The following is a 230,686-nucleotide window of genomic DNA, read 5'->3' on the forward strand; positions in this document are numbered from 1 at the left end:
CTATGGCAAAGCCAGCGGCGCGGCGGTGCATATCTGGCGGCTGCCCAATGTTTTCGGCAAGTGGTGCCGGCCCAACTACAATTCCGTTGTCGCAACCTTTTGCAACAATATCGCCAAGGGCCTGCCGATCAAGATCAACGACCCCGATGCATTGCTTCGCCTCGTCTATGTAGACGACGTGATCGAGGCGTTGCTCGCTCTCATCGCCAATGGGGGCGGCACACCGGTTGCGGTCGAGCCAGTCTACCAGACGACGCTGGGAGCCCTCGTGACCGAGATCGAGGCCCTGCGCGACAGCCGGAAAACCCTGGTCACCGGCGCCGTCGGCACCGGCTTCAGGCGAGCCCTGCACGCCACCTATCTCAGCTATCTCGAGCCCAAGGATTTCGTCTATCCGCTCGTCGCGCATACCGATCCGCGCGGCATGTTCGCCGAAATGCTGCGAACGCCGGATGCGGGCCAATTTTCCTTCTTCACCGCACATCCGGGCATTACCCGGGGCGGACACTATCACCACAGCAAGACCGAGAAGTTCCTGGTCGTCCAGGGCAAGGCCCGCTTCGGCTTCCGCCACGTCCTGACGGACGAGACCTTCGTGCTGGAGACCAATGCGAACCAGCCCCAGGTAGTCGAAACTGTGCCGGGTTGGTCCCATGACATCACCAATATCGGCGACGACACCATGGTCGTCATGCTCTGGGCCAATGAAGTGTTCGACCGAAACAAACCTGACACGATAGCCTCGAGGGTGCTGCCGCAATGAAACGTCTCAAAGTTGCGACCGTTGTCGGCACTCGGCCGGAGATCATCCGCCTGTCCCGCGTGCTCGCCAGGCTTGACGAACACTGCGACCACCTGCTGATCCATACCGGCCAGAACTATGACTATGAGCTGAACGAGATTTTCTTCAGCGACCTCGGTGTGCGCCGCCCGGACATATTTTTGGAGGCGGCTGGCGACACGGCGGCGCAGACTATCGGCAACATTATCGCCAAGATCGATGCCGTGCTTGCCGAGCAAAAGCCCGAAGCTTTGCTAGTATTGGGTGACACCAATTCCTGCCTCGCGGTCATTCCCGCCAAACGCCGTAAGGTGCCAATCTTCCACATGGAAGCTGGCAATCGCTGCTTCGACATGCGCGTCCCAGAAGAAATTAATCGTCGCATCGTCGATCATACTGCAGACGTCAACTTGACCTATTCCGATATTGCCCGCGAATACCTCCTGCGCGAGGGTCTCCCCCCCGATCGCACGATTAAGACCGGCTCCCCAATGTTTGAGGTATTGACGCACTACCGCAGCCAGATCGATGCCTCCGATGCGCGCCAGCGCCTGGGCCTCACAGAGAACAAATATGTTGTGGTGAGCGCTCATCGCGAAGAAAACGTCGATTCGGACATTAACTTTGGCAAGCTCGTCAACCTTCTCAATGGTGTCGCGGAGCAGTTTGACGAACCCGTGATTGTTTCGACCCATCCACGGACAAAAAAACGTATCGACGCGATGGGCGCCACCTTCCACCGCAATGTGCAATTGCTGAAACCCTTGGGTTTCCATGACTACGTCAACCTGCAAATGGGTGCGCGCGTGGTGATGTCCGATAGCGGCACCATCACTGAGGAATCCTCCATCCTCAATTTCCCGGCCGTGAACCTGCGCGAGGCCCACGAGCGGCCCGAAGGCATGGAAGAAGCTTCGGTTATGATGACCGGTCTCGACCTCGATCGCGTATTACAGGCCATGGCAATTTTGAGCACGCAGGGACGCGGCGTTGATCGGACATTGCGACAGGTCGCCGATTACTCGATGCCCAATGTCTCTGACAAGGTCGTGCGCATCATCCACTCATATCGAGATTACGTCATGCGCACGGTGTGGAAGCAAACCATCTGAATATGCGCATCCTCGTCGTCAGTCAGTATTTCTGGCCCGAAAATTTCCGCGTTAACGACCTCGTCGCGGAGCTGGTTCACCGTGGCCACAAGGTCACTGTCCTGACCGGCGAGCCGAACTATCCCGGCGGGGTGATTTTCCCCGAGTTCAAGGCTGACCCCAACGCCTACAGTCGCTACGAAGGCGCTGACATCGTTCGCGTTGGTCTTCTGCCACGTGGACAGGGCGGATTGCGCCTCGTGTTCAACTACTTCTCCTTCGTCCTTTCAGCCAGCATTTGCGGCCCATGGAGATTGCGGGGTCGGCCTTTTGACGCGATTTTTGTGTTCGAACCGTCACCGATCACCGTCGGCATTCCTGCCATCGTCCTAAAGTGGACGAAACGGGCACCGATTGCATTCTGGGTTCTCGATCTCTGGCCCCAATCATTAGAGGCGGTTGGCGCGGTTCGCTCAAAATTCGTGCTTTCGCTTGTCGATCGTCTAGTGCGCTTCGTTTATTGGCAATGCGACGCGATCCTGGCGCAGTCGAAGAGCTTCATGGAGGTCATCGGCCGGCAGATCGATGACGCGTCCCGAATCGTCTATTTTCCGAGCTGGGCCGAGGAGGCTCCTGTCGGTTCTGCCCCCCTCGCACCCGAGGTCCCTGAGCGCCCAGATCTTTTCAATATCGTATTTACCGGCAACGTCGGCGAGGCACAGGATTTCGGTTCGGTGCTTGACGCAGCCCATGAGCTCCGCAGCGAACCGGTCCGATGGATCATCGTCGGCGACGGCCGAAAATCAGCATGGCTCACCGAAGAGGTTGAACGTCGAAGACTTAGCGATCAAGTGATCATGCCCGGGCGTTTCGGCCTCGATCGCATGCCCTCATTCTTCCGGCATGCAGATGCCTTATTGGTCACACTGCGTGACGAACCCATCTTCGCCCTGACCATTCCGGGAAAGGTACAAACCTATCTCGCCGCCGGCATTCCGATACTCGCAATGCTCAATGGCGAGGGCGCCCGGGTTGTTGCTGATGCCGGTGCCGGGCTGTCGGTGCCCGCCGGTGACAGTGCGGGATTGGTCGCAGCCATACGTAGCATGATGGCCATGAACGACGATGAGAAGCAGGCCATGGGACGACGTGGCCTCGCCTGCCTTCAAAGAGATTTTGACCGGAACACGCTAATTGAGCAGCTTGAAAAACTGCTGACAGACCTCGCATTTCGAATTTCGTCGCGCAATCATTGAGATCTCGGCGGTTAACCGAGTAAGCATTCAAGGACTATAGCGCCCAGCTATGGCACTGTTCCATTTTCACCTGCCGATCAGTGGCTGATATCAGACATCAAGGACGACAATCATCAACAGTGAGAAGTAGTCTTGTGAGTGACCTACTTCCAAACGTCGAGATCTACATTCTCGATATAGCGAGCCACAACATTCACCGATTTCCACCCTCCAGCGCGCATGATCTGGGGCAAACCAAAACCGTTGATCGTCAGTTGTTGAGCCGCACCGACCCTCAGAGAGTGGCCAGACACCCTTTCGGTCGTGAGGGCTTCGAGACCGGCGCGGTCGCAGAGCTTTTTGAGAACCCGTCCTACTGTCAGCGGTTCGAGATAGAGCGCTCGAACGCGATTGCCATAGACCGGACGGAGTAGAGGCCCCCGATAAATTCCCGCTTCCTTTAGCCATTGGCGAAAAACGTCGCTGGAAGCTTTGGACAGTTTTGCAGTGCGTCCGGCGCCCTCAGGATCATTCTTGGCTCGGCGGACCAGCACCGTGTGACGGCCGTCGGATGTTGGGCTGAAGTCCTCGATGGAAAGGGCGACGAGTTCGCCGCGCCGGCAAAGCGTGTCGAAACCGACGCTGACTAGGACCTTGTCCCTGATGCCAATGAGATCATCGCCACAGACGGCGAGCAATTGATCGCGCAGACTTGCCGTTACGCCATGGGCCTGTTTGGGGCGGGATGGTTGCGCCCGGCGCACGCGCCGCATGGCAAGTTGGACTTCCTCGCTTTGCGTCGGATCGCCGAGGTCGCTGAGATGGTGGATGCGACGCAAGGCGCAGAGCCGGCGTTTCACCGTACTCGGCTTGAGACGCATGCCTTCGGCGTCGATATAGGCAACGATGGTGGTCGATGCCGCTGGTAGCGCTTTGAGGCGCTTCTTACGGCACCAGCGGAGAAATGCTCCGAAATCGCTGCGGTAGGACCGCAGCGTGTGTTCGGAATAAGCGCCATCGAGGCGGCGCAGGGTCTTACGCCAGGGAACCATCGGTATCCTCCGCCTCGACGTCTTGCTCTAATGGCCTTTGCAGCAGGACATGGCTTGCCGCTTCGAGGTGGAACCTGTCGGCCTCGCCGCCTACCCTCTTCGCCCTTGGTAGCTGTGGAGGCTCTTCTTGAACCCGTCCCATGGGTGCGGAACCGCTGCGGGCGATGTCGAGGGCGGCGTCCGCCAAAGCTTCCAGCCATTGCTGGGCCGAGAACACCTTCTCGCTGATCAGACGTTCAGCAAGGATGAGGACCAGATCGCGATCCTGCCGCACGATGGCGCGGGCCCGGTCGAGCGCCTGCCATAGCTTCTTGCCGATATCGCGGCGCAGATCCGCATGCCCGGCAATGGTGCCAAGCACATGCCGCGAAGCGAGCCCCTCGTAAAGCCCCTGGGTCTCATAGGCAGAGAGGAGGAGCTGGGTGGCTTCGGCGAGATCGCTTTCGGCCCCCGAATTGGCCCCCTGTCCCACGACCATGTCGGCGGCGCGGCCCCCGAGTGCCAGGGTGACATAGTCCATCACCTGGTCCCAGGTCGCCATCATGGTTGTCTTGCGAGCCACGGTATGGCCTGAGGATGCACCCGAGGGAATGATCGATACCGATTCCACCACAAGGCCCAATCGATGGGCGACGAGGGCATGCCCGATTTCGTGAATGGCGACGGTCCGAATGTCGGCGGCGGTGCGATTTTCCCGCGGCACCACCTGGGCAAGAATGTCGCCGAGTAGAAGCGAACGCTTTTCGGCGCGTGCCAGTCCCCGAGCCTCCTTGACCCAGCCTTCGATGCGCGCCGGCGTTGCTCCCCGTCCCAACCGGCCAATGCGACCGAGATCGGCCTCGGCGAGATCATCGCCAAGGTAATGGCGCAGCACGGCGATGACCTCGTCCTCGTTCTCCGGCGGCAGCACGGAAATACGTTCCTGCAGACGGCCGGGCCGGACAAGCGCATCATCGAGGCGGTTGTAGTAATTGGTGGCGCCGAGGAGGAGGATGGGTCGGCCCGATTTTCGCATCGTGTCGATCTCGGTCAGGATCAGGGTCACGACCGGCGTCCACCAGTCCCGGCCGCGATTGTCGATACTGGCCCGGTTCGGGATGGCATCCAATTCATCGAGCAGCCCAACCGCCGGAGCGCGCGACACGAGCGTTTCGAAGAATTTGCGCGCATTGCGCGATACCCCGCCCAATGCCCCATCGCCCGTTGCAAACCACGAGCCCACACTGGTCGGCACGAAGGCCCAGCCGCTCGACTGCGCAAGGCTCTCGGCGATCAGGGTCTTGCCGGTACCGGGAGGACCTTCGAGCACGGCGGGGATCAGACGATCCGCGCCGAGATCGCCGGCGCTGACGGCCCTAAGATCGGCCAGAACCTGATCTGCCCAGGTGCGCACATTGGCCGTCAGCGGCAGGTCGCTGAGGATTGGGGCGGCATAGGTTTGCGATGGTGGGGCATTCCGATCGATCCGGACCGCGCGGCGGAGATTGCGTACGCATTGCTTTGCGCTCATGCCGGGGCGCAGCAGCGTTGCAATGAGGTCGATGTCGAGATCGGCCATTGGAGAGGTGACACCGCGGGCGATGGACCCTGTCATCTTTCGGATGGCTCGGCGCAGCAAGGCCGTTGTCAGCGCCGGAATGACGATAGTGACATCGACGCCTGCGAGCACATCTTCATCGAGGAGATCGCCGGGATTCTGGGTGATATAGAGCACGCTCCGGCCCGTTTGCAGCCATTGCAGCTCGTCCTTGCCGACCCGCTGCGACCCCTTGCTCGATCTGTAGCGCTCGGCAACACCGCGTACGGCCGGGGCATCGGCCATGGTCTTGATGGCTCGGCTCATGAGCGGGATCCATTCGGCATTGGGCACGGCAAGCACGATGACCGAGGGATGGCGCTTGACGAGGGCCTGCATCTTCTTGGTGAAAGCCGCCTCGAGGACGGTCTTGGCAAGGACGATGCCGGCGTCCTTGTCCGAACGGGGTTTGAAGTTGTCGGGAATGTCGTCTTCCCGCTCATTGGTGTCATTGCTGTCATTGCTGTCGTCGATACCAAACATGGCATGGCTCCGCTGGCGGATCGGCACGAAGCACGATCCGCGTGAAATGAGAAAAAGGTGGAAAGAGTTGGTGGGCCTCAGGCCGCGAGGGGCCCGTGGTCGCCGGCATCGAACTCGCTGTCGATCGGCTGCCAGCCGCCGCGCCCCTGGCCTTTGGAACCGAGCACGAAATGCATGGCCCCGCTGCCCGAGCGGAAGGCAATGTCGCGCGTCAGCACATAGTGCTCACAGGTTTCGGAGAGTTCGAGAACGCCCGAGGACAGCCAGGCCGCCCGCAGGTAGCTCGCCGAGGCATTGGCGCTGGCCACCGTGTCGAGCCGGATGTCGGAGCCGGCCAGCAGCAGCCAGTCGTCATCGGCCTTACGCGCCGCAAGAGCGATGAGATTGTGTCCGAAGGAGAGTTCGAACACTTCGCCCTCGGGCGGGTTGTCGAAGGGCCGGAGGGAGCCAAGCTGGCCGCGCTCGGCCCGGGGCCCGGCCAGCGCCAGACGCCGGCTCATATTGACAAAGAGATGCCCGTCCCGCGCCAGAGCGTCGCAGGCAAGCCCCGCCATGACATTGAGCTGGTCATAGCGCTCGGGCGTGACCACCGCGCCACCCGGTGTGCCATTGACGAGCCGGACTTCCTTGGCGGACGAGACGCGCATGTGGAGGAGCCGTTCGAGTGCGGCGGCATCCGCATCGTCGAGCCCGTCATTTTCGTCGGTAATGGTGATGATGGTGTCGACGTTTTCGATGGGTTGGGCGCCGCTCGCGACGCGCCGCCCAACGATCGACCCCACGCCCACATAAGCGCTGGTGTCGGAGAGGAGGATATAGACCCCTGCCCTTTGCAGGTCGTTGAGACTTGCAAAGGATCGACGAGCCTCCCCGCTTCCCACATGGATACGGGGGCGCAGGGGACTGACTGGCAAAAGCGCAAGGCCTTCGGGCAGCGGGTCGTCACCATGGTCTGAGGGGACCAGCACCACGGCGTGATGTTCGATTGTGCCCGGGGTCTGGCCGTCATGCTGTTCCGGCCATTCGATGGCGCCTTGGCCGGCATCGAGCGGGCCTTGGGGCTTGTGCGGCACGAGCGCGCCGCTCGGCGCTGCAGGATCGGGATCGTCGGGAGAGGGATTGCCGGCCCGCGTCAGCAGCGCATTTTCGTCGAGAATGCCGGCCTGGAGTTGGGCGGCGATGATTCCGGCTTTGATAAGGCTCAGAATGGCCCCGACGGGATCGGCGTGCCCATCGAGCGCGTCCATGACCTCACCGATCGTTACACTGCCGCTGAGGTCGATTTCGCGCAGGATCAGAACCTGGTCGGTCGCCGAAACCAGTGGATGCCGGACGAGCCCGGCTTCAAGAGCGAGGGCACTGATCTGGGCTTCGATGAAAAGGGACTTGTTCGACGCGCTGGCGCCGTTAGAAGACGTATAGGTCATGTTGCCTCTGTGTCTGCAGAAGTGATGTGGCTCAGGCTGACGGGGTGGTTTGCGAGACCCCTCGTCGGCCGCCCGTTGCGAGCAAGCAGCCTTTCCCGAGATCGGGCCTTTTAGGCGCCGACGCTTTCAAAATCAGGATCCGTTTTAAAAAGGCAAGGGGCGTCGGGCCGACTTGCTTATTCTTCATTAACGGTTTCCTGGGCGCCGGATAATTTGCATTGAATTTTAGGGACTTTTCAGGGCTTGGAGCCCTGTCTCCGGGGGCCGGGTCCGGGTTCTTTTTTGAGCCAGTTTGGGGCGCTGTGAGGCCCGGCTTTATTGGGGATGAACGATAATATCGGCTCTGTTGCAAGCCTAGCCAAACCTCCCCATCGAAAAGGCCCGGCAACCTCCCAGAATCCGGACGCAAGTGCCATAGTTCCAAAGATCGATTAGGCTTGATCCAATTTCAGGGCAGTCACGGACAGTTTTTTGATCGCCTTACGGCGATGCGCGTCTTCACTCCCGATCTGCTCGTCCCACGATCAATCCCAAGCAGTCAGCGCCATTCTTCCGGTGATGACTGGCTTGGATCACTGCGCTTGGCGTTGCCGAAAGTAACAACCGGCGAGAGACGACCCTAGCGAAGCTGAGGTTGTCGTTCTGCTTTCGGGAGAGTGCAGCTTTGGGAAGATCGCCAATGTTTGGAAACGATCATAGCGATCGCGTGAGGGACGAGGCCGGAGGCAACCTCGTTGACCGTGCCGCTCACCGGGGAGCGGATGACTGTGCGGGCCTGCCTGGCATCGACCTCGGTGAGGCGATCACGCAGTTCGGCGAGGCGGGCGTCGACGGTCCGCAGCTCGCGCAGTGCCTCCTTGCCACCGGTCTGATCGATGGCGAGGACCTGCAGCTCGATTTCGCTGATGCGCGCCTGGGCGCGGGCAATGCTGGCAGCGATCTCGCCTTCCGAACCCATCATGCGCGCGAGTTCGCGGTCAGCGGAATTGAGCTTCGTGGTCTCGATCAGGCCCTTGCCAGCGAGTTCGCCCATGCGGGCGCGCTCTTCGCGCACGAGGACCAGTTCGTCCTTGAGGGCCGCGTTCTGGTAGTCGAGGCCAGCAATTTCTTCGCGCAACTGGGCGACCTGTAGCTCCAGCTGCGAGCGAAGCGACTGCTGGTTGAGCTTGGTGCTGTCGAATAATTGCTGCTCGCCGGAGAGGATCGAGTCGAAGCCGAGATATTGGGACAGATACCGTTCGGGGAATGCGATCTCGCTCGCCTGTCCCGCCTGGGCCTGCAGGCGACCCTGCCGCGCGACCAGTTCGGCGAGCTGACCGACAAGGATCGATTGCTAGGTGCCGATCTGAATGTCCAGGTGGAGCAGCATGGAGTCTTTCGACCCCGGTACCCAGATCCACCACGGCATTCGTGGTGAGGAAGGCCATGTCGAGCGTGTCATTGCCCGCGTCGCCCGAGAGCTCGCCACCATAATAGGTGTCGTTGTCATCATTGAGCGAGCCGACGAACAGGTCGTTGCCGGCACCGCCGAAGACGGTGTCATTGCCGTCTCCGCCATCCACGAGGTCATTGCCCGAGCCGCCGAAGAGACGATCATGGCCACCTTCGCCATAGATCAGATCGTCGTCGTCATCGCCGCCAAAGACATCGTCATCGCCATCATCGGCAAAGATGATATCGCGACCCGCCCCTCCGTCGACAAAATCGTCACCGGCACCGGCCCGGATTACGTCCACCCCGGCATTGGCGATGATGTAGTCGGTCCCGGCAAACCCGAACACCAGGTCGCCGCCAGAGGTGCCGAGCAACACGTCATCCTGTGGTGTGCCAAGAACCGGACCACCCACAACAGGCGCATCATCATCGTCGCCTTCATCATCTTCATCTTCATCGTCGTCATCGTCGTAGTCATCGCCGCCACCAATCTGCGGGCCTTCGCCGGCAGCGGTGTAGGAGATGCTGTGGCCATAAGGGCGAGACCTACCTCTCGACGAGATCGATGCCCGGTTGGCTGGCAGCGCTCAGCAACACGTCCAAGGCAGAAGCCGACCGCTCTTCGGTCGCCGCGCTCTCAGAGCAGGAGCGCGCCGTTTTGCGCTCGATAGCCAAGGGCAGCAGCAATGGCGAGACCGCCGAGCAACTCGGCATCAGCACGGCGACAGTAAAATACCATCTCGCCCGCCTCTTCGTTAAACTCGGCGTCCGCAACCGCGTGGAAGCGTCTTTGCGCGCGCCATGTTCGAGCGGGATGGTTGAGCGTTTCCTGTCACGGCATTCCGCCGTGGCCACCCAATGCCGGGTATGCCGCGTGTGATCCGGGTGTCCATAAGGCGGCGATAGCGAGCCGCCCTCTTGAGATCAGCCACAGTCTTCAAGTGCTGTACGCGCAGAATGGCATAAAGCGTTGCGGTCAACCTTATGCCTCCGAAGGTGGCATGAAACTCTAGACCATCAAACGATTTGGGATCAGAGAAATTACCGTCGCAGCGCCCAAGCTGCCGCTCGGCTTGCACCATTTGGCACCAACGGAGCCTTGCCACAAACGGGCGTCGGATAAGCATTTTGAAAATGATAGGATTTTGGCGCACCCGGCGAGATTCGAACTCACGACCTCTGCCTTCGGAGGGCAGCGCTCTATCCAGCTGAGCTACGGGTGCAGGCCGGATTCGGGTTCTGGACCCGAAGAATGGGCGCAAACTAGTCGATGGGCGCGTCGTGTGCAACGGGGCATTTGAGGCTGTGTATTGTTAGCAGACTGTTGGCGTTGAGAACGTCATTGGGCACAATTGGTGCCTGTTTGGGAAAGATGCGTCAATGAGTGGAACACTGCCGGGTCCGGATGGCCAGGAACGCTGCCGATGGTGCATGTCGGCGCCGGAATTTTTGCCCTATCACGATCATGAATGGGGCTTTCCGGTCAGCGACGACAGAAGGCTCTTTGAAAAACTTTGCCTCGAAGGATTTCAATCGGGACTGAGCTGGCGGACGATCCTGAACAAGCGCGAAGCGTTCCGGGCCGGGTTTGCCGGCTTCGATATCGACAGGGTCGCGGCCTTCACCGAGGCGGATGTCGAGCGGCTCCTCGCCGACAAAGGGATTGTGCGGCATCGCGGCAAGATCGAGGCGGCGATCAACAATGCAAAACGGGCGCAGGAGCTGATCCGGGAGGCGGGGTCGCTGGCGGCCTTTGTCTGGCGCTATGAAACGCCCGATGACGAAACGCCGCCGCAAACGGTCACCACGACGCCTGCGGCAATTGCCTTGTCAAAAGACCTCAAGAAGCGTGGCTGGAAATTCGTTGGCCCCACGACGGTCTTTGCCTTCATGCAGGCCATGGGCCTCGTCAATGACCATGCCGCGGGCTGTATCAGCCGGCAAAAGGCCGCAGCGGACCGGGCGAGGTTCGAGGTTCCCGGCCGCTGACGGAAAGAGCCGGCCCTGCCGCAAGCAGCAGGGCCGGATAGATCATTTGCTTTCGGCGACAATGGCGGCCTGTGCCGCTGCGTAGAGAGCCTTGCCGTCGATGCCGGCGGCCTGCATATCGGCAAACCACTTGTCGATCGTCGGCTGGGCGGCTTCTTTCCAGCGGGCCGTCTCGGCTTCGTCGAGGGTCACGATATTATTGCCCGCATCCTGCGCGATTTTGAGACCGATAGCGTCGCCCTCGTCCATCACCTTGCCGAACTGGCGCGAGGTCTCGAGCCCGGAATTGGCATCGATGACCGCCTTCAGATCGTCAGGCAGATTGTTGTAGCTGTCCATGTTCATGACAAAGCCGAAGGTCTGCGAATAAAGACCGTGATCGCCCGAAAAGCCGGTGTGGTTCCTGACGAGTTCGGCCACGCGCAGGGATGGGGTCACTTCCCATGGAATGGTCGTGCCGTCGATCACGCCCTTGGACAGAGCCTCGGTCACCTGCGGCACAGGCATGCCGACGGGCTCGGCACCGAGATTGGCCAGCATGTCGGAAATGATGCGCGAGCCACCGCGCACCTTCATGCCCTTGAGGTCTTCGAGCGAGGTGATCGGGTTCTTGGAGTGAAAGAGCCCCGGGCCGTGGGTGTGGAGGGCAATGACCTTGACGCCGGCAAACTCGTCGGCCGAATTGGCCATGACATAATTATAGAAGGCGGCCGAAGAGTCTTCGCCATTGGTGATGAGGAAGGGCAGCTCGAAAACTTCCGATTTGGGGAAGCGGCCGGGGGTATAGCCCAGGACGGTCCAGATCAGATCGACGACGCCATCCTTGGCCTGGTCGTAAAGCTCCGGCGGAGCGCCGCCGAGCTGCATGGCGGGATAAAGCTCCACCTTGATGCGGCCGCCGGATTCTTCCTGCACCTTGGCCGCCCATGGCTCGATGGCCTTGGCCGGGATGGTCGCCTGCGCGGGCAACATCTGGTGAATGCGCAGGGTCACTTCCTGTGCGAGAGCTGTGGTCGACAAGGCGAGAGCCGCCAAGGCGCCGAGCAAGAATTGTTTGGTCTTCATAGATATCCTCCCATGGTGTGGCCGAAGCCACTTTGCTTGACCCTGCCGGCTCATCCTCCAAATGATCCGGCAGGGCGATTTCGAATAGTCAGTACAGCATCCACACCAGCCACAAGGTGATCGGCGGGAAGGCTACCAGAATGGCGGTCCGGACGATGTCGCTTGCGACAAACGGCAGGACGCCACGATAGGTCTCGGAAAGCCGCGTTTCGGGCGACATCGAATTGATGATGAAAAGGTTCATCCCCACCGGTGGCGTAATCAGCCCCACCTCGACGACGATCAGGACGATGATACCGAACCAGATGCCGAACTCGTCCGGCGTCAGGCCGAAATCGAGCACCGACATCATCGGATAGACGATGGGAACGGTCAGCAGGATCATCGACAGCGAATCCATGACGCAGCCCATGATCAGATAAAAGATCAGCACGATGACCATGACGACCCATGGATTGAACCCCTGCTCGGCCACCCAGGCCGCCGAGACCTGCGGCAGCTGCGACATGGCGAGAAAGCCATTGAGCGAGGCCGCGCCGAGAACGATGAGGAAGATCATGGCAGTCGAGAGGGCAGTCGAAAGGCACGCTTCGATAAGGCCGGCACGATTGAGGCTGCGAGAGGCAAAGGCGATAAGCCCGGTGCCGGCCGCGCCGACGGCCGCCGCCTCGGTCGGGGTGAAAATGCCGGCATATATGCCGCCGATCACCAACAGGAACACCGCCAGCACCGGCCAGGTTTTTGCCAGCTCGCGAAACCGCTCGCCATAGGACATCCGCTCGCGCAGCCCGCCCGCATCGGGACGAACCCGCACATAGATGGCGATGACGATGATATAGCCGATGGCGGCCAGGAAGCCGGGAATGAAGGCGCCCATGAACAGCTTGGCGATATTCTGCTCGGTCAGGACCGCGAAGATAACGAGGATGACCGAGGGCGGAATGAGAATGCCGAGCGTGCCGCCGGCCGCCACCGTGCCGGTGGCCAGGGCGCCGGAATAGCCGTATTTCTTGAGTTCGGGCAGCGCCACCTGCCCCATGGTTGCGGCGGTCGCGAGCGACGAACCGCAAATGGCGCCGAAACCGGCGCTGGCCCCGATTGCCGCCATGGCGACGCCGCCGCGCTTGTGGCCGAGCCAGGCCGCCGCGGCGTTAAAAAGCTTTGCCGACAGACCGCCAAGCGTGGCGAACTGACCCATCAGCAGGAAGAGCGGCACGACCGAAAGCGAATAGGATGCAAAGGTCGAGTAGGAGATGTTCTTGAACTGCCCCATCATTGGGTTGAAGCTGCCGGTTATCAGCCAGCTGCCGAAAATGCCGACGCCGAGCATGGCAAGGCCGATCGGAACGCGCAGGAAAATCAGGACCAGAACGACAGGAATGCCAAAGAGGCCAAGAATAAGCGGCGTCATGTATGTGCCCCTGCGCTCGGCGCTTCCGTCCGTCCGCTGATAAGATTGCTGATCGACCGGCCCAAGACATAGACCGAGACGATCACCCAGATGACCGCGCCCACAAGCCCGGCCGCATAGGCCCAGCCGAGCGGCATGCGCAGCAGGAGCGTCGTTTCGCCATAGACGAACTTGTCCATGGTGCCGAAATAAAGCCGCCAGGCGATGAACCCGGAGGCAACAAGCATCATCAGGTCGGTGATCACGAGGATCCAGCCATTGGCCCGGGCCCCGAAATTGTCGGTGACCAAGGCCACCAGCGCATGTCCGCGCATCAGATGTGCCCATGGCATGAAGGCGAAGACGGCAAACCCCATGCCGGCGGAGACCAGTTCATAATCCCCGATGATGGGCCGTAGCCCGGCCCAAAGCAGGGCCCGGCCGCCGATGCTGACGACGACCATGATCACGGTGGCAATCATGACGATGCCGCCGGCAACCGCCGTCCATTTGGCCAGCGTATGCACAAAGCGACCAAGAGGCGCGCTATCCTGAAACACGGTGCCCATGCCTCAAGAAAAACGGGGCACCAGGGCCCGATAGTGTCTCTTCAAATTCATGCCGTTCTCCCCCGAATGGCAGTAAATGACCTTCACCGACGGCTGTAAAATGACAAATCGCGCGCCGGTGATAACTTCCGAATTATCGATCGGCCTGAAAATCGGCAGATCGACCGTCCGTTTTGACCGAAATGATTATGCGGTGACATAGGCAATGAGGCCGTCCTCCACGACCATCATCCGTCCAGCGTCCATGGTTATGGAGCGCAGCCGAACTGGCGAAAAGCGCCTCCCCGAGCTCCTCTCTCAGGGAATATAGTTATGTAACATATCTAAATTATGTGCAAGCCACAGACACTCGTGCTAGTGAAAGCCAAACGCTGCTCAAGGGCGGAACAAGCATGTTGGAGGAACAATGACTGATCTAGCCAAGCCCCCCTATCACGCCGATGTCGTCGGCAGCTTCCTGCGGCCCGAAAAGGTCAAGGCGGCGCGCAAGGCGCACTTCCAGGACAAGACAATGTCCGCAGGGGACCTGCATGCCATCGAGGATCAGGCGATCATCGACGTCATCAAGATGCAGGAAGATGCGGGCCTCAAAGCGGTGACCGATGGCGAATTCCGCCGCGCCTGGTGGCACTTCGACTTCATGGGCATGCTTAATGGCCTCGACATCATCCAGCGCGAAGGCGGCGGCATCCAGTTCCACGGCGTCCATACAAAGCAGGACGTGCCGGTGATCACAGACAAGCTCAGCTTTCCGGCCGATCATCCGATGCTCGAGCACTACAAATTCGTCGCCGCCAATACCAAGGTGACGCCAAAGATTTCCATTCCCGGCCCCAGCGCCATCCACTTCCGCATCGCCGACGACGATATTGCCGTTGCCGAATACAAGCACGATGCCGAAGCCTATTTCGAGGCGATCACCGCCACCTATAAGGACGCGGTGAACGCCTTTTACGCTGCCGGCTGCCGCTATCTGCAGATGGACGATATCTTCTTCGCTTATCTCTGCGATCCGAAAATCCGGGCCGAGCGCAAGGCGCGCGGCGAAGATGCCGATTGGCTGATTGGCCGCTATGCCAAGATGATGCATGACGCCATCGTCGATCGCCCGGCCGACATGCTGATCGGCATGCATATGTGCCGCGGCAATTTCAAATCGACCTGGGTGGCCGACGGCGCCTATGACCCGGCTGCCGATGCGATTTTCAACCAGACCGACGTCGATATCTATTTCATGGAATATGACGACGAGCGCTCCGGCGGGCTCGAGCCGTTGCGGCTTCTGCCCAAGGGCAAGAAGCGCGTGCTGCCCGGCTTCATCACCACCAAGACCGCCGAGCTTGAAGACCTCGACGATCTCAAGCGCAAGTTCGAGGCAGCGAGCAAATATGCCGATATCGACCAGCTCGGGATCGCGCCACAGTGCGGTTTTGCCTCCACCGAAGAGGGCAATTCCCTGACCGACGACGATCAGCGCCGCAAACTCGATCTGGTGGTCAAGACCGCCGAGACGATCTGGGGCGGGGTGTAAGAAGGTCCTCAGGCAGCTTTCGCCCATCCACCGGCTGTCATCCCGGCCTTGAGCCGGGATCCATCTCGAGATCTCAGGATGGGCCCCGGCCTTCGCCGGGGTGACAACCGAGTTTGGGGCAAGTTTAGATGCCCAACTCAAAACCAAAACCGCGCCGCCCTTTCGGACGGCGCGGTTTTTTTATTCCGCGGGCTTGGCTGGCACCGTCTCGGCCAGTTCGTGCTCGTGGTCATCCGGCGCCTTGGGCAGGAAGCGGCGGGTGAAGGCGCTGAAACTGTCGATATAGGTCAGGAGGACCGGCACGACGAGGAGCGTCAGTGCCGTCGAACTGACAAGACCCCCGATCACGGCATGGGCCATCGGCGCGTTTTGTCCCGAGCCTTCGTGTAGGCTCAAGGCCAGCGGCAGCATGCCGAAGATCATGGCGAGCGTCGTCATGATGATCGGGCGGAAACGCGTCACCCCGGCCTCGACCAGCGCCTCATAAAGGTTCGCCCCGGCCTTCACGTGCTGGTTGGCATTGTCGACGAGCAGAATGGCGTTCTTCACCACAAGGCCCATCAGCATGATGAAGCCGATGGCGGAGAACATGTTGAGCGTCGATCCGCCGATCAGCAGACCCACCATGACGCCGATCAGCGCCAGAGGCAGCGAGCCCATGATGGCGATCGGTTGCAGGAAGCTGCCGAACTGGCTGGCGAGAACGAGGTAGATGAACACCACGGCCAGCAGCAGCGCCGAACCGACCGCTCCCATCGTATCGCCGATCTGCTCGACATCGCCGCCGAACGAACTGCGGTAGCCCGTGGGAAAATCGATCCGGTCGACCGCCTGCTGCAATTGCGGTGTGATCGTGCCCAGTTCGACGCCTTCGATATTGGCCTCGATGGTCACGCCGCGTTGCAGGTCCTTGCGGTTGATCGTCGCCGGGCCCCGGCTTTCGACCACGTCGGCAACCTGCGAGAGCGTGATCATCCCGCTCGAACCGGTGGCGATCGGCAGGTTGCCGATGGCGTCGATATCGTTGCGGAGATAATCGGGGAGGCGCACCACCACCGAAAACACCTGCCCATTGGCCGCGGTCCAGTCGGACACGTCGTCCCCGCTGATCAATGGCGCCATGGTCGAAGCGATCTGCGAGATCGACACCCCGAGACTATCGGCAAGGTCGCGATTGATGGTGATGCCGACAACCGGCTGCGCCTCGTCGAGACTCGACTTGATGTCGATGAGCCCATCGATCTTGGCCATATCCGCCATCAGCCCATGGGCCAGCCGGCCGAGCACCTCGAAGCTGTCGCCATAAAGCGTGACCGATACCGGTGCCGAGGAGCCGCCGAGCCCGGAGGCTGCCGCCACCTGGAAGGTCGCTCCCGGCACGGCTTCAAGCGCCCGGCGCACTTCGGGCATGAACTCGATGGGCGTAATATCGCGCTGCGATTTTGGAACCAGCGTTACCGTCATGGTGCCCGAATTGGCGCCCGATGACTGCAAGCCGCCGGCAATGGTCGAATAGGTCGTTTCGACCACCGGGAAGGCACGGATGACCTTTTCGGCCTGCCGAACCTTGGAGGCGGTATATTCCTTGCTCGAGCCGGCCGGCGTTTCCACCGTGATGCTGAAATTGCCATTGTCGGTCGCGGGCATGAATTCGACGCCCACCAGCGGAAAGAGGAAGAAGGTGCCGACAAAGGACAGGAGGGCGATGCCCAGAACCGTCTTGCGGAATTTCAGCCCCCAGCGGATCAGGTGCTCATAGCCCCCGGTGATCCATTCGAACAAGCGGTCGAACTGCTGCACCGCCCTGCCGATCGGCCCGCGCTTGGCATTGGGATTGGCCGCCGGATCGTACCAGACGCTCGACATCATGGGATCGAGCGTGAAGGCGATAAAGAGCGAGATCAGCACCGCCACCGAAACGGTCACGCCGAACTGCAGGAAGAACCGGCCCATGATCCCGTCCATGAAGGCGACGGGCAGGAACACCGCGACGATGGAGAGCGTCGTCGCCATCACGGCGAGGCCGATTTCATTGGTACCATCGAACGCCGCCTGCCTGTGGCTCTTGCCCATATGCAGGTGTCGCGTGATGTTTTCACGCACGACGATAGCGTCGTCGATGAGAATACCCACCGCCAGCGACAGGGCCAGCAGCGTCATCATGTTGAGCGTGAAGCCGAGGAAATTGAGCGCCACCATGGTGCCGATGATCGAGATCGGCAAGGTGAGGCCGGTAATGACGGTCGAACGCCAGGAGTTGAGGAACAGGAAGACGATGACGACGGCGAGCAAGGCGCCTTCGACCAACATGTTCTGCACCGCGTGGAAGGAGTCTTCCACCGGCTTGGCATTATCGACCACCACCTCGATCTTCACCGCACCATTGGGCAGTTCTTTGGTGAGGAGATCATCGATCGTCCGGCGAATGCTGTGGGCGACGCCCACCGTATTGGCGCCCTGGGTCTTCAAAATATCGACCGCGAGCGCCCGCTGACCATTGAGAATGGCAAGGCTCGTCGCCTCGCCCGTACCGTCCTCGATGGTCGCCACGTCACGCAGGGTGACCGGCTGGCCGCCGAGATTGCCGACGACGATGTCGTAAAAATCCTGCTCGTCTTCGAGGCGCCCGAGCACCTGAATGGACTGCACGATGCTGCCCTGGGTGATCGAGCCGGCAGCAAGATCCTTGTTCGCCGCCTGCAGCGCCTGCGTGACCGCACTCGGGGTCACGTTGAAGGCGGTCAGGCGATCAGGGTCGATATTGATATTGAGCTGGCGCGGCACGCCGCCGACGACGCTGGCACTGCCGACGCCGCTGATATTGGAGAGGCGCTTGACGATGATGTCTTCGGTCAGCGCGGTCAGATCGCGGTCCGACAGCGTATCCGAACTCACCGCCAGCGACAGGATCGGCAGGGCGGACGGATCGAAGCGCAGGACGCGCGGATCCCCTGCCCCATCGGGCAGCGAGGCTTTGACCGGATCGATCTTGTCGCGAACGTCCTGCGCCTTTTGCTGGGAGTTTTCTTCGAGGTCGAAGATCATCAGCACCATGGCCTGCCCGGATTGGGCAGTGGACTGGATCGTGTCGAGCCCGGCGATCGTATTGACCGCTTCTTCGATGGGTTTGACGATATCGGCTTCCACCGCCTCGGGCGAGGCGCCGGGATAGCTGACGACCACGGCGACGACCGGAAAGTCGACGTCCGGCATCTGCTCGATGGGCAGGCGTTGATAGGAGTAAAAGCCGAAGACCACGATCGCCACCATGATCATGGTGGCAAAGACCGGATGATTGACGCTGATACGGGTCAGGAACATGGGATCAGTCCTCGATCAGCTCATAGGCATCGCCGGCCGAAAGCTCGGTCAACGGTGCAGTAATGACCATATCGCCCGTATTGAGGCCCGAGACCTCGACGACGGCGCCGCGATCCCAGGTCGTGCCGGGCTCGACCGCCTGACGCACGAGGGTTCCATTATCGAGCTTGAGCACGAATTGTCCCTCGGCATCCTCGCGCAGGGCCACGGCAGGCACGGCGATGGCATCGGCGTGTTCGAGGACGGTAATCTGGCCGGTTGCGAACATGCCGCCGCGCAGACGCCCTGAATCATTGTCGAGCGAGATATAGATCGGCACGGCACGGGTGCCGGTCGGCGCCACCGGATTGACGCGCGTCACCCGGCCTTCAAATGTCTGGTTGTCGAGCCCGGTTGCGGTCACCTCCACGGCCTGGCCGGGGGAGACCAACGCGCTCGAATTGACCGAGGCGGAAGCCTGAAAATCCATTTCGGTGAGATTGACAAGCGTGAACAGCGCCGTACCGGTGCCAATGGTCTGGCCCGCTTCCACCGAACGGTCCGAAACGATGCCGTCGATCGGCGCGCGGACAGTGGCATTGCTGAGCGCCAGTTCGGCTACCGACACGGCGCTTTCGAGCGCCGTCATATTGGCTTCGAGCGCCGCTGCGGCCGAGCGTGCCTGTTCGAGCGCCGAGGGGCTGGTCAGCCCCTGCCGCGCCAGTTCTTCGGTGCGCTCCAATTGCTGGCGCGAAGAGAACAACTGTGCGCGCGTGGCATCGGCCGTGGCGCGCTGCTGGGCCAGCTGCAGGGCAAGATTGGCCTGGTCGATTTCAACCAGAACCTGACCCTCCTTAACGCTGTCGCCGGGACGAACGGCAACGCTCAACACCCGGCCGGCCGCCTGCGCGGCCACCACGGCTTGCTTGGCCGGCACCAGCGTGCCCGTCACCTTGACGCGCTGACGCAAGGTCGCCGGCGCGATCTCGGTGACTTCCGAACTCAGCAATTGCCGGGCGACCGGAGCGGCATCGGCCACGACCTCAGGCACCGGCTCCGCCGGCCGCAACGCAAAGAAGGCAACGCCGCCAACGACGATCAGCCCGAGCACGATCCAGGGTCCGATCCGGCGTTTGGGCTTGAGACCCTCCGCGACCCGGCGGGCGTTTTCTTTTTCCCGCTTGCTTTGTGCCCATTCGGGCTTTTCATGGGCTGTGGTCATGGAGAGTGTCCTGATGAAGAGGGGGTCGATTGATAGTCTATCGGCCTGGGGGCACTGGCCTATCGGGAGACATAGAAACGGTGGAAAAGCGAGGGCGGCATCGTCCTGCGCTGGTGTCGCACACTATCGGCCAAGGCTGTATCCAGTCCAGGATTGGCGCAAGGTCCGGAAAGCCGGCCACCGCGGGGTCAAAATGCTCGCATTGGGCTCCTTTTCCATTGTCCATATTGCCGCAACATTGCGAAACTGCAAAGTCCGCGCAATGCAATGGCAATCATTGTCAGACATAACCCCATCCATGATGAGGTAACCATGCGTATACTTTTAGTGGAGGACGAGCTCGATCTGGCTCGGGCGTTGATCAGTGCTCTCGAGCGCCACGACATTCTGGTCGATCATGTTTCGACCCTGGAAATGGCGCTCGAAGCGGTCGAAAACGCCGTTCATTCGATCGCGGTTCTCGATCGCAAATTGCCCGACGGCGACAGCCTGACGATCATTCCGCAATTGCGCCGGGCCCAGGCCGGGCTTCCGATCATCGTGCTATCCGCCCTCGGCTCGCCCGAACATCGCATCGAGGGCCTTGAAACCGGCGCCGACGATTACCTCGCCAAACCCTTCGTCGTCGATGAACTCGTCGCCCGTATCCGCGCCCTGATGCGCCGCCCGGCCATGATCGCGGACATGGGCATTACCGTTGGCAAGCTCACCTTCAATCTCGGCGATGGCACCGCGACCGCCGCGGGCGAGCCGATGACGCTGACCCGCCGCGAAGTGCTGGCCCTCGAAGTTCTGGTGCGCCGCGCCGGCCGCACCGTCGCCCGCTCCGCGCTCGAAGAAGCCGTCTATGGTTTTGACGACGAAATCGCCTCCAACACGCTCGACGCCCATATTTCGCGCCTGCGGCGCAAACTGGCGCCTGCCAATGTCGAGATTCACAGCATCAGGGGGATCGGCTATCTCCTGCGGGCCACATCATGAAGCATCGGCCGCTCTCGCTGCGCCGGGTTCTCTCGCGCGGCCTCATTACCATCCAGATCATGGTGCTTGTCGGCTTCACGCTGCTCGCCGTCGTGCCTTTTGTTCTCGTCATCAGTGCCCAGCAGGGGCTCGATGAAGGCGTCGTCGATGACATCATCGCCTCGGCCGAGCGCATGGACGACGGCAGTTTTTCCCTCAAACCCAGTTCCGATCTAGAGGAGATCATCGAGGCCTATCCCGACTTCTGGTTCATCATGGTCGATGCGCAAAGCAATATCCTCAGACGCGGCAATGTGCCGGCCCCGGTCAATCTCTTCCCGCAAAACCTCGTCCATGTCTCCTCGGCCAACTTCACCGATTTCGGCGATTCCAAAAGCCCCTATGCCATCGTCCGGACCCGCAATTCCAACATGGGTCGCTTATGGGTGATGACGGGTGGTGGCCCGGCCGTCAATTTCAGCGTGGTCGGCAAGGCTTTTGGCAATCCGATGTTCATCGGCCTGATCATCCTCCTGTCCGCGACAACGCTGCTGACCATTCCGCCGCTTATCCGCCGCTCCCTGCTCGGCGTCGAGCAGGTGGCGCGGGACGCCGAACAGATCGATATCGGCCAGAGCGATGTGCGCCTGTCCTACGAGAATGTGCCAGTCGAGCTTATCCCCCTGGTGCGCGCCTTCAATGAAGCGCTCGATCGCCTCGATAGCGGCATCGCCCGCCAGCGGCGCTTTCTTGCCGACGCGGCACACGAACTGCGCACACCCATCGCCATCCTCCAGACCCGGCTTGAATCGCTGCCCGACGGCCCCGACAAGCGCCAGCTGCAGCGCGACTCCGCGCGGCTCGGCGGCATGGCCAACGAATTGCTCGATCTCCATCGCCTGGCGCTCTCGCCCGACAGTTTTGAGACCGTCGACCTCGTCGATATCTCGGCCCAGGTCACTGCCGATCTCGCCCCGCTCGCCATCGATGCCGGCTGCGATATCGAATTCGTCGCCCCCAAAAAACCGGTCGAGGTGAAGGGCGATGCCTCCGCGCTTTCCCGCGCCCTCGCCAATCTCGTCCTCAACGCCATGTCGCATGGCGGCCCGGCGGTGAATATCCGCGTCGAGGTCAATACCGATGGCCGCGTCTGCGTTTCGGACAATGGGCCGGGCGTGGACCCCGAGCACCGCGAAGAAATCTTCTGGCCCTTCCACCGCCTGTCGCAATCGCCCAACGGCGCCGGCCTCGGCCTGAGTCTCGTCTACGACATCATCAAGCGCCACGGCGGCAAGGTGAGCGTCGCGACGGCGCCGCAAGGGGGCGCGCTTTTCGAGATCAGCCTGCCGGTCATAAAGGCCTAGCGCCGGAGACGATCCCTAAGCAGCCAATAGAGCGCAAAGAGCGAGAGCAGCGTCAGGCCGAACCAGGTCAGCGCATAAACGAGGTGATTGTTCGAGAAGGTGAGCACGGTGAGCCCGCCGATCGGATAGGCGGCATCACCGGCGTCGGCATCGACAAAGAACGGCGCGAGATTGTCGAGGCCACTGGCTGCGCCGATTTCGGCGACATCGCGCGAATACCAGCGGCCCGCCTCCGGATCGTTGCTGCGCAAGAACCCACCATCCGGCTCGCTCGCCCGCAGGAGCCCGCTGACCCTCACCACCGCGCCGGGCCGCTCGATCCCCGCGTCGCGCTGCGCTGCCGTGACAAACCCGCGGTTGATAAGCACCGCCCGGCCATCGGCAAGCGCTAGCGGCGTCATCACCCAGAAACCGCCGCCATAGACCGTGACAGCCTGGCTCAGTGTATCGCCGCCCGCGAACCGGCCGCTGGCCGAAACCCGTTGATATTCGCTCGCTTCGGGATCGATCCCGTCCCAATCGGCCTCGTTGAGATCGAGCGGGGTGGCGGTGCTGCGGGCTTCTACCGCCGCGACAAGCCCGTTCTTCCAGGCGAGCCGCTCGACCTGCCACACGCCGAGCCCGCCAAAACCGAGGGCACAGACCGCAGCGAAAGCGGCAAAGGCAATAAGCCCGAAGGAACGCCCCTGCCCTTCCCGCTTCGTCACGGCGTCAGATCAGGTCTGCCGGGTTCATGATATGGCCCGGCATCATATTGGTATTGAGGTGGAACATCACCCAGAGCGAGCCCGACAGGGCAATGACGATGACGATGATGGTGAAAATCGCCGCCATCATCGTCCAGCCGCCCTCGGACTTGGTATTCATATGGAGGAAGTAGACCATGTGCACAAAGATCTGCACCACGCCGAAAGCCATGATCACCAGCGTCGCGATCGTGGTGTCGGCAATGACATTGTTCATCACCAGCCAGAACGGAATGGCGGTCAGGATGACTGAGAGCGCAAAGCCGATCAGATAGGTGCGGCGCGTGCCGTGATCGTGTCCGTCGCCATGCACCTCGGGATTGGGATGGGCATGAGCCATCTGCGAGGGTGTCAACGTGTCGTTGGAGGTCGAAGCGCTCATCGCAGCATCCCCATGAGATAGACCACAGTGAAGACGCCGATCCAGATGACGTCGAGGAAGTGCCAGAACATCGACAGGCACTGCACGCGGATCTTGTTGGCCGGGATCAGGCCCTTGGCCCCGATCTGCACCAGAAGGGTCACGAGCCAGAGAATGCCGAAGGTGACGTGGAGAGCATGGGTGCCCACCAGCACGAAAAAGGCGGAGAGGAAGGCCGAACGCTGCGGCACCGCGCCTTCGTGGATCATGTGGTAGAATTCATAGAGCGTCAGCCCCAGAAACACCGCACCCAGAAGGCCGGTGATCACCAGCCAGACCAGCGTGCCGGTCTTCTTTCCTTCGTCCATGTCGAGCATGGCAAAGCCATAGGTGATCGAGCTGAGCAGCAGCGCGCCGGTGCTGACCGCCACCAGTTGCAGGTTGAACAGGTGCACCGGCGACGGGCCGGCGGCAAAATTGCCGCCGAGCACGCCATAGATGGCAAAGAGCGAGGCGAAGATGAGACAATCGCTCATCAGGTAGATCCAGAAGCCGATCTGGGTCGAGCCATGCGGCGCGTGGTGATGCGGCACCAGCTCGTAGAACTGCGGGGCGTCGCCCTCAGCGGTCGTTGCGTTCGAACTCATCTTAGCGGGCTCCGCTCAAAAGGCGCGTACGGGTGTCTTCGACCTCGGCAACGGCCTCGACCGGGATGTAGTAGTCGCGGTCATAGTTGAATGTGTGGATGATGGCCGCGCCGATCAGCGCCACGAAGCTCAGGATGGCGAGCCACCACATGTACCAGATCAGGGCAAAGCCGAGCACGACGCTGAGACCGGCAAGGACGATCCCCGTAGCGGTATTGCGCGGCATATGGATTTCCATAAAACCCTTGGTCGGCCGCTGCGCGTGCCTGTTCTTCATGTCCGCCCAGGCGTCATTGTCATGAATGACCGGGGTGAAGGCGAAGTTGTACTGCGGCGGCGGCGAGGAGGTCGCCCATTCGAGCGTACGCCCATTCCACGGATCGCCCGTCGTGTCCCATTCCTTGTTCTTGCCAAGGATCGACACGGCGAACTGGATCAGCATGGCGCCGATGCCGCCCGCGATCACCAGTGCGCCGATGCCCGCGATGATGAACCAGATTTGCAGCGATGGATCGTCGAACGTGCGCAGACGCCGTGTGACGCCCATGAGGCCAAGCACATAGAGCGGGCCGAAAGCCAGCCAGAAGCCGACATTCCAGAGCCAGAACGAAATCTTGCCCCAGAATTCGTTGAGCTTGTAGCCGAACGCCTTGGGCCACCAGTAGTTGATGCCGGCAAAAATGCCGAACAGCACGCCGCCGATGATGACGTTGTGGAAGTGCGCGACGAGGAACAGCGAATTGTGCAGCACGAAATCGGCCGGCGGCACGGCGAGCAGCACGCCGGTCATGCCACCGATGGTGAAGGTGAGCATGAAGGCAATGAGCCACATCATCGGCAGCTCGAAGCGTATCTGACCCTTATACATCGTGAAGAGCCAGTTGAAGATTTTCGCCCCCGTCGGGATCGAGATGATCATCGTGGTGATGCCGAAGAACGAATTGACGCTCGCGCCCGACCCCATGGTGAAGAAGTGGTGCAGCCAGACGAGATAGGACAGCACCGTGATCACGACGGTCGCATAGACCATGGACGTGTAGCCAAAGAGCCGCTTGCTCGAAAACGTCGAGGCGACTTCCGAGAAGATGCCGAAGCACGGCAGGATCAGGATGTAGACCTCCGGATGGCCCCAGATCCAGATGAGGTTGATATACATCATCGGGCTGCCGCCGAAGTCGGACGTAAAGAAGTTGGTGCCGACATAGCGGTCGAGCGCCAGGAGCGTCAGAACGGCGGTCAGGATCGGGAAGGACGCAACGATCAGCACGTTGGTGCAGAGCGAGGTCCAGGTGAAGACCGGCATCTTCATCAGGCTCATGCCCGGCGCGCGCATCTTGATGATGGTCGCGATCAGGTTGACGCCTGATAAGGTCGTCCCCACGCCCGCCACCTGTAGCGCCCATATATAATAATCGACGCCCGAGGCCGGTGAATGCTCGATCCCCGACAGTGGCGGGAAGGCGAGCCAGCCGGTCTGTGCAAATTCGCCGACGAAAAGGCTCATCATGACGAGCACAGCGCCGCCGGCCGTCATCCAGAACGAGAAATTGTTGAGGAACGGGAAGCTGACATCGCGCGCCCCGATCTGTAGCGGCACCACATAGTTCATGAAGCCGGTAATCAGCGGCATGGCCACGAAGAAGATCATGATCACGCCGTGTACGGAAAACAGCTGATCATAGTGGTGGGCGTTGAGATAACCCTCCGAGCCGTTGAAGGCGATGGCCTGTTGGAGGCGCATCATCAACGCATCGGCAAAGCCGCGCAGCAGCATGACAATGCCGAGCACCATATACATGATGCCGACCTTCTTGTGATCGACGCTGGTGAACCACTCTTTCCAGAGATAACCCCAGAGCTTGAAATAGGTCAGCGCGCCGAGGACAGCGAGGCCGCCGATAGCCACGACGACGAAGGTGATGACCACGATCGGCTCATGCAGCGGCAGGACGTCCCAGGTGAGGCGCCCGAAGATGAAGGACCAGAATTCGTTTGTCATAGCGCGTCAGCCGGGGTGTTTTGGTTGAAGGCGAGCTTGCCGGCGAGCCAGTCAAGCGCGGGCGCATTGCTCTGCGCGACCATTTCGGGACGGGTCAGACCCTTGCCGACCAGCGGCGCAGCGTTCGGCGCCTTGAGGGCCGGAAGCTTCGCGGTCATGGCAATGGCTTCGTCCGTCGAGCAGATGGCCGCGACATAGGTCTTTTGCGGACCAAAGGGCGAGCGATTACGTTCACCGCCGCCGTAAAGCTCGGGCGCCAGATTGTTGACACCGGCATGGCCGAGCCCGCCCTGCTGGTCGATCGACATCATCTCGCTCACGCACATCTTGTCGCGCTCGACGCACATGTTGAGGATGGCGGTATAGAGACCGCTTTCGACGCCGGCAAAATGCATCACCGGCACATTCTCGGTCGGCTTTTCGACTTCGAGATAGCGCTGGCGGTTGAGCATATCGGGCGAAGTGCGAACATCGGCAAGCCAGGTATCGAATTCGGCATTGCTGACGCCCTTGAAGGCGAAATGCATGCCCGAGAAACCATGGCCGCTATAATGGGCCGCAATGCCCTTATAGGTGCCCGGCTCGTTGACCACGGCATGAAGCCGCGTCTGCATGCCCGGCATGGCATAGATCTGGCCGGCAAGCGCGGGGATATAGAACGAGTTCATCACGCTCGAGGCGGTCAGCTTGAACTCGATCGGCCGATCGACCGGCGCCACCAACTCGTTGACCGTCGCAATGTCATATTGGGGGTAGATGAACATCCACTTCCAGTCGAGCGCCACGACCTCCACTTCGAGCGGCTCGACTTCGGCGACCACCGGCCGGTCCGGACCGAGGCGCCCGAGCTGGCGATAGGGATCGAGCAGGTGCGTCGAAACCCAGGTCACCGCGCCAAGGCAGATGATGATCGCGAGGGGCGCCGACCAGATGACCAGTTCGAGCTGGGTCGAATGATCCCAGTTCGGCTCATATTGGGCATTGTTGCCCTTCCGGTATTTGCGCGCAAACAGCACGACCAGCACCATTACCGGAATGATGATGAGCAGCATGAGCACCGTTGCGATGATGATGAGATCACGCTGCTGCACGGCGATATCGCCCGCCGGCGCCAGCACCACGGCATTGCAACCGGCCAGAAGTGGCGCCACGAGAGGCACGAAAAGAAGTTTGGCAAAACGAGACATTGCGGCCCTTGGGAGGAAGACTGCGCTGGTTTGCGGACTACTCTTCTGGCACCCTCTGCGCCATCGGACATTTTGTCCACTCGTAAGCGCACTCTCTTTGATGCAAGACAGGTTCAAACCGGTCCGCTGCGGACCACTGGCCGCCTTCACTCACTTCCCCAGGCGCGGCACAGAACGTCAATAATGCCAGGAGCTTAGCGACATGGCCGCCTCCACTCCCCACGTCCCTGAGACCTCAGCCGAACACGATGCGCGCCAGCTGCATTCCGGGCACCGGCCGGTCGATGCCGGCGAGATCGCCATCGGTGTGATTATTGGTCGCACCTCCGAGTTCTTCGATTTCTTCGTCTATGCCATCGCTTCGGTGCTGGTTTTCCCGAGTCTCATCTTCTCTTTCGCCGATCCGCTGACCGGCACGCTCCTCTCCTTTGCGGTCTTTGCTCTGGCCTTCGTCGCCCGCCCCATCGGCACGGCGATCTTCCTCGCCGTCGATCGCCGCTATGGCCGCGGCGTCAAGTTGACTATCGCGCTGATGCTGCTCGGCGTCTCGACCGTCGCCACCGCGTTCCTGCCCAGTTACGATCAGGTCGGCTGGCTCGCCGTGGCTATTCTCGTGATCTTCCGCATCGGCCAGGGCCTCGCCCTCGCCGGCACCTGGGATGGTCTGGCTTCGCTCCTTGCGCTCAATGCGCCGCAACAAAAGCGCGGCTGGTTCGCCATGGTGCCCCAACTCGGCGCCCCCATCGGCCTTATCGTTGCATCAGCGCTCTTTGCCTATCTCTCCTGGGCTCTTTCGGCTGAAGATTTCCTCGGCTGGGGCTGGCGCTATCCCTTCTTCGTCGCCTTCGCCATCAACATCGTGGCGCTCTTCGCGCGCCTCCGCATCGTGGTCACGCCCGAATACACCCATCTCTTCGAAAGCGGCGAACTCGAGCCCTCGTCGCTGCGCGAAACCATCAGCAATGACTGGCGCAATATCGTCATCGGTGCTTTCGCGCCCTTGGCGAGCTTCGCCCTCTTCCACATGGTGACCGTGTTCCCGCTCTCCTATGTGTTCCTTTACACTCAGGAAGTGCCGGCCAATTTCCTCGTCATCGAGATTGCGGCCGCCTGCGTCGGCCTCGTCGCCGTAGTGCTCTCGGGCTATCTCGCCGACAGCATCGGCCGTCGCCGGTTGCTCGGCTATTCCGCCGCCGCCATCGGCGTCTTCAGCATCTTCGCTCCGCTCCTGCTTGGCGCGGGCCAGACCGGCGAAACCATCTACATGATCATCGGCTTTGCGCTCCTCGGCGTCTCCTTTGGTCAGTCGTCAGGTGTCGTCGCCGCCAACTTTACCCGCCTTTATCGCTATACCGGCTCGGCGCTCACCTCCGACCTCGCCTGGCTCTTCGGCGCCGGCTTCGCGCCGCTCGTGGCGCTGCTGCTGTCGAGCAATTTTGGCCTCATTTCCTCGGGCGCCTATCTGCTCTCGGGCGCCGTCTGCACGCTGGTGGCGCTCTATTTCAACCGCCACCTCGCCCGCACCAACTAATTGTTCGTGCAGAGCTAATCAGGCGCGCGACCACCCCCATGGTCGCGCGCTTCGTCTTTTTTGCACCTCGACAAAAGAACCAGTGCACGCCGTCAATCTTGTATGGTACATGTAACCGCGCGGCGAAAAGATGAGTCATCACGCCGTGGTTTTGCTGGCATGCGAGGAGCGGAAATGGCCAAGACTTATGCAATCGTGGGCACGGGCGGACGGGCCAGGATGTTCTACGAGGCCATCCTCGGACCCCACAAGGACAATTCGCGCGTCGTCGCCCTTTGCGACACCAACCAGACCCGCATGGACTATACCAATCGCCTCTTCGTCGAAGAGCTGGGCGGCCAGGCCGTGCCGACCTATAAGGCCAACGACTTCGAAAAGATGATCGCGGCCGAAAAGCCCGATTTCGTCATCGTCACCTCGGTTGACCGCACCCATCATCGCTACATCATTCGCGCCATGGAACTGGGCTGCGACGTGATCACCGAAAAGCCGATGACGGTGGACAAGGAAAAGTGCCAGGAAATCCTCGACGCCGTCGAGCGCACCGGCCGGAATGTCCGCGTCACCTTCAACTATCGCTATGCCCCGCACAATTCGGCCCTGCGCGAACTGATCGCCGAAGGCGCCATCGGCACCCCGACCTCGATCCACTTCGAATGGCTGCTCGACACCCGCCACGGCGCCGACTATTTCCGCCGCTGGCACCGCGACAAGCGCAATTCCGGCGGCCTGATGGTCCACAAGTCCACCCACCATTTCGACCTCGTCAATTTCTGGCTCGGCAGCCAGCCCGATACGGTTTTTGCCATGGGCGACCTCAAATTCTACGGTCGCGCCAATGCCGAGGAACGCGGCGTCTTCACGCCCTATACCCGCACAACCGGCGTCGAAGCGGCGAAGAACGACCCCTTTGCCATCGACCTCACGTCCACCCCGACGCAGAAGGCGCTCTATTGGGACGCCGAGAAGGAAGACGGCTATCAGCGCGACCAGAACGTCTTTGGTGACGGCATCTCCATCGAAGACACGATGAATGTCATGGTCCGCTACCGCAACAAGGCGGTGATGACCTATTCGCTCTATGCCTATGCCCCCTGGGAAGGTTTTAACGTCGCCATCAACGGCACCGGCGGGCGCCTGGAACTGATGGTGCGCGAAACCTCCTATATCAATGCCGGCTCGACCTCGACCGCAGAGGGCGCGGCCAAGGGCGTCGATCTCTACCACTTCCCGCTGCACGGCGAATCTCGCGTGGTTCACGTTCCAGCTGGCGAAGGCGGCCATGGCGGCGGCGACAAGATCATGCTTGAGGAAATCTTCGGCAATGCCACGCCACGCCCGGGCTATGGCGCCAACCATCGCGATGGTGCGCTCTCGATCCTGACCGGCATCGCCGCGAACCAGTCTTTTGCGACTGGCCTGCCGGTCGACGTGCGGACGCTGGTCAAACTCTGACCTCAAAGGGACGATTTGGTTAGCAGACTGCCAGCATTGAGTGTGCCCATAGGGAGAATGGGTGAAAATGCTGGCGGTCAGGCCCCGAGGAGGAGAAGGCCATGCGCAAGACTGCTGGTGAGCTGCGTTCGGCGCGCTGGTTCGCGCCGGATGATCTCAGGAGCTTTGGGCACCGCTCGCGGCTGATGCAGCTGGGCTATTCGGAAGCCGATTTCATGGGCAAGCCGATCATTGGCATTCTCAACACCTGGTCCGAACTCAACGCCTGCCACAGCCATTTTCCCGAACGCGTCGAGGCGGTGAAGCGCGGCGTGTTGGCAGCCGGCGGTTTCCCCGTCGAACTGCCGACGCTCTCGGTGGACGAGAGTTTCACCAAACCCACCTCCATGCTCTACCGCAACCTCTTGGCGATGGAAGCGGAGGAAAACATCCGCTCGCACCCGCTCGATGGCGTGGTGCTGATGGGCGGCTGCGACAAGACCACCCCCGGCCTCGTCATGGGCGGCATATCAGCCAATGTGCCGATGATCTACCTGCCCGCCGGCCCGATGCTGCGCGGCAATTATGCGGGAAAATCGCTGGGCTCAGGCTCCGACGCCTGGAAATATTGGGACGAACGCCGCGCCGGCAATGTCACCGATGAGCAATGGCAAGGCCTGCAAGGCGGCATCGCGCGCTCGGCCGGCGTCTGCATGACCATGGGCACGGCGTCCACGATGACCGCCATCGTCGATGCCATGGGGCTCACCCTGCCCGGCGCCTCCTCGATCCCCGCCGTCGATTCCGCCCATCAGCGCATGTCCGCCGATTGCGGCCGGCGCATCGTCGACATGGCCTGGGAAGATTGTACCCCCGCCCACATCGTCACCGAAGCTGCGGTGCGCAATGGCGCTATCGTCGCCATGGCCACGGGCTGCTCGACCAATGCCGTGGTGCACCTGATCGCCATGGCCCGCCGCGCGGGCGTCGAACTCTCGCTCGACGATCTCGATGCGCTCGGCCGCAGCACCCCGCTCCTCGCCAATGTCCGGCCCAATGGCCAAAGCTATCTGATGGAGGACTTTTATTTTGCCGGTGGCCTCCGCGCGCTGATGACCCAGATTACGGATCGGCTGCATTTGGGCGCCGTTACGGTGAACGGCAAGACGCTGGGCGAAAACCTCGAAGGCGCCGTGGTCTATAATGACGACGTGATCCGCCCGCTCTCGAACCCGGTCTATCACGAGGGTTCATTAGCGGTGCTGCGTGGCAATCTCTGCCCCGATGGCGCGGTGATCAAACCGGCAGCCTGCGACCCGAAATATTATTCGCACCAGGGCCCGGCGCTGGTCTACGATTCCTATGCCGAGATGAAAGCCGCCATCGACGACGAAGATCTTGATGTGACGCCCGACCACGTGCTGGTCCTCCGCAATGCCGGCCCCCTCGGCGGCCCCGGCATGCCGGAATGGGGCATGCTGCCCATCCCGAAAGCGCTCATTAAGAGGGGCTTCCGCGACATGTTGCGCATCTCGGATGCCCGCATGTCCGGCACCTCTTATGGCGCCTGTGTGCTCCATGTTGCGCCGGAATCCTATATCGGCGGCCCGCTGGCGCTGCTGCGTACGGGCGACATCATAAAACTCGACCTCGACAATCGCCGTCTCGACATGCTGGTCGCCGAGGATGAACTCGAACGCCGCCGCGCCACCTGGACGCCCCCTGCGCCGCGCTTCGAGCGCGGCTGGGGCTGGATGTATTCCAAACACGTCACTCAGGCCGACAAGGGCTGCGACTTCGACTTTTTGGAACGCGGGTTTGGGGCGGCGGCGGGTGAGCCGGATATTTATTAGGCAGGCAACACACCTCGCCAAACACCAGCTGTCATCCCGGCGAAGGCCGGGACCCATCTCGAGATCTCAGGATGGGCCCCGGCCTTCGCCGGGGTGACAATTGAGTTTAGGGAAACCGAAAAGGACCAAAAAATGACCCGCACGCTCGACAGGGCCCTGACCGGCATTTCCGGCATTCTCGTCACGCCCTATGACGAGAACGGCGATGTGGCTCCGCAAAAGCTGGTGCCCGTGCTGGACCGCGCGCTCGGCGCCGGCCTCCACATGCCGGTGGTCAATGGCAATACCGGCGAGTTCTATGCGCTGACGACCGAGGAAGCTTCCACCATGGTGCGGGAGGTGGTCCATCTCGTTGCCGGTCGCGCCCCGGTGCTGGCCGGTGTCGGCCGCGGCATCCGCGATGCTCAGGCCCTCGCAAAAACCTCGGCCAATGCCGGTGCCACCGCGCTCATGGTGCACCAGCCGCCCGACCCCTTCGTCGCCCCGCGCGGCGTGGTCGACTATCTGAAGGCCATCGCTGACGCCTCGGGCGGATTGCCGATGATGCTATACCTGCGCAACGACGCCATCGGCACCAAAGCCATTGCCGACCTCTGCGCCGTGCCGGGCGTAAAAGGCGTGAAATGGGCGACGCCCAATCCGCTGAAATTGGCCGAGGCGAAAGCTGCATGTAATCCCGAAATCGTCTGGGTCGGCGGCCTCGCCGAAGTCTGGGCCCCTGCGCTCTACGCCGTCGGCGCGCGGGGCTTTACCTCCGGCCTCATCAACGTCTGGCCCGAGCGCTCCCTCGCCATTCACGCCGCCCTTGATAACGGCGATTATGTCAGCGCGAATAAGCTCATCGCCGGCATGAAGGCGTTTGAGGACATCCGCGCCGAGGAGATGAACGGCACCAATGTGACCGGGGTGAAAGCGGCATTGCAGGCGCTGGGTCGGGATTGCGGGCCAACAAGAGCGCCATCCGCCTGGCCGCTGACCAAGGCGCAGCAGGATAAGCTCGAGGCGTTTATTGCGGAGAATGGGTTGCACTGAGGGAGACCGACCGAGTCTCCACCTATTGCCGATCACCCCCTCCCATCCTCCCCCATCAAGGGGGAGGTGCCGGGCCGGTGATTTTGACACGGATCTAGCCCCACACTCGATGGGACACCTCCCCCTAGATGGGGGAGGAGGGAGGGGGTGGAGTCACAAGCGCTGAGTTCTTGTCAGTCCCCCACCAACCGCAACAACGCCACCAGCGCCGCCTCATACCCATACGCTCCAAGCCCCGCGATGACCGCATCGGCGCGCATCGACACATAGGACTTGTGATAGATCTGCTCGCGCTTGTGGATGTTGGAAATATGCAGCTCGATCACCGGCCCCTCGAACATTTTGAGCGCATCGAGCAGCGCCAGCGAGGTGAAGGTGAAGGCAGCGGGGTTGATGACAATCCCGGCGCCCTCGTCGATCGCCTCGTGCACGAGGTTGATCAGCGCTTCCTCGCTGTTCGTCTGCCGGAAGATCAGCGGGCGGTCGCCAACGATCTTCCGGCAATTCTCCTCGATCTCGGCGAGCGTGGTGGTCCCGTAAATATGCGGCTCACGCTTGCCCAAGCGATTGAGGTTGGGCCCGTTCAGAACATAAATCGGCTTCATGGCGCCACGCCCACATAGCCGAACATACGCGGCAGCCACAGCACCGTTTCGGGCACGAAGGTGAAGACGATGAGCGCGCCGATCAGCGTCCAGAGGAAGGGCATGACATCGCCGATGATGGCGCGCATGGGCGAGCCCGATATTCGCGTCATGATGAACAGCAGCAATCCATAGGGCGGGGTAATCAGCCCCAGCATGATATTGACCACCGCCACGACGCCAAAGTGCACGAGATCGATACCCAGCGCCTGCGCCGTCGGGATCAGAACCGGCACGATGACCAGCAGAATCGTCGTCCCCTCCAGCACGCAGCCGAGGATAAGGAGGATGATGTTGACGATGATGAGGAAGGTGACCGGGTTGAGGTCCCACGAGAGCAGGATGGCGCTGATGGTGCGCGGAATGTTCTCGACGGTGACGACATAGTTGAACACCAGCGCCCCCGCGATCAGCATGCCGATCGAAGCCGTGGTCTTGGCGCTGGTGAGCACCGATTGATAGAGTTCCGGCGCCTTGACTGCGCGGTAGATGAAGGCCGAAACCAGCAGCGCATAGGCGGCGGCGACGGCGGCGGCTTCGGTCGGCGTGGTGATGCCGCCATAGATGCCATACATCAGCACCACCGGCATGAAGAGCACCGGCAGCGCTTCCCAGGTCATGCGGGGGAGTTTGCGGAACGGCACCGGCTCCTCGACCGGAAAATCCTTCACCCGCGCGGTGATGGCGATCTGCACCATCATCACCCCGGCCATAAGAAGGCCCGGCACGACGCCAGCGAGGAACAGGTAACCGATGGACGTATCGGCGACGAGCGCATAGAGCACCATGGGAATTGAGGGCGGAATGATCGGCCCGATCACGGCCGTCACGGCGGTGAGCGCGGCCGCATAGGAGGGGGTATATTTCCCGTCCTTGGTCATCATATGCTGCATCATTTTGCCCGAGCCGGCAGCGTCAGCCACGGCCGAGCCGGACATGCCGGCAAAGACGATCGATTGCAGCACATTGACCTGCGCCAGCCCGCCACGGAAGCGGCCGACGAGAGCGTCGCACCACTTCAGCAACCGGTCGGACAGCGTGCCCGAATTCATGATCTCGGCCGCGAGAATGAACAGCGGCACGGCCAGCATGATGTAGTTGGAATACATGCCATTGAGGAACTGCTCGGCGATGATGCCGGGATCCTGTCCGCGCATGAAAAGATAGAGCACGGACCCGCAGATCATGGCGAGGCCCATGGGCAGGCCGAGAAAGGCCAGAACTGTGAGCAGCCCCAGCGACAGCCCGAAGGCGAGGGAAATCGTCATATGCCGGAACTCGCCTTGGTGTGGTCGAACTCATCCGCGTTCCGGCCCCAGACCGCCTGCCAGGCGAGGTAAAGCTGGCGCACGATCATGGCGACCGCGAAGATGCCGTAGATGGAATAGAGGTAGTCGAAGCGGATTTTCAGATACGCCGTCTTCTCGACCTTCATGAAGGCGATGTAGTCGATGACCGCCGGCAGCGAGATCGTGAACAGCACGACCAAAGACAGGGAACTCGCCAGCACCATGGCGCGGCGCAGGCGCGGCCCGGCGGCGCTGTAGAGAATATCGAAGCGGATTTCCTCGCTGTCGCGCACGACAAAGGCAGTGCCGAACAGCACCATCCAGAGCCACATCATGACGCTGATTTCATGCGTCCAGCCAATCGGCAGGTTCAGCAGATAGCGGAAGACGATCTGGATGATGAAGACCACGAACATGGTCGCCAGCATGGCCGCAAGCAGGTTCTCGGCGCGGGCGTAAAGCCACCGGCCAATTGGTTTTAATGAGGAGGGCATGGTGGGCTCCCGCAGCCGATCTTGGCGACCAGCGCATGTCAGGTGAGGCGGCGCCGTAAAGCGCCGCCCCTGCGGAGGACAGTTTTAGAGCGCGTTGATGCGATCGACGACACCTTCCGGCCAATCCTTGGCCAGATCGCTATCGAGATAGACTTTTTGCGCATGGGCACGGAAAGCATCGACATCGGGCGTGTTGATGGCAAGGCCAGCGCCCTTGAACTGTTCCACCAGCGCGGCTTCACGATCGAGGTGTGCCTTCTGGCTGAAGTCGATGGCCTGGGTAGCGGCGGCGGCGAAAGCCGTCTGCTGTTCCGGCGTCATCGCATCCCAGGCCGTCTTGGAAATCACCAGAAGATCAAAACCCACGAGGTGCGAGGTGAGGACGATCTGGTCCATCACTTCATAAAACTTCATGTTTTCAACGTTGGGCAGCGGATTGTCCTGGCCGTCGATGGCGCCGGTCTGGAGGCCGGTATAAACCTCGGCATAGGCCATGGGCGTCGGATTGGCGCCGAGCGAAGAACCGAGGAACTGCCAGGCATCGCCCCCGGGCATGCGCAGCTTGATGCCCGCCATATCGGCCGGCGTCTTGATTTCCTTGTCGGTGGTCAGGCCCACCTGGCGCGCGCCAAAGTAGGTCGGCCCGAGAATGTGGATGCCAAGCTGCTCTTCGGCCATGGCCTTGAACTCGGCGCCGACATCGCTGTCGAAGAACGTGCGCAGGTGATCCGCGTCACGGAAGAGATAGGCCGAGGTCAGCACCGACCAGGCCGGGATCTGGTTGGAAATATCCTGCGGGGCGATATTGCCCATTTCGAGATTGCCGCGCTGCAGCGCGACGAGCTCGGTGCCTTGCTTGAACAGGTTGCCGCCATAATAGGGTTCGAGCGTGGCGATATCGGCGATCTGCGAGGCCAATAGCTGGGTCATCTCAGCGCGGATATCCTGCTCGGAAAACACGGCGGAAAAGCGCAGCACGGGCTTGTCCTGGGCCATGGCCGGCATGGCGGCAGCCAGCAGAAGCCCGCCGACCATAAGGGCGCGGCGCGAAAGCGAAAGGTTCATGTCTTATTCCTCCCTTGGGGAACACCCCCGTTCCGGATTGTCCGGGACGGCCAATGGTCCTCTCCATCGGCTTGCCGTCACTTTGTACGAACTAGTACGTTCATGTCAACCACGACTGAGACTCTTTGTTCAGGTCTCTTTCATTTCGTCATTGGATTTTGTATATATCAGATATTCCTAATTTTACCAGACGCGTGATGATGGCCGGACCAGAAGTCGAAAACGAGCAGACAATCGGCGAAGCCACCTATCTGCGCCTCCGCGCCGATATCATCGCCTGCCGCCTGGCGCCGGGGCAAAAACTCAAACTCGAGCCGCTGCGCGAGACGTATGGCGTGGGCGTCAGCACGCTGCGCGAAATCCTCAACCGGCTGGCAAGCGAAGACCTGGTGATTGCCGAGGGGCAGAAGGGGTTCGTGGTCGCCCCAGCCACCGCAGCCGACCTGCGGGAAATCGCCGACCTTCGCCTGCTGCTCGAAAGCCATGCGCTGCAACTCTCGTTTGGCCGGGGCGATCTCGAATGGGAAGGGCGCGTCGTTGCCGCGCATTACAAGCTCGCCACCATCGAAAAGCAGCTGCTGGCCGGCGAATCCCGGAGCACCAGCGATTGGGTGCGCTACGATTTCGCCTTCCACAATGCGCTGATCTCGGCCTGCGGCTCAAAGGCCCTGCTCGATCTCCACGCCGCGATCTTTGACCGGTTCCTCCGCTACCACATGCTGGCCGTCAGCTTTCGCGGGGCCGGCGTAGTGAACGATCACAGGGCCATGTTCGAGCTGGCGTTATCGCGCGATATCGATGGCGCGCTCGCCATGCTGGCCAGCCACGTCAATCGCGGCGTCGAACATGTGCTGGGAACCGGCCGCCTCAGCGCTCAGGCGTAAGCGGCGAAGGTCTTGGCCATTTCCAAAGGGTCCGGCTCGCGCCCGGAAAACAGCTGAAACGCCCGCACCGCCTGATAAACCGCCATACCGCCGCCCGGCAGCACCCGGCAGCCAATGTCCCGCGCCTGGCGAACAAGCGCGGTCTCGCGCGGAAAATAGATGATATCGGCCACCCATTGATGGGGTTGCAGCAGGCCGGGATCGAACGGCAGGCCCGGCAGCTTTTCCATACCGACCGGGGTGGCATTGACGACCCCTGACGCCTCTTCGATCACCTCGGCCAGCCGCTCCGGCGTCATCGCCCGCGTAAGCGTGCCATTGGCCGATGCCACCTGCGCCGCCAGCGCTTGTGCCCGCGAAGTATCGACATCGACGATATCGATCTCCATCGCCCCCAGCTCCGCCAGCGCCTGAGCCACCGCCGCCCCGGCCCCGCCGGCACCAATCTGCACCACGCGCGAAACGGGCACGACGCCGAGCCCCTGCCGCAGGCTTTGGGCAAAGCCATAGCAATCGGTATTGTGCCCCTCGGTCCCGCGCTCGGAAAAGACAACGGTATTCACCGCCCCGATGGCCGAGGCCTCGCCCGAGAGAGTGTCGAGCAGCGGAATGATCGCCTGCTTGAAGGGATAGGTGACATTGACCCCGCGAAACCCGCGCTCGCGCACCGCTTCGAGCATGGCGCCGAGATCTGCGTCCTCAAGGCCCAGCTTATCGAAATCAATGGGATCATAGCGATAATCGAGACCCAGCCGCCGGCCTTCGGCCTCGTGCATGATCGGGGTTAGCGAGGCGCCGATACCGCGCCCCAGCAGCCCGATTCGCACGCCCGCCCCGGCATTGGCTGTAGCGGCACGTTCGCCCTCGACACGCGCCAGGGCTTCGCGCACGCGATCATTGTGACTGGGCAAAGGTCCTGCTCCCTCAAGCGCGGGTTTTCAAAACCCTTCCGCTCTTGTTTTCGTGCTCGCCTCGCCGCTACAAACGATCTCAGGCGATTTGCCCCACAATGTACGAACTGGTTAGTTTAGTCAATTCTGGGGAGCGAGCAGAAAGGCGTGCGTCCATGTCAGATTCCGAGGCCCCGATCGCCAAGGCCGGACGCAAGGTACCCACGCGCCAGCAGGACCCCGAAGGGACGCGCCAGAACATCATCGAAGTGGCGAGCCAGGAATTTGCGCTCAACGGCCTCTCCGGCGCTCGCATCGACGAAATCGCCGCGAAGACGCGCTCGAGTAAGCGCATGATCTACTACTACTTTGGCGACAAAGAAGGGCTCTACCTCTCCGCCCTAGAAAACGCCTATGCCGAAGTGCGCGAAGGCGAAGCCAAGCTCGACATTGCCGGTCTCTCGCCCGTGGAAGGCCTCAAACGCCTCGTCGAATTCACCTTCGAGCACCATCACCAGCATGAGGATTTCATCCGCATGGTGATGATCGAAAACATCCATCACGGCACCTTCCTGGCGCGCTCGAGTCTCGTGCGCGACCTCAATGTGACCGCCATCGCCCATATTGGCGACCTCTACGAACGCGGCCTTAGGGAAGGCCAATTCCGCGAAGGCCTAGACCCCCTCGAAATCCACTGGCAAATTTCCGCCCTCTGCTTTTTCAACGTCTCCAACCGCGCGACCTTTTCGCAGCTCTTCGGCCGCGATTTCGGCGCCGACGACGCGCAGGTGCGGTTGAAAGCCAACACGGTTGAAATGGTCCTGCGCTTTGTGGCGAAGCCTGAGGCGGTGGCTTAGGCGCCCCTTTCGCGACCGCCCAAGTAGTCCTCATGGCGAGGTGCGAAGCGCAGCGTAGCCTCGAACCACGAGGACGTGGCATTGAGGCACCGGGGCACGCCCCCGTGGTTCGAGGCTTTGCTCTGCAAAGCACCTCACCATGAGGGCTACTCGCTGGCCCTCTTCCTTCTTCTTCCCTGCCTTCCTTCCCTGCCTTCCTTCCCTGCCTTCCCAGCTTCCCAGCTTCCCAGCCTCCCAGCCTCCCAGCCTCCCAGCCTCCCGACCTCTTCCCATCTCCCCTAACGCCCAATTGACCGATGCCCCTCGCGCCTTTATTTTGTACGAACTAGTTCGTTCAGGAATTTGCCCATGAAGACCTCGATTGCGACTGTCTCGATCAGCGGCGATCTGCGGGAAAAACTGGAGGCCATTGCCGCCGCGGGCTTCGACGGCGTCGAAATCTTTGAGAACGACTTTTTGGCCTATGACCGCAGCCCCGCCGAAGTGCGGAAGATGGTCGCCGACCTGGGCCTCGACATCACCCTCTTCCAGCCATTCCGCGATTTTGAGGGCCTGCCCGAACCGCAGCGCCAACAGGCATTCGAACGCGCCGAACGCAAATTCGACCTGATGGAAGAGCTCGGCGCCCCACTCATGCTCGTCTGTTCCAGCATCGCCCCCGCTGCCCTCGGCGGCATCGACCGCGCCGCCGCCGATTTTCGCGAGCTGGGCGAACGGGCCGCCAAGCGCGGCTTAAAGGTCGGCTACGAGGCCCTCGCCTGGGGCCGCCACGTTTGCGACCATCGCGACGCCTGGGAGATCGTGCGTCGTGCCGACCACCCCAATGTCGGCCTGATCCTCGACAGCTTTCATTCCCTCTCGCGAAAAATCGACCCCGATACCATCCGCTCCATTCCCGGCGACAAGATTTTCATCGTCCAGCTCGCCGATGCCCCGGCGCTCGATATGGACCTCCTTTATTGGAGCCGACACTTCCGCAATATGCCGGGCGAAGGCGACCTGCCCGTTGTCGATTTCGCCCGCGCCGTCGCCGCGACCGGCTACAATGGCCCGCTTTCGCTCGAGATTTTTAACGACCAGTTCCGATCAGGCTCGCCGCGGACCATTGCCCTCGATGGCCATCGCTCGCTCGTGTTCCTGATGGATCAGGTGCGCGAGGCCGAGCCAGCCGTGGTGCCCGCAGCCGATGTACTGCCGCCGCGCGTAAAGGTGAAAGGGGTCAGCTTCGTCGAATTCACCGCCGACGAAACCGAAGCCGAAACCCTGCGCACCATGCTCGGCCGATTGGGCTTTGCCCGCACCGGAAAACATCGCAGCAAAAGCGTCGAGCGCTTCAGCCAGGGCGACATCAACATCATCGTCAACACCGAGCGCGAAGGCCTCGCCCACGCCGCCTATCTCACCCACGGCATGTCAGCCTATGCCATGGGCCTCAAAGTGGACAACGCCGCCGCGACGCTCGCCCGCGCCAAGGCGCTCGACGCGCAGCCCTTCGCCCAGCGCGTCAATCCCGGCGAACTGACCATCCCCGCCATTCGTGGCATCGGCGGGGGCGTCCTCTATTTCCTCGACGATCAGCCCGATCTCGCCAAAGTCTGGGACGTGGAATTCAAGCCCGACGCCACGACCACCGCAGGCGCCAGCCTCACTCATTTCGATCACATCGCCCAGACGATGAACTACGAAGAGATGCTCACCTGGATCCTCTTCTACCGCTCCATTTTCGTCGTCGACAAAGGCCCCATGGTCGACGTCGTCGATCCCTCGGGCCTCGTCCGCAGCCAGGTCATCGAAAGCCCCGAGGGCGAATTGCGGCTGACGCTCAACGGCGCGGAAAGCCATCGGACGCTCGCCGGCCACTTCATCGCCGAAACTTTTGGCTCCAGCGTCCAGCACATCGCCTTTGCCTCGAGTGACATCTTTGCGACCGCCGCAGCGCTCAAGGCGAGTGGACTGCCGGTGCTCGAAATTTCGAAGAACTACTATTCCGATCTCGAAGCCCGGCTTGGGCTGGATGCCGAAACGATCGCCCGCCTCGCCGCCAACAACCTGCTTTATGATCGCGACGCTGGCGGCGAATATTTCCAGATTTACGCCCAGAGTTTTGGCGAAGGCTTCTTTTTCGAGATCGTCGAACGCCGCGGCAATTATGCCGGCTATGGCGCCGTCAACGCGCCATTCCGCATCGCCGCACAAAAGCGGGCAATCCGGCCAGCGGAGATGCCGCGGGTTAGCTACGTCATCCCCCAGTAGCCCTCATCGTGAGGTGCCCTCGGGCTTGCCCGAGGGCCTCGAACCACGAGGGCGTGGCACCACGCTACAATGCCACGACCCCGTCCTTCGAGGCTCCGCTACGCTTCGCACCTCAGGATGAGGTCTACTGGAGGATGGCGCAAACCTAAGTCAGCACCACATGCTGCGTCAGTTCCTCGATCGTCGTATCCGCTTTCGCCACATCGAACACTTTCGTGCCATGGCTCATGATCACGAAGCGGTCGCAGACCTGGTAGGCGTGATAGAGATTGTGCGTCACCAGCACACTCGATACGCCCTCGGCTTTTAGCTTCAGCACCTGATTGAGTAGCGCCTCCGTCTCCCGCACCGATAGCGCCGAGGTCGGCTCGTCGAGCAGCAACACCCGCCGCTTGAAAAACACCGCACGGGCAATCGCCACGGCCTGTTTTTGGCCGCCCGAAAGGTCGCCCACCATTTTGTCGGGGCTATCGATGCCCGAAATATGCACGGCGCTTTCCAGCACTTCCATGGCAATGTCGCGCATTTTCTTCAGGTCCAAAAACCCGAAACGATCCGTCAGTTCGCGGCCAAGAAAGATGTTCCGCGAAATGGACAGGCAATCGACCAGCGCCGTGTTCTGGTAGATCGTCTCGATCCCCGCCTCGGCGCTGGCACGGCGATTGGCAAAGGTCTGGCGCTGCCCATCGACCGAAATATAGCCCGAACTCGGCTGGTGAATGCCCGAGAGCATGTTGACCGTAGTCGACTTCCCCGCGCCATTGTCCCCGAGGAGACCGACAACCTCGCTGTGCCCGACCGCGAACGACAGGTCGGTCAGCGCCTTCAGCGGCCCAAAGGTCTTGGTGATATTATGCAGTTCCAAGAGGCTCATGACTCGGCTCCCCGGCGATCAAGACCGTGATTGAAGATCGAGGCGGCAACGATCAGCGTGGCGATGAACATGTCGAGATAGAAGCCCGGCGCCCGCATCAGCAGCAACACGTCGGTGATGGTGAAAATCAGCATCACCCCGAGGAACACGCCGAGGATCGAGCCGCGGCCACCCCGCAGCGACAGCCCACCGATGACGCAGGCAGCGATAGCTTGCAGTTCCAGCCCGGCACCCTGCCCCGGCTGCACCGAACCGACGCGGGTGGTGGCCAGAATACCGGCAAAGGCCGCCATGAACCCGGCAATCGCAAAGGCGATCATCTTGATCCGCCCGGTGTTGACGCCAATGGCGGTCGCCGCCGCACGATTGCCGCCCGTTGCAAAGATGTGGTTGCCGAGACGATGGCGATGCAGCACGGCCCAGAAAACAAGGCACAGCACAATGAACCAGATGAAGGCGGCGTTGATGCCCAAAACGGTGCCGGAAAACAGCCCATTGAACACCGGATTGGGATCGAACCGCACCTGCACCGCGCCATTAATAAGAAGCACCGCGCCGCGCCAGAACAGCAGGCCACCGAGCGTAACGATAAAACTCGGCAGGTTGAATCTCAGCGTCAGAAACCCGTTGCCGAGGCCAATGACCGCTCCGACCAGTAGCCCGACGGGCGCAGCGATAAAGGCATCGACGCCATTGCTCACGAGGATCGCCATGATGATGGCGGTGAGCGTATAGACCGAGCCGATGGAGAGATCGAACTCCCCCGCGATCATCAACACGCCGGCCCCAAGCGCGAGGCAACCGAGCACCGGCACCGAGCGCATCATGATGCCCATATTGGCCGCTGAGAGATAACGGAAATCGTCGGGGAACAGCAGCCCCGCGATAATGCAGGCAAGCTGCACGACGATGAAAACCAGCAGAATGGCGCCTGCCGGCATGCTGAGAAGGCTGTGGAGCCACTCTCCCGCCGAGCGCCGGGGCGCAACGGCCCGGTCATGGGTCATATCGGTCACGTTTTTGTCCAGTGTTTAAGCGGTCAACGTCCTCACCTTCCACCTACGGCGTCATTCCCGCGAAAGCGGGAATCTCCCCTTGGGATCACTGAGATTCCCGCTTTCGCGGGAATGACGCCGTGGAAAATTGAAGGCTCGGCTGTGGGAGGGGGTGGGGCGGCGAGACCAAGTCCCGTCGCCCCACCCCGAACGATCAGCGATAGGTGCCGATGAAAGGCTTTACGACGCCGATGCGGGCCTGGTCGAGGAAAGCGCCCTGGCCGGTGTCGACATCGGTCGGCGTCAGACCATAGCGCGCGGCCATGGCGATCTGGGCGATCGGATAGTAACCCTGCAAGTAGGGCTGCTGGTCCATGGTGGCGAACATGGCGCCCGATTCCACCGCATTGACGATCTCGACGGCGAGGTCGAACCCGCCGAAGGGCACATCGACGCCCGCATCCCTAATGGCACCCGCGCCAACGGTGGAGGTCACCGAACCGGTGCCGAACACGGCCTTGATATTGGGGTTGGCGATCAGGGCCTGGGCCATGATGTTCTGCGCTTCTGCCGGATCGAGACCGGCACGGACGGTTTCAACCTTGATGCCATGCTCGGTCATGGCACGCTCGATGCCGCCGCCACGGGCCACGGCAAAGCTGGCCTCGGGGATTTCGCGGGGGTTGAAGACGGTGTCGCCCTCCTTGAGATCGAAGGCTTCGATCATGCGAATGCCCAGTTCATAGCCCGAGGCTTCTTCGTTCATGCCGACATAGGCCTGACGGCAATTGCCGGCGGAGCCTTCGAGGTCGTCATTGTTGAAGCCGATAACGATGAGCCCGGCATCGACCGCTGCACAAATGCTGGCGTCGAACGCGTCAGACGACGAGATGGCGACGGCAATGCCATCGACGCCCGTGGCGACGGCCGTATCGATCAGGTCGTTCTGGCGCACCGGGTCATTGTTGGCATATTGCACGTCGAGATCGACGTTGAAGGCGGCAGCGGCGTCTTGCGCGCCTTTGACCACCGGATTGAAGAACTGCACGCTGGGGTCGAGATAGATGATCATGGTCGTTTTGACCGGCACCTGATCCTGCGCCATGACGCCGCCGGCGGTTGCAAACAGCGCGCAACCAGCCAGTAGAGCTGCCTTCTTCTTTGTCAGTTTCATTTGGGTTCTCCTCCCTTTCGAATAAAGCGGGCCTCCTCAGGTCCCACTGTCTTGGCCTGGATCAGTGACTGAACCAGGGTTCACCGCGCCCAAGGGTCATGTGCAGACCCTTGAACTGCGAATATTCATCAAAGCCGTAGCGGCCGAGTTCCCGGCCGACGCCGCTCATCTTGTAGCCACCGATGGGCATTTCCGGCGTGCCGTCGATCACCGAATTGATCCAGCACCGCCCCGCCCGCAGTTTTCGCGTCGTCTGGATTGCGGTTTCGAGATCACGTGACCAGACGCCGGCCGAAAGCCCGAACGGGGTCCCATTGGCGAGCGCGACAGCCTCCTCCGGCGTGTCGAAACCAATGGTCGCCAGCACCGGTCCGAAGATTTCCTCCTGCGCGATCCGCATATCGGGCCGCACCCCGTTGAAAACCGTGGGGGCAAAGAAATTACCCGAGCCCTCGTCGATCGTCTCGCCGCCCAGCAGCAGTTCGGCGCCATCTTCCAGACCAGCCGCCACGTAGCCCGCCACCTTGTGGAGATGCGGCACGGACACCATTGCGCCATAGCGGGTCGTGGCGGCCAGCGGATCGCCAAACGGCAGGCGACGGGAAAGATCGAGCAACCGCTCCAACAGCGCCGGACGGATGGAATTGGCGACGATCAACCGGCTGCCCGAAATGCAGCACTGGCCGGCATTGTGAAAAACGCCATAGGCGATGCCATCGGCAGCGGCCTCAAGATCGGCATCGCCAAAAACGATCTGCGGCCCCTTGCCACCCAGTTCAAGCCCGACGCGCTTCACATTGCGCGCGGCAATCCCGGCCAACTGGGTGCCAACGCGCACCGAGCCGGTAAAGGCAATCATATCGACGCGCGGATCTTCAGCAAGGATCTGCCCGACATCCGGGCCATAGCCGGTGATGACATTGAACACGCCAGCCGGTAGCCCTGCCTCCAGCGCGATTTCGGCCAGCCGGATCGTCGTGCCCGAAGTAAATTCGCTCGGCTTGACGACAACCGTGCAACCCGCCCCCAGCGCCCACGGAACCCGCTCGGACACGATGATAAACGGAAAATTCCACGGCGTGATGATGCCGACCACCCCTGCCGGTTCGCGCAATACAAGGCCCAGCCGATTGGTGCCGATGGCATTGTGGGTGTCGCCCTCAAGCCCGCGGCACTGGCCGGCGGCATAGGTCCAGAGATCGGCGCAATAGCCGATTTCGCCCTTGGCCTGATTAATCGGCTTGCCCGTCTCAAGGCACTCGATCAGCGCCAGCTCGTCCTGATGGGCCAGAATGCCCCGGGCGATGGCATGCAAAATGGTCGAGCGTTCTGCCCCGCTCATCCGCCCCCAAGGGCCATCATCAAAGGCAACGCGCGCCGCGCCAATAGCGCGGGACGCATCTTCCGTCGAGCCGGCTGGCCAAGTCGCGATAACCTTGCCGCGATGGCCCGGGCTTTCGCGCTCCACGACCTTGCCCGAAGCCGCATCTACCGATTTCCCGTCAATAACCATGCGATGCGAGCGTTTACTCTGAACCCGCGGATCACTAAGATTCGGAACGGCAAAATTGCCCTGAAAGCTGGATTGACGTGTTATGGCCATGGCGGACTGACCACCTCCCCGAAGATGCTGGACCCGTTTTAACGCGTCCTGTATGGAATTGTATGGTACCGTATGGCGCATTGACCCAAGCTGTCAATGGCATGGGCGAGATGTAGTATGACTCTGGAAATGCAGACTTCGACCGAGAGCGGCGAAAGCGCGGCAGCATCAATCGAAAAGGACCTGCGCCGCTCGATCATCGAGCTCGACCTGCTCCCCGGCACGCGCCTGTCCGAGCAGGATATCGCGACCAAACTCGGGGTTTCCCGCCAGCCGGTGCGCGAAGCGCTGATCCGCCTCGCCAATTCGCGGTTGATCGAAATCCGCCCCCATCGCGGCACCGTCGTCGCGCGCATCTCGGCCAAGGAAATGATCGAAGCGCTCTTCGTGCGCCAATCGGTCGAGATCGCCGTCGTCGCCAAGGCGGCCCAAAATTTCGACGCCTGGCAGCGCAAGCGCATCGCCAGCCTCTTGGTGAAACAGGCCGAGGCGGCCGAAAAACTCGACCACGCCGCCTTCCGCGAGCATGACGAAGCCTTCCACATCGCCATCGCCACCGGCGCCGGGGTCGGTATCGCCTGGATCGCCATTGCCGATATGAAGACCCACATGGACCGGGTCTGCAACATGACGCTGCAAAGCGAGGCCGACATGGCCCGCCGCGTCCGCGAACACACCGCCATCATGGACGCCATCGATAACAACGATGCCGAAGCCGCAAAAGCGGCCATGGCCACGCATTTGGGCAGTATTCTCGACGAGCTTCCCGAGCTAGAAACCCGTCACGCCAATCTCTTTATCTAGCCCGCCCGGAGTTCACCAATGACGCAATCCGCCCGCTATCCGAGCCTTGCCGGCATGCCCGTGGTCATTTCCGGCGGCGCCTCCGGTATTGGCGAAGCATTGGTGCGCAATTTTGCCGCCCAGGGCGCCAAGGTGGGCTTTGTCGATATCCAGGACGAGCGCGGAAAAACCCTCGCGACTGAGCTGACCTCTGCCGGCCAAACCGCACTGTTCACCCGCTGCGACATCACCGACACATCAGCGTATCAAGCCGCCATCGCCGGCTTCGCCGCCGCCCATGGTGATGCCCGCGCTCTCGTCAACAACGCCGCCCACGACCAGCGCCACGAATGGCAGGAGGTCACCTCCACCTATTGGGACGAGCGCATGGCGGTCAATTTGAAGCACGCCTTTTTCGCCATTCAGGCCGTCGCGCCGGGCATGGTGAAAGCCGGTCGCGGTTCGATCATCAATACCGGCTCGATCAGCTGGATGATCATGTCGCCAAAAATTCCGATCTATGAAACCGCCAAGGCGGCAACCCATGGCCTGACGCGCGCCATGGCCCGCGAACTCGGCAAGTCAGGCATTCGCGTCAATACGCTGGTGCCCGGCTGGGTGATGACCGAGCGGCAGCTGACCCACTGGATCGACGAAGCGGCCGAAGCCCAGATCGACGCCACTCAGGCCCTCGCCGGCCGCGTCCAGCCCGACGACATCGCGCGCATGGCCCTCTTCCTCGCCGCCGACGACAGCGCCATGATCTCGGCGCAGCAGTTCATCGTCGATGGCGGCTGGGCCCATAGCTGAGCCCTCCTCCACCACAACGTCATTCCCGCGAAAGCGGGAATCCCTGTTCCAAACACAGATCCCCGCTTTCGCGGGGATGACATGCTGAGAGTGTGGAAAACCCTAAACGAACAGTGCCGCCGGCTCCACGTCCAGCGCCTGGGCGAGATTGTCGATATCATCGAGCGCCAGGTTGAACTTGTCCGAGGTTTCGAGCGCCCGCACTTCGGCAAGGCTCCAGCCGAGCCGCGTCGCGAACGTTTCGAGACTGAGATTACGGATGCGGCGCAGGCGCACGACATTGCCGGCGATCAGCATGGCGCCGGTCATTTCGGGAGGAGTGGCAAAAGCGGTAACGGCCATGGCGTTCAACCCACCAGCTTGAGCTTGGCCCGGGTCTCGGTCAGCTCGGGATTGGAGAGACACTTCAGCAGCTTGATGGCCTTATAAGTCGCGCCATTCATCAGCATGCCATTGACCTCGGCGACGAGCCCGGAATGCTGCGGCGCCTCGGCGAGCAGGGCCTGCACCGCTTCGAAATAGGCAATGTGGTGCCCCGAAACATCGCCGGTCAGATACATCTGCTGCACCGCATGGCGCAGGCGAAAGGCGGGCGAAGTCAGATCGGCTTCAGCAAGATAGTCCTCGGAACGCAAAACGGGGGCCTTACCCCCCACGAGAACATTGACGATGCTGTCGCATTGAACGGTGATTTCCGCAGTACCCACGAAAAAGCTTTCGCCGGGTTTGACAGTCAGTTTGAGAGCCATCGTCTTTCCTTCTGGGCAAGACCGGGGGCGGCGTTGCCGCCGCCCCCGAAATTTGGCGATTAACGCAGGAGCTGCAGAACAGCCTGGTCCTGCTGGGAAGCCATCGACAGAGCCGACGAGGAGAGCTGCTGGCGGGTCTGGAGAGCCAGGAGGTTCGCAGCTTCTTCGTTGGTGTCAGCCAAGGTCAGGTTCGCCGCGCCGGTTTCGAGCGTGTTGATCATGTTCTTGGTGAAGGTCTGGCGGTTTTCGACCGACGACAGGTTCGAACCGAAGGTCGAAGCCTGCGAGCGAAGTTCCGACAGAGCGGTCGAAAGCTTGCCGAGCAGGGCATCGATATCGGTGTCCTTGTCGAGGTCCTGACCGACGAGGCTTTCCAGGTTCAAGTTGGCAGCGGTGATTGCCCGCTCATTGCCGTTCTTGTCCTTGGCCTGAATCTGGATCGAGGAGGAACCGGATTCATTGAAGGTGATCGTCAGCTTGTCGCCGCGGAGCAGGTTGATGCCGTTGAACGAAGAGTCGTCGGCAAACTTGTCCAGCTGGTCGCGCAGTTCGTTGAACTGCTTGGCCAGGTTGTCACGGATGACGTTGCCAGCGATCTTGTGCTGGGTCGGTGCACCAACGCCGGCGCCGTCCTTGTCGAACTCGACGTCGAGCTCCTGGGTCGAGAGATTCTCGATACGCAGCTTGCCGTTGTCGTTCGAGGCGCGAACCTTGCCGACCGTGCCAGCGTTGCGGTTGATCTCTTCCACGAACTGATCGACCGTGTTGGACGACTTGTAGGCAGAAACGGCCGGCGAACCGGTCGAAACCGTGGCGCCACCGAACAGAGCGTTGGCGTCAGCACCCGAGATTGCCAAGGTCTTGGCTTCGGCGCTGGTCGAGGTGAAAACCAGCTTGTCGGAACTATCGAGCGAGGCAGTGACATCGTTGATGCCGGCAGCCTTGAGCTGATCGTTGATATCCTTGAGCTGATTTTCCTTGGCGTAGGGCGAAGCGTCGCGGCTGACGATGTCGAGCTTGGCGGTCTTGTCGCCATAGGTCACATCGATCTTGAACGAACGAGCTGCGACGTCCTGGGTATAAACGCCGGTGGAACCGGCGGTGCTGGTGGTGCCACCGGTGATACCGGCAATAACCGGGCCTGCGCCGCTGTAAGCGGTGCTGACGAGCTTGATCTTCTTGGCAGCGGCATCGACTTCGACGGTGTAGCTACCGGCAGTGGCCTTGTCCTGAAGACCCTTGACGAGCTCGTCGAACGAACCGCCGATATTGATACCCTGGCCACCAGCGGTCACGCCGCCCATGGAGGTGATCGCAGCGTAGTCGATCTCGGTGACGCCCTGGGTTGCCTTGGCAACCGAACCGGCGAATTCGACCTTCGGCGAAACGCCGGTCGGTTCGCGCAGCTGGATCGACACCTTGGTGGCGTCAACGGTGTCAGCAGCAACGATATATTTGCTGGTGGCGCCGGTGGTGCCGGTAGCGGTGTCAAGCTGAGCCTGCAGGTCGGTCATGAAGGCCGCCTGGGTAGCACCAGCAGCCGTGGTCGAGGTTACGGTGAGACCGTCAACCTTGATCGCAGTGCCGTTGAGCGTATCGTCGAACTTGACGAGAACCTGCGGACCAGCGGTCTGACCGGCAACGCCGGCCGGATCAGCCCAGACAGCAGCGGTCGTGACATTGGCAGACTGGCCGCCGGAAGCAGCCTGAAGCTTGACGTCGAAACCTTCGCCGAACTGACCACCCGAGAGCTTCAGGGTGCTGTCAGCCGTCACTTCATAGGTGTCGGTCTGGAACGACTTGTCCTGACGAGCCTGGCGCAGGGTCGACTGCATGGACTCGATATTCTTGGTGATCGCGCTGATGCCCTTGTCGGCGGCTTCGATGACCTTGATGCCCGAAGCCATCGAGTCGAGCAGGTTGCTCATATCGGCAGCGCGGCTGTTGAGTGCCGAGGCGGTGAAGAAGTTGGACGGGTTGTCCAGAGCAGAGTTCACCTTGTTGCCGGTGGCAAGACGGTTCTGCGTCTTGTTCATCATTTCGGCGGTGTTCTGCAGGCTCAGAAGGTTCGTGCGAACGGCCTTCGAGAGAGAGATATCGGAACCCATGTGTGGTGCTTTCCTTCTGGAAAATTGAGCCGCTTCATGCAGCCCTTCACAAATCAGAGGATTGTACGCATCACATTAAAAGCGCGTTAATGATGCAAATAGACCTACAATTAATCAAGGAAATTTTGCACTCATAAACCGTCGGCGCTGATCTGGGGCCGCAAGGCCACACCCGCGGCAACGGAAACTCCAGGGAATGCCGGGAAAGAGGGGACCAGAGGACGATGGCGCCGCCCAAAATGGAAAATTGGACCGCCCACCGGCTGTCATCCTGAGATCGTTGGATGGGCCCCGGCGCAGGTGTAGGGATTCGCCGGGGTCAGACCAAAACCGCTTCAGGCGCCGCGATAACGCAGGGCGAATTGCGTGCGGTTGGCAGCGTCGAATTTGCGCAGGAGGCTTTTGACATGCACCTTGACGGTGCCAACCTGCAGCGACAGTTGCTCGGCGATCTCCTTGTCCGAAAGACCGCGTGCCAAAAGCGCGGCCACGTCCTGCTCGCGTGGCGTCAGGGGACTGGCCTGCTGCCGCAGCAGGAGATCGGCCGGCACGAAGCGCTCGCCGGCCAGCACCAGGTTGAGGGCATTGATCAGTGCTTCGCCTGGCATGGATTTGGACAGCCAGCCGACGGCGCCACGCTGCAGCGCCTCTCCGGCCACCTGCGGATCGTCGAGTCCGGAAAGAAAGGCGATGCGCAGACCCGGCCGCCTTGTTGCCGCCATTTCCACCGCTTCAATGCCGCTGGTGCCGGGCATGGAATAGTCCAGCAGCAACAGGTCTACCGGCGCATCGGTGGACAAAAAGTCCAGCACGCTTGCGAGCGAGGAAAAAACCTGCGCTTCCATGTCGGCGCCGCTAGAGTCCAGCAAGAATTTAACGGCATCTGCAAAAAGCAAATGATCGTCGACAATCAGCAACTTTCTAGACAAATTCCAACCAACTCAGAGCTTTGAGAGATTTTATGCAAATTTTACGGACCATGTCAGCGGCCATTCTTCTTGCCGCGATTTGGCTCGTTTCATTCCGCATCGCCGATCTATTTACCGTTTTCCCGACTTATTCAAGTGTGTGGTTCCTGCCCTCCGGCGTCACCATGGCCATTGTCATGGCAGCTCCCGGATGGCTGAAACTGGTGCCGCTGCTGGCCCATCTGTCGATCGCATCGCCGCCCATGCGGCAGATTTTCGATATCCACATCACCAGCGATTTTGATCTGGTTCTCCACAGCATCAGAATCTATCTGATCTATGGCGGCGCCGGATTTTTCCTCACCAAAGTCATGCGCATAACCCTGCCCTTCCGCACCTGGCACGAAGTGCAGTGGTTTATCGGCACCGCCATCGGCGCGGCATCCGTCGCCTCCGCCGCCGGCATCGCACAAAGCGTGTTGCTCGGCGAACTCGATCCCGCGCACGCCCTGCCTTTGGCAGAGCCCTGGTTCCTTGGCGACGCCTTGGGCGCCATAATGGTTCCGCCCATGCTCATACCGGCTATTCTGCTGGCGCTGGGCCGCCCCCTCGGCGCCTGGCGATGGCCCAGCGCCCGCGCTTTTGCCATGCAGGCAGCCACCCTCTCGCTCGCCGCGCTGATTGGCGCTCTGGGGCCCACGCTCGATATCAACCTCTGGTATCTCGTGCTCCCGTCGGTGCTGGTCTTTGCCCTCCGCGGCGGCTTCGAGCACGCCGCCGCCGCAGCCTTCCTGACCTGCGTCCTCACCCCGCCCGTCGCCATGATTTTCACTGGTGCCGTGGCGGTTGCCGATTTGCCTGCCCTCCTTCTCACCACCGCCATCGCCGCTCTGCTCGTCGGCGCCGCCACCACCGAACGTCAGCAGACCGCCGAACGGCTCGAAGCCCTCGTCGCCCAGCGCACCGAGGAACTGGAAAAGGCCTATGAACTGCAGCGCCATCTGGTGCGTTCGCTCGGCCACGACCTGCGCCAGCCGGTGGAAGCCATCAACCTGACGGTCGCCGCCGTTGACGCGTCCAGCGACATAAAGGTCCGCAACACGGCCCTCGCCCGCGTGCGCCAGCTCGGCACGGTGACCTCGGACCTCCTCACCCGCATTCTGGCCTATGCAAGGCTCGACACCGGCGACATCAGCGCCGAACTCGCGCCGCTGCACTTGGCGCAACTGATGGACCGCTTGCGCGCCACCTATACCCCCAGGGCCCAGCACCGCGCGCAGCGCCTCATCTGGCCCGACACCGACCTCACCGTGATCTCCGATCGCGACCTGCTGTTCCAGATCCTCTCCAACCATCTCGACAATGCCATTCGCCTCACCCCCGAAGGCGGCACGGTCGAAGTGCGGATCGAGCCCGGACCGGCCGGCGTCGGCATCTTCGTTATCGACGGCTTCGAGCCTTCGGTCCCGCACCAGTCGAGCCGCGGCGGTCTTGGCCTCCGCATCGTCACGCAGGCGGCAGGCCTCTTGGGCGCCGAAATGGTCGACGAACAAAACCGCAAGGGCATCATCCTACCCCCAAAGAGGTAGGCGCACCGGTCTTAATACCCCCGGCCCACGCGCCCATCGCCGATACATTGCAACGGCTCAAGCACACGAATCGGAATGCCATGACTCGCCTGCCGGCCGCCACTCTCCTCGGACAAAACGTCCAGCGGCTCTGCGAAATGCAGGGCACGAGCCTTGACGCGCTTGCTCAAAAACTCGGCTGGCCGAACGAAGCGGTTGCCGATCTCGTCGCGTCCTCGCTCGAAATCGCGCTCGACCAATTGGACGAGCTTTCCGCCGCGCTCGGTGTCGCCCCCCATGAGCTCTTTGACGAAGTAACCACAGCCGAAAATCAAGTCCAGCAACAACGCTACGGCTGATTGCGGCGCGGCCATGCTTTGTGTAGCGTTCCCCTGGGGAGCGCTGAAACTGTCATGGATAGCCGAGAACTTGTAGCCTGGAACATGCGGCGTCTGCGCGTCGAACGAAAACTGTCCCAGGAAAAGCTCGCCGAACGCGCAGGGGTCGATCGCACCTATGTCAGCCGGCTCGAGCGCGGCATGGAAAACCCCTCAATCGGCATTCTCGACAAGGTGGCCACGGCCCTCTCCGTCTCGATCGCCGAGCTCTTCATCCCCCCGGCGCTCGATGAAGCCCGCCCAAAACCCCTCAAAGCCGGCCGGCGCCCTGCGATCCGGTCCGACGCCAGCTAATCCAGAAACACCGTAACCGTATCGCCCCGCCCTTCGGCATCGACCACCGAGAGCGTCACATAACCCGGCCCATCCGGCGTCCAGCTATCCTGCCGCGCGAACTGCGACCGCCCGAACGGCGCCCCATTGGCAAAGAAGGTGAAGGGCGGCACCCCATTTCGCACTTTTACGACAAGCGGCGATAGCGCCCCCGCACCGAGCCCGAGATCGACGTCCACCCCATCGGCAGGAAACGCGATCTCGGGCGCCGAGATACGCGCGACGAGATCCTCATCAGGGTGCCTAAACCGCCGCAACGGCACCGGCAATTGCGTATTGGACGCAAACAGCACCCCCGGCGGCGCCTTGGGCAAAGCCGCCTTGCGGCTCCCCAGCCGGTCAAACGCCTCAAAGAGAATCGGCGCCGCCCCCAAAATCCCCGATAATCCCGGCACCGGCGCGCCATCCGGCCGCCCCACCCAGACCCCCACCACCGTCTTGCCATCAAATCCGATGGCCCAGGCATCGCGATAGCCATAGGACGTGCCGGTCTTATAGGCGACGCGCCCCGGCGACCCATTCAGCGGCGGCGGCACATCGGCCAGAATATCGGCGACATACCAGGCCGAAACCGGATCGAGCACCGGCGCCGAAATCTGCGGCACCGGCCTCTCGCCAAGCCCATCATAAAGCGCCACCGGCTTGCCCCCATGCCCCAGCGCCGCATAGACGGACACGAGATCGCGCAGCGTAATCCCGACACCACCCAGCCCCACGGCAAGGCTCGGCGCCGTATCGACCGGCAGGCGCGGATTGGCATAGGCGCGCTTCAGCCGCGACACCAGCCGCGCCGGCCCCACCGCATCGAGCACCACCACCGCCGGAATATTCAGCGATTCCGTCAGCGCATCATGGATAGTGACCGTGCCGCGATTGAACCCGTCGAAATTGACCGGCACATAGCCGCCAAAAGCCGTTGGCCGGTCCTCGATCAAGCTCTGCGGATGCGCCAGCCCCAGCTCGAACGCCAGCCCATAAATCAGCGGCTTCAGCGTCGATCCGGGCGAGCGCACCGCCTTGGTCATATCGACAAAGCCCGCGCTCTCGGTTGCCAAAAGCCCCGCCGACCCCACCGAGGCCAGAATTTCCCCCGTATCGATATCCGCCGCCAGGATCGCTACCGACACGCGCGGATCGATCAACCGGGCCCGCGCCGAGGCCAGCCGCTCCAGCGCATCCTGCAACCTTTTATCGAGCGTCAGTTCCACCGTTCGCGCCCCCGGCTGCGCCTTCACCGCCGCCTGCGCCATATGCGCCGCCAGCATCGGAAACGGTTTTCGCGCCGTCGGAACCGGTTCGAGCTTTGCCGCCCGCGCCTCTTCCGCGGCAATGGTCCCAAGCGACACCAGCCTGTCGAGCACCATGTTCCGGCTCGCCAAAGCCGCCGCAGCATCGCGATCAGGCCGCCGCGCCTCGGGCGATTGTGGCAACGCCACCAGCAGCGCCGCCTCCGCCGTCGTCAACCGCGCCGGCTCCTTGCCGAAATAGGCGAGGCTCGCGGCGCGAATGCCTTCAATGTTCCCGCCATAAGGCGCCAGCGTCAGATAGAGGTCGAGAATTTCATCCTTGCTGAGCCGGGCTTCCAGTTGCTGGGCATGGATCATCTGCCGGAGCTTGCCAAAAGCGTTGCGCGTCGGTTGCCCTTCGACCAGCCGCGCCACCTGCATGGTCAGCGTCGAGCCGCCCGAAACGACCCTCCCCCCGGCCAAGACGAACTGCCCCGCCGCCCGCAACATCGAGTTCCAGGCAATGCCCTCGTGGCTCGCAAACCCGCGATCCTCATAGGCAATCAGCATGTCGATAAAACGCTTGTCGACATCCGCCCGCGTCACCGGCAGGCGCCAGTGCCCCCCCGATGTCGTAAACGGCCGCAACAACAGCCCATCGCGATCCGTCACCTCCGCCGAAACCGGCATTGTTTCGAGATCGGGCACCGGTGGCAGCGAAGCCGAAATGGTTGTCGTCCACGACACCAGCTGGATAACCCCAGCCAGCACCAGCACAAAAACCGAAAAGCCAAAAAGCGTCAGCCGCGCCACCCAAGGGCGCGGCTGTTTTTGTTGTGACTCTCTACCCTCGTCCGTCATTGGCCCTGAGCGGTGATCTCGATCGAGTATGCCGCCGTATTGCCACGGGATTCAGGACGATACATGTCTTCCACCGTCGCGCCCGGCAGCACGAATGTGCCCGGGGTCACCGCACGAACCATATAGGCCGTCGTGAAGGTGCCGGGATCCGAGCCATAGCGGAAGGCGGCGACATATTGGTCGGTCCGCGATTCCATATGCACCGGGATATTGAGCGACAGCCAGTTGAAATCAGACACGCCCTCGCCATCCGACAGGTTCGGGTTCTCGATTTCAAAGCCTGCCGGCAACGGATCGGCAACGACATATTGTCCCGAGCCCAGATCATGCGGCCGCACGCGCAGCACCACGATCAGGCGGTCATTCTGCGCCAGCGTGCCTTCGGTCGGATCGACCTCCGTGCCATCGGGCAAGTAGTAGGCCCGCGAGATGGCAAAGCCATCATCGGAAGCATCCGGCGGCACTGCCGGATAACCCGTCACCGTCACCTTGGCCTCGGTATCGGCCGAACCGCCATTGCCGATTTCGACCGTCTCAAAGCCCGCCTCTTCGACGCGGCGATAGACTTGCCCCGTCAGCGCCTCGCCATTGAGGGTGATCGACCCATCCGTGCTGCCCGCGCCGAGCGCCGAAGCGGCCAGCAGCGTCCAGGTATCCTCCTGCGTCGAGGTATAGCGCGCCCGATCCCGCATCTTCGCCAACTGATTGGCGAGCGAAGTCAGGTCGACCCCTGCCGGCTTGAATTCGGCCGACAGCGCCAAAACCCCGGCAAGATCACGCAACCGGCTACCATAGTCGCTGCGATAGCGATTGGTGTTCCGTGCCGTACCGACGCTTTCGACCGCAGCAACGAACGCCTCATTGGCGCGCGTCGTATCGCCATAAAGAGCCAAAGCCGCGCCAAGCTGCGCCTGTGCCAGCGGCGAACCGAAGGCGGCAAGACGCGCCTCGAAATAGTAGCGGAGGTCGCCCATCGCTACCCGACCGGCGCGCGCCAGGTCGTAAAGCGCATAGGCAATGTCTTCGCCGCCATTGTCGAAGTCGCTGGCATAGGAGAGTTGGTTGGAGAGGTTGTCGAGCGCCATGCTCATCGCCTGTTCGGGCACGGCATAGCCGGCCGCCTTGGCGCGCAGCAGGAAGTCGGTGACAAACCCGTCGAGCCAGAAATCCCCGCCATCGAACGGCCCCCAGAGCCCGAACCCACCAGCCGAAGTCTGCTTCGCCAGCGTGCTGGCAATGGCGTCGATCACCGTCTGGTTGAGCTTATCGTCCTTGGCCACCCCGATCATCTGCGCCACCTCGTTGAGATAGAGCAGCGGCAGGGCGCGGCTGGACGTCTGTTCGGCACAGCCATAGGGATAGCGGTCGAGCGAGAGCAACAGACCCGGCACATCGAGCCGTGCAATCGGCCCAATGGCGAGGGTCATCGACCCCGTATCGGCAAGCAGCCCGTCGAAATAACTCGCATCAATACTGGCGCTGCCACCCGCCTTGATTGCCACCAAACGGCTGGTGGTCACCGGCGCACTGGTCGGACGCACCCCAAGCAACAGCTCCTTGGTCTGCGTCGTTCCATCCGGCCCGGTCACCGTCAGCTGCACCGGCCAATCGCCGATTTGCATGCCATTGAGTTTGAGATCGAGCGCCGTCCGCTCGCCCTCGCCGAGTTCCACATCGGTTGTCTCCGCCGAGGTGGAAATGCCTTCCCCGGTCGAAAGCGCGACTTGATAGGAGCCAGCAGCCCCGCCGACATTGTTGACCTCGACCAGCAGCCGCGCCTCGTCGCCGACACGCAGGAAGCGCGGCGGGCTGAGGGTAACAACCACTGGATCCCGAACGATCACATCGACCGAAGCATGCCCCACCGCCGAGGCGGTCCAGGCCATGGCCATGACGCGCACCGTGCCGGTGAAATCAGGCATGTCGAAAGTTACAGTGGCTTTGCCATCCGCATCGACTTCCACAATGCCCGTATGCAGCGCCACCAGCACCGAGATCGGCGGCGGCGTGCCCAAACGCGAGCCCCCGCCATCGCCGCCCGAGCGCATCGCCCCGGCAAGACCCTGCGTCGGATCGATCAGCGAGCCATAGAGGTCGCGGATTTCCATGCCGAGCTGGCGCTGCCCAAAGTAATAGTCATCCGGCGCCGGCACCTTGAAATTGGTGACATTGAGAATGCCTAGGTCCACCGCCGCCACAGCCACATAGGCCTTTTCGCCCGCTGCAACGTTGGCGAGATCAACGCTGACCTCAAAGCTCTGCCGCGGCAGCGTCACATCAGGCGCACCAAGCTTCACGTCGAGCTTGCGATCACCCGGCTCCACATCGGCAAAGGCCAGACCCAGCGCCCGCGACGGCATGCGCTTTTCCGCCGTATCGGACGGACGATAAAGCACCGCCGTCACATATGCACCCGGCCCCCATTCCTCGGTCACGTCGAGCGGCACGGTCGTGCCGCCTTCCGGCACCTCAACCGCTTCCATGGCGATGACGCGATTGTCGATCACCATGACCAAAGCCGTGCCGGCAAATTGCGGGTCGAGCTTCAGGTTGGCCGTCTCGCCGACCTTATAGGCCACCTTGTCGAGCGCCACCTGTAGCGTGTCCGGCGTGTCAGAACCCGCATCGGCATAATAATAGCCGGCATAGAACTCATAGCTCGACGAGGTACCCTGCCCCTCGACTTCGAGGCGATAGAGCCCCCAATCGACATTGGCACCCACCGTCACCGAACCGCCATCCGGCGTATCGGCCGAACCATTGGCAATCTCGCGCGTGGTGGTGATCCCCTCCCACTTCCAGGTGCTGCCGTCGCGATACCACTGATAATTGGTCTCGACCCGCGACAGCGTCCAGCCAAGTCCCGTCGCCGCGACCTTCTCGCCCTCGGGCGACACGGTGATCAGCTCGAACTGCGCTTCGCTGCCCTCTTCGAGCCCCGTCGCATCGGCAAAAACCGGCTTGATGCCGATCCGGTCGCCATCCGCCAGCACCGGCCGCGTAATGCTGCGCTCAACCGTGCGCCCGCTGGTATCGACCAGCCGCAACAACACCTGCGCTTCGAGCGGCCGCGTCGTCGCCTGGCCCTCGGGCAAGGTCACCTCGGCCACCGCATTACCCTCGTCATCGGTCACCCCGACAACGCCCAGCGGCTCGCGCGAGGTTTCGATAGTGTCGTCCAGCCGGCCGAAGGTGAACCCCGGAAATTCCGGCAGGCTCGTCCGCGGCCGCACGATGGCATCGGCTTCAACCGACAGCCCCGGCGCCGTCGCGCCATAGAGATATTTCGCCGCAATATCGATCAGGTTGACGCCATCGGCGATAAACGCCCCATCGCCCTGCGGCTTGATTTCAAAGGCCAGACGCTCCGGCTCGAAATCTTCGACGAGGAAGGTCGTGCTCGAGAGCGATGCCGCATTGGGATCGGAATAAAGCCGCAGCGTCCACGAGCCACGCATGGCTTCGCTTGCCATCGGCAGCGCCGCATAATAGCCGCCCGCCCCCGCGTCATCCATCACCTGGCTGGATGCCACGACGCCATCGGGCCGCTCCACTTCGAGCGTGAGCTTGATGTTCTCCACCGCATCGGCCCGCGCATCGCGCAGGAGAGCGGTCAGATGCACCACCTCGCCCGGCCGATAAACGCCGCGCTCCGTGGTCATGAAGAGATCAAGCGGCCCCGGCGACGGACGCCCCTCAACCCCGCGATCCGTCAGATCGAATGCAGGTTTGGACAGATCGAGGAAGGCATAATCCCCCTCCGTCTCGGCCACCAACAATTGCGGCGCCCTGCCGCCCGTGCCGCGCGCCAGCCCCGGCGCAAACACCGCGCGGCCATCCGCATCGGTCTTGGCCTCGCCCAGAATTTCATTATTGACCGCCACGAGCCGCACATCGGCCCCGGCCACCGGCTGCGCCGTCGCAAGGCTACGCACAAAGGCATGGACGCCATCGTCGCCCGCAATCGTCGTCACCCCAAGATCGGTGACGATGAACCACTGCGTCGCCAGGTCAGACCAATAATCGGCCTCCGGCTCGCCCTTGATCCGCGCCGTGATCACATAGGCCCCAGCTTCCAACGTCCCCAGCGCCTCAGCCACCGGAATGGCCGTCGTCGTCAGCGCATTATTCGCACCCTGCGCCAGATCGACCTCGCCGGTCCACACCTGTTGACCCACGCGATCGGCAATATCCTCGGCATTATATTGCGTGAGACTCCCCTGGAACACGCCATCGCGCACCGCCGTCGCAATCCCGCGATCGCCAATGCGATAGATCATCACCTCGGCCGTCTCGGCATTGACCGAGGTAATCGGCAGCCCGCCGCCGAGCCCTGCCGGCATCACATAGGCCGTATTGGCAAAACCGACGAAAGGCGCGCGATCGGGCACATAGACGCTAAGATCGACGTCCTTGGCCAGTTCCTCGCCGCTGGCGGCTTCAAGCCCGGCGCGCAGCTTGATCGTATAGCGGCTGCCATGCTGCACGCCTTCGACGCAAACCTGCTCGCTTTCGGTCTCGACCGAAACCTGCGGCGCATTGGCAACAGACACATAGGCGGACACATCGGTGCTCGCGAGCGGCTCGGAAAACACCACGCAGATGCGCGGCGAGGCCGCTTCCGCATCCACCACATGGTCCGTCACCCGGAACCCATGCTGGGCCACGACGCTATCGAGATGCGCCTCGACATCGGCATCCGGCACCAGCGCCAAAGCCGCACGATAGGTCGCGATCACCTCGCGCCACATCTCGCGATATTCCATGGCATTGGCCAGCGCCCGAAGGCTCGCCGCCCGCTCGTCTTCGCTCGTCGAGCGCAAAAAGGCATTCATTGCCGCATTGGAGCCGACATAGGAGAGGTCATAGCTATTGTCCCCCTCGCTTTGCCCCGCCACCACATCGGCGCGCCGCAAAGCGGCCTCGGCCAGCGCCTGCCACACGGCCCGATCATTGGCATTGATCGCCAGGGCCTGCCGGTAGGCAACCATCGCGGCCGGATAATTCTCGTTGCCCACTTCCTCGTCGCCCGAAGCCACAAGATCGGCATAAACCGACCTCGGCGCCGGCGCATCGGTCTGGGGCAGATCGCGCGCAAAGCTCTTCGCGGAATCGACCAGCGATTGCGCCGGGAACGGCAATTCAGCCTGCCGCACCGCCTCGGTCACCGCCGGCGTGGGCGACCGGCTGACGCGGCCCGACGTCGCGCCCGAAAACTCGGCGCGCTCGCCGATATCGCCCTTGAGGAAGCACCATTGGCTGCGCGAATTGAAGGTGAAAGCGCGACAGATATTGTCCGCGCTACACGCCGCCTGGCAGCTCTCGAGGTCTGTGTCTTTGACGATGGAATAGTCGAACCCGGGCAGGTCCGTGTTTTCAAAGAGCGTTATCTTCGTCTCGGCCGCGACCGGCATAAGCCCAGCCAAAGCCAGAACCAACACGCCAAACACAGCACGGATCACACGGCGTCCACCCAGCATCCCACCCTCCCAAACACGGCCCCGCATAAGGAAGCCAACCCCAGTCAGAATGCAAGAGGCAGGCAAATTATGACATTTTCAAAGCAGTTTAGCGGCCCCATGCACATCCGCACAAAACATCCCCAGCGATCCTCATCCGCGGCGATAGATCCTCGAAAATCGCCCCGTCCTGCCATCGCGGCGGGCCCCTCCCCGGCGCCTTGCAGAAGCGACAGGCCATCGGGCTTAATCCCTTCTTAACCAAGAAAATGCAGAGTCAAACAAATGATATGACGAGTATTTCTCCAATTTCTCCGTTTCTATACTGCTAGGATCTTGCCGGAACAGCCCAGCGACACCGCGCAGCTCGAAACAGGAATTTGAACTTATACCCGGCAACCCCGAGTGCAGAAAAATGACAAGGTGCGAAACGGTCGATCTGACCAACTGCCATCGCATTTGGAAGACCTCGCGGAGATCGGCCCTTCTGCCGGCGATGCGCGCGGCATTGCTCGGTTGCGCCATGGCCAGCGCTGCCGGCCCGGCCCTGGCACAGGCCTATGTCTGGACCGGCGGCGCCGGGAACAATAACTGGTTCGACCCCGCCAACTGGGACGCCGGCCTGACACCGGACGCCTCCATCGAGGCCAGCTTGGGAGCCGGCGATGTCGTGGTCATCTCCGGCGGCAACGCCGAGGCCGACCGGGTCGGCATCCAGTCCGCGGGCACGGCGACGGTGACCGGGACGGGCGCGTCCCTCACTGCAACGGAACTGGGCATTTTCGCTGGAACGTTCAATATCGAAGATGGGGGCCTCGTCACCACCACCGACGGCCGTCTCGGCGGCCTGATTACCGTCACCGGCACCGATGCGGGCGGCACCGCATCGACCTGGATCAACAACGGCCATTTTGCCGTTGGAGACGGGGCCGCCGGCACGCTGCAGATTCTCGACGGCGGCAAGGTTATCGTCAATGCCGATGCCTTTCTTGGCTACGATTACCACGGCGAAGCCCTGGTCTCGGGGTCAGGCTCTTCCTGGGAAAACACCGGAAGGCTGACAATCGACGATGGCCGTTTGCGCATCTTAAACGCCGGCAGCGTGTCGAACACACTGGGCATAATCGGCGAGTCCGCCAGCAGCGAAGTGATCGTGTCCGGGCCGAACTCCCTATGGACCAATTCCGATCAATTGGTCGTCGGTAATTACGCTACCGGAACCCTCCTCGTTGACGGCGGCGCCACCGTTCTCAGCACCCAGGGTTATGTCGGCGCTGCCACCGGCGTCAGCGGCACCGCCGTCGTAACCGGGCTCGGCTCGAGCTGGCAGATGACCGACTTCTCCCTCACCCTGGGCAACTATGGCCTCGGCACCCTGACCATCGAAGATGGAGGACGGGTTTTCGCCAAGGACGGCGTATTGCTGGGCATGTCGGACGTCAGCGCCAATGGCACATTGATCATCAATGGCACCCCCGGCCGCATCGGCGTTCTGGAAACCAGCTCCTTCCGCGGTGGCCTCGGCACGGCCGACATCACCGTGGACGGCGGCACCGTGCGGGCCCTCCGGCACAATGCCTCTTTCTTCTCCAATTTTGGCAGCCAGCAGGTAACGCTCGGCGCTGCGGGCGGCACCTTCGATACGGCCGGCTACAATATCGCCATCTCTCCCGTACTGAACGGGGCAGGCAGCCTGATCAAGGCCGGCGCCGGCACCCTGACCCTGACTGGCGAGAACACCTATCTCGGCGGCACCACGATCACGGCCGGCATCTTGCAGCTCGGCAATGGCGGCACGTCGGGACGAATTTTGGGCAATGTGGCCAATGATGGCGTCCTGGCCTTCAACCGGTCCGATGCGGTGACGTTTAGCGGCACGAACACGGGAACCGGCGGCATAAGCCAGATCGGCACCGGCATGACCACGCTGACCGCCGACAGCTCCGGTCTCTCCGGCGCTTCGGAAGTGCGTAACGGCATTCTGTCGGTCAATGGCATTCTGGGCGGCACGATGGGGGTCCATGGCGGCCGGCTGCAGGGCGTGGGCCAGGTGGGCGGCACCACCAATTTTGCCGGCGGCACTATCGCGCCCGGCAATTCGATCGGCACGCTGATCATCGCCGGCAATTACGTGGGCAATGGCGGCACCCTCGAAATCGAAACCGTATTGGGCGATGACAGTTCGCCAACCGACCTCCTGGCGGTAACGGGCGACACCTCCGGCACCACCAATGTGCAGGTGATCAATCTCGGCGGCGCCGGCGCGCAGACCATCCAGGGCATCAAGATCATCGATATCGCCGGGCTGTCCGGCGGCACTTTCAAGCTTCTGGGTAGTTACACATTCGAGGGCGATCCAGCCGTGGTCGGGGGCGCCTATGCCTATCGCCTCTATCGGGGCGGCGTGACGACGCCGGCAGACGGAGACTGGTATCTGCGCTCTTCCCTCATCGATCCCGGCACGCCGCTCTATCAGGCGGGCGCGCCGGTCTACGAGGCCTACGCATCCGTCTTGCAGAGCTTCAACACGCTCGAAACCCTTCAGCAACGCGTCGGCAATCGGCATTGGACCAGTGGCGTGGTGGACATAGGCGCCCTGCCCGAAGCGGCCCAGGCCAATAGCGGCATCTGGGGCCGGATCATTGCCGCCCACAACCGGGAAAACCCCAAATCCAGCACCACCGGCTCCAGCTATGACAGCAGCATCTGGCAATTGCAGGCCGGTGCCGATGGCGAACTGCATGCCGACGAAAACGGCAGGCTGATCGGCGGTCTTTCCGCCCGCTATGGCACGGTCTCTGCCGATATATCCTCGATCTTCGGCCAGGGCACGATCGGCAGCACGGGCTATGGCCTTGGCGGATCGCTGACCTGGTACGGCCAATCGGGCTTTTATCTCGACGCCCAGGCCAACCTCACCTGGTACGACAGCAATCTTTCCTCCACCACGGCCAACAGGAGCCTCGTCGCCGGCAATAATGGTTTCGGCTATGCGCTGGGGCTCGAACTGGGGCAGCAGATCGCGCTCGGCCCCAACTGGTCGGTGACCCCGCAAGCGCAGCTGATCTATTCGGCCCTCAAATATGACGATTTCACCGACACCTTCGGCGCCGCCGTATCCCTGACCGATGGGAGTGACCTCAAGGCCCGGCTCGGTCTTTCAGCCGACTATCAGACCTCCTGGACCGACCAGACCGGCCAAACCAACCGCCTCCACGCCTATGGCATCGCCAATCTTTATTACGACCTTCTGCCGGAGACAGCGGCCAACCTCGCCGGCACCCGGCTTGCCCGCGAAGAAGAGGCTCTCTGGGGTGGCCTCGGCCTTGGCGGAACCTATAGCTGGAACGAGGGCAAATATGCCCTCCACGGCGAAGCCACCGCCGGCACCACCCTCGCCAATTTCGGCAACAGCTACCACCTGTCCGGAACCGTGGGACTGAACGTCAAGTTCTAACAGTAGCTCTTCTGACAGCAGCCCTTCAGTAGCCCTCATGGTGAGGTGCTTTGCAGAGCAAAGCCTCGAACCACGAGGGCGTGCCCCAATGCCTCACCGCCCTCCTGGTTCAAAGCTACACTACGCTTCGGCCCCTACCCCTTCACCCCCGCCGAAAGCATGATCGCCTGCGTCACGCGCCGCTGGAAGATCAGATAAACCACCGCCACCGGCAGACCCGCCACCACGGCCGAGGCCATCAGCTTGCCATAGACAATGCCATAAGCGTCCTTCACCTGGGTAATGCCCACCGGCACGGTCATCGTCGCCTCTCCCGTCGCGGCGAGGAACGGCCAAAGGAAGGCATTCCAGGCCCCGATAAAGGTGATGATGGCGAGCGACGCCGTCACCCCCCAGTTCATCGGCAGATAGATCCGGAACAGGATTTTGAGATGCCCCGCAGAATCCATCTGCGCCGCCTCGCGAAACTCCTTCGGCACCGAGTCAAAGAACTGCTTGTAGACGATGATGACAACCGGAACGATCAACTGCGGCAGAATGATACCGGCCCAGGTATTGAGCAGCTTGAACTGCGCCATCAGCACAAAATGGTTCACGATCAGCGCCTGCATCGGCACCATGAAACACGCAAGAATAAGAACATAGATCACCCGCCGCCCGGGAAAGTCGAGCTGGCTCAGCGCATAGGCGCAGCCGGCCGAGGAGACAATCACCAGCGCCGTAATGATCAGCGAGGTCACCATCGAGTTGATGTACCAGATGCCGATATTGGTGTTGTTCCAGATATGGATATAGCTGTCGAACACCATGCGATTGGGCCAGAGCGAATTGCTCCCCGAAATCACCTCGCCATCGGGTTTGATCGAAGTAATGACAGCCCAATAGATCGGAAAGAACGACGCAAGCGCCACGAGGATAGTGATAACCGTCAGCACCAGCCCGATCATGTCGATGGGACCATCGCCCCGGCTGCGCGTGGTCGCTAAAACCTCGCGATTGGGAATTGCTTCGGCGCTCATTTCTCACCTCGTGCACGCAGCAGCTGATATTGCAGCACCGACAGAATGATGATCATCCCGAACAGCAGCATGGCTGCCGTCGCGGCCTCGCCGCCCTTGTTCTGCTGGAAAGCCAGCTTGTAGACATATTGAACCAGCGTAATCGTCGCGTCCTGCCGCCCGCCGATCGAGAAGAGATAAACCTGATCGAAGATTTTGAGCTGCGCGATCAACTGGATCGTCAGCACCAGCGCCGTGACCGGCCAGATCAGCGGCCAGGTAATCCGCTGGAACTGCCGCCAGCGCCCGGCGCTATCAAGCGAAGCGGCCTCGTAGATCTCAGGCGAGATATTCCGCAGCCCCGCGATGAACAGCAAAATATTAAAACCCATCGTCCACCAGATGGTGACGAAGGCCACCGTGGGCATAAAGAGCGGAATGGTGCGCGTCAGCGAGATCGGCTGGCCGCCATTGAACAGCGCCACCAGACCCTGCACGAGCCCATATTGCACGTCGATGATCCAGTTCCAGGTGAGGAACACCACCGAGACCGGCAGAATATAGGGCAGGAAGAAACAGGCGAGCACAAAGCCCTGCACCGGCCCCTTCAACCGGTTCACCGCCAAGGCAATGACCAGCGAAATCAGCGTATTGGGAATGACCGTCAGCAGCACGAAATAGGCGGTGTTCCAAAAGGCTTGATGAAACAGCTTGTGGCTCAGGATTTTTGCATAATTGTCCCAGCCGACCCAGTCCCCCGCCCCGATCAGCGGCGCCTTAGTGAAGCTGAGCATGGCCATCTGGATCGTCGGCCAGTCAAACAGCGCCCCATAGATGAGCACAAACGGGCCCACCAGCAGCAACGCCACGAGATATTCCTGCCGTTTGTCCCTCAGCATCTTGGCCTCCCATCCAACCACAATCACCGGCGGGCACCTCCCCCTTGATGGGGGAGGTTGGGAGGGGGTGACGGGAGCCACGATGTTGTGGCTCTCACCCCCACCCTTGATCCCTCCCCACAAGGGGGAGGGTGTCGACTGCGGCGCCGGTTACAGCTGCCCGTTCAAATCATCCCGCATCTGCGCGGCGGCATCAGCCGGCTCGATCTCACCAGTCGTCGCAGGATTGATGAAGTTGCTCCACGCATCGCCAAGCGGCGCCGCAGGTCCCGCCAGAATAGTGCGCGGATCGAACACGGCCGTGTCGGCAAACCCTGCATAGTCAGACTGCGGCTTCAGCGCCTGGAATTCGGCGCTTTCACGCACGGCATTGAAGGCCGGGATATGGCCCGCGCCAGCCCAGTCGAGCGAGTGCTGGTCCATCCAGGCGATGACCTTCATCACCGCCGCGCGCTTGTCGGCATCCACGTCCTTGCCGGCATTGGCCGGAACGACGAAGGCATGCGAGTCAGACCACGCGGCCTTGTTCTCGAACAGCGTCGGCAGCTCCACCGCACCCCATTCGAACAGTTCGCCCTTGGCATGAAGGTCGACCATGGTCGGCACTTCCCAATTGCCCATGATGAAGAACGGCGACTGGCCCGAGGTAAAGAGCGCCAGCGCCGCCGGGCTTTCAACCTGCACCGGCGTATAGCCGCTATCGACCCAGCCCTTCACCACCTCGATGGCATTGGTCAGCTTGGTGACATCCTCGTCCGTCGGGAAGAAGCCGCCCGCGGCTTCGTCGAACATGGTACCGCCCTGCTGGCCAAAAAGGCTATAGATGGTGCGGTAGCGATCGCCCGTCGGGGTCGATATGCCGTATTTACCGTCCTTGGTGAAATCGGCGAGGATCTTGTTGAAGTTTTCGAGCCCATCGAGGCCCTTAGGCAGCCCATCGTCGCCGATCAGACCGGCTTCTGCGAGCATGTCCTTGTTGTAATAAAGAATGAGCCCATGCTGATCGAACGGCACGGCATAGCGCGTCCCATCGACCTTGCCCGCGTCCGACGCCGCCTGGGTGAAATCGGCATCGGAAATACCGGCGCCCGCCATATCTTCATCGGTGATTTCGCTCAGCGTGCCGCTATCGACCGCCAGCGGAATGCGGCTGAGGTGATAGGTCGCGATATCGGGACCTTCCCCGATGGCAGCCGAAGTCTGCAGCTTGGTATAAAACGGCGTGCCCCATTCGAGCGTCGTGTTCTCGATCGAGATCTCGCCTTGATGCTCGGTGTTGAATTCGCTGATCAGCGCCTTCATGCGCACGCCGTCGCCGCCGGCGAGAAAATCCCACCAGACCACATTCTGCTGCGCCGCAGCGGCACTCGTCAGCGCCATCAGCGCCGTCGACACCAGAGCCAATCGCTTCAAAGACAGTCTCATAACATCTTCCTCCCAAAACATGCCCAATGCATGCGTTCATCCGGCCAAGGCGGCGCAGTTATCGTCTTCCGCCCAGCAGAAATTCTTGCGGTCTATTCCGCGTGATAGGCTGTTCCCTCAGCGTCAAAGAGATGCACCGCTGTGCCATCGACTTTCAGCGAAACCGGCGCCCCCGCTTCGAGCGTTGATTTGCCGATATCGTCGCCGACCACCACCGTGCCGTCGCCGAGCCGCGTATGGATCAGCGTCCGGTCCCCCAGCCGCTCGACCAGCGCAATCGTGCCCTGGATTTCGCCGTGCTCGGCGACCCGCAGCGCGTCCGGCCGCACCCCAAACGTCAGCCCCTGCCCCACAACCGGAGCGCCCGCCGTCGGGATCGTCGTCGCAATTGTTGCGCCGGCGACACTGACGACAACCCGCCCGCCGGCATCGGCCAGCGCCGTCACCGGCAAAAAGTTCATCGAGGGCGACCCGACAAAAGCCGCCACAAACCGGCTCGCGGGCTTCGAATAAACCTCCATGGGCGTGCCGATCTGCTCCACCTTGCGATTGTTCATGACGACGATCCGGCTCGCCAGCGTCATCGCCTCGGTCTGGTCATGGGTCACGAAAACCATGGTCGTGCCGATGCGCTGGTGCAGTTGCGCCAGCTCCACCCGCGTCCGCACGCGCAGCCCCGCATCGAGATTGCTCAGCGGCTCATCGAGCAAAAACGCATCCGGCTCGCGCACAATGGCGCGGCCAATGGCAACGCGCTGCCGCTGCCCGCCAGAAAGCTGCGCCGGCCGCCGATCCAGCAATTGCCCGATCTCCAGCACCCGTGCCGCCTCGTCGACACGCCTGCTTATTTCCGCCTTGTCGGTGCCGACGTTTTCGAGGCCAAAGCTCATGTTCTGGCGCACCGTCATATGCGGATAGAGCGCATAGTTCTGAAACACCATGGCGACGCCACGCTGATTGGGCGGCAACTGGTCCACCCGGCGCTCCCCGATATGGATTTCCCCGCCATTGACCGCCTCAAGCCCGGCAATCATCCGTAGCAGTGTCGATTTCCCGCAGCCCGAAGGCCCAAGGAAAACGATGAACTCGCCCGAGCGAATATGCATGCTGACGCTGTCCAGCACCTGCACGGCGCCATAGGACTTGCTGACATCCCGAAGGACGATATCGGCCATCTCTTTCCTCCTCATGGGACCAGCGCAGCTTTGCTGTCTTCTGGTCTTGAATCTCGCCCCACCCACGGAGCCCCCCTCGCCCCTTGAGGGAGAGGGACAGGAATTTCTTCGTTCAGAAGAAATTCCAGGGTGAGGGGTCTGCGATCTCTCCTCCGCAGAGGAGCCAGTCATGACACCGAATACCCCTCATCCGCCCCTACGATGCCCCCTTCTCCCTCAAGGGGAGAAGGGGGCATCGTGGCTCACATACTTCCCCCATCCACCTTCAATTCCCCCGCCGTCGTCACCAGCCCATCAAAAATCGCCGCCGCCACCGGATCGGCCCCCGGCGCCTCCCGCAGCAGCCTGAACGTCGTCGCCACAACGCCACCCCGCCCAACCCGCTTCTCGCCAATGATCGCCGCCGGCTTGTGCACCCAGCCGCAAACCATCCCGGCGATAACATTGTTGCCAAATTCCCAGGGCCTGAACCCGGTAAGCAGGTGATGCGGCACCACGTCGGAAAAACTCAGATCAAAGATCGGCCCGCCCGGAATGCTTGCAAAAGCCCCCTCGCGCCGCACCCATGAAAAGCCCGCGATCCAATCACCCCGCCAAATCGTCCCGTCACGCTCAACCAGACTGATCCCCGGCAAATGCTGATCAAGGCTCGGCCGGAATTTCTTCCCATCGGCCACGATCGATCGATGCGGCAATTCCCCATCCGGCATATCGGTCCGCAAATTGCGATTGGTCTCAACCGTCCCATCCGCCAGGATCAGATACCGCGCCCCGGCCTTGATGGCTTCCACATCGTCGCCATCCACCGCATGCACCAGCACCACATCGGCCTCGGCAGCCGGTACCACACGGTAGCCGAGGCCGCTGGCATAGCTTGCGAGGGAGGAATCGGCAGCGGCGATGGAGGGGCGCCCGGCCGTCTCGCGCTTTTGGTAAAGCGCGATCTCGCAAGTGTTGCGCGAGAGAACCGATCCACCGGCCTCCAGCGCAAATTCTATGGACAGCACACGATTGTCGCCGCCCTGCGGCAGGGCAAAACCAATCTTGCCGAGATCAGCCGTCGAAACCTTGCCCGTCGCCGGCACGGCAACCGAACCCGAAACTTCCCCGCTCCAGCGCAACACCGCGCCAGCCGGAATGGTCTCGCCGCCCGTACCGATTTTCAGCTCGATATCAAGCGTTTCCCCGAGATAAGCCGAATAGCGCCCCGGACGCGGCACGATCACCACGTCGGCATTGATCGTCCCAAACACATCGTGGAACACGCGCGGATTGCGCTCGATATCGAGAAGGCCATTGGCCTCCCAATGCACGTCCGTCAGTTCGGTGATCACATAGCCCATGATCGAGGAATAGCGGCGCATTTCCTCGATTTCGTAGCGCAGGTTCATGAACTGATACCACTGCACGTTTTCGATAAAGGCATCGAAGGAGCCGAAGGTTTTGGAGAGATCGAGCGCCCCAAACCGGTCCTCGATGCCATGCGGCAGCGCCACCCCATCGCCCCAGAGCGACCCGGTTTCGAACCAATCCGGCTCCGACCCATCCTCGCGCCGCAGCTTCTTCGGGTCCGGCAGACCCCAGACACCAAATTCGGAAACGATCAGCGGCTCATCACCCCTGCGTTCGGCATCGCCGAGGCTCGAAAAAGTCCAGTCGGCGCCCGCCGCAAACTGCGCGGTGATGTCGTCCCACTCCTGCCGCCGCTCCGGCACCGAACGATAATAGTGGTAGTCGTTGAGATCAGTCTTGACGTGGAAGTTCGGGAAACAAGCGGAGTTGTCGACCACCAGCCGCGTCGTATCCTCGGCCTTCAGCCAGTCATATGTATCCTTCACCCACTGCCGATGCTCCGCATTTTCGAGCATGCGGGTGCCCCAGTCCTCATTGATGATGGTCCAGGCGATGATCGAGGGGTGGTTGCGATCGCGCTTCAAAATGCCAGTCATCGTGTCGCGCATGCGCTGCGCCGATTTCGAGGTGAAATTCGCGACGTTCGGAATTTCGGTCCAGACGAGCAGGCCAAAGCGGTCGGCCACGTCATAATAGCGCGGGTCCGGCACCTTGATGTGGCAGCGGAGAGTGTTGAGGCCAAGCTCCTTGGCCTTCTTCGCCTGGTCTTCCAGAAATTCCAGCGAAGGCGGCGTATAGATGCCGTCGGGATAATAGTCCTGATCGAGCGCGCCGCGCATATAGATCGGCTCGCCATTGAGCAGGATTTTGCCGTCGCGCGTTTCGACGCTGCGGAAGCCAAAACGCTCTTCGACCACATCGACATCATCGCCGAGCGACACGGTCAGCGTATAAAGATTGGGTTGGTCGATACCCCACAGCTTTGGTGCCGTCACCGCTAGTTCGACCGACAGCGAAGCCGCAGCAGTCACCTGGCTTTCAGCCACCACATTGCCACCGGCATCACGCACAGCCAGCTTGACCGGTAGGCCCGCAGCCGCGCCCGAGAAATCAAGCTCGGCCTTCACAATGCCATCGGTACCAGCGGTAATGACCACCGCCTCAAGCCGCCGTGTATCGCGCGCTTCCAGCGACACCGACTGCCAGAGGCCACCAATCCGCCCATACCAGGAAATCTTGCCATGCGGCACTTCGCCAAACGGGAAGTCCGGGAAGGCGCGATGATCGGCCGAGGGCATGGTCACTCGCACCTCGACCTCGTTCGTCCCGCGCAGCAGTTTGCTATCGAGCACAAATTCAAACGGCAGGAAGGCACCCTCATGGCTGCCGAGTTTCTGCCCGTTGAGAAACACCTCGCAAAAGTAGCTCACCGCGCCAAAGTGCAACACCAGTTCCTGCCGGTCCCATCCGGCCGGCACGGCAAAACTGCGCTTGTAGACGGCGTGCCCAAAAGTATCGACGAGATCGGAAAACTCGGCCTGCCAGGGCTGGGGCACATGCGCTTCGCGCCAGGCACCATCCTCGTGCTTGAACTGCCAGACACCATCCAGCGACAAGCTCTTGCGCGGCGCGTCGATGGCCTCCGTAGCGACAGCACGACCCAGATTCATAATCTCTTCCTCAAGCGTATTAGTTATATTATTATCACCATAGGGTCGAAACGACACGCTTGGCAAGAGGGTGAAAACGACAGCATCACTGATGTAAAAAGAGCCTCGCGCGGGCTGTAACCAATTCGCTGAAACGCTGATCTCGATGCTAACAGTCTGCTAGCAATTGGCTTACACAGAGGGGAATCTATCCCCGCACCCGGGAGCTCAGGTGGACAAGCGCTCAACCATGCATGACGTGGCCGAACTGGCCGGGGTTTCCCAGGCCACGGTCTCGCTGGTTCTCAACGGCGTTCCCAATGCCCGCGTCTCCAAAGCCACCCGCCGCCGCGTGCAGGAAGCCGCCGACCAATTGGGCTATCGCCGCGGCAAGGCCCACGCCGTCCCCGCCGGCCGCCAGCGCGTCATTGGCCTTTTCATCGACGAGGTGTCCACCACGCCCTTCGCCGCCCAGTTCCTCGAAGGCGCCCGCGACGAAGCCGCCTTGCAGGACGTCACCGTCGCCACTTTTTGCACCGGCAACAACCCGGCATTGGAACAGGCCGGTCTCGATATGCTGGTCGCCCAAAACGCCATCGGCGCTATTTACACGACGCTGATGACGCGCGAAGTCATTGTTCCCAATGCCTTTTCCACCCTGCCTCTGGTGCTGCTCAACTGCTACGAAAAGCGCCTGCGCCACCCCTCCGCCGTCCCCGGCGACATCGTCGGTGGCTATGCGGCAGCCGACGCGCTCATCAAGGCCGGCCACACCCGCATCGCCCATCTCGCCGGCGAGCACCACACCGCCGAAGCCGCCGTGGACCGCGAAAAAGGCTTTAGGCAAGCCATGGAAAAATCAGGCATTCCGGTCGATGAAAGCCTCGTCACCCTCGGCGGCTGGTCCATCCGCGCCGGCCGCGAACGCGCTCTGGCCCTGCTCTCGCGCCCCGATCGCCCCACCGCCATCTTCTGCTTCAACGATCGCATGGCCATCGGCTGCTATGAAGCCGCCCGCATCCTCGGCCTCAAAATCCCCGAAGACCTCTCCATCGTCGGCTTCGACAACGAAGACATTTCCGCCAGCATGGACCCGCCCCTCTCGACCATGATCCTCCCCCACGACGAAATGGCCCGCTGGGCCGTCGGCCAATTGCTCGACGGTTTCGGCGACGTAGACGCCGATGAAGGCATGCAAAAACTCAAGATCGAATGCGAGTTCGTGGAGCGAAATTCGATAGCACCGCCAAGAGGTTGAGAGAGCAAAAAGGCCCCCTCACCCGCCGCTTCGCAGCGACCTCTCCCCCAAGGGCGAGGTGTCGCTCCGCGACAAGGAGCCACCTCTTCACCTCTCCCTCTGGGGGAGAGGTCGGCCCGCAGGGCCGGGTGAGGGGGCCTTCTCTTCTTGCCCCTACCCCCGCGGCTTATCCACCGAAGCCCGCTCCACCAGCGGGCACTCCAGCTTCGTCAACGGATACCTGCTATCCACTTCCCCGTCAGCCAACTGCTCCGCGATCCATTGCCCCATCGCCCGATGAGGCAGCACCGACGTCGTCAATTGCGGATGCAGATGCCGCGCAATTTCCTCGTCGTCATACCCCACCACCGACATATCCCGCGGGATCTCATACCCCGCCTCCTTCAGCGCCTCGTAGCAGCCGATCGCCATACGATCGTTCTGGCAAAAGATCGCCGTCGGAACCTCCGGCAGATCGAGGATTTTTCGCGTCGCCTCATACCCAGCGCTGGCCGACCAGTCGCCCGAAAACACCAGCTCCGCATCGAACGGAATATCCGCCGTCGCCAGCGCCCGCCGATAGCCTTTTAAGCGATCCTGCGCCGCCTCCATCCAGATTTCGCCCGTAACCGTTGCGATCCGCCGATGTCCGCGCGTGATCAGATGATGCGTCGCCCGCTGCCCGCCGGCAATTTCGCTCGGCACCACCGCAGGATAGGACTGGCCCGTCGTATAGCAATTGAGCAAAAGCACCGGCACATCGAGATTTCTGAGCGCCAGCGGCAGCTCCACCTCGCGGGTAAAAATCGTCATATAGACCAGCGCCGAAACCCCCTGCTCGACAAAGGTCTCGATCAGCTCCGCCTCGACCTCGGGATCGTTCCGGCTCTGCGCCACAAACACCAGATCCTGCGCTGCCTGGCTCAACCCTTCAATGGCCTGCACCGCCTCCGGGCTCGTCGCCAACTGATCGACCACAAACCCGATCCGCCCAACCCTTCGCCCCCGCTTCGCCTCCACCCTGACCTGCGGCAACCCATACCCCAGCCGCCGCGCCACCTCGAGCACCCGCAGCCGCGTCTCGCTCGACAACCTGATCCCCGGCGCATCATTTATGACAAACGACACCGTCGCCTGAGAGCAGCCGGCCTCCCGCGCGATGTCGGTCATCGTAACCCGGCGCGAATTTGACCCGGTTTCTCTCCCGGAGCGGCTCGGTTTCGTCAATGTGCGGCTTGGAGGAGGCATGACACTCGGAAGCTGGACGCTAAAAAGCTAATACACGATCAGCTAATATTAGCAAGTTACCGAACATCCGAGTTTCTGGGCGAGGGCGCGTGCCAGAGCCGCCTGTGCCGTCAGGGGCCGATATAGATGGGATTGCTCAGTGCTCGGCGGATAGGCTGGCCGGCGACATCGACATTCTTGAGCTGCCAGGGCAATTCGCGGCCTTCAATCAGGCTCGCATATTCGCCCAGCAGCCGTTCGCGGCTGGCCACCGCAATGATCTCTGCCCGAACGAATTTTTGTGCCTGTTCAACGGCGATGGTCGCCGAATGGTCGTCACCAACTATATCCACCGCAGCGATCTCGCCCGTCGCATCAATGAGCACAAGCCGATCACCTGCAGCCCCGCGCACCACGACGTCCAGCCGCGTCAAACTCTCGACCGTACCGCCCATTACCGCGTCGCCGGCACGGATCTCAAGATGCGGTCCACCCGGATTTTCAGTGACATAGCCATAGCCGGACTTCATCGCTGCCAGCACGGCATCCTCGCTGAGCTCGGGCAGCCAGAATACCGTCGCCGGTCGCGCCAGAACCAGCGGGCCCTCGGGCATGAGCCGATCCGGCTGATGAAAATCCGAGCCACCAATGGCAGAAAGCTTCAGGCCCGAAGCCAGCCGCTGCTGGTACCGATCAAGCGCAATCCAGTTCCACGCAAGCCAGGTCGATTGCCACACTTCCTGGCAGTCAGCCTCGGGCATTTCGTAGTCCCAGGCAATGGGTGGCTTGTCATGATTGATCGACAGCAGCCCACCCTTCTCGTGCACCAGCTCCGCCAGCACATGCGCATCGGAAGGTTTGGTCATGCGGAAGTCGATCCACTCATCGACACCGTAGACATTGGCATGTCCTTCGGCCGTCGTGACCTCCATGCCACGCACAAAAACCAGGTCGGGCGACGAGTTGGGATGAAAATAGCGCCGCTGCGTAGTGGTGTTGTGGTCGGCAATGGCCAGAAAATCGAGCCCGGCCTGCTTGGCTGCCGCATGCAACAATTCCGGCGCGCCGCGCGCATCCGAGTGAAATGTGTGGCAATGGAGGTCGCCCCTATACCAACCAGCCCCTTTGCGCACCGGAAAGATCCGAGCCGGCTGCGGTTCAAGCTTTCGCGGCGATGCATCAAGGCTGATGGTCACCGTAATATCGGTGCCGGCTTCAGGAACCTTGTAGAGCCCCAGAATGACGTTCCACGTCCCCGGCTGGATTTCGCCATGGATATAGCCCGGTGTGGCGTCGTCGGTGGCAAGAAAAAAGCGATCGCGCGCCCCACCGCTCCAGCCGCGAAAACCTTCCATTGTAGGATAGCCAGTATCGCGCGGGTCAAAGGCGCCGAGATCCACGATGCAATCTTCAGCCTTGGGATAGGCCAGCACCACCTCGATCCGCGTCGTGCCGTCAGGCACCTCGAACGGAACATAGAAATAGGGATTCCGCGCCTGATCGGCGCGGGTGACATGGGCGGTGATAGTCTTGGACAAGACCTATTCTCCCAAGGCCGGGATACGCATGCCAGCGCTGTCAAAGAGATGCACATGCTCATGCGAGAAACTGAGGGTGACCACTTTCGAGAGATCAAGATGATCGTCGGTAAAGATGCGTGCCGTAACGCGGGCGCTGTCGCCACGGTCCACGGTCACCAGGCTTTCCGGCCCCATATTCTCATTGGCAAAGAGTGGCGCCGTGATGGTGTTGATGGCCCCCACTTCCGCAATGCCCAGATGCTCCGGCCGCACGCCCAGCGTTAGCTTGCCGCTCGTCGCCAGAGCCTTGCCGATGGCATCGGTCATGGCGAGACCATCAATGGTCAGGCCCTCGGCCTTCAGCGCCAACTTGCCGTCGATCTGGGCGCCCTCCACCTCGACCAGATTCATCGGCGGATTGCCGACGAAATTGGCTACAAACGTCGTCGATGGCCGGCGATAGATCTCGATGGGCGAGGCAAATTGCACGATATGCCCCTGATCCATCACGGCGATACGCGTCGCCAGTGCCATGGCCTCGGCCTGATCGTGGGTCACGTAAACAGCCGTCATGCCCATGTCGCGCTGCAGGTGATTGAGGAAGCCCCGTGCCTCAAGCCGCAGTTTGGCGTCGAGATTGGAAAGCGGCTCATCAAAGAGATAGACTTTTGCCGGATAAACCAGCGCGCGGGCCAGCGAAGTGCGCTGCTGCTGGCCGCCGGAAATCTGGCTTGGCAGCCGATCCATCAGGTGCCCGATCTTGAGCACATCGGCGACCTCTTTGGCCCGCCCATGGCGCTGCGCCACGGGCTCGCCGCGCACCTTGAGCGGATAGGCAATGTTATCGGCGAGGTTCATATGCGGATAGAGCGCATAATCCTGGAACACCATGGCGATGTTGCGGTCCTTGGGGTGGAGGTGGGTCACCTCATCCCCGCCGATGAAGATCTGCCCGGCAGTCGGCGTTTCGAGCCCCGCCATCATGCGCAGCGACGTAGTTTTGCCGCAGCCCGAGGGGCCGAGGAGGCAGACGAACTCCCCGTCGCCGATATCGAAGCTGACGTCCGAGACTGCCCTAAACTCGCCAAAGCTCTTGGTGACGTTTTTGAATTCAACAGATGCCATGGATGTTTAAGCCTTGATGCCGCCGAAGAACCGGAAGCCGAACTTCCAGCTGACGAAGAGATAGAGAGCGATGACCGGCAGCGAATAGATCAGCGAATAGGCTGCCAGGAGCGTGACGATGGGGGTGCCCGCTTCCGAATAGAACGAGTAGATGGCGACCGAAGCCGGCATGTTGCTATCGCTGCGAAGGAGGATGAAGGGGATCAGGAACGAGCCCCAGATATTCACAAAGCTCCATACGACGATGACCACGATGCCCGGCCGGATGACCGGCAGCGCCACATCGAAAAAGGCCTGCACCGGCGAGGCCCCCGCCACCATGGCGCTTTCCTCGTAGGACTTTGGGATCGAGTCGATGAAATCGCGCAGGATGAACATGGCGGTCGGCAAGAGCCCACCGGCGAAGGTCAGAATCACGGCCAGATGTGTGTCCATCAGCCCGGCCGCCGAGACGATCAGAAAGATCGGCACCATGGCCGCCGAACCCGACACGACCGAGGAAAACAGCAGCAGAATATAGGTGACGGCGCCCTTGCCGGGGATAGACGAGCGGGAAAGCGCATAAGCAGCCAGCGTCGCCGCCGCGCCCACCAGAATGACACCGCCGACAGCCTGGATAAAGCTGTTCCAGAGCGCCTGCACGGCATAGGAATTGCCGAAGACCGTCACAAAATTATTCAGCGTCCATGGATCCGGTAGCGCGAGGCCCAGTTCAGCCCGCGCGTTGAACGGCGCGAACAGGAACCACAGCAGCGGCAGGGCGAAGATGGCGCCGATCAGCGCGGCGAGCGCGGAAAAGGCGATGCGGCCGACAAAGGCGGGAATGGTCAGCTTCATGTCTCAGCGCACCTTCTTCTTGCGGCCGATGCTGAGATAGATCAGCGCGAAAGCGAGATTGATCAGCATCATGATCACGCCCACTGCCGCGCCCTTGCCGAACTGGAAGTCCTGAAAGGCGACGCGATAATTGTAGATGGACACCAGTTCCGTCCGGTAGCTCGGCCCGCCATTCGTCAGCAGGAACGGCGTGAAGGTATTAAAAGTCCACATGGTGATGAGGATGAGATCGGTGACGATATGCCCGCGAATAAGCGGCAGGCCGATATCCCGGAACTTTTGCCACGATGATGCGCCGGCCACGTCCGCCGCCTGAAAATAGCTCGGCGGAATTGACGAAAAGGCCGAGTTGAACAGCATCATCGAGAAGGCCGCGCCGCGCCAGGTATTGAACACGACGATGACCCAGAAGGGTTGATCCAACAGGAAATCGCCGGGCGGCAGGCCGAACCCTTCGAGCAGCATGTTGAGAGTACCAGAATCGCGATCGAGGAAGGCAAACCAGGCAAAGCCAATAACCACTTCGGGCAATATCCAGGCGGCGATGACGAAGGTTTCGGTGATGCGTTTGACCCAGGGCGGCACGGTCTGGATCAGCCAGGCGAGCAGCAGACCCAGCAGCGCCTGACCGAGCAGCGCCGAAGCCAGCACGAATTGCGTCGTCAGGATCAGCGAAAAGCCGAACTGGCCACGCTGGAAGAACGTCGCCGGATCAAACAGCGAGAGATAGTTGGCCAACCCGACAAATTCGGGATTGAGCGCCGTGCGCCCGAGCAGCGTCCGATTGGTGAAAGAGACAAAAATCACCCAGAAGAAGGGTACGATGACGAAGACCGAGACCAACAGGCCGGCAGGCGTCAGGAACGCGGCGCCGGCGCGGTTGGAGAGCAGCGCAAAATTGCGCACTTTCTTCGGCTTGGCCTCGATGGGTTCGGTGGTCATGGGATGATCACTCTTGGTTTTCTCTCCGCTGGGCGGCGAGGAGGCGCTTCTAGGCAATGGAAAACACTATCCATCACCCCGATTGTCACCCCGGCGAAGGCCGGGGCCCATCTCGAGATCTCAGGATGGGTCCCGGCCTTCGCCGGGATGACATCTTGTGATTGCTTAGGCCCGGCGACCAATTTTGCGAGCTTCAGTCTCCCGCAAACCCGGCACCCCGAAGGGCACCGGGCCGAGGTGGGAGGACTAGAGCAGGCTGACAGTGTTATCTTCGCCGACTATGGCTGTTACCGCGGCCTTATACTGAGCCATGGCCTCTTCCGGCGAGAGTTCGCCCGAAACCACCGCTTCGGTCATGCGCTGGATTTCTGAGGACACGGCATTGTAGTTCGGATCGTTCGGACGCGCCGTGGTCAGCGGCAGCAGCGTCTGGCTGGCTTCCGTCAGGAACGGGCTGTTCGGGATTTCAATGTCCGTGCGGGCCGTGATGCGCGGCTGGATCGCCTGGAAGGCGTTCTGCATGTCCGGCTCGTTCATGAACGAGAGGAAAGCCCAGGCTTCCTTGGGCGCGTCGGTCGCGGGGTTGATCACAAAACCCGTGCCGCCCGAAATGGTCACGAAATCCTGGCCATTGATACCGGCACCCGGCTCCTTGGCCGGAACCTTGGCCCAACCCATAACCTCGTCGCGGTTCGGCACGGCGAATTCCGAACCTTCCGGGGTGACCGAACGGTAGAAATAGTCGCCTTCGAACAGCAGCGCCGTCACGCCATCGCGGAAATTGGCAAAGGAGCGGTTGCGGCCATCGGCCAGAAGCTGGGCGCGCTGGTCGCCAAGCTGCTCATCGACATAGATGGTCTTGTAGAGATTGAGCGTGTCGAGAATGCCCTGGCTCGAAACGACGAATTTGCCATTCTCGTCCGTCACCTTTTCGCCCGTACCGAGCAGCGCCAGCCAATAGCCCTGCATGGTCGTGGCTTCGCCCATGGCGACGCCCGCGTTGAGCTGGATGGGGAAGCTGTCGGGCTTGATCTTCTTGATGGCGCGGGCGGCGTCGAGCACCTCTTCCCACGATGTCGGCTGCCAGGTGTCACCGTCGATACCGGCTTCGGTGAGAATGTCCTTGCGCGTATGGATCATGCGCACGTCGGTCCCCAGCGGGATACCGTAGAACTTGCCCTGATATTCCATCAAGGCACGCGAACCGTCGGACAGCGCCGCCCAGCCGGACCAATCGTTGACTTCCGGGCCAGCCACCTCATCGAGAGACTTGAGTAGACCGCCTTCCACAAAGGATGGGATGAGGAAGCCATCAAAGGCGGAAACGTCGGGGCCGGCGCCGGTCGAAAAATCGAGCGCCAGTTGCTGGGTGAGCTGCGCGTCTTCGCCGCCAAATTGGTTGAGCGTCACATTGACGTCCGGGTGGGCCGCTTCGAACGCCGGAATGACGCTTTCTTCGATCCACTGGGCCGTGCCGCTGTTCACGCCGCCGATCACACAGCGACACGTGACATTGAGATCCACGGCAAAGGCAGGAATGGCGACCGAGGTGGCGCCGATAAGGCCGAGCGCAAGCGCGCGCATACGATTGTTCATCGTAGAAATCCTCCCGAAATGGTGGCTCCGAATTCTCCGGTAGCCGATATTGGCCAGGCCGCTCCCCGCGTCCGGCCGTTAAAGGATGAACACGTTTTCATTTCTCGTCAATGCGGAGAATTCGCAGAACTGAAAACGGACGCGACAGGCGCATCTGCTGCATGGCAGGTTTCCAAGACATTGCGGTGACAATCCGCGCATCGATTGCGAGTCACCCGCTTCACAGCTAACTTGACGAGAGGCTCCCTTACAGCCATTGAATTGAACACGTTTTCATCCCGAATGGGTGAACGGGAGGTTTTTTGTGACCGACAGCGACCAGCTTCCGCGTGGGCGGGCGACTGCCGAAATGGTTGCCGCGCGGGCCCAGGTTTCGCGCGTCGCCGTGTCACGCGCCTTCAATCCACACACCTCGCTCAAGCCCGAAAAGCGTGAGCTGATCCTGAAAATCGCGCAGGAGTTGAACTATACGCCCGACCGCGCCGCGCGGGCCTTGGTCAGTGGCCGGTCGCATCTGGTCGGGGTCATCGTGCCCGATGTGTGCAGCCATTGGGAAAGCCAGGAAATCGACGCATTGACCACGGCCCTCCAGGCCGAGGGCTTTGCCACCCTGCTGTTCAAGACGCGCACCGACTATTCCATGGACGAGCAATTGCTCGCCTATATGCGCGGCTTCAATCCTGACTCGGTCATCGCCTTCGTCGAAAACGTCAAGCCGCATACCCTGGCGCGTTTCCTTGATCGCGCCGTACCCATCTATGTGCACTACCCCCTGCCCGGCGCCAGCGTGGAGCCCGAAGGCGAACCGCTGCATGATCGGCTGAATGTGCTGCAACGCGATGGTATCGATCAGGCCATCGCCCTGCTTCAAGGCTTTGGCGCCAGGCGCATCGCTTACCTCTCCGGCGCAGAAAAATCCCGCGCCAACGGTTCGCGCGAACGCACTCTGCGTCAAGTCATGGCCGATCGCGGCCTTGCCCCCCCTGTCGTGGCGCGGGGCGACTTCGGCTATGATGCAGCCTATCAGGCGACCATAGACCTCTTCCGCGTCGGCGATGGCGCCGATGCCATTTTCGCCGCCAATGACGTCGGCGCTTTCGGCGTCATCGATGCACTGCGCCATGAGTTGAAACTGCGCGTCCCCGAGGACGTAAAAGTCGTCGGCTTCGACGACATCGCCCAGTCGCACTGGAAAAGCTACAATCTCACCACCGTGAAATTCGATCTCGATGAGCGCGTGCGCGCCCTTGTCCGCCTCATCCTCCGCCGCCTCAACAACCCCGATGCTCCGGGTTTTCAGGAAACCCTCAACACCAGGCTCGTCGTGCGCGGCACGGTCGGCTGAAACCCTTTGCCATGACCAAACAGATCCACCTCGTTTTCAAGACCCATCTCGATATCGGCTTCACCGACCACGCCACGCGCGTCCGGGCGCAGTACCACAACCAGTTCATTCCGCAGGCCATCGCCACCGGCGAACATTTTTACGCCGAGAACCCCGAGCAGCCCGAATTCATCTGGACCACAGGCGCCTGGCTGATCTGGGATCATCTCCATTCCCAAGACGCCAAACGGGTAAAGCGACTCGAACGCGCCATCGAGCGCGGCTTGATCACCTGGCACGCTCTGCCCTTCACCACCCATACCGAACTGATGTCGCCCGCCCTCTTCCGCGCCGGGCTCTCCTTCTCGCAGGAGCTCGACCAGCGCTTCGGCCGCAAGACCACAGCAGCAAAAATGACCGACGTGCCAGGACACACCTTGGGCATGGTGCCGATCCTTGCCGAAGCCGGCGTCAATTTCCTGCATCTGGGCGTCAACACCGCCAGTCCCGTTCCCGACGTGCCGCCCATCTTCCGCTGGCGCGCCCCCGGCGGCGAAGAGATCGTCGTCATGTATCAGGCCTCCTATGGCGCGACGGACTTTCCCGCCGGCCCGGAAATCGGCCTCAGTTTCGCCCATACCAGCGACAATATCGGCCCGCAAAGCGTTGCCCAGACAGTCGAAACCGTCCGCCACATCCGCCACGAAAGCCCGGATGTGATGGTCACGGCATCGACCCTCGACGCCTTCGGCGCCGAAATGTGGAAGCGCCGCGAAACCTTCCCGGTCGTCACCGACGAGATCGGCGATAGCTGGATCCACGGCACAGCCACCGATCCACAAAAGCTCGCCCGTTTTCGTGCCCTGCAGCGCCTCTATGACGGCTGGGAACCCACCGAAACCCGCCGCGCCTTCGGTCGCGGCCTGACCCAGGTTGCCGAGCACACCTGGGGCATCGATATCAAAACCTATCTCCGCGACGATAAAGCCTGGGACCGCGAGGACTTCGACACGGCGCGTCAGGCCGACTACCGCTTCGCCTATTCCGAGCAGTCCTGGGCCGAACAACGCGCCTATATCGACGTAGCGCTGGCCGAACTTGCCCCCGCCGACCGGCAGGCGGCGGACCGCGTTCTCAGCGAGACGACGGTTACGCCGGCCGCCGAACCCACTGGCTCAAGCGCCACCCTAAGCAATGGCGGCTGGACCGCCGAACTGGACCCGGCGACAGGCAGCATCGCCGCTCTCACCGCCCCCGATGGCGCGTGCATCGAGGGCAAGGACCGCTTACTCTTCGGCTACACGCACGAAAGCTACGACTGGAACGAGCTGCAAAAGCACCTCGACTCCTACCTGCAGCATCGGCAGGAATGGGCCATTCTCGACCACGACAAACCCGGCCTCGGCAAGGCCCGCACGGCCCGAACAGAAGCCGTATCGCCGATCTCGCAAGGCACTACGGGCGCGACCAGCACCGCCACCTTGCCGCCCACCGCCCACGCCGAAATCGGCGCTCCCGCCCGCTGCGATATCACCCTGCGCGGTCTAAACGACCGCCAGGTCGAAATTACCCTCACCCTGCGCGAAAAGCCCGCCAACCGAATGCCCGAAGCCGGCTTCTTCCGCTTCACCCCGCAAGGCGGAGAAGCTTGGCGCCTGAAAAAACTAGGCCTCTGGCATGACAGCAAGGCCATAACCCCTCGGGGCGGCGGCCAATTGCAGGCCGTCGAAGCGGTCGAGACCACTTCTGGCGGGCAGGCCCTCAACCTGACCCTCCTCGATGCTGCACTCGTCGCCCCCGCCGCCGCGCCCTTCATCCCCTTCCAGCCCGAACGCCCGGATTTCTCCGGCGGCCTGCGCGTCAATCTCTACAACAACAAATGGGGCACCAATTTCCCCATGTGGTGGGAAGGCGACGCAAAATTCCGGTTCGTGCTGACGCTCCAGTAATCATCGACGTTCCAGCAATCCTCATTGCCCCCAGTAGTCCTCATGGTGAGGTGCGCAGCGAAGCGCAGCCTCGAACCACGAGGACGTGGCACTTAGGCATTGGGAGAACGCCCTCGTGGTTCGAGGCTTTGCTGGCGCAAAGCACCTCACCATGAGGGCTATCCCCTTACCCCGCCACCCCATCCTCAATCGGGATCAGATCAGCCAGCCCACGGTCTTCCAGAAGCCCCCGCACATCGGGATCGCGTCCGCGGAACAGGCGATAGGCCTCCGCATAATCACGCGAGCCGCCAGCCGAATAGACATACTTGTAAAGCCGATCCGCCGTCGCCTTGTCGAATGGATCGCCAGCGTCCTCGAACGCCCCATAGCCATCGGCGTCGAGCACTTCCGACCACAGATAGCTATAATAGCCCGCCGCATAGCCATCGCCCGAGAAGAGATGCAGGAAATGCGTGCTGGCATGGCGCAGCGCGATTTCCTCCGGCATGCCGATATCGTCGAGCGTCTTGCGCTCCAGCGTCGGAATATCCTCGTTCTCGGCGATCTGCGCCGCGTGATAGTCCATATCCAGCAGTGCCGAAGACACGAACTCGACCGTCTCAAAGCCCTTATTGGCCTTGCCCGCTGCCGTCATCTTGTCGAGCAGTGCCTGCGAAACGGGCTCGCCGGTACGATAATGCACGAGACGCGCCAGCACCGGCTTTGACTCCAGCCAATGCTCATATAGCTGCGACGGCAATTCCACAAAATCCCGCACCACGCTGGTGCCGGCAATCCGCGGATAGGTCACATTCGACAGTAGCCCGTGTAGCCCATGGCCAAACTCATGAAAGACCGTCCGCGCTTCGTCGAGGGACAGCAAAGCCGGCTGCCCCTCAGGCGGTTTCAGATAATTGCAGGTATTGACCACCAGCGGAATGACCGCGCCATCGAGCTTGGCCTGCTTGCGGAACGAGGTCATCCAGGCGCCGCTGCGCTTGCCGGCGCGAGCGAAATAATCGCCATAGAAAATGCCGATCGTCCGCCCTTCGCGCTGCACTTCCCAGACGCGCACATCGGGATGGTATCCCTCGATATCTTCGCGCGCGACAAAGCGCACACCGAACAATTGCTCGGCCACATAGAAAGCGGCCTCCACCACCTTCCAGAGTTCGAGATAAGGCTTGATCTCGTTCTCATCGAAATCGTAGCGCGCCAACCGAAGCTTCTCGGCATAGTAGCGCCAATCCCAGGCCGCCAGCGCAAAACCACCAGCCTCTTCGTCGATCAGCCCCTGTAGCGCCATCCGGTCGTCGAGCGCCCGCTGCCGCCCCGGCTTCCACACCTGTTCTAGAAGGCCCCGCGCCGCCTTCGGTGTTCCGGCCATGCTGTCGGCGAGCTTGTAATGCGCATAGCTTTCGTAGCCGAGCAATTTCGCCTGCTCGCCCCGCAACCGCAGGATTTCGCCGATAATCGCGTGATTGTCGCTCTCATTGCCATTGGCACCGCGCTTCACGAATCCGCGCCACACTTTTTCGCGCACCGCACGGTCCCGAGCGAAATGCAGCACCGGCTCGACACTCGAACGCGACGTCGTCACCGCGTAAGGTGCATTGAGCTTCCTGTCCCGCGCCATCTCCGCTGCCGCCGCGCGTGCAAAATCGGGCAATCCGTCGACCTCGGCTTCGCTCAGAGCAAAGACCGTATTCTGTTCGTCGGCCAAAACGTTCTGCCCGAATTCCGTACCGAGCACGGCAAGCCGCTCGACGATGCCGGCAAAGCGTTCCCGATCAGCCAGCGACAGTTTTGCCCCGGAGCGGACGAAATCGAGATGATAGCGCTCCAGCACCCGCAGGGCCTCGGCATCCAGCCCAAGCTCTCCCCGCTTTTGATAAAGCGCATCGATCCGTGCAAAGAGCGCGGGACTGAGGAAAATCGCATTCCAATGCCGGGCGAGAAGCGGTGAGACATCGCGCTCAATGCCCTGCACTGTCTCATCGGTATTGGCCGAAGCGAGCTGCGAGAAGACGAGATCAACCCGATCGAGCTCCGCCCCGCTACGCTCCAGCGCCGCAATGGTGTTCTCAAAATTCGGAGCCTCAGCGTCGCCCACGATAGCTGATATCTCGGCCTCATGCGCCTTCAGCGCCGCCTCGTAAGCCGGCTTGAAATGCTCGGTCTTGATCTGGGCAAAAGGCGGCACGCCAAACGGCGTCGCCCACTCTTCGAAAAACGGATTGGTCATACCTAGAACTCTCCTTTGGAGGAGAGAATGGGATCGGGGGCGAAAAGGGACAAGTGCACTTGTCCCTTTTGCCGCAAATACTTCGCCCTATTCCACCGTCACCGACTTGGCGAGATTGCGCGGCTGGTCCACATCGGCGCCGAGATGCGCCGCGGTGTGATAGGCGAGCAATTGCACCGCGATTGCCGCGACGATTGGCGCTATGAACGGATGAACCTGCGGCAAGACGATACATTGGTTGGCCATGCCCCCATGCGTTTCCGCACCCTCGGCGTCGGTGATCAGCACAATGCGCCCGCCCCGCGCGGCTACTTCCTGCATATTGGAAACCGTCTTCTCCGATAATTCGTCGGATGGCGCGATAACGATGACCGGAATGGTTTCATCGACCAGCGCGATCGGCCCATGCTTGAGTTCCCCCGCCGCATAGCCCTCGGCGTGAATATAGGAAATCTCCTTGAGCTTTAGCGCCCCTTCGAGCGCGATCGGATAGAGCGCTCCGCGCCCAAGGAACAGCGCATCGCTGGCCTTGCTGATGCCCCGGGCGATCTCGGCAATTTCCTCTTCGACAAGAAGCGCACCGGCAATGGAGCCGGGCAAAGCTTCGAGCGCCGTCACCAGTTCCGCCACCGCGCCAGCGTCCAGCACCCCGCGCGCTTGTCCGGCCACAACCGACAGGCAGGCCAGCGTCGCCAACTGCGTCGTAAACGCCTTGGTGGAAGCAACCCCGATTTCGGGGCCGCAGCGCAGCGGAAACACCGACTTGGACTCGCGGGCAATGGTCGACTCTTCGACATTGACGACGCTGGCGATATGCTGGCCATTGGCGGCGCAATAGCGCAGGGCCGCCAGCGTATCCGCCGTCTCGCCCGACTGAGAGATAAACAGCGCCAATCCCTCGGGCGCCAGCGGCGGCTGCCGATAACGGAACTCCGAACCCACATCGATATCGACCGGCAGCCGAGCATAGCGCTCGAACCAATACTTCCCGACAACCCCGGCGAGATAAGCCGTGCCACAAGCCGAAACAGTCATCCGCGACAGCGCCGCAAAATCGAAGGAGAACGGGTCCTCTACGGCCAGCGTCCGCGCACCCCGATCCACGAACCGGCCGATGACCCGCGAAACGGCGTCCGGCTGCTCGTGGATTTCCTTGAGCATGAAGTGACGATATTGCCCCTTCTCGACGATGTTCGAGGAAGCATTGGTCCGATGCACGACGCGGTTGACGCTCGACCCCTCGCGGCTGCGGATCGACGCCTTGCCCGGCGTCACCACGGCCCAGTCTCCTTCCTCGAGATAGGTCACCTTGTCGGTAAAAAGCGACAGGGCCAGCGCGTCCGACCCCAGGAACATTTCCCCCTCGCCATGGCCCACCGCTAGCGGCGAACCCTGCCGCGCCGCCACCAGCAGTTGCTCTTCGCCATGGAACAGAAACACCAGCGCGAACGCCCCCTGCAGCTTCGAAACCGTTGCCTGCACCGCGGCAACCGGCGACAGGCCCAGATCCATCCAGCGCGTCGCCATCATGGCGACCACTTCGCTATCGGTCTGGGTCAGCGGCAGATAGCCATCGGCGGCCAAATCGACCAACAGCGAGCGATAGTTCTCAATGATCCCGTTATGCACCACCGCAACGCGCGGCGTCGCATGCGGATGGGCGTTGATTTCGGTGGGCGCGCCATGCGTCGCCCAGCGCGTATGACCGATGCCGATCGTGCCGGCCAGCGGATCGAGGTCCAGTTTAGTGGCAAGGTTCACGAGCTTTCCCGGAGCGCGTCGCCGCTGGATTTCGCCATGGTCGAGGGTCGCAATCCCGGCGCTGTCATAGCCCCGATATTCAAGCTGCGCCAGGGCGCTGACCAGACGGTTCGCCACTGGTTCATGGCCGACAATTCCAACGATTCCGCACATTTTTCGCTCCCGAATATGAGGCTGCTATACGGACGCTAGGCGGGGCAAAACCCCTCGGCATTGACGGCAGTCAACGCCGGAATCACAAATGCCCGGCACGGGGGTTGCCGGGCATCTGCGCGATGACATGGGGGCGTCACCGATTGGGGGTCACAGGATAAAGTCGCCAACCCCCAATTGGATAAGGCCGGTCAGTTCGACATGAAAATCCGCGATCCGGTCGCCATTCAGGTCGCCCATGACAATGGTCTTGTCGTTCGCTGTCCCGGCCGCGTCTTGAACGCTCCAGTTCAGCTGCCCCCGAACACCGGTAAACGCCGCTCCCTGGGTGGCAAGGAACGTAAAGGCCTGATTGCCCGAAAGCATGGTATTGGCGTCGATGGCCGAAAAGTCGAACTTGTCCTGGCCGGGCGTAAAGTCGGTAATGACATCGCGCGTGGTGGCCGTGGTGCCCATTTCCGCCGTGCTGGTGAAGATGAAAGTGTCGTTATCAGCGCCACCGGTCATCACATCGCGCCCGGCCCCGCCGGTAAGCCGGTCGGCCCCATCCCCGCCGATCAGCGTATCCGCCCCGCCCATGCCCAGAAGGATGTCATTGCCGGCCCCGCCGTTGAGGACATTGGCGGCCGACGAACCGGTTATGGTATCGGCGCCTGAGCCGCCGGTGACGTTCTCGATAGTCGCCAGCGTATCGCTGCCGGTCTGGCTGCTGGTCGCCGTGCCATTGGTCAGATTGACCGTCGCCGCGGCCGTAGTGCCCGACAGATCGTAGCGATCGCTGCCGGCATTGCCGGTATAGCGGTCATTGCCATCGTTGAGCGTGGCGAAGAACACGTCGTTGCCGTCGCCGCCATTGGCAGTGTCATTGCCCTCGTCGCCATAGATGATGTCGTCGCCCGCCCCGCCCGAGATCGTGTCGCCACCGGCAAGGCCATGATAGGTATCGGCTGACGCTCTGCCGGCCAGAATATCCACGCCCGCCGTACCCATGATCGAATTGGACGGCAGCAGATCCATGGCCGAGGTGCCTTGCGCCAGCTTGGTCCCATTGCTGGCGGTATAGCTGAAGGTGACGGCGGTATCGTTGTTGAGTGGCGGCGTATAGGTCCACTGTCCACCGCCAAGCGCCACAAGCGTACCGATGGAGGCGGTGAGCGAATTGATCGTCACCGTCCCGCTGATCCCGGTCCCAACGAGTTCGGCCGTGGTGATCGTGCGCGACGTATTGGCCGCGAGCGGGGTGAGTGTCGTATTGGCCAGCACATCGACAACCTGGGTCGTCGCTGCCGAAAAGACCGTCTCGGTCGTGGCGCCACCATCCCGATAGGAAACCGCAACCCGCACCAATTGGTCGGCGTCCGCCTGCACCAGGCGATAGGTCGCCGCCGTCGCTCCGGCAATATTGGTGAAAACAGTGCCATTGCCACGCTGCCACTGATAGGTGAAAGCGCCGAGCCCATCGGGATCCGCGATCAGTGCCGTGCCCGAACTCAAGAGCACATTCTCGACCGCCGCCCCCGCAACCGTCGGCGCGCCGGTCGGCGCTTCGTTGACATTGACCACGGTGAGCACGAGCGCCTTCGAGAAGCTCAGCGGCCCGTCGGTAGCCGTCAAGGTCATGGCGATGGTTGCGCCCGCCTCGAAATTGACCACCTGCCCGGCCTTGAGATAAAGCGCCCCAGTCGATGCATCGACCTCGAAACGGGCATCCGACAACGTCACCACATTCATGCGCAGCAACGGATCGGTATCGGGATCGATAACCGCGAGGTCAGCGATCTTGGTTCGCGCCGCGGTATTTTCCGGCAGCGCCACCTGATTGGACACCACGATATCGGTCGGCGCCTTGTTGATCGCCACCTGCCGCAATGCAACGGTATGGCTGCCGATGGCGCCAAGATCGAGCGTCAGGATATCGCCCGTCTGGCTGACAATGGTCGCGCCGGTCGCCTGATATACAAAGCCCGCGGTCTGCTTGACGTCGATTGTGACCTTGCCTTCCCCGGCAATGGTGAAATCGAGATTGGTGCCGTCGCCAGTCAGGCTCACGAGTTGGGCGCGCGAACCGATGGACGTGATGTGGGTGACATCGTCGACGGTGGTACCCAACTGCACCGTAAATGTGCCGCCATCCGCGTCGAGGAAGACGCTGTCGGCATCATAGGCATACCAGTTGGCGACCGACTTGATCGTCTTGCCGCCGAGATCATCGAGGTTGAGCGCAAACGTGCCGAGTTGCCCCTGCTGCGGCGTGGCATGCATGGTGATCACGTCGCCAGCGACGCTGAAGCCAAAATCGGCGCGTTCGAACGCCTTGATGCGCGCCGCCAAATCCGCCAGCGTCACGAATTCCGTGCCGGCGGCATAGGCTGCGGCAATGAAATTGGTGAACATCGCCGCCGTATAGGGCGAAGGCTGCCCCGCATCGAGTGACCAGCTGGTGACGCCATAGTCGTGCCATGGCCACACAACGATAGGCATGTCCGAATTGGCGGTAAGCTGGCTCCATTCGGCCGCCCACTTTGCCTCGGCCTGCGCAACCGTCAGCCCCAGCCACCCCATCAGGGTAAAATCGAAGGACATGTTAGGGGCAATATAGACCTGGCCATCGGCCCCCGGCGTCAGATAGCCGATGGCCCCGGGATAGCCAGCGCCCAGCATGGACGCCCCACCAGAGAGATAATCGTAATATTGGATGATCTGCTGGGCCGGCAGCAGCTGTTCAGGCATGCCCGGCACCGCCGCGCCGCCAATAGAATAGCCAAGATTGGCCTCCAGTACCGCGCGTGCAGTGGCGAACTGGAATGTGTAGGTCGCTTCGAGGAAAGCCTTCGAGGTGGCATCGAGCGCGCTCGGGTTGGGCGCCGCGAGCACCTGTGCGATCTTGGCATTGATATCAGCCAGCGACATCGACGCGAGCGACTGCCCTATGATGCCGGGGCCGCCCGGCCGGGTAGCATATTGCGCGATACGCTGGTCGAGCAGCGCCTGCGTCAGGACATTGGGCAGCAGGAAATTGGTATCTTCGGGATGCGTATAGGAGTGCGACCCGATCTCATTGCCCATGGCGCGCATGGCGTCGTAATATTGCGATGAAATTAGCCAGTTCGTCTCCTGGTCCGGCGGATTGAAGCCGACATTGACATAGTAGGAACCGACGAAATTGTAGTCGGTCTTCCACTGCTGCAAAAAGGGCAGCATGGCATCATAAATGCCGCCATCGACGTCATAGGTCTCCTGGCTCTGGTCCATGTCGTTGCGCGAGGCAAAGAGCGACGTGTTCCGTGTCATATTGAGCGAAACCGTCGGTCCTCCTGTCTCTTCGTTGACCCAGTCGATGGCCTGCCCCAGGAGATTGAGATCGCCCAAAAGCGCATCGGTCGAAAAATGCACATTGCGACCACCGGTCACCGTGCCCAGCACTGCGCTATGCGTCGTGCCATTGACCACTTGCTCGGCAATCACCGTAACCGAACCGGCATTGGGATTGGCGGCGGAAAAATACGAGGTTGCAGCCCCGGTATAGGTGTGGATTGCCCCGTTCGCCCCATAGCCCTCGGTGATGGCGTGCCCCGCAGGGGTTGCCTCGATATTGACCGTTACGCCATCCTCCCCACCCGTCCGGTTGAGCCCGAACAGGGTCTGCATCCGTTCATAGGCATTGTTGGGCAGGCTCGCATTATTGGCGTCATTGGTCATGAAGTCGCCCGCCGCGATCAGCGAGACGTCATACTGATAGACGAGCTTGGTCAGCACATCATAGATGGCGGTATAATTGGCCGGCACGTTGCGGAACGAGGGAAAGACGATCGCGTCGTAATTGACCATCTTGGAAAGGTCGGCGAGATCGGCCTCGGAGACGAGATCGAACGGAATACCGGCCGCCATGGCCTGGCTTTGCGCTGCCATGACCAGTTGGGAATAGGCCATCTGGCTGAAATAGTTGTTGGCCGTGGTCTGTGAGAAAACGATGGCAATCTTGTTGCCCGTATCCGTTACCGCTGGCAGCGACGCCGGATCATAGACCGTATAGGCCGGTGACAGATAATTGGCCGGCAGGAATACGCTGTCATTCACATCGGCAAGAATGCTGACCGAGGTAACGGAAGCCCCGATCATGGCCTTGGGCACGGCGAATTCGATCGTCTTGCCATCCGGGCCGAGCTTGTAGTCGATGGCGCCGACGAGGGTCTGTCCCGCCGCGCCACTATAAAGCCGTGCCACCCCGTCCGAACCGATATTGACGTTGAACTCGGCGCCCCCGGCATAGCCGAAAACCTGTGTACCCGTCGCGACATTGCCATCGGTATTGAGCCAAAACGTCGTATTCGGCCCGATGACGACGGCACTCTTGAAGCCGAAAGTGAATTGGCCATCGCTATATTGACCATAAAACTCATAGCCATCGACGCTCGTCATCGGCGTTTCGAGCCGCTGGTTGGCGGTCCATTCGGTCAGCACGCCATCGAACTGGCTGGGCGGGATCGAGGCCGGATCAACCAGCGCATACCCCCCATTGGCATAGGTGGTCGGCAGGAAGACTGTATCATTGACGTCGGCCAACAGGGTGATCGCCGTGACGGAGGCGCCGATCAGGCTGCGCGGGACGGCAAATTCCATGCTCATCCCATCCGGGGCAATCTTGTGGTCGATCTCACCCACCAGCGTCTGCCCATCGGCGCCGCTATAGAGCCGGGCAACCCCGTCAGCTCCGATATTGACGTTGAATTCAGCGCCGCCGGCAAAGCCGAAAATCTGATGGCCGGTGGCGACATTGGCATCGGTATTGAGCCAGAACGTCGTGTTCTGCCCGATGGAAACCGCACTCTTGAGCGCAAAGACAAACTTGTCCTCGCTCACCGTTCCGTAAAGCTCATAACCGGCAACGACGCCCGCGCCGCTATCGAGCCGTTGCGCCGCCGTCCATTCGGTCAGGAGTCCATCATAGGGCCCCGGCGGCACCACGAGCGGCGTCGTCAGCACATAGCCACCGCTCGAATAGCTGGGCGGCAGGAAAACCGAATTGTTGATATCGGCGAGGACCACGACGCTCGTCACCGTCGGCCCCAGCAGCGCCTTGGGCACGGCGAATTCCATGCTGAGCCCACCCGCCGCGATCTTGTATTCAAGCGTCCCGACCAGCGTCTGCCCATCGGCCCCGCTATAGAGCCGGGCAACGCCATCCGCCCCGATATTGACATTGAACTCCGCGCCGCCAGCAAAGCCCCATATCTGGTAGCCCGTCGCGGTATTATTGTCGGTATTGAGCCAGAACGTGGTGTTCGGCCCGATGGCCACGGCGCTCTTGAGCCCGAAGACAAAGCTGTCATCGGCGACCTTGCCGTAAAGCTCGTACCCCGCAACCACCTTGTCCGGCGTGTTGTCGAGCCGCTGCTCAACGGTCCATTCGGTCAGGAGACCATCATAAACGCTCGGAACAGGCGTCGTGATCGTATAGGCCGCCTGGGTATAGTCCGCGGGCAGGAAGATCGTGTTGTTGATATCGGCCATGATGCCGACGCTCGATACGCTGGCACCCAGAAGGCTCTTGGGCAGGGCGATTTCGAGCACCTTGCGATCAGCACTCATCGAATAGGTGAGATCGCCAACCAGCGTCTGCCCGTCGGCGCCGGTATAAAGCCGCGGTACGCCATTGGCGCCAAAGTTGACATTGAACTCGGCCCCCGCTGCAAAGCCCCAGACCTTGTAGCCGGTATTGATATTGGCATCGGTATTGAGCCACAGCGTCGAGGTTGCATTGATCGGCTGGGCCGAACTGAGCGCGAAGTAGAAAACGTCCCCTTCCAGCCGGCCATAAAGCGCATAGCCCGCAATGGTGGTGGCGGCGGTTTCCAATCGGTCGTCAGCGCTCCAGTCGAGAAGTGCTCCGTCGAGAACAATGGTCATGGTGGCTCCTATTCGATCGACGTTTTTGTGAGGGTTGCGGGAGAAAGGTTCGTCAGAGCGAAAATCTGTGCGGGCAGCGCCGCTTCAAACCGCCAGAAATTGCCTGTCGGGGCGACCCAGAGGGCCGCGCGCACGTCGGTAGGCGACAGGTCCTGCAGATAGGCCAGCCGCTGGAGCGAAGCCTCGTCGGTCCGACCGGCGGCAATCGCCCTGGTCAGGAGAGATGCTTCGCCCGCAGCGTCCCCGGTCAGCCGGTAGAGAACGCGCAAGCGCGAAAAATCCGCATCATTGGGATTGCCGTCATAAATCTGCCGAAGGGTCACCGCCTCGCCCGGCATATTGCCCAATTGCCGGTAAAGGTCGGCGAGTTGGCGCAGCGCCTCGGTATTTTCCACCTGCAATGCCGGTTGCTGAGCAATCAGCATCGCCGCATTGTCAGGCTCGCGGGCCAGCATATAGAGCTTAAAGAGCATATAGCCCTCATAGCCATTGAGCGGCCGCTCATCCTCGACGGCGACAAGCGTATTGATCGCATCGGCATAGCGGCCTTCGGCGAGGAGTCCCTCTGCCTTTTCTTCGGTGCCGGGCAGCAGCGCCAGCGTACCGGCAAGGCTCACGACGGCAAGGAGCATGATCGCCAGCAGCGTCCTGTCCGGCCGTGTCGGCGTGACCAGCGCCCCGCCATAGAGTTGCTTGGGATCGTGGAATTTAACGGGACCGGACATCATCGAGCTCCCTGCTGCCAATAAAGAGCGGAACGCCGAGCGCCTCGGCATTCTTGTGCGCGAGCGCCCGCGCTTCCGCGGTGTCGAGATATTCGATGAGAAACACAGGCTTGCCCGAGGCAAGAAACCGCTGCAGCGGCGTCAGGCTGGCGCGCAGCTCGCCCTTGGAATTGGGCGTCCCGTCGCCATCGAGCCCGAAGAACAGGTCTTCCTTGCCCACGCCATCGATCGCCGCGGCATAATCCGGATAGTTCAGCAGCTCTTCGGCATTCTGCCCGACGACGATGAAGCCGGGATGGGCGCTTCGCGCATAGGCGGCAATGGCAGAGACGAACTCGACCATCAGCTGCATCCGCCGGGCGCGCGAAACTGCCGGGTCTGACACATCGAACGCGTCGATGCGATCGAGATAGACCCCGTCAAACCCCGCCGCGACAATGCTGTCGAGATAGGCTTCCGGCCGCCCGAGGATCACGCTCTGCCAATCCGGATCCCAATAATGCACCGCGTAATTTCCCGGCCAATCCGGGTTCTCTTTGCCGAGCCAGCCCGGCGGCGAAGCCTGCCAGCTCCTCTTCCAATAAAACCGATAGTCCTCGGCTTCCCCAATGCTGAGATAGGCGAGGACAATGCGTGAGCCGCCATCGGGCTTGCGCTTCATCGCCATCACGTCGGCTCGGCTGAACGCCTGCTCGGCCGACCCGTCGCGCGCATAGTCGATAACCATGAGATCATAGGGAGAATCCGCCACCAGGTCCGGGTCCACCATTTGCAGCTGATAGCCCCAGCTGCGAGCCTCGGAGAGATTGGGCCGCGCCGGCGTGGCGCCGACGGGGCTCGCTGCAACGGCCAGCGCCAGATGCATCATGACCGAAGCGCCAAGCAGTGGCACGGAATGCAGTCTTCCCGATCTGGAACTGAGAATTTCGCTGATGCTCATCGTGCCCGCCGAACCTTGCACAGGTCGCTCCTGTGCCGGTCCCACAGATAGGCCAGCGTCCCAACCGCGGCATTGACGGTCATCAATGCGGCTCAGCGGCACCCCTCATAGCCTGATCTCGAACGACCTGCCGCAAACAGGCCGCCATTTAGGGAGTGCTGTCATGAACGAGCATATCAGTGCGCAGAAGTTGGTTCCCGACCCCGCCGTCCATGGCAGTGGCAGCACGGCGGCAATCAGAACCCTGCAGATCGCCGCGATCATCGGCGAGATTTTGCTCAGCGCCTATGCGCTGGCCGGCAATGGCTGGGGCACGGTGGCGCTGGGCCATCTGGGCATCGTCGCCGCCCTCATCTTCGTGATCGTTGGCCTCGAACGGGCCCGCATCGATACCGGCTCCTTGCAGACCTTTACCCTCCTTACTTTTGCCGGCGGGCCGATCGGCGCCGCGGCAGGCCTCCTTGGCGACCAGCACTTCTGGAACCCCAAGGCCGATGCGCTGGACAAATGGTACAATACCATTGCCCCCATCGAAGAACCGGCCGTCACCCTCGTCGATATGATCATCGACGGCCGCCTCATCAGCCCGCAGACGCGCCTGCCGCGCCCCTATGATGCGCTTCTCAGCACCGGCACCATGCAGGAAAAGCAGGGCCTTCTGGCCTATCTCGCCATCGAGGACGACGAAAAATTCGTCGAGGTTGCCCTGGCTCTGGCCCTGCGCAGCACCGATCAGCGCGTCCGCGTTCAGGCCGCCGCCGTTGCCGCCCATACCCGGGGCCGCAGTCGCCGCCGTCAACTCGCGAACGTGGCTCCGAACGTCATCCAGTCCGCCCTCGGTCGCCCCGCGGCGATCTGACTACTGCACACCGTCCTGCGAGTTTTGGGGAGTTTCCACTATGTGGCGCGACGTAAACATGATGCCGGCCAATGCGCCGGAGCCCATCGCCGATATCTGCTTGATTGCCGAGGGTTGCTATCCCTACGTCGCCGGTGGCGTCTCCACCTGGATCGACTGGCTGATCCGCTCGCATCCCGAACTGACCTTCACGGTGCTGGCGATCCTGCCGAGCGCCCCGACCAGCGAGCCGCGCTATGCCCGGCCGGACAACCTGCTCTCGATCGAGCACGTCCGGCTCGACGACAACAATATGGGCACGACCCATGATTGGCCCGCGGCAACCCCGGAATATACCGGCGAGCTTATCGGCCACTTGCTGACCGACGGCGACACAAGCCAGCTCGGCGAATTGATGAAGCTCCTGGGACCGCCGGGAAAACGCGTGTCCCTCGATACCCTCCTCAATTCCCCGGAAGCCTGGCAGACCATGTGCTACCACTATGGCTCCATGGCCCACGCCTCGTTCCTTGGCTATTTCTGGGCCTGGCGGACACTGGTCGGCGGATTGTTCCGGGTGCTGACATGCCCCCTGCCCCAGGCTCGCATCTATCACGCGGTTTCCACCGGCTATGCCGGCCTCATCGGCGCGCGCGCCGCCATAGAAACCGGCCGCAAGACCCTGATCACCGAGCACGGCATCTATTCCAACGAACGCCGCATCGAAATCCTGATGGCGGACTGGATCTCCAACAGCATCGACAACGGCCTCGACCTGTCCGACGACCGCAAGGATATTCGCGAGCTCTGGGCCCGCAGTTTTGAAAGCTTTGCCCGCGTCGCCTACAATTCGGCCACCGAAATCGTCGCCCTCTATGAGGCTAACCAGACCTTCCAGCTGGCGCTTGGCGCTGGCCCCGAAAAGCTCAGCGTCATCCCCAATGGCGTTGATTCAGAACGCTTCGGCAAGATCAAGCCGATCTCGCACGATCGTCCCACCATCGCCTTTATCGGCCGGGTCACGCCCATCAAGGACGTACAAACCTTCATCGACGTCGCCGAACGGCTACGCCGCGGTTTCCCCGACCTTCAGGCCCTGATTATCGGCCCGATGGATGAAGACCCCGAATATGCCCAAAGCTGCATCAACGAGGTCAATCGGCGCCAATTGGCGGACACGGTTTCCTTCACCGGCCCGGTCAACGTGGTCGATTATCTCGGGCGCATCGACGTTCTGGTTCTCACCAGCATCAGCGAAGCCCTGCCCCTCGTCATCCTCGAAGCCGGTGCCGCCGGCGTTCCCTGCATTGCCACCGATGTCGGAGCATGCCGCGAAATCCTCGAAGGCCCAGCCCATGACGGGGAACCCATCGGTCCGGGCGGCATGGTCGCTCCGGTGGGTGCCAATGAGGAAATCGCCATGGCCATCGGCCTCTTGCTGGCCGAGCCACAGCGCCTCCACGCCTATGGCGACAATCTGCAACGCCGCGTGCGCAAGCATTATCGCGCCGAGGCCGTTGCCGACGCCTATGGCGCCCTCTATGGGCGTAATTTCGCGCCCCAACCCCAAATGGTGTCATGATGGCCGGGATCGGGTTTGCACTGAAAAAGCTCAGCAGCCAGGACAATCTGGCCTCGCGATCCCTGGCCGGCGGCCATGCGATCATGATCGCCTCGGGCCCCTGGATCGTCATCATGATCGGCCTCGCCATGCTGCATATCCTGGGGCGGCCATTGCTCGATCCCATGGACCTCAAAGTCTTCAGCATCCTCGTGATCTACAGCTTTGCCCTCTCCCTCGTCATCACCTCTCCGATCTCGCTCGACGCGACACTGCGCGTCTCGCGCATTCTGTTTCAGCGCCGCTTTGAGGAAGTGCATGGCATTTACCTTGCCGCCGTCTTCATCACCACAGTGCTCTCACTGATCGGCGGCGCCGTCGTCTTCTTCGTGCTCATCCGCCTGCCGCTTGGCCTGGGCCTTGCCGCCATCATCTGCGTGGTTCAGGTGTCCCATCTCTGGCTCGCCATGTCCTTCGTCGCCGCCATCAAGCAATATGGAACGGTGACCTCGGCCTTTGCGCTTGGCCTGAGCTGTTCCATCATCTTCGGCACATCGGCGGCCGCGCTCGGCAATGGACCGGGCGGCATGCTCATCGGCTTCAGCATCGGGCTCTGCATTTCCTTCTGCATCCTCAACTTCCTCATTCTCAAGACCTTCCCCGGCCCCCTGACCGCGCTGCGCGATCTCCCGGCAAAGCTGCGCGAAATACGGCCGGTATCGGCGACATTCATCGCCGCCGGCGTCTGCAGTGCTCTGGCCGTATGGATCGACAAGATCATCGTCTGGCAGTCCAATGAGGGAACCGCCGTCGCCGATGGGCTCATCTACTCGGCCCGCTATGACAGCCCCATGTTCATGGCCTATCTCTCGATCGTCCCGGTAATGTCGGTCCTGGTGGTCTGGCTCGAAACCACCTTCTTCAACAATTACCGCCACTACCGCGACATCGTGCATTCGGGCGGAACGCTGCGCCAGATCGACGAACAGCGGGCAAGCCTGGCGCAAAATGCCGTCGATACGGTCTTCTCCGCCTTCCTCATCCAATTGACGATCAGCGTCTCTCTCGCGGTCATGGCGCCGCTGCTCGCCGACCTTCTCGGCCTGCCCTACGACGCCATTTCCGTGCTGCGTCTGGCGCTGGTCGGAGCCGCCTTCCACTTCCTGTTCCAGGCCAGCTGCGGGGTCATCCTCTTCGTCCAATACGGCAAGGCTTATCTTTGGCTGCAGGTGCTATTCCTCGCCCTCAATGCCGCCGGCACCGCTATCATGCTGCAAAATCCCGACTATCTCGGGCTCGGCTATGTCCTGGCCTCGATTGCCAGCGGAACCCTCGCCTATGCCGCCATGCGCCGCTCTTTGGGCACCCTCAATCGCCTGACTTTCGTCATCAACAACCCAGCCATTTCCGGCTGACCTTTTTAGAACCCGGACTTTTTGTGAGGTTCCCCATGAGCAGCGAGAATCCGGTCATTTCCGGCAATTTCAGAGATCCCGCCATAGTCGCATTGTCGTCGTCCCGCTCGAACGTGCTCGCCTTTGCCGAAGGTATCCTGCTGCTGGGCAGCGTAGCGCTGATCGAGCATTCCGGCCTGATGTCATTCGCCTCCTGGCCGGTGCACCCCTTCCTCTTCATCGCCATTCTGCTCAGCGCGCAATATGGCGTTCTTGGCGGCGTCCTCGCCGCCATGGGCGCCACCGCCATCTCCTATTTCAACGGCTTACCGGCGCGCCCCTTCGACATGTCCCACGCCGAATACTTTCGCCTGACCTGGGCCGACCCGCTCTCCTGGGTCCTCGCCGCACTCATGGTGGGCATCGTCACCTCCCGGCGCAGCAGGATGCTCGAGGAACAGGGCGAACAATTGCGCAAAGCCGTCAGGGCCGAGGGCCTGATCGCGGCGCAATATCAGGTCCTCGCCCAGCGCACGCACAAGCTCGAACGGAGCCTCGCCGGTCGCGCCGATCTGCCGGGCCCGGAAAGCCCCTCGTCCCTGGCTGATACGGGCAAAATCCGGGGCAAGACCCCGCCCCGCCAGAAAACCAGATCAATTCCTTCTATCGAAGGGTGAAACAGCCTGGAGCGCCAGCCGCGGTCACAATTCAGACAACGCGAAAAGCATCTCAGCCTTCGAGGCCGGGCCACATCCGCCGAGCCACGATACTCGCTTCCACCCTGTTGCGCACATGCAGTTTGGAGAAAATATTGGACAGGTGAAACTTCACCGTCCGCTCGGTAATATCGAGGCGTCCGCCGATCTCGCGGTTACTCAGCCCCCGCGCCAGCAATTGCAGGACCTGCGTTTCCTGCTTTGAAAGTTTCGCCTCGCTACCCCCGCCAAGGGCGGCAGACTTGGCTTTCAGCATGCCCATCAGCCGGCCGAACATGTCCTTGGGAATGACGCTCTCGCCCTTGTTCACCTGCCGCACGATGCTGCGCATATCCGAACCGGTCGTGCCCTTGAGCACATAGCCATAGACCCCCGCCTCGACGGCGCGGGCAATATCGTTCTCGTCTTCTGAAGCGGTGACCACGACGATCCGGGTTTCTGGATGCGCCAGAACAATGTCGGGTATGCGCTCGAGGCCATCGTCTGACATTTGCGCATCGAGCAGCAGCACGTCGGGCCTCAGCGCTGCAACCAATTCCACCGCTTCCGCGGCGCTCCCGCCCTCGCCAACGGCCGAAATATCGCCATCGACCGTCACGGCCTGGATCAACCCAGTCCTGAACATCGGGTGATCATCAACCACCACGATCCTGATCATTTGGGGGCTGATCCCTGCCCGACCCTAGACATGCCGCACCCACATCTCGAGGCGCGTCCGCCCATCCTTCTGCACGAAGGCCAGATGGCCGCCGATGCTCTGGACGCGTGCGCGCAGACCATAAAGGCCAATACCCCGATGGTCGGCCTGGGCCACATAGTCCGTCAGGTTCTTGTTGGTGATCGACAATTTCAGCACCCCTCCCTGCATTGTTGCAGTCAGCGTCTGCCCCTCCGGCAGACCATGGTGGAACGCGTTATTCAGGCCCTCTTGGATAAATCGATACACGCACACGCTCAATTCCGGGGCAGCATGAACCGGTTCTATGCGGCTGTCCACGTCTATGGCGAGGCCGGTGCGCCGCGTGTGCTGCTCTACCGCGCGCACGATAACCTGCGCCAGGTCGAGGTCCTCGATATCGGGCAAAACCAGCGCCAGGGCTATGCCCCGGATTTCCGAAAGCGCGCCCCCCAGCGTCGTCTCTATCTCGGCGACAATCTTCTCCCGCGCGCCCTTGGTCGGCAGCCGGCGGATCTGGTCGAGCCGCAGCACCGCAAAGCCGATCGTCTGCGCCGGCCCGTCATGAAGGTCGGTGCCGATGGTGCGCAAATGCTTGTCGGTAAACTCGGTCACGTTGAGCGAGGCGCGCTGCGCCACCGCCTTGAGTTCGCGATGCCGCGCCGCGCGTTGGTGCGATTGCGCCAATCGCCGGCTGAGAATGCGCCCCTGCCGCTCGATCTTGCGGCTGCCTTCAAGCACGATGCCAAACAGCGCCACCATGACGATCAGGCCGATGGTGGCGGCCGTCGCCCAACTCGACAGGGTCAGCGCCCAGAGATCCTTTTCGAGCGATGCCGTGACCTCCCTTAGCTGGGCAACAGCGATGATTTCCCCGGTTTCGCGGCTGAACAATGGGAAATAAATCTCGATAAAATCGGTCTTGAGCCCATGCTCGGCATAGTCCTGCGATCTGACATCGGTGAAATCAACGCCGACCTCCCCTTCAAAGGCGCGTTGCACCTTCAAGGGCACTTCCAGCTGGCGCACCTCGAGTTGCGGACTGTTCGAGTAAAGGATCGTCCCATCCGCACGCCACAGATCCAGATAAGGAAACTCGGCCAGCAGCGTGCTCTCATTCATCATCGCGTCCAGCGCCAGGCGGTCACTCTCCGCCAAGCGCCCGTCCGGGCCAATTTGCTGGATATGCGGCGCGAGCATTCCCTCGACGAGCGGGGGCACCACCGTGCCCCGCCGCGCCAGCGTAATTTCGGTCATGGCGCTGGTGATCAACACGCCACAGAGCAGCATCGCAGCTATAGTGACGGCGCTGCCATAGAGGACAAAGCGGTTGGCGAGCGGAAGCTTGCTCCAACGCCTTCGCAACCGTTTGAACACGCCTCGCCGGCCGGTCAAATCTCGCTCCGCACGCAACGCCGCTTTTAACCCAATCGACAATATACCTACAGTATTGCCCCGGCCAGCCCTCACCCAAAACGGCTTGCCGGTCGCGCGATTTGATCCATGCCGAATAAAATCGCGGCAATCGAGCGCGATACGAAACAGTTCAGGCAATCAAACCCATCGATGCCCCGGAGAACACCTGCTCTTAGGTACAGTTTTTGACGGACCCAAAGTCTAGCCCGGGGTCGGACCTTTATGCCGCCGATCGGCTAGACGTTCCGACCTGACGCTCCGCGCCGATGTTGGGCACTATCCCAATCAAGTTAGGGGCCGTGGCAACCGCCGCGGCATGGATGGTGACAAGCCGCCTGTAACGGGCCGCATTTGTGCCGGAGGGGAAGTGATGGTTACCTATATCAAGAGCGACCTGGAATTCATTCTCGCGCAGATCAAGATCGCGGAAGCGCATGCCGCCGGCCAGCCTCTTTATGGACCTGGCGGCCTGATCCCGACCTACAATCTGGCCTGGGGCCTGCGCACCGTAAACGGCGAATACAACAACCTGTTGCATCCCGAATGGGGTTCCGCCGACAATCCCTTCCCCGAGCCGCTCGGCAACGATTATCGCGATGCTCAGGGCGGCATGCTCGATCCCGATGGCCCGGGACCTGCGCCCGAATTCCCAACGGCGCCCAACTACAACCCATCGACCAATCCGAACAATGTCGTCATCGACGGTAGCGTTCGCACGATTTCCAACCTGATCGTCGATCAGACGCTCGATAATCCCGCCGCTATCATGGTGGCGCTACAGCGCGCCGGCATCACGCCCCCTCCGGGCATGACGCTGCTCGATATCGCCATCAGCATTCGGGACGAGTACCAACCGGTCAAACCCTTCGTTGAAGCGGCCGAAGCCGCCCATGTGGCAGACGTGAATGCGCAGCGCACGCTTGCCGCAGCGCTTGCGGCCACGCCCCAGGACCCGGTCGCCGTCGCGGCAGCACAGACCGCCGCCGCAGCAACGGCCGCAGCCTCGGCCACGGCCGACGCCGATCTTGCCACGGCCCGTGGCCCGCTCGATCTGCTGCTCACCGAAAACGGCATCAGGATGGATGGCGACAATATCTCGCTGCCCAATATCGCGCCCGACGAAGGCCTCTCCGCCTCGTTCAATTCCTGGTTCACGCTCTTCGGCCAGTTCTTCGACCATGGCCTTGATCTCGTGGGTAAGGGCGGCAGCGGCACCGTATTCATCCCGCTTTCGCCCGATGATCCGCTCTACGACCCGACGAGCCCCACCAATTTCATGGTGCTGACCCGCGCCACGGTGGGCGCCGGGCCAGACGGCATTCTGGACGATCCCGATACGCTGGCGGTCGAAAGCACGGACGATGTCCGCCCGATCAACACCACGACCCCGTTTGTCGACCAGAACCAGACCTATACCTCGCATGCCTCGCACCAGGTCTTCCTGCGCGAATATATCCTGGTCGGCGGCAAGCCCCAGGCGACGGGCAACCTGCTCGACGGCACCAATGGCGGCCTGCCCACCTGGGCCGAGGTCAAGGCACAGGCCAAGGCCATGCTCGGCATCGACCTGACCGACTATCACGTCGGCAACCTGCCTCTGCTCGCCACCGATGAATACGGCAATTTCATTCCCCATCCCGTCACCGGCTTTGCCCAGGTGGTGATGGTGGGAAATCCGCCGACCCTGGCATCGGGCACGCCGGCCTCTCCGCTCAGCCTCGTTACGGTCACCCCTGACGACGCCAGCGACGCCGACACGCTTCCCCAGGTCACCCATCTGGCCGTCCGCACTGGCCACGCCTTCCTCGACGATATCGCCCATACCGCTGTGCCGGTCGGCAAGATCGCCGATGGCGATATCGAAATCGGCCTGGCGAACAGCGATGGATCGCCGATCAGCACGTCCTACGACAACGAACTGCTCGACGCGCATTTCGTCACTGGGGACGGCCGCGGCAATGAGAATATTGGCCTCACCACGGTGCACCATGTGTTCCATTCAGAGCACAATCGCCTGATGGCGCATACCAAGGACGTCGTCCTTGCCACCAATGATCTGGCCTTCATCAATGAATGGCTCGATGTGGGCCTGACATCGCTCGACCAGATCGATACCGAAGCGGAACGCACCGCCCTCAAGAACGATGTTGGCCGCTGGGATGGCGAGCGTCTCTTCCAGGCCGCCAAGTTCGGCACCGAGATGCAGTATCAGCACCTCGTTTTCGAAGAGTTCGCCCGCAAGATCCAGCCCAATATCAACGTCTTCCTCGTTCCGGACGGCTACGACGTCACCATCGACCCGACAATTCTCGCCGAGTTCGCCCATGTCGTTTATCGCTTCGGCCATTCCATGCTGACGGAAACGATCGACCGTTACGATCCCTCCTTCACGCCCGACCAGATCGGGCTCATCGAAGGCTTCCTCAATCCACTCGAATTCGCCTCGTTACCTTCCGACGAGATGGCGGGCGCCGTCATTCGCGGCATGACGCGTCAGGTTGGCAACCATATAGACGAATTCGTCACCAGCGCCCTGCGCAACAATCTGCTCGGCCTGCCGCTCGATCTGGCAACGATCAATCTGGCCCGCGGCCGCGACACCGGCGTGCCCTCGCTCAACGAGGCCCGCCGCCAGTTCTACGAGGCCACCGGCAATGATGCGATCCTCAAACCCTATACAAGCTGGGTCGAATTCGCGAGCCATCTCAAGCATGAAGCCTCGATCATCAACTTCATCGCCGCCTATGGCACGCATGCCCTGATCACGGGTGAAACAACCATCGAAGGCAAACGCGACGCCGCCATCACGCTCATTCTGGGCGAGGCATTCGGCAAATTCGCCGCCATGGAGCCACCCTTCGTCATGCCTGCGGATCGTGACGACTTCCTCAATGGCACCGGTTCCTATGGTGCGGCCGGCGCCCTAGGCGGCCTCGAAAATATCGACCTCTGGATCGGTGGCCTTGCCGAGGCGACCACGCCCTTCGGCGGCATGCTCGGCTCGACCTTCAACTTCGTCTTCGAAACCCAGATGGAGAAGCTGCAGAACGGCGACCGCTTCTACTACCTCCAGCGCCTCGATGGCCTGCACCTCTTCGGCGAAATGGAGGCAAATTCCTTCGCCGCCATGATCATGCGCAACACCGACGCAACCCACCTGCCCTCGGACGTGTTCTCGACGCCCGGCCTCATCCTCGAGGTCGATCAGACGCGGCAGTTCAATGACCTCGACGGCAATGGCACGCTCGAAAGCATCGATCCTGTCGGCACGGGCCTCCTGACGCAGCTGGTCATTCGCAACAACCCCGCTACCACGGGCCTCGACACCAATTACCTGCGCTATACCGGGGGCGATCACGTCATCCTCGGCGGCACTAACAATGCCGACATGATGATTGCCGGTATCGGCGACGACACGCTCTTTGGCGATGGCGGCAATGACAACCTCGAAGGCGGCCATGGCAACGACATCATCAATGGTGGCGATGGCGACGACATCATCCGCGACATGGGTGGCGACGACAATATCAAGGGCGGCGACGGCCATGACGCCATCCATGCCGGCCCGGGCCTCGATCTCGTTCTGGGCGGCCGCGGTCAGGACTTCGTCGTCCTCGGCACCGATATGGGCTCGGAGGTCTTCGGCGGTGAAGGCAATGACTTCATCCTCGGCAACAAGAACGCCGAACGCATTCTCGGCAATGAGGGCGACGACTGGCTCGAAACCGGCACCTTCGACGGCGCCCCCGGCGATAATTTCGATGAAATCTTCGCCCACGACGGCATCCGCGGCAATGACGTGTTCCTCGGCGACGGCGGCTTTGACGAGTTCATCGGCGAAGGCGGCGACGACATCATGGTGGGCAGCCCCGGCCGCGGCAAAATGGCCGGCATGTCCGGTTTCGATTGGGCGACCTATAAGGACAATGTCGCCGGCGTGAATGCCGACCTGTCCATTCCCATCGTCTTCGACGAGGCCCCCGTACTCCCAGAAAATGCCGCGCTCGATGAATTCGAGTCGATGGAAGGCCTCTCCGGTACCCGCTTTAACGACATATTGAAGGGTTCCGAAGAAGACGCCACGACCCGCGTGCCCGCCAGCCAGGGTGGCTCGACCGGCTACCTCGGCAGCGCACTCGACGCTCAGGGCATCGCATTGATCAACGGCCTGCAGGCAGTCCTCGGCACCGGCGTCACCTCGTTCCTTGCCGGTGACATCATCCTTGGCGGCGACGGCAGCGACGAGATCCAGGGCAATGCCGGCGACGACATCATCGATGGCGACAAGTGGCTCGACGTGCAGATCGGCGTCTTTGCGGCAACCGATCCGAACCACCTCGGCACGCCTCTTCGTCTCGTCAACAGCATGAAGGACCTGACCAGCGACGTCTTCTCCGGCCTCGTCAATCCCGGCCAGCTCGCCATCGTCCGCACCATCAGGACCGACACCACGCCCGGCGACATCGACACCGCCGTCTTCCGCGACGTCAGCACCAACTTCTCTTTCTCGCTCGACGCCGATGGCAGGCTTGTTGTCTCGCACGCCATTGAAGACGGTATCGAAGGAACCGATACCCTGTCGGGCATCGAACGCCTGCGCTTTACCGACGGCACCTATGCCATCGTCATGGGCACCCCCTTCAACGACAATGGCGGGGCCAATCCGGCCACCGACCGGCCGGTGCTCAACGGCACCGATGCGAACGAGATCATCGTCGGCCTCGCCGGCAGCGATATCCTCAACGGCAATGGCGGCAATGACGTTCTGATCGGCGGCACTGACGGCGCATCGACAGCCGTCGTCAACGACGCCTTCGGCACAGCCTCCGCCGCCTGGACAGAAAGTGGCGATGTGACCACTGGCACCGTGCTCACCAGCGGCCAGATCCGCATCACGGGCGGCGCGCTCGTCTTCGGCGACAACGACAATGACCCCGGCAATGGCGGCGCACAAATTCAGCGCACGCTGAACCTGGCCGGCGCCAATGCCGTCAGCATCGCCTATTCCTACGCCGAAAACAGCTTCGACAATGGCGAGACCGTCCAGGTCCAGTTCTCGGCTAACGGCACCACCTTCACAACCATCCAGACCATAGATGGCGACTCCGGCAGTGGATCGTTCAACGTGCAGCTCTCGGGGCCCTTCCTCCCGGCAGCAGCGATACGCTTTGTCGTCAGCGGCACCAACAACAACAGCGCCAATGACACGGTCGCCATCGACAATCTGGTGGTGACGGCGCTACACGGCGATCAGCTCAATGGCGGCCTCGGCAACGATACCTACGGCTTCGGCCTTGCCGACGGCAACGACGTCATCACCGAAACCGGCGGCACCGACCGCGTCACCATCGCCCGCGGCACAGCCGCAGTTCCCCTTGCTGCATTGACCGCCGTCCGCCAGGCCAATAACGACCTGACCCTGGGCTTCAACGGCCAGACCGTCACGGTTGCCAATGAGTTCGGCAACAATGCCAATGCCCGCGTCGAACTGGTGAATTTCAGCAATAATGTCTATGGCGGCGTGACGCTTGCCGGCGACTATGCCGTCAGCTTCGACACCAATGACGATGACGACGGCGACGGTGTGGGCGAACTCGGACCGGTCGATCCCAACACCAGCTCCCTGGTGGTTGGCACGGCCGCTGCAGACAACCTCCTCGGCAGCGGCGAAAACGACGTCCTCTTCGGCGGTGCCGGCAACGACACCCTGACCGGCGACGGCGGCAATGACCTGCTGATCGGCGGCGCCGGCAATGACGACATGATCGGCAATGACGGCGACGACACCTATGAGGTCGACTCGGGCGGCGACGACATCACCGAAAATGCCAATGAAGGCATCGACACGGTCCTGGCCTCGGTCAACTTCAACCTCACCGACGCCAACCTTGAAAACCTGATGTTCACCGGCACAGCCAACCTCAACGGCAACGGCAATGCCGGTGCCAATCAGATCACGGGCAATGCCGGCAACAACAATCTCAACGGCCTTGGCGGCAATGACATCATCGATGGCGGCGCCGGCAATGACACGCTCACCGGTGGCGCCGGCAACGACACCATTATCGGCGGGCTGGGAACTGAAGACACCACCGTCTTTGCCGGTGCAGCCAGTGCCTATGACTACGCTGTGAACGCCACAGGCCAGCTCGTGGTCACCCACCGCAACGGCGGCGCCGATGGCACCGACACGTTGACCGGCGTCGAAAACCTGTCACTCAATAACGTGAACTATGACATCATCCTGGGCAGCAACACCGACGACGCGGCGCTGAATGGTGCGACTGGCGCCAACAATAGCCAGCTTGTGCTTGGCCTTGACGGCAACGACACGCTCAATGGCGGCGCGGGCAATGACATATTGCTCGGCGGCGCTGGCAACGACATCCACGATGGCGGCACTGGTGCCGACATCATGGGCGGCGGCGCCGGCAACGACACTTATATTGTCGACAATACCGGCGATATCGTCGATGAAGCGGCCAATGCAGGCACCGATCAGGTCAATTCCTCGGTCAGCTTCACTTTGGGTGCCAATGTCGAAAACCTGACACTGACCGGCACGACCGATGGCGTCAACGGCACGGGCAACGCGCTCGACAACACCATCAACGGCAATGACGGCGAAAACCAGCTGTTTGGCGGTGGAGGCAACGACACCATCAATGGCGGCGCCGATGCCGACCTTCTCGATGGCGGCACGGGCAACGACACGCTCAACGGCGGCCTCGGCAACGACTCCGTTACGGGCGGCGAAGGCGACGATACGATCATTGTCAGTGATGGCAACGACACCCTGCGCTATACCGCCAACGGTTTTGGTGCCGACACCGTAACGGGCTTCGACGCCGACGCCACTGGTGGTCAGGATCTCGTCGACCTCAGCGGCATGGGCATCACCGCCGCCAATTTCGCCACCCGCGTCACCATCGCAGACGTAACCGGACCGAACGCTGCGCTCATCACCGTCGATGGCGGCACCGGCGGCACCATTCGCCTCAACGGGGTGACGGCGGCGTCTCTTACCCAGACCGATTTCGTGCTCGCCACGGCGACCACGAACACCATTACCGGCACCAATACCGGCCAGACGCATCTCGGCACCAATGCCGCCGAAACCATCAATGCGCTTGGCGGCAATGACACGGTCAATGCCAGCGGCGGCAACGATATCGTCAATGGCGGCGAAGGCGCCGACATTCTCAACGGCGGCGAGGGCAACGACACGCTCACCGGTGGCCTCGGCGCCAGCACAGGCACCTTCGCCGACGACTTCGGTGGTGGGGTTTCCTACACCGACAACAATGGCACGCTGCTCTTCAATGGCGGCTGGACCGAAGGCGGCGGTGAAAACACCGACGACAATTCGGGCGATATCCAGATCAATACCGCCAATACCGGCCGCCTGCACTTCAACGACGGCATCGACGGCGGCGAAACCATCCAGCGCGCCTTCGATCTGACTGGGGCGACCTCCGCTTCTGTGCAGTTCGCCTATGTCGGCGACGCCGGCCTGACTGCCGGCGAGTCGGTGAGTGTCGAGGCCTGGAACCATACGACGAACAGCTGGCAGGCCCTTGCCGGCGGCGTCTTCAGCACGGCGAGCAGCACGTTCAGCATCGCCCTGACCGCCGCCCAGATCGGCCCCCAATCCGCCATCCGCTTCACGGCGAACGGCAATTGGGATGGCGGCGACGACTTCTTTGTCGATAGCTTCGTGGTCAATGCCACCGGCAATCTCGGCGTCGATACCATCAACGGCGACAATGGAGACGACACCATCGTCTGGAACGCCAATGCGGCAAACCCGACCGATAGCCGGCAGGTGGTTAATGGCGGCGCCGAAGGCCTTGCCGGCGATACCTTCGCTATCAATGGCAGGGCCGGCGCGGAAACCTACACGATCTACACCCGCGCCGCCTTCGCCGCGATCGCTGGCAATAGCCTGACCGGGTTCAATGCGGGAACCGAAATCATCGTCACCCGCAATGGCACCAACAATGCCTCGGTGATCGCCGAACTGCGCGAGATCGAGGAAATCCGCATCAATGGGTTCGACCCCAATGGAACAGGCACCCCGGGCGGCGACACGTTCAATATCGTGGGCGATTTCTCGACCACGAGCCTTCGTCTCAACACCATCACCATCGATGGCAATGTGGGCGACGACACGATCGACATCTCGGCCCTGAGCTCTGCGCACCGCATCGTCTTCAAGTCCAATGGCGGCCACGACACCATCCTGGGCACCCTGCGTCCCCAGGACGTCATCGAACTGCCCCCGGGCAGCACCATGGCCGACTTCGTCGAAACCACCGACGAAAACGGCGTCACGACCCTGAGCGATGGTGAACATTCCATCCGCTACGTCTCCCATGGCGGCCCGCCGATCATTGATGACGGGGACGACGATGAGGACGACGAAGACGAGGATGATGACGATCACGTCCCCGGCGATGACGACGACGATGAAGATGATGATGGCGACGATGATGATGCGCCTGTTGTGGGTGGTCCGGTTCTTGGCACACCACAGGATGACGTGTTGCTCGGCACCTCTGGCGGCGATTTGGTGTTCGGGTTTGCCGGGACCGACTACATCATCGCCAATGCCGGGGTGGACGTGATCCGGGCCGGTGCCGGTGACGATTTTGTCGACGGAGGGGCGGGTCGCGATATCATCTTTGCCGATGATGGCGATGACGATGTCTTTGGCGGCGATGACGACGATCTGATCTATGGCGAAGGTGGCCATGATCGTCTCTTCGGCGGCTCGGGCAATGACCTCGTGGATGGCGGAGACGGCAATGACACCGTCTTCNAATCCGGGCCGGTGCCGGTGACGATTTTGTCGACGGAGGGGCGGGTCGCGATATCATCTTTGCCGATGATGGCGATGACGATGTCTTTGGCGGCGATGACGACGATCTGATCTATGGCGAAGGTGGCCATGATCGTCTCTTCGGCGGCTCGGGCAATGACCTCGTGGATGGCGGAGACGGCAATGACACCGTCTTTGGCGGCGCCGGCAACGACCTGTTCGTCGGCTCGCTCAATGATGGCAACGACACCTATTATGGTGGCGAGCTCTCGGGCGACGCGGGCAATGACACGCTCGACATGGCCTTCCTCACCGCCAATGCCGTGGTGGATCTGGGTACCGGGGTCGGTGGCCGCGGCAGCGCCGTCTCAAGCCAAAGCGGCACCGATACGCTCTACGGCGTCGAAAACGTCACCACGGGCTCGGGCGATGACACGATCACCATGAGCAATGCCGTCAATGTGGTGGATGGCGGGGCGGGCGAGGACATCTTCGTCTTCGGTTCGGCCGCAGCCGCCCATGGCGATACGATCCGTGGCTTTGAGGCCGGCGACAAGATCGACCTTTCGGGGATCGATGCCAATGCCGGGATCGCGGGGAACAATAGCTTCACCCTCCAAAGCGGCCAGGCCGCGACCGCCCCGGGCCAGATCGTCGTCACCCACGAGACGCGGGAAGATGGGGAATATACCGTCATCTCGGGCAATACGGCCGGGGACAATGCCCCCGAGTTCCGCATCAGCATATCAGGCAATCACGCCCTGACCGGCACCGACTTCAACCTTTAGCCTCCAACTGCCCGGCCGGGTTCAACCGGCCGGGTTTTTTCCTTCCAGAAGACAATCCATCCATCCCTCGGGGGCCGATCATGGCATCGACAAAAGTTCTGGCCGAACATCGCGGCGACGAGATGCTGCGCAAGGAGTTCAAGGGCGTCGCGGTCTTCCTGTTCTGGATCTCGGGCATCATCAATGTGCTGGCGCTGACCGGCTCGTTCTACATGCTGCAGATCTACGATCGGGCCCTGACCAGCGGCTCTATCCCGACGCTTCTGGCGCTCTCGATCCTCGTTATCGGGCTCTATCTCTTCCAGGGCGTTTTCGACATCGTGCGCAGCCAGTTGCTCGTCCGTATCGGCGCCCGCTTTGATCGCATGCTGGCTCCCATCGCCCATCGCGTCAGCGTCGACATGCCCCGCTTCGGCTTTTCGACCGGCGAGGCATTGGAGCGTGGCAGGGACGTCGACACCATCCGCTCCTTCATGGGCAGCCAGGGCCCGGTGGCCCTGTTCGATCTGCCCTGGGTGCCGCTCTATATCTTGTTCGTCTACTTCCTCCATCCCGTGCTCGGCGCCCTGACGCTTGGCGGCGCTTTCGTCTTGACGCTCCTCACCATCTGGACCGAGCTCAAATCGAGAAAACTCGCCGCCGCCGCCCAACAGGCCTTCCTTACCCGCAATGCCGTGGCCGATTCCAATGCCCGCAATGCCGATATCCTGAAGGCCATGGGCTTTGCCGGCCGTGCCGTCAGCCGCTTCAACGAGGTCAACCAGGACCACCTGACCCTGCAAACGCGCGCTAGCGATGTCATCGGCACCTTCGGCGCCTTCTCGCGCATTTTGAGAATGGTGCTGCAATCGGCGCTTCTGGGTACCGGCGCCTACCTCACCATTCAGGGTCAGATGTCTGCCGGCGCCATCATCGCGGTCTCGGTCGCATCCTCACGCGCCCTGGCCCCCATCGACATGGCCATCGGCAATTGGAAGGGCGTCGTCGCCGCCCGCCAGGCGTTCAAGCGCCTCCGCGATACCATGGTGGCCCTTGCAGGCATGACCAAGCCGCTCGATTTGCCGGCCCCCACAAAATCGCTCAAAATCGACAAGATCTCGGTGGCCGCCCCGGCCTCTGGCCGCGTCCTTCTCACCGAAGTCGCCTTCGAACTCAATGCCGGCCAGGGCCTTGGCGTCATTGGCCCCAGCGGCGGCGGCAAGACCACCCTTGTCCGCGCCCTCACCGGCATCTGGCCAGCACTCCGCGGCGCCATTCGCCTCGACGAGGCCGACCTCACCCAGTGGGACGAGGAAAAGCTCGGCCAATATATCGGCTATCTCCCCCAGGACGTGGCTTTGCTCGATGGCACCATCATCGAAAATATCACCCGCCTCTCGCCCCAGCGCGACGCCCGCGCCATTGTCGCGGCCACAAGAGCCGCCGGCGTCCACGAGATGATCGTGCGGCTCCCCGATGGCTATGACACCCAGCTCGGTCCCATGGGCACCGCCCTTTCCGCTGGCCAGCGCCAGCGCCTCGGTCTGGCCCGCGCCCTTTACGGCGATCCCTTCGTTGTCATCATGGACGAGCCCAATGCCTTCCTCGATGCCGAGGGCGAACAGGCGCTGAACATGGCCATCCGCCAGATCCGCGCCCGCGGCGGCATTGCCGTCGTCGTCGCCCATCGCCCCTCGATCCTCGCCGAAGTCGATATGGTCGCCGTCATCCAGAACGGCCGCCTCACCGCCTTCGGCCCCAAGGAAGAGATCGTCGCCGGCCAGCGCCAGGCCAATGCCAACGCGCTCAAAGTGGTCGAGCCGCGCACGGAAACGGGAGGCATGGCATGATCATCGAGGCCAAATCCAGCCAGCAGCAAAAGCCCGATCCCGCTGACCTCAGAAAAAAGCTCGACCTTAACCTCCCCGAAAAGACCTCGCGCCTGCCGGTCTATCTGGCGCTGTTCTTCACCGGCATCGCCGCCTACATAAAAAGCGTCTTCCCCGCCGAGGCGCAAAGCCATGCGCCCGAGGGCAGCCACGCCAATCCCGCCGCCAATAGCGGCGCGCCCCGCGGCGCGCGCCACGAGCCGGGCGGACCCGGCGTCGATCTCATGACCACCGGCAGCGTCGATGAAGATCACCCCAGAAGCGCGACGCGCCATGCCGCCCTCGGCTGGGACGAGGCTTTTACCATGCCTGACCCGCTCGCCTTCCACTATACCGCAGCCTCCTTCAACTTCCTCGGCCCCAATGTCGCCCCCTTCTTCCCCGCCGCCGTCCACTACCGGCCGCAGAACGACAATGCCGCCCTCGTCGGACGCAACGAACCGTCCTTCAGCGCCCCCGCCGCCCCGCGCCATTCCACCCATCATGACCCCGCCGCCCCACCAGCGGACGGCAGCGATGACGATACCGCGAATGACGACGACGAAGACGACGACAAATCACCAAACACCAACCGCGCCCCGACCGTTCTCGGCCCCGTCAGGCTCCACGATGTCTTTGCCGGCCAGGTCGTCCTCATCGGCCTCTCCAATCTGCTCTTCGGCGCCAGCGATCCCGACAACGACACTCTGACCATCAACAACCTCACCGCCACCGGCGGCACCCTGGTCCAGACAGCCCATGGCTGGTCCCTCGCCACCCTGCCCGGCACGCTTGGCCTTGTCACCTTCACCTACGAGATCAGCGATGGCCTCTTGCACATCGTCCAGACCGCCAGTTTGGACATCACCCGTCATCAGGTGCTTCTCACCCCCAATAACGACACCTATGCCGGCACCCCCTGGGACGACGACATCGACGCCCTTGCCGGCCACGACATCATCGACGCCCGCGCCGGCAATGACAGCGTCACCGGCGGCCTTGGCGACGACCACATCATGGGCGGCGACGGCGACGACCAACTCTTCGGCAACGAAGGCAACGACGTCATCTTCGGCGGGAACGGCAACGACCTCATCTCCGGCGGCACCGGCAATGACCGCCTCTTCGGCGAAGCCGGCCATGACATCATCAACGGCGACGACGGCGACGACACCATCTCAGGCGGTGAAGGCGACGACATCATCGACGGCGGCACCGGTAATGACACCATCCAAGGCGACGAGGGCAACGACGTCATCTACGGCAATGACGGAGACGATACGCTCGAAGGCAATGAAGGCAACGACACCATCCTTGCCGGCCGCGGCGCCGATCACATCGCCGGTGGCGAAGGCAATGACCTGATCGACAGCGGCGAAGGCGATGACGAAATCGACGCCGGCCCCGGTGACGACAGGATCACGGGCGACCCCGGCAATGACCACATCGACGGCGGCGAAGGCCACGACACGCTCGACTACGCCGCCTTCACCGCCGACATTCACCTCGACTTCGCGGCCGGCACCGCCACGAGCGACGAAATCGGTGAAGACCACTTCCAAAGCATCGAGCAGGTCATCGGCGGCGAGGGCGATGATACATTCGTCTTCGGCGCGACCGGCGTCGTCGTCGCGGGCGGCCGCGGGGACGACCTGTTCATTTTCACCCTCGCCGACGAAGCCCCCACCCTCAGCTACCAGATCGTCTACGGCATTCTCGACTTCGTCGTCGGCGACCGCATTCACGTTGCCGATTACGAAATATCCCGCCGCGCCGAACGGCTCGAAGAAGAACGCTTCGGCGATGTTTACGACGCGATCGACGACGGCTTCGAAGCCGGCCTGCCGATCCGCATCACCTATGCCCATTATGACGATATCGACCACACCATCATCGAGGCCGATGTCGACCGAAACGACTTCTATGAAATCTCCATCACCCTCGATGGCGTTCACTTGCCTCTGGCGATCGGCAATCAGGTCGCCTGATCAGCGACGGGAGTAAACAGATGACGACCATCGACATGGCGGCACCCTATCCTCGTGCCAACCTCTCGCGCAGCAAGGTCAAGAGCTCGGATTTTTCGCTGCGCGGGCGCGTAGTCACCGGCAGCGTCGCCGCCGTTTTGCTGCTGGCCGGCATTGGCGGCTGGGCGGCCACCGCCAAATTGTCGGGCGCCGTCATCTCCAGCGGCACCGTGCTCGTTGCCGAAAACGTCAAGGTCATCCAGCACCCCGATGGCGGCGTGATCCAGGAAATCGACGTCCACAAGGGCCAGCATGTCGCCGCCGGGGACGTGCTGCTTAAACTGGACGACGTGCAGATCCGCACCGAGCGCTCGATCATCAAGGGGCAACTGGCCGAACTGGTAGCGCGACAGGCAAGACTGATCGCCGAGCGCGACGCCGCCAAGGAGATTTCCTTTCCGCTCGATTTCCTCTCCACCTATCCCGATGCCATCCTGATCCTCCATGGCGAGCAGCAATTGTTCGAAAGCACGACCCGCAACAGGGAGTCCCAGCGCGAGCAGCTCCAGTTGCAGGTCTCGCAGCTACAGGAGGAAATCGGCGGCCTGCAGTTCCAGGCGACAGCCCTCGACGATGAGCTGGCCCTGGCGCGCGAGGAACGCGACCGCATGGGCACGCTGTCCGAAAAAGGCCTGATCGAAACCACAAGGCTTAACGGCGCCGACCGCGAACTGGCCCGCATGCTCGGCTCGAAGGGCGAACTGACCGCCAGCATCGCCCGCTCCAATGCGCGCATCAGCGAAATCAACCTGCAAATCCTCGCCATCGACGATGTCGCCTATACCGAAGCCCAGCGCGAACTGCGCACCGTTACGGCCAATATTGCCGAATTGAACGATCGCCTCGTAGCCGTCGAGGCCCGCCTTGATCGAACCCTCATCCGCGCCCCGGTAAGCGGCTCGGTGAACGAACTGGCCGTCACGACCCTCGGCGGCGTCATCGGCTCGGCCGAGCGCCTGCTCACCATCGTGCCTGACGACGCCGATCTCTCGATCGAATTCCGGGTCGCCGTCAAGGATATCGACCAGATACTGCCCGGCCAGGAAGTAAAACTGCGCTTCAGCGCCTTTGATCAACGCACCACGCCGGAAATCCCGGCCGTCGTCTCGCGCATTTCCGCCGCCGCGACCAGCGACCCCCAGAGCGGCCAAAGCTACTATGTCGCCGAGGCCAGCGTGACTGGCGATCTTTCGGTTCTGGGCAATCGCGGCCTCATTCCCGGCATGCCCGTGGAAGTCTTCGTCCAGACCCAGGAACAGGTCGCCATCGCCTATTTCGTCAAGCCATTCACCGACCAGATCGCCCGCGCCTTCCGCGAAGAGTAAGTAGTACTGACATTCGGGTTCATCACATTTGCAAACCAGCAAATAAAGGGAATTTACCGGCCATTAATTAAGTCGTAGGCTCTGAAATGCAAGGAAAACTGGGGTTGCAGGCAAGTACTGCTGTGGTGCAATGAGGAAAACAATCAGAGTCGCAATCGCCGATGACCATCCGGTTTTGCTGGCCGGCATGGTCTCCCTCTTTGCCGGAAGCGACCGGCACGAAATTGTCGGTCAGGCCGACAGCGCCGATGCCAGCATGGAGCTGGTGAAGACGCTCGCCCCCGACGTCATCATCATGGATCTGAGCATGCCGGGCGACGTGTTTCGCACCATTGCACAGATCGGGGCCACGGCCCCGGATACCAGGATCGTCGTCTTCACCGCCTATTGTTCGATCGAATCCGCGCTCAAGGCGCTCGATGCCGGTGCCACCGGCTTTGCCCTCAAGGGCAGCCCCTCTTCCGAGCTTCTCGAAGCGATCGATACGGTCATGGCAAACCAGATGTTCGTCACCCGCCAATATGCCAGCCAGGTCATGAATGGCCTGCGCGACCGGGCCCGCCGGCAGGCGCTGGACGAAGCCGTCCGGCTCAATGTGCGCGAAAAGCAGATCGTGGGCCATCTCATGCAGGCCCGCACCAATCGCGAAATCGCCACAGCGCTCCAGATCAGCGAAAAAACGGTCAAGCACTACATGACTGGCCTCATGCTCAAACTCAAGGCGCGCAATCGGGTTGAAGTCGTCATCGCCTCGCGCCTCAGTCAGGAACAGGCCGACGCCCGCTCCTGATCGGCGTTAACTGCCTATTCGGCCGCGACGTGAATGCCCGCCAAGCCGTCAGACATGCCGGTCCGACGCGGCGCATGCTGGCCTGTCGGTTCCCTCGAAACCGGCGATCCCGCAACTTTCTTGGGTCCCCGGCTGCGAACCATTTCAATGAGATAGTCCTCGTCCTGACGCGAGATCGCGATCAGGTCGGCGCGCTTCAACACGCGGAAATTGGCGCTGTTGATGACGGCAATGGTTCCCCGGCGCACCAGAGCCTGAATGGAGCGGCTGACACTCTCCTCGGTGGTCGCGAGATAGGCGGCAAAGTCGCGCCGGTTGATCGGCACATGAACGACGCCCGCCCTGCGGTCTTCGTCCGAACCCGTCAGAAGCTTGAGCACCATGAAGGTCGATACGCGTTCGATGACGCTTGTGCAGGCAAGGACGAGAATGCGCTCATGCGCCTCATCGAGCTGGTGCAGATTTTCCATATGAATGAAATGTTCGAGTTCGGGATCGGCCCCCAGTTGCGCTTCGAAAGCCGAACGCTCGAAGCAAGCAACAATCACCTTGCTCGCCGCCTCGATAGTAAACTCGGTCGCGACGCCAAAAATCCGCCCGAAAAAACCGGGCGCCTCGATGATCCCGATAATATTGGATCGACCATCGGGCAGAAACGTTACGAGCTTGACTGCCCCCGAGACGACATAGCCGACGATATCTTTCATGCCCGACTCGTAAATCGTCTCTCCTTGAGAGAATTCGCGCAGCCTGCCGGAGGCAATCGACCGATCTGCCAGTCTTTTCAATGACGAAGGAAAATCGCTTCTCTGGATAAACTGATTCGTCATTTCACTCTCCTTGCCCCCGCAAGTGCAAGTAGAGCCGAGCCCGTCGAAGCCTTCTATTCACGATGGTCGGGCCAATATTCAGACAAAGGCGCCGCGCCGAAATGACGTTAGTCGCCTACCCGATCAGACCTTAGTCTCATCCACCGGAAAAAGCTCAATCCGAAATCGATACAGATGGCCAAACCGCTGATTTCTAACGAATTTAGAACGCCGAAACCTCGGGCGACTTCACCACTTTGTGTCCGACGCCCCGCCGTTGATCCCACCCGCCATCCGCTGCTAGGAGTGCCCTACTTCGCTAGGGATAGGCCTATGACCACCACCCGCCTCCACGCCGAGATCGAAAGCTTCCCGATCGCGGGCCGCTTCACCATTTCGCGCGGCAGCAAGACCGAAGCCCGCGTCATCCGGGTGGAACTGGAACAGCACGGCTTGGTCGGCCAGGGCGAATGCGTCCCCTATGCGCGCTATGGCGAAACGCTGGAAAAAACCCTCGAAACCATCCAGAACCTCGCGCCCCAACTCGCATCCGGCCTCGACCGCGCCGGCCTCCAGACCGCCCTGCCCCCCGGCGCCGCCCGCAACGCCGTGGACTGCGCCTTCTGGGACCTCGAAGCCAAACGCGCCGGTACCGATGTCGCCAAACTCGCCAATGTCCGGCCGCCCGCACGCATCGAAACCGCCTACACCATCAGCCTCGATACGCCCGAGGCCATGGCCGAAGCCGCCCTCCGCCACGCCCATATGCCGCTCCTCAAACTAAAACTCGGCGCCCCTGGCGATGCCGACCGCCTCGCCGCCATCCGCGCCGCAGTGCCCAACACGCGCCTCGTCGTCGACGCCAACGAGGGCTGGCATCCAGACGAGCTGCAAACCCTCCTCCGCGCCTCTTTCGACGCCGGCATCGAACTCGTCGAACAGCCCCTGCCCGCCGGCAACGACGCCCCTCTCGCCGAAATCGAGCACACCGTTCCCATCTGTGCCGATGAAAGCGCCCACGCCCTTGCCGGCCTCGAAGCGCTTGTTGGCCGCTACGACGCGGTCAACGTCAAACTCGACAAGACCGGCGGCCTCACCGAAGCCCTCGCCGTGGCAAAGCGCGCAAAAGAACTTGATCTCTCCATCATGGTCGGCTGCATGGTAAGCACCTCGCTCTCCATGGCCCCGGCAAGCCTCCTCGCCCCCTTCGCCCGCTGGGTCGACCTCGACGGCCCCCTGCTCCTCGTCGCCGACCGCCCCAACGGCCTCGCCTACACCGACGGCGCCATCGATCCCACAGTCAACCGCCTCTGGGGCCGCTACGCCTAGGACCGATCGAAATTCGGCTCAGGCTGAGGCGAAAATGGCGGTTTTCGAGAACCGGAGCGGAGCGTACATCAGTACGTGAGCACCGGAAGCGCAGAAAACTGCCATTTGCAGGCCAGCATCAGCCGAATAGCGATTGGTCCTAACGCGGATGCGTCACATCCCGCGTGCGCTGCAACGCATCCACCGTCTGCTCATACCGCTGGTTGGCGACCCCCAGAAATAGACAATCCACAATCGCCAATTGCGCAATCCGGCTGACCATCGCCCCCGCCCGCAGCCGGCTCTCCCGCGCCCGGCTGACGAGACACTCCTCCGCTGCCCGCGCTAATGGCGAATCCGGCGATCCCGTCAGCGCAATCGTCAGCGCCCCCGCTTGCCGCGCAATCTCGATATAACGCACCGTATCCGCCGTCTCCCCCGAATGGGAAAACCCAAACGCCACCGTTCCCGGCGGCGAGAGCAATGCGGCCGTCCACGCCTCATGCGGATCGGCCAGCAAAAACGCATTGCGCCCGATGCGAAACAGCTTGTGATGGAGGTCCTGCGCCACGAACTGGCTGGCCCCGATGCCGAACAGCAAAATTCGCTGCGCCTTGTCGAGCGCCGCCACCACCCGCTCCAGCGCCTCATAGTCGAGCCCCGCAACCGTCTCGTCGATCGCCAGCATTTCGAGCGAAGCAACTTTTGACGCCATCTCGCGCAGCGTATCGGATTTGGCGATCTCGGCTCCAAGGATCAGGTTCGAGCCATATTGCGCCGTCTCCTTGCCCAGTTCCGTCGCCAGCGACATGCGCAATTGCGCATAGCCCGAAAGCCCCAGCACCTGGCAGAACCGCACCACCGAAGCGACCGATGTCTGACAGGTTTCGGCCAGTTCATAGATCGTCTTGTCGAGCACCAGGCTCGGCGTATCGCTGATGACGCTGGCCACCCGCTGCATCGCCGGCGTGAATTTCGCGGACGACGCTTCAATGGTCGATTGAATTCCCAAACCCATCCTCCCCTGGCCCACTGGCGCGCAATCACCCTAGCCCGAACCAGCCCAAAACTGAAACAATGTTTCACTAAAACGCAATTTTCTGAAACTCATTGACACACGCTGGCGCGACTTCATAGGCTTGTCATGAACCACTGCCGCCGACAGGGCAGCCCAAGGGGTTGGAGCGGCAATGCACTTCACGAGATTGGCCTTTCCGCGATAGGCCGACAGCAAGGAGGGAATAAGATGAACTGGACTAATCCTCGCAAGCTCATGACCGGGCTCGCCATCGCCACGGCGCTGTCCACGGCCGCCGTCGCACTGCCGGTAGAGGCCGCGACGCTCCGCATGGCCTGGAGCCAGGACGCGACGGGCCTCGACCCGCACAAGCAGACCGCCTTCCCGTCCATTCGCCTGCTCGAACTGGTCTATGAGCCGCTCGTGCGCCTTGACCCCGATCTCAACGTCATTCCCGCCATCGCCACGAGCTGGGAATTCGCCCCCGACGCCAAGACGCTGACCTTCAAGCTCGATCCGAATGCAAAATTCACCAACGGCGCCCAGGTCACCCCGGCCGACGTAAAAGCCTCGTTCGAACGCATTCTCAACGAAGAAACCGCCGCCGCCGCGCGCTCCAATTTCCTCTCCATCGACACCATCGACACCCCCGATGATGCAACCGTCGTCTTCAACCTCAAGACCGCCGACGTGCCGATCCTCGTCGCCATGGCCACCATCAATGCCGCCATTGTCCCGGCCAGCGAAATCACTGCCGGCACAATCGGCACGGAAGCCATCGGCTCCGGCCCCTTCAAGCTCGACAGCTGGGAACCCAATTCCCGCGAAGTCCTGAGCGCCAATGCCGATTGGGCTGGCGGCGACGTCAAGGTCGACGGCATCACCATTTCCGTCCTCCCCGACGAAACCGCGATCCTCGCCTCGCTCCGCGCCGGCCAGACCGATTTCGCTCTCCTCAACGACCCGCTCGTCGCCACCATGGTGCCCAACGAGCCCAACCTGCAGCTCAACCGGGTCGCCGGCCTTGCCTATAATGTGCTGCAGCTCAATCCCTCGCGCCCGCCCATGGACAATCTGAAAGTCCGCCAGGCCATGTCCTGCGCCATCAACCGCCAGGAAATCGTCGACGCGGCCCTTGCCGGTGAAGGCAAGGTGACCGGTCCCCTGACCATGCCCGCCTTCGCACAGGACCCGAGCACCCTCTTCTGCTATGAACAGGACCTCGAAAAAGCCAAGCAGCTCATGGCTGAATCGGGCGTCACCGGCTTCACCGCCAAGGTCATCGGCGCCACCGGCGAACCCCCGGTTGCCGCCTCCGAAGCCCAGGTGCTTCAGGCGCAGCTTGCCGAAATCGGCATCAATCTCGAAATCGAGATGATGGAACTCAACGTCTATGTCGACACCTGGCTCGCCGGCAATTTCGACATGGCCGTCGCCCAGAATGGCGGCCGTCCGGACCCGTTCCCGATGTACAACCGCTACTTCACCAAGGACGGCAACCTCCTGAAAGTATCCAACTTCGTCGATGACACGCTCGATACCCTGATGCGTGAAGGCCAGGCCGAAACCGATCCGGCCAAGCGCGTCGAAATCTTCCACAAGTTCGAAAACCACCTCGTCGAACAGTCCCCGTGGCTGTGGCTCTCCACGGGCTATGGCTACACCGCCCAGCTTAAGACGGTTTCGGGCTTCGTGCCCTCGCCGACCGGCACGCTGTTCGGCCTGACCGAAGTTTCGATCCAGTAATGACTCTCGGGGCCGGCTCCCAAGCCGGTCCCGACATTCCGGGAGACCGCGTTCAATGAATTATGTGGCGCAACGCCTCCTGACGTTCCCACTGATCCTGCTCGGGGTCTCGGTTCTCGTCTTCGTCTCGATCCGCCTCGTGCCGGGCGATGCGATCACCGCCATGCTCGGCACCGAAGCCGGGCTTCTCACCCCCGCTCAACGCGCCGCCCTCGCCGCCTATTTCGGCATCGATCAGCCCATCTGGTCGCAATATCTGCGCTGGCTCTCCGGCCTCTTCCAGGGCGATCTCGGCATTTCGTCCATTTATGGCCGCCCGGTCTTCAGCGTCATTCTCGAGCGCTTTCCGCTGACCCTGCAACTGGCCCTCATGTCCATGGTGATCGCCCTCGGCGTCGGCGTGCCCCTCGGCGTCTTCGCCGCCACCCGCAATGAAAAGCCCAGCGACCTCGTCGTCCGCATCCTCGCCATGCTCGGCCAATCGACGCCAAGCTTCGTCATCGGCGTCCTCATCATCTATGTGCTGTCGGTCTTTTTCGGCGTGGTCCCCGCCATGGGCACCTTCACGCCGCTCTTCGTCGATCCCCTCGCCAGCATCAGCCAGTTGATTTTCCCCGCCATCACCCTCGGCTTCGCCTTCGCCGCCTCGGTCACCCGCATTTCCCGCTCCGCCATGCTCGACGTTTTGAGCGACGATTATATCCGTACCGCCCGCTCCAAGGGTGCCTCGCAGCGCAGCGTGGTGTGGCGCCACGCTTTGCCCAATGCGCTCATCCCGGTCGTTACCCTCTCCGGCGTCGAGTTCGGCTATCTCCTCGGCGGCGCCGTTATTGTCGAACAGATTTTTGCCCTGCCCGGCCTCGGCCGCCTCGTTCTCGATGCCATCACCCAGCGCGATTACGCGCTTGTGCAAGGCACCGTCCTCTTCATCGCTTTCAACTTCCTCGTGGTGAACTTGCTCGTCGATCTCGCCTATGTCGCGCTCGATCCGCGCATCCGGATCGGGGGGCGCTGATGTCAAAACTGTTCCGCGCCTTCCTGCGTCACCCCTCCGGACGCATCGGCCTCGCCATCATTTCGCTCTATCTGCTTGCCGCCATCCTCGGCACGCTGGGCCTCACCCCGCATAACCCGCTCAAACTCTTCGCCATCGATCGCCTAAAACCGCCCAGCGCCACCTATTGGTTCGGCACCGACCTTCTCGGTCGCGACACGTTCAGCCGCCTCATGGTCGGCATCAAGCAGTCGATGATCATCGCCTTTTCCTCGGTCGCGCTCGCCACCCTCTTCGGCACCGTCATCGGCCTCCTCGCCGCCTGGTGGGGCACCCTGTGGGATGGCATTCTGATGCGCATCATGGACGTGCTGCTGGCCTTCCCGGCCATCCTCCTCGCCCTCCTCATCATCGCCATTGTCGGCCCCGGCACCTCGACCAGCGTCGCCGCCATCGCCGTGGTCTATACGCCCATCTTCGCCCGCGTCGTCCGCGGCCCGGCCCTATCGCTGAAGCAACGCGACTTCGTCGACGCCGCCCGCACTTTTGGCAGCTCCCAGCCCTATATTTTGAGCCGCCACCTACTGCTCAATCTCGTCGCCCCGCTCGCCGTGCAGGTCACGCTCGCTCTCGCCTGGGCCCTCCTTACCGAAGCCGGCCTTTCCTTCCTCGGCCTCGGCACCCAGCCGCCCACCCCTTCGCTCGGCCTTATGCTGGCCGAAAGCAAGAACCTGATGACCCAAGCCCCCTGGCTGATGATCTTCCCGGCTTTGACCATCATGCTCGGCATTTTGGGCTTTAACCTCACCGGCGATGCCCTGCGCGATATTCTCGATCCCCGCATGGAAAGGAGAGAAGCATGACCCCCCTTCTTTCCGTCCGCGACCTCCGCGTCGGCTTCGGCCAGACTCCGGCCGCCAATGAAGTCGTCAAAGGCGTCAGCTTCGACCTCGCATCAGGCGAAACCCTCGCCATTGTCGGGGAAAGCGGCTCGGGCAAATCCGTCACCGCCCTCTCGGTCAATCGCCTCGTCGATTTCGGCGGCGGCCACATCACCCATGGCTCCATCCTCCTGCAGCGCAGCGACGGCTCTGTTCTCGATGTCGCCAAGTCAGACGAAAAAATCCTCCGCACCATCCGCGGCCGCGATGTCGGCATGATCTTTCAGGAGCCGATGACCTCGCTCAATCCGGTGCACACCGTCGGCGCCCAGATCGAGGAAGCCTTCCGCCTCAATCGCGGCCTCCACGGCGCCGAAGCCGAGCGCGCTGCCCTCGAAGTGCTCGACCGTGTCCGCATCCCCGACGCCAAATCCCGCCTCGGCTATTACCCGCACCAGCTTTCCGGCGGCATGCGCCAGCGCGTCATGATCGCCATGGCCCTCGCCAGCAGCCCACGCCTTCTCATCGCCGACGAGCCGACAACGGCCCTCGACGTCACCGTGCAGGCCCAGATCATGGCGCTCCTCGCCGAGCTCAAAGCCGAAACCGGCATGTCGATGATCTTCATCACCCACGATATCGGCCTCGTCGCCGGCATTGCCGATCATATCATGGTCATGCAGCACGGCCTCGCCGTCGAGCAGAACACAACCGACGCCGTGCTCGACAATCCCCAGCACGACTACACCAGACACCTCCTCAACGCCGTCCCCCACTTCACCTCCGGCAAGGCTGTCCGCGCCGACAACGAGCGCACCGAAACGAGCGAACCCATCGTCAAGGTGGACGACCTCGTCGTCCGCTTCCCGGTGAAAAAAGGCCTCTTCAAACCCAGGGGCGCCATTCATGCGGTCGACGGCGTCAGCTTCGATCTCATGCCCGGCGAAACCCTCGCCATCGTCGGCGAGAGCGGCTCCGGCAAATCCACCACCGCCCGCGCCATCCTCGGCCTCAATGAAAAGCACCGCGGCGCCATTGCCACCAAGCCTGGCCGCTCGCGCCGTCCCATCCAGATGGTCTTCCAGGACCCCTTCGCCTCGCTCAATCCGCGCCTCAATGTCGAAGCGCTCCTCGCCGAACCGGCCATCGCCAATGGCCAGAAGCTAGACGACGCCTTGCGCACCCGCATGCGGTTCCTCCTCGATCGCGTCGGCCTCCCCGCCGATGTGCTCACCCGCTATCCCCACCAATTCTCCGGCGGCCAGCGCCAGCGCCTCTGCATCGCCCGCGTCCTGATGCTCAACCCCGATGTCGTCGTGCTCGATGAAGCCGTCTCCGCCCTCGACGTTTCGGTGCAGGCCCGCGTCCTCGATCTCCTCGTCGATCTCCAGCACGAGTTCAGCCTCGCCTATCTCTTCATCTCCCACGACATGGCCGTGGTCGAACGCATCGCCCACCGCATCGCCGTCATGTATGCCGGCCAGATCGTCGAAATCGGAGAAGCCCGCTCGGTCCTATCCGACCCGCAGCACAGCTACACCAAGCGCCTGATCTCCGCCGTTCCCGCCGTCGAACGCCGCCGCCAGCACTTTGCGCTCGACGCCACCCAGGTTCCCTCCCTCGTCCGCCCCGCCGGCTACGAACCGCCCCCGGCCAACTGGCGCGAGGCCGGCCAGGACCATCGCGTCCGCATCGAAGAAGCCAAATGAGCAAGCCGCAAGCCCAACTGGACCGGGCGTTCCCCGCCCTCGAACAAGCCATCGCTTCCGGCCGCATTCCCGGCGGCGTCCTCGGTGTGATCGACCGCGACGGCAACCGCGCCACCCGCGCGATTGGCTCCGCGCAGACTGTCCCCACCAGTCGCCCGATGACCGAGGACTCCTGGTTCGACCTCGCCTCGATCAGCAAAGTCGCCTTCACCACCGAGCGCATCCTCGCCCTCGCCGAAGCCGGCACCATCGATCTCGACGCGCCGCTGACCACCGTCCTGCCCGACTACCGCCACTACAATCTCGACAATTGGGAGCGGAAGATCACCTTCCGCCAATGCCTCGGCCACCAGACGCCCTTCCCGGCCGTCTTCCCGCTCTATACCTATGGCCGCGACCCGGACCTGCTGCGCACTTTCCTGCTGCAGCACGAATTCCCCGCCGGCCCCGCCGTCTATTCCGACATCAATTTTATTCTCTTGGGGTTAGCCCTCGAACGCATCCACGGCAAATGGCTCCGCGAGCAGGACCCCGGCCCCGGCTTCGCCTGGTCCGCCGATCCGCAAAACGCCGCCGCAACCGAACTCTGCTACTGGCGCCACCGCGTCCTCGCCGGCGAAGTCCACGACGACAATTGTTCGGCCATGCAGGGCGCCGGCAATGCCGGCCTCTTCGGCACCGTCCATTCCATGCTCGATTTCGCCTTCGACAAACTGACCAACGCCGGCCCCGACGCCCTGATCCGCACGCCCCTCAGCGCCCGCCGCACCCATGGCTGGGAGCGCCCCTATGATGGCTGGTCCGGCGGCGACAATTGCACAACCGAAACCATCGGCCACACCGGCTTCACCGGCACCGGCATCTGGATCGATTTCGCCCGCGGCCACGCCTGGACCCTCCTCACCAATCGCGTCCACCCCACCCGCCATTTCGACAGCGGCATTTTTGCGCTGCGCCGGGCGGTCGGTGACCGCATCAACGCCGAGTAAAACACATGACCTTTGAACCAATCTGGGCCGTAGGCCTCATGACCGGCACGGTGCTCGACGGCAATATCGACGTCGCCCTCCTCCGCACGAACGGCGAAACCGTCGAAAGTTTCGGCGCCTATACCCTCGCGCCCTATCCCCAATCGATCCGCGACCAGCTCGAAGAAACCCTCGCCCAGGCCCGAACCTGGGCTTTTGACGGTCCCGAGCCCGCAATCTTCGCCGAAGCCGAAGACGCCCTCACCCGCGCCCAATCCGCCGCCGTCGCCGCCCTCGTCAAAGACGCCGGCCTCAAAAACGCAGACATCGGCGTGGTCGGCTTTCACGGCCAGTCGGTCCTCCACCGCGCCCCTCAACCCGACCGCATCGGCGCCACCCGCCAGCTCGGCAATGGCAAGCTGATGCACGACATTCTCGGCATTCCCGTCGCCTATGATTTCCGGGCCGCCGACGTCCGCGCCGGTGGTCAGGGCGCCCCCCTCGCCGCCCTCTACCATCAGGCCCTTCTCAAAAAGATCGGTGCCACCGACGGCAAAACCGCCGTGCTCAATCTCGGCGGCGTCGCCAATGTCACCTTCTGGAATGGGCGAGACCAGCTCATCGCCTTCGACACCGGCCCCGCCAACGCGCCGATCAACGACTTCGTCAAAAGCCTCGGCCTCGGCGACATGGACCACAATGGCGAAATGGCCCTCCGCGGCACGGTCGACGAAGAGCGCCTCGCAAAACTCCTGACCCACCGCTACCTCAGCGCCCCCTATCCAAAATCCCTCGACCGCTTCGATTTCCTCTCGACCATGGCCGATGGCCTCTCTGCCGAAAATGGCGCCGCCACCCTCACCGCCTTCACGACGGGCGCCGTCGGCAAAGCCCTCGACCTCCTGCCCCAGCGCCCCGAAAAGCTCGTCGTCTGCGGCGGCGGCCGGCACAACCCTGCCATCATGGCCATGCTGAAAACCCGCGCCGGCGTAGAAGCTGTCCCCGCCGAAACCGTCGGCTGGCGCGGCGATGCCATCGAAGCCGAATGCTTCGCCTTCCTCGCCGTCCGCGTCCTCCGCGGCCTACCGATCAGCTTTCCCACCACCACCGGCGCACCCCATCCGCTGACCGGTGGCGTACTCGCCGCCTGATCATGGTTGTTTCCATCGAGGTCACCGAAAATCCCAGTGCCGAGGCGCTCGACCGCATCGGCAAGGGCCTCACGAGCTTCAACGAAGCCGATGCCGGCCCCGCCGATCGCCGCCCCCTTGCGGTGCTGGTGCAGGACGGAGATGAAAACCTCGTTGCCGGCCTGTCCGGCTACACCGCCTGGGGCTGGCTTTACGTGCAATGGCTCTGGGTCGCCGAATCCCAGCGCGGCCAGCGCCTTGCCGGGCAAATGCTCGCCGCCGCCGAACAGGAAGCGCGTGCCCGAGGCTGCCACGCCGCCTATATCGACACCTTCAATCCGCACGCCCTTCACGTCTACCAGAAGGCCGGCTACACGGTCTTCGGCGCCCTGCCCGACTTTCCCAAAGGCCGCACCCGCAGCTTTCTCTATAGGGATCTCTAGTGAAATCTCTCAGCGGCATGCTCTTTTGCGCCTCCGGCATCGTCCTGATGTGCTGCATGGATGCCACCGCCAAGGCCCTCGGCGCCGATCTCACCACCTTTCAGGTCGTCTTTCTGCGCTATCTCGGCTCGGCCATCTGGCTCACCCTCTGGATCGTCCTCACCGGCGCCTCCTGGCCCAAGCGCACCGACCTCGGCCGTCAGGCCCAGCGCGCCGCCCTCCTCGTCGTTACCGCCACGATGTTCTTCTACGCCGTCACCCACCTGCCCCTCGCCGTCGTCGCTGCCCTCGGCATGACGGCCCCGGTCTATGTCACTCTCCTCGGCGCCATTTTCTTCCACGAAAAGATCGGCCCCACCGCCTGGCTCGCCCTTGGCCTCGGCGCTGCCGGCTCCGCCACCATCATCTTTGCCGGCCAGACCAGCAGCTTCGGCGCCATCGAAGGCAACGCCCTGGCCTGGGCCGCCGCCCTCCTCGCCCCACTCACCTATGCAATCGTGGTTGCCCTTCTAAAACACCACTCCAGCCGCGAAGACCCGGCCGCCATGACCATGGGCCAGTCCCTCCTCGCCGCCATTTTCGTATCCCCCCTCGCCCTCGGCGCCTGGCCCGCCATCACGCTTGAAATCGCCGGCCTCGGTACGCTGATCGGCCTCCTCGGCGCCGTCGGCTTTCTCCTCCTGATCAACGGCCTCCGCCGCGTCCCCGTCAGCGTCTTCGCCGTCCTCGATTACACCGCGCTCATCTGGGCCGGTCTTTTGGGCTTTTTCTTCTTCTCCGAAATCCCCGGCCCCCAACTCTGGCTCGGCGGCAGCCTGATCATCGCCGCCTGCGTCCTCAACTCCCGCCGCGCCGCCGCGCCGCAACCGGCAAGCTAAGGGGGGGGCTCGCCTCCTTCCCCAGCGCCTACCAACCCTCGATTGTCACCCCGGCGAAGGCCGGGGCCCATCCTGAGATCTCAAGATGGATCCCGGCCCTCGCCGGGATGACAGAAGGTGGGTAGGCGTCCCCAGTCATAAAAAGATCGGGCGCCGGCACATCGCCGACGCCCACTCTCATTGAACCAACCTAAGCCTTACTGCGCCGCTTCCAGTTCCTGCGCCCCAAGCCCCGCCAGCACCCTCGCCCGACGCAGGCTCTCCGGCTGCTCGGCGCGATAGCGGCGGCCCACTTCCATCATCAGCACCGTATCGGGCAGGAATGTCAGTTCCGAGAAAATCCGGTCCCAATCGATATCGCCCCAGCCAAGCGGCATATGCAGATCGCCAATCCCCATCGCCGTGTTTTCCTGCGGGTGGTACGGCTTATAAAACCCCTGCGGACGGCCAAAGCTGTCATGGACATGGAGGTGCCCTGCAACCGGCGCCATGGCAGCGATTTCGCTGAAGAAGTCGAGCCCGCGATAGGTCGCCTCGATATAGGCATGACTGAAATCGATCAGCGCCACCACCTGCGAATGGTTGACCGCCTTCACCGTCTCAGCCACCTGGCGCGGCGTCTGACGATACTGGCCCAGCTCAGTCGTAAAGATGTTCTCAAGCGCAATGCGCACGCCGTAGGGCCGGGCGAAGTCAGCAAGCTCCGTCAACGCCTCGCGCTCACGCTCATCGGCGCCGGCACGTTCGGCAATCTGGTCGGCGCGCAGGCAACCGCCATGCTGCACCAGCACGCGCGCATCGACGCGATCGCACACCTCCACCAGCGCCTTGGCAGCATCCATCTGATAGCGCTGGGTCACCGGGTCCATGAAGTTGGACGAAACCAGGCCATGCACCGTGTAGCGGAAATCGAACTGGCTGGTGATGGCAACCAGGCGCTCGGCGCGCTCGGGAATGATGCGGCCGCCCGAGATCAGGTCAAGGCTCGTCAACCCCAGTTCGACCGTGTCGACACCCATTTCGGCGAGCGCGCGCAGGTCGTCATGAAAGCTTTCGAATTCGCCGTCGGTAGAGCCGACATTAAAGCCGGTGCCGATGATATTGCCCATTGGGGCCTCCTCAAAAAAATCAGGCAGAAACGCTGGTCGTGGCGCGAACCGGGCGACCGTCATGGTCAACCCGGCGGCCGTTGCTGTGATCGAAGACGTGAATGTCGCTTTCGCTCAGCGCGAAATGCACCGGCATGCCGGTAGCAAGCGGATCATTGCCGCCATCGACGGCGATGATCGGGCTGCCATCGGCCCGCGCATAGACGAGGCGCGAGGCGCCGAGCTCTTCGGTATAGTCGACCACCGCCGCTATGGCGCCCTTGTGGCCGGCATCGACACGGCGCACCAGTTCGGGGCGAAAACCGATGGAAACTTCCCGGCTCAAATGCGCCTTGGCCAGCCCCGGCAGGCCGATCATGCCGCCCTTGCCATGGCGGAAATAGCCATCCTCCCCGAAGAACCCCCGAACCAGATTCATCGCCGGAGAGCCGATAAAGTCGGCAACGAAGAGGCTAGCCGGGTGGTGATAAACCTCGGACGGTTTTCCGACCTGTTCGACAAACCCCGAATTCATCACGATCAACCGGTCCGCCAGCGTCATCGCTTCGGTCTGGTCATGCGTCACGAAAACCGAGGTGACCCCAAGGCTGCGATGGAGATTGCGAACCTCGGCGCGCATGGCGACACGCAGCTTGGCGTCGAGGTTGGAAAACGGCTCATCGAATAAAAAGACCTTGGGCTCACGCACCATGGCGCGGGCCATGGCAACGCGCTGGCGCTGGCCACCTGACAGTTCGCCCGGCTTGCGGTCGAGATAGGGATCAAGACTGACAGACTTGGCCACCTTGAGCACCTTCGCCTCGCGCTCACCCTTGGGCATGCCTGCGACCTTGAGGGCATAGCCGATATTCTGGCGCACGCTCATATGCGGATAAAGCGCATAGTTCTGAAACACCATGGCGCAGCCACGTTCGCGCGGCTCAAGCGCATTGACCACCGTCCCATCGATGGCAATCGTGCCCTCGGAAATCTCTTCGAGCCCGGCAATCATGCGCAGCAGCGTAGACTTGCCGCAGCCCGACGGCCCGAGGATCACGACGAATTCGCCTGCCTCGATCTCGACATCGACACCGTGAATGACGTCGTTCTTCTGATAGCGCTTCTTGACGCCGGAAAAGCTGATCGCAGCCATAAAAGTCTCACTTGTCTCGGGTGATGAGGCCGCGCACGAACCAGCGCTGCATGAGCGCAACGACGAGCAGTGGCGGAAGCATGATGATGAGGGCGCCGGCCATGGTGACGTTCCAGTCGGGCGTGCCGTTCTGCGTCGGGATCAGCGCCTTCAATTGCATGACCACGGTGCCATAATTGGCGCGATCCGTGGTGATCAGCAGCGGCCAGAGGTACTGGTTCCAGCTCGACACGAACATGATGGTCGCCAGCGCCAGCATATTGGTGCGGCTGAGCGGCAGGAGCACGTCGAAGAAGAAACGCACGGGGCTCGCCCCATCCATCTTCGAAGCCTCGATCAGTTCATCGGGAATGGTCATGAAGAACTGGCGATAGAGGAACGTCCCCGTCGCCGTCGCGACCAGCGGCAGGATCAGGCCGGTATAGGAATTGAGGAGGTTCCATTCGAGCCCGATACGGACACTGGTAACCGCCTGCACCAGGCCCGTAATCCCCAGCGTATCGAGCACGAACTGAAACGGCAGCAGCGCATTGGCGGCAATCGCATAGGTCGGCACGATGCGCACTTCGAGCGGCAGCATCAGGGTGATAAAGATCAGCCAGAAGCAGACCATGCGCGCCTTGAAATCGAAGAACACGATGGCAAAGGCCGAGATCGAGGCGAGAATGATCTTGCCCGCCGTCACCCCGATGGCAACGATGAAGCTGTTGATCATTTTTGGGCCAAGGTCGGCGCGCAGCCACGCCGCCTGGATATTTTCCCAGAGGTGCGAAGATGGCCAGAGCACGATCGGTACCCGGCTGACTTCCTGCAGCGACTGGCTTCCGGCGACGACGACGATCCAGAAGGGCACCAAGACGACCAGCAGCCCGAGGGTCATGGCGGCATAGGTGACGATATTGAAGATGGGCGAACGTTCGATCATCTGAGCATCCTCAATTGTAGTGGACGCGCTTTTCGACCCATTTGAACTGGACGAAAGTGAGCGCGATGACGAGCAGCATCAGGACGATCGACTGGGCAGCGGCGCCCGAATAGTCGAGGCCTCTGAACCCGTCGATAAAGAGCCTGTAGACCATCACTTCGGTCGACCCGACCGGGCCGCCCTCGGTCATCGTGTCGATGAGGCCAAAGCTGTCGGTAAAGCTCGAGATCAGGTTCATGATCAGAAGGAAGAACACGGTCGGCGCGATCAGCGGCAATTGCAGGTCGAACATGCGCCGCAGCGGACGCGCGCCATCCATCGCCCCGGCCTCGGTGATCGAGCGCGGGATCATCTGCAGGGCGGCAAGGAAGAAGATGAAATTGTAGCCGATGCCGAGCCAGGCATGGCAGATGATGATCATGGCGAGCGCATGGACGCCATTGGTGGATGGGTCCCATATGCCGGGCCAGATCTGGTTGATCGAGCCGATAATGCCCGATTGCGGGGCAAAGATGAACCGGAACGCCACGCCCGCCGCCGGCGCCGCAATGGCATAGGGCCAGACATAGACCGACTGGAAAAGCTTGGTGCCCTTGAGCGAGCGATCAACGAAACACGCCAGAAACAGCGCCACGGCCATCGACAGGCCCGTCGTGCACATGGCGTAAAACGCGCTGCGGACGACAGTCGCCCAATATTCGCGATCCCGGAAGATGGCGATGAAATTATCGAGCCAGACCCAGCTATTGCCACCGCCCCAGGGCTGTTCGAGCGTGAACGCCCAATAGAGGGCCTGCGAAGTGGGCCAGTAGAAAAACACCAGAACCAGCAGTAGCTGCGGGCCAATAAGCAGCCAAGGCAGCACCGGGTTACGGTAAAAGGCGCGTCGTTCCATCGCCGTCTCCAGAAGAAAATAGAGAAAGCACGGACGGCGAAAAACCGTCCGTGCGATCAGATCAAGCGATCAGGGGAGCTGGGCGCCCTTATAGGTCTGCTCGAAGCGACGGAGGATTTCGTTGCCCTTGGCGTCGAACGCCTGGAGGCTCTCGAGCACCGGCGCATTGTTGAACAGCACGTCCTGCATGGTCTTGACCATTTCCTGGCGGATCGAGGCATAGTTGCCGAGGCGGATACCGCGGCTATTCTCGGTCGGCGGGGTGAAGGTCAGGCTTTCAACGGCCAGTTCGCGGCCCTTATAGGGGGCTTCGTCATAAAAGCCGTTGGCCTTCATGGCTTCAAAGCCGGCCATGGTCACCGGAACGTAGCCGGTGATGGTCGACCAGGTCTGGGCCTGTTCGGGCTGGGCGAGGTAGTTGAAGAACGCGGCCGCGCCCTTGTATTCCTCTTCCGACTTGCCCTTGAGGGTCCAGAGCGAAGCGCCACCGACGAGCGAATTGGTGCGTTCGGTGCCTTCCCAGATCGGCAGCATGGCATTAGCCCAATGCACGCCCTCGGCGGCCTGCTTGCCAAAGGTGCCGTGATCGGCAACCGAGGACGAAGTGATCTGGCACTTGCCGTTGACGAAGGCGTCATTGGCGGTTTCGCCGGCGTCCTTGGACTTATGAACGATGATGCCTTCATCGTACATTTTCTTGATCCAGGTGAGCTGGTCGACGAACTTGCCCTGGCTCACGACCATTTCGGCATCGAGACCGCCAAAACCGTTGCCCTTGGTGGCGATCGGCTGGTTGTGGATAGCGGAAAACTGTTCGAACCACTGCCATGCGCCCGACGGATCGAAAGCGATCGGGCATTCATAACCGGCGTCCTTCATGGCCCGGGCGACGGTTTCGACTTCTTCCCAGGTCTTGGGCGTGCCTTCAAAGCCAACCTTGGCCAGCGCGTCGGTGTTGTAATAGATGACGGCGGTCGAGTTGTTGAACGGCAGCGACAGCATTTCGCCGGTCGAGGTCGAGAAGTAGGAGGCGATACCGGAGAGGTAGTTGTCCCAGTCGATCTCGTAGCCGTTGGATTCCATCAGTTCGCGGATCGGCATATAGGCGCCCGAAAGCATCAGGTCGAGCGTACCGGCATCGAAGATCTGGGTAACGGTCGGCTGCTTGTTGGCGCGATAGGCCGCAATCGTGTTCTGCAGGGTGTTGTCGTAGTTTTCCTGGCTGACGCAGACGATCTCATAATCGGCCTGAGATTCGTTGAAGCCGCGGCACATGTCCTGCACGCGCTCGCTGAGATCGCCGGAAAGGCCATACCAGAATTCGAACTTGGTCTGTGCCATGGCAGGTGCGGTTGCCAGTGCGAGCACGGCGATGGTGGACGCTGCACTGAGCAGCCTTGTGCGAGTCATTTGAACCTGTCTCCGAGAATGAGCCGTTTGGCGGGCGGACTCCTAGGCGTGCTCGGTGACAGGTCCGTCTCAAAGCCATGGCGCTTTGACAAAGACTGGATGTCGATATGACGACAGATTGGCGGAGGGTTTCACCGCGACAGCGAAACCACCCGCCGCTAAAACGCCCGTAGCTTCTCCCGAATGATCGCGCTGGCAATAACCGGATCGGGCGGCAACACCGCATTGCGCAGCGCCCGCGAATATTCGTGGCTGGGATTGCCCAGCACATCCGCGGCCCGCCCCGCTTCCACCACGTCCCCCTTGTGCATGATGATGACCCGGTCCGAAATGTAATAGGCCGTCGACAGATCGTGCGTGATGTAGATGATCGAGACGCCGAGATTGTCTCGCAATTCCCGAAACAGGTTGACGATCGACATGCGCAACGAGGAATCGACCATCGACACCGGCTCATCGGCCACAATCAGCTTCGGCCCCGGTATCAGCGCCCGCGCCACCGCAATGCGCTGCAACTGCCCGCCCGATAGCTCATGCGAATAGCGCCCGCGCACCTCGGCCAGCGACAGGCCGACATGCTGCAGCGATTTATCCGTCGCCGCCTCCACCGCCGCCTTGTCCTTGAGCCCCAAAAAGCGCCGCGCCGTCGAGAACAGATAATAATCCAGCGTCGTCAGCGGATTGAACGCTTCGAACGGGTTCTGGAAAATCGGCTGCACCTTGGCCATGAAGGCGAGCCGCTCCTTGCGGCTCCGGATCGCGGCAATATCCTTGCCCATGAAGCGCAAGGAGCCACTGGTCGGCGTCTCGTTGCCGAGGATCATGCGCGCCGTCGTCGTCTTGCCGCTGCCCGATTCCCCGACAACCGTAAAAATCTCCGGCTTCTCTTCCTCGAGCGTGAAACTCACATGCTTGACCGCATGCAGCGTCGAGCGATCGAGAAAGCCGCCGATGCGATAGTCCTTGTTGACATCAGATAGTTCGAGCAGCGCGGTCATGCGGCTTCCATCTCCCCGGCGCGCCAGCAGGCGACCCGGCCATTATTGCGCGCTTCGAGCGGCGGATTGTCCGTTTTGCACTTGTCGATGGCGAGCGGACAGCGCGGATGAAAACGACACCCGCTCGGCGGATCGGCCAGATTGGGCGGCTTGCCACCCAGCGCCACGCGCTTGCGCGTATCGCCGATGCGCGGCAGGCTCGCGATCAGATGCGCCGTATAGGGATGCTGGGGCCGCTGGAACACGTCGAGCGTCAGCCCCTCCTCGACGAGCCTCCCCGCATAGACAATCCCGATCCGGTCCGCGATCGCTGCATGCACCGTCATGTCGTGGGTCACGAAAATGATCGAGGAGCCCATGCGCTGCTGCACGCCCTTGATCAGTGCCAGCACGTCCTGCTGCACCAGCACATCGAGCGCCGTCGTCGGCTCGTCGGCGATGATGAATTCGGGCTCACACACTGTCGCGAGCCCAATGGTGAGACGCTGCCGCATGCCGCCCGAAAGCTGATGCGGATAGGATTCGAGCACCCGCGGATCAAGCCCGATCCGCTGCAGGTGGCTCTCCACCTTCGCCCGGAATTCGCCTTCCGAAAGCCCCATATGCTTGAAGGCAAAGTCATGAAAAGCATGCTTCACCTTGCGCACCGGGTTCAGCACATTCATCGACCCCTGCATCACATAGGACAGATGCTTCCAGCGTGCCGCCTTCATCGCCGGGCGCTGGGCATAAACGTCCAGCTCCTTGCCCCCGAAGTCGAATTTCACCGATCCTTCCACCACCCGCAAAGGCGGCGTGATGGCTCCGGCAATGGTCTTGATCAGCGAGGACTTTCCCGAAGATGACTCCCCGGCGATCCCATAGATCTCATTGCGCTTGATGGTCAGGCTCACATCATCGACGGCCCGCACTTCGCGGCGCACGCCGAAATAGTTCATCTGATAATAGGCCTTGAGGCCTTCCACCCGAAGCACCGGCTTGGCTTCGACGCTCACAGGCGTTTTTTCAACTACAGTAAGCATGCTTACGCTCCCATCCGGCTAAGGCGGCTGCGGGGGTCGATATATTCGTTGACCGAAATGGCGAGGAGGAAGAGCCCGAGGAACAGCAGCACCACGGCAATGATCGGGAAGGCCATCCACCACCAGATGCCGGCAATGATGGCCTGGTGCTGGTTGGCCCAATAGATCATCCCGCCAATGGTCGGCCGGTTGATGTCGGAAAAGCCCAGCACCGACAGCGTCACCTCAAGCCCGATGGCCCAGATCAGATTGTTCATCGCCGTAAAGAAGATGACGGGCATCACATAGGGCAGATGCTGGCGCACCAGAATTTGCGGCACGCTCATGCCGGCAAACACGGCGTGGCGGGTGAATTCACGGCTCCGCAGGCTCAGTGTCACCGAGCGGATCAGCCGCGCATCATAATTCCAGCCGAGCAGCGCCGCCGTCATCGCCAGCACCGGCCAGCTCATCGAGTCACGCATCACGAAATAGACCAGCAGCAGGATCGGCAGATTGGGCAGTGCGATCATCGTATCGTTGATCGTCATCAGCACCTGATCCCACTTGCCCCCCAGATAACCCGAGATCATCCCCACAGCGACCGCGAGCAACCGGCTGACAATGGTCACGGTCAGGCCGAACAGCATGGTGTTCCAGATGGCCGCACTCATTTGCCAGAGCACGTCCTGCCCGCGCGATGTGGTGCCGAACCAGTATTCGGCCGAAGGCGGCATGTCGGGCGGCAATAGATAGATCGCCGTGTCCGGCAGCGGCGCCCAGAAATGCGCCAGGGCAAAGAGAAACACACCCAGGGTGAGGATGAAGCCGATGGCGAATTCGATATTGTAGCGCAGGAGATCGCGCAGAATCTTGAACATGGTCAGCCCAGCCTCACGCGCGGATCGATGAGCGGATAGAGAAGATCGATGATGAACACGGCCACCGCCACCGAGATGATCGACATGGTCGTCACCCCAAGCACCAGCGAATAGTCGCCGCGATAAATGCCCTGAATAAGCAGCCGTCCCACACCGGGATAGTTGAACAGGAACTCGGTGATCACGGCACCGCCGAACACATTGCCAAGGCTCAGTGCCAGGCCGGTCAGCTGCGGCAAGAGCGCATTGCGCGCCACATATTGGGAGAAGATTTTGCCCGAATTGACCCCGCCCAATTCGGCATAGACCACGTGATCGTCGGTGACGATATTGGACACCAGCGAGCGCATGGAAATGAACCACCCGCCTATGCCCACCAGCACCAGCGTCAGGGCCGGCAGCGTGCCATGGAGAATCAGCGAGCGGATATAGTCGAAGGTAAAGCCGGGTTGCAGGTTCATCTGCGCCCCGCCCGAAATCGGCAGCACCGGCCAGATGAACCCGAGGGCCAGGAGCAGCACGAGGCCGATGATATAGGCCGGCACCGGATGCAGCGCCATGATCGCCGCGCCGGAGAGTTTTAGCAGCAGGTTCGAGCGATAATAGCCCGCCAGCGCCCCGAGCAGATTGCCCAGCGTCCAGGTGAGGACCAGGGCCAGGGTAAGGAGCCCGATGGTCCAGGGCAGCGCGCTCATGATCAGCGACATGACCGGCGTCGGAAATGCCGAGAGCGAGGGCCCGAAATCGCCACGCAGCACCCGTCCCCAGAAGGAGACATATTGATCCAGGATCGTGCCCTGGAGCCCATAAAGCTCCTGCAGCGCCTGCCGCATCAATTCGACCGAGCGCGGATCGGTAGCGCCGAAACTGGTCATCAACGCAACCGACTGCTCCACCGGATCGACCGGGGAGAGGTTGGTGATGAGGAAAGCCAGCGAAACACCCAGGAAGATCACGAGGAAAAACTGGAAGAAGCGCCGGACGAGATATTTGGCGAAGCCGTCCATCTGCGTGCCCGTTCTCGAACAATAAGTATCGGAAGGAGCGGGCGGGGGGTTTTGGCGCCCCGCCCGCGTGAGGCTTATGGTGTGGTCGCGTTGGCTTCCAGCGCCACGATCATGTAGCGCAGGTTGCTCCAGTTCGGACCGGAAGCCGCATAGGGGTTCGCAGCGCTCGGATAACCCGTCCAATAGGTCGTGTCGAAAGGCGCGAACTTGTTGTAGGCCATCAGCGGAATGAACGGCATCTCCTCGACGGCGAGCTTGAGATAATCCATCCCGAGTTCGACCACTTTCGGATCGTCGAACCCGACCGTGCGGTTGGCTTCGATGATCTGGTCGAGGCGTTCATCCTGCCAGCGCGTCAGATTGCGCGGCGGCTGGATTTCGCCGGCCGGCTTGATGAAGTCCGAATGGTAGCTCTCGAGGAAGAAGGAGAGATCGGGGTGACCGCCCCAGGTCTCGACCGTCCAGTAGATCGCCGCCTGATAGTCGCCACCGCCGAGACGCTGGCCGTTGGTCGGGCCGGCCACATCGACCGTCGTCTGGATGCCCTCCATCGACCACTGCTGGGCGATGATCGTGCCGGCACGCGCCAGCGTCGGAATGGCGTCGCCTTCAACCATCAGCTTGATGGTGAACGGGGTACCATCGGGCTTCATCCACTGGTTACCATTCTTGGTGAAGCCGGCCTTTTGCAGCAGTTCGCCTGCCGCCGCCGCGTCGGTCTTCCACCAGCCTTCGCCGAACATGGCTTTCAGCTGCGTCGGATCGGACGGGATCTGATCGCCCCACTGGGGTTTGACCAGCGCCGCAATCTGCTCGGCCGTCGTCGGATCATAGGGCTTGATCGTGCGGGTGCCGGTATTGACCTCGTAATTGGCGAGCCATTCCTGCATCGGCTGATAATAGTCGGTGATCGCCGAACCCGTTGGCGGGGTCGAGAGCGCAGCCAGGTTAGCCGCACCGCGATACGAGCCCATGGCAACCGAACGAATGTCGATCAGCAGCGCCAGCGCCCAGCGCACATCCTTGTTGTCGAACGGAGCAACCTGATGGTTGAACAGCACCGATGGCAGCGTCGGATCGGGATGCGCAAAGGGGAAGCCCGGGAACCAATAGGCCGTCGTATCAGGCGCATCACGGGCAATGGTGAACATGCCCTCGGGCGCGATGTCGTTGATCACGTCGAGATTGTGGTTCATCTGCTCGATGACGCGCGCATCCGGATTTCCCGCATTGCGATAAACCACATATTTCACATCCGGCGCCTTATCGAGCCCCATGCCGATGGACGTGCGCTGCCAATCGTCGCGCAGCTTCCAGATCACCCAATTGCCGGCGGTGTCATAGCTATGGAGCACATAGGCCGAGAGCGAGACCGGCGGATTGGCCGCATAGGTCAGCGGATCGTCGACCGTTTCGAACACATGCTTGGGCATGATCCAGGCCGCATTCCAGCGCACCGTAAAGAGCGTATGGAACCGCGAATTCGGCGCCTTCAGATTAAAGACCACCGTATTGCGATCCGGCACCTCGACGCTTTCCACGTTCACCGTAAACGGCGCGCTCCAGCCCATGCCGGGATGCGCGATCTGCGTATCGACCGTATATTTGACGTCATCGGCCGTGAACTCGACGCCATCGCTCCAGAAGATGCCCTCCCGGAGCTTGACCGTCATCTGCGTGAAATCGTCATTGTAAACCGGCTTGTCTGATGCCAGCGCATTGGTCCAGGCCGCGTCGCCCGTCCCCTCGGGGTTGATCCACCAGAGCGTATCGGCGGTCAGCTGCTGATTGCCATTGGTCGATGCACCACCGCCCGGCGCCCAGAGATTGAACCATTCGGCGTTCTGCGCCGCTGGCCCCTGGATGATCAATGCCTCGTTGCGGGGGATACCCGCGATGAAATCCTGGGCAGCAACCGGCATCGCCATAGCGGCGATGGCAAAAGCGGCTGCGGCCAGCTTCCTGAAATGCATGGTCGTTCCTCCTGATGCCCGCAAAAGCGGACAGCGACCCCGCCGAACCCCAGGGTCCGAACTCGTCGCCTCCCTCGTCTCGTGACAGCGCCGCGCATATTCCTCCCGCGGCCCTGCTGTCCGCTTTATCGACAATTTTTGAGGCAAGAGCAACAGGATTATCGACAAAATATATGAAACGCCCATCCTTTTCCGCGGTTTTGCGCAATTTGTGCTGCCAAATTCACTGATATTATTGACAACAAGGCTCGGATTGGTAGGGTGATATCGACGATCGCGACAGTGGATCGCGATGCATTTCCCAGGCAATCAGGGTGGAGAGAAGACAATGACAGCGACTTACGACGTCCGCATCGAGGTGGACGCGGGCGCCAGCCGCGGCGCATACCGGCCGTTATGGAACTGGTGGGGCTATGACGAGCCCAATTATACGGACACCGCCAACGGCAAGAAGCTGCTCAAGGAATTCACCGAGCTCAGCCCCGAGCCGCCCCGCATCCGCACCCACAATCTGCTGACCTCGGGCGATGGCAAATATGCCCTCAAATGGGGCTCGACCAATGCCTATACCGAGGATGCCGACGGCAATCCGATCTATGACTGGACCATCATGGACGGCATTTTCGACGCCTATGTCGAAGCGGGCAATATTCCCCTGATCCAGATCGGCTTCACCCCCGAGGCCCTGTCGGCCGATACCGGCCCCTATCGCCATTCCTGGGGCCTCGCCGAGGCCTATGCCAAGATCACCACCGGCTGGGCCGCCCCGCCGAAAGATCTCAAGAAATGGGGCGATCTGATCTACGCCTGGGCCCGCCACCTCGCCGATCGCTATGGCGAGGAAAAAGTCCGCACCTGGCCCTGGGAAGTCTGGAACGAGCCCGATGGCGCCTATTGGACGGGTACTGTCCGCGAATTCTTCGACATGTATGTCGTCTCCGCCAATGCGGTGAAATCAGCCATTCCCGGCTCGCGAATCGGCGGCCCGCACACCTGCGGCGCCTTCAACAACCCGAAGGCCCAGGCATTCCTGCGCGAATTCCTCGGTTATGTCGTCGCTGAAAACGCCCCGATCGATTTCATCGCCTTCCACGCCAAGGGTAATCCGGTGATCTGGAAGGACCATGTCCGCATGGGCCTCCATAAACAACTCCGCGACATCGAGGCCAACCTCGCCATCGTCAACGAATTCCCCACCCTGCGCCATTTGCCGACGGTCATCGGCGAATCCGACCCCGAAGGCTGCGCCGCCTGCTCGGCCCGCGTTCACCCGCAAAACGGTTACCGCAATGGCCCGCTATACGGCGCCTATATCGTTGAAAGCATGATCCGCACCTACGAACTCAGCCAGCGCGCTGGCATCGAGATCGAAGGCGCCGTCACCTGGGCCTTCCTCTTCGAAGAGCAGCCCTGGTTCGATGGTTTCCGCGATATGGCCACCAATGGCGTCGACAAGGCGGTGCTCAATGGCTTCCGCATGCTCGGCAAATTGAAGGGTGAATGGGTCGAGGCCAAGTCCGACCACGCCATCGACATCCAGACCATCATGGAACACGGCATCCGTGACCAACCCGACGTCAACGCCGTCGCCACCCGCGACGACACCGGCGTCAGCGTCCTTGTCTGGAACTACCACGACGACGACGTCGAAGACGGCGCCGCCAACGTCACGCTAACCCTCAACAACCTCAAGCCCGGCCGCCACAAGCTGACCCACTACCGCATGGACAAGGACCACTCCAACTCCTTCGCCGTGTGGAAAGCCATGGGCTCCCCCCAGTCGGTCACCGGCGAAAACTACAAGAAACTCGAAGCCTCCGGCCAACTCGCCGTCCTCGAAACCTCAACCGCCGACGCCACCAATGGCGCCGTCACCCTCTCAACGCAACTGCCAAGGCAAGGCGTCTCCCTGATCCGCATCGACTATTGATCTCAACATCAATTCAGCGCCTCCCTGATCGATGCGCCCGCACCCCGCCGACCCTCCCTGCGGCGGGGTGCAGTTTTTTCCAATTGCTAGATTTCGACGACGGCGTAACCACCTCCGCTCCAAGGCCGCTAAATGACCGCAAGTGGAATCAAGCGGCGAGCGCTGTGAAATTTCCATTTGCAATGAGGGGTAGATCAAACCAATATCAAGACAATGAGCCATGCCGTCTTGCCGCCGACCGGATATAATTCATGACGATCGTGTCGCGTCTGTTTTTTCACTGCAGAGTATTGCTACAGGACATTCTTCTTCAGCGCCGCGCCGTTTTGTTCGTAACTGCCCTCTTAGGCGTCTGCTGTCTGGTCGCCTATTTTTCGGGACTATTTTTCAGGCTCTCCGATCCATTTGTTCCCGCAATTCGCTACCCAATGCGATAGACGCAGCAGCTCGATCACATCCCACGACTTTTTTCCGCCCCATCGGGGAGAGGGTGGATCGCGCGAGACGGGTGAGGGGGGCCTTCCGGCAAACACAGCGTTTGCCAACACCCCCACCTAACGTCCCCCTGGTAGGGGAGGGATGCATCGGGCTTGCGGTATGTCCTGAGAGCCACCGGCCCAATCCCTCCCCCTACCAGGGGGAGGCTAGGTGGGGGTTCTTCCCCAGCCCTGCGCGCATAGCGCTCCGGACGTTCGGCCCTTAAGTCGCCGCACCGGGGCGATTTCCCCGCCTCCCCGGCAGAAACCCTACTCCACCAGCCCAATATACCGCCGCTTCGACGGCTGCAGATGATCCACGCACAACTGGGCAAGCAGCCAGTTATCCCGTCCACCCAGCATCTCGATCATCAACCGATGCTGACTATGCGAAATATCGAGCGCCGATCGATCCGCCATCGAGTTCGCCCGCACCGGCAGGCTGTAGCGCATATAAAGCTCGATGGTCTGCACCAGATACTTGTTCCCGCAAGCACCGAACAGGGTCAGGTGAAACCGGTCATTGGTCTCGTGCACACCGCGGAGATACCCGCTCTCGATGTGCTCGCCATGCTCGGCATGGATTTCGAGCAATTCATCAATAAGAGCCTGCGGCGCCGGCAGCGGAATAAGCAGTGCCGCCTGCCGCTGCACCAGTTCGCGCACGGCATAAATCTGCCGCACCTCGTCCGGCGTCAGCGTGCGCACCATCGCGCCCTTGTTCCGCTCGCGCACAACAATGCCCATCTGCTCGAGCTGCACCAGCGCCTGCCGCACAAAATGCCTTGTCACCGGAAAGCGCGAGAGCAATGAGTCCTCGGTCAACCGCGCCCCCGGCGCCAGACGACCAAAAATAATGTCTTCTTCGAGCGCCCGAGCAATACCCTCGTGGTCGAGGTCGGTTACGTCGATATCGTCAGCCATGAAAGAGCCCCGCAGGCAGTCTGCCTCGTCTTCTATCAGATAGAGCGTTTTCAGGAAAAGTGGCTGCCACTTTCCGGCACGAAAGCGCGATGAAACGCCGGTAATTCCAGTAGCCCTCATGGTGAGGTGCGAAGCGCAGCGTAGCCTCGAACCACGAGGGTGTGCCCCGATGTTTCAGCACCACGCCCCTCGTGGTTCGAGGCTTTGCTCTGCAAAGCACCTCACCATGAAGGCTACTGTTAGATCAGCCAAACCGTGAAACACTCTAGGGATTGTTCGCCGGTTCGGAGAAACGATGAACGGCTCTGGCCGCAGCCGGTTTAAATCCACTCACCCGATAGGCCGCCTCAACCAACCGCAGTGTTTCCAGATTATCCACCGCACTCGTCTCGAACGCGCCGCCCCGCGTCAACGCCGACACGAAATGCGCAATCGCCCCATCATAAGCGGCCTGATAGCTCGCTCCCGGATCAAACACCATTTCCCGCGGCCGCGGCCCAAAGAGCCGCAACACGGCTCCATCGAGATGCACCGTCCCCGCCGAGCCAAAAATCCACAGCTGATCGCCCGGCGCCGGCGGCGCCCCATGCACCGCGAGATTCCCCGACACATTCAGCGGAACCCCATCGCCGCGCCGGCTCAGCCCCAAAATGGCGCTGTCCTCACCAATAATCTCGTCATTGCTCCGCCCCAACCGCGCCGAGTGAAGATCGAACTCCCCAAACAGCGCGCGCAGCGTATCGAGGTGATGAATAAGCACCTCCATCACCAGCAGCCTTTCTTCGCCCCGGAAAAACGGCTGCCGCACCAAAGCCGGCCTCTGCCCGTCCGCCCCGGCAATCATGCCGCTCGAATGAAAATCGAGCCTGATCGAAACAATGTCCCCCACCACCCCCGCCTCAAGCCAGGCCCGCAATTCCCGATAATAGGGTCGAAACCGCCAGTTCTCATGCACCATCAGCGGCACGCGGTTTCCCAGGTCTGCCACCAGCGCTTCCGCCTCCGAGAGATCGACGCCCAATGGCTTCTGGCACAGCATCGGCAACCCCGCCGCCGCGCCCGTCCTCACATTATCAGCATGAAACCGCCGCGGCGTTGCAATATCGAGCGCATCGAGGTTTTCGCCCGCGATCATCGCCTCAAGACCGGAATAGCGCCCCCCAATCCCAAAGCCATCCGCCCGCGCCGCCAGCGCCACCGGATCAGGATCGCATATGGCCACCACCTCGGCACGCTCCACCTTCGCCCAGGCCGGCAGATGATATTGCGTTACCCACCCCGCACCCACCAAACCAATACGCACCACAACCCTCTTATCAATAATATCACCAGACCCGATCCACAGGGGATCGTCAGTGATTATGACGATTTCCCTGACTTTATGCGAGTTTCAGAGTTTCGTACACCCATATATCGCAATTCAACGATCCGCATTATTGACAATAATCCAAATGGCTGTAGGAATGCCCGAAGGATGCCGCATCATAAAGCGGCCGGGAGGATTATGGTGACGCGCGGGCTTCGCAGACGTTTGACAAGCTATGGCGACCAGGATTTTTCCCTGTTCCTGCGCAAAGCTTTCATCAAGGCAATGGGCTATTCCGACGACGCGCTCGATCGCCCCATCGTCGGCATTGCCAATACCTATTCTGACTACAATCCCTGCCACGGCAACGTCCCGCAGTTGATCGAAGCCGCCAAGCGCGGCGTGATGCTCGCCGGCGGCATGCCCATGGTTTTCCCGACCATGTCGATCCACGAGAGCTTTGCCTCCCCCACCTCGATGTTCCTGCGCAATCTCATGGCCATGGAAACCGAGGAAATGGTCCGCGCCCAGCCGATGGATTCGGTCATTCTGATCGGCGGTTGCGATAAAACCATTCCGGCCCAGGTCATGGCCGCCGCGTCGAGCGAAGTCCCCGCCATTATTCTCCCCACCGGCCCCATGGATACCGGCAATCATCGCGGCGAGCGCCTCGGCGCCTGCACCGATTGCCGTCGCCTCTGGGCCCAGTTCCGCGCCGACCAGATCGACGAAGCCGAGATCAACGAGATCAACGGCCGCCTCGCCAGTTCCGTCGGCACCTGCACCGTCATGGGCACTGCCTCCACCATGGCGGCGCTGGTCGAAGCCATGGGCCTCGCCTTGCCGATGTCCGGCTCCGCCCCCGCCACCTCGTCCGAGCGTTTCCGTCTCGCCGAAGAAACCGGCCGCGCCGCCGTCGCCATGACCGAAACCGGCCTCACCACCGCCGAAGTGCTGACCCCGCAGGCTCTCCGCAATGGCCTTGTTACCCTGCAAGCGCTCGGGGGTTCGACAAATGCCGTCGTGCATCTCGCCGCCGTCTATGGTCGCTTGGGCAAAAAACTCGACATGGCTGAGTTCGACGCTATCGGTAAAGAGGTGCCGGTCCTGGTCGACCTCAAACCATCGGGCAGCGGCTATATGGGCGAGTTCCATGCCGCCGGTGGCGTCCCGCGCCTCCTGTCCGAGTTGACCGACCTCCTCGACCTCACCGCCCCCCGCGCCTTTGGCGGCACGCTTGGCGATGCAGTGGGCAACCTGCCCTCGCGCCACGAAGAGCAGATCATCCGCCCGCGGAAGAATCCAATCTCAGCCTCCGGCGCCATCGCCGTTCTCTCCGGCAACCTCGCCCCGCGCGGCGCCGTGATAAAACACTCTGCCGCCGATCCAAAACTGCAAGTCCACGAAGGCCGCGCCGTGGTCTTTGACTCGGTCCAAGACATGACCGAGCGCCTCGAAGACCCCACCATCACTGCCGGCGACGTCCTGGTCCTCCGCAATGCCGGCCCCAAGGGCGCTCCCGGCATGCCCGAGGCCGGCTACATCCCCATTCCGCGCCATCTCGCCCGCCAAGGCGTGAAAGACATGGTGCGCCTATCCGACGCCCGCATGAGTGGCACCGCCTTTGGCACCGTCGTCCTCCACATCACCCCCGAAGCCGCCGATGGCGGCCCCCTCGCCGCCGTTCGCACCGGCGACCGCATCCGCCTCGACGTCCCCAACCGCCGGTTAGAATTGCTGATCACCGCCGCGGAACTCGACACACGCATGGCCACCCTGCCCCCGCCGCCGCCATCGCCCCCACGCGGCTACGCGCAGCTTTATGATCGCCACGTCACCCAGGCCGATGATGGTCTCGACTTCGATTTCCTGATGGCCGCCCAAGAAAATGGCTGACCTGCTCGACGCCCCGCTTTGCTTGCCGCCACGCCCTTTGCGCAATCCGGCCAATCTGCGCCTGCCGCCAAACACCTGCGATGCGCACTTCCACGTCTTCGCCCGCGAAGCGCCGCTGGCCTCGCCCCGCAGCTACACGCCGGAGATGCTGACCATCGAGAACTGGCTCACTCTGGCCGACACATTTGGCATCGCCCGCGGCGTCCTCGTCCAGCCCAGCGTTTACGGCCTCGACAATCGCGTCCTCCTCGCCGCCCTCGCCGGACGCAGGGATCGCCTTCGCGGCGTCGTCGTCATTCCACCCGAAACAACTGACGCCGAACTCCGCCGCCTCGACTCATCAGGCGTCCGCGCGGTCCGTTTTAACCTGTGCAATAAATCTGGCATCGGCTTCGACGCTTTTGCCGAACTCGCCCCCCGCATTCGCGCCCTCGGCTGGCACGCCCAGTTCCAGATCAGCCCCGAAGCCATCGGCACCGTCACCGAGCTGACCGCGCGCCACGACATCACCGGCGTCATCGATCACCTCGCTTTCATTCCGCTCGACAGCCCCGGCACGGCCCTCGAAGATCTCGCCCGCGCCCTTGAAACCGGACGGGTCTATGCGAAAATTTCAGCGCCTTATCGCCTCGGTAGCGCGAAGTATGACGCAAACTTCAAACGGGCACTCTCGATGCTAACAGTCTGCTACCCAACTCGCCTCCTATGGGCCAGTGATTGGCCCCATACCGAGCTGTTCGAGACCATGCCTGAAGACGACGACCTGATCGCCCTCAGCCTCGACGCTTTGCCCGCCGAAGCGCAGGCTGCAATCTTCGCCGACAACGCCCAAAACCTCTATTTCCAGCACTGACCCCTACCCCGGAGCCGCCCGATGCCCTTGCTGACCGAAGCCGCCAAAGGCGTCTATGTCATTGCCGTTACACCATTTTCCGACAATGGCGACGTGGATTGGACCAGTGTCGACCGCATGGTCGACTTCTACGAGGAGAAGGGCGTCACCGGCCTGACCATCCTCGGGCTCCTCGGCGAAGCCCCAAAAATGACCTCCGAAGAATCCAAAGCCATCGCCAAGCGCGTCATCTCCCGCGCCAAAGTCCCCGTCATCGTCGGCGTCACCGCCCCCGGCCTCGCCCCAATGCGCGAACTCGCTGATTCCGTTATGGAATTCGGCGCCGCCGGCGTCATGGTCGCCCCGCCCTGGACCACCAAAACCGACGACCAAGCCTACGCTTTCTACGCTTCAGTCGGCGAAACCCTCGGCAAAACCCCCTTCGTCCTCCAGGACTACCCGCTCACGACCAACGTCACCATCGCCCCAAAAGTCATCGACCGTATCGTTAGAGATGTCCCCAACTGCGTCATGCTCAAGCACGAAGATTGGCCGGGCTTGAGCAAAATCACCGCCCTCCGCGCCAGTAGCGACAAAGGCGAAACACGAAGGATTTCAATCCTTTGCGGTAATGGCGGTCTCTTCCTTCCCGAGGAAATGGGGCGCGGTGCCGATGGCGCCATGACTGGTTTTTGCTACCCCGAAATGATGGTCGGCGTTGTCGCCAACTACGCCAAGGGCGAGATCGAACGCGCCCATGACATCTTTGACGCCTACCTCCCCCTTGCCCGCTACGAACAGCAGCAAGGCATTGGTTTATCTGCAAGAAAATACGTTCTAGCCAAGCGCGGCGTCATCTCCTCCGCCGCCTTGCGAAAACCCGGCGGAGCCTTGTCCCCCAAGGACATAGCCGATGTCGAACGCCTCCTCGCCCGCCAAACCAAACGCCTCGCGGAGATCGGCGCATGAAACTCGGTCTCGAAGGCAAACGCGCCGTCGTCCTCGGCGCCAGCAAGGGTCTTGGCGCCGCCATCGCGCAAACGCTGGCGGCAGAAGGCGCCACCGTCATCGGCGCCGCACGTACTGTGGAAGCAATTGAAAAGCTTGGCAATAACATATCGGGCCTGTCACTGGACCTCACGGACCCAGCCTCAGTCCAAGCCTTCATCGACAGCGTGCTCGCCTTCGGTGGCGCCGATATCCTCATCAACAATTCCGGCGGTCCCGCCCCCGGCGAAGCATCCGCCCTGCCCGCCGAGGACTACACCAAAGCCTTCAACACCATGGCCGCCCCGCTCATCGCCATCACCCAGGCCCTGCTCCCAGGCATGCGCGCCAAAAAATGGGGGCGCATCATCACCTTGACCTCATCCGGCGTCGAAGCCCCGTTGCCCCGCCTCGCCCTCTCCAACTCCATCCGCCAGGCCCTTGTGGGCTGGAGCAAAACCCTCGCCGGCGAGGTTGCTGCCGACAACGTCACCGCCAATATCATCGTCCAAGGCCGCATCCACACGACCCGCGTTGACGAACTCGACGCCGCCGCCGCCAAACGCCTGGGCAAGAGCATTGAAGACATAAAGGCCCAGTCGATCGCCACGATCCCGGCAGGCCGCTACGGGCGCCCAGAAGAGCTAGCCGACGTCGTCGCCTTCATCGCCAGCGAACGCGCCTCCTACATCACCGGCAGCCTCATCCGCGTAGACGGCGGCATGATCCGCTCGATCTGACCCGACAAAAAACTCTGAAATCTATTGCCAGATCAACGTTTTGCCCGCTTTGAGGCCATCCTCAAAGCGGCGCAATGCGGCCACGCGCAAAGGGTCACAAAACCACTTCGACAAGCTGAAGATTTATACTGTTGAGAGAAATGGCGCGCCCGAAGAGATTCGAACTCCTGACCCCCAGATTCGTAGTCTGGTGCTCTATCCAGCTGAGCTACGGGCGCGCATACCGCTGAAACGCGGTGGGCATTCGGTTAAGAGCGGGTCGCTCTTCCGAAGCGAGGCAACCCATATAGCGGTGTTCCGCGCATTGCAAGCGTGTGACAAAAGCTTTTTGCGTTTGCGCTCAAAGGCTGTGAATATCTTTTGGCAGGGTCAGCGTGAACCGCGTACCCGGTTCTTCCATATCGACATGGCGCAGGGTTCCGCCATTGGCCTCGGTCAACTCGCGGGCAATGGCAAGGCCCAGCCCCGTACCGCCGGCACGGGCTGATCCTTCAAAAGCGACAAAGAGATTGTCGCGCGCGCGGGGCGGCAGGCCGGGACCATTATCCGTGACGCTGAGGACCGCAGTAGCGCCCTCTACGCCGACAGTGACGTCGATACGATGCTCGCCGGGCCTCTGGCCGGCCTCCAGTGCCTCGCGGGCATTCTTGAGGAGATTGACGAGGACGCGCGTCATCTGCCCCCCATCGACAAAGACCAGCAGGTCATCGGGCACGGTGCTCGAAAAGGCGATGGTTGGATGACCCACGAGATGGGCCTCGAAGGCGGCATCCTCGACCAGCGCCTTGAGGTTGACCGATGTCGGCTGCGGCACGCTCGCGGCCTCGCGGCCATAATCAAGCACCGACTGAGCAAAGCCAATGGCGCGGTCCAGCGTCGTCACGAGACGCGGCGCGAGCCGCTGCACTTTCGGATCATCAAGCGTCGCCACCTGGTCAGAGAGCAATTGTGCCGAGGTGAGTGTATTCCTCAGATCATGATTGATCTTGGCGACGGCAAGCCCGAGATCGGCCAGGTGCCGCTGTTGGCGCAGCATAGCGAAGAGTTCGCTCTCCATGGCCGAAAGTTCACGCTCCAGCGTACCGATTTCGTCGGCGCGCTGCGTTGGTGCCAGAATCAGCGTGGCGTTTTCCGGCGCCTTGCGGAAACTGAGAATATTGGTGGTCAGCCTTTGCACCGGCAGGATGAAAAGCCGGCTCACGAGCATATAGAGAGCAAAGGCGGTAACCGCGGCAATGCCGAGCGAGACCAGCACGATATTGCGCGAATAGTCGATCATGTCGCTGCGTAGCGGGCGCTCGGGCATGAGAATTTCAATGAGGCTCTCGTCGAGATCGCCTTCGCCCACAATGCGGAGCGTGCGCCCCGGGCCGGCAAAGAGCGTATCGAGCGCGCCGACAATGAGGCTCGGCAGGTCGCGCTGGCGCATGTCGGCGGTGACGACCCGTTCCGGCGTTACCGGATCGGCAAGCTCGATGAGCTGGCTCTGTCCGGCCCGGCGATAGACGATGGCATTGGCCCCGGCCGAGGTCAGCAGGCGGTCCGTCAGATTGCGCGGCAGCGCCATGACGTCGGGCACGGCGTCGAGCACGCGCGCCGCCACGATGCCGACGCGCAACCGGTCATCGAGCCAGGAGGCGCGAAAGGTGGCGAGCGAGGGCAGATAGACTATGATTTCGACGAGCAGAATCACCGCGATGATGGCGGCGATCAGCTTGTTCGAAAGGCCGGAAAACCGGCTCGGTGTGGCGTTGGATTCGTCTGTCATCGCGACTCGATCATAGGAGATGACAGGCCGGGACGTCAGCCCCTCGGCCTAAAACCCCAGCCGGCGCCGCAGCGTCCGGCCACCCTGCCCCTTAGTCGATACGTTTCTGGCGGCCAGATAGTTCTCTCCAAGGCGAGAAAAAACCTCAAAAAGACTTGGGCGCGGCAGGGGCAAGTCGGCGAGATCGGCAAGCCCCACCTTGCGATTCATGGCCAGCGCAAGGGTTCCAGCCAGTTCCGCCGCGAAGGGATCGACTATCGTTGCACGCTGGATTTGACCTTTGCCATCGAGCGTCACTTTGACGAGGCCACGATCGCTGCCCATGGCAGCCGCCCGGTCGTTCTCGGCCATGTTCTCCCGCAGGATCGTGTCGCCCGCACGAGCTTTGCTGGTATTGGGCAAAAGCGGCCCGATCTGGGCAATGGCAGGTTCGGTTTCAACGAGGCGCGGAACGGGAAACGCCGCATTCGTCCGTCCCCGCCCGAGCAAAGCGTCGACCACAGTGCGGCCATGCGCTCGCGCCGCGCTCCAGTCGTCGTGCCCTGCGGCTATGCCGACGGGACGAATGGTTCGAGACGAGGTGGCGCCCGGTTTCAATCGCGCCTTGGCAATATCGAGTTCACCGAGATCGACCTTTCGCCCGGCCGATATCAACACATGTGAGGCATCGAGCACTTCGCGCTCGCCGCCCTCGATTTCGATCTCGATGCCTATCCCCTGCGAGCGCCGTTTGATGGCAACAATGCGCGCGCCGGACCGCACCGATATACCTTCATCCGCAAATGCCGTGAGCAGAAGCGAAACCGCCTCGGGATCGAACTCGGGCAAGAGCGGGCCATGTGGCACCAGCGTCACGGCCGCGCCAAGGCGGCGCTGCAATTGCGCTTGCTCGAGCGCGGCGTTGTCCGAGCCGATAATGACGAGATGAGTCAGCTTGCGCTGATTTTCGAGGATCGAATCCACGGTGAGGACATCGATGTCACCAAGACCGGGAATATCCGGAACAGCGGGCGCGCCGCCAATGGCGATAATGACCCTGCCCGGCTTGATGGTAATGTCGCCAACGAGCACCGACCGTCCATCGACAAAGCTGACGGCACCACGCATCACCGTAACGCCCTGCGCGGTCAAAATTTCCGGCGAGGTCGCGCGAAGGCGATTCTCGACCAATCGCGTTGCGCGCTCGGCCACCTGCTTGGCTGAAAGCTTGAAATCGGAAGCGCCAACGCCAAGCTCTGGCGCGCGCCGCATATCCTGAGCCCGCTTGGCACTCTGCACCAGCGAGGCCATGCGTAGCGCTTGATGGGCAGCATCGCCCGGCTCGGGCCGGTCTCGATCAGCGAGGACAACGCTGGCGCCAAGGCGTCGCGCATAAAGGGCCAGATCGATACCGAGCGTCCCGGCACCGATTATGCAAAGGTCAGGAGAAGTGGACACGAGCCAGATTCCGCGGCGGGCTAACAATGGCCCACTTATGCGGGCATATAGAGAGCCTGACAACAGGCTGGAAAGCACAAGCTTGAGGCCCATCGCGCGTTGACTTGCCCTATGCTTTTCCCTATAGACGCCACGAACAAAGCTGGCGCGCTCTGCCCGTCGGCCGGACAAGTTTATGTGCGCAATGCGCCAGCAATAGAGGAACCGTGCATCTGCGCGGTTGAAAGTCATGAAGCGTACTTATCAGCCCAGCAAGCTCGTGCGTGCTCGTCGTCACGGTTTCCGCGCCCGTATGGCCACCAAGGACGGCCGTGCGATTCTGAACCGTCGTCGTCGCGACGGCCGCAAGAAGCTCTCGGCCTAAGGCTGTTGGCCGGATGACGGCCGACGCGCAAAAGGTCGCGACATTGCGCCGTCTCCGGCGGCGCTCGCAGTTTTTGAGGGCAGCCCGGGGCAATCGCGCCGGGCGCTCTGCGTTTGGGCTACAGGTGATTGCAGCCGAAGACGAATTGCCCGGCGTGGGCTTCACCGTCACCAAGAAGGTGGGCAATTCGCCGGAGCGCAACCGCATGAAACGCCGCCTGCGCGCGGCTGCGGCAGCGTGTGCTGATGACTTTCGGCCCGGCCACGACTATGTGCTGTTGGCAAGGCGCGAGGCTCTGAGCCGGCCCTTTGCCAAAATGATCAATGACCTCAGCGGTCTCATCTCCCGCGTGCACGACGCTGACGCGGTGGACAATCGGATAGGGCCCGGGCGCGGCCAACGGAACTCGACACCATGAATTCTGACAATCGCAATGTGATTCTCGCCGTCGTGCTGAGCATGCTCGTGCTGTTCGGCTGGCAGTTCTTCGTTGCCGGACCGCAGATGGAACGCCAGCAGCGGCAAAACGAAATTGTCGCTCAGCAGCAGGCCGAACAGGCCGCTCTCGCTGTGCCCGCGACCAGTGCCGATGGCACGCCCGTGGCAACGACCGAGCAGCCGCTGTCTTCGCAGACCTTTGCCGATCGCCAGACTGCCATCGCCGCCTCGAACCGCGTTGCCATCGACACCGAAGACCTCGCCGGCTCGATCAACCTGACCGGCGCGCGCATCGACGATCTGCGGCTTGAAAAATATCGCGAAACCGTCGACCCCGATTCCCCGATCATTACGCTCCTTAGCCCCTCGGGCGCTCCGGGCGGCTATTATGTGGAACACGGCTGGGCTCCGGCCGCCGGAGCCACGGTCACCCTGCCCGATGCCAACACGGTCTGGGCCGTCGAAGGCACCGCCACAACGCTGACCGCCGCCACTCCGGTGACGCTGCGCTACGACAATGGCCAGGGACTGATCTTCCGCCGCACCATTGCGGTCGACGAGCACTATCTCTTCACCATCACCCAGACCGTCGAAAACACCGGTTCTGGCGATGTGGCCCTCTTCCCCTATGCCCGCGTCGTTCGCCAGGGCACCCCGCCGGTGCAGAACTTCTTCATCCAGCATGAAGGTCCGATCGGCGTTCTCGGCTCCAACAATTATGTCGCGCGCAAGTACCATGACCTCCAGAACGACCGTCAGGTGGATTTCCCCTCGACGACCGGCTGGCTTGGCATTGCCGACAAGTATTGGGCAACCGCCGTGCTGCCCAAGCCCGACGCCGGCATCAATGCGCGCTTTGCCTATTCGAGCCAGGGCACGACGCCGATCTACCAGTCCAACTATGTCGAAACTCAGCCGGTCGTCGTTCCGGCCGGCGGCACGGCGACGAGCGAAAGCTATGTCTTTGCCGGCGCCAAGGAAGACAATGTCATCACCGCCTACCAGGCCGAGCACGGCTTTGACCGCCTCGAACTGCTGATCGACTGGGGCTGGTTCCACTTCCTCACCAAGCCGATGCACTGGCTGCTGGTGACGCTCTATGGCCTGCTCGGCAATTTCGGCCTCGCGGTTCTCGCGGTGACCGTCATCGTCAAGGCGATCTTCTTCCCGCTCGCCAACCGCTCCTATGCCTCCATGGCCGCCATGCGCCGTGTGCAGCCGGAAATGAAGTCCATTCAGGAGCGCCTCAAGGACGACCGTCCGGCCCAGCAGCAGGCCATGATGGAGCTCTACAAGAAGGAAAAGATCAATCCGCTCTCGGGTTGCTGGCCGATCCTTATCCAGATCCCGGTCTTCTTCGCGCTCTATACGGTTATCTTCATCTCCATCGAGATGCGCCACGCCCCGTTCTTCGGCTGGATCCAGGATCTTGCTGCGCCCGATCCGACGAACATCTTCACCCTGTTCGGCCTGATTCCATGGAATCCGATGGCCCTGCCCTTGATTGGTTCGTTCCTCCATCTCGGCATCTGGCCGGTGATCATGGGCATCACCATGTGGGTGCAGATGAAGCTCAATCCGCCGCCGCCGGATCCGACCCAGGCGATGATCTTCAACTGGATGCCGATCATCTTCACCTTCATGCTCGGGGCTTTCCCGGCCGGTCTCGTGATCTACTGGGCCTGGAACAATACGCTGTCGGTGACCCAGCAATGGTTCATCATGAAGCGCCACGGCGCCGAGGTGAACCTGTTCGGCAACATCCTCGACAGCTTCCGCAAGAAGCCAAAGCCGGCAGAAGATTCAAAGAGCTAACAACATTCCCGCACCATACGGGGCCCGCTGGAAAACCCAGCGGGCTTTGTCTTTGAGGCCGAGGACCACATGACAGAAATCAATTATCCCACCGACCTCATCGAACGCGGCCGCCTGCTGTTTGCGCGCCCGATTCTCTTTACCAAGGGCTGCGTCAGCCTTGCCGACCTGCCGCCTATGGATCGGGTTGAGATCGCCTTTGCCGGCCGCTCCAACGTCGGAAAGTCGAGCCTGATCAACGCGCTATGCGGCACGTCGGGCCTAGCGCGTACGTCCAACACGCCGGGCCGCACGCAGGAACTCAACATCTTCGAGAGCCAGAGCGAAAACCTGCGCATCGTCGATATGCCCGGCTATGGTTATGCCAAGGCGCCAGAGCCCAAGGTCAAGGCCTGGACCAAGCTGGTGCATCAGTATCTGGTCGGCCGCGCCACTCTGCGCCGTGTCTACGTCCTCATCGATAGCCGCCACGGCCCCAAGGACAATGACATCAGCGTCATGAATGAATTGGACCACGCGGCGGTGAGCTATCAGGTCGTCCTGACCAAGGCCGACAAGCCCAATTCCGAAGATGTCGAAAAGGCCTTGGAAGCCACCCGCTGGCAGATTGCCAAGCGCCCCGCGGCCCACCCCCATGTGCTCCTGACATCGAGCGAAAAGGGTACGGGCATCAAGGATTTGCGGACCGAAATCGCCATGCTGCTCGCCAGCAGCGGCTCATAAAACAAAGGCGCATCCCTCGGATGCGCCTTGATTTTTTTCGACTACGCGCTGCGAAAGAACTTGCCGATGTAGTCGGCGGTTTGAGCGCTGTCGGAGCCTTGGGCAAAAGAAGCGATGCCTTGCTCTACAACCTCGTCCGGCGCCCGACCGCGGCGGAGTTCGACGAGGGCGCGGGCGTAGTCATCGTGGAATTCTGGATGCGGCTGAAAACTTAAAGCCTTGCCGGACTTATAGAAAAGCCCGGCATTAGGGGTAAAGTCTGACGCCAGGATCACCTCGGCCTCGGCAGGTGGCACGATCACCTGGTCCTGGTGCGAGCAGGCGATAGAGAGAGTTTCCGGCGCACCAGTCATGAAATCGGGGCGGTTGGTGACGCGATAGGCGTGGCGGCCGAGACCCCAGCCTTTCTGGGACTTTTGGACGTCTCCGCCGAGCGCATCGGCCATGATCTGGTGGCCGAAACAGACGCCGAGCATGGGCGTTTTGGCGGCATAGGCGCGGCGAATGAACTCGCGCAGCGGCGGCAGCCAGTCGTGATCTTCGTAGACCCCAGCCGGGGAACCGGTGATGACAATGCCCTCAATACGTGTGGGATCGGGTAACAGACTGTTCCCTTCGACAGCAACCACCTCGTAGCTAAAGCCATTTTCGGTGTTGTCGAACATGCGTTCGAACATTGCATGGTAGGGACCGAAATTGTCGCGAAGCGGTTCGGGGACATCCCCGGTCTGGATGATGGTGAGGCGCATCTGGATTTTTGGCGTTCGGAAGGGTGGCCCCACCTAGCGAGGTTCGGCGCTAGAGATCAAGAGCGCATCGCCTCAACACAGCCATGCCCCCCTCAGGCGGCGACGAATTTGAGCGACACGCCGTTGATGCAATAGCGGAGCCCCGTCGGCGCCGGTCCATCGTTGAAGACATGCCCCTGGTGGCCGCCGCAATTACTGCAATGGACCTCGGTGCGAACCATGCCGAACGTATTGTCCTCGGTCGAGCCGATGGCGCCGGGGACGAAATCCCAGAAGCTCGGCCAGCCCGTGCCGCTATCGAATTTTTTGGCGGATTCAAACAGCAGCTGATCGCAACCGGCGCAATGAAAGGCCCCGGCCCGATGCTCGTCATTGAGCGGCGAGGTAAAGGGGCGCTCGGTGTCTTCGTGGCGAAGGACATTGTAGGCCGCGGGATCAAGCCTGGCCTTCCATTCTTCGTCGGTGAGCTTGAACGGGAAATCGCCTTCGCCCGCCACCGGCGCATTGTCACCGCGCCAGAGCGTAAAGGCAGAGAGAGCGGCCATGGCCGTGCCACCCAAAAGAACTGCGCGTCGCGTCAACTGCATCTGACCTCTCCTGCCCCTCCGTCCATTATAGATCAGACCGACCTGGCCCGGCGTCAACAAATAGAGAGGCCCCGCCCGGAGGGAAGCGGGGCCTCGTACCTCATTCGGTAAAGGACCGAAGAAGGTTACATCTTGGGGGTGAGAACCTTGTCGATGACGTGGATGACGCCATTGGACTGGAGGACGTCGGCAATGGTGACATTGGCGACAGTGCCATTTTCGTCGGTCACGGTGACCTTGCCGTCAGCCGCCTTGAGGGTCAGCTTGCAGCCACCAACGGTATCGACGACATGTTCGCCGCCATCAGCTTCCACCATACCGACGATATCGGTCGAGAGTGCCTTGGCGGCAATCACGTGACAGGTCAGGATCTTGGTCAGCATGTCCTTGTTTTCCGGCTTCAGCAGGGTTTCGACGGTGCCGGCCGGCAGGGCGTCGAACGCTTCGTTGGTCGGAGCAAGAACGGTGAAGGGGCCTGGGCCCGAAAGGGTATCGACAAGGCCGGCGGCCTTGACCGCTGCGACCAGCGTCGTGTGATCGGCGGAATTGACGGCGTTCTCGATGATGTTCTTGTCGGCAAACATGGCTGCGCCGCCGACCATCGGATTGTCCTGGGCAAAGACGGAGCCGCTGAGGGCACCGAAGGACAGAATGGCGGCGACGGAAACAGCGCGCAGGGAAATGTTCATTTGGGAGTTCCTTCCTGTTTATTTCTTGCCCGGTCATTGCGGGTCACAGGGAGGTACGGAGGGGTAGCGGGACGAGTTTCAGGATTTTGGGCGGTATATTTTTTGCAAATGCTGAAACTGTTTGGGGGTTGGTTTCGTATGCGCGGAGGGCGGGTTGGCTGATGAAACGGTGCGAGCCGTCACCCCCTCCCAGCCTCCCCCATCAAGGGGGAGGTGTTGCATCGCGTTTGGGGTTGCTTCTCGTCACAGCCACTTGCTCTTTATCTCCCCCTTGATGGGGGAGGATGGGAGGGGGTGTTTCTGTTTCGGTAAACCCTAGATCTTGGTGACTGCGCCCTGTGCCACGACCGGGCCGGTGGGCACGCCGGCGGGGGCACCGCCCTTGGGTTCGAGGGTGATCGCGAGGACGGAGCCTTCGCCCCAGCCGGCGCGCACTGCGTCCGAGAGTTCGACCGTGCTGCGTGCATTGATCGGCACGACGCCCATGGAGATGGGCGAGCCGCCACCCTGGATGGCCCAGAGCTCGTAGTCATTGTTAGGGAGCGCATCGCCCGAAAGGGCAGTCAGCCGAACCGCGCCGGTGCCATCGTAAAGCGCGAGGAATTGCACATCGCTGCCTTCGGCACGAAGCGCCGCCACCAGTTGATTGGCGAGCGCGGACGAATCCGGTCGTGGTTGCATGACGGAAAAGCCCACCGCGACCGCAGCGACCGCAAGTGCCCCAGTCGCAACCGAGCGCCACAGGGCGAGACTATCCCACCAGGACGCGCGCTTTTCCTGCCCAAACAGCCGGGTTTCGATTCGCGGAAAGATGTAAGCGGGCGGCGTTACCGGCTCGAACTGTTCGTCGAGCCCGGAAAAGTGGCTGACCCAGAAATCATGTTCGCGCTGCAGCAGCGGATCGCCGGCAATCCGCCTGCCCATGGCCTCGTGTGCCGACGCACCGAGCAGGCCGAGGACATATTCCGCGATTGTGGCGCGGCCATCATCCCCTTCGTGTCTTTCTTGCTCGCTCATGAGGTCAGGCACTCTTTCAACTTGGCAAGGCTCCGGCGCAGCCAGGTCCGCATGGTGTTGAGCGGCACGGCATGGCGTTGAGCCAGTTCTTCGTAGCTGAAACCATCGAGATAGGCGCCCCGCACCGCCTCGGCGCGATCGGGCTCAAGCGTACCGAGGCAATGGGCAATGCGCGCACTGTCTTCGGCCTGCTCTACCTGACGCTCGGGACTGGGGCCCAGATCGGCGATATCGAGGGCGACATCGATGTCTTCGCTGACTGGTCTTTTGACCCGCACCTTGTCGAGTGCATGATTGCGGGCAACAGCAACAAGCCAGCTGATCGGGCTATATTGACCGGCCACATAGCGGTCGGCCTTTTGCCAGATCTTGACGTAGATTTCCTGGATCGCTTCCTCGGTTTCAGCTCTGTCCCTCAAGATACGCAGGGCCACCCCGAAAAGTTTCGCGCTGGTGCGCTCGTAAAGCACCCGGAAAGCGGCCCTGTCGCGCAGGGCGCAACGGGCTATGAGGTCCGCAATGGCGCTCGCATCAGCTTGCGTTGACATGTGTTTGGATATGCCTCCCGGCCCCCTCAGGGCTATATTGTTCAACGTGCCCGTCGCTCTTGCAACGCAAATCGGGGAGAAATGGATCAATGGCCATGATTTTGTCGTTCAGAATGATTTAAACCCACGGCAAAATGGACTAGACCCTTGGCCCGTCCGCAGGTCTTCTTGAGGAAACCACCACGCCCATGTCTGACCAAAACACGACGACCGACCGCTTCAGCCACGATGCCGGCATTCTCGCCCAGGCCCTGCCCTATATGCAGCGCTATGAGGGCAAGACGGTCGTGGTGAAATATGGCGGCCATGCCATGGGCGATCTCAAGCTCGGCCAGGCCTTTGCCCGCGACATCGCGCTTTTGAAGCAATCCAAGGTCAATCCCATCGTCGTGCATGGCGGCGGACCGCAGATTGCTTCGATGCTGAAAAATCTCGGCATCGAATCCAAGTTCGAAGGCGGCCTTCGCGTCACCGATGCGCGGACCATGGAAGTGGTCGAGATGGTGCTTGCCGGCTCGATCAACAAGGAAATCGTCGCGCTGATCAATGCCGAAGGCGAATGGGCCATCGGGCTTTGCGGCAAGGACGGCAATATGGTCTTTGCCCGCAAGGCAGAGAAGAAGGTGAAAGACCCCGGCTCCAATATCGAGCGCGTGCTCGATCTCGGGTTCGTCGGTGAGCCGGTCGAGGTTGACCGCACCCTGCTCGATCTTCTCGCCCGCTCGGAAATGATCCCGGTCATCGCCCCGGTTGCCCCGGGCCGCGACGGCAATACCTATAATATCAACGCCGACACTTTTGCCGGCGCCATTGCCGGTTCGCTCGGGGCCAAGCGCCTGTTGTTCCTCACCGACGTGCCCGGCGTTCTCGACCGTAATGGCAAGCTCATTCCCGAGCTGAGTGTTTCCGACGCCAAGGCGCTGATTGCGGACGGCACGATTTCGGGCGGCATGATCCCAAAAGTCGAAACCTGCCTTGAAGCGCTCGACAACGGCGTCGAAGGCGTCGTGATCCTCAACGGCAAGATGCCGCATGTCGTGCTGGTCGAGCTATTCACCGAGTTTGGCGCCGGCACGCTGATCGTTCGGTAAGAGAGCGGCGCAATTTCTGGCGCCGGCACACCCCCACCTAGCCTCCCCCTTATAGGGGGAGGGACCGGCCGTTGGTGCACAGATATCGTAGCAGGGCCTGATGCATCCCTCCCCCACAAGGGGGAGGTCAGGTGGGGGTTGGCGCGGCACACGCTGAACAATCCACCTGCAAATGCTCGGAACTCGTTCTCCGCGAATGGTGTTTCGGCCTTCTGTGTTCCGACCTGTGAGGCATTTTGGGCTCTGAGTTTTTCATTTTCCTCGCTGTGGGATTTTTAGCCCAGATCGTCGATGGCGCGCTGGGCATGGCCTATGGCGTTGTCAGTTCCACCATGCTGCTTTCCTTCGGCGTGCCCCCTGCCGCCGCATCGGCCAGCGTTCATGCGGCGGAAATGTTCACGACGGCCGCCTCGGCCACGAGCCATGTGCGCAATCACAATGTGAACTGGAAGCTGTTTTGGCGGCTGGCGCCGGCCGGGATCCTCGGCGGCGTGCTCGGCACCTATCTTCTTACCGCCATCGATGGGGCGGTGCTGCGCCCGTTTGTGACGGTCTATCTGGGGCTGCTGGGGGTCTATATTCTCTATCGCGCCTTTCGCGCCCGCCGGGCGTACAAGGAGCCGCGCACGCAGATCGTCCTGCCGCTCGGGGTTGCGGGGGGCTTTGTCGATGCGGCGGGCGGGGGCGGCTGGGGGCCGATCGTGACGACGAGCCTGATCGGTTCGGGCGGCGCGCCGCGCTATATCATCGGTACGGTCAATACGGTCGAATTCTTCGTGACCACCGCGGTTTCGGTGGCGTTCATCACCGCACTCCTGACCGGCCACTGGGCCGATGCCGAAGGGATCGACCAATATTTCTGGTCGGTGGCGGGGCTGGTGGTGGGCGGCATTGCCGCGGCGCCCCTTGCCGGCTTTGTGGTGCGGGTGCTGCCGGCCAATCGGCTGATGCTGCTGGTCGGGACGCTCGTCGTATTGCTGGCCTGCTATCAGACCTGGGAATTGCTGTTCAAGGCCGCGTAAAAAGGGCCGCGCGAACGCGGCCCCCTCATTCAGACTTCGATGGCGACGTGCTGTGGTGCGCCACCCTGTTTCTTCGGGCTCGGCGCCTTGAAGAGGAAGGCGAGGAAGAAAACGAGGCCAAAGCTGATCACCTGATACCAGAGGGCCAGCGAGCCTGCCTCGGCAAAGGCTGCGTGAGGCGCGACGCCGCCGCCGAGCGACGTGCCGAGCCTGCCGAAGAACAGTTCCCCGATAATGGCGACACCAAGCGCGCCACCAACCTGCTGGAATGCCTGCAGCGCGCCTGAGCCCGCACCCGCATCGCGGCCCGGCACATTGGCAAGGACGAGCTGGAACAGCGAGGAGAAGCCGAGGCCAAGGCCGATGCCGGCAATGAGGAGCGGCAGGAGGAAGGCCCAGTGATCGACGCTGTCGGTGACCCCGGCAATGTAGAAATGCAGCCAGCCGATGCCGAAGGTGAGCAGAGCGCCGGCAAGGGCCAGACGGCCGCGCAGATAACGGGCGCCGAAGCGGCCGGCGATGAGCGAGGCAATAAGCACACCCACCGAGAACGGGGTATTGGCGAGGCCCGATTCAAGCGGGGTGAAATCAAAGCCACCCTGCAAGAGCAGCGAAATCACCATGAACATGCCCGGAATGCCCGAGGCGAAAATGGTGACGACGAGAGCACCGAACATGAACTGGCGGTTGGTGATCAGATCGAAGTTCAGCAATTGCGACTGGCCGAGCGCAGCGCGGCGGCGGGTCCAGAAGACGAACGAGACGAGGAGCGCGAGACCGGCAATGATCATGCCGAAAGCCCAGACGGGCCAGCCATAGGCGCGGCCTTCAACGATTGGAAACACCACCGCCATGATGCCGAGGCCGAAGAGGCTAATGCCGACATAGTCGTTGCGCAGCGTCGGGTGGCCGGGAAGACGCGGAATGAGGAACCAGCCGGCAACCACCGCGGCAATGCCGATCGGGATATTGACGAGGAAAATCGGCTGCCAGGAAAGGCCGAAAAGATTGGCCGAGATCAGCACACCGCCAAGGATGGGACCGCAGACCGAGGCAAGGCCGGCCGAGAGGCCGAACAGCGAAAAGGCCTGGCCGCGTTCGTGCGGCGGGAAGGTGACGGTGGCGATGGCCAGCACCTGCGGGGTCATCATGGCGCCGGCAAGACCCTGGATGATGCGAGCGACGATCAGGAACTCGATGTTTGGCGCGAGGCCGCAAAGGGCCGATGCCACGGTGAAGCCGGCGACGCCCCAGAGGAACAGCGTCGTACGGCCCAAAATGTCGCCGAGGCGACCGAAGGGCAAAAGCCCGAGCGCGAAGGCGAGAATATAGGCGGCGACGACCCATTCGATCTGGTTGTCGGTGGCGCCGAGGTGGTCGCGCATCGAGGGGAGCGCCACATTGACGATGGTGACGTCGATCAGATTCATGAAATTGGCGATCAGCAGCACGAAAAGGCCGACCCAGCGGCGTGGATCGGGCGGTGCATCGGCCGCATGGGCGTGAGGAGAGGACATGAGGTTCAGCCTTGATTGGAAACGGGGAGGGAAAAGGCGCGCTCGAGCTCGGCGATGACGAGTTCGAGCGAAGCGCGGCGATGGGGACGCCAGCAATCGGAGAGGGAGGCGGTGACCATGATAGCCGCGGCATCGGGGTCGATATCGGGGCGAAAGGAGCCATCGGCGATGCCGATGCGGAAGATTTCCGCAAACTGGCCGGTCCAGAAGGACTGCATGGGCAGGATAATGTCGGCGATCGAAGCATCGCGGCGGGCGCGATCGACCAGTTCGCTGAGAACGCCGATGACTTCGGGCATTTCCGCGACAGTTTCGCGGAATTCGTCGAACTCGATGCGCAATTGCGCGAGGCCCGGCAGGTCCCGGCGGGGATGGCGCAGCGCCTGGCTCTTGAAATCGGTCCGCAGCGTCGCCGCCACCAGCGCCACCAGCGCCTCCTTGGTGGGCACGTGATAGTGGAGCGTTGCGATATTGATGCCGACGCGCTCGGCAATATCGCGCGTGCGCAGCCCTTCGAGGCCCTTCTCGATGATGAGGGCGCGCGCGGCACGGGCAATGGCAATGCGCCGCTCGTCGCCGCTTTCGCGCTTATGGAACTGGGTCTGTTCAGGGCACATGGAGGTGTGGGAGTCTCGTTTGGGTGCGCTCCAATACACCCGGCGCACTCCTCAATCAATCATTTGATTGAGAAAATGTGCCATGCCGGAAACGCATGCGGCTTTGCTAAGGCGGGGCGTTGACATTTGCTGTCAGCAGGCGTCCTTCACCCCCATATTCTGGGAAGCCGTGCCATGACCGACTATGTGCGAAAAATCCTGACTTCAGCGGTTTACGAGGTTGCCGAGGAGACCGCGCTCGACCCGATGCGGCTGCTCTCGACCAGGTTGGGCCAGGAAATTCTGCTCAAGCGCGAGGACCTGCAGCCGGTCTTTTCGTTCAAAATCCGCGGCGCGCATAATCGCATGAGCCAGTTGACCGGCGAGGAACGTGCGCGCGGCGTCATCTGTGCGTCCGCCGGCAATCATGCGCAGGGCGTGGCGCTTTCAGCGACGCGGCTCGGCGTGCGCGCGGTCATCGTCATGCCGACGACGACGCCTGATATCAAGGTCGATGCGGTGCGCCGGCTCGGTGGCGAGGTCGTGCTCTTTGGCGACGGATTTGACGCAGCGCGCGCCCATGCTGCGGGGCTGGCGGAGCGGCATGGCTATGTGTTCGTGCACCCATTTGACGATCCCGATGTGATTGCCGGCCAAGGCACGATCGGCATGGAACTGCTGCGCCAGCATCCGGGCGAGATCGGCGCCATCTATGTGCCCATCGGCGGCGGCGGATTGGCGGCGGGGATCGCAGCCTTCGTCAAATTCCTGCGGCCCGAAATCAAGGTGATCGGCGTCGAGCCCGAAGAAGCCGCCAGCATGAAGGCCGCCATTGCCGCCGGTGGGCCGGTGGCGCTCGATCAGGTCGGGCTCTTTGCCGATGGCGTCGCGGTGCGACAGGTGGGCGACGAGACGTTCAAGCTCTGCCGGGACCTGCTCGACGATATCATCACCGTCAGCAATGACGAGATTTGCGCGGCTATCAAGGATATCTTTGACGACACGCGCGCCATTGCCGAACCGGCAGGCGCACTGGCGCTCGCGGGGCTCCGCCGCCATATCGAAATGGGCGATGCGCCCAAGGGTGCGCTGATCGCCATCAATTCGGGCGCCAATGTCAATTTCGACCGGCTGCGCTATGTCGCCGAACGCGCCGAAATCGGCGAGCGGGCCGAGGCTCTGCTGGCCGTGACCATTCCCGAAGCGCCCGGCAGCTATCGCGCTTTCATTCGGCTCCTTGGTCGCCGCGCCATCACCGAATTCAACTATCGCTATGCCCATGCCAGCGCTGCCCACATTTTTGTCGGCGTCAAACTCGCGCAGGGCGACAGGGAAAAGCGCGAGATCATCGATCTCCTCACCGCCAACGGGCTCGGCGTCACCGACATGACCGACAACGAGGTCGCAAAACTCCATGTGCGCTACATGGTGGGCGGAAGGGTGGCGGGGTTGACGGACGAAATGCTGTTCCGCTTCCAGTTTCCCGAACGGCCCGGCGCGCTCCTCACCTTCCTCGAAGGGTTGAACGACGCCTGGAATATTTCCCTATTCCACTACCGCAATCATGGTGCCGATTATGGGCGGGTGCTGGTGGGCGTCGAAGTGCCGGAAGCAACGCGCGCGGACTTTTACGCCCATATCGACGCGATCGGCTTTCCCTATTGGAACGAAACGGAAAATCCGGCCTACCGGCAATTTCTTGAAACAAATTGAACCGATTTCCGTAAGACGAGTTCGACATGCAGGCGAAATAAAGCGTCACTATAAGCGTTGACGCAATTCTGCCGTACATCGACTGCAATTCACTGCCCTAGGGGCAATCAAACCGGGGGGCAGCGCGGGGGTTCGATACCGACGACCGCGCCCTTCACAACATCGAGGAAGACGCAGACCATGATGAAAATCAACAAGATCCAGGGCCTGATGCTGGCATCTGGCATGGCCACGCTCGCGCTGATGCAGCCGGCCATGGCGCTCGACGCACAGACATTCGTCGATCGTATCGCTGCGGTCTACAAGATTGGCGGCTATGACATCAAGTTCGGCACCGCCACGCTCGATGGCACGACCATCACCGTCGATGGCGCCACTGTCGCCATCCCCGGTGTGGACGAACCCTGGACCGTCGATACCGAACTGACCTTCGCCGGCGTTGCCGAAGGCGAGGACGGCAGCTTCACCGCCGACACGCTGACCATTCCCGATATCGACACTGAATTCGCCAAGGATCCGGTCGGCCATCTGTCGCTGGTCGATATTTCGGCCACTGACATCTACCTGCCGCCCGAAGACAAGGTGAATGTCACCGCGCTCCTTCAATCCGTCGGCAGCCTGACCACCGGCCCGCTGTCCGTGACCCGCGACGGCACCGAAGTGATCACCTATGACTCCATCGAAGCGGTCAACGAATTCACCTATGACGACGCCGATGCGCTGACCGACATTGCCTCGACCTTTGCCGTCAACGGCATCTGGGCCGATCTCTCGACCGTTTCCGAAGAAGATGCGGAAGCCGGCGCGGTGATTGAGGCTCTGGGTCTGACCGAGATCAACGGCAATATCAGCCAGTCGATGACCTGGAACATGACCGATGGCCACCTGGACATCGATAACTTCCTCTTCGACTTCGCCGATATCGGCGCCATCAACTTCAAGGCCGACATTTCCGGCTTTACCCCGGCCGTGCTCGAAAAGGTCTATGCCGTGGAAGCCGCCTCGAAGGGTTCGACGCCGGAAGAAGTCCAGGCCCAGCAGATGATGGTGGGCATGGAACTGCTCCAGGCCCTGACCCTGACGGGTTCGAGCCTGCGCTATGACGATGCCGGCCTTTCACCAAAACTGCTCGACATGTTCGCCGCCCAGTCCGGCGCCGACCGCGCCCAGTTTGTCGAAGGTCTCAAGGCCATGGTGCCCCAGCTTGTCGGCCAAGCCGGCATTCCGGCCCTGACCGATCTCGTCGTCCCGGCCGCCAATGCCTTCCTCGACGATCCCAAGAGCATCGAAGTCGCTGTGCGTCCGGCAACCCCGACGACGCTCCTCGTCCTTAGCGCCGCTGCCGCCAACCCGGCCGGCCTGATCTCGGCGCTTGGTCTGGCGATCACGGCAAATCAGCCCGCTGCCGAATAACACGCTTTTGCGAGCCTCCTACGGGGGGCTCGCATCCCGGATGCAGTTTCAATCTCGCTGTGGCAGTATGGGGCAATGACATCTACTGCCCCCAAAAATCTCGACCACATCACTGACTGGGTGTTCGATCTCGACAACACCCTCTATCCGCGCGAGTGCAATCTCTTCGCCCAGATCGACGTGCGCATCACCCACTATGTGATGGACGTCACAAAGCTCGATTTCGACGCGGCCCGCACGCTGCAGAAGAGCTATTATCGTGATTTCGGCACGACGCTGAACGGACTGATGAACCGGCACGCGATCGATCCCGATCATTTCCTCCATACCGTCCACGCCATCGACTATACGCCGGTCGATCCGCACCCGGCGCTGATCGACACCATTCGCGCCCTGCCCGGCCGCAAATTCATTCTGACCAATGGCGATGTCGGCCATGCCCGATCGGTGCTCGGGCGGCTTGGCGATCCCGACCTGTTCGAAGATGTCTACGACATCCGCGCCATGACCTATGTGCCAAAGCCGCATCGCGAGGCCTATGACGGATTTTTGGCCCGTCATGACATCGACCCGGCCAAGGCGGCGATGTTCGACGACCTCGAAAAGAACCTCGTCGTGCCGCACGAAATCGGCATGTCGACCGTGCAGGTGGTGGCGGGGGCAGGCTTTGCGCATGACCAGGTGGAAGCCTGGGAACTGGGGCAGTCTACTGGACCGCATGTGCACCATGTGACGGGCGATCTGGCGGGGTTTTTGCGTAATTTGAAGTGATTGGTACTGATGTAAAAGCACCCACAGGCTGTCACCCCGGACTTGATCCGGGGCCCATCTCCAAAACCTCGAGATGGGTCCCTTGAGTTCTCAAACGAAGTGCAACACCAGCTTAAGGTGTTGCGATGGGACAGAGATATCGACAGCTTGACCTTGAAGAGCGGGCGCAGATTTCCCGCTTATCGGCCGAAGGGGCCTCGATCCGCCAAATCGCTGCAGCTTTGGATCGCGCGCCGTCTTCAATTGCTCGGGAGTTGAAGCGCAACACTGGCACCCAGATCGGCTATCGGGCGGCGCAGGCTCAGTTGCAGGCCGAGGCCCGGCGCTGGAGCGGCAGCAAGCTCGACCGCGATCCGGATTTGCGCCAGAACGTGCTCGACCAGCTTCGAGGTGGCTGGTCACCCGAGCAGATCACCGGGCGCCTCAGGCAAGCGGGCCGGTCGGTGGGTGTCGAGACCATCTATCGCTTCATCTATGCCCAGATCCGGCGCCACAACGACTTCACCTGGCGCAACTATCTACCCCGTGCCAAGTCCAAGCGCGGCTGGCGACCGGTACGGGGCGGCAGCCCCGCCCTGCATATGAAGCATCGCGTCAGCTTGGCGGAGCGGCCCGCCGAGGCTCTCGGTCGCACCGTGGCCGGCCACTGGGAAGCTGACCTGATGGCCTTTGCTCGCCACGGACAGAACATTCTGATGCTGCATGAACGCATGAGCCGTGTGCTGGTGGGCAGTCCCGTCGGCACCAAGCAGGCCGAACCAGTCGCCAGGGCCATCGCCGCAGCTCTGGCTGGCCTGCCAGAACCGTTGCGCCGCACCGTCACCTTCGACAATGGCACCGAGTTTGCCAGGCACTATGACCTGCATGCCTTGGGGATCGCGACCTATTTCTGCGACCCTCATGCCCCTTGGCAGAAAGGCGGCATCGAAAACGCCATCGGCCGAATGCGCCGCGTCCTGCCACAAAAGACAGACCTGGCCGCTCTGGATGAGACCAGCTTTGCCAGTCTCATCCTCCAATACAACAACACACCCAGAAAATGCCTCGACTGGAAAACCCCCGCCGAGGCATTCTCCAATCAGATGTTGCACTTCAAACGAGAATCCACACCCCGGCCTTCGCCGGGGTGACAATCGAGCGTGATATTCTATCTCGCCAGACTTTTGGAAAACCCAACATGAAATCCCTCCTCGCCGACGTGGCCGGCTTCCATCAGGTCTGTGATCTACCCGTGCTGGCCAAGCCGCAATTCGTGCCCGAACGCGCCGCCTTGCGCTCAGCGCTGCTGGCCGAAGAGTGCCAGGAAACCGTGGACGCTCTCGCACGCGGCGATATGGAAAAGATCGCCGATGGCCTTGCCGACGTGATCTATGTCGCTATCGGCACGGCGCTCGAATTCGGCATTCCGCTTGAGCGCGTTTGGGCCGAGGTGCATCGCTCGAACATGGCCAAGGTCGATCCTGTGACCGGCAAGGTGGTCAAGCGCAGCGATGGCAAGGTGCTGAAACCCGAGGGCTGGACGCCGCCGGACGTTTTGGGTGCGCTGGCCGTCGAAGACTGACCCACGCAGCCGCAAAACATTACCAAGTCTTATATTTGCGCCGCCAGCGGGCGGCGCTATGATTGGGGCATGACCGACCTTCCAGGGCGGCGACCCCCGCCTATCGCCGAACAGACCCCGACCCTAAAACAGCGCCTCGACAATCTCCGTCACCTCGGACGGTTGATCGCACAAATCTGGCGCACTAGCCGGCCCATGACCGCGGCCAGCATCGGGCTGCGGCTTATCGCGGCGCTGCAGCCTATTGCCGTGCTTTATGCGGCAAAGCTGATCGTTGATGAAGTGGTGCGCCTGACCGCGGTCACCGCCCCCGGCCCCAATCTCATCGACTGGTGGAATGCGGGCCTATTGACGCCGGTTCTGTTCTATCTGCTGATCGAAATGGGGCTGGTGCTGGTCAATGACGCCATCGGGCGGGCGACGGGGCTCGTCGATTCCATCCTCTCCGAGCTTCATTCCAATCAGGTCAGCACCGAATTGATGGCGCATGCCGCCCGGCTCGACCTGATGCATTTCGAATCGGCCGAATATCAGGACCGGCTGGAGCGCGCCCGGCGCCAGGCCGCGGGCCGCAATGCGCTTCTGAGCCAGCTTTTTGGCCAGGCGCAGGACATGATCACCGTTCTGACGCTGGCGGCGGGTCTTTTTGTCTTTGCCCCCTGGCTGATCCTGCTGCTGCCGCTGAGTTTTATTCCCTCGATCTGGGGCGAAACCCGCTTCAACACCATGGCCTATATGGTCAGCCGCTGGCGGACGCCGGAGCGGCGGGAGCTGGAATATCTGCGCTATATCGGGGCCAGCGCCGAAACCGCCAAGGAAATAAAACTCTTCGGTCTCGGCGGTTTTCTGATCGAGCGGTTCAAGAAGCTCGCCTACGATATTTTCGTCGAAAACCGCCGCATCGCCATCCTGCGGGCCGGCTGGGGCGCGGTTTTTGCGACCATTTCCAGCCTCGCCTATTACGCGGCCTATGCCTTCATCGTCTGGCGCACGATCATCGGGGATTTTTCCATCGGCGATCTCGCTTTTCTCTCGGGCTCGTTCCTGCGGCTCAATGGCTTGTTCCAGAAAATTCTGCTCGGCTTTACCCAGATTGCCGGGCAATCCATGTTCCTCGACGATCTCTTTTCATTCTTCGAGATCGAGCCGACGGTGCTGCCGCCGAAGCATCCAAAGGCTTTTCCGGTGCCGATCCGCGAGGGCATTCGCTTCGACAATGTCGGCTTTCGCTATCCCGAAAGCGACAATTGGGTGATCCGGAACCTCAGTTTTACGCTCAGGGCGGGCGAGACGCTGGCGCTGGTGGGCGAGAATGGCGCGGGCAAGACGACGATCGTCAAACTGCTGGCGCGGCTCTATGATCCGAGCGAGGGCCGTATCAGCGTAGATGGCGTCGATTTGAAGGACATGGCGCCGGCCGAAATCCACGCGCATCTGGGCGTCATTTTCCAGGATTTCATCCGCTACAGTTTTACGGCGCGCGACAATATCGGGGTGGGGCGGGTCGAGGAGAAAACCAATCAACTCCGGATTGACCAGGCCGCCGAACAGAGCCTTGCGGATGCGGTCATTGCCAAATTGCCTCAGGGGTATGACCAGCAGCTGGGCCGGCTCTTCAAGCAGGGGCGCGACCTGTCGGGCGGCGAATGGCAGAAGGTGGCCATCGCGCGCTCCTATATGCGCGATGCCGAGCTGATCATTCTCGACGAGCCGACGGCGGCGCTCGATGCCAAGGCGGAAGCCGAGGTTTTCGCGCGCTTCAAGGGCCTTGCGCAGGGCAAGACGGCCGTCATCATCTCGCACCGCTTTTCGACCGTGCGCATGGCCGACCGCATTCTGGTGCTCGAACACGGCGCCATTCTCGAAGCGGGCACGCATGAGGAATTGCTGGCCAAGCGTGGCCGCTATTCCGAACTGTTTGAACTGCAGGCGGCAGGCTATCGCTGAAAGTAGCCCTCATGGTGAGGTGCTTTGCTCTTGCAAAGCCTCGCCACGCGGGCGTGGCACTGAGGCATCGGGGCACGCCCTCGTGGTTCGAGGCTACGCTGCGCTTCGCACCTCACCATGAGGGCTACCGGGGCCACAGGGGCGCCTCGTCAGCCTCGCAAATACGCCACCACGCCCTCGGCAGCGGCGCGGCCTGTGGCAAATGAGGCGGTAAGCAGATAGCCGCCGGTCGGCGCTTCCCAATCGAGCATTTCTCCGGCGACGAAAACGCCTGGGAGGGCTTTGAGCATGTAATGCTCGTCAAGAGCCGGGAAGACGACGCCGCCCGCCGAGGAAATGACTTCGGCGATGGGCCGGGGGCGTAGAGGGCGGATTGGCACGGATTTTATCGCGGCCGCCAGCGCGTCCGGATCGAGGGTGTTGGCATCGGGCCGGCATTCGCGCAAGAGGGCAACCTTGACCGGATCGAGCCCCGCGCCCTTGCGCAGGCGATTGGAAAAGCTGAGTTTTGCGGGTTGGCGGGCGAGGTCCTTGGCGAGGCGCTCGCGCGAGCGGCCGGGCATCAGGTCGATGTCGAGGGTAACGGGATTTCCGGCGGCTAGGGTGTCGCGCAGGGCGGCGGAATGGGCATAGACGAGACTGCCTTCGATGCCCCAGCGGGTGACGACGAATTCGCCCGGCACGGTGCCTGCGGCGCTGGTGGCGGTCACGGATTTCAGCGGCGAGCCGGCAAAGCGCTCGATGAAACTCTCGCTCCAATCGACGTCAAAACCGCAATTGGCGGGTTGGAAGGGCTCCATCGCAACGCCCTTCTCGGCCAGCCACGGCACCCAGGCGGCGTCAGAGCCCAGCTTGGGCCAGCTCGCGCCGCCGAGGGCGAGAAGCACGGCATCGAAAGTGAAGACCTTTTCGCCCTCGGGTGTTTCCAGGCGCAGTTTTGCGCCGTCAAAGCCGGTCCAGCGATGGCGCGTGTGGATAGTGACGCCCTTTTCAGCGAGCCGAACAAGCCAGGCCCGGAGCAGCGGCGAGGCTTTCATGGCCTTGGGGAAGACGCGGCCGGAGGAGCCGACGAAGGTTTCGATACCGAGGGACGAACACCAGTTTCTGAAGTCTTCGGCGGTGAAGGCATCGAGGGCCTTTTGCAGGCTCGGGAGGGCGGCGCCATAGCGGGCGCGCAGCGAAGCGTGCTCTTCGGAGTGAGTGAGGTTGAGCCCGGACTTTCCGGCCATAAGAAGTTTGCGACCGACGGTCGGCATGGCTTCGAAGAGCGTTACGGCAAGGCCGGCATCGGCCAGCACTTCCGCTGCCATCAGCCCGGCGGGTCCACCGCCAATGATCGCCACCTGGCTCACGCTTTGTCCTTCCGATAATGAAGGGCGATCCTTAGCCAGTTTCCGTCCGATGGCGCAAGGTGAGCGCATGTGGGAAAGCCGCCACCCACCGCTGGAACCGGCGAGAACGAGGGGCTAGTGTCGGCCCAATTCAGAGAACAAAAAATTCCATGATCACCTGCTTTGATATTGGCGGCACGACGATCAAGGGCGCCACCGCCACCGCGCCGGACAATCTGGCCCCGCTCGGCCGCGTGCCGACGCCGCGCGATGATTTTCCGGCCTTTGTCACGGCCATTGCAGGGCTGATCGAACCGGGCGGCGCTCCTGATGGCGCGCCGGTGGCTATTTCGGTGACCGGGGTAGTCGACCCGGCGAGTGGGCATGTCACCTGCGCCAATATCCCCTGTATCGATGGGCGGAAGCTTGCCCAAGAGTTGGAAGGGCTTTGGGGACGCAGGGTTTTCGTTGCCAATGACGCCGACTGTTTCGTGCTGGCCGAGGCGACGGCCGGCGCGGGGCGTGAGCATCGCGTGGTTTTCGGCGCGATCTTGGGGACCGGCGTCGGCGGCGGAATCGTCGTGGACAAGCGCCTCCATCCCGGTGCGGCGGGGCTGGGCGGCGAATGGGGCCATGGCACCATCGTCGCGACCAAAGTCAGCGTGCCGCCTTATGACGTGCCGCACTTTCCTTGTGGCTGTGGGCTGTCGGGGTGTCTCGATACCGTTGGCGCGGCGCGCGGTATTGAAAGACTGCACAGGCTTTTGCATGGCACCGACCTTGCTAGCATTGAGGTTGTCTCAAAATGGCTTGCGGGCGATGCCAGGGCGGCAGGCACGGTGGATCTCTTCATCGAATTGGTGGCGCAGCCCCTGGCGCTGGTGGTCAACATCCTGGGTCCCGACATCATCGCCGTAGGCGGCGGGCTCGGGAATAGCCCCGAACTGATTGCCCGGCTCGACGCGGCGGTGCGGCCGCGCATCCTCAGAAAACTCGACCGGCCGCTGGTCGTGCCGGCGCAACTGACTGCCGATGCCGGGCTGATTGGGGCCGCAGCGCTCGGGCTTGCCGGAGGCGCTGCATGACGCTACTCGAAATCTGTGTCGATACCGCCGCCGGCCTCCGCGCCGCCCATGCGGGTGGTGCCGATCGCATCGAACTCTGTTCAGCCCTCGAACTGGGTGGACTGACGCCCACTGCGGGCTTGATGGCGCTGGCGGCAGACATGGGTGTCACCGCCCGTGTCATGATCCGCCCGCGCGCCGGCGATTTCGTCTTTACATCGGACGACCTCGACATGATGCGCGCCGATATTGCCGCGGTTCGTGCCCTTGGTCTTGAGGGCGTGGTGCTCGGCGCCAATCGCGCGGATGGCAGCCTCGATATGGACATGCTCGCAGCTCTGGTGGAGGCAAGCGGGGGGCTGAAGAAAACGCTGCATCGCGCCTTCGATCTCGTGCCCGATATTGGCGAAGCGATCGAACAGGCCGTTGTGCTGGGCTTTGATACGATCCTCACCTCGGGCCGCGCCGCTTCTGCTCCCGCGGGGCTGGATGATCTGGTCCTTGCCCAGCGCATTGCGGCCGGGCGCATTACCATCATGGCGGGTGCTGGGATTGATGCCAGCAATGTCGGCACCATCCTTGCCGCAGCGCCGCTCGGGGCCATTCACGGCTCTTGTTCAAGCCCAATTCCGGGCGATAGCGCACCAGCCACGCGGCTCGGCTTTGTCAGCCCCGGCCGCCGCCAAACCGACGGCGCGCGTGTTGCGGCGCTTAAAACTGCAATCGGCCAAGCAAAAGCCGGTTCTGCAAGTGTTTGATCTGCCTATGATTTGGGCAATTCATAAGTGCTTCACCATACATTAAGAGGAAAACAATTACATTGCTTGGGTAAACCGCCGGCTTCGCGATCAGAACGTGCATTGTCACGAAAATGAAATGAAGCGGCGGGAAAAACCCAGGCCGTGCCCCCACGGCGAAGACTGAAAAGGTATTGTCGCATGCGCATTCGCGGCAAGGTATTGTCTATCGTCGGCATCATGGGCGTTGTCGCCGCGCTGATCACCGGCATCGGCCTCTATGTCGTGGCTGAATATGACCATCAGATTCAACGGCTCGACAACTCGTCGAAGCGCGCCCTTTACGGTGAAACCATGAACCGGCTGGTCACCGCCGTGGTCATGGAATCGCGCGGCATCTATGCCGCCGCCAATACCGAAAAGGCTGCCCCCTTCGCCGAAGGCATCATCACCCAGCTCGGCCGGATCGACGAGGTTATCGCCACCTGGCGCCCGCTGGTTGAAGCGAGCGACATGGCCACCTTCGAAAACATGGTCGCCCGTTCGGCCGAGTTCAAAGACTTCCGCACCGAGATCGCCCGCCTCGGCCGCGATGTCGACCCCGCCGAAGCCAATGTGCAGGGCAATAACGACACCAACCGCGCCAATCGCAAGGCATTCCAGGCCGAAATCGACACCATCGTCGCGGCTGATCTTGAAGCCTATAAAGTCATTCAGGCTGAGATCGTCGGCTTCCAGGGCACGATGCGGACCCTGCTGCTGGTGACCGCCGGCCTCGGCATTCTCGCCGGCACCGCCGCCGCGCTTTATCTCGGCACCGCCCAGCTCGGCCGTCCGATCGGCAACCTGACCCTTGCCATGCGCGATCTCTCCGAAGGCAAGTTCGAAACCGAAGTGCCGGGCCTCAACCGCTCCGACGAAATCGGGGAAATGGCCGAGGCGGTGCAGGTGTTCAAGGACAACGGCATCAAGATGGCGTCCATGACGGCCGGGGAACAGGCTGCGGCCCTGCGCGCCGCTGCACGAACCAGAACCATGGAAACCTTCCAGGGCCAGTTCGACGACGTGGTGGAAGCGGCCCTTGCCGGCGATTTCAGCCGTGCCATCACCACCCAGTTCGACGACGACGACATCACCCGCATTGCGCGGAACTTCAATTCCATGGTGTCGAGCGTTCGCATGGGCCTTGCCGATGCCGGCTCGGTGCTTGCCGCCCTCGCCGATACCGACCTGACCCAGCGCATGACCGGTTCGCATCAGGGGGCTTTCCTCGAACTCCAGACCGACATGAACCGCGTGGCCGATACGCTGACCGACGTGGTGACGCGCCTTCGCACCACCTCGCGCGGCGTCAAGGTCGCGACCGGTGAAATCCTTGCCGGCGCCAATGACCTCAGCGAACGTACGACGCGTCAGGCTGCGACCATCGAGGAAACCTCCGCCACGATGGAACAGCTTGCCGCCGCCGTCGCCGAAAACGCCAAGCGCGCCCAGCGCGGCAGCACGGCAGCCGAGGCGGTGACGCAATCGGCGGTGCAGAGCGGCCAGGTGATGGACCAGGCGACCGCCGCCATGGGCCGGATCACCACGGCCTCGGAAAAGATCTCCAACATCATCGGCATGATCGACGACATCGCGTTCCAGACCAACCTCCTCGCCCTCAACGCCTCCGTCGAAGCGGCACGCGCGGGCGATGCGGGCAAGGGCTTTGCGGTGGTTGCCGTCGAAGTGCGCCGCCTCGCCCAATCGGCGGCGCAGGCCTCGTCGGAAGTGAAGGTACTGATCGAGCAAAGCGCCCAGGAAGTGGATGGCGGCGCCAAGCTCGTGTCCGACGCCGCCGGCAAGCTTGGCTCCATGCTGGAAGCCATGCGCGGCAACAGCGCCATGATGGCCGAAATCGCCCGCGAAAGCGGTCAGCAGGCGCAGGCGATCGAGGAGATCAATGTCGCCGTGCGCCAAATGGACGAAATGACCCAGCACAATGCGGCGCTGGTCGAAGAAACCAACGCGGCCATCGAACAGACCGAAGCCCGCGCCAACGAACTCGACACCATTGTCGATGTCTTCCACATCGCCCAGCGCGCGCAACCACAGGAAAAGCCGCAGCCGCGCCGCACCGCGCCTGTCCCCTCTGCGAGGACCAAGCCGGCTCAGACCCAATATCTGAGCCAGGGCAATGCGGCCGTCGCAAACGACTGGGACGAGTTCTGATCGTTCGCAATACAAACCTGCAAGACAAGGCGGCGCCCTCATTTGAGCGGCGCCGTTTTCTTGTTTCGACGGGCGTTTGGAGGCGTGGTGAAGCCAGACTACTGCCCTGCAAGACTACCCCCGCAAACGCCGCGGGCCTATCGTAAAAAATCCGTAAATACACATATGACAGGTCAATTAATCCGCATTGACCCCAAGCCGGTTCGCGCCAAGACTAAAGCCCTCTTCAGGCTGCGGGGGCACGAAAATGTCGGAAGAGCATAAGGGCGAAGCCTTGCCTTTGGCAGAGGCGAACCCGGACCATCACACGGCAGGAATGGCAGAGCCGAGCTTCTCGCTCGGCGGCAAAACCATCTGGATCGCCGGCCACAATGGCATGGTGGGAGACGCTTTGATGCGGCGCCTGAAAGGCGAAGCCTGCACTCTGCTGACCGTGGATCGGAAGGCGCTCGACCTCACCCGTCAGGCCGAGGTGGAGGCCTTTGTCGGGGAAGCGCAGCCCGATGCCATCATCGTTGCTGCCGCCAGGGTTGGTGGCATTCTGGCCAATAGCCGGGACCCCGTGGGGTTTCTGTCCGACAACCTCGCCATCAATCTCAATATCGCCCGGGCAGCGCATCAGGCAGACATCGACCGCGTGTTGTTTCTCGGCTCAAGCTGCATCTATCCCAAATTCGCAGCCCAGCCGATCAGCGAGGAGGCGCTGCTGACCGGCCCGCTTGAGCCGACCAATCAATGGTATGCGCTCGCCAAGATCGCCGCGCTGAAACTGGCGGAAGCCTATCGCCAACAATTCGGCCGCAACTTTATCGCCGCCATGCCGACCAATCTTTATGGCCCCCACGACAATTTTGATCTCGAAGGAGGTCACGTTCTCCCTGCCCTCTTGCGCAAGGCCCACGAAGCGGGGGCGCGCGGCGCCGGCCAGTTCGAACTCTGGGGCACCGGCACGGCGCGGCGGGAATTTCTGCATGTCGATGACTGCGCCGACGCGTTGGTCTTGCTGCTTCGGACTTATGCCGGGGCCGAACCGGTCAATATCGGCTATGGCGAGGACATCGCGTTGATCGACCTGGCGCGGCTGATCTGCCGGACAGTGGGCTTTGACGGCGCCATTGCGCTCGACCCCGGCAAGCCCGATGGCACGCCCCGAAAGCTGCTCGATACCAGCCGCCTGCGACGGATGGGATGGCGGCCCAAGATCAGGCTCGAAGAGGGTCTGGCAGAGACCTATGCCTGGTATCGGGCGCAATTGGCGCGGGGAGTAGCGACATGAAAATCCTGCTGCTCGGCCTCAATTATGCGCCCGAAATCATCGGCACCGGGCCTTATACAACTGGGCTCGCGGAGGCGCTGGCCGAGCGGGGCCACGAGGTTCAGGCCGTCGTCGGCCAGCCCTATTATCCGCAATGGCGCCCACGGCCCGGCCATCGCGGCTGGAGAAGGGAGGATGCTGGCGGCGTCCGCATCTGCCGCGTGCCGCATTTTATCCCCCATCGCCCCAGCGGCGCGATGCGGCTCATTCATCAATTGAGCTTTGCGCTTGCTGCTGCGCCGATCCTGCTGGGCGAGGCGCTATTCTGGCGGCCGGACCGGGTGATTGCCATCGCCCCGAGCCTCATGGCCGCGCCTCTGGCGCTGCTTGCGGCGCGCCTTTCTGGCGCCAACTCATGGCTGCATCTTCAGGATTTTGAATTCGAAGCAGCGCTGGCGACCGGGCTTGTTTCGAACAACCGCCTGATCGCAAACCTGCTCGGTGGGGCGGAGGAGAAAATACTCCGTAGCTTTGACCGGGTGAGCACGATTTCTCCGGCCATGTGCCGCCGGCTCGCCGAAAAAGGCGTTGCGCGCGAACGCATTGCCGAGCACCGGAACTGGGGCGACCTCGCCCACGTAACGCCCCTCGTTCGTCCGTCTGCCTTGCGGCAAAAATGGAACATCGCGACGCCCCATGTCGCGCTCTATTCCGGCGCGCTGGGGCGCAAGCAGGGGCTCGATCTGGTTCTGGACGCCGCGCGCGCCCTTGCCCACCGGGGCGACATCACCTTCGTGATCTCAGGCAATGGCCCATACCGCGCCGAGCTTGAGGCCACAGCGAGCGACCTCGGCAATATTCGCTTCTTCGATCTGCAGCCGCGCGAGCATTTGGGCGAGCTTTTGGGGCTCGCGACGGTCCATCTGCTGCCCCAGATTGCCGGTGCAGCCGATCTCGTCCTGCCGAGCAAGCTCGCCAACATGCTGGCATCCGGCCGTCCTGTCGTCGCGACGGCCGCGAGAGGAACGGGGATTTTCGACGAGATCGAAGGATGTGGCCTCGCGGTCGAACCTGGCGACGCCATGGCGCTCGCCGCAGCGATCGAGCGGCTTTCCGATGACCCGGCGCTGGCGCAAAAGCTGGGCCAAGCCGCGCGGCAACGGGCCGAGCGGCGCTGGCACCGCGAAACCATTTTGGCCCACTTCGTCCGCGCCATCGAGGCTGCGGGTCAAAGCCGCGATCCGGCATTGGCCGCCGAAAGCCTTCGCCCGTGACGCTCGCGCTCATGGCCGCCGGTATCCTCGGCCTGCTCCTTGCGCTCAGGCATGGCCGGCCCGGTCTGATCTTTCTGAGCGTGGCAATCCTGCTCTTCCACGCCTTGCCGCTGGCCTTTCTCGACCCTGACTTCATGTCGGCAACGCTGCGAGCCGAGATCAACACCGCGACCGCCATTGCCGGGCTCGCCAGCCTGGGCTGGTATCTCGGCTATTGGCTCCTTGCGCGGGCGCCGGCCGCAAGCGCTCCGGCCAGAGAGGCGGTCGGTTCGGCCGGGCCGAAGCGGTTTCACGCCCTGCTGATGCTCGCCTTGCTCGGCTTGATCGCCGCCGCGCCGGGCGGACCGGTTGGTTTCGCCCAGACCGGCTTCCTTCGCTTGCCTGTCGGGAGCACCCTCTTTTCGGTGACCTACGCCCTTGCCTGTGTCGCCGCTTTCACCACCGCGATCCTTTGCGCCCATGCGGCCGCTGGCAGGTCGGCACCGCCGTGGGTTTCAATGGGCATGATCCTGTTGGTTTTCTGGCTTTTGGGAGGCCGGATCCAGTTTGCCATCACGGGCATCGCCTTTGGCCTCGTCTTCCTTGCCCATCGTCGTGTCCGGCTACGGGGCCTCGTTTTGCCAGCCGGGATTGCAGCCATTCTGGTCCTCCTGACACTCAGCTTCCGCCTCACCCTACAAGGCGAAGCGACCGACCTCGTTGAAGCCATCCGGCTGACCCTTTCTCAACTCTCGCTGCTTGAAAGCTATGCTTTGGCATCTCGCTTCGTCGAGGAAGCCGGCTATCAGGGCGCACAGTATTGGCAGGTATTGCAGCAGCTGTTTCCGCGCGCGCTCTTCCCCGAAAAGCCTCTGCAGCTGAGCCGGGCACTGCGTCTGATGGAGGCGCGGGACGGTCTCGGCGGCCTGACACCGGGGCTGGCCGGCGAAGCTTTTGCCACAGGTGGGTTCATCTGCGTCGCGGCAATGGGCATCGCTTTCGGCGGTGTGCTGGCGCTGCTCGACAATGCCTATCGCGCCCTTGCCGGGTTGCGCCCCCTCACGCAGGCGCTCGTCGTCAGTCTGATCCCGCTTCTCGCCATTTTTGCGCTACGCGGCGGCTTCGACACGGCGATTTTCCGGCTGGCCATTCTCCTTCTCGCCGCCGCCATTGGCAGTTTGTGGCGCACCTACCCGCGCCCCGCCTCTCGGGTGCTGTCATGACCCATACCGCCTCACGCTATGTCACCAGGGCAATCGACGTCGCGGCAGGCGCGGCGCGCAGCTTCTGGTATCGTCATGTCTATCTCTCGTGGATCAGTTTTGGCCGAAACGTCACCTTTGCCGGACCAATCCGCTGCGCCGGCGTCACCGGCACGATGGAGATAGGCGACCGGACCTTTCTTGGGCCAAATATCACCCTCGCCGTAGCCGAAGGCGGCCAGTTGCGACTTGGCCGCGATGTGTCGGTCAATCAGGGCACGATCCTCTCGGCGCGGCAGACCGTTTCGATTGGCGATGGCACACGCATTGGAGACGGTTGCAGCATTCGCGACAGCGACCACCGCATCGATCTGGACCTGCCTATTCTCGAGAGTGGTTACCTCGTCCGGCCCGTGAGCATCGGCAACACTGTCTGGATCGGCCGCCATGTCACCATCCTGCCGGGCGTGACTATCGGCGATGGCGCGGTGATCGGCGCCCATAGCCTCGTCAATCGCGACATCCCCGCGAAGGCTCTCGCCTTCGGCACCCCTGCCCGCGTCCACAGGATGCTGCCATGAAAGCCGCACGGCACATTGCGGGCCTCGCCCTTGCCGCTGCGCCACCGGGCAGCCTGTTTCTGGCCCAGACCTGGCTCGTGGCCACCGGGCAGGCTGATGCGGTGCTCTCGCTCGCTAAATATGTTGGGCTTTTGGGGCTCGTGTTCTTCGCCTTCGATGGCAGTTCCGGGCTCATTCCCGCCATGCTCCGGCTGCGGCACGACCACGCCGCGATGCGGTCCGCTTACCTCGTCTATCGCGCCGGGATCGCGGCATTGCTCGTGACCGTGCTTCCAATCCTCTGGCATGTCGCCCCCGCCGATACCGCTACCCTTTTGCCCTTCCTTGCTATTGCCCTGTTGTTGCGGTTTCCCCTTCTCGACGCCGATCTGGACCGGCGCGGGTTTCAGCATTGGGCCATGCTGCTGCAAAACGGCTGGATGCTGCCGCTATGCCTCGCCGCGGTTCTCGGCGGCGAAATTACCGCCGAAATGGCCGGTCATGCAGCGCTCTGGAGCAGCGCAGTGCTCGCCGCGATACATGTGCTTTTCGTTCGCCGCGATCGTCCCACAATGAGGGCCGGCTTCACCCCAGCGCTCGTCGAAATCACCACCATCATGGGAACGCAGGGCGTCGGCCAACTCTATGGCCGCGCCACCCTCTTCGTCCTCGGCGCAAGTTTTACCGGCCCCCTGCCCGCACTGATCGTCTATGCCAAGCAGGCGTTCAACGCGGCGGGCCTGCTTGTCGCCTATCTGCGGCGGATCGAGCTGACGCGGCACCGGACGAGCATGGGTCTCAGCCTTACGGGCCAAGCTAACCTGGCGCTCGTAGCCGGAATTCTGGTGACGCTGGCCGCCCCACCCTTAGGAGTATCCCATGGTTTGGTTCTGGCGCTCATTGCCTGGCAGAGCCTCGAAAAACTCTCCGCCACCGCCATTTACGCCTTCCAGTTGCAAAACAGACATCGCCTGTCCCTTGTTGGCCTCACATGCGTCTGCGTCCTTGGCCTCACGGGTTTAGCGCTCGCTCTGATGCAAACATCGCCACTCTTCTTCGTCGCTTTCGAAACACTCGGTTATGGCGCGGTGCTGTCGCTTTGGCTCTGGAGCACCAAAGGACAGGCGGAGAAAGTCCGCCCATGAGAATAGTCCATTATTCGACGCGTCTCGGGCGCTCGGCGGGCGGGCTTTATCACTCGGTCTCGGGTCTCGCGCGCGCCATGGCGGATCTCGGCGCCGAAGTGATCGTGGCGGGTGGCCACGAAAATGGCTTTGCGGATGAAAAGCATGTCTGGGGCAAACTGCCGCTTTTGACGCATAGGCTCGGCCGCAGCCGCTATGGCTTTTCTCTTGCCATGCAGGCCGAGATTGCGCGGCTAAGGCCGGATATTCTCCATATCCACGGCATCTGGTCGGCCGGCTCTTTCCATGGCCGCCTCGCGCCGCGGCAAACCAAGGTCGTCGTATCGCCGCGCGGCATGCTCGACCCCTGGATATTGGCGCGAAAACCGTGGTTGAAACGCCCGCACGCGGCGCTGTTCGAGCGTCCCATGCTCCACCACGCTCACCTCCACGCCCTTTCCGAACATGAGGCTGCCGCAGCGCGCGACTATATGCCGGCGCTCGCCAGCCGCATTTTTACCCTGGCTAATGGCGTCGAACCGGCTCCAACGAGCGAGCCCAAAAATCGCGGCGGCGCGCTCTATCTCGGCCGGTTGCACGAGAAAAAGCAGGTGCTTCCCCTGATCGAGGCCTGGGAACGGCACTCAAGGAAAATGGTGCTGACCATCGCCGGCTGGGGAGAGCCAGAATACGAAGGGGCGGTCGCCGCGCGCTGCAAAGGACAGAAGCGCGTGCGCTTCGTCGGCGCACTCGGCGGCGAAGGTAAGGCGCGCGCCTTTTCGGGCGCCAGTTTCTTCATTCTGCCCTCGCTCAGCGAAGGCTTGCCCATGGCAGCGCTGGAAGCAATTAGTCACGGCTGCATTCCCATTCTCACTGAAGCCTGCCACCTGCCCCAGCTTTTCGCCGCGGATGCAGCCTTGGGCATGGAGCCGGATTTTTCCGATTTCCCTGCCCTCCTCGCTCAAATGGAAGGCATGGGTGAGGTAGAAAAATCCGCGCGCTCCGACCGTGCCCGGCAGGCGGCCCGGCCATTTTTCTGGCCCGACATCGCCCGTTCGATGCTCGATCACTATGCCCGCATTCTCGATGAGGCCCGTCCATGACCCGCCTTGCCGACCGGCACTTTTCCCGGCGCCACCGCCTCTTTCGGGCCCTGTGGACTGTCTGCTGGGCCCTGTTCGCCGCCTGGACGCCGCCACCTCTGCATGGCTGGCGTTGCATGATCCTGCGCCTCTTTGGTGCCAGGGTGGGCAGCGGCGTGCGCGTCTATGGCAGCGCGAAAATCTGGTATCCGCCCAATCTCGCGATTGAGGACGGCGCGGTCATCGGCTGGCAGACGGTGATCTACTGTCAGGCGCCGATCCATCTGGGGCGAAACGCCATCGTCTCCCAATATGCCCATCTGATCGCTGCGACGCACGATGTGGATGCGGATTTTGCCCTTGTGGCACGGCCGATAGAAATCGGCCCGGACGCCTGGGTCGCTGCCCGGGCCATTGTCGGCCCGGGCGTTGCACTGGGAACGGGTGCGGTTCTGGGCGCGGGCGGGGTGGCTTTTTCGGACATTCCCGACTGGACCGTGCACATCGGCAACCCCGCCCGCTTGCTTCGCATGCGTCAGTTCCCCACTAAAAACCCTTCGCCATATGCGCCGCATGAAACGCCTGCGCCACAAGGGCATAGCCGGCATCGTTGAGGTGCAGGTGATCAGAGCGCAGCGAACGGGGCACGAAACCGGCCGCCACATCGCTCGCATCCTCCGGCGATCCATTCGCGGCCGCCGAGAGAACGGAATGCAGGTTCACGAAGCGGTCGCCATAGGCGCTGGCCAGTTGAGCGTTGAGCGTCGCCAATTGCGTTAGTCCGGCTCCGCTATCGGCCGTGCTCGGGAGGATGCCGCCAATGAGATAACGGCTATGGCCCAGCGAAGCGACGGCCGCAGCGATATCGCCCAACACGGTTCGTCCCGCCTGCGCCCCATTGCGCCCGAGCCATAGCCACGCCGTATAAGCGCGCAGATATTGCCCCCAAGCGCAGATGAAGCGCGTATTGGCCTCGACCGGCACACTTGTGCCGGCAACGCTGCGGGCAAAACTCCAATTGCCCGAACCGTCCGTCGACATCGTGCCTTCGACGCCTGCCAGCCAGCCCCGCATGGTCCCTGCATAGCCGCCGGAATTGACGAGGATATTTATCGATTTGTCTGTCAGGGCCACTGCGCCCGAGGCCGGAATTGCGCCGCCCGATACGGTGACGAGAATGGGCAGTGCATTCATCCGCGCCGCGATTTGTGTCGAGGTCTGGCCACCCATGCCCTGCCGCAGGACGGCGCGGCGAGGCGAAAACAGCGTCTGGGCTACCGCAGGATAGGTCGCACTTCCGGTGCTGCCGCCGGTCGCCCCGGCGCTGGCCGTCAGGCTATCGCCCCAGGCGACAATGCCGGAGCCGGCGACGAGCGCTGCAAACTGCTCTTCGCCCATGGGTTCGGCGAAAAGCCGCAACCGCCCGATGCTGCCGGTCCAAAGGCCCGAAACGCTCGAACGGCCACGGCCAAGCCGCAGCGCCGCCAGCCCCGGAAATGTGCCCGACAATGCCTGCTGCGCCGGCTGGCCCATCAGCGCCGCGCGATATTCGCCGTCCCTCGCCGAAAACGCCACCGCAAAAGCACTGCCGGCCGCGACCACGCCGAGATCGAGATTGACCTGCTCCACCTGCGAACCGCTGCCGCCGAAGGAGACGACGAAGCGCAGGCGCTGGCTCGCGTCCCAGATAAGGCGGATGAAATTGCGCTCGAACCAATTGCCGTTGAATTCGGCATTGTCATCGGCCTGAAAGACCACGCCACCGGCTCCGCCACTGGCGGGCGTCGTCGCCTCAAGCACGCCGCATAAGGCGCCCGCCCGAAATCCGGCGCAGGGCATGGCCTCGCGCAGCGAGAGATTGTCCGCCCAATAAATGCCGGTCGATGGATTGGTCAGATTGCGCAGGGCGATCGAGGCTGTCGCAGGATTGAACCCGCCGCAATAGAGCATGGCATGGCTCGGCGTCGTGCCGGTCAGATTGGCCGTCTGCGCATAGTTTGCCGTGCCGCCGCCCCCGGCGCCAAAGCCCAGAGTCACATTGGACGAGGTTTCGCGCCAGATCTCGCCGCTGAGGCGATAGGCCCGCCCCGCACTTTGGATCAATCCGGCAATGGTGCGGTAAGCGCCCGATCCATTGCCGCCGCTGCCTGTTACCCGCAGTGCTCCGGAGGCGACGGCAACGGCGCTGCCGGTGCTCGCCCAATCGCTGGCGCTGCCACTGGCAAAATTGCCATCGGACAAAAGCTCCGGCGCTGTTTCGGCAACATGGGGACCAATGACCAGATGACCGCTGGCCGGCACCGTTCCGCCGACCGCCAGCCGGAACTGGCTTTCATTGGCCAGCGCCCTTCCGGCGAAGCGAAAACGGCCACGGCCAAAATCCGCATCAAGCCATGCGCCGCCCGCTTCGGCGGGAAGAGTGCTGGTAGAAAAACCAAGCCCGAGCGCGGGCCCCGCATGGCCGCTCATTAGTAGAGCCCGACGATAGAGCCGGCCGTGGTGCCGCTGAGCACGCGGCGCACGCGGACCGGCAGCATGGAGCCACCAGCCACGCCCTCGAACGTGATCGTGCCGCCCCAGAGCATTTCGGCCTGAACGGTGCCGGCGGCACCGACATAAAGGGCGCGCGTCGGCTGGTCGAAAACCACGCCATCGCTGGGTGTGATGGCAAAGGCGCCCGCGGCTGGTGCCGCCACGTCGATATTATGCGAAGAGAATATGTCGGCCATGATCGGCTCCATTGAGAGAGGAGCCCCAAGTCTAGGCGCGGGACAAATAGCGGGGAGAGATCGGCAGGCGCGAGCGGTCGCTCCGGATAAATAACCGCATTTTCAGGAGTTTTGCGCTATCGGATGACAAGAACGCGCGGGGATAGAATGAAGATCTTCATAACCGGCTCGGCCGGATTCATCGGCTATCACCTGGCGCGGCGCCTGCTCGCGGACGGCCACCGCGTGCATGGCTATGATGGAATGACCGCCTATTACGACGTCTCGCTGAAGCGCGCGCGCCTCGCTCTGCTCACCCCCTCGAACAGCTTTTCCTTTACTGAGGCCATGCTCGAAGATCGCGCCGCTCTCGAAACGGCGGTCAGTGATTTTGCCCCCGATGTGGTCATTCACCTCGCGGCCCAGGCTGGGGTCCGATACAGTATCGAAGCGCCACAGACCTATCACGACTCCAATCTCACCGGCACTTTCAACCTGCTCGAAGTCCTCCGCCATGCCGGCACGCAACACCTGCTCTTTGCCTCGACCTCTTCGGTCTATGGTGGCAACGCCTCTGTGCCTTTTGGCGAAACCGACCGCACCGATTTCCCGGTCTCGCTCTATGCAGCGACCAAGAAGGCGGGCGAAGCGATGAGCCATGCCTATGCCCATCTCTACGGCCTGCCGACCACCTGCTTCCGCTTTTTTACCGTTTACGGCCCTTGGGGCCGGCCCGACATGGCGCTCTTCAAATTCGTTGCCGCCATCGGCCGGAACGAGCCGATCGAGGTCTATGGCGAAGGTCGGATGCAGCGCGATTTCACCTATATCGACGATCTCGTCGAAGCACTGAGCCGGCTGATCCCATTGCCGCCGGTGAAAGGCCAGCCCGTGGAGGTACCGGGAAGTACGGACTCCCTTTCCCCGGTCGCACCCTGGCGCAGCGTCAATATCGGCGGCGGGCAACCCGTCGGCCTCTTGCCCTTCATCGATGTGGTGGAGGCGGCCCTCGGCAAGAAGGCCCGGCGAAACCTGCTGCCCATGCAGCAGGGCGATGTGCAGCAGACCCATGCGGCGCCGGCCTTATTGCAAGCCCTTACCGGCTTTGCGCCAAAAACGAGCGTCGAGACCGGCGTCTCGGCCTTTGTCGATTGGTATGCCGGCTACTACGGACAATCCTAGCGCGACGAATAGCCCGGCTCGTAGCGCGGCGCCGGCCATCTGATGATACTTGGCTGCAGCGCCAGCACCGGCACCAGCGGCACCGGCAGGGGATGGGCCTGTCTTATCGCCACCAGCGCTTCGCGCAACTTGGTCCGCTCGGTCTTTCCCCAACTCGCCACGAGAACCACCGCATCGGCATGGGGCAGGATGTAGGCGGCTTCCGCCGACCAGTGGAGCGAGGGCATATCGACCACGGTGATATCGTAGCTGGCCCTCACGCCCCTCAAAACATTGGCAAATGTAGCGCCGCCGAACAGCACTTCGGCCGGAACCGCGCTGCGGTCCGAATTGACCAGCACCGAGAGCTTTGAGAGCGGATCCTTGCGTACCATGCTCGCGAGTTGGCGAATATCCACATCGCCGGCCAGAACCTGTTCGAAGCCCCCCGCCAGCGGCACATCGACATGCCGGTGAAGCGCGGCCGACCGCACATCGGCATCGATCAGCAGCACGCTGCGTCCGGCCGCATCGAAGGCGCGGGCCAGCCCCAGCGCTGTCGTCGTCTTGCCCTCTCCGTCGCCGGGCGAGAGCACGAAGACGACCTGGCCGCCCGCCCTAGACATGAGGCTGCGCTGCAGATTGACCTGCAAGGTCCGCATGCCTTCGGAAAACGCCGAGAGCGGCGCGGTGATGACCTGATCGGCATGGCTGGTGCCATCGAAACGGCTTGCACCGAGCCGCGGCATGGCGACGGCCGTCGCCACACCAATGGCCTCGGCCAGTTCATCGGTGCTGCGCACCCCGCTCGCCAGCCCATCGAAGGTAAAGGCCAGCGCCAGGGCGACTGCGAGCCCAACTAGGGCCGACACCGCCAGCGTGGTTTTCGTATCGGGAAAGCCGGCATCCGGCGGTGGAGAGGCCGGCGCCACGAGGCGCGCATCGGGCAATTGCAGCCCCGCCTGCTCCTCAAGCTCGCTCGATCGCTGCAACAGACGCTGATACTGGTCCCGCGCCAGATTGAGGCTGCGCAAGGTGGCGGCGATCTGCGGCTGCAGGTTCGTGGTTGACCCGTCGAGCTCGACGGCGCCCACCGCCCTCAGGTTCTCCAGCGCCTCGCCCAGCGCCAGGACGTGCCCGCGCAAGCCCTCGACCTGCACTTGCACCAGATCGCGTGCCTTGCGCAGGTTCGCGGACTTGGCCGCAACCTCGAGCGCGATATGCGCTTCGCCCACGGCATTGGCGAGCCGCGCCGCAAAATCGGGCGAGGTGGCACTGGCACGAATGGCGATCACCGGGCTCAGGCCCCGGCGATTGATCGCGACCGAATTGTGCATGAGCTTGAGCACCTGCGCCCGCCCCGCCTCTCCTGACGCCAGGGGCTCCGCGTCTATGCGGAAAAAACCCAGAAATAGCGGTTGCAGATCGAAACCCGAGGAAAAATCGGCCAGTTCGAACGGATCGGCCAGCTCCGTGGCGCGGGCCAGCACCGGGTCGGAGCGCATGATTTCGACAATGCCGTCTACGATACCGTTATTGAGCGCATCCATCTGCCCCACACCGCCAGGCGCGAGTAGATTGCTTGAGGCCGGTTCGACAACGATCAGCGCGGTTGCCGTATAAATAGGCCGCAACACGCTCGTGACCGACAGCGCGCCCAATATTGCGAGCAGAGTGACGAAAACGATCAGCCGGCCATGGCGCGTCAATACACCAAGATAGGCCTCAGCCTCGGCGCGCGGAATGATCAGACCAACCTCCCCTGCCCTTTCAAAATTGAATTACATTTATCAAACCTTGGCAATCGCCATTCGGCTGGCCTGCAAAAACAAATACAGTGTTCCGCACTGGACAGAATGCGCGCCCGATGTTGATCATGGTTAACAAATCGTTAATCTCATCAAGAACACTGGGTAGCGTCAATGAAGCGCACGGCCCATGGAAGTGGACCCAAGATCAACCGTGCGGCAGCGGAGAATTTTTCCCGCTCGCCGGCCTTTCAGAACTTTCCTCGACCAGTCCATGTCCCGCGGACGTTGACCCGCAGTCAGAGCGGCCTTGCAGTACATTGGCACGAAGGCCGCGCCGTCGCCCCCGAGGCCACCCTGATCCGCGCCGTCTCATTGGTCCTCAAGCGATCCGTGGATATCGCCTTCTCCCTGGCCGGTCTCGTCTTCCTCTCGCCGCTCTTTTTGGTGATCGCTCTTTGCATCAGGTGGACCGACAAGGGTCCGGTCCTCTTCCGGCAAGAGCGCCTCGGCCGCGATGGAAAGGTCTTCGCGCTTCTCAAATTCCGCTCGATGTATGCCGATCGCTGCGACTCGGCCGGCATCGCCCAGGCGACCGCCAACGACAATCGTATCACCCGCATCGGCGCCTTCCTTCGCCGGGCCAGCCTTGATGAACTGCCCCAATTGCTCAATGTGCTTGCCGGCGAGATGTCCCTTGTCGGTCCGCGGCCGCATGTGCCGGGCATGCTTGCGGCCGGCATGGATTACGAAGAGCTGATGCCACACTACGCCTTTCGCCGGTCCATGCGGCCGGGACTGACCGGCTGGGCCCAGTGCCAGGGCCTCCGCGGCCCCACCAGCGACCAGATCAAGGCGCTGCGGCGTATCGGCCACGACTTTGCTTATGTGCAGAATTTCTCGCTCTGGCTCGACGCGAAAATCATCTGGAAGACCTTTGGGGAAGTCTGGCGGTCCGCGACGGACCGAAGTGATCGCGCTGGGCGCCGAGACGGGTGACAAAGCCCGGCGGACCCTGTAGGCGGATAAGGTCATTCCCGCCCGCCAACCTTCCGCTATGCCCCTCTCCCAGCCGAAGAATTTCCTCGTCCTATTGTTGACGCTGGCTATTTCCGCTCTTGGCGGTGGCCTCGCCACGCTGCTCGGGCTGCCGGCCGGCTGGCTGATGGGCGGCGCGCTCGCGGTCACCGTGGCAGCGATGGCGGGTGTGCCGGTCATGCTGCCCGATTGGCTGCGCACAGTGGTTTTCGTCTTGATCGGCATGTCCATGGGCGCCAGCGTTGCCCCGGATAGTCTGGCGCTGCTCGCAAGCTGGCCGATCAGCCTTGCCGCCCTCGCCATCGAACTGGTCATTATCGTCGCAACCACCGGCTGGATGCTGAACCGCCTCTTCGGCCTCGATCCCGGCACAGCCTATCTCAGTTCATTTCCCGGCCATCTCTCCTTCGTCATGGGCATAGCCGCCACCGGGGTCGGCAATGCCCGGCAGATCGTCATCATTCAGGTCATCCGCATCCTGATGCTCACCATAGCCGTGCCGATCGGCGCGACGTTCCTGCCGATCGATCATTTTGAAGTGGCGACGGCCAGCGCCTTTCTCTCGCCGCTGCAACTGGTGCTGCTCGCGCTTGCCTGCGTCATTGCGGGCTGGCTTTTCGACCGGCTACGGGTACCCGCCGGCATGGTGCTCGGCGCCATGGCCGCGGCGACCGCCGCCAAGCTCGGCGGGCTCTATTCCGAGGCCATGCCGACCCCGCTGGTGATCATCACCTTCATCCTGACCGGCGCCATGATCGGCGCCCGCTTCGTCGGCATCACCCGCCGCGAATTCATGGCCGCGGCCAAGGGCGGCCTCATCGCCACGGCCATGACCGTCGGCATCGTCACCCTGATGACGCTCGGCGTGGCGCAACTGGTCGATATGCCTTTCGGCCAGATCTGGCTCGGGCTATCGCCCGGCGCGCTCGAAGGCATGGGCGCGCTCGGCATTGCCCTTGGCTATGACACCGCCTTTATCGCCGCTCACCACGTCATCCGTCTGCTCATGCTCAGCTTTGCCATTCCCACCGTGGTCGTTATTATTCGCTGGCAGGAGCGCCGCGCGGCGCAGCAACGCCACAATTGACGTTCAGACAGTTCGTGATTTTGGAGATTTGAAATGATCCGCCACCTTGTTCCCGCACTCGGCTTTGTCGTTCTGCTGACCGGAGGCGCCATGGCCGCGCCCTTTTGCGATGGCGCGTTCGATAGCGGGCGCTTTTCGTTCGGCTTTTCGGTCGGCGGGAAGATGTCGGCGGAAGACCGGGATAATTTTGACATGATGCATCTGCGCCAGCAGGGCGTCGATGCCACCCGTGTCGAACGCTGGAACGGCTGCATCCGCGCCTTCGTGCGCAAGCCAGGCGGCGGTGAAGAAATGCAGTTCTTCGAGCCCGGCACTTACCGCCCGGTCTACTAAGGCGCGGCGCGCTTTAGCGCTCGACCAGCGCCGCCAGCTGCGCGGCGACCGTGCCCCAACCGTCAAAGAAGCCCATTTCCTCGTGCCGGGCGCGCGTCTCGGCATCCTTGTGCAGCACATGGGCCCGGTAGGACGTGCCCTGGTCGTGATCCTCGAGCGTGATAACGGCGGTCATGAACGGGCTCGCCGCCGGCCGCCAGCCGCCGCTCAGCGCATTGGTGAAAACGATCTTGCGCCCCTCTTCGGCCGCAAGATAGCAGGCATCCATATGCGGCCCGAAAGCGCCGCCGTCTTCGCTCATTTCCGTCAGCAGCGCGCCGCCCGGCCGCACATCCATTTTGACGACGCGGCAAAGGGCCGGCGCCGGAATCCACCATTGCGCAAACTGGTCCGGATTGGTCCAGGCCTGCCAGACGGCGCTGCGCGGCGCCTTGATAAGGCGCGTAATTTCGAGATCGGTCTCGGGACGAAAGGTCATCATTCCAGTTCCTTCTGTTTTTGGACCACAAACCGTTCGAGCCGGTCGGTCCGGCTTTCCCAGATGGCGCGCTGTTCTTCGAGCCACGATCCAACCACCGCCAGCCGCACCTCGTCGATCTCGCAATAGCGCACGCGCCCTTCTTTGCGCGTGTGGATCAACCCGGCTGCTTCGAGCATATGCACATGCTTCATGAACGAGGGCAGCGCCATGTCAAATGGCGCCGCCAAATCCCCCACGCTGGCCGCGCCGCGCCCCAACCGGCCAATAACGGCCCGCCGGGTTGGGTCGGCCAGTGCCTGAAAAACCATATCGAGCGAATACTGATCCATAAGGCTAAGTATCATGGGGAAAAACTTAGCGCAATGGCTAAGTTTTTCCGTGCTTCCTCGCGACGCGCTTCAGGCGAAGTCCCGCCATGTCGAAATGCCCGTCGGCCAGGGTAGCGCAGAACCATCCTTCGCAAAGCGAACGAGAGCGTTCGACATGTCTTCGGCGAGTTGGCGGGCTTTCGGATCACCCTCGGTCAGCGGCACTCTGTCGAGGCTGTTGAAGACGAATGGCTCGTCAAAGCCATGGGCGGCGCCCAGGCGGCCGTTTTCGAATTTGGGGACCCACGAAAATTCGTAGGAATATCCCTTGCCGCCGTGTTGCGTATGGGTGGCAACGGTCCGGAATGCCGGATCGCGGTAAATGGCGCGCGACAGAAAAATCTCCTCGTAGCGCGTAAAATTCAGCCCGGGAAACTCGGCTTCGAGTGCCTGCAATCGAGCCTCGGCGTCGCTGGGGTAAAACCGCGCGATGGACGCCAGGAGCGTTTGGCGCGAGCCAACCTCGGGCATCATGCCAAAGGCATACCACATTCGCGCCTCATCCCGGGCCCAGCCGACGACGATCTGATGATCCGCGAAGCGCCCCGAAGCCAGCCCATCGAGCGGATGGCGCTGCAGGCTCACCTCATCGAGCACGATACCGAAAGTGCGGCCGCCGGGAGCGTTACGCTCCCCGAGATGCACGGCCAGCACTTTGTCCTGGGCCGCAAGAATGGTTTCCACCGGCAACTGTTCCAACGCCGCCCGGTCGCCTGCCGCCACACCGACCCGCGCGAGAAAATCCGCGGCCAGTGCCGCCGCCGTATCGTGGGCAATGATCCGGCTCGCCGGCCCGCTCATCAGCCAGACGCGCCGATAAAGCTCGGCAACGCCATCAACGCCAAACAGCGCCGCAATGGTGAAAGAGCCCGATGACATGCCCACCAGCGTGACATTTTGGGGATCGCCGCCAAACGCGCCGATATTGCCCTGCACCCAGCGCAGCGCCGCGACGAAATCGAGCATGCCGCGATTGGTGGCGGCATAGTCCGGGCCGAAGGCCTCGCCGAGATGAAGAAACCCCAACGCACCGACGCGCATATTGGGTCGCACGAGCACGACATCGCCACGCTTGGCAAGGCCCGCCTCGTCATGAAACGTCCCGTGCGCCGCGCCGCCCTGAAAGCCACCACCAAAGGCGTGGACGATCACCGGGCGCCGCTTGCCATCGGCCGCGGGCGTAAAGACGTTGAGATTGAGACAATCTTCGCCGGTTTCAAACCCATCGCCCCGCGGCGCCCAGGCGGGCATGGGCCGCACATGCTGGGGCGGCGCAAAGCCATAGCGGCTGGCATCGACCATGCCCCGGCCTTCATGGGGCACCGGCGCCTTGAACCGCAATGGCCCGACCGGCGGCTCGGCATAGCGGATACCGACAAACCGATCGCCCCGCACATTGCGAACACCGCGATAGATCGCCTCGCGACTTGCGACCTCGATAGTCTCTATAGCGCTCATGCCGCCATGGCCTTGTCGAGCAAGTGACACGCCGCCCGCTGGCCATTGCCGATCTCACGCATCGCCGGCTTTTCGCTGGAACAGCGCTCAAAAGCATGCGGACACCTGGTTCGAAAAGCGCAACCGCTGGGCACGGCATGGGCGCTCGGGATTTCGCCGGAAAGCCGGGCTCTTTGCCCGCTTCCCTTGCCCGGAACGGAGGCGAGGAGCGCTTTCGTATAGGGATGGGAAGGCGCGTTATAGATACGGTCGCGCGGGCCCTGCTCGACGATTTCGCCCAGATACATCACCCCGATTTCGTCGCACATGAACTGCACGACGCGCAGGTCGTGCGAGATGAACAGCATGGTCGTGCCATGCCGGTCCTGCAGGTCGCGCATCAGGTTGAGCACCTGCGCCTGCACCGACACATCGAGCGCACTGACCGGCTCGTCGGCGACGATCAGGTCCGGGTTGGTCGAGAGCGCCCGCGCAATGGCGATGCGCTGCCGCTGCCCCCCTGAAAATTCATGCGGGTAACGATCGAGCGCCGCGCGCGGCAGGCTCACTTCCGCCAGCAGCCGCTCCGCCGTCTTGAGCTGCTCCGCCGCCGTACCGATCCCATGCACGAACTGCGGCTCGACCAGCGTATCCCTGACGCTCATGCGCGGATTGAGCGAACCGAACGGGTCCTGAAAGATCATCTGCATATGCCGCCGCTCGCGGCGCAGCTCCGAGGAGGACAATGTGGAAAGATCACGCCCGCGAAACGCGATCTTGCCCGCGCTCGGCTCGACGAGCCGCAAGACCAGCCTCGCGGTCGTCGATTTGCCTGACCCTGACTCGCCGACAAGGCCAAAAGTCTTGCCGCGCGGGATGGCAAAGCTCACATCGCGCACGGCTTTGACCGACTTGAAACTCTTCGACAGGCCCGAAACGGACAGCATGGTTTCAGTGGTCATGCGCCTGCCTCCAGCGGGTGCCAGCACCGGACATCGGTTTGGCTCAGGGTTTCAAGACGCGGGCGCGTCCGGCATTTCTCGTCGGCCCGCCCACAGCGCGGCGCGAAGCGGCACCCTTCGGGCCATTGCCCGACGGGGGGCACCGTCCCAAGGATCGGCGTCAATCGCGTGCGGCCATCGTCATGTGCCGGCACGGCGTCGATCAGGCCACGCGCATAGGGGTGCGATGGGTGGCGCGTAATATCGGCACTCTGCCCGCGCTCGACCACGTCGCCGGCATACATGACCACGGCGCGATCACAGAAATCGCCAACCACTTCGAGATCGTGGGTGATGAACAGCATGGCGAGATCCATCTCCCGGCGCATGTCTTCGAGCAGATCGAGCACCTGCGCCTGAATGGTCACATCGAGCGCCGTCGTCGGCTCATCGGCAATGATCAACGATGGTCCGCACGAAATCGCCAGCGCGATCATCACGCGTTGCCGCATGCCGCCAGAAAGCTCGTGCACATAGCCTCTCAGAATATCCCGGGCGCGGGGAATGCCGACTCGATCGAGCAGTTCGGCTGCCCGCTGCGTTGCCGCCGATTGGCTGAGGCCAAGATTGTGCTTGAGCGTATCGGTCATCTGCCGCCCGATGCTGAGCGTCGGGTGCAGCGCCGTCATCGGCTCCTGGAAGATAAAGCCCATATGCCGGCCACAAAGCTTCCTTCGGTCCTTGGGACCAAGCGCCGAAATCTCCTGCCCATTGAGCACGATGCGCCCGCCGATAACGGCATTTTCTGGCGCAATACCCATGATGGCGCTGGCGGTGATGGATTTGCCGCAGCCGCTCTCGCCCACCAGCGCCACCGCCTCACCCTCTCGGATGGAAAAGGAGACATCGGTGACGATAGGCAAAAGCCCGTCGGCATTGCGGAAAGAGAGGCTGAGGTTTTCGACCTCGAGAACCGTTCGGCGCGCGGCCAGCGGCACCACGATTTCAGCCGGCATTGGGGCACTATGCGCGGTCATTGATAACGTATCCGGGGATCGAGAAGGGCATAGACGAGGTCGATGAGGAGGTTGAGCACCGCCAGCACCAGCGAGATCGTAAGCACGCCGCCTTCCACCAGCGGGTAGTCGCGCCGGCCGACCGCCTCGACCAGCATGCGACCGAGACCGGGCAGAGCAAAGATGATCTCGATGGCGACGGCCCCGCCGAGCATATAGCCGGCCGACAGCCCCGCCACGGTGACCACCGGCATGGCGGCGGTGCGCATGGCATAGCGGCCAAGCACCGTCGTCTCCGGCAAGCCCTGGGCGCGGGCCGTCGTGATATAGGGTTCATTGAGCACATCGAGCATGGACGAGCGCATCATGCGCGTCATCAGGGCCGATTGGCGAACGCCCAGCGCCAGCGCCGGCAGGAAGATCGTGGCGCCAAAGGCGATGATCCCGGCATCAGGCGAGTTGTACCCGGCCACCGGAAACCACCGCAGCGTCACGGCGAAGACGAAGATCAGCAGCAGTGCGAACCAGAATTCGGGCAGCGAAATGCCGAGCACCGCCGTCGTCACCACGCCCCGATCGATCGGCTTGTTCCGGTTCATCGCCGAAACCAGCCCCAGCGTCACCCCGATCACCACGGCCAGCACCAGCGCGACTGAAGTCAGCAGAATGGTGACGGTGGCATAGCGCGGGATGATCTGCATCACCGGCTCGCGGAAGAAGATCGAATTGCCGAGGTCCAGCGTCACGATGCCCTTGAGCCAGAGCACGAACTGCATCCAGATCGGCTGATCCAGCCCCAATTGCGTGCGCAGCGCCGCAATCTGTTCGGGCGTCGCCTGATCGCCCAGCATCATACCGGCCGGATCGCCCGGCGAGAGGCGCAGCAGCAGGAAGACCAGGATCAGCGGCACGAAGATCGTGGGCAGGATCAAGAGGAAACGTTTGAAGAGATAGCGCAGCATATCAGCGCCTCCGAGCCAGGCGCGGATCGAGAACGTCGCGCAAGCTGTCGCCCAAAAGATTGAGCGCAAGAATGGTGAGCATCAGCGCGAGACCAGGAAAGAGCACGATCCACGGCGCCTGCGAAATATAGTTGCGCGCCTCGGTCAGCGCATTGCCCCAGCTCAGTTCCTTGGGGCCGATACCGACGCCGATGAAACTCAACCCCGCTTCGCCCAGAACGGCCGCCGAAAAAATGAACGACGCCTGCACCAGGATGGGCGAGGACACGGCCGGCAGAATATAGCGGGTGAAGAGCCGCAGCGTCGGCACGCCCACCGAGCGGGCCGCCTCGATCATCTGCAATTCGCGCACCACCAGCACCTGCCCGCGCACGATGCGCAGCGATGGCGCGATCAGGACGATGGAGAGCGAGGTGATCACCGTCGTCATCGACGGCCCCATGATCCCGGCCGCGGCCGTCGCCAGCACGATGCCGGGAAAAGCCATCAGCCCATCGACGAGGCGCATCAGCACCACATCGACCTGGCGATAAAAGCCGGAAATGGCGCCAAGCACCACAGCAATACCCATGGAAATGACGGTGACGATGAGACCCACCAGCAACGACGTGCGGCCGCCATGCAGCACCATCTTGAACATGTCGCGCCCAAGATTGTCCGTGCCGAAGAAATGCTCCAGCCCGGGCGGAATGAAACGGTCGGCAGGGGTGACCTTGAGCGGATTACCCGGCGCCAGAAGGGGCGCCAGGATCGCACTGAGGCTCAGGACCACCAGCGCCGCGATGGAAACCACCGCTGTCGGGTTAGCCATTAGCCGCTGCCAGACCGACTTGTTGGTGGTGACGAAGACTTCTTCGTCACCACCGGTCAGGCGGTCGGGAGATGTCGCCTGAGTGACGCTCATGCTCAGTTCGCCGCCGGGGGCGCGACGTTATAGAGATCGTAGCCGCGCGAGGGTACGCGGGCCGGGTTCCCCACGCCCTTGCGGATGCCATACATATTGGCTTCCGTGCCGTATTTGATCCAGGGGAACTGGTCATAGGCGAGGGTATGCACCTGCTCGAACAGCGCCTTACGCTCGGCGGGATCGATCGTGGTCGCCAGCTTGTCCATCAGCTCCATCTTTTCCGGATCGGTCCAGAACCCGGGATAGCTCGGATTGAGGAAGGCGATCGAGGTGGGGTCGACATAGGTCGGCAGGAAGCTTGAGAAAGCGTCCATCTGGGCGGCATCGGCGCGGGCCTGGATATAGTTGGCCATCGGCGACTCGACGATTTCGACGTTGATGCCATATTCCTCGAGCTGCTGGGATGCAGTGATCGCGGTCAAAAAATGCTTCTGATACTGCTCGGAAGCCACCAGCCAGCGGATCGGCTCGCCCTTATAGTTCGAAGCGGCCAGATATTCCTTCACCTTGTCGGGATTGGGCGTGCCAAAACCCTCGGGAACGCCTGCCGTCGTGTACCAGAACGAGTTGGGATCGGGGATCCAGCTCGGATCAAGCGTGTAGAATTCGGGATTGCCAACCGAAGCGAGCATCACCGAGTCCATTTCGAGCGCATAATAGATGGCGCGGCGAAGGTTCACATCGGCAGCAACGCCGTCCTTGGTGTTGAAGACCACGGCCAGCGACTGGTTGTTGGGCACCACCACCGCTTCGGTATTCGCATCGTTCTGCAGCGCATCGTAGAAGTCGGACGGCATCTCCATGGCAATGTCGATTTCGCCGGTGATCAGCGAGTCGCGGCGCACCGAGGCTTCCGGCATCAGGCGCAGATTGATCACATCGGCATAGGCGTGCTTGGCGCCGGAAAAGGCCGAGGAGGGTTCGCTGCGGCTCTGATAGTCAGCCCAACGCGTCAGGGTCGCGCCTTGATCGGGCTGATACGAGGTCAGCGTATAGGGCCCGGTGCAATCAAGGCCTTTGGTGGCTTCGGTCGGCGAAGCGCCTTCGAGGGACGCCGCCGACATGATCACGGCCTGCGCGCCGGACAAGAGCCCCGGCAGGATCGGCGAGGGATTGTTGAGTTCGAAAACCACCGTCTTGTCGTCGGCCGCTGCAATGCTGACAACCGCGTTCTTGAAGGCCGCGCCGATACCTGCCGATTCCTTGAAGCGTTCGAGCGAGGCAACAACGTCAGCCGAGGTCAGCGCCGCGCCCGAGTGGAATTTGAGCCCTTCGCGCAACGTGACCGTCAGCGTCTTGCCGTCTTCGCTATAGGCAAAGGCGTCGGCGAGAACCGGCTGCGGCGTCCAGGCTTCATCGGTGCCGAAAAGCGCCTCGCAAACCACCGAAGCCGTCATCCAGTTGACCCCGAACGTGGTGACCACCGGGTCGGGCGATGGCGCCATCTGCGAAATACCGACGCGCAAATTGCCGCCCTGGACAAGGTCCTGGGCCGTCGCTGGGCCGGCCATGACGGCGATGGATACGCCGGCCAGCAAGGCCCCGCGCAGTGTTGGTTTGAAGTTCATGATTTCCTCCCTGATTGCTTCATTTGGCAGATTGCAGAACCCGGCGGGACATGGCGTCCTCGCCCGGCTCGACCGACACCCGGATCTCCATTCCGAGCACGAGATAGCTGAGGCACTTGCCGTGCGTATCGACGGCAAGGCTCGAATTGACGCCGCCTTCCAGCGCATCCTCGATGACGAAATTCAGCGCTCCGAGACGCGGCAACTCATAGCGCCGCACTTCGGTAACCCCGCGATGGGCAAAGAGCGCCGCAACGCGCTCGGCCGTCACCTCTTCGAGCAGGACCGGCCAATGCTTTTGGTCATAGGCGATGATATTGACGTTGAGCCGATTGCCCTTGTCGCCGGACCGGCCATGGGCAATGGCGTGGAGCTGAACTGTGCCGAGAATGGTCACGATGCCTCCCCCGCAAAATGGAACACCGGCTGCACCAGTTGGCGCGGCACCAGATGCGAGAGCGTCCGCACCCGCGGCTTGACGCTCTGCCGGACGCCACCCCCGCCGGCCGGACCGCAGCAGTAAAGCGCATTCACCTCCTGCACCGCCCGCTCGACATCGCGTTGCGAGGAACCACCAAAGGCAAAGCGCACGCGATAGTCTCCGGCCGTCGTGCCACCGAACTCGGCCAGAAGGTCGCCGCTGTCCGAATCGAAGGCGCTGACAGTCCCAAAAATATCGGCCCGGTGCCGCACCGGCAGATCGCGGCGCCGAATGCGCTCGTCGATCGTCGTCACCGCCAGCTTTGCCCGGGCCAGCGCATTGGGCCCGGCATAGGAAATCTCGGCCTCGCCCAGCCAGTCGCCAAAATAGCTGACCGTCGCCTTGAGTTTTTCCGGCGCCGGATGCCCCTTGGCACCCGCAACCCGCACCCGATCCGGCCCCACCTGCGCCAGTTCGACCTCGGAAATATCGAGCGTCACATCCGGGGTCAAATAGGCCGCGGGATCATGAATTTCGTAGAGCAATTGCTCCTTGACCGTCCGCAGGTCGACAAGTCCGCCGGTTCCCGACGCCTTGGTGATGACAAAGCTGCCATCGCTTTCAACCTCGGCAATGGGAAAGCCGATATTGGCCGTATCAGGCACATCTTTTACGCCCGGATCGGCAAAGAACCCGCCGCTGACCTGCGACCCGCATTCGAGCAGATGTCCAACCAGCGTTCCCGCGGCAATCCGGTCGAGATCGTCCCAGCGCCAGCCGAAATGCGCCACCAGCGGCCCCAGCACCAGCGCCGGATCGGCTACGCGCCCCGTCACGACGACCTGGGCGCCCGCCGAGATCGCCTCGGCAATCGCCTCTGCGCCCATATAGGCGTTGATGGCAATCACATCGCCATCAAGATCGGGCAGGCGCCCGTCGCCATCCCACCGCTCGGTTTTGGACAGGTCCACGCGCCCGACGAGATCATCCCCGCCGACCACGGCAATGCGCAGCGCGCCCAACCCCAGCCGATGAGCCAATGCCTGGATCGCCGCCGCGGCCGCAGGCGGATTGGCCTGCCCAAAATTTCCGACGATCGTGATGCCGCTCTCGACACACTGGCTCAGCACCGGCTCCAGCAGATCTTCCAGCAGCGGCTCATAACCCCGGCTCGCATCCTGCCGCTTGGCAATCTGCCCCAAGGCCAGAGTGCGCTCCCCGAGCGTTTCAAAAATCACAGCGCCGCCCGCGCCGGCCGCAGCGATTGCCGCCACCACCGATTGCGGGGCGTCGATACGATCGCCCGAAAAACCTGCGCCACCGCCGATACGATACAAGAGGATCCTCCCTGATCGCCATTATCATTGATGTCATTATCGATAATGTCAACGATGATTGTCGGCCTGCGCAAATGTCGCTAGATTGAGCGCCATCGAGTAGCCGGAGTGCCCTCTTCATGCGCGTTGCCAAGCCCCTGTCAGATCAGTCGAAAAGCTGGGACGCCGTTTATCGTGACATGCAGCGCCAGATCGTCGCCGGCCAGCTGCGGCCGCGGGAACGTCTGGTCGAGGACGAGATCATTGCGCGCACCGGCGCCACCCGCCACGCCGTGCGCCGCGCCTTCGACGAATTGGAGCGCATGGGCCTCGTCATTCGCCAGCCCAACAAGGGCGTGCAGGTGCGCGATTATTCGATCGTCGAGGTCGAAGAGCTCTACGAAATCCGCGAATGCCTCGAAACCCGCGCCGCCGCCCGCTTCAATCGCCCGGCCAGTGCCGAACTCACCGCCCAACTGACCGACATCGCCACGCGCCACCGCGAAGCCTCGCGCGAGCAGCGCTTTGCCGAGGTCTTTTCGCTCAACAACAGCTTTCACGAAGTGCTCTACCGCGCCGCCGGCAATCAACAACTCGCCGACGCTATCCTCCACTACACGTTCGCGACGCACCCCATCCGCACGCGCGCCTTCCCGAGCGAAGAACTCCGCGAAATCGCCATCACCGAACATTTTGCCATGATCGAGGTCATCGGCCGCGGCGACGGCGCGGCTCTGGCCGACATCATCCGCTCACACATCCAGCGCCCCAAGGATTTTTACCTTAAGGCGACTTATATTCAGGGCGCGCTCTAAGACGGCAGCGACAGGAACCAGGCAACCAGTTCGGCCGAATTGGCGACGCCCACCGACCGCGCCAGCCGCAGCCGGTGCGCCTCGACCGTCCGCCGTGACAGGCCCACCTCTTCGGCAATCGCCGCATTGGTCTTGCCCTGCGCCACCAGCGTCAGAATCTGCCGCTGCCGCCCCGTCAGCTTGAGCGTCGAGTGCGTCACCGGGCGGTTCATCGGCTCGAAGCAATAAAGCGCCGCCGCAAACGGATCGCTCCGGTCGCGCGAGCGTCCATTGACCCGGCACCAGAAGCGCTTGCCGTCCGCCCCGGCCATGATCCGCTCGTCATAATAAACCGCCCCGCCCGGCAGATGGTGGCGCCACATGTCGCCCGTCCGCACGAAGTCGGCAACCGCGGGGTAAAGCCGCGAAAAACTCGCATCCAGCAGCTCCGCCCGTCCATAGCCGAACAACGCCGCGAACTCCTCGTTGCAGTCGCGAATGATGCGATGGGTGGCAAAAACCATGGGCACCGGAATGTCGGCCAGCGCAAAAGTCGGGGCTGCAGTCATGCAGTACAAATACGACTAACCGTTTTTCCCGCGCAAGACCTAGCGTTTGGCCAAGACCAAAAATGAGGAGGGGAACCGGATGCAAAAAGTCCGATCCACCGTCGCCGAGGCGCTCGAAAATACCCTGCGCGATGGCATGACCATCATGTCAGGCGGCTTCGGCCTTTGCGGCATTCCCGAAGCGCTGATTGAAGGCATCGAGCGCTCCGGCGCCAAGGGCCTGACCGTCATTTCCAACAATGCTGGCGTCGATGGCGTGGGCCTCGGGCGCCTCCTCGCCACCCGCCAGATCAGGAAAATGATCTCGTCCTATGTGGGCGAGAACAAGCTTTTTGCCGAGCAATATCTCTCCGGCGAACTTGAACTGGAATTCAACCCGCAGGGCACGCTCGCCGAGCGCATCCGTGCCGGCGGGGCCGGCATCCCCGCCTTTTTCACCAAGACCGGCGTCGGCACGCTGATCGCTGAAGGCAAGGAAATCCGCCGCTTCGGCGAGGACGATTTTGTCATGGAAACCGGCCTTGTCGCCGACGTGTCCGTCATCCATGCCTTCAAGGGCGATCACGAAGGCAATCTCGTCTATCGCATGACCGCCCGCAATTTTAACCCCATGATGGCCACTGCCGGCAAGATCACCATTGCCGAGGTCGAACACCTCGTCCCCACCGGCACCATCGACCCCGACCACATCCATACACCCGGCATTTTCGTCGACCGCCTCGTCCATGTGCCGAGCCCTACCAAACACATCGAGCAGCGCACCCTGCGCCAGCGCGAGGGGGAGACCGCCTGATGGCCTGGACCCGCGAACAGATGGCCGCCCGCGCCGCCAAGGAGCTACGCGACGGCTTTTACGTCAATCTCGGCATCGGCATTCCAACGCTTGTCGCCAATTTCATTCCCGCCGGCATGGATGTGCGCCTTCAAAGCGAAAACGGCATGCTCGGCATGGGCCCCTTCCCCTATGCCGGCGAGGAGGACGCCGACCTGATCAATGCGGGCAAGCAGACCATCACCACCCTGCCCGAAACCAGCTTCTTTTCCAGCGCCGACAGCTTTGGCATGATCCGCGGCGGCCATATCGATCTTTCCATTCTCGGCGCCATGCAGGTGGCCGAAAACGGCGATCTCGCCAATTGGATGATCCCGGGCAAAATGGTGAAGGGCATGGGCGGCGCCATGGATCTCGTCGCGGGCGTCAAACGCGTGGTCGTGGTCATGGAGCACGAAGCCAAGGGCCAGGCCAAATTGCTCAAGCAATGCACCCTGCCCCTCACCGGCCAGCGCGTCGCCGATCTTGTCATCACCGATCTCGGCGTTTTTGCCCTCGCCCGCCGCGGCGAGCCAGACATGCGGCTCGTGGAACTGGCCGATGGCGTCTCCGTCGACGAAATCACCGCCAAGACCGAGGCTCGTTTTACCATTGCCCTCGGAGATCAGGCCGCATGAGCGACATCGTCATCGTCAGCGCCGCCCGCACCCCCGTCGGCAGTTTCTTGGGCAGTTTTGCCACCACCCCCGCCCATGAACTCGGCGCCACAGCCATATCGGCGGCCCTCACGCGGGCTGGCGTCTCCCCCAATGAGGTGGAAGAAGTCATCCTCGGCCAGGTCCTTACTGCCGGGGCCGGTCAAAACCCGGCCCGTCAGGCCGCGATAAAAGCTGGCATTTCCCCATCGGCGACCGCCTTTCTCATCAATCAGGTCTGCGGCTCGGGCCTCCGCGCCGTCGCCCTCGGCGTGCAGCAGATCGCTTCGGGCGATGCAAAGATCATCGTCGCCGGCGGCCAGGAATCCATGTCCCTCTCGCCGCACTGCCAGAACCTGCGCAGCGGCACCAAAATGGGGCCGATCACCCTCGTCGATACCATGCTCAGCGAAGGCCTCACCGACGCCTTTGGCGGTTACCACATGGGAATCACCGCCGAAAACGTCGCCAAAAAATTCGGCATTTCACGCGCCGATCAGGATCGCTTGGCCCTCGCCAGCCAGCAAAAGGCGGCCGCGGCCCAGGCCGATGGACGCTTCGATATAGAAATCGTCCCGGTCACGGTCAAAACCCGCAAGGGCGATGTGGTCGTCACCCGCGACGAACACATTCGGGCCGAAGCCAGTGCCGAAGCCCTCGCAAAATTGCGTCCGGCCTTCGATTCCGCAGGCAGCGTCACCGCGGGCAATGCCTCCGGCCTCAACGACGGCGCCGCCGCGCTCGTCTTGATGAGCGCCACCGAAGCCAGCCGCCGTGGTCTCAGCCCCCTCGCCCGCATCGCCAGCTGGGCCACCGCCGGCGTCGATCCCAGCCTCATGGGCACCGGCCCCATCCCCGCCTCGCAAAAAGCCCTTGCCAAGGCCGGGTGGAGTGCGAACGAGCTCGACCTCATCGAAGCCAACGAGGCCTTTGCCGCCCAGGCCTGCGCTGTCAATATCGGCATGGGCTGGGACCCGGCCAGGGTCAATGTCAACGGCGGCGCCATCGCCATCGGCCATCCCATCGGCGCCTCCGGCGCCCGCATCCTCACCACCCTCCTCCACGCTATGCAGGCGCGCGGTGCCCGCAAGGGTCTGGCAACCCTCTGCATCGGCGGCGGTATGGGCGTCGCCATGTGCCTTGAAGCGTCATAAGGCAATCTTATAGCCCACTTGGCGCCTCTGCCGTGGCCCCTGCGGGGATGCTCTTCCAGACATGGACAACGAAAACCAGATGGTCTAAATGCTGCGTGAACGGTCACTTGACCGTCACCGGCAGGGACGGCCCTGACATTCGGTTCTATTGATCGGGGACGCCCCCGTGGAGATAGCAACCGTGTCCACAATCCGCCAACACATCCCCAACGGCACCATCGCCAAACTGCTCGTGGCGTGGGGTGTCGTCATCATCTTCCTCATCGGTGGCCCGACATGGCTGCACGAGCCGATCGCCCCGTGGGTCGCGGTCGTGTCCTTCCTCGTGATCTTCGCGACCATCCTGCTTGCCGCCTTCGGGGTCGTGCATGAAGCCGACTACCTCGCCCATCGACTGGGCGAACCCTACGGCACATTGATCCTGACGCTATCCATCGTCATGATCGAGGTCGTTCTTATCGCCGCCGTGCTCCTCGGGCCGGGCGAAAACCCGACCATCGGCCGCGATTCCATTTTCGCGGTGATGATGATCATTCTCAATCTTGTCATGGGCATCTGCCTGATCCTCGGCGGGCGCCGCTTCGGCGAGCAGGAATATAATTCGCAGGGCGCCACGGCCTATGTGTCGATGACGCTGCTTCTGGCCGGCATCGGCCTGATCCTTCCCAATACGCTGAGCACCGGCAATGGCACTTTCTGGCCAATGCAGGCGGCCGCCGTCGCCATCCTGACAACCGTGCTCTATGGCGTTTTCCTGCTGATGCAGACCCGCGGCTACAAGCGCTTCTTCATCCAGCCCGATATTGGGCACCTCGTCGTTCCGGTTCCCCCCTCCGTGTCGGGCATGCCCATTGAGCCTGCGCCCGCCCTCGACAAGCGCGCCATCACCATTCGCTCGGTCCTGCTGGTCGCGCTGATGCTGCCCATCGTTCTGCTCGCCCATGACCTGGCTCTGATCATCGATTTCGGCATAAAGGCAGCCGGCGCGCCAATTGCGCTTGGCGGCGTCCTGATCGCCATTATCGTCTTCACGCCGGAATCGATCACCGCCATCAAGGCCGCCCTCGACAATCAGTTGCAGCGCTCCATCAATCTCTGCCTCGGCGCCTTCGTCTCGACGGTTGGGCTCACCGTGCCCGCTGTGCTCTTTGTCGGCCTCATAACCGGCAAGACAGTGATCATGGGCGTGACGCCGACCGAAACCGTTCTGCTGTTGCTCACCATCGGCCTGACCACCCTCACCTTTCTCGGCCAGCGCGCCTCGGCCCTGCAGGGCACGCTGCACCTGACGCTCTTTGCCGTATTCGGCGTGCTGCTGTTCTCAACCTAGAGCCAAAGCCCGCCATCGGGACGACCTGATGGCATGGGGCGAAACGGGGACGACCCTTTTTCGAGGTGTCCCATGTCAAATCCGCTCAATGTGGTCGTGCTTATCGGCTGTCTCATTGGCTATCTCGCCGCCGATATTCTCACCGGCGCCGGTGCCGTCCAGGGCACCGGCGGCTCGATCATCACCAGCCTCCTGCCCTCCGCCTTCGGCCTTGCCGTGGGCCTCGTGGCATTGCGGCTGACCAAATAACCACTCCTGGAGGACACCCCATGGCCAATGACCCCATCCACCAATTCGTCGTCGAGCCGATCTTCCCCCTCAACCCCATTGCAGGACAGGATTTCAGCTTCACCAATGCGTCGGCCTATATGATGCTGACCGTGGCCATCGCCGGCGGCTTCATGGTGCTCGCGGGACAGAAAAACGCAGTACAACCCGGCCGCTTCCAAGTGGCCGGCGAGATGCTCTACACGGCCATCGAAACGCTTGTCATCTCGATCATCGGCCGGGAGGGAATGCGGTTTTTCCCGCTCGTCTTTTCCCTCTTCAGCTTCATCCTCGTCGCCAACATGATCGGCATGGTGCCCTATGCCTTCACCGTCACTGCGCAAATCGTGGTTACGGCGGCGCTGGCGCTCTTCGTCTTTGCCGTCGTGACCATCTATGGCCTATGGCGGCATGGCCCAAAATTCTTCGGCCTCTTCATGCCCAGCGGCCTGCCGCTCTATCTGGCGCCGGTCATCGTCCCCATCGAGATCATCTCCTATATCTCCCGCCCCATCAGCCATTCGGTGCGATTGTTCGCGGTCATGCTGGCCGGTCACATCACGCTAAAAGTGTTCGCCGGCTTCGTTGTCGATCTCTCGGCGCTTGGTCCGTTTGGGATCGTCCTGGCTGTAGCTCCCATGATCATGACCGTGGCGATCACGGCGCTGGAACTCTTGATGTCGGTGATCCAGGCCTATGTTTTCACCCTCCTCACCTGCATGTATCTCAACGACGCCATGCACCCGTCTCACTAGCCTAGCCGCTTGCCAGCCGGACGAATTGCCTCTAAATTTCCGCCATGAGTCACAATTCGTCCGTCACCACCGATGCGCTGAGCGAAGTCCTGCAGGACTTTCGCCTCAGTGGCGTCAATTATGGCCGCTGCGAATTGCGCCACCCCTGGAGCATCAGCTTCCCCAAACAGCCACTGCTGCGGTTTCATTTCGTCAGCACGGGGCCGTGCTGGGTGCATACGGAGGCCGAGGGCTGGCAGGAATTGGGCGCGGGCGACCTGATCCTGCTGCCTCAAGGCGTCGAGCATCGGCTCGCCAGCTCGCCAAACGTCACCGAAAATTCCATATCGAGCTGCCAGGTGACCGGGCATGGCGGCAATGTCTGCGAAGTGGTGCAGCAGGGCGACGGCGATGCCAGCATGATCTTTTGCGGCTCGATGGCGCTCGGCGCTTATGCCCTGCATCCGCTGATCAGCCTCATGCCCTCCATCATTAGGGGCTGCGATGTCGCGACCCATGATCCGATGGTTAATCCGCTGCTCGAGGCCATGGCCATTGAAGCGAGCCAACCGCGCATGGGCAGCGCTACCATATTGTCGCGCATGGCCGACCTCCTCACCGCCCGGCTGATCCGCTGCTGGGTGAAAAGCCACGACACGTCTGCCACCGGCTGGCTCGCCGCCATCCGTGATCCCCATATCGGCCGGGCCCTCGTCGCCATGCATCGCGAGCCCGGCGCCAATTGGACGCTGGAGAGCCTGGCAGGAACAGCCGGACAATCGCGCTCGATTTTTGCCGAGCGTTTTAGTGCCATTCTCGGCGAAGGCGCCGCCCGCTACCTCACCCGGCTGCGCATGCAATTGGCGCAGGAATGGCTGGGGCAGAGCGGCATGCCTGTCGCCGAAGTCGCTTCCAAGCTGGGCTATGAATCCGAGGCCAGTTTCGCCCGGGCCTTCAAACGCGTCACCAGCGCCTCGCCCGGCGCCGTTCGGCGCAGCACTTCCGGACGAATTGATATGGAATTCGGATTTTGAGACACATATCGTCTTTTCGAGACTGTCTATGAACGTCTCCCGATTTGGAGAGACCTCTCATGACTGACACAACGATTTCTGCGGACGCGGGCCTTTCAACCCAAGCGGCCGTTTCGAGCGGCTGGAGCGCCAGAACGTGGCTTGCCATGCTCGGCATGCTGGCCACGAGCTTTGCGCTGGTATCGGCCGAATTCCTGCCCGCTGGCCTTCTTACCCCCATGGCCCGCGATCTCGGCATCAGCGAAGGCACGGCGGGTCAGGTCGTCACCGCGACGGCCATGGTCGGGGCCCTCACCGCGCTCTTCAGCAATGTCCTCATCGGCCGGCTCAACCGCAAGGCGGTTCTGGTCGGGCTCAGCGCCCTCGCCATCGCCTCCAATCTCCTTGCCACCTTCGCCACCGATTTCTGGGTGCTGCTGATCGGCCGGGCCGGCCTCGGCATCGCGCTCAGCGCCTTTTGGGCCCTCTCCGTCGCCGTTGTTGCCCGGCTTGTCGGCACCGGCGCCATCGGCCGGGGCATGGCCATGGTCAGCCTCGGCGTTTCCCTCGCCACCATCGCGGCCCCGTCCATGGGCGCGGTGATCGGCGACTGGCTCGGCTGGCGCAGCGCCATGGGTCTGACGGCGGCTTTGTCCGGCCTCGCCCTCGTCCTGCAACTCGTCGGCCTTCCCAGCATGCCGGCATCGGCCAGCAATAGCATGGGCGACATGCTGCGCCTGCTTAAGCGCCGCGGCGTGCAGCTCGGCATGCTGGCCGTTATCCTGCTCATGGCCGGCCACATGACCGGGTCGGTCTATGTCCGCCCCTTCCTTGAACAGGTGACGGGGCTTGAGACCGGCATGATTGCCTTGGTGCTCGCCGGCTTCGGCGCCGCCGCGGTGCTGGGCACCGTTGCCGGCGGTAAGCTGGCCGATATCGATGCCGGCCGCGCCCTCGGAACAACCGGCGCCATCATGGCCCTGGCTGCCTTCGCTCTGGTTCTCTGGGGCAGCCAGATCGCCGCGGCCTTCACTTTCGTGGCCCTCTGGGGTTTTGCCTTCGGCATGGCCCCCGTCGCCCTGCAGGCCAATCTCTCGCGCTCGGCAACCGATGCCCTTGAATCCTCGGGCAGCCTGATGGTGGTCTCGTTCCAGCTCGCAATCATGATCGGGGCTCTCGTCGGTGGCTACATCGTCGATTCCTATTCGGCGGTGACCAATCTTGTCGTCACCGCTGTGCTGGCGACCCTCACGCTCGTCCTCGCCCTGCTTCAGCCCAAGCCGTCCATCGCCCCATAAAACCGGCCAAAGGGGCCGGCCTTCCAGCGGCCGGCCCCTTTGGAAAAAATTTACCGCATCAAAACCCGGAAAAATTGCATGACCGGCCCCAAGGATTTAGTCACCTGAAGCGTCTTCTAAAAAGAAGTGATGCAGCAGCGTGATTCTTGGGGCGGAAGCGGCGGGATTTTATGACCGTTTCCTGACGTGTGAGGTTGTCGAACGAGCGCACCAGTGCCTCGTCGCGGTTTGATATTCAGGGTGTCGATGAATTTTTCCAGGTTAGCTTTTTGTGTTGCCGCATTTGGATTGACCTTGTCCGCTCCCGCCTTGGGGCAACAGGTGCTTGGCGCGCTTGACGGCGTCGTCGACAGCCAGTTGCAGCGTGGCTGGTTCGGTGGAGAACAGGATGGCTGGTTCGTGCTGCGCAATGATGCGCAGGAAGATTCCGAACAGACCCTAACCATCAAGGCCGGCCCGCCCGGCGCCAATGGCCGGCATACCTCGGTCAATGTGACGCTCAATTCGACCCAGCCGAAAGCCGCGATCGGCATTGTCGTGCGCAATAGCGCCAACAAGGGCACTTGCGTCGCCGAACTGACCGCAGAAGCCGACGCGAACCTGTTCTGCGTCATCGATGGAAAGTTCGAGTCGATCGCCTCCCTCGCCAATGCCGCCAAGCTCGACGGCAGCGACATCGTCGAACTGGTCGAAACACCAGGCACCGCCCGCTTCATCGTCAATGGCAAGACCCTGGGCGATGTCACCGATGGCGCCGCGCTGAGCGATGAAATCGGCGTCATGGCCTATGAGCGCGGCACGTTCGGTCTTGCCGATTTCACGATCGCCGATGTGCCGGGCGGCAACAGCACGAGCGCACAGACCCAAGGCTCCGGCCTGCCGCCGCGTGGCGGCGCCGGTACACCGGCCGAGGAGCCGGCAACCGACGGGGGCGGCGACACAGCCTCGCGCATGGCCGCGATCATGGGTCCGCTGGCAGAGCCCATTCTCGGCACCGACGCGCGCGAGGGCTGGGACGTGTTCCTCGAGGATGGCTGGATGGTGCTGGTCAATGCCACCAAGGCCAGCAGCGAAAACTACTTCACTGTCCCAACCGGCGGCCCCGTCAGCTCCGGTGAGCGCGTGGTGAGCGTCAGCGTCGGCATCCTGCCGCCCAAGGGCAGCACCGCGGAAGACTTCAAGCTCTCGGCCGCAGGCATCATCGTTGAAGGCACCAGCAGCAAGGATTCGTGCCTCGGCGAAATCACGCTCGGCGGCGACGGCGTCGTCATCTGCTTTGGCGATGATGGCAAGGGCGAAGAAATCGGCCGCCTGCCGGGCGCTGCCAAGGGCGATGGCAGCGACCTGATCGAATGGGTCGAGCAGCCCGGCGTCGGCGGCTTCTTCCTCAATGGCACGATCATTGCGCAGGTCAACGATCACCCCGTGCTCGGCGGCGAGGTCGGCGTGCTCGCCTATGAGCGCGGCGATTTTTACTTCCGCGATTTCGTAGTTTCGGACACAGGTGCCGCCCCAACCGGCGGCAAGGCCAAGGGCTCCGCGCCAGCGACGACCGGCAATTCGGATGTCGAAGAAATCCCCTTCATCAACAGCCATGAATCGCGACTGATCGGGGCCTATCTCGGCGTCACCAACGGCATCTTCATGCACGAATTCGGCCATGCGCTGATCGGGGAATTGCAGGTGCCCTCCACCGGCCCCGAGGAAGATGCCGTGGACATCTTCTCGGCCCTCCGCGTCGTCGAGCCCACCATGTATCCCTCGGGCGACGAAACCGTCGATCTGATCGGGCGCGAAGTGGCGGTCTATTCGGTCCTGCCCTGGTATTATGGCGGCATGCTCAATGCCGATAGCGGCCAGGAACTGCCCTGGCAGGATGAGCATACCGGCGACCTCCGCCGCTTCCGCAACACGTTTTGCGTCATCTATGGCGGCAATCCCGGCCTTTATGGCGATGTCGCCGCGCAGGTTGGTCTCGAAGAGCGGACGCTGTCGCGCTGCGAGGAAGAGTTCAACCGCCAGAACCGCGCCTGGCGCACCATCCTGGCGCCACACACCCGCCTCAGCGCCTGGCACCCCGATGGCCACCTGACCGCCGACGCACCGGGCGCGACGATCACCGTAACCTTCGAAGACCCCACGACGCCGATGAGCCGCTTCCTCGTCGATACGTTTGGCGACGGGCTGCGCGGCTTTGCCGACGATCTCGCCAAGACCTATGCCCTGCCCCGCAATCTCACCGTGACCTATCGCAATTGCGGCGAGCTCAATGCCTGGTACAGCCCCAATGAGGGCAGTATCACCATGTGCTACGATCTGATCGAATATCTGATCGAGATGATCGCCAATGTGGAACTGGGCGGTTCGGCCGCCGCCACCCCGCAGGCCGAAAGCCTGCCGGTGAAGTCCGAGATGATGGCTACGGCCGGCGCGCTCAATGAGCTTGCCGATTATGGCGTGCCGGCGACCAATGTCCTCTTCCCCGCCCCCTATCGCGGCCCGACGCCCGCCGGACACACCCGCGCTCAAATGCTGACCACCCAATCCATGGTTGATCTCGTGACCAGCGGCGACAACTGGCTGCTAATCGACACCAGCGGCGGCGCCGAAACCCTGCCCGGCGCCTTTGCCGTGACCGATGCCGGGCGCGACGGCAGCCTGACCGACCGCTTCCAGGGTCTCGTCAACGACTGGCTGACCGACGAAACCGGCGGCGACAAGACCGTCCCGGTGATCTTCTTCGGCTCGGGCATGCAAGACCGCTCCGCCTACAATGCCGCGCTTCGCGCCGGCATGGGCGGCTGGAACGCCTATTGGTATCGCGGCGGCGTAGAAGCCTGGCAGGCCAATGGCCTGCCGATGGCCGAACAGACCGAATAGCAAAAGGCCCGGCATCACTGCCGGGCCTTTCGTTTACATCAGGTCGCGCGGGAAGGACTGGTCCCAGTTCCGCTCGGCTCGCAAGAGCCCGTTCTCTTCCACCGACAGCTCTCCCGTCAGGTAGAAGGTATCGCGGTCCGAACGCATCTTCGTGACACTGTCGATACGGATGCGCCAGCCGTCGCGCCCCATCTCGTAACTCTGCGTAAGCACATATTCCGCCGATGTCGGATCACTGTCGACAATGGCCAGCTCGCGCTTGAGGCTGTGGCTGAGTTCGGTGCCGATGTCGTCAAAGCGCAGGATACCCTCGCCAAAAAGACCGCCAATGCCTTCGGTGACATAGGTGGTCGTCCCCGCGACGTGATCCTGGCTCGACCAGCGGCGCACCGTGCCCGGATCGAGCTGGGAGATCGGCGTCGCGGGGCCATGGGCCGGCGGCGGGAAGCTGACGTCGGCACTGTCGGCCTTGCGCACCGGCAGCGACAGCGAACTGCCCGCTGTGTCCACGGTCAGCGTCGCCAGTTCCGGCGATGGCCAGACCATGGGCCAATAGGAGGTGCCTATGGAAATGCGGATCGCATGCCCCGCCGCAAAGCGATGGCCGCAGTCGTTGAGTTTTACCACCACGTCATAGAACTGGCCGGGCACCAGCGCTGCCGGCGCTTCATGGCTGTCACGATGCGTCAGGTTGAGCACCTGATAGCTGACACGCGTCACCGTGCCATCGGGCCGCACGTCCGAAAGACGCACAGAGACCTGCGCCACCGGCTTGTCGGAAGCCAGGCGCAATTTCAGCACCGGCGCGCCGAGGACGTCGAAGCTCGAAGTCAGCACAGGCGTGTCAAAGACAAGAGCGCCGCCGTCATCGAGACGCTGGTCGGTCGGGTGTTCGCCGACGCAGCCGGTGCCCATCCATTCGCCCCCGGCCTTGCCGTGGCTCTGCGGCGAGCAGATGGCGAGCGTTCCCTCAGGCGCGCTGCCGGTATGAAGGCCATGATCGCTGCCGAGCTGGAAAAGCTTGGGAGCAATGGACGCGGACGGCCAGTTCGCCTCCCCGACCCAGCGACCCGGTGCATCGGTGCGGGTGCCGGTGGGGGCGACGCTGTCATTGATATAGGCGCGAAGATCGGGCTCGTTCATGACGCCGGTATCCCGCCCCTTGAGCCAATGGTCCCACCAGCGCACGGCCTCTTGCAGGAAGCCGATGGCCGGGCCGGGAACACCGTCCTGCGGATAGATATGACCCCAGGGGCCGATGATGGCCTTGCGCGGTGTCTTCAGCCCTTCGAGGAGACGCGGCACGGCATTGGTATAGCTGTCGGCCCAGCCGCCAATGGCGAGCACCGGAACCTCGATATCCGAAAAATCCTCGCAGACCGAACCGTGCTTCCAATAATCGTCATAGCGCTGGTGTTCGAGCCAGAGCGCGGGAAAGAAGGGCAGGTTTTCGACGCGCTTCAGCCACGCCTCGCGCCAGCCTTCCCCGACAATTTCGGGATCGAGCGGCCGGGCCTGATAGGCCAGCATGATCGTGCCCCACCACAAATTATCGTTGAGCAGCAACCCGCCCATATAGTGGATGTCGTCGGTGTAACGATTGTCGGTCGAATAGGCGGTGATGATGGCCTTGAGCGCCGGCGGACGCCGCGCCGCCACCTGCAAGCCGTTGAAACCGCCCCAGCTCTTGCCCATCATACCGACGTTGCCGTCGCACCAGGGCTGGGCGGCAATCCAGGCGATGACCTCGAGCGCATCATCCTGTTCCTGCTTCAGATATTCGTCGGCCATATGGCCATCGCTCTCGCCTGAGCCGCGCATATCGACGCGAATGGCGGCATAGCCGTTCTGGGCAAAAAAGCCGTGCATGGGCTCGTCCCGCCCGCGCGTCCCGTCGCGCTTGCGATAGGGAATATATTCAAGGATCGCCGGGACCTTGGCGTCGTCCTCAGGCAGGAACAGCCGCGCGCCGAGCCGCGTACCGTCGCTGAGGGGGATCCAGATATGTTCGGTGATGCGAATGGTCATGAGAAAGTCCGGAAATTTCTTAAAATTCGCGGATGCTTTCACACCCACCTTCTGTCATCCCGGCCTTGAGCCGGGATCCATCTTGAGATCTCAGGATGGGCCCCGGCCTAAAGCCGGGGTGACATCCGAGTTTGCAAAAGCGACAGCGCGCTAGGCCGTCACCTGCCGCTTGGCCAAGACATCATCGAGCCAGTCACGGCGCAATTCGGGCACCGAGGTCACCAGCTCTTCGGTATAGGGGTGGAAAGGCGGCTGGAAGATTTCCGCCGTCGGCCCCTGCTCGACTATTCTGCCGCGCCGCATGACAAGCGTGCGGTCGGCCAGGCGCCGCACGACGCCCAGATCATGGGTGATAAAGAGATAGGAAAGCCCCAATTCCTGCTGCAGGCTTTTCAGCAGCTTGAGAATGTCCTCGGCCACCAGCGGATCAAGCGCAGAGGTGACTTCATCGCAGATGATCAGATCGGGCTTGGCCGCGAGCGCCCGGGCAATGCAGACGCGCTGCTTCTGCCCGCCTGACAGGGCACCCGGCAGACGCGTTGCAAAATCCTGCGGCAGGCCAATGAGATCGAGGAGGCGCGAAACCTCTTTCGCCTTGGGCACATCATGCATGCCGAAGTAGAATTTCATCGGCCGTCCGATGATTTCTCCAACCGTTTGGCGCGGATTGAGCGCCACGTCGGGCAGCTGATAGACGAGTTGAATACGCCGCAATTCCTCTTTGCTGCGATGCTTGTAGGAGCGATCGAGCCGGCGCCCGTCAAAGCTCACCATGCCCGCAGACGTCGGCAGCAGGCCGGCAATGGCACGGGCCAAGGTCGATTTGCCCGAGCCGGATTCACCCACCACGGCCAGCGTCTCGCCCCGGCGCAGATTGCACGAAATATCGTCCAGCACCGGCGTCTTGCCATAATAGGCATGGACCGAACTGACATCGAGCAGCACGTCGCCAACACTATGCGAGGCAATGGCGCCCGAGAGATTACCCTGCCGCTCGGCAACGAGCATCCGCGTATAATCCTCACGCGGCGCTTCGAGCACCTGCTCGGCCGTCCCCTCTTCCACCATTTTGCCGTGGCGCAGCACCATGATGCGATTGGCGATCTGGGCCACAACGGCAAGGTCATGGGTGATGTAGAGGGCCGAGGTATTGTAGCGCTGGATCAGGCTTCGCAGCAGCGCCAGCACCTCGATCTGCGTCGTCACATCGAGCGCCGTCGTCGGCTCATCGAGGACGATAATATCGGGCCTGCAGGACATGGCCATGGCCACCATGGCGCGCTGCAATTGGCCGCCGGAAACCTGATGCGGATAGCGCTCCCCAAAGGTTTCGGGATTGGGCAGTTGCAGAGTTTTCAGCAGTTCAAGCTTCCAGGCTTCCGCTTGCGGCCGGGTCATCTTGCCGTGATACAAAGCACCTTCGACGATCTGTTCACCAATGCGAATGGCCGGATTGAACGCCGCTGCCGCCGATTGCGCCACATAGGCAATCCGCGCCCCGCGCATGTTTTCGCGATTGGCGCGGGTTCCTTCCATCAGCGATGTACCGCCGATGTCGATCGTACCACCCACGATCCGGCAACCGCCACGGCCATAGCCCATGGCCGCAAGGCCGATGGTGGATTTGCCCGCGCCGGATTCACCGATCAGCCCCAGCACTTCGCCCGGCGCGAGATCGAGATCGATCCCATCGACAAGCAGATTGCCATTGGGCGCCGCAACCTTGAGGCCACGAATAGTGAGCACATTACTCATCGATCGGCTCCCTGGGTTGTGCCGGCCGCGTTCAGCAGCCAGTCGACCACCAGATTGACCCCGATTGTAAGAAGCGCAATCGCGGCCGCCGGAAACAGCGGCGCGTAAAGCCCGTACAAAATGGCCTGCTGATTATCCTTCACCATGCCACCCCAATCCGCGAAAGGCGGCTGAATGCCAAGGCCGAGGAACGAAAGGCCGGCAACGAACAGGAAGGTGAAGCAAAAGCGCATGCCGAATTCGGCGATCAGCGGCGGCAACGCATTGGGCAGGATTTCGCGCGTGATCAGCCAGCCCATGCTTTCGCCGCGCAAACGCGCAGTTTCGGCATATTCGAGCACCGAAATGCCCTGCGCCACGACACGCGCCAAACGAAACACGCGCGTACTATCGAGAAGCGCAATGGTAAAAATCAGCACCGGCACCGAAGAGCCAAGCGCCTGCAGCACCACCAGCGCCGAAATCAGCACCGGAATGCACATGACGGTATCGACAATGCGCGAGAGCACGGTATCGACCCAACCGCCAAACAGCGCCGCAACGAATCCGAGCGGAATGCCGATCGAGAACGAAATCAGCGATGCCGCCAGCGACACACCGATCGACATCTGCGCCCCAGCAAGCAGCCGCGAAAACATGTCGCGGCCGTTCTGATCGAGACCGAACCAGAACTGGCTCGACGGCGGATCGAAGGGCGCGCCGACGATCTCGTTCATGCCATAGGGCGCCAGCATCGGCCCGAGGAGAAACACCAGGAGGTTGAGCGTCACGATGGTGAGCCCGAGCCAGGCGGAAACGGGAATTGCCTTGAGTTTGCTGGTCATCGTGGATGCCTCAGGCGTGGATTGAGGGCGATGGCGGCGATATCGGCAATGGAATTGAGGATGACATAGGCCGCCCCAAAAACCATGGCGGCCGCCTGCACCAGCGGCAGATCGCGCTTGGCGACCGCATCGACCATGAAGCGCCCGAGCCCGTTATAGTTGAAGATCGCTTCCACCAGCACGACGCCGGTTATGAGATAGGCGATGTTGAACGCCACCACATTGACGATGGGCGCCGCCGCGTTGGGCAGCGCATGGCGCAGCACCACGCGCTTGGTCCGCAGACCCTTCAAAAACGCCGTTTCCACATAGGCTTGATCCATGACCGAAAGCACAGCCGTGCGGGTCATGCGCATCATCTGCGCCACGGTGACGAGCACCAGCGTCAAAGCCGGCAAGGTCGTCGCCCGCAGCCAGTCAGGAAAGCTCATGCCCGCATAGGTATCGGCAAGGCTCGGCAAGAGGTTGAACTGCACCGAGAGGAACAGGATCAGCAGCAGGCCCAAAAAGTATTCAGGCAGGGACACGAAGGCCAGCGCCACGATATTGATGCCGCGGTCGAACACCCCGCCCCGGCGCACCGCCGCCGCGAGGCCCAGCAACACGGCAATCGGCACCGAGACAATGGCAGCATAGGCGGCGAGCGCCATGGTATTACCAAAACGCGGCCAGAGGAGATCGGCCACCGGCTGACGATTGGCCAGCGACATACCGAGATCCCCGGTCACGAAACCATGGAGCCAGCCGAGATAACGCTGCCAGGCGGGAAGATCGAGGCCGAGATCCTGTCGGAGAGCAGCCAGCGATTGCGGCGTTGCATTCTGTCCGAGAATTGCCGAGGCGACGTCGCCCGGCAGGAGCTGGGTGCCCGCGAAAATCAACGCGGACACCAGCAGGAGCGTCAGGACCCCAAGCGCGACACGCTTAAGGATGAGTTGGATCATTATGCTTCGAGCCAGACCTTTTCAGCGAGGCGCGCGCCCATGAAGTTGAACATCGGATGGGTGGTCACCCCGCCAAGCTTGGAGGAAACGGCATCGAGATAATCGCCGAACATCGGGATCATCGCGCCGCCATCGTCGGAAACCAACCGCTGGAGTTCGGCGTAGATTTCCTTGCGCTTGGCATTGTCGAGCAGTGCCCGCGCTTCGATCAACTTGGCGTCGAACGTCTCGTTCTTCCAATGCGTATCGTTCTGCGCCGAGGTCGAGGAATAGGCGATGGTCAGCATCTGATCGGCCGTCGGACGACCGCCCCAATAGCCCATCGAGAACGGCGCCTTCATCCAGACATTGGACCAGTAGCCGTCTGCCGGCTCGCGCTTGATCGAGAGATTGATGCCTGAGGCGGCAGCATTGCCCTGGAAGATCGCCGCCGCGTCAACCGCCCCCGAAAAGGCCGCGTCCGAAGCCGAGAGTTCGATGTTGAGGCTGTCGAGACCGGCTTCCTTCAAATAGAACTTGGACTTTTCGGGATCATAGGCGCGCTGCGGCAGGTCCGCGGCGTAGAACGGGTCCGTCACCGGGATCGGATGATCGTTGCCGAGCTGGCCATAGCCACGCAGCGCCGTGGTCAGAAGCTGCTCGCGGTCGATCGCATACTTGATCGCCATGCGCACATTGTTGTCGGTGTAAACGCCCTGGGTGCAATCCATCAGGAAGGTGAAGTGCTGGCCACCGGCCGACTGCACCACTGAAAGGTTCGGATTGCGCTTGAGGAGATCGACAGTCTTGAAATCGAGCTGATTGATGGCGTGCACCTGCCCACTCATCATCGCATTGGTGCGGGCCGCGATATCGTTGATAACGATGACTTCGACCGCATCGACCCAGGCGGTATCGGGCTTCCAGTAACTTTCGTTGCGGGTAAAGCGCGCCCGCACGCCCGGCTCGTAGCTTTCCATGACGAAGGGACCGGTACCGATCGGCTTGGTCCAGTCCTCGAAGCCTTCGGGCACGATGAGGAAGTGATAGTCGGAAAGAATATAGGGCAGATCGGCATTGCCGCTGTCGAGCACGATCTTGATTTCGCTGTCCGACACCTTGACCACATCGGAGAACTGGCCGGCCGTCGAGCGCGCCGCCGAGGTCGAACCCGCGCCACGATGCAGGTTCAGCGAATAGAGAATATCTTCGGCGCCCAGCGTCTTGCCATTGTGGAAGGTGACGCCCTGACGGATTTTAAAGGTCCATTCCTTGGCGTCGGCCGAAGGTTCCCAGCTTTCGAACAGCTCGGGCTGGACCATATTGTCCTTGTCGATTTCGACAAGCCCGTTGAAGACCATATAGGCCTGGTTGACCGGCACCCAGTCATTGAGCACGCGAATGTCGAAATTGTCGGTGGTAGAACCGCCGCCGATCCCGAGCTTGAGCACACCGCCGCGCTTGGGCGCGGCTTCCTGCGCGAATGCGGACGGCACAACGAGGCCGCTGGCGAGAGTGGTGAGACCGAGCCCTGCTGCACCAGCGATGAACTGGCGGCGGCTCAGGTCGAATGACGACGTGTTCTGCGACATATTCCTACCTTGCTTATTTTTGCTTACCGCGCGTCCGCAAGGGCAGCGGAGGCGGTCCCCATGGCCGGAATACTAGTGGGCAAATGATGGCATCAGGTATGATTTAAAATCATACCCCTATCAGAATCCGGCGTGCATGGTTTGATCGGTAACGAGGCTAGATGGCGTTCTGTTGGGGGAGGCAGCGCAACGCAAAGACGCGCACCTTCCCGGCTTGGTTAAAGGTAATGCAGCGCCGCCCCTGGCGCGTTTTGGAGCATTTTGAGATGGAGCTTGCGACTGCCGTAGGTCTCATCGGCGCAGTAGCCTACCTGGCAGGCTATGCCTTGATTCAGATGCGCGTGCTCACAATCGATGACGGCCGCTATGCAGCACTCAACGTCCTCGGGGGCGTGGCTCTGATATACTCCCTGATGTGGAATTTCAACCTTGGGTCCTTTTTGACCCAGGCTGCCTGGCTGGTTTTCACGGTCGTCGGCTATGCCCATAGCCGCCATCAGCGCCGTAAGAACGCCGCCAAGCCCTCCGTCATTCAGGCTGCCGCCAACGATCCCGAACCGCCCGCGGCCGTGGCCTAATCAACTGTCATTGTTGACATTGTGCGCGATCAGCCAGTCGCTGACCTCGCGCACGATCCGGCGCTGATGCCGGTCGGCCGGCCTCATCAGATAAAAGCGCCCCTCCGATTGCATGGTGTGGTTATGCACAGGCACCAAAGTTCCCGCGTCGAGCTGTTCGCGGATCAGCCAGGTCCAGCCCAGCACGTAGCCCCCGCCCTGCATGGCTGCGGCAACGCAAAGCCCATAGTCGCCCAATAGCCAGCGCCGTTGCCCCTCGGGCGGTGTCAGGCCGGCGCTGCGCCACCAATGCGGCCAGTCCTGCCATTCGCGCATCGTATCCTCGATGCTGATGATCACCGGATCGGGCACCTCGAGCAAAGGCAGGAGGCCCGGCGCTGCGACAGGCACGATCTCCTCTCGGCCCAAAACGATCAGATTGACCCCGGCAGGCCGCTCGCTGCGATAAAAGACCGCCAGATCGAATTCATCGAGGCGCAGGTGCACGATATCGTCGGTCACCTTGAGGCGCAGTTCGAGCCCGGGAATTTCCTGCTGCATGCGCGTCAGGCGCGGCATGAACCACTGATCGGCAATGCCGCGCGAGCAGGCGACGGTAATCTGACGTGGGCCCGACCAGTTGCGCACGCCCTCGGTGACGGCAGCAACCTCGCCCAATAGACGCGAGACATCGGCCGCATAGGCCTCGCCCATAGGCGTCAGATGCACCCCGTGCACGGCGCGGGCAAAGAGTTTTGAGCCGATAAAAGCTTCAAGCTTGCCGATCTGCCGGCTGACCGCGCTCTGGGTCAGCCCCAGTTCCACCCCGGCGCGGGAGAAGCTGCCGAGACGCGAGGCCGCCTCGAAGACCACGAGCGCATTGAGCGGCGGCAATTTCTGCAATTTGGCCATTGTGAACTTCGACGCGCGCCGACGATCGGCCGATTGACACCAACAGGTCCCGGCTTACCGCACCGCGCAAAGCCACGCATCTTAATTCGTGGAAGCCGCACTAGCCTTGACCACTTGCACCACTTCGGCAATCGGCACCGTACGCAGCGTTGGCGCCGTTTCGGCATCGAGCGCGATGGCGAGGCGCACATAGCGGTCGGTCGGGCAGATTTGCATGAATGGATCAAACCCGATCCAGCCAAGACCCTCATCAAAGGCTTCGGCCCAGGCATGGAGGCCATCTTCGCCGTCCACGAGGCGATAGCCCACGACATAGCGCGCCGGAATATCGAGCGCCCGCGCCGCCCCGATAAAGAGATGCGCATAGTCTGCCGCCGCCGGCCGCGGCTCTTCGGTCACGTCCTGCGCCTGTTCCTGTCCGCCATCCGCCTGCATTTGCTGGGCCTCCGGCTCTTCGGGCGGCATGCCGAGCGTCTCGCCGACCCGCTCCATCAGCGCGTGACAGATACTCAGCCGGCTCTCCTTGCTGTCGCGAAACGGCGCGTAGAACTCGGCCGGCACTTTGGTCAGCTCCGTACGCCGCCGATAAAGCGCCGGCACCGGTTCGCCGGCCGGCCGCCCCAAGACGCCATGACTATCGCGCGTCGTCACTTCGCCGCGCACGTGGATTGTGATCTCGCCCTCCGGCCGCATCTGATTGACCAGATGCGCCGCATTGCCAAAGCCATCGGTGAACCGCCCGGCATTGCCAATGCCCGGCCCTTCGACGCTCCAGCTTTCAACCGTCTGCGTCGGCCCGCTCGGCGGGGTCAGCAGCAGGTGAAACACGGCCTGCGCCGTGCCCTGCGGCACGCTCACACTCAGTTTATGGTCGATGGCAATCCGCATGGGCGTCAGGCTCAGTAAAAATTGTAGCTGGCCGACAGCGTGTCGGTCACCCGATTGTTGCCGTCGATGAAGTCGTTGAGAAATTCGTGGAGACCATGGGCGAAAATCTGATCCATATTGGTCCCCTCGACCAGCTTCAGGAGATCATCCATCGCGTCGTTACAGGCCTCGCGCCGCCCATAAAGCTTTGCCAGCAAGTTGAGATTATCGCGCACGAAATGCGCGCAATAGATCAGCGAGCGCGGCATTTCCGTCCGCAGGATCAGAAAATCGGCAATGTTATAGGCCTTGTAGCGGTCATGATAGACGTGCCCATAAGACCGATGCGCCGACGCTGCGCGCAGGATCAGCGTCCATTGCTGGATGTCGATCTCCCCGCCAACCAGGCTCGAACGCGGCAGCAGCACATAATATTTCATATCGAGAATGCGCGCCGTATTATCGGCCCGCTCGACGAAATTGCCCGCCTGCAAAAAGGCAAAGCCATCGTCGCGCAAAATCGTGCCCAGCAGCGCCCCGCGGAATTCATGGCTGCGCTGCCGCACCCATTGCAATAGCCCCAGCAGCTTTGCCCCGCGCACATCGCGCGGCTTGATTTGCGAGAATTCGAGCCAGGCCCCGTTCATGCTCTCCCACATATCCGTGGTGATCGCCGTACGCACCGACCGCGCATTGGTCCGCGCCGCCTGCAGGCACGAATAGACCGAAGATGGATTGGTCGGGTCGAACATCATGAAATAGGCGACCGTGTCCACGTCGGCGACCTCGTGCCTCTCGGCAAAGGCCTCGTCCATTTCCGCCGCCCGCAGCATGGAAATCAGATGCTCGCTCGCCCCGCCCTCGCGGCGGCTCGTGAGCGACATGCGATAACCGACCTCCAGGAGGCGCGCCATATTCTCGGCGCGCTCCACATAGCGCGAAAGCCAGAAAAGGTTCTGGGCCGTCCGTCCGAGCATTCTCATGCCAGAACCTCATCGACAGAACCGCAGAGAAAAACTGAAGGAATAAAAATCATCATCAGTCTTCCAGCACCCAGGTATCCTTCGTCCCGCCGCCCTGCGACGAGTTCACCACCAATGACCCCTTCTCGAGCGCCACGCGCGTCAGCCCGCCGGGCGTGATCCGCACCTCGTCGCCCACCAGCACATAGGGCCGCAAATCGACGTGCCTCGGCGCCACATCGTTGTTGATATGCGTGGGACAGGTCGAGAGCGCCAAGGTTGGCTGCACGATGTAATTGTCGGGCCGCGCGATGATCTTCTTTTTGAATTCCTCGTGCTGCGCCTTGGTCGAAGTCGGCCCCACCATCATGCCATAGCCGCCCGAACCATGGACTTCCTTGACCACAAGCTCCGCGATATTCTCAAGCACCCAGGCCCGCTGCTCCACATCGGTGCAGTTATAGGTCGGCACGTTATTGAGCAGCGCCTTCTCGCCGAGGTAAAATTCGATGATTTCGGGCACATAGGTATAAACCGCCTTGTCATCGGCAATCCCGGTCCCCGGCGCATTGACGAGGGTGACGTTTCCCGCCCGATAAGCATCGAAAATACCCGGCACACCCAGCATGGAATCGGGTTTGAAGGTCAGCGGATCGAGATAGTCGTCGTCGATGCGGCGATAGATGACATCGACGCGCTCCGGCCCCGTCGTCGTCCGCATATAGACCTTGCCGCCATCGACGAAGAGGTCCTGCCCCTCGCACAGTTGCGCACCCATCTGATCGGCAAGAAACGAGTGCTCGAAATAGGCCGAGTTATAAATTCCCGGCGTCAACACCGCGATCACCGGATTGCGCCCCGCCCCGGCCGGCGCCACGCTTTCAAGCGTCCGCCGCAGGTTTTCGGGATAAGTCTCGACCGGCGCCACCTTGCTGCGCTGGAACAGGTCCGGCGCCAGCATCATCATCGCCTCGCGGTCCTCCAGCATATAGGAGACCCCCGACGGCGTGCGCAGATTATCCTCCAGCACGTAGAATTCGTCCGGCCCCACCCGCACGATATCGACGCCGATAATGTGGGCGTAAACGCCCCGCGCCGGCTCCAGCCCCATCATCTGCGGACAGAAGGCGGCATTGTTGAGAATGAGTTTTTCCGGAATCCGCCCGGCCTTCAAAATTTCCTGACGGTGATAGACGTCATAGAGAAAAGCGTTGAGCGCCTTGACCCGCTGCTCGATCCCCCGCGATAGCTTGCGCCACTCATTGGCGGCAATAATGCGCGGAATGACATCGAAGGGGATGACCTTTTCGGTGCCCTCTTCCGAACCATAGACGGCAAAGGTGATGCCGAGCTTGCGGAAAATCGCCTCCGCATCGGCCTGCATCAGCGCCAGCCCCTTTTCGGGCTGCTCCGCCAGCCACTCGCTGAGAGCGCGGTAAGGTTCGCGGACCGATCCGTCCGCATTATACATTTCGTCAAACGGCGTGTTTTCGCCCATTACTCATCGCTGGTTTGATACGGCTTTCCCATCGCCAAACCATTGCTACACAATTGGTTGCTGCCGTCCAGACGATCAAAGCCGCGACATGCCGCTTTTTAGTGCAGGTCAGCCTTGCGCGAAGCCCGCACAAAATGCTCTCATTCGCCGCGCGGACGATTTGTACTCTCTCCGCCTTGCCTCTCCAGCCTCAGCCGCTAGTCTTGTGCCCGAGAGAGGAAATCCCATGACCATCGAGATTCTGCAGACCGGCCCACTGCTGGCCTCCTGCGAAAAAGCTCTTGCCGAGCGCTACACCGTCCACAAGCTGCATGAGATTGCCGACAAGGACGCCTGGCTTGCCCAAAACGGCGCCCGCATCCGTGCCCATGCCGGCTCCGGCGTTCAGAAGCCGCTGATGGAAAAGCTGCCTAATCTCGAAATCATCGCCAGCTTCGGCGTCGGCTACGATAATATCGACACATCAGCCGCCAAAACGCGAAATATCCGCGTCACCAATACGCCCGACGTGCTCAATGATGCCGTCGCCGAAATCTCCATCGGCCTGATGATCGCCCTCGCCCGCCGCATTCCTCAGGGCGACCAGTTCGTGCGCACCGGCAAATGGCCGGGCAATAATTTCGGCCTCTTTTCCGAATTGACAGGCAAGACCGTCGGCATTCTTGGCCTCGGCCGCATCGGCAAGGAAATCGCCACCCGCGCCCAGGCGATGAAAATGCGCGTCGTTTACTACGGCCGCCATCAGCAGCCGTCCGTGCCCTATATCTACTACAACAATCTCGAAGACATGGCCCGCGACAGCGATTGGCTCGTCATCATCGCCCCCGGCGGCAAGGGCACCGAAGGCATCGTTTCCAAAAAAGTCCTTGAAGCCCTCGGCCCCAAGGGCATGCTGGTCAACGTCGCCCGCGGCACGCTGGTCGACGAGCCCGCCATGGTCGAACTTTTGCAGAACGGCGGCCTCGGCGGTGCGGCGCTCGACGTCTTCGAAAAGGAGCCGCAGGTGCCCGACGCCCTGCTCGGCCTCGACAATGTCGTCCTCTCGCCCCATCAGGGCAGCGCCACCAACCAAACCCGCGACGCCATGGGCGCGCTATTGGTGGCCAATCTCGAAAAACACTTTGCCGGCGAGCCGCTGATTTCGGCGGTGGTGTGAGACCCGCCCCACTCCCGTCCGGCGAGTGGGGCAAAAGCGCTTGAACCAGTTACTGCGCCAGGAAAGCCTTGGCGTATTCTGCGACCGACGCCTTGTGAATGACATCATAGTGCGTGGCGCCGGGAATGATGGCCAACTGGTTGACCGTCGGCCGCGAGGCGCCATCGAACCCGGCATCCCGCGTACCGCCACCGAACAGGCGATACATCTCGGCGATATGCTCGGGATACATCATGTCGGCATCAGCAAAGATCAGCAGCGTCGGTGCCTTGATCTCAGCGATATCAGCGCTCCAGTCATATGCGCCCTGGTTCATCTCGCCGGTCTTGCGCATCATCGCTTCCCAGTCGACGTCGGGGTAAAGCGCCGCGAGCGGGGACTGCGCCAGTTGCGCGCCGATGGTCGCGGCCATGGCCGGCATCTGCTTGAATGCCGCCTCCACCTCCGGATAGTTGCCGCTGCTCTTCACGCTCGTGCCAATCACGACCAACCTGCCGACCCGATCGGGATGCCGGATCGCGGTTTGCAGCGCCACACCGCCACCCAGTGAGTACCCCATTACATCGACACGATCGAAGCCCAGCTTGCCCAGCAGCGCATCGACGTCATCGGCCATCTGCTGGCTGCTCCAGGGCGTCGCCGCATCCGAGCTCAGCCCGTGGCCACGCATATGGATGGCGATGACCTGACGATGTTCAGCCATCGCGGCCAGCGGGGCGCCGAACATATCCGATGGGTTGACGCCACCATGCAGCATGACCAGCGGCGACCCCTCGCCATGAATTTCGTAGTAAATCTCGACGCCATTGACCGCGACGCGATCCGTCTTGCTCGGAACGCTCATCGACACCTCTCCTTGGGCAAAGCTTGGGGCAACCACAGCCAGGGCCGCAACAATGGCAAGGCCCGCTATCACCTGTTTCAACATTTCCACCTCCATACATATCCGCAACGTTACATAACTACATGGATATATACAAGGCCTATTCGAGATCCTCCTGCACCATCGCCCCCGCCGCATGGATGCAGACGATCTCCAGGCGGTCTGGCCCCATATTGGTGAACTTGTGCGGCACATTGGCCGGCGCGATGGCGATATCGCCGGCTCCGAGCTCAAAGGTTTCCTCGCCGGCCACGACCTTTGCCCGGCCACGCTTGACGATCCAGGTTTCGGGATAGGGATGGATATGCAATCCCGGCCCCTGCCCCGGCTCGTTATCGACCGAAAAGAACGAGATCGGCGTGCCAAAGCCGCCACCCTCAAAGCGAATGGTGCGGCTCGTTGAAACCGGCCGATCCGCCGCGCGCAAAACATAGGTCATAATCTGTCTCCTCGTGTCGTCAGAACGACGAACGAGGGAACAGCGTTTCGACACCACTAAAGCGCTCCTCTCCCTCGCCGTCATTGCCGGGTTTATCCCGGCAATCCACCTCACCTCCGCATGGGACCGCCGAACCCGCCCCACCCGGCAAAAACTCATGCCCGCCTTGCACCAAACTGCATGAGACCCCGATTAACAGTTCCACCAGAACCCGATAGCCTCGGACTGATTTGGCCTTCGGGCCCGCAAGGAGCAAGACGATGACCGAGTGGTGGCGTGGCGGAGTGATCTATCAGGTCTATCCGCGTTCGTTTCAGGACAGCAATGGCGACGGCGTCGGCGATCTGCCCGGCATTCTCGACCGGCTCGATCATATTGCCAGCCTTGGCGTCGATTGCATCTGGCTTTCGCCCATCACCCAGTCGCCCCAGGCCGATATGGGCTATGACGTTTCCGAATATATGCAGGTCGATCCGCTTTTCGGCTCCTTGCAGGATTTCGACCAGTTGATGGAAAGGGCCCATGCGCTGGGCCTCAAAGTCATCATGGATCAGGTCGTCAGCCACACCTCCGACCAACACCCCTGGTTTCGCGAATCCTGCTTTTCCCGCGATAATGCCAAGGCCGACTGGTATGTCTGGGCCGATGCAAAACCCGATGGTTCGCCGCCCAACAATTGGCTCTCCGTCTTCGGCGGCTCGGCCTGGGAATGGCACACCGCGCGAAAACAGTATTTTCTGCACAATTTCCTAACCTCGCAGCCCGACCTCAATTTTCACAATCCGGCGGTGCAGGAAGCGGTGCTCGAAGTCATGCGCTTCTGGCTCGACCGCGGCCTCGATGGCTTCCGCCTCGATACGGTCAATTACTATTTCCACGACGAAAAGCTGCGCTCCAACCCGCCGCTGAAGTCCCTCAAGGGCAAGCCTTCGGTGAACCCCTATGACATGCAGAGCCACAAATATTCCAAGAGCCAGCCAGAGAACGTCGGCTGGCTGAAACGCGTGCGCGAAATGATGGACGCCTATCCCGGCGCCACCACGGTCGGCGAGGTGGGCGACGACGAGCGCGGCCTTGAACTGATGAAGCAGTACACATCAGGCACAGACCTGCTGCACATGTGCTATTCCTTTGATTTCCTTGGGCCCAAATTTAGCGCCGAGCATTTCCGCACCAAGGTCGCGCGCTTCTTTTCGAACGACGAAACCGGCTGGCCGTGCTGGAGCTTTTCCAACCACGACGTCATCCGCCCCATGACCCGCTGGGCCAAATTCAGCGCCTCGCCGGCCGATCTCTCCCGCCAGGCGGCGGCCTTGGTCATGACCATCAAAGGCTCGGTCGGGCTCTATCAGGGCGAAGAACTGGGCCTGCCCGAAGCCGACATTCTCTTCGAGGAACTGACCGATCCGCGCGGCATGCGCTTCTGGCCCGAAGACAAGGGGCGCGACGGTTGCCGCACGCCGATGCCCTGGCAGCATGATCTCCCCCATGCGGGGTTTTCGACCGTCACGCCCTGGCTGCCCGTAAAACCTGCGCATCTCGCCCTCAGCGTCGATGCACAAAATGCCGATCCGGAATCGACATTGAATTTCTTCCGGAAATTCATCGCCTGGCGCAAATCGCACCCGGCGCTCCTGACCGGCTCGATCGACTTTTTCAAGACCGACGAACCCGTCCTCGCCTTCCGCCGCTCGGCAGGCAACAAGGACCTGATCTGCGTCTTCAACCTCTCGGCCGAAGAGCGCGTCGTAACCCTGAGCAAGACCGAACAAAAACTCGAACCCGTCAGCCACAACGCCCATCTCGACGGCAAAGCCCTGACCCTCGGCCCCAACGGTTTTGCGATCGTCGAAGCCCCCCGCAGGCGAAGGCAAAGTGCGCTATAAGGCGGGCTAACCCCCACCTAACCTCCCCCTAAGAGGGGGAGGAATCTTCCAGTGGGTCACCACCGCCGCAGCAAACTCGATCGGTCCCTCCCCCTTAGAGGGGGAGGTTAGGTGGGGTATCCCCTCAGCCCTTCTGTCCCTTCCACCCCAAAAGCCGCAGCGCATTGGCAGTCACCAGCAGCGTTGCCCCGGTATCGGCCAAAATCGCCGGCCACAATCCGGTAACCCCAATAATCGTCGTCACCAAAAACACCGCCTTCAGCCCGAGCGCGATGGTGATGTTCTGCCAGATGTTCGACATCGCCGCCCGCGAAATGCGGATCAGGTTGGCAACATCCATCACTCGCCCATGCAGCACCGCCGCATCAGCGGTTTCGAGCGCCACATCGGTGCCACCGCCCATGGCGATGCCGATATCGGCGGCGGCGAGCGCCGGCGCATCGTTGATCCCATCGCCAACCTTGGCCACCACCTTACCTTCAGCCTTCAAACCAGTGACGATCCGCTGCTTGTCCTCGGGCAGCAGTTCGGCATTCACCGCAATCCCGAGATCGGACCCAATCGCCTTGGCCGTGCGGGCATTGTCGCCGGTGAGCATGACCACGTCGGCGCCAAGTGCCTTGAGCGCGGCAAGCCCGGCGCGGGCATCCTCGCGCGGCTCGTCGCGCATGGCGATGAGACCGGCCACTTCATTGCCCGCAAGCAGCACCGAAACCGTCTTGCCCTCGTCGTTGAGCGTCCCGATGCGGCTCGAAAAATCGTCGGCAAGCGCGACACGCGCGGCCGCGGCCTTGGGCGAGCCGAGGAACAGTTCGACGCCTTCAAGCGTACCAACGACGCCCTTGCCGCCGACCGCTCCGGCATTGCTGGCCGCGACGGGTTCGACGCCCGCCGCCTTGGCCCTGCCCAGAATAGCCGTGGCCAGCGGATGGCTCGATCCCACCTCGAGGCTGGCAGCAAGCCGCAGCATTTCAACCTCCGAACGCCCCACAGCAACCACATCGGTCACCTGCGGCCGCCCCTCGGTGAGCGTGCCGGTCTTGTCGAGCGCGACCATATTGATCTTGCCCAATTGTTCGAGCACCACGCCGCCCTTCATCAGCAGCCCCTGGCGAGCCCCCGCCGAAAGCGCCGCGGCGATAGCGGCCGGCGTCGAAATAACCAGCGCGCAAGGGCAGCCAATGAGGAGAATGGCGAGGCCCTTATAGACCCACTCGTCCCACGAGGCCCCCGTAACCAGCGGCGGTAGAATGGCGACAAGGGCGCCGACCAGTAGCACACCGGGCGTATAATATTTCGAGAACCGGTCGATAAAACGCTCGGTCGGCGCCTTGGATTCCTGGGCCGTTTCGACCAGCGAAACGATACGCGCAATGGTGTTGTCAGCCGCAGCGGCGGTGACGCGG

The 230,686-nt window shown here is 62.1% G+C and carries 184 protein-coding genes, 2 tRNA genes and 1 pseudogene (2 of these 187 only partly in view); 87 read left to right on the forward strand and 100 right to left on the reverse strand.

Annotated features, from left to right (window positions below; all coding sequences use genetic code 11):
• The 3 genes in view from wbjC to ASD83_RS11075 are tightly spaced (at most 2 nt apart) and all read left to right on the forward strand, a layout consistent with a single transcriptional unit that may run on beyond the window.
• On the forward strand, positions 1 to 763 hold the 3' portion of the coding sequence (gene wbjC, locus ASD83_RS11065) for a UDP-2-acetamido-2,6-beta-L-arabino-hexul-4-ose reductase (RefSeq protein ID WP_056310822.1). 347 nt of this gene lie to the left of the window's left edge; only the last 763 of its 1,110 coding nucleotides appear in the window; the start codon falls outside the window, past its left edge; it ends in the stop codon at positions 761 to 763.
• Positions 760 to 1,893 carry a non-hydrolyzing UDP-N-acetylglucosamine 2-epimerase gene (gene wecB, locus ASD83_RS11070; protein ID WP_056310824.1) on the forward strand — a complete coding sequence of 378 codons (1,134 nt, stop codon included), beginning with the start codon at positions 760 to 762 and terminating at the stop codon, positions 1,891 to 1,893. Before wbjC ends, wecB begins: the two co-directional genes overlap by 4 nt.
• Positions 1,894 to 1,895: 2 nt before the next feature.
• Positions 1,896 to 3,128 carry a glycosyltransferase family 4 protein gene (locus tag ASD83_RS11075; RefSeq protein WP_056310826.1) on the forward strand — a complete coding sequence of 411 codons (1,233 nt, stop codon included), beginning with the start codon at positions 1,896 to 1,898 and terminating at the stop codon, positions 3,126 to 3,128.
• 143 nt (positions 3,129 to 3,271) lie between these two features.
• Here the strand turns inward: ASD83_RS11075 and ASD83_RS11080 are convergent, their stop codons facing one another.
• From ASD83_RS11080 to ASD83_RS21545, 5 genes and pseudogenes are all read right to left on the reverse strand, one after another.
• Positions 3,272 to 4,159, reverse strand: a complete 888-nt coding sequence (locus tag ASD83_RS11080) for a tyrosine-type recombinase/integrase (RefSeq protein ID WP_056310828.1) — start codon at positions 4,157 to 4,159, stop codon at positions 3,272 to 3,274.
• Positions 4,143 to 6,218 (reverse strand): AAA family ATPase, encoded by a 2,076-nt coding sequence (locus ASD83_RS11085; protein ID WP_156385925.1) that lies wholly within the window; start codon positions 6,216 to 6,218, stop codon positions 4,143 to 4,145. The genes ASD83_RS11080 and ASD83_RS11085 overlap by 17 nt, the downstream gene beginning before the upstream one ends.
• A gap of 77 nt (positions 6,219 to 6,295) precedes the next feature.
• Complete coding sequence (locus ASD83_RS11090) at positions 6,296 to 7,645, reverse strand: DUF4357 domain-containing protein (protein WP_056310832.1); 1,350 nt, start codon at positions 7,643 to 7,645, stop codon at positions 6,296 to 6,298.
• 619 nt (positions 7,646 to 8,264) lie between these two features.
• Positions 8,265 to 8,762, reverse strand: a complete 498-nt coding sequence (locus tag ASD83_RS21125) for a hypothetical protein (RefSeq protein ID WP_056310834.1) — start codon at positions 8,760 to 8,762, stop codon at positions 8,265 to 8,267.
• Between the two features lie 439 nt (positions 8,763 to 9,201).
• A pseudogene (locus tag ASD83_RS21545) lies at positions 9,202 to 9,492 on the reverse strand (calcium-binding protein); the annotation flags it as partial.
• Between the two features lie 152 nt (positions 9,493 to 9,644).
• Between ASD83_RS21545 and ASD83_RS21550 the strand changes: the two are divergent.
• Positions 9,645 to 9,959 (forward strand): LuxR C-terminal-related transcriptional regulator, encoded by a 315-nt coding sequence (locus tag ASD83_RS21550; protein WP_082561123.1) that lies wholly within the window; start codon positions 9,645 to 9,647, stop codon positions 9,957 to 9,959.
• A gap of 266 nt (positions 9,960 to 10,225) precedes the next feature.
• On the opposite strand, the gene ASD83_RS11105 is transcribed toward ASD83_RS21550, so the two are convergent.
• A tRNA-Arg gene (locus tag ASD83_RS11105) sits at positions 10,226 to 10,302 on the reverse strand.
• A 157-nt stretch (positions 10,303 to 10,459) separates the two neighbouring features.
• Here ASD83_RS11105 and ASD83_RS11110 point away from each other — a divergent pair.
• Complete coding sequence (locus ASD83_RS11110) at positions 10,460 to 11,068, forward strand: DNA-3-methyladenine glycosylase I (RefSeq protein WP_056310838.1); 609 nt, start codon at positions 10,460 to 10,462, stop codon at positions 11,066 to 11,068.
• Positions 11,069 to 11,110: 42 nt separating this feature from the next.
• Here ASD83_RS11110 and ASD83_RS11115 read toward each other — a convergent pair whose 3' ends face one another.
• From ASD83_RS11115 to ASD83_RS11125, 3 genes are all read right to left on the reverse strand, one after another.
• Positions 11,111 to 12,133 (reverse strand): TRAP transporter substrate-binding protein, encoded by a 1,023-nt coding sequence (locus ASD83_RS11115; protein WP_056310840.1) that lies wholly within the window; start codon positions 12,131 to 12,133, stop codon positions 11,111 to 11,113.
• An 88-nt stretch (positions 12,134 to 12,221) separates the two neighbouring features.
• Positions 12,222 to 13,544 carry a TRAP transporter large permease gene (locus tag ASD83_RS11120; RefSeq protein WP_056310841.1) on the reverse strand — a complete coding sequence of 441 codons (1,323 nt, stop codon included), beginning with the start codon at positions 13,542 to 13,544 and terminating at the stop codon, positions 12,222 to 12,224.
• Positions 13,541 to 14,092 (reverse strand): TRAP transporter small permease, encoded by a 552-nt coding sequence (locus ASD83_RS11125; protein WP_056310843.1) that lies wholly within the window; start codon positions 14,090 to 14,092, stop codon positions 13,541 to 13,543. Before ASD83_RS11125 ends, ASD83_RS11120 begins: the two co-directional genes overlap by 4 nt.
• A 406-nt stretch (positions 14,093 to 14,498) precedes the next feature.
• Between ASD83_RS11125 and ASD83_RS11130 the strand changes: the two genes are divergently transcribed.
• The gene (locus ASD83_RS11130) at positions 14,499 to 15,623 is read left to right on the forward strand and encodes a 5-methyltetrahydropteroyltriglutamate--homocysteine S-methyltransferase (protein WP_056310845.1); all 1,125 of its coding nucleotides are present in this window, start codon (positions 14,499 to 14,501) and stop codon (positions 15,621 to 15,623) included.
• A 180-nt stretch (positions 15,624 to 15,803) separates the two neighbouring features.
• Here the strand turns inward: ASD83_RS11130 and ASD83_RS11135 are convergent, their stop codons facing one another.
• Positions 15,804 to 18,944, reverse strand: coding sequence for an efflux RND transporter permease subunit (locus tag ASD83_RS11135; protein ID WP_056310847.1), 3,141 nt, complete (start codon positions 18,942 to 18,944; stop codon positions 15,804 to 15,806).
• 4 nt (positions 18,945 to 18,948) lie between these two features.
• The gene (locus ASD83_RS11140) at positions 18,949 to 20,145 is read right to left on the reverse strand and encodes an efflux RND transporter periplasmic adaptor subunit (RefSeq protein WP_056310849.1); all 1,197 of its coding nucleotides are present in this window, start codon (positions 20,143 to 20,145) and stop codon (positions 18,949 to 18,951) included.
• Positions 20,146 to 20,457: 312 nt separating this feature from the next.
• Here ASD83_RS11140 and ASD83_RS11145 point away from each other — a divergent pair, with 312 nt between their 5' ends.
• Both ASD83_RS11145 and ASD83_RS11150 read left to right on the forward strand, forming a co-directional pair.
• A complete protein-coding gene (locus ASD83_RS11145; RefSeq protein ID WP_056312329.1) occupies positions 20,458 to 21,126 on the forward strand; it encodes a response regulator transcription factor in 669 nt (222 codons plus the stop codon).
• Entirely contained in the window at positions 21,123 to 22,469 is a 1,347-nt protein-coding gene (locus tag ASD83_RS11150; RefSeq protein ID WP_056310853.1) for a sensor histidine kinase, read from the forward strand. The genes ASD83_RS11145 and ASD83_RS11150 overlap by 4 nt, the downstream gene beginning before the upstream one ends.
• Here the strand turns inward: ASD83_RS11150 and ASD83_RS11155 are convergent.
• Genes ASD83_RS11155 through cyoA form a run of 5 tightly spaced genes read right to left on the reverse strand, consistent with a single transcriptional unit; the run spans position 22,466 to position 27,409 of the window.
• Complete coding sequence (locus ASD83_RS11155) at positions 22,466 to 23,176, reverse strand: SURF1 family protein (protein WP_200946501.1); 711 nt, start codon at positions 23,174 to 23,176, stop codon at positions 22,466 to 22,468. The two genes, ASD83_RS11150 and ASD83_RS11155, sit on opposite strands and share 4 nt — an antisense overlap.
• Positions 23,177 to 23,180: 4 nt before the next feature.
• Positions 23,181 to 23,597 (reverse strand): cytochrome o ubiquinol oxidase subunit IV, encoded by a 417-nt coding sequence (gene cyoD / locus ASD83_RS11160; RefSeq protein ID WP_413813497.1) that lies wholly within the window; start codon positions 23,595 to 23,597, stop codon positions 23,181 to 23,183.
• Positions 23,594 to 24,223 carry a cytochrome o ubiquinol oxidase subunit III gene (gene cyoC / locus ASD83_RS11165; protein WP_056310855.1) on the reverse strand — a complete coding sequence of 210 codons (630 nt, stop codon included), beginning with the start codon at positions 24,221 to 24,223 and terminating at the stop codon, positions 23,594 to 23,596. The genes cyoD and cyoC overlap by 4 nt, the downstream gene beginning before the upstream one ends.
• Position 24,224: 1 nt before the next feature.
• Positions 24,225 to 26,222: a cytochrome o ubiquinol oxidase subunit I gene (cyoB, locus tag ASD83_RS11170; RefSeq protein ID WP_056310858.1), complete on the reverse strand. Its 1,998-nt coding sequence runs from the start codon at positions 26,220 to 26,222 to the stop codon at positions 24,225 to 24,227.
• On the reverse strand, positions 26,219 to 27,409 hold the full coding sequence (gene cyoA / locus ASD83_RS11175) for a ubiquinol oxidase subunit II (RefSeq protein WP_056310860.1): 1,191 nt from the start codon (positions 27,407 to 27,409) through the stop codon (positions 26,219 to 26,221). Before cyoA ends, cyoB begins: the two co-directional genes overlap by 4 nt.
• Positions 27,410 to 27,611: 202 nt before the next feature.
• On the opposite strand from cyoA, the gene ASD83_RS11180 reads away from it, so the two are divergent.
• The 4 genes from ASD83_RS11180 to ASD83_RS11195 all read left to right on the forward strand — a co-directional run bounded on the left by ASD83_RS11180 (position 27,612) and on the right by ASD83_RS11195 (position 33,259).
• The gene (locus tag ASD83_RS11180; RefSeq protein ID WP_056310862.1) at positions 27,612 to 28,940 is read left to right on the forward strand and encodes an MFS transporter; all 1,329 of its coding nucleotides are present in this window, start codon (positions 27,612 to 27,614) and stop codon (positions 28,938 to 28,940) included.
• Positions 28,941 to 29,114: 174 nt separating this feature from the next.
• Positions 29,115 to 30,395: a Gfo/Idh/MocA family oxidoreductase gene (locus tag ASD83_RS11185; RefSeq protein WP_056310864.1), complete on the forward strand. Its 1,281-nt coding sequence runs from the start codon at positions 29,115 to 29,117 to the stop codon at positions 30,393 to 30,395.
• A 101-nt stretch (positions 30,396 to 30,496) separates the two neighbouring features.
• Positions 30,497 to 32,227: an L-arabinonate dehydratase gene (gene araD / locus ASD83_RS11190; RefSeq protein ID WP_056310866.1), complete on the forward strand. Its 1,731-nt coding sequence runs from the start codon at positions 30,497 to 30,499 to the stop codon at positions 32,225 to 32,227.
• A gap of 132 nt (positions 32,228 to 32,359) precedes the next feature.
• Positions 32,360 to 33,259: a dihydrodipicolinate synthase family protein gene (locus ASD83_RS11195; protein WP_056310868.1), complete on the forward strand. Its 900-nt coding sequence runs from the start codon at positions 32,360 to 32,362 to the stop codon at positions 33,257 to 33,259.
• A gap of 173 nt (positions 33,260 to 33,432) precedes the next feature.
• On the opposite strand, the gene ASD83_RS11200 is transcribed toward ASD83_RS11195, so the two are convergent.
• The 4 genes from ASD83_RS11200 to dctP all read right to left on the reverse strand — a co-directional run bounded on the left by ASD83_RS11200 (position 33,433) and on the right by dctP (position 36,751).
• A complete protein-coding gene (locus ASD83_RS11200; protein WP_056310870.1) occupies positions 33,433 to 33,864 on the reverse strand; it encodes a type II 3-dehydroquinate dehydratase in 432 nt (143 codons plus the stop codon).
• Entirely contained in the window at positions 33,861 to 35,171 is a 1,311-nt protein-coding gene (locus tag ASD83_RS11205; RefSeq protein ID WP_056310872.1) for a TRAP transporter large permease, read from the reverse strand. The genes ASD83_RS11200 and ASD83_RS11205 overlap by 4 nt, the downstream gene beginning before the upstream one ends.
• Positions 35,168 to 35,686, reverse strand: coding sequence for a TRAP transporter small permease (locus tag ASD83_RS11210; protein ID WP_056310874.1), 519 nt, complete (start codon positions 35,684 to 35,686; stop codon positions 35,168 to 35,170). The genes ASD83_RS11205 and ASD83_RS11210 overlap by 4 nt, the downstream gene beginning before the upstream one ends.
• 84 nt (positions 35,687 to 35,770) lie before the next feature.
• Positions 35,771 to 36,751 (reverse strand): TRAP transporter substrate-binding protein DctP, encoded by a 981-nt coding sequence (gene dctP / locus ASD83_RS11215; RefSeq protein ID WP_056310876.1) that lies wholly within the window; start codon positions 36,749 to 36,751, stop codon positions 35,771 to 35,773.
• 200 nt (positions 36,752 to 36,951) lie between these two features.
• Here dctP and ASD83_RS11220 point away from each other — a divergent pair, with 200 nt between their 5' ends.
• Entirely contained in the window at positions 36,952 to 37,635 is a 684-nt protein-coding gene (locus tag ASD83_RS11220) for a GntR family transcriptional regulator (protein WP_056312335.1), read from the forward strand.
• On the opposite strand, the gene ASD83_RS11225 is transcribed toward ASD83_RS11220, so the two are convergent.
• Entirely contained in the window at positions 37,626 to 38,546 is a 921-nt protein-coding gene (locus ASD83_RS11225; RefSeq protein ID WP_320409104.1) for a shikimate dehydrogenase, read from the reverse strand. The two genes, ASD83_RS11220 and ASD83_RS11225, sit on opposite strands and share 10 nt — an antisense overlap.
• A gap of 155 nt (positions 38,547 to 38,701) precedes the next feature.
• On the opposite strand from ASD83_RS11225, the gene ASD83_RS11230 reads away from it, so the two are divergent.
• Positions 38,702 to 39,382, forward strand: coding sequence for a TetR/AcrR family transcriptional regulator (locus ASD83_RS11230; protein WP_056310878.1), 681 nt, complete (start codon positions 38,702 to 38,704; stop codon positions 39,380 to 39,382).
• Between the two features lie 348 nt (positions 39,383 to 39,730).
• Entirely contained in the window at positions 39,731 to 41,635 is a 1,905-nt protein-coding gene (locus ASD83_RS11235) for a bifunctional sugar phosphate isomerase/epimerase/4-hydroxyphenylpyruvate dioxygenase family protein (RefSeq protein ID WP_056310881.1), read from the forward strand.
• Between the two features lie 145 nt (positions 41,636 to 41,780).
• Here ASD83_RS11235 and ASD83_RS11240 read toward each other — a convergent pair whose 3' ends face one another.
• The 4 genes from ASD83_RS11240 to ASD83_RS11255 all read right to left on the reverse strand — a co-directional run bounded on the left by ASD83_RS11240 (position 41,781) and on the right by ASD83_RS11255 (position 46,191).
• Positions 41,781 to 42,509, reverse strand: coding sequence for an ATP-binding cassette domain-containing protein (locus ASD83_RS11240; RefSeq protein ID WP_056310883.1), 729 nt, complete (start codon positions 42,507 to 42,509; stop codon positions 41,781 to 41,783).
• Positions 42,506 to 43,516, reverse strand: a complete 1,011-nt coding sequence (locus ASD83_RS11245; protein ID WP_056310885.1) for an ABC transporter permease — start codon at positions 43,514 to 43,516, stop codon at positions 42,506 to 42,508. Before ASD83_RS11245 ends, ASD83_RS11240 begins: the two co-directional genes overlap by 4 nt.
• A gap of 202 nt (positions 43,517 to 43,718) precedes the next feature.
• Positions 43,719 to 44,678, reverse strand: coding sequence for a substrate-binding domain-containing protein (locus ASD83_RS11250; RefSeq protein ID WP_056310886.1), 960 nt, complete (start codon positions 44,676 to 44,678; stop codon positions 43,719 to 43,721).
• A gap of 61 nt (positions 44,679 to 44,739) precedes the next feature.
• The gene (locus ASD83_RS11255) at positions 44,740 to 46,191 is read right to left on the reverse strand and encodes an aldehyde dehydrogenase family protein (protein WP_082561124.1); all 1,452 of its coding nucleotides are present in this window, start codon (positions 46,189 to 46,191) and stop codon (positions 44,740 to 44,742) included.
• A 207-nt stretch (positions 46,192 to 46,398) separates the two neighbouring features.
• Between ASD83_RS11255 and ASD83_RS11260 the strand changes: the two genes are divergently transcribed.
• Positions 46,399 to 47,085 carry a GntR family transcriptional regulator gene (locus ASD83_RS11260; RefSeq protein WP_056310890.1) on the forward strand — a complete coding sequence of 229 codons (687 nt, stop codon included), beginning with the start codon at positions 46,399 to 46,401 and terminating at the stop codon, positions 47,083 to 47,085.
• Positions 47,086 to 47,103: 18 nt separating this feature from the next.
• Positions 47,104 to 47,874, forward strand: coding sequence for an SDR family NAD(P)-dependent oxidoreductase (locus ASD83_RS11265; protein ID WP_056310892.1), 771 nt, complete (start codon positions 47,104 to 47,106; stop codon positions 47,872 to 47,874).
• A 102-nt stretch (positions 47,875 to 47,976) separates the two neighbouring features.
• On the opposite strand, the gene ASD83_RS11270 is transcribed toward ASD83_RS11265, so the two are convergent.
• The 4 genes from ASD83_RS11270 to ASD83_RS11285 form a co-directional block, all read right to left on the reverse strand.
• Positions 47,977 to 48,216 (reverse strand): helix-turn-helix domain-containing protein, encoded by a 240-nt coding sequence (locus tag ASD83_RS11270; protein WP_156385927.1) that lies wholly within the window; start codon positions 48,214 to 48,216, stop codon positions 47,977 to 47,979.
• Positions 48,217 to 48,221: 5 nt separating this feature from the next.
• Positions 48,222 to 48,623 (reverse strand): flagellar biosynthesis repressor FlbT, encoded by a 402-nt coding sequence (locus tag ASD83_RS11275; RefSeq protein WP_056310896.1) that lies wholly within the window; start codon positions 48,621 to 48,623, stop codon positions 48,222 to 48,224.
• Positions 48,624 to 48,682: 59 nt separating this feature from the next.
• Entirely contained in the window at positions 48,683 to 50,731 is a 2,049-nt protein-coding gene (locus ASD83_RS11280) for a flagellin (RefSeq protein ID WP_056310899.1), read from the reverse strand.
• Between the two features lie 335 nt (positions 50,732 to 51,066).
• Positions 51,067 to 51,660, reverse strand: a complete 594-nt coding sequence (locus tag ASD83_RS11285; RefSeq protein ID WP_082561125.1) for a response regulator transcription factor — start codon at positions 51,658 to 51,660, stop codon at positions 51,067 to 51,069.
• 50 nt (positions 51,661 to 51,710) lie between these two features.
• Between ASD83_RS11285 and ASD83_RS11290 the strand changes: the two genes are divergently transcribed.
• From ASD83_RS11290 to ASD83_RS11300, 3 genes are all read left to right on the forward strand, one after another.
• Entirely contained in the window at positions 51,711 to 53,228 is a 1,518-nt protein-coding gene (locus tag ASD83_RS11290) for an ATP-binding protein (protein WP_056310903.1), read from the forward strand.
• Positions 53,229 to 53,308: 80 nt separating this feature from the next.
• Entirely contained in the window at positions 53,309 to 53,566 is a 258-nt protein-coding gene (locus ASD83_RS11295; protein ID WP_056310905.1) for a helix-turn-helix domain-containing protein, read from the forward strand.
• Between the two features lie 54 nt (positions 53,567 to 53,620).
• Positions 53,621 to 53,899 carry a helix-turn-helix domain-containing protein gene (locus ASD83_RS11300; protein ID WP_056310907.1) on the forward strand — a complete coding sequence of 93 codons (279 nt, stop codon included), beginning with the start codon at positions 53,621 to 53,623 and terminating at the stop codon, positions 53,897 to 53,899.
• Here ASD83_RS11300 and pbpC read toward each other — a convergent pair.
• Entirely contained in the window at positions 53,896 to 55,977 is a 2,082-nt protein-coding gene (pbpC, locus tag ASD83_RS11305; RefSeq protein ID WP_244489150.1) for a penicillin-binding protein 1C, read from the reverse strand. The two genes, ASD83_RS11300 and pbpC, sit on opposite strands and share 4 nt — an antisense overlap.
• A 44-nt stretch (positions 55,978 to 56,021) precedes the next feature.
• Positions 56,022 to 61,505: an alpha-2-macroglobulin family protein gene (locus tag ASD83_RS11310; protein WP_162249156.1), complete on the reverse strand. Its 5,484-nt coding sequence runs from the start codon at positions 61,503 to 61,505 to the stop codon at positions 56,022 to 56,024.
• A gap of 394 nt (positions 61,506 to 61,899) precedes the next feature.
• Here ASD83_RS11310 and ASD83_RS11315 point away from each other — a divergent pair, with 394 nt between their 5' ends.
• Complete coding sequence (locus ASD83_RS11315; protein ID WP_244489151.1) at positions 61,900 to 64,941, forward strand: autotransporter outer membrane beta-barrel domain-containing protein; 3,042 nt, start codon at positions 61,900 to 61,902, stop codon at positions 64,939 to 64,941.
• Positions 64,942 to 65,075: 134 nt separating this feature from the next.
• On the opposite strand, the gene ASD83_RS11320 is transcribed toward ASD83_RS11315, so the two are convergent.
• The 5 genes from ASD83_RS11320 to ASD83_RS11340 all read right to left on the reverse strand — a co-directional run bounded on the left by ASD83_RS11320 (position 65,076) and on the right by ASD83_RS11340 (position 72,461).
• The gene (locus ASD83_RS11320; RefSeq protein ID WP_056312344.1) at positions 65,076 to 65,888 is read right to left on the reverse strand and encodes a carbohydrate ABC transporter permease; all 813 of its coding nucleotides are present in this window, start codon (positions 65,886 to 65,888) and stop codon (positions 65,076 to 65,078) included.
• Between the two features lie 68 nt (positions 65,889 to 65,956).
• Positions 65,957 to 66,838 (reverse strand): carbohydrate ABC transporter permease, encoded by an 882-nt coding sequence (locus ASD83_RS11325; protein ID WP_056310911.1) that lies wholly within the window; start codon positions 66,836 to 66,838, stop codon positions 65,957 to 65,959.
• Positions 66,839 to 66,988: 150 nt separating this feature from the next.
• Positions 66,989 to 68,263: an extracellular solute-binding protein gene (locus ASD83_RS11330; RefSeq protein ID WP_056312346.1), complete on the reverse strand. Its 1,275-nt coding sequence runs from the start codon at positions 68,261 to 68,263 to the stop codon at positions 66,989 to 66,991.
• Positions 68,264 to 68,355: 92 nt separating this feature from the next.
• Positions 68,356 to 69,438, reverse strand: a complete 1,083-nt coding sequence (locus ASD83_RS11335; RefSeq protein ID WP_056310913.1) for an ABC transporter ATP-binding protein — start codon at positions 69,436 to 69,438, stop codon at positions 68,356 to 68,358.
• A 242-nt stretch (positions 69,439 to 69,680) separates the two neighbouring features.
• Entirely contained in the window at positions 69,681 to 72,461 is a 2,781-nt protein-coding gene (locus ASD83_RS11340; RefSeq protein ID WP_056310915.1) for a glycoside hydrolase family 2 protein, read from the reverse strand.
• Between the two features lie 211 nt (positions 72,462 to 72,672).
• Here ASD83_RS11340 and ASD83_RS11345 point away from each other — a divergent pair, with 211 nt between their 5' ends.
• Positions 72,673 to 73,698: a LacI family DNA-binding transcriptional regulator gene (locus ASD83_RS11345; protein WP_082561128.1), complete on the forward strand. Its 1,026-nt coding sequence runs from the start codon at positions 72,673 to 72,675 to the stop codon at positions 73,696 to 73,698.
• A gap of 153 nt (positions 73,699 to 73,851) precedes the next feature.
• Here the strand turns inward: ASD83_RS11345 and ASD83_RS11350 are convergent, their stop codons facing one another.
• The 6 genes from ASD83_RS11350 to ASD83_RS11375 form a co-directional block, all read right to left on the reverse strand.
• Positions 73,852 to 74,847 (reverse strand): LacI family DNA-binding transcriptional regulator, encoded by a 996-nt coding sequence (locus ASD83_RS11350; protein ID WP_082561129.1) that lies wholly within the window; start codon positions 74,845 to 74,847, stop codon positions 73,852 to 73,854.
• Between the two features lie 188 nt (positions 74,848 to 75,035).
• Complete coding sequence (locus ASD83_RS11355; RefSeq protein ID WP_056310919.1) at positions 75,036 to 76,442, reverse strand: CehA/McbA family metallohydrolase; 1,407 nt, start codon at positions 76,440 to 76,442, stop codon at positions 75,036 to 75,038.
• Positions 76,443 to 76,445: 3 nt separating this feature from the next.
• Positions 76,446 to 77,549 carry an ABC transporter ATP-binding protein gene (locus tag ASD83_RS11360; protein ID WP_056310921.1) on the reverse strand — a complete coding sequence of 368 codons (1,104 nt, stop codon included), beginning with the start codon at positions 77,547 to 77,549 and terminating at the stop codon, positions 76,446 to 76,448.
• A 6-nt stretch (positions 77,550 to 77,555) separates the two neighbouring features.
• Positions 77,556 to 78,386 carry a carbohydrate ABC transporter permease gene (locus ASD83_RS11365; RefSeq protein WP_056310923.1) on the reverse strand — a complete coding sequence of 277 codons (831 nt, stop codon included), beginning with the start codon at positions 78,384 to 78,386 and terminating at the stop codon, positions 77,556 to 77,558.
• Between the two features lie 3 nt (positions 78,387 to 78,389).
• Positions 78,390 to 79,292 (reverse strand): carbohydrate ABC transporter permease, encoded by a 903-nt coding sequence (locus tag ASD83_RS11370; protein ID WP_056312347.1) that lies wholly within the window; start codon positions 79,290 to 79,292, stop codon positions 78,390 to 78,392.
• A gap of 282 nt (positions 79,293 to 79,574) precedes the next feature.
• Positions 79,575 to 80,924, reverse strand: coding sequence for an extracellular solute-binding protein (locus tag ASD83_RS11375; protein WP_056310925.1), 1,350 nt, complete (start codon positions 80,922 to 80,924; stop codon positions 79,575 to 79,577).
• Between the two features lie 304 nt (positions 80,925 to 81,228).
• Here ASD83_RS11375 and ASD83_RS11380 point away from each other — a divergent pair, with 304 nt between their 5' ends.
• Together ASD83_RS11380 and ASD83_RS11385 are read left to right on the forward strand one after the other, a co-directional pair.
• Positions 81,229 to 82,269: a LacI family DNA-binding transcriptional regulator gene (locus ASD83_RS11380; RefSeq protein ID WP_244489153.1), complete on the forward strand. Its 1,041-nt coding sequence runs from the start codon at positions 81,229 to 81,231 to the stop codon at positions 82,267 to 82,269.
• 11 nt (positions 82,270 to 82,280) lie between these two features.
• Positions 82,281 to 84,197 carry a DUF5054 domain-containing protein gene (locus ASD83_RS11385; protein WP_056310928.1) on the forward strand — a complete coding sequence of 639 codons (1,917 nt, stop codon included), beginning with the start codon at positions 82,281 to 82,283 and terminating at the stop codon, positions 84,195 to 84,197.
• 166 nt (positions 84,198 to 84,363) lie between these two features.
• On the opposite strand, the gene ASD83_RS11390 is transcribed toward ASD83_RS11385, so the two are convergent.
• The 5 genes from ASD83_RS11390 to ASD83_RS11410 form a co-directional block, all read right to left on the reverse strand.
• Positions 84,364 to 86,424 (reverse strand): M3 family metallopeptidase, encoded by a 2,061-nt coding sequence (locus ASD83_RS11390; protein WP_056310930.1) that lies wholly within the window; start codon positions 86,422 to 86,424, stop codon positions 84,364 to 84,366.
• Positions 86,425 to 86,511: 87 nt separating this feature from the next.
• Entirely contained in the window at positions 86,512 to 88,338 is a 1,827-nt protein-coding gene (gene glmS, locus ASD83_RS11395; RefSeq protein ID WP_056310933.1) for a glutamine--fructose-6-phosphate transaminase (isomerizing), read from the reverse strand.
• Between the two features lie 150 nt (positions 88,339 to 88,488).
• On the reverse strand, positions 88,489 to 94,245 hold the full coding sequence (locus tag ASD83_RS11400) for a M10 family metallopeptidase C-terminal domain-containing protein (protein WP_056310935.1): 5,757 nt from the start codon (positions 94,243 to 94,245) through the stop codon (positions 88,489 to 88,491).
• A gap of 8 nt (positions 94,246 to 94,253) precedes the next feature.
• On the reverse strand, positions 94,254 to 94,970 hold the full coding sequence (locus ASD83_RS11405; protein WP_056310937.1) for a tetratricopeptide repeat protein: 717 nt from the start codon (positions 94,968 to 94,970) through the stop codon (positions 94,254 to 94,256).
• The gene (locus ASD83_RS11410; protein WP_082561130.1) at positions 94,954 to 95,910 is read right to left on the reverse strand and encodes an MJ1477/TM1410 family putative glycoside hydrolase; all 957 of its coding nucleotides are present in this window, start codon (positions 95,908 to 95,910) and stop codon (positions 94,954 to 94,956) included. Before ASD83_RS11410 ends, ASD83_RS11405 begins: the two co-directional genes overlap by 17 nt.
• A gap of 163 nt (positions 95,911 to 96,073) precedes the next feature.
• Between ASD83_RS11410 and ASD83_RS21130 the strand changes: the two genes are divergently transcribed.
• The 4 genes from ASD83_RS21130 to ASD83_RS11430 are packed head-to-tail and all read left to right on the forward strand — an operon-like array spanning position 96,074 to position 100,380.
• A complete protein-coding gene (locus ASD83_RS21130) occupies positions 96,074 to 96,769 on the forward strand; it encodes a hypothetical protein (RefSeq protein ID WP_056310941.1) in 696 nt (231 codons plus the stop codon).
• A 40-nt stretch (positions 96,770 to 96,809) separates the two neighbouring features.
• A complete protein-coding gene (gene pelF / locus ASD83_RS11420) occupies positions 96,810 to 98,330 on the forward strand; it encodes a GT4 family glycosyltransferase PelF (protein WP_056310943.1) in 1,521 nt (506 codons plus the stop codon).
• A complete protein-coding gene (gene pelG, locus ASD83_RS11425; RefSeq protein ID WP_162249157.1) occupies positions 98,330 to 99,724 on the forward strand; it encodes an exopolysaccharide Pel transporter PelG in 1,395 nt (464 codons plus the stop codon). The genes pelF and pelG overlap by 1 nt, the downstream gene beginning before the upstream one ends.
• 35 nt (positions 99,725 to 99,759) lie before the next feature.
• Positions 99,760 to 100,380 (forward strand): hypothetical protein, encoded by a 621-nt coding sequence (locus tag ASD83_RS11430; RefSeq protein ID WP_056310946.1) that lies wholly within the window; start codon positions 99,760 to 99,762, stop codon positions 100,378 to 100,380.
• Between the two features lie 52 nt (positions 100,381 to 100,432).
• On the opposite strand, the gene ASD83_RS11435 is transcribed toward ASD83_RS11430, so the two are convergent.
• Both ASD83_RS11435 and ASD83_RS11440 read right to left on the reverse strand, forming a co-directional pair.
• Positions 100,433 to 101,077, reverse strand: coding sequence for a LuxR C-terminal-related transcriptional regulator (locus tag ASD83_RS11435; RefSeq protein WP_056310948.1), 645 nt, complete (start codon positions 101,075 to 101,077; stop codon positions 100,433 to 100,435).
• A gap of 24 nt (positions 101,078 to 101,101) precedes the next feature.
• Positions 101,102 to 102,649 (reverse strand): sensor histidine kinase, encoded by a 1,548-nt coding sequence (locus ASD83_RS11440; protein ID WP_156385929.1) that lies wholly within the window; start codon positions 102,647 to 102,649, stop codon positions 101,102 to 101,104.
• A 232-nt stretch (positions 102,650 to 102,881) separates the two neighbouring features.
• Here ASD83_RS11440 and ASD83_RS20965 point away from each other — a divergent pair.
• The 6 genes from ASD83_RS20965 to ASD83_RS11470 all read left to right on the forward strand — a co-directional run.
• Positions 102,882 to 111,332: peroxidase family protein (locus tag ASD83_RS20965; RefSeq protein ID WP_210168345.1), on the forward strand; the 8,451-nt coding region annotated here is incomplete at its 3' end.
• 56 nt (positions 111,333 to 111,388) lie between these two features.
• Positions 111,389 to 112,120, forward strand: a complete 732-nt coding sequence (locus ASD83_RS21555; RefSeq protein WP_413813499.1) for a hypothetical protein — start codon at positions 111,389 to 111,391, stop codon at positions 112,118 to 112,120.
• An 80-nt stretch (positions 112,121 to 112,200) separates the two neighbouring features.
• A complete protein-coding gene (locus ASD83_RS11455) occupies positions 112,201 to 113,949 on the forward strand; it encodes a type I secretion system permease/ATPase (RefSeq protein ID WP_056310956.1) in 1,749 nt (582 codons plus the stop codon).
• Positions 113,946 to 115,955: a calcium-binding protein gene (locus ASD83_RS11460; protein WP_056310958.1), complete on the forward strand. Its 2,010-nt coding sequence runs from the start codon at positions 113,946 to 113,948 to the stop codon at positions 115,953 to 115,955. Before ASD83_RS11455 ends, ASD83_RS11460 begins: the two co-directional genes overlap by 4 nt.
• 20 nt (positions 115,956 to 115,975) lie before the next feature.
• Complete coding sequence (locus ASD83_RS11465; RefSeq protein ID WP_056310960.1) at positions 115,976 to 117,319, forward strand: HlyD family type I secretion periplasmic adaptor subunit; 1,344 nt, start codon at positions 115,976 to 115,978, stop codon at positions 117,317 to 117,319.
• 130 nt (positions 117,320 to 117,449) lie between these two features.
• The gene (locus ASD83_RS11470; protein WP_056310962.1) at positions 117,450 to 118,109 is read left to right on the forward strand and encodes a response regulator; all 660 of its coding nucleotides are present in this window, start codon (positions 117,450 to 117,452) and stop codon (positions 118,107 to 118,109) included.
• 14 nt (positions 118,110 to 118,123) lie between these two features.
• On the opposite strand, the gene ASD83_RS11475 is transcribed toward ASD83_RS11470, so the two are convergent.
• The gene (locus ASD83_RS11475; protein ID WP_082561132.1) at positions 118,124 to 118,939 is read right to left on the reverse strand and encodes a Crp/Fnr family transcriptional regulator; all 816 of its coding nucleotides are present in this window, start codon (positions 118,937 to 118,939) and stop codon (positions 118,124 to 118,126) included.
• A 312-nt stretch (positions 118,940 to 119,251) separates the two neighbouring features.
• On the opposite strand from ASD83_RS11475, the gene dgcA reads away from it, so the two are divergent.
• Positions 119,252 to 120,247, forward strand: coding sequence for an N-acetyl-D-Glu racemase DgcA (gene dgcA, locus ASD83_RS11480; RefSeq protein WP_056310967.1), 996 nt, complete (start codon positions 119,252 to 119,254; stop codon positions 120,245 to 120,247).
• A gap of 139 nt (positions 120,248 to 120,386) precedes the next feature.
• Here dgcA and ASD83_RS11485 read toward each other — a convergent pair whose 3' ends face one another.
• Positions 120,387 to 121,244: a MurR/RpiR family transcriptional regulator gene (locus ASD83_RS11485; RefSeq protein ID WP_200946502.1), complete on the reverse strand. Its 858-nt coding sequence runs from the start codon at positions 121,242 to 121,244 to the stop codon at positions 120,387 to 120,389.
• Between the two features lie 255 nt (positions 121,245 to 121,499).
• Here ASD83_RS11485 and ASD83_RS11490 point away from each other — a divergent pair, with 255 nt between their 5' ends.
• The 8 genes from ASD83_RS11490 to ASD83_RS11525 are packed head-to-tail and all read left to right on the forward strand — an operon-like array spanning position 121,500 to position 129,993.
• On the forward strand, positions 121,500 to 122,990 hold the full coding sequence (locus ASD83_RS11490; RefSeq protein ID WP_156385986.1) for an ABC transporter substrate-binding protein: 1,491 nt from the start codon (positions 121,500 to 121,502) through the stop codon (positions 122,988 to 122,990).
• A gap of 55 nt (positions 122,991 to 123,045) precedes the next feature.
• Entirely contained in the window at positions 123,046 to 124,005 is a 960-nt protein-coding gene (locus ASD83_RS11495; RefSeq protein ID WP_056310971.1) for an ABC transporter permease, read from the forward strand.
• Positions 124,005 to 124,847, forward strand: coding sequence for an ABC transporter permease (locus tag ASD83_RS11500; protein WP_056310973.1), 843 nt, complete (start codon positions 124,005 to 124,007; stop codon positions 124,845 to 124,847). The genes ASD83_RS11495 and ASD83_RS11500 overlap by 1 nt, the downstream gene beginning before the upstream one ends.
• Positions 124,844 to 126,574, forward strand: coding sequence for an ABC transporter ATP-binding protein (locus tag ASD83_RS11505; protein ID WP_056310975.1), 1,731 nt, complete (start codon positions 124,844 to 124,846; stop codon positions 126,572 to 126,574). Before ASD83_RS11500 ends, ASD83_RS11505 begins: the two co-directional genes overlap by 4 nt.
• Complete coding sequence (locus ASD83_RS11510) at positions 126,571 to 127,563, forward strand: serine hydrolase domain-containing protein (RefSeq protein ID WP_056310977.1); 993 nt, start codon at positions 126,571 to 126,573, stop codon at positions 127,561 to 127,563. The genes ASD83_RS11505 and ASD83_RS11510 overlap by 4 nt, the downstream gene beginning before the upstream one ends.
• A gap of 5 nt (positions 127,564 to 127,568) precedes the next feature.
• Complete coding sequence (locus ASD83_RS11515) at positions 127,569 to 128,693, forward strand: anhydro-N-acetylmuramic acid kinase (protein WP_056310979.1); 1,125 nt, start codon at positions 127,569 to 127,571, stop codon at positions 128,691 to 128,693.
• A 2-nt stretch (positions 128,694 to 128,695) separates the two neighbouring features.
• A complete protein-coding gene (locus ASD83_RS11520; RefSeq protein ID WP_056310980.1) occupies positions 128,696 to 129,115 on the forward strand; it encodes a GNAT family N-acetyltransferase in 420 nt (139 codons plus the stop codon).
• Entirely contained in the window at positions 129,115 to 129,993 is an 879-nt protein-coding gene (locus ASD83_RS11525; protein WP_156385931.1) for a DMT family transporter, read from the forward strand. Before ASD83_RS11520 ends, ASD83_RS11525 begins: the two co-directional genes overlap by 1 nt.
• 197 nt (positions 129,994 to 130,190) lie before the next feature.
• On the opposite strand, the gene ASD83_RS11530 is transcribed toward ASD83_RS11525, so the two are convergent.
• From ASD83_RS11530 to ASD83_RS11575, 10 genes are all read right to left on the reverse strand, one after another.
• Entirely contained in the window at positions 130,191 to 131,102 is a 912-nt protein-coding gene (locus ASD83_RS11530) for a TIM barrel protein (RefSeq protein WP_056310984.1), read from the reverse strand.
• Positions 131,103 to 131,121: 19 nt separating this feature from the next.
• Entirely contained in the window at positions 131,122 to 132,234 is a 1,113-nt protein-coding gene (locus tag ASD83_RS11535; RefSeq protein ID WP_056310986.1) for an ABC transporter ATP-binding protein, read from the reverse strand.
• A gap of 7 nt (positions 132,235 to 132,241) precedes the next feature.
• Positions 132,242 to 133,159 carry an ABC transporter permease subunit gene (locus tag ASD83_RS11540; protein ID WP_056310988.1) on the reverse strand — a complete coding sequence of 306 codons (918 nt, stop codon included), beginning with the start codon at positions 133,157 to 133,159 and terminating at the stop codon, positions 132,242 to 132,244.
• 10 nt (positions 133,160 to 133,169) lie between these two features.
• Positions 133,170 to 134,054 carry an ABC transporter permease subunit gene (locus tag ASD83_RS11545; protein WP_056310991.1) on the reverse strand — a complete coding sequence of 295 codons (885 nt, stop codon included), beginning with the start codon at positions 134,052 to 134,054 and terminating at the stop codon, positions 133,170 to 133,172.
• A gap of 69 nt (positions 134,055 to 134,123) precedes the next feature.
• Positions 134,124 to 135,464, reverse strand: coding sequence for an extracellular solute-binding protein (locus tag ASD83_RS11550; RefSeq protein WP_056310992.1), 1,341 nt, complete (start codon positions 135,462 to 135,464; stop codon positions 134,124 to 134,126).
• 158 nt (positions 135,465 to 135,622) lie between these two features.
• Positions 135,623 to 136,462: an ABC transporter ATP-binding protein gene (locus ASD83_RS11555; protein ID WP_056310994.1), complete on the reverse strand. Its 840-nt coding sequence runs from the start codon at positions 136,460 to 136,462 to the stop codon at positions 135,623 to 135,625.
• A complete protein-coding gene (locus ASD83_RS11560; RefSeq protein ID WP_056310996.1) occupies positions 136,459 to 137,484 on the reverse strand; it encodes an ABC transporter ATP-binding protein in 1,026 nt (341 codons plus the stop codon). Before ASD83_RS11560 ends, ASD83_RS11555 begins: the two co-directional genes overlap by 4 nt.
• A 2-nt stretch (positions 137,485 to 137,486) precedes the next feature.
• Positions 137,487 to 138,344, reverse strand: coding sequence for an ABC transporter permease (locus tag ASD83_RS11565; RefSeq protein ID WP_056310998.1), 858 nt, complete (start codon positions 138,342 to 138,344; stop codon positions 137,487 to 137,489).
• 2 nt (positions 138,345 to 138,346) lie between these two features.
• Positions 138,347 to 139,351, reverse strand: a complete 1,005-nt coding sequence (locus ASD83_RS11570) for an ABC transporter permease (protein WP_056311000.1) — start codon at positions 139,349 to 139,351, stop codon at positions 138,347 to 138,349.
• Positions 139,352 to 139,425: 74 nt separating this feature from the next.
• Positions 139,426 to 141,324, reverse strand: a complete 1,899-nt coding sequence (locus ASD83_RS11575) for an ABC transporter substrate-binding protein (protein ID WP_056311002.1) — start codon at positions 141,322 to 141,324, stop codon at positions 139,426 to 139,428.
• Between the two features lie 328 nt (positions 141,325 to 141,652).
• Here ASD83_RS11575 and ASD83_RS11580 point away from each other — a divergent pair, with 328 nt between their 5' ends.
• Entirely contained in the window at positions 141,653 to 143,254 is a 1,602-nt protein-coding gene (locus tag ASD83_RS11580; protein WP_056311004.1) for a GH39 family glycosyl hydrolase, read from the forward strand.
• Positions 143,255 to 144,000: 746 nt separating this feature from the next.
• Here ASD83_RS11580 and ASD83_RS11585 read toward each other — a convergent pair.
• Together ASD83_RS11585 and ASD83_RS11590 are read right to left on the reverse strand one after the other, a co-directional pair.
• Positions 144,001 to 144,654 (reverse strand): GntR family transcriptional regulator, encoded by a 654-nt coding sequence (locus ASD83_RS11585; RefSeq protein WP_056311005.1) that lies wholly within the window; start codon positions 144,652 to 144,654, stop codon positions 144,001 to 144,003.
• Positions 144,655 to 144,919: 265 nt separating this feature from the next.
• Positions 144,920 to 145,957, reverse strand: coding sequence for a Gfo/Idh/MocA family protein (locus tag ASD83_RS11590; RefSeq protein ID WP_244489154.1), 1,038 nt, complete (start codon positions 145,955 to 145,957; stop codon positions 144,920 to 144,922).
• 204 nt (positions 145,958 to 146,161) lie between these two features.
• Here ASD83_RS11590 and ASD83_RS11595 point away from each other — a divergent pair, with 204 nt between their 5' ends.
• Genes ASD83_RS11595 through ASD83_RS11610 form a run of 4 tightly spaced genes read left to right on the forward strand, consistent with a single transcriptional unit; the run spans position 146,162 to position 150,415 of the window.
• On the forward strand, positions 146,162 to 147,856 hold the full coding sequence (locus ASD83_RS11595; protein WP_056312354.1) for an IlvD/Edd family dehydratase: 1,695 nt from the start codon (positions 146,162 to 146,164) through the stop codon (positions 147,854 to 147,856).
• Positions 147,849 to 148,709 (forward strand): amidohydrolase family protein, encoded by an 861-nt coding sequence (locus tag ASD83_RS11600; protein ID WP_056311009.1) that lies wholly within the window; start codon positions 147,849 to 147,851, stop codon positions 148,707 to 148,709. Before ASD83_RS11595 ends, ASD83_RS11600 begins: the two co-directional genes overlap by 8 nt.
• Before the next feature lie 21 nt (positions 148,710 to 148,730).
• Positions 148,731 to 149,657, forward strand: coding sequence for a dihydrodipicolinate synthase family protein (locus ASD83_RS11605; protein ID WP_056311012.1), 927 nt, complete (start codon positions 148,731 to 148,733; stop codon positions 149,655 to 149,657).
• Positions 149,654 to 150,415, forward strand: a complete 762-nt coding sequence (locus ASD83_RS11610; RefSeq protein WP_056311014.1) for an SDR family oxidoreductase — start codon at positions 149,654 to 149,656, stop codon at positions 150,413 to 150,415. The genes ASD83_RS11605 and ASD83_RS11610 overlap by 4 nt, the downstream gene beginning before the upstream one ends.
• A 141-nt stretch (positions 150,416 to 150,556) precedes the next feature.
• Here ASD83_RS11610 and ASD83_RS11615 read toward each other — a convergent pair.
• From ASD83_RS11615 to ASD83_RS11625, 3 genes are all read right to left on the reverse strand, one after another.
• Positions 150,557 to 150,633 (reverse strand) — tRNA-Arg (locus tag ASD83_RS11615).
• Between the two features lie 122 nt (positions 150,634 to 150,755).
• Positions 150,756 to 152,183: a sensor histidine kinase gene (locus ASD83_RS11620; RefSeq protein WP_056311016.1), complete on the reverse strand. Its 1,428-nt coding sequence runs from the start codon at positions 152,181 to 152,183 to the stop codon at positions 150,756 to 150,758.
• Positions 152,184 to 152,231: 48 nt separating this feature from the next.
• Positions 152,232 to 153,620, reverse strand: coding sequence for an FAD-dependent oxidoreductase (locus ASD83_RS11625; protein ID WP_162249158.1), 1,389 nt, complete (start codon positions 153,618 to 153,620; stop codon positions 152,232 to 152,234).
• 229 nt (positions 153,621 to 153,849) lie between these two features.
• Here ASD83_RS11625 and rpmH point away from each other — a divergent pair, with 229 nt between their 5' ends.
• The 4 genes from rpmH to yihA all read left to right on the forward strand — a co-directional run bounded on the left by rpmH (position 153,850) and on the right by yihA (position 156,960).
• Positions 153,850 to 153,984 (forward strand): 50S ribosomal protein L34, encoded by a 135-nt coding sequence (rpmH, locus tag ASD83_RS20690; RefSeq protein ID WP_035077916.1) that lies wholly within the window; start codon positions 153,850 to 153,852, stop codon positions 153,982 to 153,984.
• Positions 153,985 to 153,997: 13 nt separating this feature from the next.
• On the forward strand, positions 153,998 to 154,402 hold the full coding sequence (rnpA, locus tag ASD83_RS11630) for a ribonuclease P protein component (RefSeq protein WP_056311020.1): 405 nt from the start codon (positions 153,998 to 154,000) through the stop codon (positions 154,400 to 154,402).
• On the forward strand, positions 154,399 to 156,237 hold the full coding sequence (yidC, locus tag ASD83_RS11635) for a membrane protein insertase YidC (protein ID WP_056311022.1): 1,839 nt from the start codon (positions 154,399 to 154,401) through the stop codon (positions 156,235 to 156,237). Before rnpA ends, yidC begins: the two co-directional genes overlap by 4 nt.
• A 69-nt stretch (positions 156,238 to 156,306) precedes the next feature.
• Positions 156,307 to 156,960, forward strand: a complete 654-nt coding sequence (gene yihA, locus ASD83_RS11640) for a ribosome biogenesis GTP-binding protein YihA/YsxC (protein WP_056311023.1) — start codon at positions 156,307 to 156,309, stop codon at positions 156,958 to 156,960.
• 41 nt (positions 156,961 to 157,001) lie between these two features.
• Here yihA and ASD83_RS11645 read toward each other — a convergent pair whose 3' ends face one another.
• From ASD83_RS11645 to ASD83_RS11665, 5 genes are all read right to left on the reverse strand, one after another.
• Positions 157,002 to 157,709, reverse strand: coding sequence for a type 1 glutamine amidotransferase (locus ASD83_RS11645; protein WP_056311025.1), 708 nt, complete (start codon positions 157,707 to 157,709; stop codon positions 157,002 to 157,004).
• 92 nt (positions 157,710 to 157,801) lie between these two features.
• Positions 157,802 to 158,296 (reverse strand): peptide-methionine (R)-S-oxide reductase MsrB, encoded by a 495-nt coding sequence (msrB, locus tag ASD83_RS11650; RefSeq protein WP_056311027.1) that lies wholly within the window; start codon positions 158,294 to 158,296, stop codon positions 157,802 to 157,804.
• Between the two features lie 125 nt (positions 158,297 to 158,421).
• Positions 158,422 to 158,985 carry a fasciclin domain-containing protein gene (locus tag ASD83_RS11655; protein ID WP_056311029.1) on the reverse strand — a complete coding sequence of 188 codons (564 nt, stop codon included), beginning with the start codon at positions 158,983 to 158,985 and terminating at the stop codon, positions 158,422 to 158,424.
• Between the two features lie 315 nt (positions 158,986 to 159,300).
• The gene (locus ASD83_RS11660; protein ID WP_056311031.1) at positions 159,301 to 160,002 is read right to left on the reverse strand and encodes an anti-sigma factor domain-containing protein; all 702 of its coding nucleotides are present in this window, start codon (positions 160,000 to 160,002) and stop codon (positions 159,301 to 159,303) included.
• The gene (locus ASD83_RS11665) at positions 159,999 to 160,550 is read right to left on the reverse strand and encodes a sigma-70 family RNA polymerase sigma factor (RefSeq protein WP_056311033.1); all 552 of its coding nucleotides are present in this window, start codon (positions 160,548 to 160,550) and stop codon (positions 159,999 to 160,001) included. The genes ASD83_RS11660 and ASD83_RS11665 overlap by 4 nt, the downstream gene beginning before the upstream one ends.
• 188 nt (positions 160,551 to 160,738) lie before the next feature.
• Between ASD83_RS11665 and argB the strand changes: the two genes are divergently transcribed.
• Both argB and ASD83_RS11675 read left to right on the forward strand, forming a co-directional pair.
• The gene (gene argB / locus ASD83_RS11670; RefSeq protein WP_056311034.1) at positions 160,739 to 161,641 is read left to right on the forward strand and encodes an acetylglutamate kinase; all 903 of its coding nucleotides are present in this window, start codon (positions 160,739 to 160,741) and stop codon (positions 161,639 to 161,641) included.
• 236 nt (positions 161,642 to 161,877) lie between these two features.
• A complete protein-coding gene (locus tag ASD83_RS11675; protein WP_056311036.1) occupies positions 161,878 to 162,663 on the forward strand; it encodes a sulfite exporter TauE/SafE family protein in 786 nt (261 codons plus the stop codon).
• 29 nt (positions 162,664 to 162,692) lie between these two features.
• On the opposite strand, the gene ASD83_RS11680 is transcribed toward ASD83_RS11675, so the two are convergent.
• Positions 162,693 to 164,180, reverse strand: a complete 1,488-nt coding sequence (locus ASD83_RS11680; protein ID WP_056311038.1) for a DHA2 family efflux MFS transporter permease subunit — start codon at positions 164,178 to 164,180, stop codon at positions 162,693 to 162,695.
• Positions 164,181 to 164,185: 5 nt separating this feature from the next.
• A complete protein-coding gene (locus ASD83_RS11685; RefSeq protein WP_056311040.1) occupies positions 164,186 to 164,797 on the reverse strand; it encodes a TetR/AcrR family transcriptional regulator in 612 nt (203 codons plus the stop codon).
• Positions 164,798 to 164,971: 174 nt separating this feature from the next.
• On the opposite strand from ASD83_RS11685, the gene ilvA reads away from it, so the two are divergent.
• The 6 genes from ilvA to ASD83_RS11715 all read left to right on the forward strand — a co-directional run bounded on the left by ilvA (position 164,972) and on the right by ASD83_RS11715 (position 172,181).
• Positions 164,972 to 166,489 carry a threonine ammonia-lyase, biosynthetic gene (ilvA, locus tag ASD83_RS11690; RefSeq protein WP_056311042.1) on the forward strand — a complete coding sequence of 506 codons (1,518 nt, stop codon included), beginning with the start codon at positions 164,972 to 164,974 and terminating at the stop codon, positions 166,487 to 166,489.
• Between the two features lie 180 nt (positions 166,490 to 166,669).
• Positions 166,670 to 167,902: a hypothetical protein gene (locus ASD83_RS11695; RefSeq protein ID WP_056311044.1), complete on the forward strand. Its 1,233-nt coding sequence runs from the start codon at positions 166,670 to 166,672 to the stop codon at positions 167,900 to 167,902.
• A gap of 75 nt (positions 167,903 to 167,977) precedes the next feature.
• Positions 167,978 to 168,673 carry a pyrimidine 5'-nucleotidase gene (locus tag ASD83_RS11700; RefSeq protein WP_056311046.1) on the forward strand — a complete coding sequence of 232 codons (696 nt, stop codon included), beginning with the start codon at positions 167,978 to 167,980 and terminating at the stop codon, positions 168,671 to 168,673.
• A gap of 125 nt (positions 168,674 to 168,798) precedes the next feature.
• Complete coding sequence (locus ASD83_RS11705; protein ID WP_056311048.1) at positions 168,799 to 169,803, forward strand: IS30 family transposase; 1,005 nt, start codon at positions 168,799 to 168,801, stop codon at positions 169,801 to 169,803.
• Between the two features lie 47 nt (positions 169,804 to 169,850).
• Positions 169,851 to 170,234: a MazG nucleotide pyrophosphohydrolase domain-containing protein gene (locus ASD83_RS11710; RefSeq protein ID WP_056311052.1), complete on the forward strand. Its 384-nt coding sequence runs from the start codon at positions 169,851 to 169,853 to the stop codon at positions 170,232 to 170,234.
• Between the two features lie 69 nt (positions 170,235 to 170,303).
• Complete coding sequence (locus ASD83_RS11715) at positions 170,304 to 172,181, forward strand: ABC transporter ATP-binding protein (protein WP_056311054.1); 1,878 nt, start codon at positions 170,304 to 170,306, stop codon at positions 172,179 to 172,181.
• A 149-nt stretch (positions 172,182 to 172,330) separates the two neighbouring features.
• On the opposite strand, the gene ASD83_RS11720 is transcribed toward ASD83_RS11715, so the two are convergent.
• Positions 172,331 to 173,533, reverse strand: a complete 1,203-nt coding sequence (locus ASD83_RS11720; RefSeq protein ID WP_274532579.1) for a TIGR03862 family flavoprotein — start codon at positions 173,531 to 173,533, stop codon at positions 172,331 to 172,333.
• 149 nt (positions 173,534 to 173,682) lie between these two features.
• Between ASD83_RS11720 and ASD83_RS11725 the strand changes: the two genes are divergently transcribed.
• From ASD83_RS11725 to ASD83_RS11770, 10 genes are all read left to right on the forward strand, one after another.
• Complete coding sequence (locus tag ASD83_RS11725) at positions 173,683 to 174,597, forward strand: ROK family protein (protein WP_056311056.1); 915 nt, start codon at positions 173,683 to 173,685, stop codon at positions 174,595 to 174,597.
• Entirely contained in the window at positions 174,594 to 175,334 is a 741-nt protein-coding gene (locus tag ASD83_RS11730) for a copper homeostasis protein CutC (protein ID WP_056311058.1), read from the forward strand. The genes ASD83_RS11725 and ASD83_RS11730 overlap by 4 nt, the downstream gene beginning before the upstream one ends.
• Before the next feature lie 180 nt (positions 175,335 to 175,514).
• Complete coding sequence (locus ASD83_RS11735) at positions 175,515 to 177,524, forward strand: methyl-accepting chemotaxis protein (RefSeq protein WP_056311060.1); 2,010 nt, start codon at positions 175,515 to 175,517, stop codon at positions 177,522 to 177,524.
• A 316-nt stretch (positions 177,525 to 177,840) separates the two neighbouring features.
• Positions 177,841 to 178,800 carry a GDP-L-fucose synthase family protein gene (locus ASD83_RS11740; RefSeq protein WP_056311061.1) on the forward strand — a complete coding sequence of 320 codons (960 nt, stop codon included), beginning with the start codon at positions 177,841 to 177,843 and terminating at the stop codon, positions 178,798 to 178,800.
• Positions 178,797 to 180,053: a WcaI family glycosyltransferase gene (locus ASD83_RS11745; protein ID WP_056311063.1), complete on the forward strand. Its 1,257-nt coding sequence runs from the start codon at positions 178,797 to 178,799 to the stop codon at positions 180,051 to 180,053. Before ASD83_RS11740 ends, ASD83_RS11745 begins: the two co-directional genes overlap by 4 nt.
• Entirely contained in the window at positions 180,050 to 181,255 is a 1,206-nt protein-coding gene (locus ASD83_RS11750) for a hypothetical protein (RefSeq protein ID WP_056311065.1), read from the forward strand. The genes ASD83_RS11745 and ASD83_RS11750 overlap by 4 nt, the downstream gene beginning before the upstream one ends.
• Positions 181,252 to 181,815 (forward strand): acyltransferase, encoded by a 564-nt coding sequence (locus ASD83_RS21470; protein ID WP_056311067.1) that lies wholly within the window; start codon positions 181,252 to 181,254, stop codon positions 181,813 to 181,815. Before ASD83_RS11750 ends, ASD83_RS21470 begins: the two co-directional genes overlap by 4 nt.
• Entirely contained in the window at positions 181,812 to 182,939 is a 1,128-nt protein-coding gene (locus ASD83_RS21135; protein WP_056311069.1) for a hypothetical protein, read from the forward strand. The genes ASD83_RS21470 and ASD83_RS21135 overlap by 4 nt, the downstream gene beginning before the upstream one ends.
• Entirely contained in the window at positions 182,936 to 184,021 is a 1,086-nt protein-coding gene (locus tag ASD83_RS11765) for a glycosyltransferase (protein ID WP_056311071.1), read from the forward strand. Before ASD83_RS21135 ends, ASD83_RS11765 begins: the two co-directional genes overlap by 4 nt.
• Positions 184,018 to 184,614, forward strand: a complete 597-nt coding sequence (locus ASD83_RS11770; protein ID WP_056311072.1) for a DapH/DapD/GlmU-related protein — start codon at positions 184,018 to 184,020, stop codon at positions 184,612 to 184,614. The genes ASD83_RS11765 and ASD83_RS11770 overlap by 4 nt, the downstream gene beginning before the upstream one ends.
• On the opposite strand, the gene ASD83_RS11775 is transcribed toward ASD83_RS11770, so the two are convergent.
• Both ASD83_RS11775 and ASD83_RS11780 read right to left on the reverse strand, forming a co-directional pair.
• On the reverse strand, positions 184,547 to 186,469 hold the full coding sequence (locus ASD83_RS11775) for an SGNH/GDSL hydrolase family protein (RefSeq protein WP_056311073.1): 1,923 nt from the start codon (positions 186,467 to 186,469) through the stop codon (positions 184,547 to 184,549). The two genes, ASD83_RS11770 and ASD83_RS11775, sit on opposite strands and share 68 nt — an antisense overlap.
• Positions 186,469 to 186,729, reverse strand: a complete 261-nt coding sequence (locus ASD83_RS11780; protein ID WP_056312358.1) for a spike base protein, RCAP_Rcc01079 family — start codon at positions 186,727 to 186,729, stop codon at positions 186,469 to 186,471. Before ASD83_RS11780 ends, ASD83_RS11775 begins: the two co-directional genes overlap by 1 nt.
• A gap of 147 nt (positions 186,730 to 186,876) precedes the next feature.
• Between ASD83_RS11780 and ASD83_RS11785 the strand changes: the two genes are divergently transcribed.
• The gene (locus ASD83_RS11785) at positions 186,877 to 187,890 is read left to right on the forward strand and encodes an NAD-dependent epimerase/dehydratase family protein (RefSeq protein ID WP_056311076.1); all 1,014 of its coding nucleotides are present in this window, start codon (positions 186,877 to 186,879) and stop codon (positions 187,888 to 187,890) included.
• On the opposite strand, the gene ASD83_RS11790 is transcribed toward ASD83_RS11785, so the two are convergent.
• Positions 187,887 to 189,578, reverse strand: a complete 1,692-nt coding sequence (locus ASD83_RS11790) for a tyrosine-protein kinase domain-containing protein (protein ID WP_056311078.1) — start codon at positions 189,576 to 189,578, stop codon at positions 187,887 to 187,889. The genes ASD83_RS11785 and ASD83_RS11790 overlap by 4 nt on opposite strands.
• Positions 189,579 to 189,905: 327 nt before the next feature.
• On the opposite strand from ASD83_RS11790, the gene ASD83_RS11795 reads away from it, so the two are divergent.
• Genes ASD83_RS11795 through ASD83_RS11805 form a run of 3 tightly spaced genes read left to right on the forward strand, consistent with a single transcriptional unit; the run spans position 189,906 to position 192,075 of the window.
• Positions 189,906 to 190,616 carry a sugar transferase gene (locus ASD83_RS11795; protein ID WP_244489155.1) on the forward strand — a complete coding sequence of 237 codons (711 nt, stop codon included), beginning with the start codon at positions 189,906 to 189,908 and terminating at the stop codon, positions 190,614 to 190,616.
• A 58-nt stretch (positions 190,617 to 190,674) separates the two neighbouring features.
• Positions 190,675 to 191,742 carry an AbrB family transcriptional regulator gene (locus tag ASD83_RS11800; RefSeq protein ID WP_056311080.1) on the forward strand — a complete coding sequence of 356 codons (1,068 nt, stop codon included), beginning with the start codon at positions 190,675 to 190,677 and terminating at the stop codon, positions 191,740 to 191,742.
• 33 nt (positions 191,743 to 191,775) lie between these two features.
• A complete protein-coding gene (locus tag ASD83_RS11805; protein WP_056311082.1) occupies positions 191,776 to 192,075 on the forward strand; it encodes a hypothetical protein in 300 nt (99 codons plus the stop codon).
• Positions 192,076 to 192,088: 13 nt separating this feature from the next.
• Here the strand turns inward: ASD83_RS11805 and ASD83_RS11810 are convergent, their stop codons facing one another.
• The 10 genes from ASD83_RS11810 to ASD83_RS11855 form a co-directional block, all read right to left on the reverse strand.
• Positions 192,089 to 192,556 (reverse strand): SRPBCC family protein, encoded by a 468-nt coding sequence (locus ASD83_RS11810; protein ID WP_200946503.1) that lies wholly within the window; start codon positions 192,554 to 192,556, stop codon positions 192,089 to 192,091.
• Positions 192,553 to 192,885, reverse strand: coding sequence for an ArsR/SmtB family transcription factor (locus ASD83_RS11815; protein WP_056311083.1), 333 nt, complete (start codon positions 192,883 to 192,885; stop codon positions 192,553 to 192,555). The genes ASD83_RS11810 and ASD83_RS11815 overlap by 4 nt, the downstream gene beginning before the upstream one ends.
• Positions 192,886 to 192,954: 69 nt before the next feature.
• Positions 192,955 to 194,382 carry a carboxylesterase family protein gene (locus ASD83_RS11820; RefSeq protein WP_056311085.1) on the reverse strand — a complete coding sequence of 476 codons (1,428 nt, stop codon included), beginning with the start codon at positions 194,380 to 194,382 and terminating at the stop codon, positions 192,955 to 192,957.
• Positions 194,379 to 195,323 carry an ABC transporter ATP-binding protein gene (locus tag ASD83_RS11825; RefSeq protein WP_056311087.1) on the reverse strand — a complete coding sequence of 315 codons (945 nt, stop codon included), beginning with the start codon at positions 195,321 to 195,323 and terminating at the stop codon, positions 194,379 to 194,381. Before ASD83_RS11825 ends, ASD83_RS11820 begins: the two co-directional genes overlap by 4 nt.
• Positions 195,320 to 196,339, reverse strand: coding sequence for an ABC transporter ATP-binding protein (locus tag ASD83_RS11830; RefSeq protein WP_244489156.1), 1,020 nt, complete (start codon positions 196,337 to 196,339; stop codon positions 195,320 to 195,322). The genes ASD83_RS11825 and ASD83_RS11830 overlap by 4 nt, the downstream gene beginning before the upstream one ends.
• On the reverse strand, positions 196,336 to 197,280 hold the full coding sequence (locus tag ASD83_RS11835) for an ABC transporter permease (protein WP_056311093.1): 945 nt from the start codon (positions 197,278 to 197,280) through the stop codon (positions 196,336 to 196,338). The genes ASD83_RS11830 and ASD83_RS11835 overlap by 4 nt, the downstream gene beginning before the upstream one ends.
• A 1-nt stretch (position 197,281) precedes the next feature.
• Complete coding sequence (locus ASD83_RS11840) at positions 197,282 to 198,184, reverse strand: ABC transporter permease (RefSeq protein WP_056311095.1); 903 nt, start codon at positions 198,182 to 198,184, stop codon at positions 197,282 to 197,284.
• 2 nt (positions 198,185 to 198,186) lie between these two features.
• Positions 198,187 to 199,755, reverse strand: coding sequence for an ABC transporter substrate-binding protein (locus ASD83_RS11845; protein ID WP_056311098.1), 1,569 nt, complete (start codon positions 199,753 to 199,755; stop codon positions 198,187 to 198,189).
• Positions 199,756 to 199,774: 19 nt separating this feature from the next.
• The gene (locus tag ASD83_RS11850; RefSeq protein WP_320409106.1) at positions 199,775 to 200,152 is read right to left on the reverse strand and encodes a hypothetical protein; all 378 of its coding nucleotides are present in this window, start codon (positions 200,150 to 200,152) and stop codon (positions 199,775 to 199,777) included.
• Positions 200,149 to 201,513 carry an acyclic terpene utilization AtuA family protein gene (locus ASD83_RS11855; protein ID WP_082561139.1) on the reverse strand — a complete coding sequence of 455 codons (1,365 nt, stop codon included), beginning with the start codon at positions 201,511 to 201,513 and terminating at the stop codon, positions 200,149 to 200,151. Before ASD83_RS11855 ends, ASD83_RS11850 begins: the two co-directional genes overlap by 4 nt.
• A 119-nt stretch (positions 201,514 to 201,632) precedes the next feature.
• Here ASD83_RS11855 and ASD83_RS11860 point away from each other — a divergent pair, with 119 nt between their 5' ends.
• The gene (locus ASD83_RS11860; RefSeq protein WP_056311102.1) at positions 201,633 to 202,307 is read left to right on the forward strand and encodes a GntR family transcriptional regulator; all 675 of its coding nucleotides are present in this window, start codon (positions 201,633 to 201,635) and stop codon (positions 202,305 to 202,307) included.
• On the opposite strand, the gene ASD83_RS11865 is transcribed toward ASD83_RS11860, so the two are convergent.
• On the reverse strand, positions 202,304 to 202,855 hold the full coding sequence (locus ASD83_RS11865; RefSeq protein WP_056311104.1) for a helix-turn-helix transcriptional regulator: 552 nt from the start codon (positions 202,853 to 202,855) through the stop codon (positions 202,304 to 202,306). The genes ASD83_RS11860 and ASD83_RS11865 overlap by 4 nt on opposite strands.
• A gap of 79 nt (positions 202,856 to 202,934) precedes the next feature.
• Here ASD83_RS11865 and ASD83_RS11870 point away from each other — a divergent pair, with 79 nt between their 5' ends.
• The 9 genes from ASD83_RS11870 to ASD83_RS11905 all read left to right on the forward strand — a co-directional run bounded on the left by ASD83_RS11870 (position 202,935) and on the right by ASD83_RS11905 (position 212,998).
• Complete coding sequence (locus ASD83_RS11870; RefSeq protein WP_056312364.1) at positions 202,935 to 203,648, forward strand: CoA transferase subunit A; 714 nt, start codon at positions 202,935 to 202,937, stop codon at positions 203,646 to 203,648.
• Positions 203,648 to 204,304, forward strand: a complete 657-nt coding sequence (locus ASD83_RS11875) for a 3-oxoacid CoA-transferase subunit B (protein WP_056311106.1) — start codon at positions 203,648 to 203,650, stop codon at positions 204,302 to 204,304. The genes ASD83_RS11870 and ASD83_RS11875 overlap by 1 nt, the downstream gene beginning before the upstream one ends.
• Entirely contained in the window at positions 204,301 to 205,476 is a 1,176-nt protein-coding gene (locus ASD83_RS11880; RefSeq protein WP_056311108.1) for an acetyl-CoA C-acetyltransferase, read from the forward strand. The genes ASD83_RS11875 and ASD83_RS11880 overlap by 4 nt, the downstream gene beginning before the upstream one ends.
• A 181-nt stretch (positions 205,477 to 205,657) precedes the next feature.
• Complete coding sequence (locus ASD83_RS11885) at positions 205,658 to 206,806, forward strand: calcium:proton antiporter (protein WP_244489157.1); 1,149 nt, start codon at positions 205,658 to 205,660, stop codon at positions 206,804 to 206,806.
• A gap of 72 nt (positions 206,807 to 206,878) precedes the next feature.
• A complete protein-coding gene (locus ASD83_RS20975) occupies positions 206,879 to 207,055 on the forward strand; it encodes a hypothetical protein (RefSeq protein ID WP_156385933.1) in 177 nt (58 codons plus the stop codon).
• Between the two features lie 20 nt (positions 207,056 to 207,075).
• Positions 207,076 to 207,828 carry a F0F1 ATP synthase subunit A gene (locus ASD83_RS11890; protein ID WP_056311109.1) on the forward strand — a complete coding sequence of 251 codons (753 nt, stop codon included), beginning with the start codon at positions 207,076 to 207,078 and terminating at the stop codon, positions 207,826 to 207,828.
• Positions 207,829 to 207,872: 44 nt separating this feature from the next.
• Positions 207,873 to 208,841 carry an AraC family transcriptional regulator gene (locus ASD83_RS11895; protein ID WP_056311111.1) on the forward strand — a complete coding sequence of 323 codons (969 nt, stop codon included), beginning with the start codon at positions 207,873 to 207,875 and terminating at the stop codon, positions 208,839 to 208,841.
• Positions 208,842 to 208,900: 59 nt separating this feature from the next.
• Positions 208,901 to 210,118, forward strand: coding sequence for an MFS transporter (locus ASD83_RS11900; protein WP_056311114.1), 1,218 nt, complete (start codon positions 208,901 to 208,903; stop codon positions 210,116 to 210,118).
• A 294-nt stretch (positions 210,119 to 210,412) separates the two neighbouring features.
• Positions 210,413 to 212,998, forward strand: a complete 2,586-nt coding sequence (locus tag ASD83_RS11905; RefSeq protein WP_162249159.1) for a DUF4344 domain-containing metallopeptidase — start codon at positions 210,413 to 210,415, stop codon at positions 212,996 to 212,998.
• A 33-nt stretch (positions 212,999 to 213,031) separates the two neighbouring features.
• Here the strand turns inward: ASD83_RS11905 and ASD83_RS11910 are convergent, their stop codons facing one another.
• From ASD83_RS11910 to ASD83_RS11930, 5 genes are all read right to left on the reverse strand, one after another.
• On the reverse strand, positions 213,032 to 215,026 hold the full coding sequence (locus ASD83_RS11910; protein ID WP_056311117.1) for a CocE/NonD family hydrolase: 1,995 nt from the start codon (positions 215,024 to 215,026) through the stop codon (positions 213,032 to 213,034).
• 150 nt (positions 215,027 to 215,176) lie between these two features.
• On the reverse strand, positions 215,177 to 216,781 hold the full coding sequence (locus ASD83_RS11915) for an ABC transporter ATP-binding protein (protein WP_056311119.1): 1,605 nt from the start codon (positions 216,779 to 216,781) through the stop codon (positions 215,177 to 215,179).
• Positions 216,778 to 217,605, reverse strand: coding sequence for an ABC transporter permease (locus ASD83_RS11920; RefSeq protein WP_056311121.1), 828 nt, complete (start codon positions 217,603 to 217,605; stop codon positions 216,778 to 216,780). The genes ASD83_RS11915 and ASD83_RS11920 overlap by 4 nt, the downstream gene beginning before the upstream one ends.
• Positions 217,602 to 218,549, reverse strand: coding sequence for an ABC transporter permease (locus ASD83_RS11925; protein ID WP_056311123.1), 948 nt, complete (start codon positions 218,547 to 218,549; stop codon positions 217,602 to 217,604). The genes ASD83_RS11920 and ASD83_RS11925 overlap by 4 nt, the downstream gene beginning before the upstream one ends.
• Positions 218,549 to 220,120 carry an ABC transporter substrate-binding protein gene (locus ASD83_RS11930; protein ID WP_056311125.1) on the reverse strand — a complete coding sequence of 524 codons (1,572 nt, stop codon included), beginning with the start codon at positions 220,118 to 220,120 and terminating at the stop codon, positions 218,549 to 218,551. Before ASD83_RS11930 ends, ASD83_RS11925 begins: the two co-directional genes overlap by 1 nt.
• Positions 220,121 to 220,386: 266 nt before the next feature.
• Between ASD83_RS11930 and ASD83_RS11935 the strand changes: the two genes are divergently transcribed.
• On the forward strand, positions 220,387 to 220,698 hold the full coding sequence (locus ASD83_RS11935; protein WP_056312367.1) for a CBU_0592 family membrane protein: 312 nt from the start codon (positions 220,387 to 220,389) through the stop codon (positions 220,696 to 220,698).
• Here ASD83_RS11935 and ASD83_RS11940 read toward each other — a convergent pair whose 3' ends face one another.
• From ASD83_RS11940 to ASD83_RS11955, 4 genes are all read right to left on the reverse strand, one after another.
• A complete protein-coding gene (locus ASD83_RS11940) occupies positions 220,699 to 221,589 on the reverse strand; it encodes a LysR substrate-binding domain-containing protein (RefSeq protein ID WP_056311127.1) in 891 nt (296 codons plus the stop codon).
• An 81-nt stretch (positions 221,590 to 221,670) separates the two neighbouring features.
• Positions 221,671 to 222,477 (reverse strand): transglutaminase family protein, encoded by an 807-nt coding sequence (locus tag ASD83_RS11945; protein WP_056311129.1) that lies wholly within the window; start codon positions 222,475 to 222,477, stop codon positions 221,671 to 221,673.
• A gap of 11 nt (positions 222,478 to 222,488) precedes the next feature.
• Complete coding sequence (locus ASD83_RS11950; RefSeq protein ID WP_244489158.1) at positions 222,489 to 223,439, reverse strand: alpha-E domain-containing protein; 951 nt, start codon at positions 223,437 to 223,439, stop codon at positions 222,489 to 222,491.
• A 55-nt stretch (positions 223,440 to 223,494) separates the two neighbouring features.
• Positions 223,495 to 224,916, reverse strand: coding sequence for a circularly permuted type 2 ATP-grasp protein (locus tag ASD83_RS11955; protein WP_056311133.1), 1,422 nt, complete (start codon positions 224,914 to 224,916; stop codon positions 223,495 to 223,497).
• 226 nt (positions 224,917 to 225,142) lie between these two features.
• On the opposite strand from ASD83_RS11955, the gene ASD83_RS11960 reads away from it, so the two are divergent.
• Entirely contained in the window at positions 225,143 to 226,072 is a 930-nt protein-coding gene (locus ASD83_RS11960; RefSeq protein ID WP_056311135.1) for a 2-hydroxyacid dehydrogenase, read from the forward strand.
• 49 nt (positions 226,073 to 226,121) lie between these two features.
• Here the strand turns inward: ASD83_RS11960 and ASD83_RS11965 are convergent, their stop codons facing one another.
• Positions 226,122 to 227,000: an alpha/beta fold hydrolase gene (locus tag ASD83_RS11965; RefSeq protein ID WP_200946504.1), complete on the reverse strand. Its 879-nt coding sequence runs from the start codon at positions 226,998 to 227,000 to the stop codon at positions 226,122 to 226,124.
• 55 nt (positions 227,001 to 227,055) lie between these two features.
• Positions 227,056 to 227,394 carry a cupin domain-containing protein gene (locus ASD83_RS11970; protein WP_056311137.1) on the reverse strand — a complete coding sequence of 113 codons (339 nt, stop codon included), beginning with the start codon at positions 227,392 to 227,394 and terminating at the stop codon, positions 227,056 to 227,058.
• Between the two features lie 260 nt (positions 227,395 to 227,654).
• Between ASD83_RS11970 and ASD83_RS11975 the strand changes: the two genes are divergently transcribed.
• Positions 227,655 to 229,280 carry an alpha-glucosidase family protein gene (locus ASD83_RS11975; protein WP_056311139.1) on the forward strand — a complete coding sequence of 542 codons (1,626 nt, stop codon included), beginning with the start codon at positions 227,655 to 227,657 and terminating at the stop codon, positions 229,278 to 229,280.
• Between the two features lie 124 nt (positions 229,281 to 229,404).
• Here the strand turns inward: ASD83_RS11975 and ASD83_RS11980 are convergent, their stop codons facing one another.
• On the reverse strand, positions 229,405 to 230,686 hold the 3' portion of the coding sequence (locus tag ASD83_RS11980) for a heavy metal translocating P-type ATPase (protein ID WP_056311141.1). It continues 935 nt past the right edge of the window; 1,282 of the gene's 2,217 nt are visible here — the last part of the coding sequence; its start codon lies beyond the right edge, outside the window — the gene reads right to left on this strand; the stop codon is at positions 229,405 to 229,407.

This window comes from Devosia sp. Root685 (genome assembly GCF_001427875.1).
Lineage (GTDB): Bacteria > Pseudomonadota > Alphaproteobacteria > Rhizobiales > Devosiaceae > Devosia.

Coding starts and splice junctions, on each gene's coding strand:
- ASD83_RS11910 (WP_056311117.1), bottom strand. CDS start 215,026: ATGACCATTCGCATCACCGAACATATCTGGATCCCCCTCAGCGACGGT.
- ASD83_RS11865 (WP_056311104.1), bottom strand. CDS start 202,855: ATGACTGCAGCCCCGACTTTTGCGCTGGCCGACATTCCGGTGCCCATG.
- ASD83_RS11080 (WP_056310828.1), bottom strand. CDS start 4,159: ATGGTTCCCTGGCGTAAGACCCTGCGCCGCCTCGATGGCGCTTATTCC.
- ASD83_RS11610 (WP_056311014.1), top strand. CDS start 149,654: ATGAAACTCGGTCTCGAAGGCAAACGCGCCGTCGTCCTCGGCGCCAGC.
- ASD83_RS11385 (WP_056310928.1), top strand. CDS start 82,281: ATGACCAAACAGATCCACCTCGTTTTCAAGACCCATCTCGATATCGGC.
- yihA (WP_056311023.1), top strand. CDS start 156,307: ATGACAGAAATCAATTATCCCACCGACCTCATCGAACGCGGCCGCCTG.
- pelF (WP_056310943.1), top strand. CDS start 96,810: ATGTGGCGCGACGTAAACATGATGCCGGCCAATGCGCCGGAGCCCATC.
- dctP (WP_056310876.1), bottom strand. CDS start 36,751: ATGAACCTTTCGCTTTCGCGCCGCGCCCTTATGGTCGGCGGGCTTCTG.
- ASD83_RS11580 (WP_056311004.1), top strand. CDS start 141,653: ATGACAGCGACTTACGACGTCCGCATCGAGGTGGACGCGGGCGCCAGC.
- ASD83_RS11825 (WP_056311087.1), bottom strand. CDS start 195,323: ATGACCACTGAAACCATGCTGTCCGTTTCGGGCCTGTCGAAGAGTTTC.
- ASD83_RS11900 (WP_056311114.1), top strand. CDS start 208,901: ATGACTGACACAACGATTTCTGCGGACGCGGGCCTTTCAACCCAAGCG.
- ASD83_RS11665 (WP_056311033.1), bottom strand. CDS start 160,550: ATGTCAACGCAAGCTGATGCGAGCGCCATTGCGGACCTCATAGCCCGT.
- ASD83_RS11495 (WP_056310971.1), top strand. CDS start 123,046: ATGAATTATGTGGCGCAACGCCTCCTGACGTTCCCACTGATCCTGCTC.
- ASD83_RS11125 (WP_056310843.1), bottom strand. CDS start 14,092: ATGGGCACCGTGTTTCAGGATAGCGCGCCTCTTGGTCGCTTTGTGCAT.
- ASD83_RS11325 (WP_056310911.1), bottom strand. CDS start 66,838: ATGCTGAGGGACAAACGGCAGGAATATCTCGTGGCGTTGCTGCTGGTG.
- ASD83_RS11585 (WP_056311005.1), bottom strand. CDS start 144,654: ATGGCTGACGATATCGACGTAACCGACCTCGACCACGAGGGTATTGCT.
- ASD83_RS11330 (WP_056312346.1), bottom strand. CDS start 68,263: ATGAGACTGTCTTTGAAGCGATTGGCTCTGGTGTCGACGGCGCTGATG.
- cyoC (WP_056310855.1), bottom strand. CDS start 24,223: ATGAGTTCGAACGCAACGACCGCTGAGGGCGACGCCCCGCAGTTCTAC.
- dgcA (WP_056310967.1), top strand. CDS start 119,252: ATGACCACCACCCGCCTCCACGCCGAGATCGAAAGCTTCCCGATCGCG.
- ASD83_RS11460 (WP_056310958.1), top strand. CDS start 113,946: ATGATCATCGAGGCCAAATCCAGCCAGCAGCAAAAGCCCGATCCCGCT.
- ASD83_RS11710 (WP_056311052.1), top strand. CDS start 169,851: ATGAAATCCCTCCTCGCCGACGTGGCCGGCTTCCATCAGGTCTGTGAT.
- ASD83_RS11930 (WP_056311125.1), bottom strand. CDS start 220,120: ATGTCGCAGAACACGTCGTCATTCGACCTGAGCCGCCGCCAGTTCATC.
- ASD83_RS11780 (WP_056312358.1), bottom strand. CDS start 186,729: ATGGCCGACATATTCTCTTCGCATAATATCGACGTGGCGGCACCAGCC.
- ASD83_RS11800 (WP_056311080.1), top strand. CDS start 190,675: ATGCCCCTCTCCCAGCCGAAGAATTTCCTCGTCCTATTGTTGACGCTG.
- ASD83_RS11475 (WP_082561132.1), bottom strand. CDS start 118,939: ATGACGAATCAGTTTATCCAGAGAAGCGATTTTCCTTCGTCATTGAAA.
- ASD83_RS11365 (WP_056310923.1), bottom strand. CDS start 78,386: ATGAAGCTGACCATTCCCGCCTTTGTCGGCCGCATCGCCTTTTCCGCG.
- ASD83_RS11200 (WP_056310870.1), bottom strand. CDS start 33,864: ATGAAGCCGATTTATGTTCTGAACGGGCCCAACCTCAATCGCTTGGGC.
- ilvA (WP_056311042.1), top strand. CDS start 164,972: ATGACCGACTATGTGCGAAAAATCCTGACTTCAGCGGTTTACGAGGTT.
- ASD83_RS11320 (WP_056312344.1), bottom strand. CDS start 65,888: ATGATCGGGCTGGTGCTGACGGTTATCACTATCCTCGTGGCGCTTGCG.
- ASD83_RS11575 (WP_056311002.1), bottom strand. CDS start 141,324: ATGCATTTCAGGAAGCTGGCCGCAGCCGCTTTTGCCATCGCCGCTATG.
- ASD83_RS11250 (WP_056310886.1), bottom strand. CDS start 44,678: ATGAAACTGACAAAGAAGAAGGCAGCTCTACTGGCTGGTTGCGCGCTG.
- ASD83_RS11300 (WP_056310907.1), top strand. CDS start 53,621: ATGGATAGCCGAGAACTTGTAGCCTGGAACATGCGGCGTCTGCGCGTC.
- ASD83_RS11805 (WP_056311082.1), top strand. CDS start 191,776: ATGATCCGCCACCTTGTTCCCGCACTCGGCTTTGTCGTTCTGCTGACC.
- ASD83_RS11270 (WP_156385927.1), bottom strand. CDS start 48,216: ATGGCCGTTACCGCTTTTGCCACTCCTCCCGAAATGACCGGCGCCATG.
- ASD83_RS11230 (WP_056310878.1), top strand. CDS start 38,702: ATGTCAGATTCCGAGGCCCCGATCGCCAAGGCCGGACGCAAGGTACCC.
- ASD83_RS11455 (WP_056310956.1), top strand. CDS start 112,201: ATGGCATCGACAAAAGTTCTGGCCGAACATCGCGGCGACGAGATGCTG.
- ASD83_RS11695 (WP_056311044.1), top strand. CDS start 166,670: ATGATGAAAATCAACAAGATCCAGGGCCTGATGCTGGCATCTGGCATG.
- ASD83_RS11485 (WP_200946502.1), bottom strand. CDS start 121,244: ATGGGTTTGGGAATTCAATCGACCATTGAAGCGTCGTCCGCGAAATTC.
- ASD83_RS11870 (WP_056312364.1), top strand. CDS start 202,935: ATGCAAAAAGTCCGATCCACCGTCGCCGAGGCGCTCGAAAATACCCTG.
- ASD83_RS11845 (WP_056311098.1), bottom strand. CDS start 199,755: ATGAACTTCAAACCAACACTGCGCGGGGCCTTGCTGGCCGGCGTATCC.
- ASD83_RS11545 (WP_056310991.1), bottom strand. CDS start 134,054: ATGGAACGACGCGCCTTTTACCGTAACCCGGTGCTGCCTTGGCTGCTT.
- ASD83_RS11120 (WP_056310841.1), bottom strand. CDS start 13,544: ATGACGCCGCTTATTCTTGGCCTCTTTGGCATTCCTGTCGTTCTGGTC.
- ASD83_RS11775 (WP_056311073.1), bottom strand. CDS start 186,469: ATGAGCGGCCATGCGGGGCCCGCGCTCGGGCTTGGTTTTTCTACCAGC.
- ASD83_RS11730 (WP_056311058.1), top strand. CDS start 174,594: ATGACGCTACTCGAAATCTGTGTCGATACCGCCGCCGGCCTCCGCGCC.
- ASD83_RS11390 (WP_056310930.1), bottom strand. CDS start 86,424: ATGACCAATCCGTTTTTCGAAGAGTGGGCGACGCCGTTTGGCGTGCCG.
- ASD83_RS11715 (WP_056311054.1), top strand. CDS start 170,304: ATGACCGACCTTCCAGGGCGGCGACCCCCGCCTATCGCCGAACAGACC.
- ASD83_RS11960 (WP_056311135.1), top strand. CDS start 225,143: ATGACCATCGAGATTCTGCAGACCGGCCCACTGCTGGCCTCCTGCGAA.
- ASD83_RS11560 (WP_056310996.1), bottom strand. CDS start 137,484: ATGCTTACTGTAGTTGAAAAAACGCCTGTGAGCGTCGAAGCCAAGCCG.
- ASD83_RS11470 (WP_056310962.1), top strand. CDS start 117,450: ATGAGGAAAACAATCAGAGTCGCAATCGCCGATGACCATCCGGTTTTG.
- ASD83_RS11520 (WP_056310980.1), top strand. CDS start 128,696: ATGGTTGTTTCCATCGAGGTCACCGAAAATCCCAGTGCCGAGGCGCTC.
- ASD83_RS11315 (WP_244489151.1), top strand. CDS start 61,900: ATGACAAGGTGCGAAACGGTCGATCTGACCAACTGCCATCGCATTTGG.
- ASD83_RS11605 (WP_056311012.1), top strand. CDS start 148,731: ATGCCCTTGCTGACCGAAGCCGCCAAAGGCGTCTATGTCATTGCCGTT.
- ASD83_RS11275 (WP_056310896.1), bottom strand. CDS start 48,623: ATGGCTCTCAAACTGACTGTCAAACCCGGCGAAAGCTTTTTCGTGGGT.
- ASD83_RS11920 (WP_056311121.1), bottom strand. CDS start 217,605: ATGACCAGCAAACTCAAGGCAATTCCCGTTTCCGCCTGGCTCGGGCTC.
- ASD83_RS11940 (WP_056311127.1), bottom strand. CDS start 221,589: ATGGCCAAATTGCAGAAATTGCCGCCGCTCAATGCGCTCGTGGTCTTC.
- ASD83_RS11970 (WP_056311137.1), bottom strand. CDS start 227,394: ATGACCTATGTTTTGCGCGCGGCGGATCGGCCGGTTTCAACGAGCCGC.
- ASD83_RS11835 (WP_056311093.1), bottom strand. CDS start 197,280: ATGCTGCGCTATCTCTTCAAACGTTTCCTCTTGATCCTGCCCACGATC.
- argB (WP_056311034.1), top strand. CDS start 160,739: ATGTCTGACCAAAACACGACGACCGACCGCTTCAGCCACGATGCCGGC.
- ASD83_RS11140 (WP_056310849.1), bottom strand. CDS start 20,145: ATGACCACAGCCCATGAAAAGCCCGAATGGGCACAAAGCAAGCGGGAA.
- ASD83_RS11740 (WP_056311061.1), top strand. CDS start 177,841: ATGGCAGAGCCGAGCTTCTCGCTCGGCGGCAAAACCATCTGGATCGCC.
- ASD83_RS11375 (WP_056310925.1), bottom strand. CDS start 80,924: ATGAACAATCGTATGCGCGCGCTTGCGCTCGGCCTTATCGGCGCCACC.
- ASD83_RS11700 (WP_056311046.1), top strand. CDS start 167,978: ATGACATCTACTGCCCCCAAAAATCTCGACCACATCACTGACTGGGTG.
- ASD83_RS11540 (WP_056310988.1), bottom strand. CDS start 133,159: ATGATCGAACGTTCGCCCATCTTCAATATCGTCACCTATGCCGCCATG.
- ASD83_RS11570 (WP_056311000.1), bottom strand. CDS start 139,351: ATGGACGGCTTCGCCAAATATCTCGTCCGGCGCTTCTTCCAGTTTTTC.
- ASD83_RS11295 (WP_056310905.1), top strand. CDS start 53,309: ATGACTCGCCTGCCGGCCGCCACTCTCCTCGGACAAAACGTCCAGCGG.
- ASD83_RS11500 (WP_056310973.1), top strand. CDS start 124,005: ATGTCAAAACTGTTCCGCGCCTTCCTGCGTCACCCCTCCGGACGCATC.
- ASD83_RS11150 (WP_056310853.1), top strand. CDS start 21,123: ATGAAGCATCGGCCGCTCTCGCTGCGCCGGGTTCTCTCGCGCGGCCTC.
- ASD83_RS11265 (WP_056310892.1), top strand. CDS start 47,104: ATGACGCAATCCGCCCGCTATCCGAGCCTTGCCGGCATGCCCGTGGTC.
- ASD83_RS11505 (WP_056310975.1), top strand. CDS start 124,844: ATGACCCCCCTTCTTTCCGTCCGCGACCTCCGCGTCGGCTTCGGCCAG.
- ASD83_RS11115 (WP_056310840.1), bottom strand. CDS start 12,133: ATGAAGACCAAACAATTCTTGCTCGGCGCCTTGGCGGCTCTCGCCTTG.
- ASD83_RS11535 (WP_056310986.1), bottom strand. CDS start 132,234: ATGGCTGCGATCAGCTTTTCCGGCGTCAAGAAGCGCTATCAGAAGAAC.
- ASD83_RS11555 (WP_056310994.1), bottom strand. CDS start 136,462: ATGACCGCGCTGCTCGAACTATCTGATGTCAACAAGGACTATCGCATC.
- ASD83_RS11860 (WP_056311102.1), top strand. CDS start 201,633: ATGCGCGTTGCCAAGCCCCTGTCAGATCAGTCGAAAAGCTGGGACGCC.
- ASD83_RS11430 (WP_056310946.1), top strand. CDS start 99,760: ATGAGCAGCGAGAATCCGGTCATTTCCGGCAATTTCAGAGATCCCGCC.
- ASD83_RS11135 (WP_056310847.1), bottom strand. CDS start 18,944: ATGTTCCTGACCCGTATCAGCGTCAATCATCCGGTCTTTGCCACCATG.
- rnpA (WP_056311020.1), top strand. CDS start 153,998: ATGACGGCCGACGCGCAAAAGGTCGCGACATTGCGCCGTCTCCGGCGG.
- msrB (WP_056311027.1), bottom strand. CDS start 158,296: ATGCAGTTGACGCGACGCGCAGTTCTTTTGGGTGGCACGGCCATGGCC.
- ASD83_RS11935 (WP_056312367.1), top strand. CDS start 220,387: ATGGAGCTTGCGACTGCCGTAGGTCTCATCGGCGCAGTAGCCTACCTG.
- ASD83_RS11410 (WP_082561130.1), bottom strand. CDS start 95,910: ATGAGCATCAGCGAAATTCTCAGTTCCAGATCGGGAAGACTGCATTCC.
- wecB (WP_056310824.1), top strand. CDS start 760: ATGAAACGTCTCAAAGTTGCGACCGTTGTCGGCACTCGGCCGGAGATC.
- ASD83_RS11820 (WP_056311085.1), bottom strand. CDS start 194,382: ATGAGCGCTATAGAGACTATCGAGGTCGCAAGTCGCGAGGCGATCTAT.
- ASD83_RS11515 (WP_056310979.1), top strand. CDS start 127,569: ATGACCTTTGAACCAATCTGGGCCGTAGGCCTCATGACCGGCACGGTG.
- yidC (WP_056311022.1), top strand. CDS start 154,399: ATGAATTCTGACAATCGCAATGTGATTCTCGCCGTCGTGCTGAGCATG.
- ASD83_RS11915 (WP_056311119.1), bottom strand. CDS start 216,781: ATGAGTAATGTGCTCACTATTCGTGGCCTCAAGGTTGCGGCGCCCAAT.
- ASD83_RS11975 (WP_056311139.1), top strand. CDS start 227,655: ATGACCGAGTGGTGGCGTGGCGGAGTGATCTATCAGGTCTATCCGCGT.
- ASD83_RS11565 (WP_056310998.1), bottom strand. CDS start 138,344: ATGTTCAAGATTCTGCGCGATCTCCTGCGCTACAATATCGAATTCGCC.
- ASD83_RS11880 (WP_056311108.1), top strand. CDS start 204,301: ATGAGCGACATCGTCATCGTCAGCGCCGCCCGCACCCCCGTCGGCAGT.
- ASD83_RS11745 (WP_056311063.1), top strand. CDS start 178,797: ATGAAAATCCTGCTGCTCGGCCTCAATTATGCGCCCGAAATCATCGGC.
- ASD83_RS11965 (WP_200946504.1), bottom strand. CDS start 227,000: ATGTTGAAACAGGTGATAGCGGGCCTTGCCATTGTTGCGGCCCTGGCT.
- ASD83_RS11490 (WP_156385986.1), top strand. CDS start 121,500: ATGACCGGGCTCGCCATCGCCACGGCGCTGTCCACGGCCGCCGTCGCA.
- ASD83_RS11530 (WP_056310984.1), bottom strand. CDS start 131,102: ATGGGCAATATCATCGGCACCGGCTTTAATGTCGGCTCTACCGACGGC.
- ASD83_RS11240 (WP_056310883.1), bottom strand. CDS start 42,509: ATGAGCCTCTTGGAACTGCATAATATCACCAAGACCTTTGGGCCGCTG.
- ASD83_RS11830 (WP_244489156.1), bottom strand. CDS start 196,339: ATGACCGCGCATAGTGCCCCAATGCCGGCTGAAATCGTGGTGCCGCTG.
- ASD83_RS20975 (WP_156385933.1), top strand. CDS start 206,879: ATGTCAAATCCGCTCAATGTGGTCGTGCTTATCGGCTGTCTCATTGGC.
- rpmH (WP_035077916.1), top strand. CDS start 153,850: ATGAAGCGTACTTATCAGCCCAGCAAGCTCGTGCGTGCTCGTCGTCAC.
- ASD83_RS11335 (WP_056310913.1), bottom strand. CDS start 69,438: ATGGCCGATATCGTCCTTCGGGATGTCAGCAAGTCCTATGGCGCCGTG.
- ASD83_RS11550 (WP_056310992.1), bottom strand. CDS start 135,464: ATGACTCGCACAAGGCTGCTCAGTGCAGCGTCCACCATCGCCGTGCTC.
- ASD83_RS11840 (WP_056311095.1), bottom strand. CDS start 198,184: ATGAGCGTCACTCAGGCGACATCTCCCGACCGCCTGACCGGTGGTGAC.
- ASD83_RS11815 (WP_056311083.1), bottom strand. CDS start 192,885: ATGGATCAGTATTCGCTCGATATGGTTTTTCAGGCACTGGCCGACCCA.
- ASD83_RS11085 (WP_156385925.1), bottom strand. CDS start 6,218: ATGTTTGGTATCGACGACAGCAATGACAGCAATGACACCAATGAGCGG.
- ASD83_RS11195 (WP_056310868.1), top strand. CDS start 32,360: ATGACCCGCACGCTCGACAGGGCCCTGACCGGCATTTCCGGCATTCTC.
- ASD83_RS11770 (WP_056311072.1), top strand. CDS start 184,018: ATGACCCGCCTTGCCGACCGGCACTTTTCCCGGCGCCACCGCCTCTTT.
- ASD83_RS11600 (WP_056311009.1), top strand. CDS start 147,849: ATGGCTGACCTGCTCGACGCCCCGCTTTGCTTGCCGCCACGCCCTTTG.
- pelG (WP_162249157.1), top strand. CDS start 98,330: ATGGCCGGGATCGGGTTTGCACTGAAAAAGCTCAGCAGCCAGGACAAT.
- araD (WP_056310866.1), top strand. CDS start 30,497: ATGCGCAAGACTGCTGGTGAGCTGCGTTCGGCGCGCTGGTTCGCGCCG.
- ASD83_RS11645 (WP_056311025.1), bottom strand. CDS start 157,709: ATGCGCCTCACCATCATCCAGACCGGGGATGTCCCCGAACCGCTTCGC.
- ASD83_RS21130 (WP_056310941.1), top strand. CDS start 96,074: ATGAACGAGCATATCAGTGCGCAGAAGTTGGTTCCCGACCCCGCCGTC.
- cyoD (WP_413813497.1), bottom strand. CDS start 23,597: ATGAGCGCTTCGACCTCCAACGACACGTTGACACCCTCGCAGATGGCT.
- ASD83_RS11220 (WP_056312335.1), top strand. CDS start 36,952: ATGGCCGGACCAGAAGTCGAAAACGAGCAGACAATCGGCGAAGCCACC.
- ASD83_RS11110 (WP_056310838.1), top strand. CDS start 10,460: ATGAGTGGAACACTGCCGGGTCCGGATGGCCAGGAACGCTGCCGATGG.
- ASD83_RS11735 (WP_056311060.1), top strand. CDS start 175,515: ATGCGCATTCGCGGCAAGGTATTGTCTATCGTCGGCATCATGGGCGTT.
- ASD83_RS11680 (WP_056311038.1), bottom strand. CDS start 164,180: ATGTCCTCTCCTCACGCCCATGCGGCCGATGCACCGCCCGATCCACGC.
- ASD83_RS21470 (WP_056311067.1), top strand. CDS start 181,252: ATGACCCATACCGCCTCACGCTATGTCACCAGGGCAATCGACGTCGCG.
- ASD83_RS11405 (WP_056310937.1), bottom strand. CDS start 94,970: ATGTCCGGTCCCGTTAAATTCCACGATCCCAAGCAACTCTATGGCGGG.
- ASD83_RS11765 (WP_056311071.1), top strand. CDS start 182,936: ATGAGAATAGTCCATTATTCGACGCGTCTCGGGCGCTCGGCGGGCGGG.
- ASD83_RS11400 (WP_056310935.1), bottom strand. CDS start 94,245: ATGACCATTGTTCTCGACGGAGCACTTCTCGACTGGAGCGCTGACGAC.
- ASD83_RS11185 (WP_056310864.1), top strand. CDS start 29,115: ATGGCCAAGACTTATGCAATCGTGGGCACGGGCGGACGGGCCAGGATG.
- ASD83_RS11890 (WP_056311109.1), top strand. CDS start 207,076: ATGGCCAATGACCCCATCCACCAATTCGTCGTCGAGCCGATCTTCCCC.
- ASD83_RS11075 (WP_056310826.1), top strand. CDS start 1,896: ATGCGCATCCTCGTCGTCAGTCAGTATTTCTGGCCCGAAAATTTCCGC.
- ASD83_RS11340 (WP_056310915.1), bottom strand. CDS start 72,461: ATGAATCTGGGTCGTGCTGTCGCTACGGAGGCCATCGACGCGCCGCGC.
- cyoA (WP_056310860.1), bottom strand. CDS start 27,409: ATGTCTCGTTTTGCCAAACTTCTTTTCGTGCCTCTCGTGGCGCCACTT.
- cyoB (WP_056310858.1), bottom strand. CDS start 26,222: ATGACAAACGAATTCTGGTCCTTCATCTTCGGGCGCCTCACCTGGGAC.
- ASD83_RS11725 (WP_056311056.1), top strand. CDS start 173,683: ATGATCACCTGCTTTGATATTGGCGGCACGACGATCAAGGGCGCCACC.
- ASD83_RS11350 (WP_082561129.1), bottom strand. CDS start 74,847: ATGACCGACATCGCGCGGGAGGCCGGCTGCTCTCAGGCGACGGTGTCG.
- ASD83_RS11655 (WP_056311029.1), bottom strand. CDS start 158,985: ATGAACATTTCCCTGCGCGCTGTTTCCGTCGCCGCCATTCTGTCCTTC.
- ASD83_RS11945 (WP_056311129.1), bottom strand. CDS start 222,477: ATGCGGATTGCCATCGACCATAAACTGAGTGTGAGCGTGCCGCAGGGC.
- ASD83_RS11435 (WP_056310948.1), bottom strand. CDS start 101,077: ATGATCAGGATCGTGGTGGTTGATGATCACCCGATGTTCAGGACTGGG.
- ASD83_RS11145 (WP_056312329.1), top strand. CDS start 20,458: ATGCGTATACTTTTAGTGGAGGACGAGCTCGATCTGGCTCGGGCGTTG.
- ASD83_RS11785 (WP_056311076.1), top strand. CDS start 186,877: ATGAAGATCTTCATAACCGGCTCGGCCGGATTCATCGGCTATCACCTG.
- ASD83_RS11955 (WP_056311133.1), bottom strand. CDS start 224,916: ATGGGCGAAAACACGCCGTTTGACGAAATGTATAATGCGGACGGATCG.
- ASD83_RS11510 (WP_056310977.1), top strand. CDS start 126,571: ATGAGCAAGCCGCAAGCCCAACTGGACCGGGCGTTCCCCGCCCTCGAA.
- ASD83_RS11090 (WP_056310832.1), bottom strand. CDS start 7,645: ATGACCTATACGTCTTCTAACGGCGCCAGCGCGTCGAACAAGTCCCTT.
- ASD83_RS11235 (WP_056310881.1), top strand. CDS start 39,731: ATGAAGACCTCGATTGCGACTGTCTCGATCAGCGGCGATCTGCGGGAA.
- ASD83_RS11685 (WP_056311040.1), bottom strand. CDS start 164,797: ATGTGCCCTGAACAGACCCAGTTCCATAAGCGCGAAAGCGGCGACGAG.
- ASD83_RS11290 (WP_056310903.1), top strand. CDS start 51,711: ATGTCAGCGGCCATTCTTCTTGCCGCGATTTGGCTCGTTTCATTCCGC.
- ASD83_RS11130 (WP_056310845.1), top strand. CDS start 14,499: ATGACTGATCTAGCCAAGCCCCCCTATCACGCCGATGTCGTCGGCAGC.
- ASD83_RS21135 (WP_056311069.1), top strand. CDS start 181,812: ATGAAAGCCGCACGGCACATTGCGGGCCTCGCCCTTGCCGCTGCGCCA.
- ASD83_RS11660 (WP_056311031.1), bottom strand. CDS start 160,002: ATGAGCGAGCAAGAAAGACACGAAGGGGATGATGGCCGCGCCACAATC.
- ASD83_RS11180 (WP_056310862.1), top strand. CDS start 27,612: ATGGCCGCCTCCACTCCCCACGTCCCTGAGACCTCAGCCGAACACGAT.
- ASD83_RS11875 (WP_056311106.1), top strand. CDS start 203,648: ATGGCCTGGACCCGCGAACAGATGGCCGCCCGCGCCGCCAAGGAGCTA.
- ASD83_RS11280 (WP_056310899.1), bottom strand. CDS start 50,731: ATGGGTTCCGATATCTCTCTCTCGAAGGCCGTTCGCACGAACCTTCTG.
- ASD83_RS11465 (WP_056310960.1), top strand. CDS start 115,976: ATGACGACCATCGACATGGCGGCACCCTATCCTCGTGCCAACCTCTCG.
- ASD83_RS11810 (WP_200946503.1), bottom strand. CDS start 192,556: ATGATGACCTTTCGTCCCGAGACCGATCTCGAAATTACGCGCCTTATC.
- ASD83_RS11260 (WP_056310890.1), top strand. CDS start 46,399: ATGACTCTGGAAATGCAGACTTCGACCGAGAGCGGCGAAAGCGCGGCA.
- ASD83_RS21550 (WP_082561123.1), top strand. CDS start 9,645: ATGCCCGGTTGGCTGGCAGCGCTCAGCAACACGTCCAAGGCAGAAGCC.
- ASD83_RS11895 (WP_056311111.1), top strand. CDS start 207,873: ATGAGTCACAATTCGTCCGTCACCACCGATGCGCTGAGCGAAGTCCTG.
- ASD83_RS11255 (WP_082561124.1), bottom strand. CDS start 46,191: ATGGTTATTGACGGGAAATCGGTAGATGCGGCTTCGGGCAAGGTCGTG.
- ASD83_RS11210 (WP_056310874.1), bottom strand. CDS start 35,686: ATGCCCTCCTCATTAAAACCAATTGGCCGGTGGCTTTACGCCCGCGCC.
- ASD83_RS11950 (WP_244489158.1), bottom strand. CDS start 223,439: ATGAGAATGCTCGGACGGACGGCCCAGAACCTTTTCTGGCTTTCGCGC.
- ASD83_RS11245 (WP_056310885.1), bottom strand. CDS start 43,516: ATGACCCATGACCGGGCCGTTGCGCCCCGGCGCTCGGCGGGAGAGTGG.
- ASD83_RS11205 (WP_056310872.1), bottom strand. CDS start 35,171: ATGACGATTTCCCTCGCCTTCGGGCTGTCGCTGGGGCTGCTCACAGTT.
- ASD83_RS11360 (WP_056310921.1), bottom strand. CDS start 77,549: ATGGCATCTGTTGAATTCAAAAACGTCACCAAGAGCTTTGGCGAGTTT.
- ASD83_RS11310 (WP_162249156.1), bottom strand. CDS start 61,505: ATGCTGGGTGGACGCCGTGTGATCCGTGCTGTGTTTGGCGTGTTGGTT.
- ASD83_RS11925 (WP_056311123.1), bottom strand. CDS start 218,549: ATGATCCAACTCATCCTTAAGCGTGTCGCGCTTGGGGTCCTGACGCTC.
- ASD83_RS11705 (WP_056311048.1), top strand. CDS start 168,799: ATGGGACAGAGATATCGACAGCTTGACCTTGAAGAGCGGGCGCAGATT.
- ASD83_RS11620 (WP_056311016.1), bottom strand. CDS start 152,183: ATGACAGACGAATCCAACGCCACACCGAGCCGGTTTTCCGGCCTTTCG.
- glmS (WP_056310933.1), bottom strand. CDS start 88,338: ATGTGCGGAATCGTTGGAATTGTCGGCCATGAACCAGTGGCGAACCGT.